General features: G+C 39.8%; 179 protein-coding genes and 7 tRNA genes (2 of these 186 running past the window's edge). 120 read left to right on the top strand and 66 right to left on the bottom strand.

From position 1 onward, the window contains the following. Positions 1 to 157, top strand: partial view of a hypothetical protein gene (locus HT99x_RS10420; RefSeq protein ID WP_075064976.1) — the end only. 1,241 nt of this gene lie to the left of the window's left edge; 157 of the gene's 1,398 nt are visible here — the last part of the coding sequence; its start codon lies off the left edge, out of view; its stop codon occupies positions 155 to 157. 58 nt (positions 158 to 215) lie between these two features. Here the strand turns inward: HT99x_RS10420 and HT99x_RS10415 are convergent, their stop codons facing one another. Both HT99x_RS10415 and HT99x_RS10410 read right to left on the bottom strand, forming a co-directional pair. Then, positions 216 to 1,097 (bottom strand): ankyrin repeat domain-containing protein, encoded by an 882-nt coding sequence (locus HT99x_RS10415; protein WP_075064977.1) that lies wholly within the window; start codon positions 1,095 to 1,097, stop codon positions 216 to 218. A gap of 119 nt (positions 1,098 to 1,216) precedes the next feature. Then, positions 1,217 to 2,050, bottom strand: coding sequence for an AAA family ATPase (locus HT99x_RS10410; RefSeq protein ID WP_075064978.1), 834 nt, complete (start codon positions 2,048 to 2,050; stop codon positions 1,217 to 1,219). Between the two features lie 292 nt (positions 2,051 to 2,342). Here HT99x_RS10410 and HT99x_RS10405 point away from each other — a divergent pair, with 292 nt between their 5' ends. The 3 genes from HT99x_RS10405 to HT99x_RS10395 all read left to right on the top strand — a co-directional run bounded on the left by HT99x_RS10405 (position 2,343) and on the right by HT99x_RS10395 (position 6,319). Then, positions 2,343 to 4,211: a 2-oxoacid:acceptor oxidoreductase subunit alpha gene (locus tag HT99x_RS10405; protein ID WP_075064979.1), complete on the top strand. Its 1,869-nt coding sequence runs from the start codon at positions 2,343 to 2,345 to the stop codon at positions 4,209 to 4,211. Then, positions 4,212 to 5,234 (top strand): thiamine pyrophosphate-dependent enzyme, encoded by a 1,023-nt coding sequence (locus HT99x_RS10400; protein WP_075064980.1) that lies wholly within the window; start codon positions 4,212 to 4,214, stop codon positions 5,232 to 5,234. It abuts the gene before it with no gap. Positions 5,235 to 5,311: 77 nt separating this feature from the next. Further along, positions 5,312 to 6,319 (top strand): hypothetical protein, encoded by a 1,008-nt coding sequence (locus tag HT99x_RS10395; RefSeq protein WP_075064981.1) that lies wholly within the window; start codon positions 5,312 to 5,314, stop codon positions 6,317 to 6,319. Positions 6,320 to 6,387: 68 nt separating this feature from the next. On the opposite strand, the gene HT99x_RS10390 is transcribed toward HT99x_RS10395, so the two are convergent. Next, complete coding sequence (locus tag HT99x_RS10390) at positions 6,388 to 6,912, bottom strand: ATP-binding protein (protein WP_075064982.1); 525 nt, start codon at positions 6,910 to 6,912, stop codon at positions 6,388 to 6,390. Positions 6,913 to 6,961: 49 nt separating this feature from the next. Next, positions 6,962 to 8,935: a transglycosylase SLT domain-containing protein gene (locus tag HT99x_RS10385; RefSeq protein WP_075064983.1), complete on the bottom strand. Its 1,974-nt coding sequence runs from the start codon at positions 8,933 to 8,935 to the stop codon at positions 6,962 to 6,964. 151 nt (positions 8,936 to 9,086) lie between these two features. Here HT99x_RS10385 and HT99x_RS10380 point away from each other — a divergent pair, with 151 nt between their 5' ends. Next, positions 9,087 to 9,668: a glutamine amidotransferase-related protein gene (locus tag HT99x_RS10380; RefSeq protein ID WP_075064984.1), complete on the top strand. Its 582-nt coding sequence runs from the start codon at positions 9,087 to 9,089 to the stop codon at positions 9,666 to 9,668. Here HT99x_RS10380 and HT99x_RS10375 read toward each other — a convergent pair. Then, positions 9,652 to 11,055: a hypothetical protein gene (locus HT99x_RS10375; RefSeq protein ID WP_075064985.1), complete on the bottom strand. Its 1,404-nt coding sequence runs from the start codon at positions 11,053 to 11,055 to the stop codon at positions 9,652 to 9,654. The genes HT99x_RS10380 and HT99x_RS10375 overlap by 17 nt on opposite strands. Positions 11,056 to 11,256: 201 nt before the next feature. Between HT99x_RS10375 and HT99x_RS10370 the strand changes: the two genes are divergently transcribed. Beyond that, positions 11,257 to 11,454 carry a hypothetical protein gene (locus HT99x_RS10370; protein ID WP_075064986.1) on the top strand — a complete coding sequence of 66 codons (198 nt, stop codon included), beginning with the start codon at positions 11,257 to 11,259 and terminating at the stop codon, positions 11,452 to 11,454. A gap of 321 nt (positions 11,455 to 11,775) precedes the next feature. Here HT99x_RS10370 and lexA read toward each other — a convergent pair whose 3' ends face one another. Together lexA and HT99x_RS10360 are read right to left on the bottom strand one after the other, a co-directional pair. Then, positions 11,776 to 12,405 (bottom strand): transcriptional repressor LexA, encoded by a 630-nt coding sequence (lexA, locus tag HT99x_RS10365; protein ID WP_200957079.1) that lies wholly within the window; start codon positions 12,403 to 12,405, stop codon positions 11,776 to 11,778. Between the two features lie 188 nt (positions 12,406 to 12,593). After that, positions 12,594 to 12,896, bottom strand: coding sequence for a DUF6763 family protein (locus HT99x_RS10360; protein WP_075064987.1), 303 nt, complete (start codon positions 12,894 to 12,896; stop codon positions 12,594 to 12,596). 256 nt (positions 12,897 to 13,152) lie between these two features. Here HT99x_RS10360 and HT99x_RS10355 point away from each other — a divergent pair, with 256 nt between their 5' ends. The 8 genes from HT99x_RS10355 to HT99x_RS10320 all read left to right on the top strand — a co-directional run bounded on the left by HT99x_RS10355 (position 13,153) and on the right by HT99x_RS10320 (position 25,660). Continuing rightward, entirely contained in the window at positions 13,153 to 15,633 is a 2,481-nt protein-coding gene (locus tag HT99x_RS10355) for an acyl-CoA dehydrogenase (RefSeq protein ID WP_075064988.1), read from the top strand. Continuing rightward, the gene (locus HT99x_RS10350) at positions 15,597 to 16,904 is read left to right on the top strand and encodes an acetyl-CoA C-acetyltransferase (RefSeq protein WP_075064989.1); all 1,308 of its coding nucleotides are present in this window, start codon (positions 15,597 to 15,599) and stop codon (positions 16,902 to 16,904) included. Before HT99x_RS10355 ends, HT99x_RS10350 begins: the two co-directional genes overlap by 37 nt. A 1-nt stretch (position 16,905) precedes the next feature. Beyond that, the gene (locus tag HT99x_RS10345) at positions 16,906 to 18,978 is read left to right on the top strand and encodes a 3-hydroxyacyl-CoA dehydrogenase NAD-binding domain-containing protein (protein WP_075064990.1); all 2,073 of its coding nucleotides are present in this window, start codon (positions 16,906 to 16,908) and stop codon (positions 18,976 to 18,978) included. Next, the gene (locus HT99x_RS10340) at positions 18,968 to 21,346 is read left to right on the top strand and encodes a 3-hydroxyacyl-CoA dehydrogenase NAD-binding domain-containing protein (RefSeq protein ID WP_075064991.1); all 2,379 of its coding nucleotides are present in this window, start codon (positions 18,968 to 18,970) and stop codon (positions 21,344 to 21,346) included. The genes HT99x_RS10345 and HT99x_RS10340 overlap by 11 nt, the downstream gene beginning before the upstream one ends. 11 nt (positions 21,347 to 21,357) lie before the next feature. After that, complete coding sequence (locus HT99x_RS10335) at positions 21,358 to 22,554, top strand: acetyl-CoA C-acyltransferase (protein ID WP_075064992.1); 1,197 nt, start codon at positions 21,358 to 21,360, stop codon at positions 22,552 to 22,554. Between the two features lie 248 nt (positions 22,555 to 22,802). Further along, positions 22,803 to 23,381, top strand: coding sequence for a chalcone isomerase family protein (locus HT99x_RS10330; RefSeq protein WP_075064993.1), 579 nt, complete (start codon positions 22,803 to 22,805; stop codon positions 23,379 to 23,381). Positions 23,382 to 23,545: 164 nt separating this feature from the next. Continuing rightward, positions 23,546 to 24,865: an OmpP1/FadL family transporter gene (locus HT99x_RS10325; protein ID WP_139016550.1), complete on the top strand. Its 1,320-nt coding sequence runs from the start codon at positions 23,546 to 23,548 to the stop codon at positions 24,863 to 24,865. 168 nt (positions 24,866 to 25,033) lie between these two features. Next, a complete protein-coding gene (locus HT99x_RS10320) occupies positions 25,034 to 25,660 on the top strand; it encodes a TetR family transcriptional regulator (RefSeq protein ID WP_158003341.1) in 627 nt (208 codons plus the stop codon). Positions 25,661 to 25,714: 54 nt separating this feature from the next. On the opposite strand, the gene HT99x_RS10315 is transcribed toward HT99x_RS10320, so the two are convergent. After that, positions 25,715 to 26,140 (bottom strand): hypothetical protein, encoded by a 426-nt coding sequence (locus tag HT99x_RS10315; RefSeq protein WP_075064996.1) that lies wholly within the window; start codon positions 26,138 to 26,140, stop codon positions 25,715 to 25,717. 113 nt (positions 26,141 to 26,253) lie between these two features. On the opposite strand from HT99x_RS10315, the gene HT99x_RS10310 reads away from it, so the two are divergent. From HT99x_RS10310 to HT99x_RS10295, 4 genes are all read left to right on the top strand, one after another. Beyond that, positions 26,254 to 26,721 (top strand): L,D-transpeptidase family protein, encoded by a 468-nt coding sequence (locus HT99x_RS10310; protein ID WP_445971446.1) that lies wholly within the window; start codon positions 26,254 to 26,256, stop codon positions 26,719 to 26,721. Positions 26,722 to 26,724: 3 nt separating this feature from the next. Next, positions 26,725 to 27,777 (top strand): beta-N-acetylhexosaminidase, encoded by a 1,053-nt coding sequence (gene nagZ, locus HT99x_RS10305; RefSeq protein WP_075064997.1) that lies wholly within the window; start codon positions 26,725 to 26,727, stop codon positions 27,775 to 27,777. 77 nt (positions 27,778 to 27,854) lie between these two features. Continuing rightward, positions 27,855 to 28,415 carry a hypoxanthine-guanine phosphoribosyltransferase gene (locus tag HT99x_RS10300; protein WP_075065080.1) on the top strand — a complete coding sequence of 187 codons (561 nt, stop codon included), beginning with the start codon at positions 27,855 to 27,857 and terminating at the stop codon, positions 28,413 to 28,415. 5 nt (positions 28,416 to 28,420) lie between these two features. Beyond that, positions 28,421 to 29,158, top strand: coding sequence for an S-methyl-5'-thioinosine phosphorylase (locus HT99x_RS10295; protein WP_075064998.1), 738 nt, complete (start codon positions 28,421 to 28,423; stop codon positions 29,156 to 29,158). 63 nt (positions 29,159 to 29,221) lie between these two features. On the opposite strand, the gene HT99x_RS10290 is transcribed toward HT99x_RS10295, so the two are convergent. The 3 genes from HT99x_RS10290 to HT99x_RS10280 are packed head-to-tail and all read right to left on the bottom strand — an operon-like array spanning position 29,222 to position 32,747. Then, complete coding sequence (locus HT99x_RS10290) at positions 29,222 to 29,911, bottom strand: YfiR/HmsC family protein (protein WP_075064999.1); 690 nt, start codon at positions 29,909 to 29,911, stop codon at positions 29,222 to 29,224. 14 nt (positions 29,912 to 29,925) lie between these two features. Next, positions 29,926 to 31,758 (bottom strand): DAHL domain-containing protein, encoded by a 1,833-nt coding sequence (locus HT99x_RS10285; RefSeq protein WP_075065000.1) that lies wholly within the window; start codon positions 31,756 to 31,758, stop codon positions 29,926 to 29,928. A gap of 8 nt (positions 31,759 to 31,766) precedes the next feature. Further along, entirely contained in the window at positions 31,767 to 32,747 is a 981-nt protein-coding gene (locus HT99x_RS10280; RefSeq protein ID WP_083482756.1) for a cytochrome-c peroxidase, read from the bottom strand. Between the two features lie 260 nt (positions 32,748 to 33,007). Here HT99x_RS10280 and HT99x_RS10275 point away from each other — a divergent pair, with 260 nt between their 5' ends. The 5 genes from HT99x_RS10275 (at position 33,008) to HT99x_RS10255 (ending at position 53,518) form a co-directional block, all read left to right on the top strand. Further along, positions 33,008 to 40,162, top strand: a complete 7,155-nt coding sequence (locus HT99x_RS10275) for a cadherin-like domain-containing protein (RefSeq protein WP_075065001.1) — start codon at positions 33,008 to 33,010, stop codon at positions 40,160 to 40,162. A 165-nt stretch (positions 40,163 to 40,327) separates the two neighbouring features. Beyond that, on the top strand, positions 40,328 to 44,464 hold the full coding sequence (locus tag HT99x_RS10270) for a cadherin-like domain-containing protein (protein WP_259566317.1): 4,137 nt from the start codon (positions 40,328 to 40,330) through the stop codon (positions 44,462 to 44,464). A 16-nt stretch (positions 44,465 to 44,480) separates the two neighbouring features. Further along, complete coding sequence (locus tag HT99x_RS10265; RefSeq protein ID WP_075065003.1) at positions 44,481 to 45,311, top strand: leucine-rich repeat domain-containing protein; 831 nt, start codon at positions 44,481 to 44,483, stop codon at positions 45,309 to 45,311. Between the two features lie 77 nt (positions 45,312 to 45,388). Continuing rightward, positions 45,389 to 49,123, top strand: coding sequence for a cadherin-like domain-containing protein (locus tag HT99x_RS10260; protein WP_075065004.1), 3,735 nt, complete (start codon positions 45,389 to 45,391; stop codon positions 49,121 to 49,123). A gap of 114 nt (positions 49,124 to 49,237) precedes the next feature. Further along, complete coding sequence (locus tag HT99x_RS10255; protein ID WP_075065005.1) at positions 49,238 to 53,518, top strand: protein kinase domain-containing protein; 4,281 nt, start codon at positions 49,238 to 49,240, stop codon at positions 53,516 to 53,518. Here HT99x_RS10255 and HT99x_RS10250 read toward each other — a convergent pair whose 3' ends face one another. From HT99x_RS10250 to HT99x_RS10225, 6 genes are all read right to left on the bottom strand, one after another. Next, the gene (locus HT99x_RS10250; RefSeq protein WP_259566315.1) at positions 53,519 to 54,049 is read right to left on the bottom strand and encodes a hypothetical protein; all 531 of its coding nucleotides are present in this window, start codon (positions 54,047 to 54,049) and stop codon (positions 53,519 to 53,521) included. It abuts the gene before it with no gap. A 233-nt stretch (positions 54,050 to 54,282) separates the two neighbouring features. Further along, the gene (locus HT99x_RS10245) at positions 54,283 to 54,996 is read right to left on the bottom strand and encodes a CsiV family protein (RefSeq protein WP_075065007.1); all 714 of its coding nucleotides are present in this window, start codon (positions 54,994 to 54,996) and stop codon (positions 54,283 to 54,285) included. Positions 54,997 to 55,012: 16 nt separating this feature from the next. Next, entirely contained in the window at positions 55,013 to 58,444 is a 3,432-nt protein-coding gene (gene mfd, locus HT99x_RS10240; protein WP_075065008.1) for a transcription-repair coupling factor, read from the bottom strand. Between the two features lie 8 nt (positions 58,445 to 58,452). Further along, positions 58,453 to 59,562: a 3-deoxy-7-phosphoheptulonate synthase gene (locus HT99x_RS10235; protein ID WP_075065009.1), complete on the bottom strand. Its 1,110-nt coding sequence runs from the start codon at positions 59,560 to 59,562 to the stop codon at positions 58,453 to 58,455. A 35-nt stretch (positions 59,563 to 59,597) separates the two neighbouring features. After that, positions 59,598 to 60,470, bottom strand: a complete 873-nt coding sequence (locus HT99x_RS10230; RefSeq protein WP_075065010.1) for a nitrilase-related carbon-nitrogen hydrolase — start codon at positions 60,468 to 60,470, stop codon at positions 59,598 to 59,600. Positions 60,471 to 60,477: 7 nt separating this feature from the next. Continuing rightward, on the bottom strand, positions 60,478 to 61,518 hold the full coding sequence (locus tag HT99x_RS10225) for an agmatine deiminase family protein (protein ID WP_075065011.1): 1,041 nt from the start codon (positions 61,516 to 61,518) through the stop codon (positions 60,478 to 60,480). A 139-nt stretch (positions 61,519 to 61,657) separates the two neighbouring features. Here HT99x_RS10225 and HT99x_RS10220 point away from each other — a divergent pair, with 139 nt between their 5' ends. The 3 genes from HT99x_RS10220 (at position 61,658) to HT99x_RS10210 (ending at position 64,772) form a co-directional block, all read left to right on the top strand. After that, positions 61,658 to 62,908, top strand: a complete 1,251-nt coding sequence (locus HT99x_RS10220; protein ID WP_075065012.1) for a lipoprotein-releasing ABC transporter permease subunit — start codon at positions 61,658 to 61,660, stop codon at positions 62,906 to 62,908. Next, the gene (lolD, locus tag HT99x_RS10215) at positions 62,898 to 63,590 is read left to right on the top strand and encodes a lipoprotein-releasing ABC transporter ATP-binding protein LolD (RefSeq protein ID WP_075065013.1); all 693 of its coding nucleotides are present in this window, start codon (positions 62,898 to 62,900) and stop codon (positions 63,588 to 63,590) included. The genes HT99x_RS10220 and lolD overlap by 11 nt, the downstream gene beginning before the upstream one ends. Before the next feature lie 189 nt (positions 63,591 to 63,779). Next, the gene (locus tag HT99x_RS10210) at positions 63,780 to 64,772 is read left to right on the top strand and encodes a transposase (protein WP_259566310.1); all 993 of its coding nucleotides are present in this window, start codon (positions 63,780 to 63,782) and stop codon (positions 64,770 to 64,772) included. Here the strand turns inward: HT99x_RS10210 and HT99x_RS10205 are convergent. The 4 genes from HT99x_RS10205 to HT99x_RS10190 form a co-directional block, all read right to left on the bottom strand. Beyond that, positions 64,769 to 65,026 carry a hypothetical protein gene (locus HT99x_RS10205; RefSeq protein WP_259566308.1) on the bottom strand — a complete coding sequence of 86 codons (258 nt, stop codon included), beginning with the start codon at positions 65,024 to 65,026 and terminating at the stop codon, positions 64,769 to 64,771. The genes HT99x_RS10210 and HT99x_RS10205 overlap by 4 nt on opposite strands. Positions 65,027 to 65,217: 191 nt before the next feature. Continuing rightward, positions 65,218 to 65,748 (bottom strand): DUF2062 domain-containing protein, encoded by a 531-nt coding sequence (locus HT99x_RS10200; RefSeq protein ID WP_075065016.1) that lies wholly within the window; start codon positions 65,746 to 65,748, stop codon positions 65,218 to 65,220. 330 nt (positions 65,749 to 66,078) lie between these two features. Then, on the bottom strand, positions 66,079 to 66,501 hold the full coding sequence (locus HT99x_RS10195) for a hypothetical protein (RefSeq protein ID WP_075065018.1): 423 nt from the start codon (positions 66,499 to 66,501) through the stop codon (positions 66,079 to 66,081). A 286-nt stretch (positions 66,502 to 66,787) separates the two neighbouring features. Further along, a complete protein-coding gene (locus HT99x_RS10190; protein ID WP_075065019.1) occupies positions 66,788 to 67,324 on the bottom strand; it encodes a DUF2062 domain-containing protein in 537 nt (178 codons plus the stop codon). 64 nt (positions 67,325 to 67,388) lie between these two features. Between HT99x_RS10190 and HT99x_RS10185 the strand changes: the two genes are divergently transcribed. Next, positions 67,389 to 67,895, top strand: coding sequence for a GNAT family N-acetyltransferase (locus tag HT99x_RS10185; RefSeq protein WP_075065020.1), 507 nt, complete (start codon positions 67,389 to 67,391; stop codon positions 67,893 to 67,895). Here HT99x_RS10185 and HT99x_RS10180 read toward each other — a convergent pair. Together HT99x_RS10180 and HT99x_RS10175 are read right to left on the bottom strand one after the other, a co-directional pair. Further along, positions 67,887 to 69,257 carry a hypothetical protein gene (locus tag HT99x_RS10180; RefSeq protein WP_075065021.1) on the bottom strand — a complete coding sequence of 457 codons (1,371 nt, stop codon included), beginning with the start codon at positions 69,255 to 69,257 and terminating at the stop codon, positions 67,887 to 67,889. The two genes, HT99x_RS10185 and HT99x_RS10180, sit on opposite strands and share 9 nt — an antisense overlap. 90 nt (positions 69,258 to 69,347) lie before the next feature. Continuing rightward, positions 69,348 to 69,923: a DUF2062 domain-containing protein gene (locus HT99x_RS10175; RefSeq protein WP_075065022.1), complete on the bottom strand. Its 576-nt coding sequence runs from the start codon at positions 69,921 to 69,923 to the stop codon at positions 69,348 to 69,350. 32 nt (positions 69,924 to 69,955) lie between these two features. Between HT99x_RS10175 and HT99x_RS10170 the strand changes: the two genes are divergently transcribed. The 7 genes from HT99x_RS10170 to HT99x_RS10140 all read left to right on the top strand — a co-directional run bounded on the left by HT99x_RS10170 (position 69,956) and on the right by HT99x_RS10140 (position 77,085). Further along, positions 69,956 to 72,268, top strand: coding sequence for a DNA internalization-related competence protein ComEC/Rec2 (locus tag HT99x_RS10170; RefSeq protein WP_075065023.1), 2,313 nt, complete (start codon positions 69,956 to 69,958; stop codon positions 72,266 to 72,268). A gap of 1 nt (position 72,269) precedes the next feature. Next, the gene (locus tag HT99x_RS10165; protein ID WP_075065024.1) at positions 72,270 to 72,908 is read left to right on the top strand and encodes a MotA/TolQ/ExbB proton channel family protein; all 639 of its coding nucleotides are present in this window, start codon (positions 72,270 to 72,272) and stop codon (positions 72,906 to 72,908) included. A gap of 70 nt (positions 72,909 to 72,978) precedes the next feature. Beyond that, positions 72,979 to 73,413, top strand: a complete 435-nt coding sequence (locus HT99x_RS10160; protein ID WP_075065025.1) for a biopolymer transporter ExbD — start codon at positions 72,979 to 72,981, stop codon at positions 73,411 to 73,413. 144 nt (positions 73,414 to 73,557) lie between these two features. Beyond that, the gene (gene msbA / locus HT99x_RS10155; RefSeq protein ID WP_075065026.1) at positions 73,558 to 75,357 is read left to right on the top strand and encodes a lipid A export permease/ATP-binding protein MsbA; all 1,800 of its coding nucleotides are present in this window, start codon (positions 73,558 to 73,560) and stop codon (positions 75,355 to 75,357) included. Then, positions 75,354 to 76,418: a tetraacyldisaccharide 4'-kinase gene (gene lpxK, locus HT99x_RS10150; protein WP_075065027.1), complete on the top strand. Its 1,065-nt coding sequence runs from the start codon at positions 75,354 to 75,356 to the stop codon at positions 76,416 to 76,418. The genes msbA and lpxK overlap by 4 nt, the downstream gene beginning before the upstream one ends. Further along, the gene (locus tag HT99x_RS10145; protein WP_075065028.1) at positions 76,375 to 76,551 is read left to right on the top strand and encodes a Trm112 family protein; all 177 of its coding nucleotides are present in this window, start codon (positions 76,375 to 76,377) and stop codon (positions 76,549 to 76,551) included. The genes lpxK and HT99x_RS10145 overlap by 44 nt, the downstream gene beginning before the upstream one ends. A 51-nt stretch (positions 76,552 to 76,602) precedes the next feature. Next, positions 76,603 to 77,085, top strand: coding sequence for an arsenate reductase/protein-tyrosine-phosphatase family protein (locus HT99x_RS10140; protein WP_083482760.1), 483 nt, complete (start codon positions 76,603 to 76,605; stop codon positions 77,083 to 77,085). Here the strand turns inward: HT99x_RS10140 and HT99x_RS10135 are convergent. Continuing rightward, positions 77,080 to 78,129, bottom strand: a complete 1,050-nt coding sequence (locus HT99x_RS10135; RefSeq protein WP_075065029.1) for a hypothetical protein — start codon at positions 78,127 to 78,129, stop codon at positions 77,080 to 77,082. The two genes, HT99x_RS10140 and HT99x_RS10135, sit on opposite strands and share 6 nt — an antisense overlap. A gap of 151 nt (positions 78,130 to 78,280) precedes the next feature. Further along, complete coding sequence (locus tag HT99x_RS10130; RefSeq protein ID WP_075065030.1) at positions 78,281 to 80,887, bottom strand: Rne/Rng family ribonuclease; 2,607 nt, start codon at positions 80,885 to 80,887, stop codon at positions 78,281 to 78,283. A gap of 351 nt (positions 80,888 to 81,238) precedes the next feature. Between HT99x_RS10130 and rluC the strand changes: the two genes are divergently transcribed. Both rluC and HT99x_RS10120 read left to right on the top strand, forming a co-directional pair. Further along, a complete protein-coding gene (gene rluC, locus HT99x_RS10125; RefSeq protein ID WP_075065031.1) occupies positions 81,239 to 82,201 on the top strand; it encodes a 23S rRNA pseudouridine(955/2504/2580) synthase RluC in 963 nt (320 codons plus the stop codon). A 9-nt stretch (positions 82,202 to 82,210) separates the two neighbouring features. Next, the gene (locus HT99x_RS10120) at positions 82,211 to 83,158 is read left to right on the top strand and encodes a S49 family peptidase (RefSeq protein ID WP_075065032.1); all 948 of its coding nucleotides are present in this window, start codon (positions 82,211 to 82,213) and stop codon (positions 83,156 to 83,158) included. Between the two features lie 84 nt (positions 83,159 to 83,242). On the opposite strand, the gene HT99x_RS10115 is transcribed toward HT99x_RS10120, so the two are convergent. Then, positions 83,243 to 83,821, bottom strand: coding sequence for a Maf family nucleotide pyrophosphatase (locus HT99x_RS10115; protein WP_075065033.1), 579 nt, complete (start codon positions 83,819 to 83,821; stop codon positions 83,243 to 83,245). Between the two features lie 103 nt (positions 83,822 to 83,924). Between HT99x_RS10115 and HT99x_RS10110 the strand changes: the two genes are divergently transcribed. The 19 genes from HT99x_RS10110 (at position 83,925) to HT99x_RS10020 (ending at position 100,387) form a co-directional block, all read left to right on the top strand. Next, positions 83,925 to 84,431, top strand: a complete 507-nt coding sequence (locus tag HT99x_RS10110) for a YceD family protein (RefSeq protein ID WP_075065034.1) — start codon at positions 83,925 to 83,927, stop codon at positions 84,429 to 84,431. Between the two features lie 35 nt (positions 84,432 to 84,466). Then, entirely contained in the window at positions 84,467 to 84,661 is a 195-nt protein-coding gene (gene rpmF / locus HT99x_RS10105; protein WP_075065035.1) for a 50S ribosomal protein L32, read from the top strand. Between the two features lie 6 nt (positions 84,662 to 84,667). After that, positions 84,668 to 85,705, top strand: a complete 1,038-nt coding sequence (gene plsX / locus HT99x_RS10100) for a phosphate acyltransferase PlsX (protein WP_200957081.1) — start codon at positions 84,668 to 84,670, stop codon at positions 85,703 to 85,705. Further along, complete coding sequence (locus HT99x_RS10095; protein WP_075065037.1) at positions 85,702 to 86,712, top strand: beta-ketoacyl-ACP synthase 3; 1,011 nt, start codon at positions 85,702 to 85,704, stop codon at positions 86,710 to 86,712. Before plsX ends, HT99x_RS10095 begins: the two co-directional genes overlap by 4 nt. Before the next feature lie 26 nt (positions 86,713 to 86,738). After that, a complete protein-coding gene (gene fabD / locus HT99x_RS10090; protein WP_075065038.1) occupies positions 86,739 to 87,692 on the top strand; it encodes an ACP S-malonyltransferase in 954 nt (317 codons plus the stop codon). Between the two features lie 21 nt (positions 87,693 to 87,713). Then, complete coding sequence (fabG, locus tag HT99x_RS10085) at positions 87,714 to 88,469, top strand: 3-oxoacyl-ACP reductase FabG (RefSeq protein ID WP_075065039.1); 756 nt, start codon at positions 87,714 to 87,716, stop codon at positions 88,467 to 88,469. 160 nt (positions 88,470 to 88,629) lie between these two features. Beyond that, positions 88,630 to 88,869, top strand: coding sequence for an acyl carrier protein (acpP, locus tag HT99x_RS10080; protein WP_075065083.1), 240 nt, complete (start codon positions 88,630 to 88,632; stop codon positions 88,867 to 88,869). 53 nt (positions 88,870 to 88,922) lie between these two features. Continuing rightward, on the top strand, positions 88,923 to 90,173 hold the full coding sequence (fabF, locus tag HT99x_RS10075; protein WP_075065040.1) for a beta-ketoacyl-ACP synthase II: 1,251 nt from the start codon (positions 88,923 to 88,925) through the stop codon (positions 90,171 to 90,173). Between the two features lie 76 nt (positions 90,174 to 90,249). Next, on the top strand, positions 90,250 to 91,278 hold the full coding sequence (gene mltG / locus HT99x_RS10070; RefSeq protein WP_075065041.1) for an endolytic transglycosylase MltG: 1,029 nt from the start codon (positions 90,250 to 90,252) through the stop codon (positions 91,276 to 91,278). Next, positions 91,259 to 91,882, top strand: coding sequence for a dTMP kinase (tmk, locus tag HT99x_RS10065; protein WP_075065042.1), 624 nt, complete (start codon positions 91,259 to 91,261; stop codon positions 91,880 to 91,882). The genes mltG and tmk overlap by 20 nt, the downstream gene beginning before the upstream one ends. Continuing rightward, complete coding sequence (holB, locus tag HT99x_RS10060; protein WP_075065043.1) at positions 91,870 to 92,835, top strand: DNA polymerase III subunit delta'; 966 nt, start codon at positions 91,870 to 91,872, stop codon at positions 92,833 to 92,835. The genes tmk and holB overlap by 13 nt, the downstream gene beginning before the upstream one ends. A 20-nt stretch (positions 92,836 to 92,855) precedes the next feature. Next, positions 92,856 to 93,215: a PilZ domain-containing protein gene (locus tag HT99x_RS10055; RefSeq protein ID WP_075065084.1), complete on the top strand. Its 360-nt coding sequence runs from the start codon at positions 92,856 to 92,858 to the stop codon at positions 93,213 to 93,215. Between the two features lie 18 nt (positions 93,216 to 93,233). Continuing rightward, positions 93,234 to 94,001: a TatD family hydrolase gene (locus tag HT99x_RS10050; RefSeq protein ID WP_259566282.1), complete on the top strand. Its 768-nt coding sequence runs from the start codon at positions 93,234 to 93,236 to the stop codon at positions 93,999 to 94,001. A gap of 63 nt (positions 94,002 to 94,064) precedes the next feature. Then, a complete protein-coding gene (locus tag HT99x_RS10045; RefSeq protein ID WP_083482762.1) occupies positions 94,065 to 94,754 on the top strand; it encodes an SEL1-like repeat protein in 690 nt (229 codons plus the stop codon). After that, positions 94,732 to 95,739 carry a formimidoylglutamase gene (gene hutG, locus HT99x_RS10040; protein WP_075065085.1) on the top strand — a complete coding sequence of 336 codons (1,008 nt, stop codon included), beginning with the start codon at positions 94,732 to 94,734 and terminating at the stop codon, positions 95,737 to 95,739. The genes HT99x_RS10045 and hutG overlap by 23 nt, the downstream gene beginning before the upstream one ends. Before the next feature lie 9 nt (positions 95,740 to 95,748). Next, positions 95,749 to 96,945: an imidazolonepropionase gene (gene hutI / locus HT99x_RS10035; RefSeq protein WP_445971445.1), complete on the top strand. Its 1,197-nt coding sequence runs from the start codon at positions 95,749 to 95,751 to the stop codon at positions 96,943 to 96,945. Then, positions 96,929 to 98,602: a urocanate hydratase gene (hutU, locus tag HT99x_RS10030; protein ID WP_445971444.1), complete on the top strand. Its 1,674-nt coding sequence runs from the start codon at positions 96,929 to 96,931 to the stop codon at positions 98,600 to 98,602. Before hutI ends, hutU begins: the two co-directional genes overlap by 17 nt. 1 nt (position 98,603) lies before the next feature. Then, on the top strand, positions 98,604 to 100,136 hold the full coding sequence (hutH, locus tag HT99x_RS10025; protein WP_075065047.1) for a histidine ammonia-lyase: 1,533 nt from the start codon (positions 98,604 to 98,606) through the stop codon (positions 100,134 to 100,136). 14 nt (positions 100,137 to 100,150) lie between these two features. After that, complete coding sequence (locus HT99x_RS10020; protein WP_075065048.1) at positions 100,151 to 100,387, top strand: hypothetical protein; 237 nt, start codon at positions 100,151 to 100,153, stop codon at positions 100,385 to 100,387. Between the two features lie 56 nt (positions 100,388 to 100,443). Here HT99x_RS10020 and HT99x_RS10015 read toward each other — a convergent pair whose 3' ends face one another. From HT99x_RS10015 to HT99x_RS10000, 4 genes are all read right to left on the bottom strand, one after another. Beyond that, entirely contained in the window at positions 100,444 to 100,620 is a 177-nt protein-coding gene (locus tag HT99x_RS10015) for a hypothetical protein (protein WP_158003343.1), read from the bottom strand. 96 nt (positions 100,621 to 100,716) lie between these two features. After that, a complete protein-coding gene (locus HT99x_RS10010; protein ID WP_075065049.1) occupies positions 100,717 to 100,956 on the bottom strand; it encodes a hypothetical protein in 240 nt (79 codons plus the stop codon). Between the two features lie 82 nt (positions 100,957 to 101,038). Further along, positions 101,039 to 101,320, bottom strand: a complete 282-nt coding sequence (locus HT99x_RS10005; protein ID WP_075065050.1) for a hypothetical protein — start codon at positions 101,318 to 101,320, stop codon at positions 101,039 to 101,041. Between the two features lie 83 nt (positions 101,321 to 101,403). Then, positions 101,404 to 101,613: a hypothetical protein gene (locus tag HT99x_RS10000; RefSeq protein WP_075065051.1), complete on the bottom strand. Its 210-nt coding sequence runs from the start codon at positions 101,611 to 101,613 to the stop codon at positions 101,404 to 101,406. Positions 101,614 to 101,760: 147 nt separating this feature from the next. On the opposite strand from HT99x_RS10000, the gene HT99x_RS09995 reads away from it, so the two are divergent. The 4 genes from HT99x_RS09995 (at position 101,761) to HT99x_RS09980 (ending at position 105,374) form a co-directional block, all read left to right on the top strand. Further along, entirely contained in the window at positions 101,761 to 102,360 is a 600-nt protein-coding gene (locus HT99x_RS09995) for a NifU family protein (protein WP_075065052.1), read from the top strand. A gap of 14 nt (positions 102,361 to 102,374) precedes the next feature. Beyond that, entirely contained in the window at positions 102,375 to 102,572 is a 198-nt protein-coding gene (locus HT99x_RS09990; RefSeq protein ID WP_075065053.1) for a CBU_0585 family protein, read from the top strand. Positions 102,573 to 102,714: 142 nt separating this feature from the next. Continuing rightward, positions 102,715 to 103,023 carry a hypothetical protein gene (locus HT99x_RS09985; protein ID WP_075065054.1) on the top strand — a complete coding sequence of 103 codons (309 nt, stop codon included), beginning with the start codon at positions 102,715 to 102,717 and terminating at the stop codon, positions 103,021 to 103,023. A gap of 104 nt (positions 103,024 to 103,127) precedes the next feature. Beyond that, positions 103,128 to 105,374: a DNA2/NAM7 family helicase gene (locus HT99x_RS09980; protein ID WP_075065055.1), complete on the top strand. Its 2,247-nt coding sequence runs from the start codon at positions 103,128 to 103,130 to the stop codon at positions 105,372 to 105,374. A gap of 20 nt (positions 105,375 to 105,394) precedes the next feature. Here HT99x_RS09980 and HT99x_RS09975 read toward each other — a convergent pair whose 3' ends face one another. Continuing rightward, positions 105,395 to 105,802, bottom strand: a complete 408-nt coding sequence (locus HT99x_RS09975) for a response regulator (RefSeq protein WP_075065056.1) — start codon at positions 105,800 to 105,802, stop codon at positions 105,395 to 105,397. 103 nt (positions 105,803 to 105,905) lie between these two features. Here HT99x_RS09975 and smc point away from each other — a divergent pair, with 103 nt between their 5' ends. From smc to HT99x_RS09955, 4 genes are all read left to right on the top strand, one after another. After that, complete coding sequence (gene smc, locus HT99x_RS09970; RefSeq protein WP_259566265.1) at positions 105,906 to 109,436, top strand: chromosome segregation protein SMC; 3,531 nt, start codon at positions 105,906 to 105,908, stop codon at positions 109,434 to 109,436. 12 nt (positions 109,437 to 109,448) lie between these two features. Beyond that, positions 109,449 to 110,276 (top strand): cell division protein ZipA, encoded by an 828-nt coding sequence (zipA, locus tag HT99x_RS09965; protein ID WP_075067151.1) that lies wholly within the window; start codon positions 109,449 to 109,451, stop codon positions 110,274 to 110,276. An 8-nt stretch (positions 110,277 to 110,284) separates the two neighbouring features. Beyond that, positions 110,285 to 112,309 (top strand): NAD-dependent DNA ligase LigA, encoded by a 2,025-nt coding sequence (gene ligA, locus HT99x_RS09960; protein ID WP_075067150.1) that lies wholly within the window; start codon positions 110,285 to 110,287, stop codon positions 112,307 to 112,309. Between the two features lie 255 nt (positions 112,310 to 112,564). Then, positions 112,565 to 115,996, top strand: a complete 3,432-nt coding sequence (locus HT99x_RS09955; protein ID WP_259566260.1) for a hypothetical protein — start codon at positions 112,565 to 112,567, stop codon at positions 115,994 to 115,996. 106 nt (positions 115,997 to 116,102) lie between these two features. Here HT99x_RS09955 and HT99x_RS09950 read toward each other — a convergent pair whose 3' ends face one another. Beyond that, entirely contained in the window at positions 116,103 to 117,275 is a 1,173-nt protein-coding gene (locus HT99x_RS09950; RefSeq protein WP_075067149.1) for a hypothetical protein, read from the bottom strand. 356 nt (positions 117,276 to 117,631) lie between these two features. Here HT99x_RS09950 and prmB point away from each other — a divergent pair, with 356 nt between their 5' ends. From prmB to HT99x_RS09875, 15 genes are all read left to right on the top strand, one after another. Beyond that, on the top strand, positions 117,632 to 118,567 hold the full coding sequence (prmB, locus tag HT99x_RS09945; RefSeq protein ID WP_075067148.1) for a 50S ribosomal protein L3 N(5)-glutamine methyltransferase: 936 nt from the start codon (positions 117,632 to 117,634) through the stop codon (positions 118,565 to 118,567). Continuing rightward, positions 118,567 to 119,646 (top strand): chorismate synthase, encoded by a 1,080-nt coding sequence (aroC, locus tag HT99x_RS09940; protein ID WP_075067147.1) that lies wholly within the window; start codon positions 118,567 to 118,569, stop codon positions 119,644 to 119,646. Before prmB ends, aroC begins: the two co-directional genes overlap by 1 nt. Positions 119,647 to 119,681: 35 nt before the next feature. After that, on the top strand, positions 119,682 to 119,882 hold the full coding sequence (locus tag HT99x_RS09935; protein WP_235528456.1) for a hypothetical protein: 201 nt from the start codon (positions 119,682 to 119,684) through the stop codon (positions 119,880 to 119,882). Positions 119,883 to 119,897: 15 nt separating this feature from the next. Further along, positions 119,898 to 120,920, top strand: coding sequence for an aspartate-semialdehyde dehydrogenase (locus tag HT99x_RS09930; protein ID WP_075067145.1), 1,023 nt, complete (start codon positions 119,898 to 119,900; stop codon positions 120,918 to 120,920). Between the two features lie 96 nt (positions 120,921 to 121,016). Further along, on the top strand, positions 121,017 to 123,377 hold the full coding sequence (locus HT99x_RS09925) for a FimV/HubP family polar landmark protein (protein WP_139016631.1): 2,361 nt from the start codon (positions 121,017 to 121,019) through the stop codon (positions 123,375 to 123,377). Positions 123,378 to 123,810: 433 nt separating this feature from the next. After that, positions 123,811 to 124,374, top strand: coding sequence for a hypothetical protein (locus HT99x_RS09920; protein ID WP_075067143.1), 564 nt, complete (start codon positions 123,811 to 123,813; stop codon positions 124,372 to 124,374). Between the two features lie 130 nt (positions 124,375 to 124,504). Then, positions 124,505 to 126,148: a hypothetical protein gene (locus HT99x_RS09915; RefSeq protein ID WP_075067142.1), complete on the top strand. Its 1,644-nt coding sequence runs from the start codon at positions 124,505 to 124,507 to the stop codon at positions 126,146 to 126,148. 13 nt (positions 126,149 to 126,161) lie between these two features. Next, positions 126,162 to 126,965 carry a tRNA pseudouridine(38-40) synthase TruA gene (truA, locus tag HT99x_RS09910; RefSeq protein WP_075067141.1) on the top strand — a complete coding sequence of 268 codons (804 nt, stop codon included), beginning with the start codon at positions 126,162 to 126,164 and terminating at the stop codon, positions 126,963 to 126,965. Positions 126,966 to 127,046: 81 nt separating this feature from the next. Continuing rightward, a complete protein-coding gene (gene accD, locus HT99x_RS09905; protein ID WP_075067140.1) occupies positions 127,047 to 127,919 on the top strand; it encodes an acetyl-CoA carboxylase, carboxyltransferase subunit beta in 873 nt (290 codons plus the stop codon). Next, positions 127,916 to 129,241 (top strand): glutamate ligase domain-containing protein, encoded by a 1,326-nt coding sequence (locus tag HT99x_RS09900; protein WP_075067139.1) that lies wholly within the window; start codon positions 127,916 to 127,918, stop codon positions 129,239 to 129,241. Before accD ends, HT99x_RS09900 begins: the two co-directional genes overlap by 4 nt. Positions 129,242 to 129,271: 30 nt before the next feature. Beyond that, positions 129,272 to 130,327 (top strand): SPOR domain-containing protein, encoded by a 1,056-nt coding sequence (locus HT99x_RS09895; RefSeq protein WP_075067138.1) that lies wholly within the window; start codon positions 129,272 to 129,274, stop codon positions 130,325 to 130,327. 207 nt (positions 130,328 to 130,534) lie between these two features. Next, positions 130,535 to 131,161, top strand: a complete 627-nt coding sequence (locus tag HT99x_RS09890; RefSeq protein ID WP_075067137.1) for a CvpA family protein — start codon at positions 130,535 to 130,537, stop codon at positions 131,159 to 131,161. A gap of 30 nt (positions 131,162 to 131,191) precedes the next feature. After that, the gene (purF, locus tag HT99x_RS09885; protein ID WP_075067136.1) at positions 131,192 to 132,700 is read left to right on the top strand and encodes an amidophosphoribosyltransferase; all 1,509 of its coding nucleotides are present in this window, start codon (positions 131,192 to 131,194) and stop codon (positions 132,698 to 132,700) included. 35 nt (positions 132,701 to 132,735) lie between these two features. Continuing rightward, positions 132,736 to 135,615, top strand: a complete 2,880-nt coding sequence (locus tag HT99x_RS09880) for a heavy metal translocating P-type ATPase (protein WP_075067135.1) — start codon at positions 132,736 to 132,738, stop codon at positions 135,613 to 135,615. Between the two features lie 93 nt (positions 135,616 to 135,708). Then, positions 135,709 to 135,951, top strand: coding sequence for a hypothetical protein (locus HT99x_RS09875; RefSeq protein ID WP_075067134.1), 243 nt, complete (start codon positions 135,709 to 135,711; stop codon positions 135,949 to 135,951). Between the two features lie 152 nt (positions 135,952 to 136,103). Here HT99x_RS09875 and HT99x_RS09870 read toward each other — a convergent pair whose 3' ends face one another. Further along, entirely contained in the window at positions 136,104 to 137,417 is a 1,314-nt protein-coding gene (locus HT99x_RS09870; protein WP_075067133.1) for a flavohemoglobin expression-modulating QEGLA motif protein, read from the bottom strand. Between the two features lie 218 nt (positions 137,418 to 137,635). Here HT99x_RS09870 and HT99x_RS09865 point away from each other — a divergent pair, with 218 nt between their 5' ends. Both HT99x_RS09865 and HT99x_RS09860 read left to right on the top strand, forming a co-directional pair. After that, complete coding sequence (locus HT99x_RS09865; protein ID WP_075067132.1) at positions 137,636 to 138,466, top strand: mechanosensitive ion channel family protein; 831 nt, start codon at positions 137,636 to 137,638, stop codon at positions 138,464 to 138,466. A gap of 464 nt (positions 138,467 to 138,930) precedes the next feature. After that, the gene (locus tag HT99x_RS09860; RefSeq protein WP_075067131.1) at positions 138,931 to 139,284 is read left to right on the top strand and encodes a hypothetical protein; all 354 of its coding nucleotides are present in this window, start codon (positions 138,931 to 138,933) and stop codon (positions 139,282 to 139,284) included. A gap of 34 nt (positions 139,285 to 139,318) precedes the next feature. Here the strand turns inward: HT99x_RS09860 and folD are convergent, their stop codons facing one another. Then, positions 139,319 to 140,173, bottom strand: coding sequence for a bifunctional methylenetetrahydrofolate dehydrogenase/methenyltetrahydrofolate cyclohydrolase FolD (gene folD / locus HT99x_RS09855; protein ID WP_075067130.1), 855 nt, complete (start codon positions 140,171 to 140,173; stop codon positions 139,319 to 139,321). Between the two features lie 135 nt (positions 140,174 to 140,308). Between folD and HT99x_RS09850 the strand changes: the two genes are divergently transcribed. From HT99x_RS09850 to HT99x_RS09790, 13 genes are all read left to right on the top strand, one after another. Continuing rightward, positions 140,309 to 140,385: transfer RNA gene (locus HT99x_RS09850), tRNA-Pro, on the top strand. A 16-nt stretch (positions 140,386 to 140,401) separates the two neighbouring features. Continuing rightward, positions 140,402 to 140,478, top strand: a tRNA-Arg gene (locus HT99x_RS09845). A 41-nt stretch (positions 140,479 to 140,519) separates the two neighbouring features. After that, positions 140,520 to 140,595, top strand: a tRNA-His gene (locus HT99x_RS09840). Between the two features lie 53 nt (positions 140,596 to 140,648). Next, positions 140,649 to 140,724 (top strand) — tRNA-Lys (locus HT99x_RS09835). Between the two features lie 34 nt (positions 140,725 to 140,758). Then, a tRNA-Leu gene (locus HT99x_RS09830) sits at positions 140,759 to 140,843 on the top strand. 69 nt (positions 140,844 to 140,912) lie between these two features. Then, positions 140,913 to 142,196, top strand: a complete 1,284-nt coding sequence (gene tig / locus HT99x_RS09825; RefSeq protein WP_075067129.1) for a trigger factor — start codon at positions 140,913 to 140,915, stop codon at positions 142,194 to 142,196. Between the two features lie 192 nt (positions 142,197 to 142,388). After that, complete coding sequence (gene clpP / locus HT99x_RS09820) at positions 142,389 to 142,991, top strand: ATP-dependent Clp endopeptidase proteolytic subunit ClpP (protein WP_075067128.1); 603 nt, start codon at positions 142,389 to 142,391, stop codon at positions 142,989 to 142,991. Positions 142,992 to 143,148: 157 nt separating this feature from the next. Beyond that, positions 143,149 to 144,435, top strand: a complete 1,287-nt coding sequence (gene clpX / locus HT99x_RS09815) for an ATP-dependent Clp protease ATP-binding subunit ClpX (RefSeq protein WP_075067154.1) — start codon at positions 143,149 to 143,151, stop codon at positions 144,433 to 144,435. Positions 144,436 to 144,459: 24 nt separating this feature from the next. After that, entirely contained in the window at positions 144,460 to 146,862 is a 2,403-nt protein-coding gene (lon, locus tag HT99x_RS09810) for an endopeptidase La (RefSeq protein WP_075067127.1), read from the top strand. 315 nt (positions 146,863 to 147,177) lie between these two features. Continuing rightward, positions 147,178 to 147,498 (top strand): HU family DNA-binding protein, encoded by a 321-nt coding sequence (locus HT99x_RS09805; RefSeq protein ID WP_075067126.1) that lies wholly within the window; start codon positions 147,178 to 147,180, stop codon positions 147,496 to 147,498. A 24-nt stretch (positions 147,499 to 147,522) separates the two neighbouring features. Next, positions 147,523 to 147,598 (top strand) — tRNA-Val (locus tag HT99x_RS09800). A gap of 9 nt (positions 147,599 to 147,607) precedes the next feature. Continuing rightward, positions 147,608 to 147,684 (top strand) — tRNA-Asp (locus tag HT99x_RS09795). A 39-nt stretch (positions 147,685 to 147,723) separates the two neighbouring features. Then, entirely contained in the window at positions 147,724 to 149,622 is a 1,899-nt protein-coding gene (locus HT99x_RS09790; RefSeq protein WP_075067125.1) for a SurA N-terminal domain-containing protein, read from the top strand. A 141-nt stretch (positions 149,623 to 149,763) separates the two neighbouring features. Here the strand turns inward: HT99x_RS09790 and HT99x_RS09785 are convergent, their stop codons facing one another. Further along, positions 149,764 to 150,549 (bottom strand): SDR family oxidoreductase, encoded by a 786-nt coding sequence (locus tag HT99x_RS09785; protein WP_075067124.1) that lies wholly within the window; start codon positions 150,547 to 150,549, stop codon positions 149,764 to 149,766. A gap of 96 nt (positions 150,550 to 150,645) precedes the next feature. Between HT99x_RS09785 and HT99x_RS09780 the strand changes: the two genes are divergently transcribed. From HT99x_RS09780 to HT99x_RS09755, 6 genes are read left to right on the top strand one after another with little or no spacing between them, the layout of a single operon-like run. Further along, positions 150,646 to 152,853 carry an ABC transporter substrate-binding protein gene (locus HT99x_RS09780; protein WP_102134662.1) on the top strand — a complete coding sequence of 736 codons (2,208 nt, stop codon included), beginning with the start codon at positions 150,646 to 150,648 and terminating at the stop codon, positions 152,851 to 152,853. A 3-nt stretch (positions 152,854 to 152,856) separates the two neighbouring features. After that, a complete protein-coding gene (locus tag HT99x_RS09775; protein WP_075067122.1) occupies positions 152,857 to 153,834 on the top strand; it encodes an ABC transporter permease subunit in 978 nt (325 codons plus the stop codon). A gap of 50 nt (positions 153,835 to 153,884) precedes the next feature. Continuing rightward, complete coding sequence (locus HT99x_RS09770; protein WP_235528455.1) at positions 153,885 to 155,282, top strand: ABC transporter permease; 1,398 nt, start codon at positions 153,885 to 153,887, stop codon at positions 155,280 to 155,282. Further along, positions 155,279 to 157,357 (top strand): dipeptide ABC transporter ATP-binding protein, encoded by a 2,079-nt coding sequence (locus HT99x_RS09765; RefSeq protein WP_075067120.1) that lies wholly within the window; start codon positions 155,279 to 155,281, stop codon positions 157,355 to 157,357. Before HT99x_RS09770 ends, HT99x_RS09765 begins: the two co-directional genes overlap by 4 nt. Continuing rightward, positions 157,347 to 158,849, top strand: coding sequence for an HDOD domain-containing protein (locus HT99x_RS09760; protein ID WP_075067119.1), 1,503 nt, complete (start codon positions 157,347 to 157,349; stop codon positions 158,847 to 158,849). The genes HT99x_RS09765 and HT99x_RS09760 overlap by 11 nt, the downstream gene beginning before the upstream one ends. 5 nt (positions 158,850 to 158,854) lie before the next feature. Then, complete coding sequence (locus HT99x_RS09755; RefSeq protein ID WP_075067118.1) at positions 158,855 to 160,150, top strand: CNNM domain-containing protein; 1,296 nt, start codon at positions 158,855 to 158,857, stop codon at positions 160,148 to 160,150. A gap of 7 nt (positions 160,151 to 160,157) precedes the next feature. On the opposite strand, the gene HT99x_RS09750 is transcribed toward HT99x_RS09755, so the two are convergent. The 3 genes from HT99x_RS09750 to HT99x_RS09740 all read right to left on the bottom strand — a co-directional run bounded on the left by HT99x_RS09750 (position 160,158) and on the right by HT99x_RS09740 (position 165,277). Then, the gene (locus HT99x_RS09750) at positions 160,158 to 163,316 is read right to left on the bottom strand and encodes a multidrug efflux RND transporter permease subunit (protein WP_075067117.1); all 3,159 of its coding nucleotides are present in this window, start codon (positions 163,314 to 163,316) and stop codon (positions 160,158 to 160,160) included. A gap of 36 nt (positions 163,317 to 163,352) precedes the next feature. After that, positions 163,353 to 164,564: an efflux RND transporter periplasmic adaptor subunit gene (locus HT99x_RS09745; RefSeq protein ID WP_075067116.1), complete on the bottom strand. Its 1,212-nt coding sequence runs from the start codon at positions 164,562 to 164,564 to the stop codon at positions 163,353 to 163,355. Between the two features lie 89 nt (positions 164,565 to 164,653). Continuing rightward, positions 164,654 to 165,277: a TetR family transcriptional regulator gene (locus HT99x_RS09740; RefSeq protein ID WP_075067115.1), complete on the bottom strand. Its 624-nt coding sequence runs from the start codon at positions 165,275 to 165,277 to the stop codon at positions 164,654 to 164,656. A 185-nt stretch (positions 165,278 to 165,462) separates the two neighbouring features. Between HT99x_RS09740 and HT99x_RS09735 the strand changes: the two genes are divergently transcribed. Next, the gene (locus HT99x_RS09735; RefSeq protein WP_075067114.1) at positions 165,463 to 167,007 is read left to right on the top strand and encodes a hypothetical protein; all 1,545 of its coding nucleotides are present in this window, start codon (positions 165,463 to 165,465) and stop codon (positions 167,005 to 167,007) included. 5 nt (positions 167,008 to 167,012) lie between these two features. Here HT99x_RS09735 and HT99x_RS09730 read toward each other — a convergent pair whose 3' ends face one another. The 4 genes from HT99x_RS09730 to gloB form a co-directional block, all read right to left on the bottom strand. Beyond that, entirely contained in the window at positions 167,013 to 167,747 is a 735-nt protein-coding gene (locus tag HT99x_RS09730; RefSeq protein WP_075067113.1) for a hypothetical protein, read from the bottom strand. A 108-nt stretch (positions 167,748 to 167,855) separates the two neighbouring features. After that, entirely contained in the window at positions 167,856 to 168,587 is a 732-nt protein-coding gene (locus tag HT99x_RS09725) for a pentapeptide repeat-containing protein (protein ID WP_075067112.1), read from the bottom strand. Between the two features lie 119 nt (positions 168,588 to 168,706). Beyond that, the gene (locus HT99x_RS09720; protein ID WP_075067111.1) at positions 168,707 to 170,137 is read right to left on the bottom strand and encodes a transglycosylase SLT domain-containing protein; all 1,431 of its coding nucleotides are present in this window, start codon (positions 170,135 to 170,137) and stop codon (positions 168,707 to 168,709) included. Positions 170,138 to 170,266: 129 nt separating this feature from the next. Next, positions 170,267 to 171,040 carry a hydroxyacylglutathione hydrolase gene (gene gloB, locus HT99x_RS09715; RefSeq protein WP_075067110.1) on the bottom strand — a complete coding sequence of 258 codons (774 nt, stop codon included), beginning with the start codon at positions 171,038 to 171,040 and terminating at the stop codon, positions 170,267 to 170,269. Positions 171,041 to 171,072: 32 nt separating this feature from the next. Here gloB and HT99x_RS09710 point away from each other — a divergent pair, with 32 nt between their 5' ends. From HT99x_RS09710 to dnaQ, 3 genes are read left to right on the top strand one after another with little or no spacing between them, the layout of a single operon-like run. Next, the gene (locus HT99x_RS09710) at positions 171,073 to 171,816 is read left to right on the top strand and encodes a methyltransferase domain-containing protein (RefSeq protein ID WP_075067109.1); all 744 of its coding nucleotides are present in this window, start codon (positions 171,073 to 171,075) and stop codon (positions 171,814 to 171,816) included. An 11-nt stretch (positions 171,817 to 171,827) separates the two neighbouring features. After that, positions 171,828 to 172,292 carry a ribonuclease HI gene (rnhA, locus tag HT99x_RS09705; RefSeq protein ID WP_075067108.1) on the top strand — a complete coding sequence of 155 codons (465 nt, stop codon included), beginning with the start codon at positions 171,828 to 171,830 and terminating at the stop codon, positions 172,290 to 172,292. Next, positions 172,289 to 172,978, top strand: a complete 690-nt coding sequence (gene dnaQ, locus HT99x_RS09700) for a DNA polymerase III subunit epsilon (protein WP_075067107.1) — start codon at positions 172,289 to 172,291, stop codon at positions 172,976 to 172,978. Before rnhA ends, dnaQ begins: the two co-directional genes overlap by 4 nt. 3 nt (positions 172,979 to 172,981) lie before the next feature. On the opposite strand, the gene HT99x_RS09695 is transcribed toward dnaQ, so the two are convergent. The 9 genes from HT99x_RS09695 to HT99x_RS09655 form a co-directional block, all read right to left on the bottom strand. Beyond that, positions 172,982 to 173,275, bottom strand: coding sequence for a hypothetical protein (locus tag HT99x_RS09695; protein ID WP_075067106.1), 294 nt, complete (start codon positions 173,273 to 173,275; stop codon positions 172,982 to 172,984). A gap of 55 nt (positions 173,276 to 173,330) precedes the next feature. After that, complete coding sequence (locus HT99x_RS09690) at positions 173,331 to 173,519, bottom strand: hypothetical protein (protein WP_075067105.1); 189 nt, start codon at positions 173,517 to 173,519, stop codon at positions 173,331 to 173,333. After that, a complete protein-coding gene (locus HT99x_RS09685; RefSeq protein WP_075067104.1) occupies positions 173,512 to 174,345 on the bottom strand; it encodes a 23S rRNA (adenine(2030)-N(6))-methyltransferase RlmJ in 834 nt (277 codons plus the stop codon). The genes HT99x_RS09690 and HT99x_RS09685 overlap by 8 nt, the downstream gene beginning before the upstream one ends. Before the next feature lie 342 nt (positions 174,346 to 174,687). Further along, positions 174,688 to 175,173, bottom strand: coding sequence for a cupin domain-containing protein (locus tag HT99x_RS09680; RefSeq protein WP_075067103.1), 486 nt, complete (start codon positions 175,171 to 175,173; stop codon positions 174,688 to 174,690). 60 nt (positions 175,174 to 175,233) lie between these two features. After that, positions 175,234 to 176,469, bottom strand: a complete 1,236-nt coding sequence (locus HT99x_RS09675; protein WP_075067102.1) for an MFS transporter — start codon at positions 176,467 to 176,469, stop codon at positions 175,234 to 175,236. A gap of 117 nt (positions 176,470 to 176,586) precedes the next feature. After that, complete coding sequence (locus tag HT99x_RS09670; protein ID WP_075067101.1) at positions 176,587 to 177,384, bottom strand: MetQ/NlpA family ABC transporter substrate-binding protein; 798 nt, start codon at positions 177,382 to 177,384, stop codon at positions 176,587 to 176,589. Further along, entirely contained in the window at positions 177,356 to 177,997 is a 642-nt protein-coding gene (locus tag HT99x_RS09665; RefSeq protein ID WP_075067100.1) for a methionine ABC transporter permease MetI, read from the bottom strand. Before HT99x_RS09665 ends, HT99x_RS09670 begins: the two co-directional genes overlap by 29 nt. Continuing rightward, complete coding sequence (locus HT99x_RS09660) at positions 177,978 to 179,021, bottom strand: methionine ABC transporter ATP-binding protein (protein ID WP_075067099.1); 1,044 nt, start codon at positions 179,019 to 179,021, stop codon at positions 177,978 to 177,980. The genes HT99x_RS09665 and HT99x_RS09660 overlap by 20 nt, the downstream gene beginning before the upstream one ends. 57 nt (positions 179,022 to 179,078) lie before the next feature. Next, positions 179,079 to 179,843 carry a glycerophosphodiester phosphodiesterase family protein gene (locus HT99x_RS09655; RefSeq protein ID WP_075067098.1) on the bottom strand — a complete coding sequence of 255 codons (765 nt, stop codon included), beginning with the start codon at positions 179,841 to 179,843 and terminating at the stop codon, positions 179,079 to 179,081. 71 nt (positions 179,844 to 179,914) lie between these two features. Between HT99x_RS09655 and HT99x_RS09650 the strand changes: the two genes are divergently transcribed. Genes HT99x_RS09650 through HT99x_RS09640 form a run of 3 tightly spaced genes read left to right on the top strand, consistent with a single transcriptional unit; the run spans position 179,915 to position 186,809 of the window. Beyond that, a complete protein-coding gene (locus HT99x_RS09650; RefSeq protein WP_075067097.1) occupies positions 179,915 to 182,551 on the top strand; it encodes a PD-(D/E)XK nuclease family protein in 2,637 nt (878 codons plus the stop codon). Then, positions 182,538 to 185,888 (top strand): UvrD-helicase domain-containing protein, encoded by a 3,351-nt coding sequence (locus tag HT99x_RS09645; RefSeq protein ID WP_075067096.1) that lies wholly within the window; start codon positions 182,538 to 182,540, stop codon positions 185,886 to 185,888. Before HT99x_RS09650 ends, HT99x_RS09645 begins: the two co-directional genes overlap by 14 nt. 12 nt (positions 185,889 to 185,900) lie before the next feature. Further along, positions 185,901 to 186,809, top strand: a complete 909-nt coding sequence (locus HT99x_RS09640) for a 5'-nucleotidase (protein WP_075067095.1) — start codon at positions 185,901 to 185,903, stop codon at positions 186,807 to 186,809. On the opposite strand, the gene HT99x_RS09635 is transcribed toward HT99x_RS09640, so the two are convergent. Continuing rightward, positions 186,779 to 187,387, bottom strand: coding sequence for a CoA pyrophosphatase (locus HT99x_RS09635; RefSeq protein WP_075067094.1), 609 nt, complete (start codon positions 187,385 to 187,387; stop codon positions 186,779 to 186,781). The two genes, HT99x_RS09640 and HT99x_RS09635, sit on opposite strands and share 31 nt — an antisense overlap. Next, positions 187,384 to 188,763 carry an amino acid permease gene (locus tag HT99x_RS09630; RefSeq protein WP_075067093.1) on the bottom strand — a complete coding sequence of 460 codons (1,380 nt, stop codon included), beginning with the start codon at positions 188,761 to 188,763 and terminating at the stop codon, positions 187,384 to 187,386. Before HT99x_RS09630 ends, HT99x_RS09635 begins: the two co-directional genes overlap by 4 nt. A 169-nt stretch (positions 188,764 to 188,932) precedes the next feature. Between HT99x_RS09630 and prpB the strand changes: the two genes are divergently transcribed. From prpB to HT99x_RS09615, 3 genes are read left to right on the top strand one after another with little or no spacing between them, the layout of a single operon-like run. Further along, positions 188,933 to 189,850, top strand: a complete 918-nt coding sequence (gene prpB / locus HT99x_RS09625; protein WP_075067153.1) for a methylisocitrate lyase — start codon at positions 188,933 to 188,935, stop codon at positions 189,848 to 189,850. After that, positions 189,837 to 190,976: a bifunctional 2-methylcitrate synthase/citrate synthase gene (prpC, locus tag HT99x_RS09620; protein ID WP_075067092.1), complete on the top strand. Its 1,140-nt coding sequence runs from the start codon at positions 189,837 to 189,839 to the stop codon at positions 190,974 to 190,976. The genes prpB and prpC overlap by 14 nt, the downstream gene beginning before the upstream one ends. Further along, on the top strand, positions 190,976 to 192,412 hold the full coding sequence (locus tag HT99x_RS09615) for a bifunctional 2-methylcitrate dehydratase/aconitate hydratase (RefSeq protein WP_075067091.1): 1,437 nt from the start codon (positions 190,976 to 190,978) through the stop codon (positions 192,410 to 192,412). Before prpC ends, HT99x_RS09615 begins: the two co-directional genes overlap by 1 nt. Here the strand turns inward: HT99x_RS09615 and HT99x_RS09610 are convergent. The 3 genes from HT99x_RS09610 to HT99x_RS09600 all read right to left on the bottom strand — a co-directional run bounded on the left by HT99x_RS09610 (position 192,404) and on the right by HT99x_RS09600 (position 199,627). Beyond that, positions 192,404 to 195,271, bottom strand: a complete 2,868-nt coding sequence (locus tag HT99x_RS09610; protein ID WP_075067090.1) for a macro domain-containing protein — start codon at positions 195,269 to 195,271, stop codon at positions 192,404 to 192,406. The two genes, HT99x_RS09615 and HT99x_RS09610, sit on opposite strands and share 9 nt — an antisense overlap. A 30-nt stretch (positions 195,272 to 195,301) precedes the next feature. After that, positions 195,302 to 196,678 carry a hypothetical protein gene (locus HT99x_RS09605; protein WP_075067089.1) on the bottom strand — a complete coding sequence of 459 codons (1,377 nt, stop codon included), beginning with the start codon at positions 196,676 to 196,678 and terminating at the stop codon, positions 195,302 to 195,304. Positions 196,679 to 196,756: 78 nt separating this feature from the next. Then, positions 196,757 to 199,627 (bottom strand): hypothetical protein, encoded by a 2,871-nt coding sequence (locus HT99x_RS09600; RefSeq protein WP_102134661.1) that lies wholly within the window; start codon positions 199,625 to 199,627, stop codon positions 196,757 to 196,759. 310 nt (positions 199,628 to 199,937) lie between these two features. Between HT99x_RS09600 and HT99x_RS09595 the strand changes: the two genes are divergently transcribed. Continuing rightward, on the top strand, positions 199,938 to 200,363 hold the full coding sequence (locus HT99x_RS09595; RefSeq protein ID WP_075067086.1) for a hypothetical protein: 426 nt from the start codon (positions 199,938 to 199,940) through the stop codon (positions 200,361 to 200,363). Between the two features lie 42 nt (positions 200,364 to 200,405). Here the strand turns inward: HT99x_RS09595 and ppsR are convergent, their stop codons facing one another. Then, positions 200,406 to 201,227: a posphoenolpyruvate synthetase regulatory kinase/phosphorylase PpsR gene (gene ppsR / locus HT99x_RS09590; protein WP_075067085.1), complete on the bottom strand. Its 822-nt coding sequence runs from the start codon at positions 201,225 to 201,227 to the stop codon at positions 200,406 to 200,408. Between the two features lie 125 nt (positions 201,228 to 201,352). Here ppsR and ppsA point away from each other — a divergent pair, with 125 nt between their 5' ends. Continuing rightward, positions 201,353 to 203,764: a phosphoenolpyruvate synthase gene (gene ppsA, locus HT99x_RS09585; RefSeq protein ID WP_075067084.1), complete on the top strand. Its 2,412-nt coding sequence runs from the start codon at positions 201,353 to 201,355 to the stop codon at positions 203,762 to 203,764. Positions 203,765 to 203,780: 16 nt separating this feature from the next. On the opposite strand, the gene HT99x_RS09580 is transcribed toward ppsA, so the two are convergent. Together HT99x_RS09580 and HT99x_RS09575 are read right to left on the bottom strand one after the other, a co-directional pair. Beyond that, positions 203,781 to 205,916, bottom strand: a complete 2,136-nt coding sequence (locus HT99x_RS09580) for an ankyrin repeat domain-containing protein (protein ID WP_075067083.1) — start codon at positions 205,914 to 205,916, stop codon at positions 203,781 to 203,783. 251 nt (positions 205,917 to 206,167) lie between these two features. Then, positions 206,168 to 207,031 (bottom strand): secretin N-terminal domain-containing protein, encoded by an 864-nt coding sequence (locus HT99x_RS09575; RefSeq protein ID WP_075067082.1) that lies wholly within the window; start codon positions 207,029 to 207,031, stop codon positions 206,168 to 206,170. Between the two features lie 212 nt (positions 207,032 to 207,243). Between HT99x_RS09575 and HT99x_RS09570 the strand changes: the two genes are divergently transcribed. The 5 genes from HT99x_RS09570 (at position 207,244) to HT99x_RS09550 (ending at position 215,351) form a co-directional block, all read left to right on the top strand. Continuing rightward, the gene (locus HT99x_RS09570; RefSeq protein ID WP_259566214.1) at positions 207,244 to 208,251 is read left to right on the top strand and encodes a hypothetical protein; all 1,008 of its coding nucleotides are present in this window, start codon (positions 207,244 to 207,246) and stop codon (positions 208,249 to 208,251) included. Positions 208,252 to 208,393: 142 nt separating this feature from the next. After that, on the top strand, positions 208,394 to 208,603 hold the full coding sequence (locus HT99x_RS09565) for a hypothetical protein (protein ID WP_075067743.1): 210 nt from the start codon (positions 208,394 to 208,396) through the stop codon (positions 208,601 to 208,603). Positions 208,604 to 208,913: 310 nt separating this feature from the next. Next, entirely contained in the window at positions 208,914 to 211,169 is a 2,256-nt protein-coding gene (locus HT99x_RS09560; protein ID WP_075067744.1) for a hypothetical protein, read from the top strand. Positions 211,170 to 211,181: 12 nt separating this feature from the next. Beyond that, positions 211,182 to 212,039, top strand: a complete 858-nt coding sequence (locus HT99x_RS09555; RefSeq protein ID WP_075067745.1) for a hypothetical protein — start codon at positions 211,182 to 211,184, stop codon at positions 212,037 to 212,039. Positions 212,040 to 212,138: 99 nt separating this feature from the next. Further along, a complete protein-coding gene (locus tag HT99x_RS09550; protein WP_075067746.1) occupies positions 212,139 to 215,351 on the top strand; it encodes a SidE phosphodiesterase domain-containing protein in 3,213 nt (1,070 codons plus the stop codon). A gap of 19 nt (positions 215,352 to 215,370) precedes the next feature. On the opposite strand, the gene HT99x_RS09545 is transcribed toward HT99x_RS09550, so the two are convergent. The 3 genes from HT99x_RS09545 to mnmA all read right to left on the bottom strand — a co-directional run bounded on the left by HT99x_RS09545 (position 215,371) and on the right by mnmA (position 223,793). Next, positions 215,371 to 221,097: a DEAD/DEAH box helicase family protein gene (locus tag HT99x_RS09545; RefSeq protein WP_259566211.1), complete on the bottom strand. Its 5,727-nt coding sequence runs from the start codon at positions 221,095 to 221,097 to the stop codon at positions 215,371 to 215,373. A 207-nt stretch (positions 221,098 to 221,304) separates the two neighbouring features. Beyond that, the gene (purB, locus tag HT99x_RS09540) at positions 221,305 to 222,666 is read right to left on the bottom strand and encodes an adenylosuccinate lyase (RefSeq protein WP_075067461.1); all 1,362 of its coding nucleotides are present in this window, start codon (positions 222,664 to 222,666) and stop codon (positions 221,305 to 221,307) included. After that, positions 222,663 to 223,793, bottom strand: coding sequence for a tRNA 2-thiouridine(34) synthase MnmA (gene mnmA / locus HT99x_RS09535; protein ID WP_075067462.1), 1,131 nt, complete (start codon positions 223,791 to 223,793; stop codon positions 222,663 to 222,665). Before mnmA ends, purB begins: the two co-directional genes overlap by 4 nt. 132 nt (positions 223,794 to 223,925) lie before the next feature. On the opposite strand from mnmA, the gene icd reads away from it, so the two are divergent. Beyond that, positions 223,926 to 225,185: an NADP-dependent isocitrate dehydrogenase gene (icd, locus tag HT99x_RS09530; protein ID WP_075067506.1), complete on the top strand. Its 1,260-nt coding sequence runs from the start codon at positions 223,926 to 223,928 to the stop codon at positions 225,183 to 225,185. 133 nt (positions 225,186 to 225,318) lie between these two features. Here the strand turns inward: icd and HT99x_RS09525 are convergent, their stop codons facing one another. Then, the gene (locus tag HT99x_RS09525) at positions 225,319 to 225,573 is read right to left on the bottom strand and encodes a cold shock domain-containing protein (RefSeq protein WP_075067463.1); all 255 of its coding nucleotides are present in this window, start codon (positions 225,571 to 225,573) and stop codon (positions 225,319 to 225,321) included. 265 nt (positions 225,574 to 225,838) lie between these two features. Between HT99x_RS09525 and clpS the strand changes: the two genes are divergently transcribed. Both clpS and clpA read left to right on the top strand, forming a co-directional pair. Next, positions 225,839 to 226,159 carry an ATP-dependent Clp protease adapter ClpS gene (clpS, locus tag HT99x_RS09520; RefSeq protein WP_083482990.1) on the top strand — a complete coding sequence of 107 codons (321 nt, stop codon included), beginning with the start codon at positions 225,839 to 225,841 and terminating at the stop codon, positions 226,157 to 226,159. Between the two features lie 29 nt (positions 226,160 to 226,188). After that, positions 226,189 to 228,462 carry an ATP-dependent Clp protease ATP-binding subunit ClpA gene (clpA, locus tag HT99x_RS09515; protein ID WP_075067464.1) on the top strand — a complete coding sequence of 758 codons (2,274 nt, stop codon included), beginning with the start codon at positions 226,189 to 226,191 and terminating at the stop codon, positions 228,460 to 228,462. Here clpA and infA read toward each other — a convergent pair. The 3 genes from infA to trxB form a co-directional block, all read right to left on the bottom strand. Next, positions 228,459 to 228,737 (bottom strand): translation initiation factor IF-1, encoded by a 279-nt coding sequence (gene infA, locus HT99x_RS09510; protein ID WP_075067465.1) that lies wholly within the window; start codon positions 228,735 to 228,737, stop codon positions 228,459 to 228,461. The genes clpA and infA overlap by 4 nt on opposite strands. Positions 228,738 to 228,814: 77 nt before the next feature. After that, entirely contained in the window at positions 228,815 to 229,459 is a 645-nt protein-coding gene (gene aat, locus HT99x_RS09505; RefSeq protein WP_235528493.1) for a leucyl/phenylalanyl-tRNA--protein transferase, read from the bottom strand. A 56-nt stretch (positions 229,460 to 229,515) separates the two neighbouring features. After that, entirely contained in the window at positions 229,516 to 230,475 is a 960-nt protein-coding gene (trxB, locus tag HT99x_RS09500) for a thioredoxin-disulfide reductase (RefSeq protein WP_075067467.1), read from the bottom strand. A gap of 121 nt (positions 230,476 to 230,596) precedes the next feature. On the opposite strand from trxB, the gene HT99x_RS09490 reads away from it, so the two are divergent. Beyond that, positions 230,597 to 230,686: the 5' end (the start) of a DNA translocase FtsK gene (locus tag HT99x_RS09490; RefSeq protein WP_083482991.1), read on the top strand. 2,403 nt of this gene lie beyond the right edge of the window; the window shows 90 of its 2,493 coding nt (coding positions 1–90); it begins with the start codon at positions 230,597 to 230,599; its stop codon lies off the right edge, out of view.

Below are 230,686 nucleotides of genomic sequence, written 5' to 3'. Positions count from 1 at the left end.
TTTGGAATTTTTTGAAGTTCATCCTAACCGATTTCAGAAAAATCTTAAATGTTGTTCTTTTATTTTTGCTAAAGCAAAAACTTGGGCTGGTCCAAAAACTTCCACGCTTCATCAACTCAATGGTGTAATCAGTGATTTTCGTGTTAAATGGTGGTAGAAAGGGGTTCTAAATCTCAATCTTATCTGTCAATTTTTAAGCCTTCCTGGATCTAAAATTAGCATAGGCAGCATGACTTCTTTTTTCTGTGCTCGGTCACTGGTTCGTCATTACTGACATCACGCTTAGTCGGTGAAAATGAAAGCCATGTATCATCATCATCGCTTGAGCATGCCGCATGGTTTGATGTTTCCTCTAAATTAACGGCAATTAGATTTTCACTAATAATGTCAACGTTATTTTGGGTATAACTGACACTAGCGAGTAATTGCCCAAGTAATAAAGGTGCGCAAGATAAGCGTCTGAAAGCAATCGCATTATCATATTGTGTTTCAATCAGCTCAATGATGTGGAATAGTTTCTTATTACCCTCAGATTTTATGACTTTGAGCATCTCTAGCTGATTATCAATTAAATGATCTAAATTTTCTTTGAAAGCAATTTGAAAATGTTCACTCAAATATTCCTTGCGATTATCAAGTCTTTTTATTTCATTGAGGATTTTGAAAAAAAAAGGCAATCGAGCTTGAGTGGCATTGGCTTTAAATATATTCATTAGCAGCGTATTACCATTCTTATCAGGCACACCAATTTTGGCATTATTGTTTAATAAAAGTTCTATTATTTTATAGGTGTAACTATCAATGCTCTGAAGCTGGGGTGCCATCTGATTTAATGGCGTCTGCCCGTGATTATTTTGGGCGTTAATATCCGCCCCTTGGTTTAATAATAACTGAATTATTACCATAGAATGAGATTTTATCGTTGCTAGATGTAATGGGGTTTGGCCTGCTAGATTTTGAGCAAAAGGATTGATCCCTTCATTAATTAAATGGATTAATTCTATTTCTTCTTGTGAGGATATGATGTCGTGCTGGGTAGTGCCAAATATTTTATAAAATGCTCGCGTATTTTTTTTTGTTGCTATACCAGAAATCATCGTTACTCCCAAGCTGTTTTGATTCAAACGTATTGTTGGGGCAACATATTATCTGAGTTTTGAAGATGAGATAATAAGAAAAATACTTAATTCAAGGCGCTTAAAAGGGCGGGGGGGCACTAAGCCCCAATTTCTTCCGTTAATTTTTCAACATTCACTGTTTGAAAAGCATCAGGATGCGTAATTTCATTGGTTTGCAAGCTTTGGAAAATACGCAAAAATTCTTGGGTGACTTTATGATCTTTGGCGAAATGAATCATCGGTAAGGCAACATCATGCGATTCTTTAATTTTAATGGATGACGATAAAAAGGTCGAAATGATGGGCAATCCTTCATTCGATAATTCATCAACCAATTTTTTAGGAAGCGCAGCGCCTGCTTGGAATTGATTGACAATAACCCCTTCAACGCGCAGATTTCGATTATATTTTTCACGAATTTGCGTTACACCGCGAAATAGGTGATAAATTGCATTACGGGAAAATAAATCGCAGTCAAAGGGAATAAGGCAGGTATCCGAAGCAATCAATGCCGATTGGGTAAAATAATTCATTGCAGGTGGGGTATCGATAAAAATATTGTCGAATCCCTCAAGCTTATCGAATAAGCTTCGAAGCTTGTATAATTTTTGGCGATTCTCTAATCGATTCAGTAGTAGTTCTAATTTAGGTGCTGCGGGCAAAATATAAAGATTTTTAAAGGTGGTGGCATGCACGTATTGGTTTGCATGGCTTGCACTGAAGCGGAACTGCAGCACTTGATTAAAATAATCTGCCACAGTGGGTACAAAGTTCGGAGATTTACTCCCCAACAGATACTGCGTTGAATTAGATTGAGGATCCAAATCGACTACTAAAGTACGAAATCCTTTTGCTGCGCTAATGGCGGCGAGATTGCAGGTAATCGTTGATTTGCCCACACCACCTTTTTGATTAAAAATAACCCTGCGCATGCTTTGCTCCCAGAATTTAAGTTAAACAAATAACATAATAGGTTGATATGCAATAATATAGTGTAACGCAGACGATGAAAAATGAATATGCAATCGGTACGAATGGCATACGAATACTTCTAAGTCAGTGTTATACTTCCCGCCTACGCATAAAGCTTCGGAGTGGCAAGTGGCAAGCCCGCATATGCATAAAGCTTCGGCGGACAAGCCCATTTATGCAAATCCACCGCCTTTAGGTGTAGTGATCGGGCTCTTAATTTCGGCGTAATGGCTTATAACTTAGGCATTTAGCATGACAGATATGAAAACATTCACAACCACGATCCCATTAACGGTTAAACGAATTCCGCTTGAAAAGGTGGTTATCCATTTTGCGGGAGATTCGGGCGATGGGATGCAAGTGGCGGGAATGCAATTTACAGAGGCTTGTGCGACTTTTGGTAATGATGTACGCACCTTCCCTGATTTTCCAGCAGAAATCCGTGCACCTGCGGGTACGTTGCCAGGGGTTTCAGGATTTCAATTAAGTTTCTCAGAACACCCTATTCATACTCCTGGGGATCAATATGATGTCTTGGTTGCAATGAACCCAGCCGCCTTGAAAGTATCTCTTAAGAATTTAAAAAAGGGCGGTATTCTTATCTTGGATGAAGATAAGTTTACGAGCAAAGACTTAAAGAAAGCACAAATTGATGATAATTCATTAGATGGCACTTTATCCGCATTTCGTGTTGTGCGTTTACCCATGACGACACTCACATTAACGGCTTTAGAAAAAAGCCCGTTATCTCGTGCAGCCGCGCGAAAATGTAAAAATATGTTTGCCTTAGGCGTGGTCTTTTGGCTATACCATCGCGAGCTTGAAGATACCAAAGATTGGATCAAAGAACGTTTTAAAGATAAAACCGATGTCATCGAAGCCAATATCGAAGCATTGCGCGCAGGTTATCATTTTGCGATTACCACGGAATTATTTGCAGAGCATTTTTCTGTTAAGGCCGCCAAACAGGCACCGGGTATTTATCGACAAATCACGGGCAACCAAGCATTAGCTTGGGGATGCGTTGCGGCAGCCACTAAAGCCAATCAATCGTTGTTAGTGTGTGGTTATCCCATTACTCCCGCATCCGATATTTTACATTTTCTAGCAAAACATGCCCATTTTGGGGTCAAAACTTTCCAAGCCGAAGATGAAATTGCAGCGATAGGTGCTGCGATTGGTGCAGCCTTTGGTGGGGAATTGACCTTAACCACCACCAGTGGTCCTGGTATGGATTTAAAAAGCGAAGCACTAGGCTTGGCAGTCATGACAGAGCTACCGCTGGTTGTTGTTGATGTTCAGCGCGCAGGGCCATCAACCGGCATGCCAACGAAAGTAGAGCAATCCGATTTGTTGGCAGCAATGTATGGTCGCCATGGGGAATGTCCGGTTCCTATTTTAGCGCCCGCAACACCCGGTGATTGTTTTCATATAATGCTCGAGGCATTTCGCATAGCCCTGCGTTATATGACGCCCGTAATTGTGTTAAGCGATGCATTTTTAGCCAATGGTGCTGAACCTTGGCAAATTCCTGATGTTAAAACGCTACCGGATTTAAAACCTCATTATTGTCAACCAACCGACAATTTCATGCCTTATGCGCGCGATCCAAACACATTAGCGCGTCCCTGGGCTATTCCAGGAACCAAAGGTCTTGAACACCGAATTGGTGGGTTAGAGAAAGAAAATGGCAGTGGTAATATCAGTTATGATGGTGATAATCATCAACGCATGGTCGATATACGAGCAGCGAAAGTGCAAGGTATTGCGCAAGATTTACCGCTATTAGAATTGATGGGACCCAAGCAAGGTGAAGTATTAATCCTCAGTTGGGGTAGCACTTATGGTGCTGTACGTACCGTGGTTGAATCATTACAAACCCAAGGGCATGCCATCAGTTTTGCTCATTTGCGTTATTTGAATCCTTTCCAGAATGAATTAGGTTCGCTTTTACAGCAGTTCAAAACAATCCTGGTTGTTGAGCTCAATAAAGGTCAACTTTGCCAGTTAATTCGAGCACGATACCTGGTGGATGCTAAAGGCATTAACAAGGTTCAAGGCAAACCTTTTGGTGTGCAAGAATTGACAGAAAAGGTACTGCCTTATTTGGAGAAAAATTAAATGTCGTTACAAGAAAACAAAGTACTACCTTTGAAAAGAGAAGATTTTGTTAGCGATCAGGAAGTACGATGGTGTCCTGGTTGTGGCGACTATGCAATTTTAGCTTCGGTGCAGAAAATATTGCCAGAATTAGGCATTGCGCGTGAGAATACCGTTTTTATTTCGGGTATTGGTTGTTCTAGCCGTTTTCCTTATTACTTGAATACCTATGGTTTTCATACGATTCATGGTCGTGCACCTACTATCGCAACTGGTCTTAAAATTGCGAGACCTGAATTATCGGTTTGGATTGTGACAGGTGATGGTGATGGCTTGAGTATTGGTGCCAACCATTTAATGCATATTATGCGTCGTAATCTGGATGTCACGATTTTACTTTTTAACAATCAGATCTATGGTTTAACCAAAGGGCAATATTCGCCTACCTCGGAAAAAGGTAAAAAGACCAAAACATCACCCCAAGGGACAATTGACGAACCGTTTAATCCGGTACAACTGGCTTTAGCCGCAGGCTGTAGTTTTGTTGCCAGAGCCATTGATGTTGATGCGATAGGATTACAATGGGTTTTAAAAGAAGCCGCAGCTCATCGTGGTACATCTTTTGTTGAAATTTATCAAAACTGTAATGTGTTTAATGATGGCGCGTTTGCCCATATTAGTGACCGTGGATTTCGCGCAGAGCGAACGATTAGCTTACGCCCGAATCAACCCTTAGTTTTTGGCCAAGCGGAAGATAAAGGGCTTATTTATAATGGCAACGATTTTGTTGTCACGCCTTTACAATCCCCTGAAGATAAATCGCAGCTTTACGTCCATCAAGTTGAAAATGATTTATCAATGGCGATTAAACTTAATTCACTATCCTATCCTGAGTTTCCAGTGCCAATTGGTATTTTTAGAAAAGTTGAACGACCTATCTACGAAGAAGAAATGAAAGCACAATTGGATTCAAGTGCTGCCAAACAAGGTAAACCGTCGCTAGAAGATTTATTACATTCTGGTAAAACCTGGACAGTAAAGTAAGTAATTACTTACTTTACAAGAACTACCTACTTTTAATAGAATTTTAGTTCATTTTTGCAAGTTAGGTAGTTCGAACAATGTCTCATACCCTGACCATTTATACAAAATCTCCAACCTCTTTTTTATTAGGTATTAGCCGCTTCATTTCACCTACATTAATCCCAGAAGGGTTATATGAGCGTTCGATTTCGATTTTTATTTATAAAAATGAGAAGGATTTAAAGGAAAAACTCAATGGGGCATTTGCTTCACAAAATGAGAAAAAAATTCATTTTTCATCAGAACTCGAAGTGTCCATTGAGACCGAGGATAAGAAAATTCCACCATATATGGGCAAATGTTTAGTAGAAATTTTGCCTCAACAATTAGGTATCACCAAACTGACGGTAGCTGATAAATTAGTATCGGCATCTCAACGCAATCAGCTTGCCCCCATTACTGAAATAGCTGAACAAAAACAGCGTCAGGTATCCTTAAGAATGCGAAATGGTATTTTGACAGGGATAGGGTTATTTGTTTTTGCTGCGACAGTGATGGCAACAATCGGAATGCCATTGGCATTTAGCTTAATGCTAAAAAACACTTTAACGGTAGGGATGATATCCGGCGTTATTTCGCATATTCGTAATATTTATCTTGATAGTACGCAATACTATTATCAAAAAAATGGCAAACTTAAATCTATTAGTAATGTTGCAGAAAAACACGCTTTTCATATCGGTGAACAAGCTAAAAATTGGAAAGGATATTTTACAAGTTATGGACGCTTATCTACCTATACTCATCCTATTGCCTTTGCAGCGGGTATGATGCATGGCATTAATAAATTGCCAGCTCAAGATACTTCTAACGATAAATATAAAATAATAAGGGTTTATGGTACAGATTCAATTGATCTTGTTAAAATTGATAATCGCATCAAACGAGGGGGATATATTATGCAATCTTGCCCCACGCAGGAAGATATTTCTATTCCGATGCAACACTTTGATGAGATTTTTGCAAAATTAATAAAAGAACCACGATTTAGTCAATATAATCAACATTTATTTCCCAAGAATACGAAAACAACAGCACGTCCTTAACTTTTACCCTCTCATACTCACCTCTCCTAAATGCAAGGGGTGAGTATGAAAGTATCAGTCATTGTCGACTACTTATAAATCCAACAATAAACCTGATTACCTTTCTTCGAAAATTCTAGATTATCAAAACACATCGATTTGGCCACCAGTAAGCCTCTTCCATGATAGGCAAGTGGCGAAGGAAGCGCATTTTCTTCTAATGCTTTCCAATCAAAGCCGTTGCCTTGATCGGTCACCTTAATGCAAATCAGATCGGGCGTAATATCGACTTGCACATCAACATATTTTAAACGATGTTCTGGTTCATTTAATCTTTTCTGAATTTCTTCTTGCCAATGATTTTGAACTCTAAGTTCTGTTTTTTCTTTGTTGCTAATATTAAGATTGCCATGTTCAATGGCATTAAAAAAAACCTCATTGAGACCCAACTCAATTTTTTTCTCATTAAAATTACAAATTTCTGCGATGGTATGGGCTAATCGATAGGCTTCTTCGATGGTTTTAAAAGTAAAGGCATATGACTTCATCACGTGAGGATAATTCATATTAAAGCCCGTAAATGAATCAACGGGTGCTTGGTAAATAGTGTTCATTTTTTCAGCACACAAACAAGAGTCTTCTTGCTTTGACTATAGATGAAAGCTAGCTATTCTTCACAGACTCTTTGGCAGGAATGGGTTTCATCATCATGCCAAGCCCTGCTGGATGTCCTAGCTGTTGTCTATAAATACTGGTAAACGCTAACACATTTTTTACATATTCTCGAGTTTCTTTGTAGGGGATAGTTTCAATCCAAATATCGGCTTCTTCTGGTTTTTGCGTGGGTAACCACCGCGTAATGCTGCCAGGGCCTGCATTATAAGAAGCGGTTGCAAGAATAATGTTGTCATACATTCGATGTTTTAAATTTTTCAGATACACCGTTCCCAGTTTTACATTAACAAAGGGGGTGTGAAGGAGGGTGTCACAATCAAATTTCACATCATACTGTTTTGCCATGATTTTAGCGGTGGATGGTAGTAATTGCATCAAACCCCGTGCTCCTGCTGGAGAGATAGCATCTGTAAAAAAAGCACTTTCTTGACGAGCAATAGCAAAAACCCATGCTGGATCGAGGTTATGTTGATTGGCATTGCTGACAATGTCTTGTTGATGCGCTAAAGGAAAACGCAATGGGACGTCATCGCGAAATTCACATTTAGCCATAGTAAAAATAGCGATGTCATATAATTCTTGCCCCTGGGCAAACTTAGCTGCAGCGATTTTTTCTTGTTCATTCATTTTATCCACAGCCGCAAACCACTCGATACGAGCAGGTGAGATTTTACCGAGGAGCATTAACTCTTTGAAACGCACAATACCCGGATATTGTTGCACCTGTTCGGCAACTTGTGGAGGTATTTGTGGCGTTTGATGTTGCAAAGAGAGGGGTTGTTTAAGGTAAAGACTTGCAAGAAAGCCATAATAGTTTCGAGTGGTGGCAATGGTTTTATAGATAGCTTGAGCTTGTTGGTGTTCATTCAAGCCATCCAGTGCTCTTGCTCGCCAATATTGCCAACTGACATCAGCTTGTTGTTCTGAGCTCAGTTTGTCGATCCATTTCAATGCACAAGACCAGTCATGATTTGCTAATGCATTTCGTACCCGCCATTCTTGCGATACTTTATCATGTTCTGCCTCAGGTAGTTCAGTTAACCAATCCAGCGCATAAGGGCTTTTTTGATGTGAGAGATAAATGCCGATATCCCTTTTAATTTGTGCTGCTTGTTGTTCAGTGAAAGCATAATCATGGTGATGTGCATTCCACCAACTCATCGCTTTTTCAGCATTGCTTTTTGCTAATAACTTCAAGGTTTGGGCTAACATCACCTGTTTAGTCTTTGCTGGAATGGGCTTGAGGCTATCCAAAAAAGTCTTTTGCGTAATCAGCGTTGGGGTCTTAACCATTTTTAGCCAAGTGTTGGCTGTTTCCGCTTCAGCTTTAGTGAGATGTTTGATTAAATGTTTGGCGAGATCAAAATTCTTGGCTTCTAGTGCAAGATGGTATCGTTCAAATGCGATGCTTGAAGTTAATTTACCGGCTTTTTTCCAAGCATTAAATAATCCATCACACGCAGCAGGTTGTGAATATCCTACTAACCACAATGGTTTTGCCTTATCAAGGTAACTGTCATTTTTAGTTAGTTGGTATTCAGCAAAATAATATTGGCAAGCAAGCTCTGCATTATCACTGGGAAGATAACCTTTAGCATAGGCTGCCCAATTTTTACTTTGTGCCATTTGTACAAGCCATTGTGTCCGCAAGGCATTGTGGAAAGGGAAGTCTGGATAGCGGGATTTGAAATCGTCAATCTCACTGAGCTTTAGTGATGTAGGTTTGGTATTTTTGATTTTTCCTTTGAGTTCTTCATAAACAAGATACGGATAGAGGGGGTAGTTTTGAATTTTTTCTGCTAACCGTTGATAGTTTTTAAAATCTTGATTTTTTAGCGCATGCTCAGCCCGACTAAATAGGTTTCGCTCGGCGGCAAGATCATCTTGCGCATAAGTAGAGGTTAAGGTGAATAAACTTAAACACAGAAGGAAGAGTATATTTTTAAAATAATGACTATGCATAGTTTGGATTGTGTACCGTCTGTTAATGTCATGAAGGACATAATGAGATTTATCATAATTTAAGCGTAGTTTCACTAGAGCAAAGTAGTATTTTTGATTACTTTTTGTTAGCATAGGCAAATGTTTTTAAGTAAAAAAACTAACATTAAATATGATTTTGCTGATCGATAACTATGATTCGTTTGTTTTTAATTTAGCTCGTTATGTGGCTGAGCTAGGTTATGAATATCAAGTTGTGCGAAATGATGAGATCACGCTAGATGAAATTGCTGCGCTATCTCCTAGTCATATCATACTATCACCCGGCCCTTGTTCTCCCAATGAAGCTGGGATCTCACTTGCCTTAGTGAGTGCTTTTTTAGATAAATTCCCAATACTAGGTGTCTGTTTGGGGCATCAAGCCATTGGTCAAGCTTGCGGTGGTAAAGTCGTTAGAGCAACGACGCCTAAACATGGCAAATCTTCCCAGATATTTCATGATGGCCAAGGATTATTTCAAAAGCTTCCCAATCCGTTCAAGGTTGCTCGCTATCATTCACTCATTGTGGAAAATGATTCGTTGCCTTCCTGCTTAAAGATTTCTGCGCGAACGAAAGAAAATGAAATTATGGCGATAGAGCATCGAGAATATCCCGTTTTTGGTGTGCAGTTTCATCCTGAATCGGTTTTAACCGAACATGGTCATCAAATGCTTTCTCAATTTTTAGCCATTGGATTTAAAGGCCAGATTTAGGACCTCGACTAGTTGGTTTGGGAGGTTGGGGTTGATGCATTTCTTGAGCTTCCCGCAGTGCTGTTTTTTGATGCAAAGGTCCGGGACCTAAAAGTAAAGGTTGTTCACGCGTAACGGCTTGCTTTTGAGCTTGTATGCCTTTTTCATAAGTGGGTTTTTGCTCTGGGAAATGAACTAAACCGACTTTCGTTAAATGACGAAAATTTCGTTGATGGTAATCATTAAAGAAGGCTGAAAAATGTTGAGTTGCTTCATCAGAGCCTAATTCTTTATTTGGAAAATAAATACAATATCGATTAGCATCATGTAGCCATATGCCGCGTTCATCTTTGGCAATCGCGACTGAATGTGCATTTCCCTTATTATCAGAAAATTGCATAATGGCCGATGATGGGTAAGATTTATCAAGCAATTTTAATAAATCATTAATAAACGTTTGATCATACGTTTTGAGTTGCTTATAAGCTTCTGGCGCTGCATGCTTATCTTGTTGAGATTGCATTGAATTGACTGGGACTTGATACGTTTCAAATCGATGTTGTTCATGTGCCGTATATTTATCCATTTCATTGATAAATTGATAGGTCTGTAAAGGCTGTTTCATGGATTGGTTAATATGTGCTAACCATTCACGTGAAGCTTCATAGCTATTTTTACCAATGGATAAATTGCCTATCACAATACCATTATAACGACTGACAAGTTCTTTCATAAAGAATTGGTATGAACGAGAAGTTGGGGGCAACATTCCAACATCGAAAGTCGGCTCATTTATTAAGGTACGGTGAATCAAGCGTTGTAAAATTTCTAATTGCATTAATTCAGAAAGATGTGCACTTTTAAAAGAAGTTTCAGCAACTTGAGTCTGCCTGTAGTATTTAATGGTTTGTGCATGTAATGCATTTAAAAATTCAGCTCTTTTGAGCGGCCCTCTAAAATCCAGAAATTGTAAGACATTATCGAGCAAGCCTGATGGTTTGGCGGTTGATTCTTGGCGTTGATGAAAGTTTTCAGCGAGTAGATTTTTGCTTTGCAGAAAATCAGAACGATATTGTTCGTGGAGTTTGTTTGTGCCGCCGGTGAGTGAATCAATTTGCTGCTGATTTTTAACAAACAGTTCGATGAGTAATTGAACACATTCTTGTTTTATTTGGGACAAAATGTCTTTAGAGGTTTGATCCTTGGTAAGATCGATTATTTTATTGAGATAATCTAATACATGTTCTAAAGGCAGTGGGACTTTTTCACTAGAAGTCTGAAGGGCATCGATAGCACTTTTTAATAAGGGAATGGCAGGATCAGCAGGATTTAATTGCTTTTTAATGAGCGATAAATGACTCTCAATTACTTTTAATCGAGTCAGTGTATCTTCACTCGATGTCACCATAAAATTCCCATTTTCTAATGGTCCTATATAACATTATATTATTTATCTAACTTGTATTTCAACTTGAACTATTTTTATTGCCTGCTTGTAAGCCTTTGGAGGGGGTCTTTGTGCGCATTTGGATAAATAGGCTTTACGATAAAGACGTATTTCATTATGATGCTAAGGGTGTAATGCAATGCTAATCTCGAATAGGAGTAGATGGTGCTTAAAGATAAGATCCAAGCGGATGCGCACGATAATTATATACAGCTAAAGCTATATCGTGATTACGCTAAAGCGGCAGATAACTACAATAAAAAGCAAACCATCGAAAATTGGGAATTAAAAGAAAAAGCATTTGAAACTTATAATGCCCTTATTCACGCTATTCTTAGTCAACACTTAACCGTCGCCTAGATTCTTTCCATTTTGAACGCAAGCTGTGTTGGCTGCTTACTCATCTCAGTCATGCACAAGTGTGCACTCCTGGGCTTCGCTCACTTGCCGCCTTGCCTGCATTCAAACTGATTCGAGTCAATTTTCTTCCCATTTTCCTTACCCCCACGTTGCAATTGTTGAGCAAATGCTCACCAATTTCACGCGCTTTGCGAAGCCGGAGGCTATTATCCTGCGCCCCTATGGGGCTAATGAGCAGGGATTAAATAAAAATTGCTGGAATGCAAAAAAATTCGCCCTCCAGAGGAGGGCAAACTTGCGAATGCGGTTTCTCATATTTTTTTATAAGCTGCTTGTTCTGATGACACCAACGCCAACGCCTTCAATGACCAAAGGTTGCATATTGGCATTGAGATAGATTGGAGCATAATCAGGATTTTCAGCTTTTAATTCGATTTGGTCACCATGACGGAAGTAACGTCGAATGACGACTTTATTATTGACTCTAGCAATGATGATTTTACCATTCTCAGCATGATCGCAGCAGTGAATTGCCAATAAATCACCATCTTTAATTCCAGCGCCAGTTAAACTTAGGCCTTGGATTTGTAATAAATAATCTGGCTTCGGACTAAAAAATTCATTTTGAATGCGCATTCTGCCGTCAAAATTTTTCTCAGAAAAAACCAAGGAATCTGCGCCTGGGCTTTTAATGATAGGTAATCCTATACCATGTTCTTTGGCTAATTGAATACCGCGAGAGGTACCAGGGGCTAATACAATTGCACCTTTTCGAGCTAACGCTTTCAAGTGATCTTCTGCCGCATTGACTGAACGAAAACCTAATGTTTTCGCAATTTCAGCACGGGTAGGAGGAGCACCAGTTTTCTCAATGTGATTGCGTATGACTTGTAGTACTTCTGACTGGCGGCGCGTAAGGGTCAGTGTTTGTGCGGAGGAACTTGTAGGCATAGCTTTGCTTCCTGTTCAAAGGTACAGAACCAGTATAGTTCCGATTCTAGAGTTCGCCAACTTCGCTCATGACTAATTGTACTAAAGAATATAACGAATTTTTAGTACAATGGATATTTCTTTCGTACATTTAATATTAATTTGTGTTCGAGATTTACGCAAAGTTTACTGCAATGCAAGAAAGGAATTTACATTTCGGAGGGTTCTATTTCTGTTAAAGGGCCTGACCAATCTTCTGGATGCATTGTATCATCGGAATATCCAAGGTCTTCACGCGACACTTCATAAGGGCCGGACCAATCTTCCGGAGCAGGAACTCTTTTTAAATCCAGTTCATACCAAGTCTCGAGATCAACCTCTTCAATTTCACCCGCAAAATATTGTATCTCAACGTACTGATCTCTATCATCTGAAGCGACGACTTCAAATAAATGATTCGCTTCTTGATCTTTATACCAGGTGCCAACGTCAGGATGCTCATGGTGACGCATGATGACCTCCTTTTTTATTAACATATCATTGTTATAGCTAAAAAGTAATACTAATAACAAAATGTGTAATGCCTTCAAATTTAAATTTACTTTATAATCAATCTGTTAAAATTGAGCCGCGAAGAAAGACGGGTTGACAAGAATTCTATTGGCGCAGTAGTTTAGCTTTGCATTACAATTCAATCGATTGAATCAATTGTGTTGTCCTTCTAACATTAATATTTTAGGGGACATAATAAAAAAGGGAGTGAGAATAATGGGTGGATGGTCCCTACTGGTAGTGATTGTTGGACTAGTATGGGGGGCCGCTTATTATCGACTACCCATCTGGGCATGGACGTCTCTGTTTGCTGGTTCCTTATTGTTACTCCAACTTATTGGAGCGATTGGCTGGTCAGCACTTATTTTGTGGCCATTACTATTAATAGTGGCTATCCCACTGAATTTTACCCAGTTGCGTCGTACCTACTTGACCGACAAGCTGTTTAGCTGGTTTCGCCAAGTATTACCTGGCATGAGTGATACAGAAAAAGAAGCCATTGAAGCTGGTGATGTTTGGTGGGAGAAGGAACTTTTCCAAGGCCGTCCTGATTGGCAGCAATTGATTTCAATGCCAAAACCCACCCTTTCTGCAGAAGAACAAGCCTTTCTTGATAATCAAGTTGAAACATTCTGTGGCATGTTAAATGATTGGAAGATTGTTCATAAATATAGTGATTTACCTGATGAAGCATGGGAATATCTGCGCCAAGAAAAATTCTTTGGCATGATTATCCCCAAACAATATGGTGGTTTAGAGTTTTCACCGCAAGCTCATTCCGCTGTGATTATGAAAATTGGTACCCGAAGCATTAGTGCTGCGGTGACGACAATGGTACCCAATTCACTCGGGCCAGCAGAATTATTGTTGCACTACGGTACAGAAGAACAAAAAAATTATTACTTACCCCGTTTGGCAACTGGGCAAGATATTCCTTGCTTTGCTTTAACAGGCCCTGAGGCAGGCTCCGATGCGGGGGCTATACCGGATAATGGCATTGTGTGTAAAGGCATACATGAAGGTAAGGAAGTATTGGGTATTTCCTTAACCTTTGATAAACGCTATATCACCTTGGCCCCGGTTGCGACGGTTATGGGATTAGCATTCAAGCTTTATGATCCAGAAGGTTTACTGGGAGAAAAAACGGATTTAGGGATTACCGTTTGTTTAATGCCAACGAATCATCCCGGTATTCAGATTGGAAATCGACATTTTCCATTAAATATGGCATTCATGAATGGCCCGATTCGTGGAAAAAATGTTTTTATCCCTATCGATTGGATCATTGGCGGTGCTAGCATGGCCGGCAAAGGGTGGCGCATGTTGATGGAGTGCTTATCTGCAGGACGTGGTATTTCTTTGCCTGCACTAAGTACCGCAACGGGTGCTTTTGCTTATCGCATGACCGGCGCTTATGCGGCGATTCGCCAACAATTCAATGTTGCCATTGGCCATTTTGAAGGTGTTGAAGAATCATTAGCTCGGATTGCAGGATTAACCTATCTCTTGGAATCGACACGACTCTTTACCCTTATTCCTATCAAACAAAATATCCGAGCAGCGGTTGCAACTGCGATGGCTAAATATCATATGACAGAAATGTCACGAATCGTCATTAATGATGCGATGGATATTCATGGTGGGCGCGGTATCATGTTGGGGCCGCATAACTACTTAGGTAGAGGATATCAATCTATGCCGGTTAGCATTACGGTAGAAGGTGCTAACATTTTAACTCGCAGTTTGATGATCTTTGGACAAGGGGCTATTCGTTGCCATCCTTATGTCTATGAAGAAATGAAAATAGCGATGTCTTATAACAGTGATCCTCAAGGTGCTACCGCACGTTTTGATGAGATCTGCCTTAAGCATGCAGGGTATATTGCTTCCAACTTTGCGAGAAGCTTATGGCTTTCTTTAACACGCGGAATGTTTCACCGTACAAAGCTTGCGCCAGAATGTAAATATTTTGAGAAAAAGCTGAGTTGGCTGTCTGCTGGTCTTGCCATCACTTCCGATGTTGCGATGTTTACTTTGGGAGGCGATCTTAAGCGAAAAGAAAAATTATCCGCTCGTTTGGGAGATATTTTAAGTAACCTGCAAATGGCTTCCGCTGTTATAAAATATTATTACGATGAAGGCCGCTCTGCAGAAGATTGGTTAGTGGCTAAATGGTCATTACAGTTGTGCTGCTACAAAATACAAGAAGCATTTTATGGCTTCTTTGATAACTTCTCTTATCCCATGATTGGCAAAGCTTTGAAACTCATTGTTTTCCCATGGGGAAGAGCCTTTTCTTTGCCAAGCGATAAACTAGGTTCCAAGATAGCGAAAATGATGTTAGAGCCAACCGAAATTCGTCAAAAGTTAACTCATACTTGTTATGTGGGCAAGCATGATAAAGATCCTACCGGTATGATCGAAATAGGTTTTATGCGTTACATCAGCAATAAACCTGCGATGGACAAAATCAATCACGCAGTTAAACGCAAAGAAATTGCTAAACGCTTATCTTTTGAAGAAAAATGCCAAAAAGCATTAGAGCTGAACATCATTAGCCAAGAAGAAAACCAGAATTTGCTTGAATTTGAAACGCTTCGTAAAAGAGTCATTGCTGTCGATGACTTTGCGCCAGATTATCCGTTAGGGACACAAACACAATGCAAAACAGACAAAATACAAATCACGAAAAAGTAGTCTATGTTGTTGACGGTACACGCACGCCATTTCTAAAAATGAAAGGCGTGCCAGGCCCGTTCTCAGCTGCTGATTTAGGGGTGAGCGCAGCAAAGACACTATTAGCTAGGCAGTCTTTTGCTCCCGATGCCTTTGATGAAGTCATCGTTGGCTGTGCAGGCCCTAGTGAAGAAGAAGCCAATATTGCTCGGATTATTGCCCTGCGTAGCGGTTGCGGGAAAAAAATGAGTGCCTTTACGGTTCAACGTAATTGCGCTTCTGGATTGCAATCGATTGATAGCGCTATTAAAAGCATCGCTTTAGGCAGATCGCAATTGGTATTAGCTGGGGGTGCAGAAGCCATGAGTCGTGCCCCGCTTTTATATAATAAATCGATGGTATTGTGGCTTGCTCATTTAAGTAAAGCCAAAAGCGTAGGGCAGAAGTTGCAAAGTTTTTTAAAATTTCGCCCACAAAATTTAGTGCCTGTGATTGCTTTGCTCAAGGGCTTAACCGATCCCGTTGTTAACATGAATATGGGACAAACCGCAGAAGAGGTCGCTTATCTATTTGACATCACAAGAACGCAAATGGATGAATATGCGATGACAAGCCACAAGCGAGCAATCGCTGCGCAAGCCGAAGGATTATTGGGAGAAATCTCGGCACTTTATGCAACGGATGGCACTGTATATGAGCAAGATGATGGGGTTCGCACGGATTCTACCATTGAAAGATTAGCCAAGCTGAAATCAGTGTTTGATAAATATGGCAGTATTACCGCAGGTAATAGTTCGCAGATATCAGATGGTGCTGCATTCGTGATATTAGCAAGCGAAGAGGCCGTTAATCGTTATCACTTGCCAGTATTAGCAAAAATCGTTGATACCCAATTTGCAGGACTTGATCCCACCATTATGGGGCTTGGGCCAATTCATGCAATGACACCGATATTGCAAAGAAATGGTTTGGGATTAAATGACATTGATCATATGGAAATTAATGAAGCTTTTGCAGCCCAAGTAATCGGTTGCCAAAGAGCATGGCAAGATGAAAAATATTGTAAAGAATCGCTCGGTCTTTCAGGTGCAATGGGGGCGATTGACATGGCAAAACTCAATCCAGAAGGGGGAGCCATTGCGATAGGCCATCCTGTCGGTGCGAGCGGAGCAAGATTGGTGCTACATTCAGCGAATATGTTGAATACACATAAAACCAAGCGAGCTTTAGCAAGCTTATGTATTGGTGGTGGGCAAGGTGGGGCAATTTTACTCGAGCGTGTTGGGGCATAACATGACAAATGATCAAGGGTTAAAAAAATACGAGCATTGGTCTTTAACACAAGATGAAGACAATATTCTTTGGTTATTATTTGATAGAAAAGATAGCAGCACGAATAGCTTGAATGAAGCAACCATTCGTGAATTAGATGATATTTTGAATAATCTTGCTAATACCTCTGCAAAAGCCGTGATTATTCGTTCCGCAAAGAAAACGGGTTTTATTGTTGGGGCAGATATTTCGCAATTTAAAACCTTAAAAACAGCAGAAGAAGCAACTGCCTTGATTCGCCAAGGCCAAGCAGTATTTGATAAATTGGCTGCTTTACCTATCACCACAATAGCAGTCATTGAAGGATTTTGCTTGGGGGGTGGCTTAGAATTAGCTTTAGCCTGTCGCTATCGTTTAGCAGAAGATTCCACCAAAACGAAGCTTGGCTTACCTGAAGTTAAATTAGGAATACATCCAGGATGGGGTGGAACAGTTCGTTTGCCAGCGCTGGTGGGTCCTTTAAAAGCGATGGATATCATTTTAACGGGACGTAATTTATCAGCGAAAACGGCCAAGAAATTGGGTGTGGTTGATGAAGCATTACCTAAACGTGTTATAGAAAAAGCAGCAAGAGAGTACGCAAATCGCAAAGAACGTCGTAAAAGTTCTTTTTCTACCAATCAATTGCTTGAAACACTGCCTGCACGTTTAGCCTTAGGAAAAGTATTTAAGAGACAATTAGATCAGAAAATTAGCGAAAAACATTATCCTTCGCCTTATCGTGTGGTTGATAATTGGGTTAAGTATGATACTAAGCATAAAGTGGCAATGGAACAAGAAGCCATTTCCATTGGAAAACTATTAGTCTCTGATACCGCTCGTAATTTGGTGAGAGTATTCTTCTTACAAGATCAATTAAAGAATCTTGCTAAAGCATCTGATTTCAAGCCTAAACATGTCCATGTGATAGGTGCTGGGGTTATGGGAGGCGATATTGCTGCTTGGTGTGCTTTGCGGGGGATGACGGTCACTTTACAAGATCAAGCGCCCAAATTGATTGGCAATGCAATAAAACGAGCCAATGAATTAGCCACGAAACAATTAAAAGAGAAATATTTAATTGAAGCGATGATGGACAGATTACAACCTGATCCCAAAGGTTATGGGATCCCCCATGCTGATGTTATCATCGAAGCAATTACTGAAAAACTCACTGCAAAACAAGGCTTGTTTAGTGAATTAGAGAAGCAAGCGAAACCCGATGCGATTTTAGCAACCAATACTTCAACGATTCCTTTAGAAGAAATTGGGAGTGTTTTAAAAGATCCTAATCGTTTAGTTGGCATTCATTTCTTTAATCCCGTTGCTAAAATGCCGCTAGTTGAAGTAGTGCATGCTCCTAATACTCACAAACAATTCATTGATAAAGCAATGGCATTTGTCAAAAAGATTGATAAATTACCGTTACCTGTAAAAAGCTCACCTGGCTTTTTAGTTAATCGTATTTTAATGCCTTATATGCTAGAAGCAGTGACTTTATTAGAAGAAGGTATTTCAGGCCCTGCGATTGATAAGGCAGCAGTTGATTATGGTATGCCAATGGGGCCAATTGAACTAGCTGATACGGTTGGTTTAGATATTTGCTTAGCTGCAATCCAAGAACTTTCGGGTGTATTAGGCGCTAAAGTACCAGCTAAGCTTCAAGAATATGTAGCGCGGGGTGAATTAGGACGTAAAACCGGTAAAGGTTTTTATACCTATAAAAATGGTAAAGTGGTTAAGCCTAAAACAACGGCAACCGTTTCTGAAGACATTAGCAATCGATTAATATTACGGTTACTCAACGAATCCGTTGCTTGCTTACGTGAAGGCATTGTTGAAAATGCTGATCTATTAGATGCAGGTTGCATTTTTGGAATCGGTTTTCCTCCTTTTAGAGGCGGCCCCATTCATTATATTCATTCCCAAGCACAAGGAAATGAGAATGTGATTGATTTATTACAAACATTCAAAACACGATATGGTGACCGTTTTACACCTGATCAAGGATGGGCTTCAGGTAAATTGCAAGAAGGAGCTTCCAGTGGTCAATGAATCTAGATTGATTATTCGAAAAGCTGCGGTATTGGGTGCAGGTGTCATGGGAGCGCAAATAGCTGCCCATTTAACAAGTGCAGGAATACCAACAATTCTTTATGATTTACCTGCTCAAAGTGGTAATAAAAATGCGATTATCAATTCTGCATTGCAGTCATTAACGAAGCTGAAACCCGATCCCTTGGCAACGAGTGGGATGCAAGCACTGATTACACCCGCCAATTACGATAGTGATCTAGCGTTATTGGGTAGTTGCGATTTGGTGATAGAAGCAATTGCTGAAAGATTAGACTATAAACAAAGGCTATATCAGACAATCAGTCCTCATCTTGCCAAAAATGCTATCTTTGCCAGTAATACTTCAGGCTTGAGTATTCAAGAATTAGCAGAACAATTACCCCACGAGCTCAAACCTCGTTTTTGTGGTATTCATTTTTTCAATCCACCTCGTTATATGAAGTTGGTTGAACTCATTCCGCACGAAAAGACTGATGAAACGTTGTTAAGTGAACTAGAAACTTTCTTGGTCACTTATTTAGGAAAGGGGGTCGTTTACGCAAAAGATACCCCTAATTTTATTGCCAATCGTATTGGTGTGTTTGGCATGTTGGCAGCACTTCACCACAGCCGCGAATTAAAATTGTCCCCTGATAAAGTGGATGGTTTAACAGGACCACTAATTGGTCGTCCCAAAAGTGCAACATTTCGTACCATGGATGTTGTTGGTCTAGATACCATGAATCATGTGGTACAAACCTTAAAACAACATTTAACGGATGATCCTTGGAATCATCTATTTCAATTGCCTGATTGGATTTTGCAATTAATTGAACGAGGTGCTTTAGGGCAAAAGGCGCAAGCTGGGATCTATAAAAAAGAAAAAACCGGTATTGTTGTTTATGATTTTCATGAAGGAAATTACCGAGCAGCTGATAGCACCATTGATCCACAAATCTTAGCTATTTTGACTTTAAAAAATCCTGTAGAACGCTTTGCTGCATTACATAAGTCTGAACACCCGCAAGCGCAATTTATTTGGCGGATCTTTCGTGATCACTTTCATTATAGTGCCTATCATCTTGAAGCTATTGCACAAACCACGCGCGATCTTGATTTGTGTATGCGCTGGGGATATGGCTGGCAGCAAGGTTTGTTTGAAACTTGGCAATCAGGTGATTGGCATAAAATCGCAAAATTAATTTCGCAAGACATTACAGCAGGTAAAGCGTTAAGTAAACAGCCATTACCAGCCTGGGCAACTGAATTAGATTTTAATGGGGCTTATCTACAAGGTAAAGCTTATGCTCCCGCTAAAGATGTCTATTTGCCCAGAGAAGGATTACCTGTTTATCAAAGACAACTCTTCCCTGAGTTGGTTTTAACGGAAACCGCTGATGAAGGCAAAACAGTTTTTGAAACCGATGCCATTCGCATGTGGACACAGAACGACAATATTGCCATTGTGAGTTTTAAAACCAAAAAACATACTATCTGTGTTGATGTTTTGGCAGGCATTCAAGAAGCGATTGCTAGGGCAGAAAAAGATTTTGATGCTTTAGTGTTGTGGCAGCGTGATGGGGCCGATTTTAGTTTTGGTGCAAATCTGAAAATCGTCAATGAAGCCTTGCAAACCAAAAGTAGTGATAAAGTCGAAAAGACAGTGACCGCATTTCACGAAACTGCTCTTAAATTGCGTTATGCAGCTATTCCAACCGTCGCTGCAATCCGTGGAATGACGTTAGGAGGGGCTTGTGAACTCTCCATGCATACCTCCAAAATTGTTGCTGCATTTGAAACTTACATTGGTTTAGTTGAAGTTGGTGTGGGGATCCTACCAGCAGGTGGTGGGACCAAAGAGTTAGCCATGCGGGCTGCAAAGTGCACATTACCAGGTGGCCACTTTAATCAATTAAAAGTCTATTTTGAACAAATAGCGATGGCGAAAGTCTCAACCAGTGGTTTAGATGCAAAGAAGCTTAACTATTTACAAACCACTGATAATGTTGTGATGAATAATGAAGAATTATTGTTTGTCGCGAAAAAACAAGCACAAGCATTAGCTGATAGTGGTTATCATGCACCGCTGCCTTATTTATTCCCTGTGCTAGGAAAGCCCGGCATTGCTAATTTGATGACATGGCTCATCAATATGCGAGAAGGTGAATTTATTAGTGAACATGATTTCTTAATTGGTTCCAAGATAGCAGAAGTGATCTGTGGTGGGAAGGTCGATGCCTTTTCAATGGTAGATGAAAAATGGCTGTTAAGACTTGAATTGAATGCCATTATGGAATTAGCACAAACGGCTAAGACCATCGATCGGATCAAATATATGCTCGAAAATGGGAAACCTCTGCGAAACTAGAAGGAATAGCAATGAGCCGTCAAATTCAAGATGCTTATATCGTCGCTGCCACACGTACTGCGGTTGGCAAAGCAAAAGGACAATTTGCCAAGACACGTCCCGATGATTTGTTAAGTGAGGTGCTCAAGGCAACCTATGCAAGAGTGCCTGAACTTCACAAAGAACTCATTGATGATGTGGTGATTGGTTGTGCAATGCCTGAAGCTGAGCAGGGGATGAATGTTGCAAGAATTGCAACTTTATTGGCAGGTTTGCCTATTAATACGCCTGCACAAACCGTCAATCGATTTTGCTCCTCTGGATTGCAAACGATTAGTACTGCTGCCAATACGATTATGCTGGGTATGGCTGATGTGGTTATTGCTGGCGGTGTAGAATCGATGAGTGCCGTGCCTTTAGGCGGCTATTCTTTTTCTGCTAATCCGCGTTATGTTGAAGAAAAAGAACACCAAGGTATTGCTTATGGAATGGGAATTACCGCAGAAAAAGTCGCTAAAAAATGGCAAATATCAAGAGAAGCGCAAGATGAATTTGCCTTCAACAGCCATCAAAAAGCATTAAAAGCGCAACAAGAAAATGCTTTTGCTGAGCAAATTGTTCCCACTACCGTTACTCAAGCACTACCCAACCTAAATCATTTTGAAATTGTGACTGAACGAAAAGTCATCACACAAGATCAAGGTCCTCGAGCAGACACAACATTAGAAGCGCTGGCAAAATTGCGTCCAGCATTTGCAATGAATGGCTCTGTGACGGCGGGTAATAGCTCACAAATGAGTGATGGTGCTGCTGCCTTGATGGTTGTCAGTGAGCGCATGGTTTCACAATATCATTTAAAACCTTTGGCTCGTTTTTGTGGGTTTTCAACGGCAGGGGTCGAACCTGAATATATGGGTATTGGTCCTATCGAAGCGATACCTAAAGTATTAAAGCAAACCAATCTCAATTTATCCGATATCAGTTGGTTTGAACTCAACGAAGCCTTTGCCGCACAAAGCTTAGCCGTTATCAAAACACTGAATTTGCCTATCGACAAAGTAAACCCGCAAGGGGGAGCTATTGCCTTAGGTCATCCCTTAGGCGCCACCGGTGCTATTTTAAGCACTAAATTAATTTATGGCGCCAAAGCAAAAGGCATACGCTATGGCATGGTCACCATGTGTATAGGGACTGGGATGGGTGCCGCTGGCATATTCGAGATCCTTTAATACTCTTTCCAGTTTGCTTTGATGCGTTGTTGCCGTCACTCTCGAACAAAAGTCATGTATTTTGCATACACTCCTTTTATTCTAGAGCTCGGCGCCTAGCCTGAAAGCAAACTGGTTCGAGTATGCACTTACTTCCCCCTTTGCTTTCAACTAACTTTATACACTCTAATCTTCCCTGTCGTGTAATGGCTTTGCTCCCCCTCTTCGCGTAGCATTAGCAGCACGCTAAGTTAATCTTCCGGTGTTACATGCATTATTTATTAAAACGATTTATTGTATTTGTTTTGTTATGTTGCCTACCTGCAATCAGCTTTGCTGAAAACAAGGAATTCTATGGGCGTTCTATTCCATTGACTGTCGTCATGGAAGAGTCGAATGAAACATTAACGTTGCGAGGCGTGGCGCTTAGTAAACATTTTTTTGAAGATGACTACATCGGTGCCTTTTATTCACAAAATACCGTTTTAGATGCTAAAGCCGCTTTAGCCGATATGGGGCCTAAGCGGATGGTGTTTTATTTTTTGCGAAGCAACGATCATTTTCGTGAGCAGTTAGAATCTGCCATTGAGGAAAACAACTCACCACAAATGGTGCAGCGCGAGCAAATTAACATTAGTCAGCTTCTTAAAATTTTTGATCGCCCTTTACGTGAAGGAGATATCGTGATACTGGATTACATTCCTAAAGTTGGAATGCGGATTATCCTTCGTGGTACCGTTAATGTTGTGATTAAAGATACTGAGATTTATAACTTGGTTTTGAAATCCTGGATGGGGCGTCAACCACCTAGTAAAAAATTTCGAAAAGATTTATTTAATTTAACGTAGGGCATTCACATGTGGCAGGTATCTCGGTAAAGTATGAACCAGAGCCATGGTGCATGAGTTGATTATCAAAACCATTGTACACTAATGTATTGGGCTAATAGCTTAGCGCTTTTCTTTTAGTTAAGGGAGTAAATAAAGTGGCCAGGAACTGGGATCCTTCAACCATGAAATCAACAATTAAAAATATCACTTCAAGCTTGGTACTGTGCTGTTTATCAAGCCAAGTGTTTGCGTCAGGCTTCGCGCTTTTAGAAAACAACGTTACCAACTTAGGCCTTGCCTATAGTGGTACCGCTGCTTTAGGCGAAGATGTGAGCACAAACTTTTATAACGCGGCAGCATTATCTCGCATTGAAAAAAATCAAGTCGTTTTGGGTGTGAATGTCATTCAAGGTGACTTTGATTTCGATGCTAGAAGCTCCAACGTTTCTTTATTACCAGCAACACCCGTACCTGGCAGTCAATCTGACGATCCAGGCACTGTTGTACCAGTTCCTAACTTCCATCTAGGAGCGCGTATCGACGATAATTGGGTGTTTGGCTTCAGCGTGACATCACCTTTTGGCTTAAAATCTGACTATGATCGTGATGGCATTGCTCGTTACATGGCAACCAAGTCAGAAGTAATAACCTTAAACTTCAGCCCAAGTATTTCTTATCAGCCATGGCGCTGTATTTCGATCGGTGCAGGCCCTGATGCTACCTGGGTTAAAGCAAAATTAGAAGCTCGTGTTGGTACCGGTAATCCCGTTGCTGACGGCTTCCAAAAGAACAATGCTCAAGGTTGGGGTTATGGTTGGCACGCAGGTATTTTATACGAATGGCGTGATACAACGCGCGTTGGTTTAAACTACCGCTCTAAAATTAACGTACATGCTGACGGCCCTAGCGAAATCCTTCCCCCATTCGTTCCGGGAACACCTTTTGCTGGTGCAACAATGACTTTACAAGAAGTCTCAGCACGAGTCGTTTTACCAGAATCAATCACCGTAAGTGGCTATCATGAGTTGAACGAGAAAATCGCGTTAACTGCTGATGTTGCTTGGACAAACTGGAGTCGGTTTGATGCGTTAAGCTTACGCTTTACACCGGGTTCAGCAACGGGTCTTGACACCACAACGATTGAACAGTTCAAAGATACTTGGCGTTTTGCGTTAGGTGGTATTTATACTTTGAACAACTGTTGGTCGTTCAAAGCAGGCTTGGCATTTGATGAAACACCAACACAAGATCAAACCCGAACTGCGCGTATTCCTGATGAAGACCGTACTTGGGTTGCAATCGGTGCTGCTTATACATTGAATAAATGCTGGCGCTTTGATGTAGGCTATGCTCACTTATTCTTCAAAGATGCGACAATTGATGAAAGCGCTCCTAATCGATCTGGTGCTCCTTTCACACTTGCTTCACAAGCAAGATTAGCAGGTGATTATGATAGTTCTGCTAATATTGTGGGTATCCAAATGCGATATGATTTCGTATAATCTGTTGAGTTAGCAAAGCGCTTAGCAAAAAGGGGTTATGGTTATTGTTTTGAAACCAACTTGGTTTCAAACAGTAACCATAGTTGTGTAGGTAAGTGGATGGATGTAAATCAGCGACAATAAAGTGGATTGAAGTTTATCCCTAAAAAAAAATGGACTATGGACGTTATGCCACGGAAAACTGATAAACGTATACGACTCATCGAAGCAGCCAAGGTTTTAATTCACCAACAAGGCTTCAACTTAACAACTCTAGCTGACATTGCTCAAGAAGCTGATGTACCGCTAGGGAATGTTTATTACTATTTCAAAACCAAAGAAGCCATTGGTATTGCTGTTATCGAGAAAAGAGCAGCTGAATGGTCAGAACGTTTAGCTTCTTGGTCTGAAATTTCAGATCCACTGGCTCGTTTAATGACATTAGTTAAATACAGCCTAGAACATTTAGAAGTCACAGCTCGTTTTGGTTGCCCAATTGGTGGCTTGTGCCAAGAATTAGGTAAGCAAGGTGGTGCATTATCCGATCTAGCTGCAAAACTACTGCATGATATTTTGCAATGGTCTGAAGAACAGTTCAGAGCATTAGGTTTAGAAGATAAAGCACCTGGCTTATCTTTAAATCTGATCTCAAGCGTTCAAGGTATGTTCTTGTTAACGCATACTTTTAAAGATCCAAAACTGGCTCAACGTCAATGTGAAGAGTTAAAAGCTTGGTTAGAAATGTTAGCAAATCGTAAGGTACAAATGCCTGCGACAGTTCACACTTCCGTCAGAGAAGAAGAATTGGTTGACTAATCGAACTGAATACGAAAAAAAGCCCCTTTAAAGGGGCTTTTTTTTTAGCGATTGTTATGCGGCTTCTGCGTTACCTGCTTTTTTCACAATATAGATATGGTCAATCGGTTTTGATTCCCACCCTTTCGCTTCATAGTCAGCATAGGAGCTACTAAACTCAGGAGCCTGATTAAGCTCACCTGTTTCTGGATTGATATAAACCGTAGCAACAAGAACGTTCTCATTGTTTCTATCGGTGAATTGGATAGGACAATTTTTTGGGTCGCTGCTACCATAGAAGCAGCCCATGCTCACAATAACATAAGAAGCTGATTTAGTTGTGTAAGGTAAAATACCCTGACCAGGCAATCCTGCAATAGAGGTGCCTAATGAAAGTGACGTTTCGTTGGTAAAAGTAATTTGGGAAGGTAATGCCATCGCAAGGCTACTGCACATTAGACCCACACTCATAAAACCTAATTTTCTCATACTAACTTTCATAAAATACTCCTGTTGAAAAACAAGATGACTATAGAACTGTGAGAGCAGTTGCACAACCGGCTGATTTTGAGACAATAAGCTTTTACGAAGAGGGCGGTGGTTTGCAAACATTAATCATTGATGTGGCCAGTCAGCAATTACACCATTTGCAGGATAAAAAAGTTTTAAAAAGCTATCTGATTTCTACCGCAGCCAAAGGGGTAGGCGAGAAAAAAGGTAGTGAACAAACACCTCGTGGCCAGCATATTATCCGTGCCAAAATTGGTGCAAATTATCCCAAAAAAGCGGTTTTTGTGGGTAGGCGTTTTACCGGAGAAATTTATTCCCCTGAACTTGCTTTAATGCATCCCAATCGAGATTGGATCTTATCCCGCATTTTATGGTTAAGTGGTTTAGAACTGGGTAAAAACCGTTTGCAAGATTGCGATACCATGCAGCGATATATTTACATTCATGGATGTCCTGATGAAAAAATAACAGGAACACCTGCTTCGCATGGCTGCATCCGAATGCATAACGACGATATTATCGAACTCTTTGATCTGATACCTCCTAAAACCCCTGTGTTAATACAAGGATGAAGTATGAATAAAGCAACGCTTGGTCCCATCTTGTTGGATATTGAAGGATTCAATTTAAAACCAGAAGATAAAGAGATCCTGCAACATCCCTTAGTTGGTGGGGTCATATTCTTTAGCCGCAATTATGAGAGTCCTGCGCAACTAGCACAATTAGCACGTGAAATAAAAGCATTGCGCTCTAATTTATTGCTATGTGTTGATCAAGAGGGAGGGCGAGTCCAGCGTTTTATTAAAGGGATGACCCGCTTACCAAAACTACGTGTTTTAGGAGAAAAGCTAGATAGCAAAGCAGCATCATTGCCTCAAGTGCTAATAATGGCTGAAAAATTAGGCTACTTAATGGCTTTAGAGGTACGCTCGCTGGGTGTTGATTTAAGTTTTGCACCTGTATTGGATTTAGACAAAGGGGTTAGTGAGATCATCGGTGATAGAGCATTTCATTCCCAGCCCGAAATCGTGTCAAAACTTGCGATGGCTTATATTAAAGGCATGGCTCAAGCGGGGATGAGGGCAACGGGTAAGCATTTTCCAGGGCATGGCTCAGTGGCATTAGATTCTCATTTAGGATTGCCGGTAGATATGAGCACTCAAGCTGAAATTGAAAGAGACATGCTGCCGTTTAGTCAGGTTATTCAGCAGGGATTAAGCGCTATTATGCCTGCCCATATTGTTTATCAAGAAATTGATCCCCTTCCTGTTGGGTTTTCACCGTATTGGCTACAAACTGTTTTGCGCCAGCAATTAGGCTTTAAGGGTGCTATTGTTAGCGATGACTTATCTATGGGTGGGGCTGTTGGAATGGGGACGTATGCGCAGCGGGCAGAACGTGCACTTGATGCAGGTTGTGATTATTTATTAATTTGCAATTATCGCCAAGGTGCGGTTGAAGCTTTAGATTCACTCAAAGAAGTCCCCAATGAAATGACGCAATACCGACGTCAAAGTTTATTAGCGCAGGGGCAGGTCCCTCATTGGCCGCTGTTAGCAGAATCCGTAGAATGGCAGCAAGCATCAGGGGTATTAAACGAGTTATCTAGTTATGAAACTCATTCCTGATAAACTTGCAGTTCTATTTAAAAACTCATAACCTATAACGTTTTTGCAGTAAGGGTAAACCATTGGTTATGGCAGAATTGACTGCACCGTTGAAAATTAAAGGTGTCACTTCACGGGCTAAATGTCTCTATAATTCAGAGCAAATTGAGCGCGCTTTAAAAAACATGGCAACAGCCATCCACACTGATCTACAAGATGAAAATCCGATTGTACTTTGTGTGCTGATTGGGGGCGTCGTTTTAACAGGTAAATTGCTAACCTTACTCGATTTCCCGCTGCAAATGGATTATATCCATGCTTCGCGTTATGGGGATGAAACTGTTGGCTCTCAGTTAAAATGGGTTGTTAAGCCTCGGTTATCATTGAAGGGCAGAACGGTTTTAGTGGTCGATGATATTTTAGATCACGGTATCACGTTGGCCGGGATTATTGATTATTGCCAAGAACAAGGTGCACGCGCAGTCAAAACAGCGGTGTTAGTGGAAAAAGAAGTAACACGTCCACCCCTTGCTGTGCAAAAAGCAGATTACACCGGGATTATTGTTGAAAACCGGTATGTATATGGTTATGGAATGGATTACCAGGGTTATCTTCGAAACGCGCCGGGCATTTTTGCTGTCGCTGAAGAAGATGAATAAAATCAATATCGATGAATAAAATTGCTGTCATCGGAGGCTCTCATTTTGCCTCCCTTAAAAACTTAGTGATTACTCATAGCACTAGCGTTAAAACACCTTATGGGGAGCCATCGGCTCCTCTTAGCTATGGGATCTTAGGCGATCAAGAAGTGGTTTATTTGCCACGTCGCGGTAGCCAAGAGCCGATGCAACCACATCAAATTAATTATCGCGCGAATATCTGGGCATTGAGAGATGCTGGTGTACAAACGGTCATTGCGACGGCAGCGGTGGCAGGTATTGCTGATTTCTTTAGCGCAGGAGATGTCGTTGTACCCGATCAGTTAATTGATTATACCTATGGGCGCGAAAATACTTTCTTAGGTGAATCTGAAGTAACCCATATCAATTTTACTGAGCCTTACAGTGAACAATTACGGCAACAAATCTTCCAGAATGCTGAGAAATTTAGTTTTCCCGTCATTGCTAAAGCAACCTATGCTATCACTCAAGGTCCACGCTTGGAAACAGCGGCGGAAATTGAGCGTATTGCGCGCGATGGTTGTCATTTGGTGGGTATGACTGGAATGCCAGAAGCGGCTTTAGCTCGTGAATTAGGCTTGGATTATGCTTGTATTGCGTTGGTTGTACGCAAGGCGGCAGTTCATGAATCGATTGATGAGTTTAAGCTGTCTCGCGGTGAGAAATGGGTTGAAGACTTGGTTGAAGCCATTATTTTGGATGAGACGCAGAAATCAACTTAACTGTCATGTTGTTCTAGCTACTTCAGACAGTTCTGGCTCCGGCTGATTACGCCGGAGGACAGCTTAATTCATCTTTTCAACCTTATCATCAGGCGGTGGGCCTTTATCAAAGCTTGACTGATCGATAGGTGGGACAATCGTAACGAGTCGTAACATGCGAGGATTGATTTTTAAGCCTGCTTTTTCGACTGCGGGCAAGTTTGTCATAATTGCTAAGCGATTATTCACAATATAGAAGTTCATTGAACCGCCAGCTTCTGCAAACCCATCCATATCACCAAAACCTAAAATCGGTTTATTTTCGATGGAAGTGAGAATGCTTTTAACATTGTCTTGTTCTGTTTTGGTAACAAAAAGGATTTGGCAATGATTAGCGGCTTCAGACACTTTGTTAATTTTCAAAATATTTAAAGCGCGATCACTGACAATTTTGCCATTAATAGAGTTAAGCCCTTGAAAAGAAGGTACTTGGCCCAGCACGCAGATATTAATAGTGCTCTCTGGTAAGCTGCTTTCTGGCCATTCAACAAATTTAGCAACGTAACGTAAGAAAGCGGCTTTTAAATGGTATTCGCGTGATTCAGGCGAATACTCGCTGCTGCCGCCACCAGCGGGCATAGCTGACATTGCTTCACCATCTTGCGCAGTAGGTAAAGCACTGGCAAAGAGTGAACTTGAAAAAATTGCAAGCTGGCTAACCACTAAGGAGCTAGTTAACAGTCGCAGTAGGCGCGTTGTAACAAAATTCTTCATGCATTAAACCAACGTTAGCTTTTTGTTTGTCTCGCATTGATAGGTAGCACAACCGTAAACTCAGTAAAGGCACCTTCTTCCGAGGCAACCCGTAGTTCACCTTTATGTTGCTTTACTACTGTATCATAGCAGATAGATAAACCAAGACCTGTATTTCCTTTTCCGGTTGGTTTTGTGGTGAAGAAGGGTTCAAAGACTTTATCTATATTCTTTTTAGGGATCCCACCACCATTATCTCTAAGCTTTATAGTTACTTGCTCTGCTTGTTCTTCAATCGTTAAAGAGAGAGTGGGTTGGTAATCAGCAGGAGCAATTAATTTCTTTTCTCGCAGTGCATATAAAGCGTTGTCAATTAAATAGATAAATACGCGTCCTATCGCTTGAGGAACAGCTAGTAAACTAATTTTGTTTTCTGGAAATGATTTATCTAATAGCAGATCGAATTTACCTTGTGTGTTACGGAAGCTTTCAAGTGCAATCTGATAATTTTCATCAAGTAATGCTTTTATGTCGACCATCTCTTTTTGCACACCCGATTCTTGAGAGTGCATCAGCATATTTTTAACGATATTATCTGCGCGCGTACCATGTTCTTTGATTTTAGCGCAATTGGTTTTTAAATCATTTAAAATGCCTTCAACATATTCTAAAGCATCTTGACTGAGTTTATCTTTATTGGCCGCAAGTTCTTCTGATAATTCACCCACTAATTCAATCGATAAATCTGAGAAATTATTGACAAAATTTAATGGGTTTTTAATTTCGTGAGCAATACCGGTTGTTAGCATCCCCACAGATGCCATTTTTTCTTGCATGATGAGTTGATCTTGCGCTTCTTTTAAGTCTGCTAAAGCATCATTCAAATCAGCATTCTTCACAGTCAATTCTCGAGTTCTATCAGCAACACGTTGCTCTAATTGTCGATTGATTTCTGCTAAACGTATAAACGCCCAGCGGATGACTAATAACAAGACGAAGACTAAAATATACAAAACAATTCGAAAAGCAGAAGATATTTTCCGATAATCATCAAAAGCAAGTTTATAAGCAGAAGCTAAAGTGCTGATCGTGGGTACAATAGGCACTTCAAAGAACGATTCATCAATTTTCGATATTTCGGGTTGTATTTCTAAAATCTTAGTTGCATAAGCAAGACCTTGTGAAAGTCTATCCATATCGACATCTAAAGAAGAGAACTTCTGAGGATTCGCTTTGATTTCTTGCATTGTTTTGGTAATGTCTTGGACCAAAGTCATTAAATATTTCTGACGATCTAGATTGCGTTGATTAATGTAAACTAAAATACCACGAAACAAATTGTTCAATTTTTCCATAAACTGCGCATTAAATAACTGCGCATATTGTTCTTGTAAACTAGAGCTTTCAACCGCTTGGGTACTGGCTTGATTTTCAATAATTTCAGCCATCACTATCGAGAATTGATAAATTGCATTTATGAGGACAGGATTTATGCGCTTGAAATGTAAGCTGATTTCTTCTTTGTCATTAATGGCTTTTTCTAAAATAGCAACATCTTTGGCAATTAATCGTTTGATAGGGAAATTAGGACTTTGTACTAATTCTTCTTTTAAAATTTGCAAAGTATCATGCATGCCATCTAGGGCTTTATCGATAGGGTTATAATATTTTTTAATACCGAATCGAATTTGCACCAATGCTTCATTTAATTCAGCATCGTAACGTTGGAGTTGATTTAAATTAGTTTCATAATTGCGATAAGCAAAAGGACGAATTTCACTGACATAATAAATAGCGACAATCACAACAACAATACCCGCGATAAGTCCGCGGGTCATGTTGTATTTTGTTCGCTCAGTTAAATTCATTATTTCTCTTACTTCTCTTGATTAGTGATTAAATCATTATCAGGTTGTCCGTTTAAACTTTGCAAAAATGCTGCGATTGAATTCACTTCATCATTTCTCAAAGGTTGCCCAACTTGATAAATTGCCATTAATTGAATCATTTCAGGTAGCGTTTTAATGGAACCATCATGTAAATAAGGTCCCGTTCTACTTATGTTGCGTAGCGTTGGCACTTTAAAGACATATTTATCTTCAGGCTTGCCTGTCACATTATAAAGACCTAAATCCGATTTTTTGGGAGGCCCTTTGTCGGCATAATAGTCTTTATAAATACCGAGACGTTGATAAAGATTGCCGCCTAAATTAGGACCTTGATGGCAGAAGATGCAACCATATTTTTTAAATAAGCGGAATCCCTTTTGTGCATCATTGGTTAATGCATTACGATCACCAGCCATGAATTTATCAAAATTGGAATTATTGGTTAATAAGTTTTCTATGTAAACCGTCAAAGCATCTTCGATGGTTGCTTTGGTGATACCTTGTGGATAAATCTTTTTAAAATCTTCAGTATAAATACTGTTTTCAGAAAGATGTTGAATAATCGTTGGCCAACTGCTGTCAAAAATGCTTTTATCTTTGACATGATCACTGATAACTTCAGCAATGGTTTTTGCACGCCCATCCCAAAATTGTCGAAAATTCAGACTCGCATTTAAAATAGTGGGTGTATTGACTGCTCCCACTTGTTTATTCATACCAATATACTGTGGAAGGTTATCAACGCCTGCATTTTTTAATTGATGACAGCTCGCACACGAAGCAGAGAGATCTTTAGCAAACATCGGTTCTTGATAGAGTTTTTTGCCTAATTCAATTTTTGCAGGATCAGCAGGTTGTTGAGGCGCAGAAATAGGAAAAGCCCCGGCCGTTTGCGGTGTTTGCGCAAATCCGTCTTGGCTTATGAAGGCTGTAAATAGAAACGGTATCAAAGCTTTTAAACGCAGCACATTAATTCCTTGCTAGTTCCTAATCCATCGAGTACCTCTACTCCTTACTAATTATAATACGCACCTGCTAGAGTGTACTTCCCTAAAAGTCATTTTGTTGAAGAAAAAATCAGTGAAATAGCCCTTTATTCGCATTTCTAGTACCAAAGACCACTATCTGCTGCCAAGTACAACAGTATAATTTTGTTATCTAGTAAACAAATTTGATGTTTTCTAATGCAATTACACGATTTAACGCTACCACTATAGCGAGTAATCTAATGGTAATAAAAACAGCTGAAGAGGGATCAAAACAAGGTAAAGGGACGAACCAAGAAAAAACAGAACAAGATGGTACGTCGGGCACGCATGCTCATAACGTAGCGATGATTGATGATATTTCAACATTAAGCTCAGGCTTAATGGATATCTTTATTGATCCGAATCAAAATTTTTTTCCAGCAGAAGAAATCTCAAACGCATTTGAACAAGCTTTTCAAACGTATGTTCAAATGGATCAAAAGGATTTTTTAGCAGAAGTTGAAGAAGCGATTGCAAAATTAGCACTCAACGATAAAGGTCCTGATTTTTTAAATTTAGAGTTTGAACAATTATTTGATGTTCTAGTGGAAGAAGGGGGTAGTACCTCAGGAAGAGCTATCTCAAGCGGCAGTGAAGGAAGTGTGACGTCTCTTGATAGAGCACTTAATATATTTCAGTTGAGCCTTAATGAAGAAGACTTATTAAAAGTACAATCACAACCACAAAATTTAGCTTTTAACACGTTTAATTCTTATGCTTTTGTTTCCCCTCCGACGCCAACGCAAAATCCCGATGGAAAAGGGCCGACTACGCCACCCATTAATATTCCACCACCAGAGCAACATGTTATATTTACAGAAACCCTTTTAAATACGCAACAATCATTTACAGTGAGTGGTAATATTTTTGTTCCTAGTGAATTCAATAATTTCACAGGAGCAACTGTCGGTGCTGGATTATTAACAATGGATGTTTTCTTTAATGTGCCTGCACGAGCCGGTTCAAGTGAAACGCATACGGCTGCTTTAACCACATTAACAACACCGGAAGGTAATGTATTTGTTTTTGATAGAGTGACAGGTGACTATTCTTATACGTTAAATGAACCCATATTACATTTACTCAGTGTGTGGGGGCCCAACTATGTCGATATAACCCAAGAATTTTTTACCGATCGCTTTGTTTATTCTATTACCGATGTGGCTTTGCAAACAGCCGTTGGCAATATTAGCATTGTGATTCAAGATGATCATCCGGTTGCAACAGATCAAGTCACAATGGCAATTTCTGAGGCTGATATCCAAACAGTTGGATCCAATCAGTCGAACACGCCAGAGCAATTGACCGGAAGTTTAATATCACCACCCAGTAATTCTTTTGGTGCAGATGGGGGTTCCGTTACCAACGTAACCTTAGCAAATGGATCGACAGTCATTGCCGCAGGAATAATTACCGTTACTGATGTTGCTGGAAATACCTTTGTAATTGATCAAGCAACCGGTAGCTACGATTATAATTTAAATAACCCTTTTACCAACATTAATAATCAGCCAACGGTTTTAGTTTATACGTTTACCTTTACGGATGCTGATCTTGATACCGTTAGTAAAAGTATTACCATTACCATTAATGATGATATACCTATAGCATTGGCTCAAAATGGGGGAGCTCTCAACGAAGCGGACATTCCGATAGTAGGAACAGATGCTAATCCCAATGCGCCAACGATCACAGGCGATATCACCTCAAATGGCACTGTGTTAGGTGCAGATGGTGGCATTGTCTCGAATGTGGTGTTAACAAGTGCATTAAGCAATGGCGCATCGAATGCAACAGCCAACACTGTTATTGCAGCAGGTGTTATTACTGTAACCGATAGTGAAGGAAATATTTTATCGGTTAATCAAGCGACAGGCGCTTATACCTATACTTTAAATAACGCTTATAACAATAATAATAATCTTCCCACCATTTTAACATTTACTTATACCTTAACTGATGGCGATGGTTCGCAAGCAAGTTCAACTTTAGCGATTTCAGTTAATGATGATGGCCCTATTGCTTTAACCCAAAATGGGGGTAGCGTAAATGAAGCCGATATTCCTGTTGTTGGCTCAAGTGCCGATCCTAATGCACCCACTATCTCAGGCGATATTACCTCAGGTAGCACCGTACTAGGTGCAGATGGTGGAATTATTTCGAATGTGGTGTTAACGAGTTCATTAAGTAATGGTGCATCCAATGCAACAGGAAACACCGTTATTGCCGCAGGTGTGATCACAGTAACCGATACTGAAGGTAATATTTTATCGATAAATCAAGCGACAGGTGCTTATACTTATACTTTAAATAATGCTTACAGCAACAATAATAACCTACCCACGATATTAACCTATACCTATACCTTAACGGATAGTGATGGAACAACCGCAAGTAATACCTTAACCATCTCAATTAATGATGATGGTCCTGTCGCGTTAGCACAAAATGCGGGTAGCGTAAATGAAGCAGATATTCCGGTTGTCGGTTCTAGTGCCGATCCGAATGCACCAATGATCACAGGGGATATTACCTCAGGAAGCACCTTACTAGGCGCAGATGGTGGCATCGTTTCGAATGTGGTATTAACGAGTTCATTAAGTAACGGCATATCGAATGCAACCGGAAATACGGTTATTGCAGCAGGTGTTATTACGGTAACCGATACCGAAGGAAATGTCTTATCTATTGATCAAGCAACGGGCGCTTATACTTATACCTTAAATAATGCTTATAGCAATAATAATAATCTACCCACGATATTAACCTATACCTATACCTTAACCGATGGTGATGGGACAACTGCAAGTAATACCTTAACTATTTCAATTAATGATGATGTTCCTGTTGCTTTAGCACAAAATGCGGGTAGCGTAAATGAAGCAGATATTCCGGTTGTCGGTTCTAGTGCCGATCCGAATGCACCAATGATCACAGGGGATATTACCTCAGGAAGCACCTTACTAGGCGCAGATGGTGGCATCGTTTCGAATGTGGTATTAACGAGTTCATTAAGTAACGGCATATCGAATGCAACCGGAAATACGGTTATTGCAGCAGGTGTTATTACGGTAACCGATACCGAAGGGAATGTCTTATCTATTGATCAAGCCACCGGTGCTTATACTTATACCTTAAATAATGCTTATAGCAATAATAATAACCTACCCACGATATTAACCTATACCTATACTGTAACCGATGGTGATGGTTCGCAAGCAAGTGCTACTTTAACCATTTCGATTAATGATGATGGTCCTATCGCTTTAACCCAAAATGCGGGTAGCGTAAATGAAGCGGATATTCCGGTTGTAGGCTCAGATGCCGATCCTAATGCACCCACTATCTCAGGCGATATTACCTCAGGTAGCACCGTACTAGGCGCAGATGGTGGCATCGTTTCGAATGTGGTATTAACGAGTTCATTAAGTAACGGCATATCGAATGCAACCGGAAATACGGTTATTGCAGCAGGTGTTATTACGGTAACCGATACCGAAGGGAATGTCTTATCGATTGATCAAGCCACCGGCGCTTATACTTATACCTTAAATAATGCTTATAGCAATAATAATAATCTACCCACGATATTAACCTATACCTATACCTTAACGGATAGTGATGGGACAATTGCAAGTAATACTTTAACTATTTCAATTAATGATGATGGTCCTGTTGCTTTAGCACAAGATGCGGGTAGCGTAAATGAGAATGATATTGATCCCAATTTTCCTGGGGTGCCTAGTGTCATTGATAATATCATCTCAAATGGTACGTTGTTAGGTGCAGATAGTGGCACGGTTTCAAATGTGGTATTGACGAGTTCATTAAGTAACGGAATATCAAATGCAACCGGAAGCACGGTTATTGCGGCAGGCATTATTACAGTAACCGATAGCGAAGGTAATGTCTTAGCGGTTGATCAAGCCACCGGCGCTTATACTTATACTTTAAATAATCCTTATAGCAATAATAATAACCTGCCTACGATATTAACATTTACCTATACCTTAACCGATGGTGACGGCACCGTGGCAAGTTCGACATTAACCATTTCGGTTAATGATGATGGTCCTGTTGCTTTAGCACAAGAGGCGGGTAGTGTGAATGAGGCCGATATTCCGATTGTGGGCTCCGATGCCGATCCGAATGCACCTACTATCACAGGGGATATTACCTCAGGTAGCACAGTACTAGGCGTAGATGGTGGGATTGTTTCAAATGTGGTGTTGACAAGTTCACTAAGTAATGGAGCCTCAAATGCAACGGGAAACACGGTTATTGCGGCAGGCATTATCACGGTAACTGATAGTGAAGGGAATACTTTAGCAGTCGATCAAGCTACCGGCGCTTATACTTATACCTTAAACAATGCTTATAGCAATGATAACAACCAACCAACGATATTAACATTTACTTATACCTTAACTGATGGTGATGGGACAACAGCAAGTAATACCTTAACTATTTCAATTAATGATGATGGTCCTATCGCTTTGCCAGAAAGTGCAGGTAGCCTTGATGAAGCAAGTTTAGCAGGGGGGTCAAATCCTAATCCTTCTGGGTTGCAACTAACGGGTGATATTATTTCAAGTGGTACGTTATTAGGTGCGGATAGCGGCATTATATCGAATGTTGTCTTGACGAGTGCATCGAGCGATGGTTCATCTAATGCAACGGGAAATACCGTTATTGCAGCAGGAATTATTACGGTAACTGATAGTGAAGGGAATACCTTAGCTGTCGATCAAGCGACAGGTGCTTATACTTATACATTGAATAATCCTTACGATAACACGAATAATCAACCTGAGATTCTAACCTATACGTATACTTTAACGGATAATGATGGAACACAAGCAAGTAAAACATTGACCATTAATATTACGGATGATCTGCCCGTTGCCGTTGATGACAATGCGGTTACAACTGAAGATACGCTTTTATCCGTAACAGCAGCTAATGGTTTATTAAGTAATGATACGAATGTCGATGTATCCGATGTCATGAGTGTTTCACAAGTTAACGGTGCTGCAGGAGATGTTGGTAAACAAATTACTCTCTCATCAGGTGCTTTATTAACGGCTAATGCCGACAGCAGTTATGATTACGATCCCAATGGCAAATTTGAAAGTTTAGCGGTTGGTGAATCGACAACAGATAGTTTCAGCTATCAAGTCAGCGATGGTACAGGTGGATTTGATACCGCTAATGTCACGATTACCATTAATGGCGTGAATGATGCGCCAGTCGCCAATGATCAAGCGATTAGTGCAATCGAAGATGGTGGTCCAGTAGGTCCTACTTTATTCTTAGCGGATGATGTAGACAGTGATGATAATCAAGCAAGCTTAACCTACACAATAGTAGGTAATTTAGCGGCTGGAAAAGGTTCAGTGACGAATAATAATAATGGAAGTTTTACATATAATCCAGGAAGTGATTTTCAAGAATTGGCAGATGATGAAAAGCAAGATGTTACTTTCACGTATAAAGCAACTGATGCACACGGTGTAGATAGCGGTGTACAAACGGTAACGGTGACAGTTACTGGCGTGAATGATGCGCCAGTCGCCAATGATCAAGCGATTAGTGCAACCGAAGATGGTGGTCCAGTAGGCCCTACATTATTTGTTGGTGACGATGTTGATAGTGATGATAATCAAGTAAGCTTAACCTACACAATAGTGGGTAATTTAGCGGCTGGTCAAGGTTCTGTAACGAATAATAACGATGGTACATTTACCTATAGTCCAGGTGCCGATTTTCAAGGATTAGCGGCAGGGGAAAAACAAGATGTTACTTTCACGTATAAAGCAACCGATGCACACGGTGTAGATAGCGGTGTACAAACGGTAACGGTGACAGTTATTGGCGTGAATGATGCGCCAGTCGCCAATGATCAAGCGATTAGTGCAACCGAAGATGGTGGTCCAGTTGGCCCTACATTATTTGTTGGTGACGATGTTGATAGTGATGATAATCAAGTAAGCTTAACCTATACAATAGTGGGTAATTTAGCGGCTGGAAAAGGTTCAGTGACGAATAATAATAATGGAAGTTTTACATATAATCCAGGAAGTGATTTTCAAGAATTGGCAGATGGTGAAAAGCAAGATGTTACTTTCACCTATAAAGCGACAGATGTACATGGGGTTGATAGCGGAACGCAAACAGTAACGGTTACAGTAACAGGAGTTAATGATGCGCCAACTGCTGTCAATGATGCCTTTTCAACCGCAGGTACCGGTACCGTTGTAGTTACTGGAGATATCTTAGCAAATGATTCGGATGTTGATATTGGCGATACTTTTGTCGTTTCAAGTTTAAGTTATAATAGTCAGGCATTGTCGTTAGGTACTTTAGAAACATTGAGTGATGGATCAACCATCATTGTTAACTCTGATGGTTCATTTACCTATACAGGCGAAGCAGAATCTATTAATCAGTTATCTTACACCATTCAAGATAATCATAATGCAGTCAGTTTAGCAGCAACTCTTATATTTGGGGGGATACCTCCTATGATTCTCGATCTCAATAATAATAATAGTATTGATTTGGTCAGCGATGATAAATCCAATGTTACTTTAAATTCATTTCGAGACACTCATGGTTCTAATCCAATGGGATGGGTTCAGCCAGGTGATGGTATCTTAGTGTATGATTATCAAGGTGATGGTAAAGTGACGAATATAGATGAAATTGCATTAACATTTCATGCTGATGAAGCTAAAACTGATTTAGAGGCTTTACGTTTTAAATTTGATAATAATCACGATGGTATATTTGATGCTAAAGATGAGTTATTTGGTAATTTTGGTGTTTGGCAAGATAAAAATGGTAATGGGCTCTCAGATGAGGGTGAATATAAAACGCTAACACAAATGGGTATTATTTCAATTAATACTAATTCGGATCATCAAGTCCAAATCATAGAAGGAAATACCGTATTTGGCTATACCAGTTTCCAAACAGCTGATGGGGTATCTCACCTTGCTGCAGACGTTGCACTCAGTGTTGCGCCTGCAACTAAAAGTGTTGCATTAAATATGCCGGATGTGGTTGATGAACATTCTGTTATTGATTTTTCAGCCATTAAAAGTGTAGCTCCACTGGCAACAGATAATCACGAAACAGGGAGCCAAAATGCTTCTGTCACCTCACAAGCTTCTAGTGCGGCTGTTGCATCAGAAGCACCGAATCCTGCTGAAAACACTCAAAGTGAAAATGCTAATGTAGGTACTCATGTAAGCACAAACACTGAAAACTTTACAGCAACGTCAATGTCAGCAAGTAATTCAACCGTAACACAACAATTGGAGCAACAGCATCACGAAGTACCATTATCGTAACTATTGATAAAATGAGCAGTCAAAATACTACTATTTATAGCTCTTTCTAGTACCTTTGATCTATGTATGAAGGCCTCATCATTGTATAATTTAGTTATCGAAGCAATTAAAATTGCATATCTGTAATTGCATCTTTCCATCATTTTCTTCATGTTGGTAGTGATAATGGTAATAAAGACAGTCGAAGAAGGGATTAAGCAAGATACAAGGACTCAACAAAATCAAGCTTCGCACGAAGCTACTCCAGCGATGGATGCCGTATTACTGTTGAATTCTGGTTTAATGGATATTTTCGTTGATGCAAATCAAAATTTTCTGCCAACTGAAGAATTATCAGTCCCCTTTCAGGAAGCTTTTCAAGTTTATGCACAGATGGATCAAAAGCAGTTTTTGGCTGAAATAGAAGAAGCGATTGCTAAACTTGCTGTTAATAATGAACAAGGTCCTGATTTTTTAAACTTAGAGTTTGAACAGTTATTTGAAATTTCTGTTGAAGAAGGTGGGAGTACGCTAGGCAAAACAATCAGCAGTGGTAGTGAAGGGAGTGTAAACTCTCTTGAACGATTCTTAAATATGAATAACCCTTTGACGCAAAATGATGAAGAGATTTTGCTCAAAGTTGAATCACAGCCACAAGCTTTATCGATTAACATTGTACAGTCATACTCTTTTAGCACGCCACCGACCGCAACGCCTAATCCAACTGAAAATGCTCCTAAAGCACCACCTATCGATATTCCACAACCTGATCAACAAGTTATTTTTACAGAAACCCTTTTAAACACACAGCAATCTTTTACCATTAGCGGTAATATTACTGAGCCAGGCCCATTTAATAACGGGACAGGAGCAACTTTTGGTGCTGGATTACTCACGATGGATGTATTTTTTAATGTACCCGCACGTGCCGGTTCAAGCGAAACCCATACGGCTGGCGTAACCACTTTAACGACCCCAGAAGGCAATGTGTTTGTCTTTGATAGAACAACTGGCGATTACTCCTATACACTCAATAATCCCATATTGCATTTGCAAAGCGTTTGGGGTTCAAATTATGTCGATGCTTTGCAAGAAATATTTACCGATCGATTTGTTTACTCGATTACCGATATCACTCTGCAAACGGCCGTTGGCAATATCACTATTTATATTCAAGATGATCATCCTGAGGCCAATGTTAAGAATAATAGTGTCGATGAGACAGCTATGTATGTAAATGGCAACGAGGCCAAAACCGGAAACTTACTATCAGATGGGATTGCATCAACCTTTGGTGCCGATGGTGGCAAAGTAACCTTAATTAATGGTGTAAGCGATGCAAGCGACGGAACGATTGATGGCTTTATTAATGTGACAACGTCTTATGGACACCTCATCGTGGATACGGCAACAGGTGGTTATACCTATTCGCTTGATCCGGCATTGATGAAACTTATCCCACAAGCCTTTGCCGATACCAATAAAAATGTAAATGATGTGTTAACTTATGAGCTAACGGATGCGGATGGCGATAAAAGCACCTCGACGTTAACAGTCAATATTGATTTGAATGAGTCACCGGTGGCTATCGACGACACCAATACCACTGGGGAAAATACGGCTTTAGTCGTTATTGCAGCAAATGGCGTGTTAAGTAATGATACCGATCCGGATGTGGGTGATACCAAGATTGTTAGCGCTGTCGATGGTGTTTCTGCGAATGTAGGCAAACAAATTACCTTATCGTCAGGGGCTTTATTTACGTTAAATGCGGATGGTTCGTATTCATTCGAGCCAACAAGTGTCTATGATAGTTTAGCGGTAGGTAAAACTGCTCAGGAAGTCATTACTTATACAATGAAGGATGCTGAAGGCTTAACAAGCTCAGCTACTTTGACGATTACAATAACCGGTGTCAATGATGCACCCCTTGCCAATGATCAAGCTATTAGCGCCACAGAAGATGGTGCTTCGGTTGGTCCTATTCTCTTTGCCGCTGATGATGTGGATAGCGATGATAATCAAGCAAGTTTAACTTATACAGTTGTGAGCAACCTAGCGGCAGGGCAAGGGACAGTTACCAATAATAATGATGGTACTTTCACTTATAATCCTGGCAGCGATTTTCAAGGTCTAGCAGCCGGTGAAAAGCGAGACGTTACCTTTACCTATATGGCCACAGATGCCCATGGTGCTGATAGCGCTGTGAAAGCAGTGACGATTACGGTAACCGGTGTCAATGATGCACCAACCGCCAATGATCAAACCATCAGTGCCACAGAAGATGGTGCTCCAGTTGGTCCTATTCTATTTTCAGCAGATGATGTCGATAGCGATAATAACCAAGCAAATTTAACTTATACGATTGTAAGCAATTTAGCGGCAGGACAAGGGACTGTTGCTAATAATAATGATGGCACTTTCACTTATAACCCAGGCAGCGATTTTCAAGGTTTAGCAGTCGGTGAAAAGCAAGATGTTACCTTTACCTATATGGCCACCGATGCGCATGGTGCTGATAGTGCGGTAAAAACAGTGACGATTACAGTAACCGGTGTCAATGATGCACCAACCGCCAATGATCAAGCCATCAGTGCCACAGAAGATGGTGCTCCAGTTGGTCCTATTTTATTTTCAGCAGATGATGTCGATAGCGATAATAATCAAACAAATTTAACTTATACCATCGTGAATAATTTATTGGCAGGACAAGGTACTGTTACTAATAATAACGATGGAACTTTTACTTATGATCCAGGCAATGATTTTCAAGCGCTAGGGGCTGGCCAAAAACAGGACGTTACCTTTACTTATATGGCCACCGATGCGCATGGTGCTGATAGTGCCGTGAAGACGGTTACCATTACCGTAATCGGTGAAAATGATGCACCCGTTGCTGCTCTTGATGTGGCATCGACATCAGAGAACACCCCAGTGACCGTTGATGTACTTGCAAACGATACCGATATTGATAATGGTGATGTCCCTGGCACCTTTAATTTAAATTCAGTGCTAATTAGTAGTGCATTATTTGGCATTGATGATGTGACGATTTCAACCGCAACAGCCAATGTGGTTAGTAATCAACTGGTATTTGATCCTGGCACGGATTTTGATTTTTTAGCAGATGGTGAAACAGCGACGGTTGTTGTGTCATATCAAATGCAAGATCTTGGAGGATTAACTAGCACTTCAACAGCAACCATTACCGTAACGGGAGTGAATGATGCGCCAGTTGCTAATGCCGTTTCAACCTCCGGTCTAGAAAATACAACCATTCCTATTACTTTAGCCGGCAATGATGTTGATGGGACTATCTTAAATTTTAGAGTAGATGTTTTACCCACCGATGGTATTTTATATAAAGATAACCTTTTAACGCAGGTACTATCAGCTAGTGAGTTGATTACGGCTACCGGTAATAATGCTCAACTTTATTTTGTGCCAGATGCTGATTTCAATGGAACGGCTAATTTTGATTATGTTGCGATTGATAATAATGGGCTTGCCTCCAATACCGCTGCACATGTTGATATTGATGTCACGGGAGGCGCCCCTGTTATTCTCGATCTAAATAATAATAACAATATAGAATTGATTTCTGCTGAGCAATCTTCAGTCACTTTAAATACCTTTCATGATATGAATGGGACAAATCAAATAGGGTGGGTACAACCCGGTGATGGGTTGTTAATCTACGATTATCAAGGGGATGGAAAAGTAACGAATATGGATGAATTTGCCTTAACTGCCCATTCACCCGACGCTAAAACAGATTTGGATGCGTTACGTTTAACCTTTGATACGAATCATGATGGTATTTTTAATGTAGAAGATACTTCCTTTGGTAAATTTGGTGTTTGGCAAGATAAAAATAGCAATGGCATTTCAGATTCAGGTGAATATAAAACCTTAATGGAAATGGGCATTATTTCAATCAATGTTAATTCAGACCATCAATCACAAATCATCGAAGGGAACACCCTATTTGGATATACCAGTTATCAAACGGTGGATGGAGTATCGCATGTCGCGGCAGATGTTTCATTAAATATAGCGCCTACTCAGACGCAAACCTTAAGTATGCCAGATATCATTGGCGATCATGCTGTCATTGATTTCTCGTCCATGACAAGCACATCGCCACAATCAACAGATAATCAAAGCATATTAAATACATCAGAAATGCACAATATAGGAACAGAAAGTACAACCAATACCGATATGAGTACCGCTGAAGTTGCAGCCGTTTCTGCTGCAACTGATATACAGTCAATAACACAGCAATTAGAACAACAACATCAAGAGACACCGTTGTCATAAACTTGAGAATGATTACATGAATGAATCAATTAAAAATGAAGAAAGTCGTTTAAACCAAGAACGTTTATTACACGAAGTCGCTTTTTTTCGTGTTAATAAAAATAATATCATGCGCTTGATACGCTCAAATCGCATTATTATCAAGCAATTATTTCAACAAATTGCTATTTTAGTTGAAAATGGTTTGCAAGACGTTATTGATTTAGTGGCGCTTGATACTGTATTAACTAAAATGAATACTTATATTATTATCTCTTATCTAAATGCGGTAGAAGATCATGACTTGGAGTTAAAATATATCACACGCCTTCCCAGCTTTGCATTTCATTTAAACTTAAATAAATTGAAAATTATAAAAAGATTAAAGATCATTGGTAAAGATTCCTACATTTTAGAATTACCTCCTGAAATTGGTCTAATGTCTGAACTAAGAGAATTAGATATAGCAGATTGTTTGATCAAATCACTCCCAAGTGAAATATCTCATTTATTAAAACTAGAAATTTTAAATGTTGAAGGAGATCCCCTTGCTTTAATACCCAAAGAAATAGGTCATTTAAAGCATCTTAAAGAACTTTATATTGGAAATAATCCTGAATTGACAGAATTACCAACGGAAGTAGGCGAGTTAATTGCTTTAGAAGTATTGCAAGCTGCACATGATAGTTTAAAGGTATTACCGCAAGCGCTTGAACGGTTAGCAAAATTACGAGAATTAAATGTAGCCCATAATCAATTAAAGAGTATTCCAGAAAGTTTAGGTAAATTACCGAATTTAACTATTCTAAAAATTGACCATAATGATATTAAAACCTTCCCTATTGAACTCAGTAAATTAATTCATTAAATTAACACAATATATCTTTTTATAGTTAAACAACTAAACTATTTGCTTGGTATCAAGAAATCGTTTATGTTCTTTATATGGAAAGGAATCCAGAACGTATTGAACATGATCATGACATCTTCGTTCCCACTGTCGAAGCGGTATTCCCTTACGAAAAACTGGCTGTCCCATTTGAGAAGTCAATTGACAGCTATAAAGTTTTAGACGAAGAGGCTTTATTAAAAGTAGCTAACCAAACTTCGAAGCAATCAGATGAAGAAGACGTCTTTGCGCCCAGTCTTGAGGGCGTGTTCCCTTATGAAGTGCTTGCTAGTTCATTTGCTAATGCAATGGATAAATATGTCGTATTGGACGAAGCAGCCTTATTAAAGACCATAGAAGATGCGGTAGCCAAATCTAAATTAAATGCAAATGAAAATGAATTTCTTGATGTAAAATTCGAAGACTTATTTCAAATTCCCGTGACAGAGGGAAATGCTTACAATATAAAAATGGCTCAATACATGAAAGAAGGCCGCGTTGAGTCTTCAGGGAGTCAATTAGAGGTTGTTAGTGTTAATTTTGATTATCAACCGATTGAAATGCTCGATCTGGTCATTTCAGTTCCAGCACCGCAGCCATCAATCACAACAACGACCACAACCAATGTGCAGTCTCCACCCACGGTGACGACCAATCCACAACATGGTTTGCCAACCGCGCCCGCCATTACGATGCCTGATATCTTCGAAGTTACCCTTGATACGGTTGCTTTTACGACTAGCATCGGGAATATCTTTACAAAAGGGGCATCATTTGGGCCATCAGGTGGTAATTTAGTCAATGTTTATTTTGGTTTACCTATTCGACCTGGATCATCAGAAATTCGTAATTCCGATGTCGTTACCTTAACGACTGCAGAAGGTAATGAATTAAATTTTTACCTATCGACGTTTAATGGCCACCAAATAGGTGATTATGAGTATATATTACATCACGCCGTCCCCCATCTGTTAGGTAACCCCTTATATGATGTGATACAAATGGGCGGGACTAAAATATTTTTTGATAACTTTGTTTATAGTCTTTCAAACACTTATCTTGAAACCAATATTGGTACATTAACCTTTCCGATTATTGATGATGTTCCGCTGGCAACAAGTCAAAATGGTGGCACCATTTCAGAAGCCGCTATAGAAAATAGTGGAACTGATCAATCTCATGTTCCTGCATTACTTTCGGGCACATTAATTAATCCACCGGTAGATCGATTTGGGGCAGATGGTGGAACTGTCACTAGTGTGACGATTAATGGTGGAAGTTACGGTTTTTTATTTGGGCATATTGTTGTCATAACCACCGAAGGAAATATACTGACCGTTAATGTAAATACGGGTGCCTATACATTTTTATTAAGCAATCCATTGCATAACACAAATAACCAACCAATTAATCAAGTTTTTACCTATGTCTTTACTGATAGTGATGGTTCGACCGCTAGCAATACCCTAACTATTACCATTGATGATGATATTCCCATTGCCACCGAAAAAACCAATACTGCGAGTGAGACACTCTGTTTTGTTAATGGCTCCGATACAGCCACCGGAAATTTAATAAGCGATGATAATGGTTTTGGTATTTCATTATTTGGCGCTGATGGCGGTGATATTACCGCTGTCAATGGTGTAACGGATGCGAGTGATGGTCTTGTTGACGGCATTATTCATGCACCCACAACTTTTGGTGATATTGAAGTTTATGTTGCGGTTCAAAGTGGTCATCAAATTGGTGATTATATTTATACGCTAGATACCAGCAAAACAGCGCCACAAAATGATAATTTAATAACTGTACTCGATACCATTAGTTATACCATCACTGATAATGATGGTAGCCAAGATAGTGCAAATTTGGTGGTTACCGTGACGCTTAACCAAGCACCCACGGCAGTTGATGATGTGGGAACAACAGATGAAAATACTATTCTCGATGTACTCACTGTCAATGGCGTTCTGAGTAACGATACCGATCCCAATCCGGGTGATACTAAAATTGTGAGTGCAGTGAATGGTCTTGGAACAAATGTTGGGAATCAATTTACATTACTTTCCAATGCCTTATTACTGCTGAATGCAGATGGTTCATATACCTATAACCCTAATGGCGTATTTAATTATTTAGCCGCGGGTAGTCAAGGAATCGATAGTTTTACTTATACAATGCATGATGCAGAAGGATTATCCAGTTCTGCGACAGTGACTATTACCATTAATGGCGTTAATAGTGCCCCTGTTGCAGTAGATGATAGTAATACAACGGATGCCAATGCGATTATTAATGTGAATACCATAGTTGATCCGCATAATTTACTGATCAATGATACTGATGATGTGGGTGATACGCATTCAATTAGTGAAGTTAATGGGGTTGCTGCAAATGTCGGAAATCAAATCACATTAGCATCCGGTGCGCTCTTAACGGTAAATGCTGATGGCACTTATAATTATAATCCCAATCATATGTTTGATTCTTTAGCGCAAGGGAGTTCAACGACCGACTCATTTACTTATACCTTGCAAGATAGTGGTGGGCTTACCAGTACGGCTACCGTGATTATTACGATTAATGGCGTCAATGATGCACCAACGGCGGTTGATGATAGCAATACCACGGATGCGAATACCATGATTGATGTCAATTTGGTATCCGATCCGCATAATTTACTAATCAATGATACCGATCCAGATGTTGGTGATACCTTAGTTATTAGTGAAGTACAAGGTTTGGCTGCCAATGTGGGGGTTCAAATCACATTAGCATCGGGTGCTTTATTAACCGTTAATGCCAATGGCACTTATCAATACAATCCGAATGGGGCATTTGTCAGTTTATCCGTAGGTGCATCAACAATCGATTCCTTTACGTATACTGTCCAAGATAGTGGCGGACTCACAAGTACGGCTACCGTCTCGATTACCATTAATGGTGTTAATGAAGCGCCTATTGCTGTTGATGATAGTAATACAACGCATGGCACCACCGTGATTGATGTGAATTCAACACTTGATCCACAATGCTTACTATTTAATGATTCCGATCCCGATACTGGCGATACTTTTGTTATTAGTGAAGTAGAAGGACAGGCAGCAAATGTTGGGGTACAGATTACGCTAACATCCGGTGCTTTGTTAACCGTGAATGCTGATGGTACGTATCAATACGATTCTAACGGTGTTTTTGCAGCAACAGATATCGATAGCTTTACTTATAAGATCACGGATAATCATGGATTAACAAGTAATGCGGCTACAGTAACTATCAATGTTATCGTTCCTCCTATCATTTTAGATTTAAACGATGATGGTATTAACTTAATTCCGCCTGATGAAAGTCAAATTGCCTTTTCCTTGTTTGGACGGGAAAATACAACTACTATCGGCTGGGTCAATGGACAAGATGGACTACTCGCAATCGATTTAAACGGCGATAAAATTATCAATGGCCTAGAAGAATTTACCTTCACCCATCCGAATGCGAAAACCGATCTGGAAGCATTGCGTTTACTTTACGATAGCAATGTTGATGGTATTCTGGATATGCAGGATGAAGATTGGGCTCGCTTTGGGGTATGGCAGGATGCTAATGAAAATGGTATTTGTGAACCTGGTGAATTCTTGTCATTAGCTGAGAGAGGCATAGCATCGATTGATTTAATCAGCGATCAACAATCGGATGTTATTGCTGGAAATATTATTTTTGGCTATGCCACCTACCAAACTACTGATGGTCAACTTCATCAGCTTGCTGATGTAGGATTAGGGTTATTCTGACCAAGCGTTAAACAACACAATCGTCAGCGGTCAATTTAAATCTTATAAATTTTAATAATCTAAGAACCATTTTCATTGTTAACACTCTAAATAAATGATATTGAGAGGGTTTGTATGCAAAATGGTCCTACAATCCAATCAGGTTATGCAGAAGTCATAACCTGGGGTACTGAGTTTGGTGGAGGTAATGGGCTCCTTTTTCAATTACGCGCCAAATTTATGGGTGGTAACATTGGGCATGCTGCTGTTCGATTAACCTTTCCAGCCGATGAACAAGCACAAAATTTAATTGATAAATATTGTTATCATGAAAATAATCAAGTATTACCCTTTGAAAAGAGAACTTTGCCAAATGGCCAACAAGTTTATGAAGTGTATATCAGTGCTTGGTCAAATGATGAAGTTACACTCGATCGAGACTTTATCATAGATTCAATTGAAGAGCGCGCTGGTGTCAATTTTGCAATGGATCCGAAATGGGCAGCTGAACTTCAACCAGAAAAAAGAAGTTATAAGGGGTTAATCGGACGTACAACGATGACTTTAGGCCCTGACGAAATTATCCATCAACGTGGTAATTTATCAGATGCTGAATTTAAAGCGTTTGAAAATATAGCCAATTTCAAAAAATATATACAAGAGCTAGATAATTATAGATTTGCTGCGGGTAGGTTAGACCGTGTTGTCGCAAAAACAAATAAACTTGGAGAAACAGATGTCATTTTACTTGATAGATTGTACCCTCAATGGAAAGATAACGTAAAAAAACCTCCCAAAATAACTTCAGCAGAAATCAATTTTTTAACAAATGAAATTAACCAGCGCAAAAGTGATTTTGAAAATTCACCCAGAAATCTTGAGTTGATGCAAACCATCCAAGAAATGGCTAAACAACAAAAAAGTGAAATTCTGAAGATGATTAAAACAGACTTCACTCGTTGGCAACAAATTACCCCTAAAACAGCGGAAAAAATTCTTGAAAATAAAAATTTGCTGGGTTTGGAAATGATCTCAGCTACCAATCTTATGAATTATTCTAAAGATGAAATTGCTGAATTATGTCAAAAGTTGCAAGATAAATCTGATATTGAATTTGATAATTTGAAAGCTAATTACGAAAACCATATTCCAAAAAATCAAGAATTGTTAAGAAATAATTTTTCATATGGCTTGCCACCTGATCATATTGTACAAATTCCCTTGGCTTCTAAGAATGGTGAAAATAAAAATGGTGCCTTAGATTTGGAACCAATGTTAAACAGAGCGAAGCAAGTCGCTATTTCACATGATAAATTTTCATTAACGGGAACGAACTGTTCTAAAGTGGCAGGATGGGTTTTGCAAGCAGGTGCAAAAGAGAATAAGTCAAGTAAATTGTTTAATCGTAGAGCGCTTCGTTCATTTGCAACGCCACAAATGGTTCTTAATAATGCTTTGAAATATCTTAGAAAGAACTCAAAGAAAGCGGACTCGAATTATAATAAAGAAATTGAAGCACTATCAAAAACAAATGATGATGCAAAGACAACTAAACCATTGCCTGTCTCAGGTTTTGTAGAAATTTCATTCGCTGGAATTGATTCGAAATTATCCTCTAAAGAGCAATGTGAAGCTTTTTTATCTAAATTTGAAAATGCTTTAGCGAATGGAAAAGAGATCCCGTATATTGAAACGTCAGTTAAATTGCAACTAGAAAAAATGATTAAAGGGGATAATGTCCTTGAAGATCGTTTTTTTAAAAACTGTGATCAAGCAATAGCAAAGGCCAACAAGCAAAGTCATGCGCAGCAACAACTAAAGGAAAATGAATGGGATATTGTTAATCAATTGATTGTTGATAATAAAACTCAAAAATTAAGCAAGAAAGATCATCCAGGATTAGGTCATTCTTATATCATTCTTAATGAGAATGGTCAAAATAAAGCTTATAGAGTATCAAGAGATATTTTAGGAAAAGGGATGGAGGGAAAAGTTAAGGTTCTGGAGAATGAACAAGGTGAACGATTAGCTATCAAAGTAATGGCTGATAAATCTTCATTAAACACCGAAATTAATCTGATGAAAGAAATGGGAGCTGCAAAAGCTGATTTTGTCAGAGAACGGGAAGCAAAACAATCTAAAGCAATGGGACAAATGATTGGCAATAAGCGCTATGTTGTTCAACCCTTGTATCAAGGCAGTGAATTGCAATCCGTATTAAAAAAGCAAGCACTAACTGAAGAACAAAAATTAAAATTAGCACAACAATGCTGCGCTTCGGTTGCCAAGATGCATGAAAAAGGGATCTTGCATCGAGATATCAAAGGTGCCAATTTTATGGCATCGCTGGATGAAAAGGGTAATGTTAAAAATGTGAATGTTATTGATTTCGGAGGCGCTATTAAATTACAAGGGGATGCCATTGTAGCCAAACCATTTGGTAGCCCAGGGTATATGTCACCCGAACTGGGTAGAGAAGAAATTCTTAAAGCCGGTAGAGCTTGGCAAGCACAAGAAGGAATTGCTAAAAAGCAAGGTGAATTTATCCAAGAAGCTAAAGCCATTGTTGAAGATCTGCAAGTAGAAAAACGAAAAGTCTTAGGCGAAAGTTCGCAAACGATAGATATGATGTTTGCTATTGATCCAGGAGGATTAAGTATTTTTAATCGGGATAATAAACAGCAAGTTTTAGCGCTTTTAGAAGAATATGATGGCACCAATCAAGAAGAATTGATTGAAAAAACAAAGCATTTCGCTCCGAATGAAGGCTATCATGGAATGGCCGCTAATGCAGTAAAAGATTTCTGTTCAAATAGAGATAAAGCAAAAATTCTTGATGGTAAAATTGATGACTTTCAAGCGAGAATTATCAATTTTCAAAGTAAATATGAGACAGCCCTTCAAGTAGCAAAACAGCATAAACAACAACTTGATGCTGAATTTTCAAAGGAAGTTACTAATTCAGTACAATCTGATGTCTATGCTATGGGAATAATGCTGCAAAATGAATTTAAGTTAGATTTGGCAAAGTTAGGATTAGCAAACATGTTAGCTGTTGATCCCAATGAACGGCCAACGATGAATGAAGTTATGAATGTTATCAATCATAAAATAAATCCTGATGCTAAAATATCGCAGGAAAATGGTAATAAAAATCAAAGTAAAGAAAGATTACCCTCCGCAGTAAATGCTAATACAATGCATCCATTAGATAATGGTAAGTTATCTATTCTAACTAAAGATGAAATTACTCAATTAGATACTATGAAAGAAGGGAAAGAAAATAATTACATCAAAGTTAACAATAAAACCATATTTCTCACCAAAGAAGGTGGGGCATTTGTTATGCATTCTCCTATTGGTAGTGGTGCAACCGCTGCAGCCTTTTTGGTACAAAATGTTGCCGATCAATCGTGGTCAGTACTAAAAATGGTTAAAGGTCAAGATAATAAAATCCACGGACAAGTTTCTCAACAAAATACCGAAAATGCGACTTTGTCAGAATTAAAGCAGTTGCATGGCACGCTGAAGATTCAGAATGGAAATCAATCTATGCACATTAGTATTCAGCCTTATGCTCAAGGTAAAGAATATACGGATGTTATGAAATTGGCTACCAGTGATAGCGAAGGGTTGCCACTAGAGCAGACGGTGTTAATGGCATTAAAAGCGGTCGAAGCATTAACCGACTTGCATGAAAATCATCATTTTTTACATCGTGACATTAAACCACAAAATATGATTTGGGATCCGATTGATAAAAAATGTACATTGATTGATTTTGGCTGTGCAGGAAAATGTCAAGGGACTGATTTGAAAATACAGGATATGACTAAACGAGGTTCAGAAGCATACCAAGCACCAGAAATTGAATTCGATAAAATAATTAAAAGAGATAGAAGTTATTCTAATAAAACCGATCTTTATTCGCTCGGCGTTGTAATCAATGAACTGATAGAAAAAACAAAACCGGATGATAAAATAGTATTGGAAAGATTAAAGCAAATACAAGCAAAAATGACAGATAATGATCCATCGAAGCGTCCGTCAGGTAAAGAAGTCTTGCAAGAGTTATTGAATGTTTCGCAGTTGTTAGTAGCTAAAGGTCATTTATCAAAAGAAGATGTGGCTTCCAGTGAACAATTTTTGGCAAAAGGGAAAGAGGCAAGTAAAACATCAGAAGCTAAGAATGATAGAACTAAGAGTTTAATGTTTAGCACTTATAGCCACTCCGAAACGAAAAGTGAACAATCTTTGGCAAAAGGAAAAGAGGCAAGTAAAACATCAGAAGCTAAGAATGATAGAACTAAAAGTTTAATATTTAGCACTTATAGCCACCCCGAAACGAATCGAGCATCAACCAAAGTTGAGGTTGATGCCACTCCCACACAATCTGCAAGAACATTCAAAAAGTGATTAAAATAATTTTTTAAAGAAACCTTTAATGCCTTTAGGTTTATGCGCTTCCTCTTTTGGTGTTGCCTTTATCTCAGTATCAATTTGTTGGGGAATTTTAGCAGCTTGCGCTTTGTATTGAATTGTCAGCGGTTTAGCCTCTTTAAGGCTTGGAATGGAGGGAGTGGATTGGTCTTTTGTAATGAGTTCAATCATAAAGAAATTCATATGAAGTTGGTCCAATTCTTCTTTTTGAATAGGATTTCCACTGATATTGAGTGAAGAAAGTTTAGGTAGGGTAAATTTCCTGAGCCAATCAAAAGAAGTAAAACTATTAGCGGAAAAATTAAGGTTTTGTAAGGTGGCACTATTTTGGCGTAAAAAATCAAGTAACTTTGAAGAGGGTCTAGTAGCCCCAATGTTGCTAATGTCTAAATCTTGAGGGGTTGAAAGTGACAAGGAAAATTCAATCAGCTCATTATTTATTTCATTAAGTAGTTGTTCACGCTCCATCAAATCGAAAGAAGTTATTGCTGTGGAAATTTTTTCCATTGATTCTGGGGAGATAGCAGAGCTTTTAGATAAGTTATCAAACTCTTTATTTTGTGATTCTAAGGTAATACCGGAGATTGCCATCGTGTTTATATCCTTGAATATGAATTTGATATTATTTTAGCATTGATTAATGAACACAGGCATGAAAATTCGCTAAAATGGGCAGGAAAAAGATAAAGGGAATAAGATTATGTGTATATCAAAAGCTGTTAGTACACGAAAAGAGTGCTTTATACAGCACTCTTTTCTGGAGAAACGACAATAATGATCCCATATAAAGGATGATCAATATAATGCATTTCATCTGCTTTTAATCGACTGGATTCTTTTAAGCGAAAAGCTTGTAAGCGCGCACCAAATTCATTTTTCCAATTTTTCAATGAGACTTCAGCAAATCGTGCCGTGCCTTCGGTATTTTCAGAAGGGGGCAATTCAGGATTCGTTGGGGAAACTAATTTAATCGGTTTATGAAAGAGTAAATCTGCATCGACATTAATGAATTTTCCTCCAGAAAGCTTGATCATGCCATCCACTTCATACCCTTTATTCTCTGCAAGGCTATCTGAAAACTGTTGACCACCTAATAAATGGATGCTGGTGGCGTTTTCTTTATCAGAAAGCATTTGTCGCCAGCCTTTGTGCATGACGAGACGATAATGTTGCTGAAGACGTTTTTTGGCTCGACCTAGGGTGAGTTCATTCTCTTTTAATAAGCTGAAATCTGTAGCCGAATCAGTGCCAAGTTCAATGGCATTAGCCATGGAGGGTTTACCGGGGTTGAGGGGCCATTCTTCTGCTAAAGCACTTTTATCTTTTGCCTCAATGACGATTACTTCAACATGATACCATTTCTCGTTGGCAAGACTTGAAAGTGTGGTTAATAACAGTGCACCAAATAAAGGGAGCCGAAGGGTCTTAACTAGTTTGACGACATCCTTACTCATAATGATATCCTTATCGTTATGTGACTAATAATCGTAAGATATTCTCTACAATTGTAAAACGTCTTTGGGGTGTTGACATGTCAAAGATGAATTTAATTTGGCTTTGGCCCATAAATTTATAATTTTTAGGATAATCGCGGATCAACTGTATCACTTTATCGGGATCAATATTGGGAATGGCTTCAAATTCAATTTTACCACCATTGGTAGAAGCTTCTATTTTTTTGATCCCTAAAGGTTGTGCTTTGATCTTGAGGCTAGAGATTTTAAAGAGATCTTTGGTTGCCTCTGGCAAAAGGCCAAATCGGTCGATCATTTCAACCTGTATTTCATTAAGCTCATTATCGTGTTTTGCATTGGCTATGCGTTTATAGAGCACTAAACGGGTATGCACATCGGGTAAATAATCCTCAGGGATCAAAGCAGAGACTTGTAGATCAATCGTGGTACCTTGCCGTAAGGGGGCATCAAGATCCGCTTTTTTACCTGATTTTAAGACATGAATTGCTCTATCGAGTAGCTCCATGTAAAGGCTAAAGCCAATCGCATTCATATCGCCACTTTGTTCTTCACCTAATAACTCACCGGCGCCTCGAATTTCTAAGTCATGAGATGCTAATGTAAAACCTGAACCAAGCTCTTCTAATGATTCTAGCGCTTGTAAACGTTTATTCGCATCAGCCGTTAAGCGATTTTGTGGTGGAGTGAGGCAATAGCAATAAGCTTGGTGATGTGAACGCCCAACACGGCCACGTAGCTGATGTAATTGAGCTAAACCCAACTTATCTGCTCTATCGATAATGATTGTGTTAGCACTAGGAACGTCGATACCGGTTTCAATAATCGTGGTGCAAACTAAGACATTAAAGCGTTGATGATAAAAATCAGACATAACATGTTCTAATTGTCTTTCACGCATTTGACCATGCGCATAAGCAACACGTGCTTGAGGGAGTTCTTCACTCAGTTCTCGTGTGACTTTTTCTATTGTTTCAACATCATTGTGTAAATAATAGACCTGCCCGCCACGCATCAATTCTCGCATAATCGCTTCAAGGACTAAGGGCTTATGGTATTCGCGAACAAACGTTTTAATGCTGAGTCGTTTTGCAGGTGGTGTCGCGATAATTGATAAATCTCGCAAAGAAGATAATGCCATATTCAGTGTGCGAGGAATCGGTGTTGCCGTTAAAGTCAATATATCGACTTCCTGACGTAGCGCTTTAAGGCGTTCTTTTTGTCTGACACCAAAGCGATGCTCTTCATCGATAATGACTAAACCTAGGTTCTTAAGCTTAACATCTTCTTGGATTAATTTATGAGTGCCAACAATAATATCAACACTGCCTGCTGCAAGCTTTGCTAATACTTTCTCTTGTTCTTTCTTAGAACGAAAGCGGGATAAAACTTCAATGCGCACAGGCCAGTCAGCAAAGCGATCGACAAACGTTTCATAATGTTGTTGCGCAAGCAAGGTGGTGGGCACAAGTAAAACGACCTGTTTGCTATCTTGAACGGCAACAAAGGCTGCTCGTAAGGCGACTTCGGTTTTACCAAAACCAACATCACCACAGACCAGTCTGTCCATGGATTTTTCACTGCGCATATCTTCTAAGACAGCGGTGATAGCTTTGGCTTGATCTTCGGTTTCCTCAAATGGAAAACTGCTAGCAAATTGGAAGTATTGCGCATCGGCCATTTCAAATTGATGGCCTTTTTTGGCACCACGTTTAGCATAAATATCTAACAGCTCAGCGGCCACATCATAGGCTTTTTGCGAGGCTTTCTTTTTGGCTTTATCCCATTGTTCAGTGCCAAGTTTATGAAGAGGAGCATTGGAGACCTGTGCTCCGCTATATTGGCTGATTAGCTCCAAGGAGGCGACAGGAACATATAATTTGTCATTATCAGCATATTCTATGAGTAAATATTCAGCAGCGATGCTATCGACACTTAAGTGCACCAGACCTCGGTAGCGCCCAACACCATGATCAATATGGACAATTGGTCCGCCAATAATCAGCTCGCTTAAATCTCTAATTTGTTCTGAGAAATCTTTGGTTTCTTTTTTGCGACGACGTCGTTGCATAACTTGCTGGCCATAAAGTTGGCTTTCAGCAATCCAGACCATTTTAGGAGAATCAATAATAACGCCTTCGTCAATAGGTGAAACGATTAACCCTAAAGGTTCATCGCTTGCAAAGAATTCTTGCCAGTCTTTACATAATTTAGGATGAACATCATGACGTTTTAATAAATCCAACATGATTTCCCGACGCCCAGGCGATTCTGCACATAAGAGTACTTGACCACTTTGGGTTGCAAGAAAAGCCTGCAATGCACTTAATGGCTTTTCTTGTCTTGGTTCGATTGGCATGGGCGAAATAGAATGTGTCTGAAAATCAGTTGTACCGTTTTCACTGATTTCTATTTGTGCAAATTCTTTTAATTTGGCAAACAACTCGTTGGTTGCGATAAATAAATCTTGCGGTGGTAAAATAGGTCGCTGAATATCATGTTGATATTGATCATAACGCGCGTTGATCTCTTGCCAAAATTGTTGGCTAGCAGGCTCTAATTTATCAAAACGAATAATGGTTGCATTAAGGGGCATGTAGTCAAATAATGTGCTGGTGTTCTCAAAGAAGAGCGGTAAATAATATTCAATACCTGAAGAGGGTTTTCCTTGGCTAATATCTTGATAGATACTGCAAGCAGTTGGATCCCCTGTGAATTTTGCTCGCCATTGTTGACGAAATAATGCAATGGCTTCTGGCGTTAGCGGAAATTCTCGGGCAGGCAAGCAGTTAAGTAATTCAATCTTTTCATCTGAGCGCTGCGTTTCGGGATCGAATATTCGTAATGAGTCAATCTCATTATCGAATAAGTCGATTCGCACCGGGTTAGTTGAACCCATAGGAAAGATATCAATAATGCTACCGCGGGTGGCAAATTCACCATGTGTCATCACTTGAGAAACGCATTGATAACCTGATTCAACTAATTGTCTTCTTGTGGTTTCCCAATCAAAGGTTTGCCCAACCTTTAAGCTGAAATTTTGTGAGCCAACATAAGTTTTTGGTGTGAGGCGATAAAGGAGTGTTGTCATGGGGACAACCAGCAATCCTTTTTTCATGCTGGGTAATTTGCTCAGCACTAATAATCTGTCAGAAATAATATCTTCATGCGGTGAAAAATTATCATAGGGAAGGGTTTCCCAATCCGGAAAATGCCATACCTCTAAATCATCAGGCAGAAAAATCTTAAGCTCACGTTCAAGACGGTTTGCTGTTTGGGTATCGGGTGTAATAACGACTAACGGATTATTGGCCTTTGCTGCGGCATGCGCAATCGTCATGGCAGTTGCCGCGCCATGCAGCCCACCCCACAACATTTTCTCATGACTTTTTTTTGGTAGGGGTGGATTTAATACCGTAATTTCTTGCATGGGCGTTCTCAGGATTTTTGTAAAGCAAGCGCTTTACGAGCTTCATAGGCGCGACGTGAAATTGCTATATCCTCTAAAAACCAACCTAAATCATGCATTGGAACGGCTTGCTTACTATCGACAATCGCTCGCGGTGGATTAGGGTGAAAATCGATTAACACCATATTTGCGCCACTAATGATGCCTTGTGCCGTTGCATGATAAATATCAGAGATCCCATCCGGTGCTTTGCCTGAAATTCCAACAGAATGAGAGGGATCAACGCAAACTGGCATTCGTGTTAATCGTTTAATAACTGGGACTTGAGCAAAATCGACTAAATTACGGTGGGGATTGCCAAATAAGGATTTTACCCCACGTAAACAGAAGATAATATTTTCATTGCCGGCATGTGCAAGATATTCTGCGGCATGTAATGATTCGCTTAAGGTAATACCATAACCGCGTTTAAATAAAACAGGTAGTTCGCGTTGTTGGCCAACCGCGCGTAGTAATTCAAAATTTTGTGCATTACGAGTACCTATTTGTAACATGACGCCAGTGGCATTGCCGGCATTATTGAGAGCCATATTAATTTCTTCAATATGCTTCTCATGGGTGACTTCCATGGCAATCACTTTAATGCCATATTTTCCGGCGAGTTCAAATACATAAGGTAAACAATCCTTTCCTAGGCCTTGAAAGGAATAGGGACTGGTGCGAGGTTTATAAACCCCCATTCTGGCACAAACAAGTTGATGCTCTTGCAATGATTTAAAGGTTAGCTCAACACTCTCTTTGGTATCAACGGCACATAGGCCTGCAAAAATATGTAAATTGTCTTGTGAGAAAGTCACCGTGTTGTATGTAAATTCAAAGCTCTTCTTATTATGATGACGACCCAGAATTTTATATTCGCTAGAAATGCGAATGACTTTTTCTACACCGGGCAATGCTTCAATATTTTCTTTAGAAATGCTATTAGTATCACCGATTAAATAAATTTCAGTAACGGTTTCTTGCAGCCCGCGGGTTGTGCGAATTTCTAATTCGATATTCGGAATTTCTTGGAGTGCTTGTAAGGTATATTGGTAATCCAAAGATCCTTCGCTAATAGATGATTTTAATATAACTATCATTGTATATGGCTACTATTGTACTTATTTGTATTTGTTTATTTCAAAAAGCGCTTGGTTAAATCGCTATAGGCATCAATGCGTCTATCGCGTAAAAAGGGCCAAATGCGTCGTACGTGTTCGGTTCGTGTGAGAGAAAGATCGGCAACCAAGACAGTTTTATCATTTTGATTCGCTTGGCTTAGTATTTCACCTTGTTGAGCTGCAATAAAGCTGCTACCCCAAAAGAGGGTATTCTCTTCTGTGCCCACACGGTTTGCGACTAAGACAGGCAACCCGTTAGCGACTGCATGACCTCTTTGCACGGTGATCCAAGCATCTCGCTGACGTTGTTGCTCAGCTTGATTATCTTCATCACTCCAACCAATAGCGGTAGGATACAGTAATACGTCTGCCCCTTGTAGCGCCATCAGCCTTGCTGCTTCTGGGAACCATTGATCCCAGCAAACCAAAACGCCTAGTGAGCCAACTGAGGTATCTATGGGGGTAAATCCTAAATCACCGGGTGTGAAGTAAAATTTTTCAAAAAAACCAGGATCATCGGGGATATGCATTTTTCGATATAAGCCTGCTATCTCACCATTTTTTTCGATGACAACGGCAGTGTTATGGTAAAGCCCGGGTGCTCGCTTTTCAAAAATAGAGCTGACAATCACCAGTTGTAATTCTTTTGCTAAGCGACACAAAAAATCGGTTGTTGGGCCTGGGATAGTTTCAGCCAAATCAAAGTGATCAACGGTTTCTGTTTGTGGGAAGTACAAATGACTGTGTAATTCCTGTAGTAAAACACATTGTACGCCTTGCTGTTTGCAATCACGCAGGTGTTTTTCAATGCTGTCATAGCTTTGTTGAGGGGTTTGGTAACCCAGATCTTGTACAATACCGACACGAAGGGTTTTGTTCTCTACCATGTGATAGTTACCTCTGAGAAAATGCAGGGATCTGCATGGTTAGGCAATGTAAGCTGCCATATTGTTCAATGGCATGACAACAATCGATACCAACAATTTTCCTATCTGGAAAATGTGCTTTAAAAGTTGCCAAGATTTGCTCATCTTTTGGATCTTGATAGATGGGCACTAAAACTTGTTGGTCACAGAATAGAAAGTTGGCATAAGTTGCTGGCAAGCGTTTGCCGGAGGCATCATAAATAGCTGATGGTAAAGGCAACTTAACCAATTGATAGGGTTCGCCAACATTATTTTTGAAGCTTTGTAATGTTCTTTCCATTGCTTTTAAAGAGGCAAAGTGAGGATCATTTTCATCATCAGTTGAGGCATAAGCAATGGTATTTGCATCGAAAAAGCGTGCAAGGGTATCAACGTGGCCATCGGTATCATCGCCAGCTAATTGTCCATCACTTAACCAAAGTACCCTTTTAATACCAAGGTAGGTGGCCAGTGATGCTTCGATATCTTCTCGGGTTAAATCGGCATGCCTTGCTTGAGTTCGAAGGCATTGTTCTGTGGTTAATAATGTCCCTTGGCCATCGCAGTCAATTGCGCCACCTTCTAAAATAAAGGGGATTGCCTGATAGCCGTAGTTTGAAAGTAACCCAGAAGCCACTAATTTGCTGGGAATTTGATCATCGAGTTGATAAGCATATTTTTCTCCCCAACCGGTGAATTGAAAATCACATAGTACAGATTTGTCGCCCTGATATACCGTGATGGGGCCATGATCGCGTGCCCAAACATCATCTGAAGGAACAATATAGGTTTTGACCTCTGCTAGCTGGATACCTGATGCTGTTAATACGGTATGGATATGGTTTTGATGAGTCGCATCAAATGCGCCAATGATAATTGTTTGGGTTGCCACAACTGCGCGAGTAATCTCAATAAAGACCGGTTCAATGCTATCATGGTAATCTTTGCCCCAAGCGCCATGCTCGTGAGGCCAGGTGAGCAGGATAGCATGTTGTTTTTCCCATTCTGCGGGTAGACGAGTATTATTCATAATAAGATATTTAGTTAACTACTATTGATTTTATGTTACACGCATTGTTCCAGAGAGCTATCTTACTGTCAATCAATGGGCGTTTTCGTTCTATATTTAAGGTATACTAGAGCCTTCATCATATTGGTATAAATACACTATGTTTAGACCCTTTTTCCTTTTCATTGGTACACGCTACACCAATTTCAAGCGCCGCGATCATTTTATCACTTTCATTTCAATTGTTTCGATGCTGGGTATTGCTTTGGGCATTACCGTCCTCATTACTGTTTTATCGGTAATGAATGGTTTTACCAAAGAAATTAGAGCGCGCATTTTAAGTGTGACACCTCACGTGATGATTAATGAAGGTTGGGGAGAGCCACTAAAAGATTGGCAAGGATTAGCTAAACAGGTCTCAGGACATCCAGATGTAGAAGCAGTAGGTCCTTACGTTGATGGCCAAGGCATGCTTACCCGAGGACGCGAAGTGCGGGGAGTGGTTATAAAAGGGGTCGATCCCGATGCGATTGATGCTGTATTCCCACTACATAGCACGTTAAAGGCTGGCAAAGTGGAAGATCTGCAGCCTGGTAAATTTGGTGTGGTGTTAGGATCTTATTTAGCGAAAACGCTTGGTGTGAATATTGGCGACATGGTGACATTAGTCATCCCAGAAATAAATGTCTCAATGATGGGAGCAGCACCGCGTTTAAAACGTTTGCCAGTCGTAGGTATTTTTGAAGTGGGCTATGTCTATGATAGTGGATTTGCGTTTATGCATATCCAAGATGCAGCAAAAATATTTAAGACACAAGATGGGGTAACCGGGATACAGTTGCGTTTGAAAGATCCTTTTGCTGCGCCCCGAATTGCTAAAGAATTGCATGAGAAGCTGCATGGCTTTTATAACGTGATTGATTGGACCGTTCTTAATAGTGCGTATTTTAGTGCGGTGAAAATGGAAAAAACGATGATGTTTTTCACCTTGATCATGATATTAGCGATAGCCGTTTTTAACCTTATTTCCACCTTAGTGATGGTCGTAACTGATAAAAGGGCTGATATTGGTGTGTTACGCGCATTGGGTGCTTCTGCTCGAAAAATTATGGCCATCTTTATTTGCCAAGGAGCGATTATTGGCTTGATTGGTACTATTTTGGGTGTGGTCATGGGGGTTGCGCTTTCGTTAAATGTGACAGATTTAGTCGCAACGATCGAGCGTGCATTCAGAGTGAAATTTTTATCTGCCGATGTTTATTTTATTAGCTTTTTACCATCGGATTTACAATATGCAGATGTGTTATTAATTGCAGCTTCTGCAATGGTATTGAGTTTATTAGCAACCATTCATCCTGCTTGGCGGGCTGCTAATGTTCAACCTGCGGAGGCTTTACGTCATGACGCTTAAAACAGATCCAATCTTATATTGTGAAAATCTGAAAAAGCATTACCAGGATGGCGATAAAATTGTTCCCGTATTGAATGATGTTAGCTTTGCGATAAAACGAGGAGAAAGTGTCGCGATTGTTGGGCGCTCTGGTTCAGGTAAAACGACTTTGCTTAATATGCTAGGTGGATTGGAGTCGCCATCTGAAGGTAAGGTGGTATTGGATAATACACACTTACATGCATTGTCGGATCGTAAGCGGGGTTATTTACGTAATCGAGTTTTAGGGCTTATTTTTCAATTCCATCATTTACTACCAGAATTTACGGCTTTGGAAAATGTTTGTATGCCATTGTTGATCCAAGGACTTTCTGCGTCGACGGCAAAGAAACGTAGCCAAATATTATTAGAAAAAGTCGGACTGGGTCATCGCGAAACCCATAAACCTGCAGCATTATCTGGAGGGGAGCGTCAACGGGTGGCTATAGCTCGTGCATTAGTGACACAACCAAAATGTATTTTAGCAGATGAACCAACAGGTAATTTAGACAATCAAAGTGCCGATCAAGTTTATGATCTGATGATGCAACTCACGCAAGAGTTCAATACTAGCTTTGTCGTCGTAACACATGATTTATCTTTAGCAAAGCGCATGGATCGTATCGTTACCATCGAACGCGGTAACCTCCGTGAAGGTCAGTAAGTCGTTATAAGTTATTTCGCAGGACATCCAGAGAGAGAACAAGAACGCAGAAGAACGCAGGACATCCATAATCTTCCACGATTTGGATGTCCTATTTTTTTATTTTTTTGAGGGACATCCAAAAAGAGTATTTGAAATTGCAACATGATTACTGTACATTATACAAATTGCAGTACAGGATGTTGTTGTATGACCATTGCACGTTCTTTTCAAATTGATCTAACTATTTCTCATTATTACCATTGTATGATGCGCTGTGTGCGCCGTTCATACCTTTGCGGACACGATAATGAAACAGGGCATGATTACTCTCACCGTAAACCTTGGATTGTTTCACGTATTAAACATTTAGCTTCTATTTTTGCTATCAAAGTATGTGCTTATGCTGTCATGAGTAACCATTATCATTTGGTTTTATTTGTGAATGATTCCGAATCTCAAGCTTGGAAACCTGAAGAGGTAATTGCAAGATGGGCTCAATTATTTCCAAAAGATGCAAAATCGATCAAAATGCTCTCAAAAAATGAAATAGAGCATAAAATTGCATTATGGCGTTTACGACTAATGGACATTAGTTGGTTTATGCGATGTTTAAATGAATCAATTGCTAGACATTCCAATAAAGAAGATGACAAAAAAGGAAGATTCTGGGAAGGGCGTTTCAAATCACAAGCCTTATTGGATGAAGGTGCGATATTAAGTGCTATGGTTTATGTTGATTTAAACCCTATACGAGCGGGTATGGCTTTTACACCCGAAACGTCTGATTTTACATCCATTCAAGATAGATTAAGCTGTTTAGCAAAACAGCTTAAAGACGAAGCAAGTCCAAAAAAGCTTAATAGCTTAAAACAACCTAAGCATTTAATGCCTTTTCTAACAATGGGTAATCAGTGCATTGATTTTGCATTATCTGATTATTTGCAATTAGTTGATTCAACAGGACGAATTTTTCGAGAAGGTAAGCGAGGAGCTATTCCGCAAGATATTGCTCCAATTTTATCAAGATTACATTTGAATCCTGGTACTTGGCTGAGTATGGTAAAAAATTTACAAACAAATTTTTCTTATGCGGTTGGTCATACTGCAGTCTTAATAGATTTTGGTCGGAATTATCATTGCAAAACCCCCAAAGGGCTTATAGTAACAAAAAAATATTATTCGGATGTTGCTTCATTTTAAAAATGTGTGATGGCTTCAATTCTTTCCCAGATTGGAGTTGTAGGAACAAATTTTTCATAATCAACGATTGCGACTTCCCAATAATGTCGGCTTCGATAAGGATCTAAAGCGTTTACCAAATCGTCATGTTCGGGATGAGCAGCCCAATCTTGTAATGTAGTTTCATTTTGAAATACAACTATAATGTTGATGCAATCATTACTATCTTGTTGAGCATCATGCTCAACGCAAATATACCCGTTTTGTTGGCTCATGATTGATTGAACTCGAGGAAACCAATTTTGATGGAAGTAGGCGATCCCTGCTGAAGTTAGATAATGCCTTACGTAAACCTTAAACATGATATTCAGGACATCCAAAATATTTGATTATAACGTTTTAAAAGGTTTTAACCAATTGGATGTCCTGCGGATTGCTCGGTAAATGGATTATGATATCCTGCAGATTAATCAGCTAATTCGATGGCATTTGTGGTTATGCTACGACGAACTTGGCGTTCTTCCCAACTTTTAGCAACAGTGTAGCGCCAGTAGGTGCGTACCAGTAGATTGCCGATGATTGCTAAGAAGGTGCCGCAGATCAAACAACCTAAAGTAAGAGGCTGCCATACATCTAACAAAACTTGCCATGAATGGAAGTCTAAATCTTGGAAAGAATAGCCAAGCAGACTTGCTCCAATAGCATAAGCAAAGCCAAACATAGGGATCATCGTGAGAGGGTTTACTACCCAACACGATACAATGGCTATGGCAAGATTAGCGCGAAACAGAATGGCAAGAATAGCTGCCACAATCATATGGCCAGGTAATGGAATATATCCAACAAACAGTCCAATGCTAACTGCTGTTGCAACACAGGAGCGGTTTAAAAACCAAAGATTGGGATCAGTGGCCCACTTCCCGAGCATTTTGAGACTTCGATTATTTTGAAGCTTGTGAGGTGAAGGCATTATGCGCTTAAATACTTTTTTTGCCATATTGCCCCCTATTGAATCATTCAACTTAGAATAGTAGTCATAACTCAGGTGTATGTCCAGTCCAATCAGAAGTGTAATAAGGAAACTCGTCAGAAAAGTAATATTTGGCATTTGAATTGATGTATATACTCAGAAAAATTCTTAAATGGTGATGTTTGCAAGCGCTTTGTGGCTGTCCCGTAACAAGCCCTGTTGTGGCTGTCTCGTAACAAGCCTTCTGTGGATGTCCTGCAGCACTATCCTGCAGCACTACCAGCAGAGAAATTTGGCTTTGCAGCATAATGGTCGTGAGTCGTAGAAAGAAAAAGCGTCCTTGCTTCATTTCTATTCTTACATTTTCTTTTTCGATTTGTGGTGTCTTTTTTGTTTTGGGGTAACAAATGGATTGGGTTGATCTAGATTAAATCTTTTTTTGTGCTGTTCAAAAGAAATAGCAAGTTTCATGAGATCCTTCTTTGTTAATTTACCACCGCCACCTACTTCAGTTTTAAAGAAGGCAGAAGGCATTTCTGCTTCATTTTCTTTGTCGGAATTTTCGTTTGAATCAGAATTTCTTTTTTCTGCTTTATAAGCACTCTTAAGTTCCTGTTCTTTTTTTAGTAAGTATTCATTAAAATCTTGGTGAGTATAAAAATATTGTTGATTGCCTATTCTATCTTTATAACTGTTAGTGGGTAATTTAGGTGAATGAAGAAAAGTCGGCAAAATAGGTTTTTCGAGTGAAATAAGTGAAGATGGTCCAGATGCTTTCATGGTAAATGCCTCATTGTTAAAATCCATTGTTAAAACAAGAGGGGGAAAACTTGATTGGCACCACCACTCTTTCAAGTAGTGATGAGCCCGTTTAATGATTAAACTAGGTAGTACCAGTTCTCTTACCAATCCATTCAGAGAAGACCCATCAGAGGTATAACATTATAGATTTAATTATATTTCAGTGATAATCCATTCATACAACGATGAGTTACCGTATATCGCACTATATTCGAACATTTTAGATTATATAATAATACTAAGAATATAAGAAAATGGAATGTGATTAAATGATGACATGAGAAGAAGCGGTGCGCTGCTTTTTGCGATGATTCCAAGCTCTGACAACATGAAAGCGCCACCAAAGTCGTACCCAAAGATTACCAATCAATGCAAAAAGCATCCCCAACATAAATGAGCCAACCAGAAGCGGTGCAGCAATATGTTGTAATTCATGATAAAGCCAACCAAAAGTCATCTCAATATGAAAAGGGGTGGGTTTTAAGTGTAATAAAAGCGTACCGACTTTATAAGACATATAAATCATGGGTGGAATAGTCAGCGGGTTAGAAATCCAAACTAGTAGGATGGAAATCGGTAAATTTGCGCGTAATAAGATGGCAATAAAGGTTGCCATCAGCATATGCCCTGGAAATGGCATAAACGAGATGAAAATCCCAATACTCACGGCAGTCGAAACACTATAGCGATTCAGATGCCAAAAATTGGGATTATGAATAAAATTCCCAAAATAGCGTAATTGTGGAATACGTTTAATTTTATCAGTAGTTGGCAATATTTGCTGGAGCCACTTTTTTGGCATGCTATTATGAATGTTCTTTGGGACCGTGTTATGGTTCAGTATAGTCAATTACAGAGATAGATAAATGCTGGAAGTTAAACCATTAGAAGAAAATCAAATCTCCACTATTGTGGCGGCATTTACCCAAATTGGTTGGCATAAGCCTAGTACATTGTTTTTACAATATTTGCAGGAGCAAGCTAATCAACAACGCTTTATTTGGATAGTAACGGAGCAAAACACTTTTGTGGGGTATGTTACGTTGAAAAGAGATTCGCTCTATCAACCGTTTCGTGAAAAGCATATTCCCGAAATTAGCGATCTTAATGTGTTGCCCTATCATCGTAAAAAGGGGGCGGGAACGTTACTACTAGAGACTGCCGAACGCCAAGCCGCTAGGTGGGGCAATAAAATGGTGGGTATAGCTGTAGGTATGAACGCTGATTATGGTCAGGCACAGCGCCTTTATATCAAACGACATTATGTGCCAGATGGTCGGGGACTTACCTATCAATATCAGCAGGTTATTGCAGGACATCCATATCCTGTTGATGATGATTTGACTTTGTGGTTTACAAAACAATTAAAATAAAATGATTCGTGGCGTTATTTTCTTGCGTTGTTCTTCCATCGTTATTTCTTCTTGAGCGGTTGCTTTTGCAAGCTCGAATGCAGGTACTAGTGCGGGCTTTAACTTCGATGGAGAAGATAAATCCGTTGGAGTGGGCAGCTTTGTTAGAAATGCCTTGCTAGGTGTGGAATACGGAGAATTGATCGCGGCTCGCAATTTTACGGTAGGTGGTGTCATAGGCTTCACGGGCGCCACAGGTTTTTGCCGTACTTTTCCAGAAAATTTAGCAATAATACTATCACGCACAGGCCGTACATCAGAGAGGCAAACGGGAGAAAGTGTTAACATATTGAATGTCACTTTAGCGGAGTGTTTAAAGTTCTTACCAGCACCATCTTTGATCGTGAGAGTTAATTTCTTTAACCAGCGCACCTTCTCGAACCCAGGAACCCATTCAGGGGTTGCTGAAACATAAATTACTGCAGGGCCATTTTTCATGTAGAGCAGTCGTTTAATAGCGCGGTTTACCAATTCCATTGCCGCATTAGCTTGACGGGTTCCAATGCCCATATTCTGCACTGTTTGTGATTTGTCACCAAAAAATTCATGGGAAAGAAAATGGCAATGTTGGGCTTCACCATCATTAATTTCAACCCCAGCTTTGCGTAATGCTTGGGTTGCAGCGATACCCATAACCTCATTTTGTGAAATCTTACGAGGATTTTCACCCGCTTTTTTGCGTTTACGTTTTAAAGCTTCTACCGCTTTAATAGCTTTTTTTGTCACTGCTATATCAACCATCCCAGTCATCTTAGCAGCAGGAATAGGAGATTTTTTGATCCAGGCTGCTGGTTTATCAGGGATAGTTAATTCTTTTTGAGCCTTTTTGTCTTCGGAGATAAAGACACTCACAACCCCGTCATCACATTGAATAATTCGAGAAGGATATAATTTACTGCCAAGCGGGGTAACCAGATGAGACGTTTTAGGGCCTGCATCTGGTGTTGATAATTTATATTGGGGTGATTTCAGTAATATCGATGAATGCTTTTTCTTTGGCGTAAACAATACCGTTTCATCTTCACAAACGGATGCATTCGTTGTGTTGATAATCGCGACCTTCTTCGCAGGAGACGTTGCGCTTTTCATTAAACGAATTAAATTTTCAGTGGTGAATTCAGTGGTGTTTACGGCTCTGCTTTTACCACGAGGGTTATAGGCGCCATCTCTATTTTTTTTCCGTCGGCGTTTGGGTTTTACGACCGGTTCGCTTTCGTCTTCTGAATAGGAAGTATCATCGCTAAGTTGATCCCCTTCCCCTTGATTAGCATTTTTTTGCTGGGGAGGCGTGTTTTCTTTGTCTTGCGTTTTATTTTTGGGCATATACACGGATTACTACATAGGAGGTTTGTCAGCATTATAAAGAAGTGCCTGAATTATTCAAGTTATCTGAAATAATATGAATAACTTATATTAAGAAATAGGGGGTTTTGTTCGCTTTTTTTTACGTGTGCTCTTCTTTTTACGACGAGCTAGACTGCGGGCGGTGTGTCGTTCGCGCCATGCTTTAATAATGGCCCAACGCCAAATTAAACGAATAATAATATTACTCAAAATAGCAGCAACAATGGCAACAATGACGGAGCCCACAACAAAAGGTAAACCAATCCCACCAATTTCTTTCATTAACCACTCAAATGAAAGTTCAAATTTAAAATGCTGTGGTGGGGTTTGTAGGACGAAAGTGCCTACTAAATAACAAAAATATGCTATTGGGGGTGTTGTTACAGGGTTGGTTACCCAAGTCAAGGCGATAGCGATAGGTAGATTGCCACGTAAAAGAATTGAAAGAGTGGCAGCTAATAGCATTTGAAAGGGGAGGGGCATTAATGCTGCAAATAAACCCGCACTAAATCCCATTGAAACGGAATAGCGATTCAAGTGCCATAAATTGGGATCATGGATTAATTTACCAAAAATTTGTAGGTGTTTATCGCTTTTAATTTTTTTTGTATCTGGTAGAAACCGTTTAAAGAGTTTTTTAGACATGGCGCAATCAATATACAAAAAGGATGTAGTTGATGTTGATCCTATTTGCTCTAGGTACGTTATTGGGTGCGACGTTGCTCAATTTCTTTTCTACCCTTCCTCAAATTGATTATGTGGTATATGGGGGAATTAGCAGTTCGCTTTTATTTGTTTGTATATCAACTAACAAATTATTACTTAAGCGCTTAAGTTTCTTCCTATTATCAAGCATAGTCGGTTTTTGCTTTACCTATCAACATGCGAGTACTCGGCTTGCCTGGTCATTGCAACCCGCTTACTGGGGAGAAACGTTAATGGTCACAGGAACGGTGATGGGGATCAGTCAATGGTATGAACAAACATTGAGATTTGATTTGGCAGTAGAAGAGATTAATCATGAGCGGATACCTGCGACACCCAAAATTCGCTTATATTGGTCCAAGGCAAATGAATGGTTAAAAGAAGGAGATAAGATAACCGCAACGGTTAAATTACAACCTCCTTGGCATTTAGCAAATCCAGGAGGGTTTGATCAGCAAAAACAATTTTTTATCGAAGAAATTCGAGCCGTTGGTAAACTGGTCGCCATCCACTCTATTCAATTTTGCACTCAAAAATCCATCACGCGTTTGAGGCTGTATTTGAATGAACAGATAGCGCAAATATTAGCAACAAAGCCATTACTGGGTGTCATTCAAGCAACAACATTAGGACTTTATAAGAACATTCCTCCCAGACAGTGGCAAGTATTTTCAATGACAGGAACAACGCATGCTATTGCTATATCGGGTTTGCATATCAGTTTAGTCGCGTTATTGTTTGGAGGGTTTGTGACCTGGATTGCCAGGCGAGTGACGGTTTTGACCCTATTATGTCCGGCTAAATTTTATGGTGCAGTCGCTGCTATGTTAAGCGCGACGTTGTATTGTGCATTAGCAGGCTTTTCGATCCCAAGTCAGCGTAGTTTAGCGATGATTTTAGTTGCTTTATTTGCATTGGTAACCAGACAAAAAACGCTTTCTTGGCATTTATTAGCATTAGCATGGCTAGGAATGGGTATAGTGGATCCTTTGGCAACCTTACAAATGGGTTTTTGGCTGTCCTTTGGGTGTGTTGCTGCATTAATTTATGGTAGCACACAACACCATAGCATGGGGCGTTGGCAGAAGTGGGTTATGCCACAGTTGGTCGTTTTCATTGGATTATTCCCTTTGGGGGTTTTTTTCTTTCGTCAAGCAGCTTTGCTATCCCCTTTGGCAAATTTTATTACTTTGCCTATTATTAATTTTTTGGTGATTCCGCCTAGCTTATTAGCCCTAATTTTATTGCCACTTTCGTCTTCATTAGCTTCATTGGCGCTCAATATTGCTCATGAAGCTTTATTTTACACTTGGTTGATATTAGAAAAAATTGCAGACTGTTCGTGGGCACTGTGGCAACCTGGAACCATGCCGATATTTCGTTGCTTACTTGCCTTTTTTGGGGCAGTTGTTTTATTGGGTCCCAAAGGATTGCCAGGAAAAATGTTGGGCTGGTTTGGTTTCTTGCCAATGATTTTTTATCAGCCCAATCTTATTCCAGAAGGAGAATTTCGCTTAAGTGTACTAGATGTAGGGCAGGGGTTAGCTGTTGTCATACAAACACGACATCATGTTTTACTCTATGATGTGGGGCCTCAATATGGCAGTGAAAATGATGCCGGCAATAGGGTGATTAAACCTTATTTACAAGCACAGCAAATTAAAAAAATTGATAGTATTATCATCAGCCATGGTGATTTAGATCATCGGGGTGGATTAAATAGTTTGCATCCTCTTTTACAAGGACACATTCTTTCCAGTGAACCAGAGCGTTTGACTCAACTAGCACAATACTGTGTTGCACCTTCTGCATGGGAATGGGATGGGGTGCAATTTAAAATACTCAGTCCAACGGCAGCAGGTTATAAGAAAAGAAATGATCGTTCCTGTGTCTTAAAAGTGATGACGCAAAAGCAAAGTGTTTTATTGACAGGCGACATTGAAAAAGCGGCAGAACAAACGTTATTAGCAACGGTGCCTGAGTTAATATCCAGTTCTATTATCGTTGTGCCGCACCATGGTAGTTTGACGTCATCCTCATTTGAATTTGTTAAACAAGTCGCTGCAAAATATGCTTTGTTTCCAGTGGGATTTAATAATCGCTATGGCTTTCCTAAAACAGAAATTCTAGAACGATATCGGAAGGTGGGCAGTGAAAATATTGTTATTGCCCAAAGCGGTGCGGTGATTTTTCAATTAAATAATAAAGATGAATTGACACCCCCTATTCGTTGGCGCGACACTTCTTTAAAGTACTGGCATACCCTAGTCACATCAGGAGAGTGAAATGGTTGACTTATTACTGGCAGGAGGCTGGTTAATGTTTGTGCTGTTGGGGTGTTCTATTATCGCTCTAACCATCATTGTTGAAAGAATGTGGGTGCTAAAAGAACGTAAAATTGCACCAGCCGACTTAGTTCAGCATGTGCTTAAAAGCCTTGTATTGCGAGAAGCAAAACCACTGAAATTATCTGAGCTTGCCAACAGCAGTCCGCTAGGGCTGATTTTATCGCGAGGCTTACAGCATTCTGAGCAGGGCGTGAGTGTGATGCGGGCACGGATGGAAGATCAAGGGCGTCAAGTCATTATTGAGCTAGAAAGATATCTTAATACATTGGGTAGCATCGCCTCTGCAGCGCCTTTACTGGGGCTCTTAGGTACTGTGTTAGGTATGATTCAAATTTTTGCCGTATTGGGAGGAACGCCTGATCCACAAGCTTTAGCAGGCGGGATTGCACAAGCACTGTTAACAACGGCTTTTGGTCTTTTTATTGCGATTCCTTGCCTTTTATTTCATCGTTATTTTCGGCGCCGAATAGATGAGTTTGCTATAAAACTTGAAAAAGAATCACAAAAACTCGTTGATGGTTTAAAAGCAATCGCACCAGCGATTGTCGCAAGGCGAATGGATCAGGTAGAAAATTGAGATCCATCACGATGGCAAGCGGTATCGTGTGATTTGAGTATATTAGTTGGTGAACTTATGGTAAACTGCGATGAAATTTAGTGAAAGACGTCAGGAAGAATCGGGGATCGATCTCACTCCTTTTATCGATGTCGTATTTATGCTATTGCTGTTTTTTGTCGTTTCCACCACTCTCTTTAAGGAGGTTACTCAACTTAAAGTAGAGTTGCCAGAAGCTCATGCAAAAGCAGTGGATAAAAATAGTCATTGTTTAGAGGTTGGGATTGATGAAAATGGGCAATATTTCTTGGATGGAAAGCCCGTAGGCCCCCAATATAAACGTCTTAAAAAGATTTTAGCTGAAAAACTGAGGGAAGATAAGTTACTACCATTGGTGATTGTTGGCGATAAAGCTGCACCCCACCAAGCGGTTGTGTCGGCATTGGAAGTCGCAGCAGAGTTAGGCGTGACACAAGTGCAAATTGTTGCAAAACAGGAAGCACGCCAGCAGGACAATGGTTTATAGTCACAGTAGATTATTTTTCGGCTAGGCGGCAAGCCTCGAACAACCGGAGTGTATAAAAAATACATGAGGATTGTGAGATGGCGAAGCCAACAACGCCGAAAATTCAGCTACAAAGACTATAGTAATATAGGTTTAAGTATACGTATGACATCTCCTCACACTTCCCCTATATCCGGCAAAGTGGTTTATCGTCGTTTGTTATCTTATGTATGGCCTTATCGCTATGCATTTATGTTAGCCATCCTTGGTAACATTCTTTATGGCGTCATTGATGCAGGAATCACCAAATTACTTCAGCCTTTGTTAAATCAAGGCTTTGTTGATCATGATGTAACCTTTATTCATTGGATCCCTTTTGTGGTGATTGGCATTTTTATTTTAAGAGGGGTAGCCACGTTTCTTTCGACATTCTTCATGGGATGGGTTGGTCGTAATGTGGTGATGAACTTTCGGCAAGAAATGTTTGCACACATGATGCGCTTGCCAACAAGCTATTATGATCATACAAGCTCTGGCGAAATTTTATCGAAAATTATCTATAACGTAGAACAAGTCGCAGATGCGAGTAGCGATGCGTTAACGGTATTGGTGCGAGAATCTTGTACTGCCATTGGTTTAATTGTCGTTATGCTGTCAATTAGCTGGCGCTTAACATTACTTTTCATTATCACCGTACCACTGATGGCAATTATAATGAGTGGTGTCAGTAAAAGAATGAGGGCAGTGAGTGCTCGTATTCAAGCTTCCATGGGTAATGTCACGCATGTCGCCGAAGAAGCGATTGAAGGTCAAAAAGTGATTAAAGCGTTTGGAGGCCAGGCTTATGAAACCGAACAATTTAAACAAGCGACACAGAATAATCGTCGCCAAGAAATGAAATTAATTGCCACTTCAGCTACCAGTATCCCCATGATTCAGGTTATTGGTTCGGTTGCTTTAGCGATTACTGTTTATTTAGCAACCTTAAATCCTGAACATGTGCTTAGAACAGCGATTACACCAGGCGCATTTGCAGCGATGATGGCTGCGATGATCATGCTGTTAAAACCCATTAAACAGTTGACTAAAGTGAATAGCAATATTCAAAAGGGGATTGCAGGGGCTGCGAGCATTTTTGCCTTTTTAGATGAGAAGCCTGAAGTCGATACCGGAACTCAAATCATTCCATCCGTACAAGGCAATATGGCGTTTCGCCAGGTTTCTTTTAGCTATGCCGCAAGCGAAGGGCAAAAGACACTGAGCAATATCTCCTTTGAAGTGAAAGCCGGTGAGACCATTGCTATTGTTGGGCGCTCTGGTGCAGGTAAATCAACCATCGCTAGTTTATTGCCTCGTTTTTATGAAGCGCAAGGTGAAATCTTAATTGATGGCGTCAATGTCAAAACGATGCCGCTATCTCATTTGCGCAAACAAATTGCGGTTGTTTCTCAACAAGTGACGTTATTTAACGATACCGTGGCTCGCAATATTGCTTATGGGCAAGATGATGCAACCAGAGAACAAATTATAGCAGCGGCCGAATCGGCATATGCCATGGATTTTATTGAAGGTTTGCCAGAAGGATTGGATACATTAATTGGTGATAACGGCGTGCGTTTATCCGGTGGACAACGGCAACGGATTGCAATTGCGAGAGCGATTCTGAAAAAGGCGCCTATCTTGGTATTAGATGAAGCCACCAGCGCTTTAGATACGGAATCAGAAAGACACATTCAAGCCGCTTTGGATAAACTCATGGCTTCGTGTACAACCTTAGTGATTGCCCATCGATTATCAACGATAGAAAATGCTAATCGGATCATGGTGATTGATCAAGGTCGTATTGCTGAAATGGGCACCCACGAAGCATTAATGGCGAAAAAAGGGCTCTATGCTAATTTGAGATTAATGCAATATAACCAAGTGACTGCAACAATTCCTGAGTTGGAGTTAGAGACAAATTGAGGCAAGCATTACTCAACTTTTGGTATCGAAAAAGTAGCATCGCCAATTTATTAGCACCGTTTTCTTGGTTGTTCCAAGTAGTCGCAAAGTGTCGCTATTTTTTTTATCGTTATGGTGTTGGCCAACAAGAATTTACGGTACCCGTTATTGTCGTTGGCAATATTACCTTAGGTGGTACAGGGAAAACCCCATTAGTTTCATGGCTTGCCAATGAACTGAAACAACAAGGGTTAATGCCAGGTATTGTGATGCGTGGTTACGGCGTCGACCTTGGGGGTGAAACCCGCATTGTGACTGATGAATGCTTGGCGAAAAACGTAGGTGATGAGCCTTTACTCTTAAAACAAAAAACCGATTGTCCTTTGGTCATTGGCAAAAATCGTCCTCTTGCGGTTTCGCATTTATTAAAATCTTTTCCACAGATTAATATTATTATCAGTGATGACGGGTTACAGCATTATGCTTTGGCGCGAGACATCGAGATTGCGGTATTAGATGGGCAACGCCGTTTAGGCAATGGCCATTGCTTACCCGTTGGGCCACTGCGTGAAAATAAGCGGCGCTTGAAATCCGTAGACTTTGTGGTTGCGAATGGCACAGCATTACCAGGTGAATGGGTGATGGGAACGCAATTAGGGAATACCTGTTATGCGATTCATAACCCAGAATTAAAACAATCACTCGAGGATTGGCAAGGCAAAAAAGTACACGCGGTTGCAGGCATTGGCAATCCCGATCGTTTTTTTGCTGCATTAAAAGCCAAAGGTCTAGAAGTGATTGCGCATCCTTTTCCCGATCATTATGATTTTAAGCCCGAAGATATTTGTTTTAATGATGATATCCCGGTCGTGATGACAGAAAAAGATGCAGTGAAATGCCGTGCTTTTTTATACCCACAACAGATGAATCACGAAGCCAACAACACCGAGGATTCCTTTGTGAAGGGTATATGGTGCATTCCATTAGAAGTTAAATTACAAGAAGAGTTTCGAGAACAGTTACTAAGGAAAATCTACAGTGGACAAAAAATTGCTCGACATATTAGCCTGCCCGCTTTGTAAACAGCCACTGATTTATAAAAAAGACAAAAAAGAATTAATTTGTAAGTTCGATAAACTTGCTTATCCTATTCGTGATGAAATTCCCGTTATGTTAGAAGAACAAGCGCGACGCATCGAATCCGATGAAGTATGAGCGTCCCTTTTTGGCTCATTTGAACGTTCCTATTTCATGGAGAAATAGGGGGTGATCGAACCTATTAAAGTGCTTTTTGTCTGCACCGCAAATTATTGTCGCTCACCCTTGGCTGAAGTGATTTTTAGTGAGCTGCTGGAGAAAGCACATTTAGCGGAATATTTTTTTATTGATTCGGCTGGTACGCATGGGGTATTTGCAGGTGCATCGCCTGATCCGCGATCTCAAGCCATCGCGCAAAAGCATGGTCTTAAGATGCAGCATATTGTATCTCGCCAAATCACTTTACATGATTTCCATTACTTTGATTATATCGTCGCGATGGATCATTCCAATGTAGAACATTTGATGGCGCTGTGTCCTAGCGCATTTCAAAGCAAAATATCGTTGTTATTATCTCATGATGCTGAATTAAGCAGCGATGTTTTTGACCCTTATTCTGGTGGTGAACAAGGGTTTGAGCAGGTATTTGATCTGATTGTTAAAGGTGCGCAAGGGCTACTTGCAACCATTAAACAAAAACATAACTTATAACCCAGCTAATTCCAAAGTGGATGTCTTTTTCTCTTCCTCAATCACGCTGGTGGGTGTTGGTTGAGCCGGTGCTTCGATAACAACAGTCGGTGTTGGTTGAGGAGCCGAAGTTTGAAGATACTGCGTTAAAATGGGCTCACTTACAACCGGTCTGGCTGATGAGGGCGATGCCTCTGAAGAGGAGCTAGAGGTTAAGCTAGACAGTTTAAATGCATCAACTTCAGCCCATCGCTTCTCATCATCATCATCGCTGCTGTTGGGTGTACCCCCGGAGACTCGCAGTTTTTCTAATCTCGCAGAGAGATCGAGATCGACTGGGAATCCCTCTGTAGGGAAAACGCTATCCCAGTCCTCATTGGCAACAGGTTTGATCGCAATAGGAGTTAAGGTAGCGAGTATATCGGTTAATACAACAAGTGAAGACTGGTATTCTGTTAATAATTTAAAAGTAGTCTGACTATCGAATATTGTTCCAAAATATTCAATGGCAAAACGTTCGCAGGGGGTAAGCATTGCAATATTCGCTGTTAATTTCGCCAGGGGGTCATTGAAGGTATTTTTCAATAAATCTTCAGTAGATCCTTTTATAATTTGAGGATGTTTTCTTAAATAGTCCTCAAGTGAATGCTCTAAGTTTAACTTAATTTCTGCTAGCGCTTTTAATGCAGTTAAATCTAATGTTATGAAACTTTGATTGTGAAGTTTTTCTGAATTCTTGATTAGTGCTGCTGATAGAAGCCTACAGCCCTCTTTGAGGATGGTTAAATTGCCTTGGACAGTCAGCATATAAAGATGTGCTTTTTGTGCCAAAGTCGTTACGACTTCGTTTTCAGGATATCTATCGGTTAAATGCCTAATATCGAGTAACTTAATTTTATTGCCCGATCCTGGTTCAAAGAAAGTTTGTTGCTTGAAAAATTGATTAATTTTTTCCTGGTGGTAAACACTTTCTTCTTCGCACTGTAGCAGGAGCTTAGAAAGTGTTTCTAGACAGGATTCTACAGTGAGTTTTTCGAAATGAGTTGGGCCTTGATGAAGTGACATAAAACCATCCCGCTATGATACAACGAATTTATCTGAAAAATTCACAGAAACTGGGGTAACGATATATCACAAAGTTATATTGTTTGCAAAGAAGCGAACTTAATAATGAGTCTGCCAAGATACTTTAGAATATCTTGGCAGATTAAAAAGATTACTCGGTAGAGCTATCTTCAGAGGTTTTTTCTTTTTCTTTTACTATATGCATACGCACAGGTTCTGCAGGCTTGGCGCTAGTTATTACCGCTTCGCGTTTGGTACTAATTTGCGTCATGTGCTGAGTTTCGCTGACAATAACCGGTTCATTACTTAAAGTCACTTTGGCAGCAGCTTCTTGCTGTGGTGTGAGTTTTAAGAAACTGGTGTTGTCTTGCGCTTTGCGATGTAACCCCGTATGTACAGGTGCTTTGGGCGCAGGTGCAGCAATCGGTGCTACTGGTGCTGTTGCGACAGGAGCAACAACCGGCGCAATAGGTGCAGCAGCAGCAGCGGGTGCTAAAGCAACGGGTGCTGGAGCTGCAACAGGTGGTGCAGAAATCACTGGAGCAGATGTTGCCACCGGTGTTTGCGCAACAGAGATCGCAGGTGTTTCCGCCATTGCAGGAGCTGGTGCTGCACTTTGATAATCATAAGATGACATTGCGACGGATTCATGTTCAACCGTGGCGTTTGATTTATGTTGGTGATCATCGCGCTGACGACCTTGGTTGTGTCGACGATTGCGTTGATTTTGATTACGACGATTACCACCACGTTCGCGATTATCTCTGACTTCTTTATTATCTCGATTATCGCGGTTTTCATGTCTATCGCGGTTTTCATGTCTATCGCGGTTTTCATGTCTATCGCGGTTTTCATGTCTATCGCGGTTTTCATGTCTGTCGCGGTTTTCATGTCTGTCGCGGTTTTCATGCCTGTCGCGGTTTTCATGTCTGTCGCGGTTTTCATTCCTGTCACGATTACTACCACGTTGATGGCGGCCACGGCGGTTGTTTTGTCTTTGGCCGTGGTGACGGTGTCCTTCTCTAGTGCCTTCAGAGCGAGACGATGAAGAGGATTGCGAAGAAGTTGTGGTTTGCTCAGATTTTTCACCTGCACCAAACATCGCAGACCAAATGCGTTTAATAATACCCTCACGATTCATAGGACCGGTTGTTGGAGCAATCGGGGGGGTAAACTGCTTAATTGCAGGCTCATCGATCTTTTCAGCAGGTTTGCTTTGTAAAATCGTTTGGTCTTTGGTTTCTTGACGACTGATAAATTTATAACTGGGCACATCTTCTTGAGCAGAGGCCTCATCAGCGCGAAGACGATTGATCTCATAATGCGGTGTTTCAAAACGTGGATTGGGTAAAACCAAGATACGTATACCATATCGTTGTTCGAGCTGGGTAATCGCATCTCGTTTGTCATTGAGCAAATAAGCCCCTAATTCAACAGGCACTTGAATATTGACTTGGCGTGTATGCTCTTTCATTGCTTCATCTTCAATAACGCGTATCAGCGCTAATCCTAAAGATTGAATGCCACGAATGACCCCCTGTCCATCACAACGTGGACAAGAGACATGGCTTGAATCACCTAATGAAGGGCGCAAACGTTGTCTAGACATTTCCATTAAACCAAATCGAGAGATTCTGCCTAATTGGATACGTGCACGATCTGCTTTGAGTTCTTCTCTTAATTGGTTTTCGACCATCCGTTGATTTCGGGTTGAATTCATGTCAATGAAATCAATGACAATCAAGCCACCAATATCTCGTAAGCGTAATTGTCTTGCAATTTCTTTCGCTGCAGCCAGATTGGTTTGAAGAGCCGTTTCTTCAATATCACTACCTTCGGTTGCTTTTGCCGAGTTAATATCAATGGCAATTAAAGCTTCTGTTGGGTCAATGACAATAGATGCCCCATTTTCAAGTAATACCTCACGTTTGAAAGCAGACTCAATTTGGCTTTCGATTTGGAAGCGATTAAACAAGGGGATAGGATCTTGGTAACGCTTTATTCGCTCTGCAAAATCGGGTCTGACAACTTGAATATGCTTTTTCGCATGTTGATAAGCTTCTTCAGAGTCAACCAAAATTTCTGAAATATCGGGTCTTAAGTAATCCCGTAAAGCGCGAATAATGACATCACTTTCACGGTGAATGAGAAAAGGAGCAGGGCGTTCATTCGCGGCTTGCAAAATGGCTTGCCATTGACTGAGAAGAACATCTAAATCCCAACGTAATTCTTCGATATTACGTCCAACACCAGCTGTTCTCACGATTAAACCCATTCCATCAGGAAGCGGTAATTGATTCAGGGCATCTTTGAGATCGTTACGTTCATCGCCTTCAATGCGTCTTGAAATACCACCGGCACGAGGGTTATTGGGCATTAAGACTAAGTAGCAACCCGCTAAACCAATAAAGGTTGTCAGTGCTGCCCCTTTATTGCCGCGTTCTTCTTTGTCAACTTGAACCATGATTTCTTGGCCAGGTTTGAGTGCATCGCGGATGTTAGGGCGTCCGCCTTCGTTTAAAGAACCTGGGCTGAAATACTCTTTAGCAACTTCTTTTAACGGCAAAAATCCATGTCTATCTGGACCATAATCAACAAATGCAGCTTCTAAGCTAGGCTCAACGCGTGTAACGCGCCCTAAGTAAATGCTAGCTTTTTTCTGAGTGCGACCGATTCTTTCAATATCAAGATCAGTGAGGGTCTGTCCATCGACGAGTGCGACACGCAATTCTTCTTTTTGCGTGGCATTTATAAGCATTCTCTTTATCATATTTTTCCAACGTATCAGTTATTTTGTTTAAGTGCTGTTACATCCCCGATGCTTCATGGGGGTGGAGCCGAATAGGGGTATCTTAAGCTTGAAATCAACCAGCGCGTTTCGCTTGGGATACCATTGTGTAGCGTCTACTATCTAAGGGGGGTTATTTTTGGCCTTGGCCTAAACCCTGTACTGCCCCTATTGGCAACCTTGTTACAAAGTAAGCTGGTTAAATTTTTTACCAAGCACTTGCAACTATTGTATTTTATCAGTTTTTCCGATGTCGAACTAGCTGAAGCAAAATGCTAAAATAAGCGGACAAACGGTAATCCACAGTATATAATCCATTCTATGTTAGCCAGTCAGCAGCCACTAAATCAGGTACAACAAATTGTTGTCACCGAAAACCATGCCGGGCAAAGAGTTGATAATTTTCTCTTTACTTTGTTGCGTGGTGTTCCAAAGAGCAAACTTTATCGAATTATTCGAAAGGGTGAGTTACGCGTGAATAAAAAACGCGTCGACGTCAGTTATCGCCTCGTAGAAGGGGATACGGTTCGTATACCTCCACTTCGCTATGAGGAAAAAGAAGTACCTGTTAAAAGTTCTCCAGGTAGCAGAACATTAAAAAATATAGAAGATTCAATTGTTTACGAAGATGATCACTTATTGATCATTAACAAGCCTTCGGGCATAGCCGTTCATGGTGGCAGCGGTATCTCTTGGGGACTTATTGAGGCTCTTCGCCAACTACGTCCTTATTCGCCGTTTTTAGAATTAGTACACCGACTTGATCGAGACACCTCCGGTTGTGTCATGATTGCAAAAAAACGTTCTATGCTGCTGCACCTGCACGAATGTTTGAAAACTGGCAATATTCAAAAAAATTACTTTGCTTTGGTTGCCGGCGCATGGCGTGGCGGGAAAATGGTGGAAGCGCCATTACATAAATATGTGTTACCTTCAGGTGAACGCATGGTGAAAGTGGTCGATGATGGAAAATTTGCACAAACTGCTGTGAAAATTTTAGAATCGTATCCTCAGGCCACTTTATTGCAAGTATCGCCTTTGACAGGACGTACACATCAGATCCGAGTGCATTGCGCTTTTATGGGACACCCTATTTTAGGGGATCAGAAATACGGAGATTCTGAAAAAAATCATCAAGCAAAGGCAATGGGATTTACGCGTCTGTTTTTGCATGCGCATCAATTGACAATCGAGTTACCCAACAAGTCGGAACGTTTAACGGTGACTTGTCCTATGCCTTCAGAGTGTCAGCAATTTTTAGCGAAATTAAAATCACAAACATGAGGAAATCCTATGCAGGATCAGGTTGAGAAGTCTCCCCAGTGGGAACGAGATGTATTAGAAAAGGCATTAACCGCTAGCGTAACAGAGCATCGACGTTCACGCCGCTGGAGCATTTTCTTTAAACTGATTATTTTGGCTTATGTTATCTTCTTAACCACGGCCTGGTATCAAGGGAAAGCAAAACCTGTGTTAAAGGATCATGTCGCATTGATTGATGTAATAGGCACAATTGGCCAAGGCCAAGAAGTTGATGCTGATCAAGTTGCGACTAGCTTACATCGTGCTTTTAATGAGCCCAAAGTAAAAGGGATCATTTTAAGAATTAACTCGCCAGGTGGTACGCCTGTACAAAGTGCCTACATCTATGACGAATTAAAACGTCAAAGAGCCTTACATCCCGACAAAAAGGTCTATGCTGTTGCTGTTGATATCTGTGCATCAGGTGCTTATTACGTTGCAGCGGGGGCCGATCAAATTTACGCTAACAAATCGAGTATTATCGGTTCCATTGGCGTATTGATGCCTGGTTTTGGCTTTGTGGATATTATGAAAAAAGTGGGTGTGGAGCAGCGCTCAATGTCTGCTGGGAAAAATAAACTTTTTATGGATCCCTTCTCACCTGTAAAACCAGAACAAGTGGAGTTTACTCAAGCATTACTAGACGATGTGCATTCACATTTTATCAATGCCGTCAAAGAAGGTCGCGGTAGTCGCTTAAAGCCTAATAATGAAGTCTTTACCGGATTATTTTGGACTGGTGATAAAGCGCTAGAAATGGGATTAATCGATGGTATCGGTAGCTCAGGCTTTGTTGCGCGAGAAGTGATTGGGGTGAACGAAGTCATTGATTATACCACTTCACATAGCTTACTCGATCGCTTGGCTTCCCGTATCGGTTCCAGCTTTTCAAAACAACTGAGTTCTGAACTCGGTATTTCAAGCTATTCATTAAGATAATTGAGAATCGCCCACTTTGAATAAAAGGGGGCAGCTCGCACTGCGTAGCAAAAGCTGCGCAGGAAGCGAGCGGGCGATTTCTCTTTAAATCACCGCCATTCCCACTTTTTCTAACATGTCGCATAACGTAATCAGAGGCAGACCAATCATGGCAGTGGGATCATCGCCGTGAAATTTTTCAATTAATGCACTCCCTAAGGTTTCTGATTTGAAGCTACCTGCACTTTGATATGGTTTCTCTTTTTGTAGATAGTTTTCTATCATGCTGGGAGATAGTTTACGGAATGTCACTGAAGTCATAACAAGGCGACAATCTTCAAAGGCAGGATGGGTCGATAGAACACAGATCCCCGTATAAAAATCGACTTTCTGGCCGCTCATTGCAGACAGTTGTTGAGTTGCATTCTCATGCGTTAGCGGCTTGCCAAGCACCTCATTATTTAAAACGGCAAGCTCGTCTGAGCCAATGCAGGTAGCATCAGGATATTGGTTTAAGGCTGCTTTGGCTTTTTCCTTTGAGAGTCGCAGTACCAATGCTTCTATGGATTCGCCATTTTTTGGCTTCTCATCTATGTCGGGTGAAAAACAGCCAAAGGGTATTTTTAAACGAGATAATAATTCTTGACGGTAAATAGAGCTGGAAGCCAATAATAATTTTTGCATGTTAGATAACTATTTTGCTATTAAGCTAGGTTAAGATGAAGCGGGAAATTATATATCTAAGAGGCTTCATGATGCGAAGCATCTTAAAAATGAACTTTTTATCATGACTTTTGACTCTGCGAGTTCGAAAAGATATGATTGGCACCCTATGTTAATCAATGAACTCCCCACAACTATCAATCCACAAAAACTTTGCCAATCAGCACCGATAGGTGGCTCGCACATGGTTGGAAAGATCTCTTTGGGGAAACTTCCAAATCTAGACGAAACCTTAGAAAATCAACCGACGGCGCAAATTAGCGTATCAGTGGTTTTTTCAATGGATTCAGAGGGTTATTGCTGTATTGCCGGCGAATTATCAGTTGATTTATCACTGATTTGCCAGCGCTGCATGCTGCCAATGATTGAGCCAATACGGGCAACATTTTTAGTAAGTCCTGTTGTCAGCGATGTTCAAGCAGAGCAGCTTCCAGCACGCTATGAGCCTTTGATGGTGGTAAATGGGGAAATAGTTGTTACACAATGGATTGCAGAGGAACTATACCTTGCGTTACCCTTTGTCCCTCGTCATGATTATGAATGTGTTAGTCATGATGCATATAAAGAATAATATTTAAACTACTAACTATATAATGGTGAATAGAAATGGCAGTAGGACAGGCTAGGACCACGCGTTCAAAGCGCAACATGAGACGTTCACATGACAAAATCGCTAAGCCGACATTGTCAGTGGATCAAGAAACGGGTGAAACACATCGTCGTCATCACATGACAGCTGACGGATATTATCGTGGTCGTCAGATTATTGCGGCTGCTGCACCTGATGCTGACGAAGAGTAAACGCATTTGAGAAGTATTTGCATCGCATTGGATGCGATGGGGGGCGATTTTGGTCCTAGTGTTGTTGTCCCTGCAGCATTGGACGCACTCGCGCAATACCCTCATCTCAATCTGATTCTTGTAGGAGATGAGCAGAAGCTTTTGCCTTTTTTAAGCGCTGCTTCCTATGATGAATCACGTTTGCGTATACAGCATGCTTCGGAGCAAGTCCTGATGGACGATTCTCCGTCGTTAGCGTTGCGCAATAAAAAAGATTCCTCGATGCGAGTCGCTATTAACCTGGTACAAACCGGCGAAGCTGCAGCATGTGTCAGTGCCGGTAACACAGGCGCGTTGATGGCGATTGCACGATTTGTTTTGAAGACACTACCTGGTATCGATAGACCCGCGATTGTTTATCCTATTCCTGTACGGGTTGACCAAGCTGAAATGGGGCGGTTACGAATGCTTGATCTTGGCGCAAATGTAGATTGTCAAGGCGAACATCTTTTTCAATTCGCTGTGATGGGTTCTGTTTTAGCAGCAGCAATTGATAATATCGATAGACCTCGTGTGGCACTTTTAAACATTGGTTCAGAAGAAATTAAAGGCACTGAAGCCGTTAAACAAGCAGCACAATTATTATCGCAAACCGATTTAAACTATATTGGTTTTGTTGAAGGGACTGATGTCTATCAAGGTAAAGCCGACGTTGTTGTCTGCGATGGTTTTGTAGGTAATGTTGCCTTAAAGACCAGCGAAGGTGTTGCTAAGATGTTAACTAGCTACATTCGTCGTGAATTTACTCGTAGTCTCTATACCAAATTTATCGCATTTTTAGCGATTCCTATTTTACGTTCGATACGTAAACGCTTTGATCCTGGCGAGTATAATGGTGCGACTTTTTTGGGGCTTAATGGCGTTGTTATCAAAAGCCATGGTAATGCACCTCAGCATAGCTTTAAAAAAGCGATCATTGAAGCAATGCTCGAAGCTGAAAAAAACATACCTGAAAAGATTCGATCCGAAGTTGAACAATATTTGGTCAAGCGAACCCCTGTATGAAGTATTCAAAAATTGCCGGTACGGGTAGTTATTTACCCCCAACGATATTTACAAACGCAGATTGGGAACAGCGCGTTGAAACCTCTGATGCCTGGATTTTTGAAAGAACAGGTATTCGTTCGCGACATATTGCAGGTAAAGAAGAATCCGCTTCTAGCATGGCAGCGATCGCTGCTAAAAGAGCGATTGAACAAAGTGGACTCTCGATAGAAGAAATACAAATGATTATTGTGGCGACCGGTACGCCAGATAAAATATTTCCTTCGACCGCCTGTTTGCTACAGCAACGATTGGGAGTGCCAACCTGTATTGCGTTTGATGTGCAAGCAGCTTGTACCGGCTTTATTTATGCCTTGAGTGTTGCTGATCAATTCATTAAAACAGGCGCGGTAAGCAACGCCGTTGTCGTTGGTTCAGAATTAATGAGTCGTGTGATTGATTGGTCTGATCGTTCAACATGCGTATTATTTGGCGATGGTGCGGGTGCTGTTGTTTTAAAAGCAAGCGAAACACCTGGTATTTTATCAACGAATCTTTATGCGCAAGGCAGCTATGGCGATTTCTTAACGGTTGAAAACATGCAGCTTGCTGATTATACCGGCATATTGCCTGGAACCACGAAGACAGAAAACAATAATGCTGATTTGATGGCGCTTAGCCCCTACGTTAAGATGCAAGGGCAAAAAGTATTTAAAATCGCCGTTAGTAAATTAGGCGAAATGGTTAAAGATATACTTGAAAAGCATCAACTGAATTCCGAGCAAATTGATTGGCTCATCCCTCATCAAGCAAACATCCGAATTATTCAAGCAACGGCTGAAAAACTGGGACTTTCTATGGAGAAAGTTATTTGTACCGTTGATACCCATAGCAATACCTCAAGTGCATCCATTCCTCTTGCACTCGATGTGGCCGTAAGAGATGGCCGTGTTAAACCAGGTCAAACGCTTTTATTTGAAGCCTTTGGCGGCGGTTTAACTTGGGGTTCAGCACTCGTTCAATATTAACATCTAAAGAAGACGAATTATTTATTATGGTTAAGCAACTTCAATCACTCGCCTTTGTTTTTCCAGGTCAAGGATCGCAACAGCCTGGTATGTTAAAAGCTGCTTATGAAGCATTTCCAATTGTCCAAGAGACTTTTGCAGTCGCTTCTAAAGCGTTAGATAAAGATTTATGGGCATTTACCCAAGCAGAAAATGAAAGCGAATTGAATCAAACGATGAATACGCAACCTGTGTTACTGACAGCAGGGGTTGCATTGTGGCGTGTATGGCAAGCTCAAAAAGGTCCCATACCGACTTTTCTCGCGGGTCATAGCTTAGGTGAATACACGGCGTTGGTTTGTGCCAATGCGATGAGTTTAGAAGATGCGGTTAAATTAGTGACCTATCGTGGTGAACTCATGCAAGAAGCCGTTCCTGCGGGGCAGGGTGCTATGGCTGCTATTATTGGCATGGATGATGCTTCTGAGTTAGAAGCCGTTTGCCAAGAAGCAGAGCAAGGCGAAGTGGTATCTTGTGCTAATTTTAATGCGATTGGACAAACTGTATTAGCAGGCACCGTGAAAGCGGTTGAAAGAGCCTGTGCCTTAGCTAAAGAGCGTGGTGCTAAAAAAGCGATTGCTTTACCCGTTAGCGTACCTTCACACTGTGCTCTGATGAAGGGAGCTGCAGATAAATTAAAAGAAGCGCTAGGGAATATTCGCATTTCTTCACCCACGATTCCTGTCATTCAAAATGTCGATGTTGAGATTCATCAACATCCTGACGATATTCGAGAACGCCTTGTTAATCAGCTATATCGTCCCGTACGATGGGTAGAAACCGTTCAGCGGTTGGTTAACGAGGGAACACAACAAGTTGTTGAGTGTGGTCCTGGAAAAGTGCTTGTTGGGCTTATTAAACGTATTGATCCATTAATCAAACCTTTAAATATTGAACTTCCTAATGATATGGAAGCAACGTTACTATTACTTAATAGCTAGCATGTAGAGGAAAGAAATACGATGTGGCAACTCTCTTCATTAGAAGGCAAAGTCGCTTTAGTGACTGGCGCTAGTCGCGGTATTGGGCAGGCCATTGCCTTAACTTTGGGGCAAATGGGTGCAACCGTTATCGGTAGTGCTACTTCAGAACGCGGACAAGAGGCTATTTCACACTATTTTGAACAGCAAGGCTTAAAGGGGTTTGGGGTTGTCTTAAATGTGACCGATGCTGCCTCAGTGAATGATACGATTGAGCGGATTACCAAAGACGTTGGGATTCCAACCATATTAGTCAATAATGCAGGTGTTACAAACGATAATTTATTATTGCGTATGAAAGACGAAGAGTGGGAAAACACGATTGATACCAATTTAACCGGTGTTTATCGAGTGACCAAAGCTTGTTTGCGAGGGATGCTGAAAGCAAAATGGGGTAGGATTATTTCCATTAGCTCTGTTGTTGGCGCAACCGGCAATCCGGGACAAGCAAATTATGCTGCGACTAAAGCGGGCGTAATGGCTTTTTCGAAATCATTAGCAAAAGAAATCGCATCTCGAGGGATTACGGTCAATGTTGTCGCGCCAGGTTTTATTGATACCGATATGACCCGACAATTGTCAGATGAACAGCGTCGTGCTTTATTAGAAACGATTCCAGTGGGTAGCATGGGGCAATCGCAAGATATTGCATCTTGTGTTGCGTTCTTAGCTTCCGCGCAAGCGGGCTATATCACCGGTGAAACCATCCACGTAAACGGTGGAATGTATATGAGCTAAATAACAAAATTCTGATTTACCTGAGGAAGAAGGGTGGCGTGAGGCGTGGATTTTTGCTAGCATTTCCGCACATTAAGCCCAGGTGTTTTTTGGGTAGTTAGTTTTTTTACTTATTAAACTATGGAGCGTAAGTCAAATAATGGCTGAGGAACAAGTTGTGATGAACAGCATTGAAGAGCGTGTAACTGATATCGTAGTTGAGCAATTAGGTCTTGAACGCGATAAAGTCCAAGCAGAATCCAAATTCGTAGATGATTTAGGTGCTGATTCACTCGATACCGTCGAGTTAGTAATGGCTCTAGAAGAAGAATTTGAAATTGAAATTCCTGACGAAGAAGCCGAAAAAATTACGACTCTTCGTGAAGCGATTGCTTACGTCGAAGAGCACGCCAAGAAGTAATGCTTTAAGGTGAAGCACTCACCGTGCTTCACCTTACAAGTCAAGGAGCTATTATGAGCAGTCAACGACAACGTCGAGTAGTAGTGACTGGCTTAGGGATCATTTCACCACTTGGAAACGAAGTAGACTCCACCTGGCGAAATATCCTTGCTGGAAAAAGCGGTATCACGCTAATCGACACTTTTGATGTTTCAAACTTTAGTGCAAAAATTGGCGGCTTAGTGCGTAACTTTGACCCCCAGCATTATGGTATTTCTTCAAAAGATACCCGCAAGATGGATACGTTTGTGCAGTACGGTATTGCTGCTGCAGTGCAAGCGATTCAAGATGCAGGCCTATCATCTCATCCAGAGAATGCTTCGCGTATTGGTATCTCTGTGGGTTCCGGGATTGGTGGCTTAGCTTTTATTGAAAAGAATTATGAAGAATTATTAGCATCAGGTCCAAGACGCGTTTCGCCGTTCTTTATTCCGGGCGCCATCATTAATATGATTTCAGGCCATGTTTCTATCATGCATGGTTTTACCGGCCCTAATCTGGCTTTTGCAACGGCTTGCACAACCGGTGCGCATAGCATTGGTATGGCAGCACGTAGCATTGTTTATGGTGATGCGGATGTCATGGTGGCAGGTGGTGCAGAGAAAGCAAGTACCCCGCTTGGATTAGGTGGTTTTGCAGCTTCTCGTGCTTTATCAACCCGTAATGATTCACCCGAACAAGCAAGTCGCCCTTGGGACAAAGACCGTGATGGCTTTGTACTAGGAGATGGTGCTGGTGTGGTTGTCTTAGAAGAATATGAACATGCTAAAAAGCGTGGTGCAAAAATCTATGCTGAATTAGTTGGTTTTGGAATGAGCGCCTCTGCTTTTCATATTACCTCATACTCTGAAGGCGGACTCGGTGAAGCAGCTGCGATGACCAATGCTTTGAAGGATGCTCATTTACCCGTTGAAGAAGTTGATTATGTCAATGCACATGCAACATCGACACCAGTAGGTGACTCTGGCGAGTGTCTAGCCATTAAAGTGGCTTTAGGTGAACGTGCGAAGCAGATCCCTGTCAGTTCAACTAAATCCATGACGGGGCATTTGTTGGGAGCAGCTGGTGCGATAGAAGCCATTTTTAGTATTTTGGCTTTGCGCGATCAAATTGTTCCACCAACAATTAACCTTGAAAATCCTAGCCCAGATTGTGATTTAGATTTCGTGCCTAATCATCCACGTGAAATGAAGTTAGATGTTTGTATTTCTAATTCATTTGGTTTTGGTGGGACTAACGGAGCACTCGTTTTTAAACGAATGTAGTTTTTTAAGGGCGGATAGGTACTCACCGTCGTTGATGGAGAGTACATTGTCTGCCCCTGGCTAAAAGAATTAGTCCATGGTGCGTCTTAAATATCTTGTGATTTCGTTTTTAGTGCTTTCTCTATTAGCAAGCACTTATATGCTAATGGTTTATCCTAAGAAATCACTCAGTAACAACCCATCCTCTATTTATTTTCAGATCCCAGAAGGCGCCACTGTAAAGTTTATCGTTAAACAGTTACAAGCAAATGGTATTATTCATTCATATGAAATCCCTTTATTTTACGGCTATATTCGTTCAAAAGGGTTACAACGGAAAATCCAAGCCGGGGAATATGTTTTTCCTTTAAATATTACGCCTGCACAATTATTGCAAAAATGGGTAAAAGGCGATGTCATTATCCATTCCTTCACTATCACCGAAGGTATGACATTTGCACAAATGCTACGAGCAATGCAATTTCACCCCGCAATTAAGAAAACGCTCTGGGGGCAATCAGAAGAACAAATCATGAAATCGTTAGGGGAAAATATCTTCATTGCAGAAGGATTGTTTTTTCCAGATACCTATCATTTTAAAGCAAATACCACTGATAAAACGTTATTGTTACGCGCTAGAAAAATAATGAGCATTAAATTAATGGATGCTTGGCAAAACCGTGATTTAAATATTGCCATTAAAACACCTTATGAAGCATTGATTTTAGCGTCTATTGTTGAGAAAGAAACCGGCAGGGACGAGGAGCGTGAAAAAATTTCGGGTGTTTTTCAGCGAAGATTACAGAAAAATATGCGCCTTCAAGCTGATCCAACAATCGTTTATGGTTTAAAAGAGGCTTATAACGGAAAAATAACTAAAGCACATTTGCAGTCAAGTGATAATCCTTATAATACCTACCGCCATGCAGGATTACCTCCTAGCCCAATTGCATTGCCAGGACTGCGTTCCATTGAAGCGGTGCTTCATCCTGATAAAAGTGAAGCCTTATATTTTGTTGCAAAAGGTGATGGAACGCATATATTTTCTAATACACTATCAGAGCATAATCAGGCAGTTGCGCTATATTTACAAAGGATGTCTAACCATGAGTCACTCCAACGCTAAATTCATTACTGTCGAAGGCATTGAAGGTGTTGGCAAATCAACCAATATTCAATGGATGGCAGAACAACTTGAACAAAAAGGATTAAGTGTCGTATTAACGCGAGAACCTGGGGGAACACCTCTAGGGGAACGGGTTCGAGACATATTATTAGCAGAGTTTACCGAAAAAACATTACCTCAAACTGAATTGTTACTATTATATGCAGCACGATTTGCTCATGTTGAACAAGTGATTAAACCGGCCTTAGCGCAGGGAAAATGGGTGATTTGTGATCGTTTTGTTGATGCAACGTATGCTTATCAAGGCGCGGGGCGAGGAATGGATTTTAAAGTAATTGATAGTCTAAATGAATGGACATTAGGCAGCTTTCGTCCGGATCATACCGTGATTTTGGATGCACCTGTTGAAATTGCTTTAGCGCGTATTCAGCGCAATCGCGTGCTCGATCGTTTTGAAAAAGAAAAAGCGTCTTTCTTTGAAAAAATCCGTCAATTTTATTTGCAGTGTGCTGCGCAAAATCCTGAGCGTTATATTGTGATTGATGCCTCTAAAGAATTAGGCCAAGTTAAGCAACAGATAGCTGAAGTAATATGCAAGATTTGAATTATCCCTGGTTAATTAACATAAAAAAACAGCTAGGGAAAATGGTTCAATCAAAAAAAATCCCACATGCTTTATTATTAGTTGGACAAGAAGGACTAGGCAAACAAGCATTGGCGAATACGTTGGCGCAAAGACTTTTATGTTTGTCGCCAAATGACAATGGTGCCTGCGGTATCTGTACCGCTTGCCATCTTTATCAACAACAACATCATCCAGATTATCGCTCTTTAGGAGATAATGCGAATATCAGTATTGATGATATTCGAGAAATCATTGATTTTTTAGCAAAAGCTTCTCATCAATCAGCTAATCGTGTTGTGGTAATTACAGCTGACCACTTAACCGTTAATTGTGCTAATGCACTGCTTAAAATTCTCGAAGAGCCACCTAATCAGACTTATTTCATATTAATTGCTAAGCAATTATCTGCGATTTTGCCAACAATACGTAGTCGTTGTTTTATCGTCAATGTATCGGTGCCAAGTGTTCAAGATGCTATTACCTGGTTAAAACAGCAACGTCCCGAAGAATCATTAGATAAGCTGATATGGCAGTTAAAAGTGGCAGGTGGCGCACCGTTAAAAGCGCAAAATATTGCACCACAAGCGCTAGAACAATCATTAAACATGCTAGAGCGATTGCTATATGCCGAAAATCTTTTAATTTGCTACCAAGAAGAAGCACAAAATTGGTTGTTATCGGATACGACAGACGCACTATACTTACTTTATTATTGGTTAACAGAATTAATCCGGTATGTGACAACAGGAGTAACTGTGTTTAGTGACAGAACAGAGCGTTTTACACAGTTAGCCCATTTGTCAGCAAAATCGTTGTTCGCATTTATGAATCATGTTCTTGATGCCATTCAAGTATTGAATGCATCGGGAGTAAATAAGCAATTATTGTTAGAAGCATTATTTTATGAATGGCATGCTTTGAGGAGTTCATAATGAGTTCTATCAATTTATCGATGGATCAAGAAGGAAACGCTAAACCCAAAGCGAATGTTCTTTCTTTGACAATTCGCGATAAAGCAGTACTTTATGCGACATATATGCCTTTTATTAAACGAGGTGGCTTATTTATCCCAACCAACAAGCGCTATGAATTAGGGGATGAAATTAATATGTACCTTAATTTAATGGAAGAAACAGAGAAAATTCTATTATCAGCTAAAGTGGTTTGGATTACGCCAAGTGGGGCACAAGGAAATCGAGCTGCTGGCGTTGGGGTACAATTTCAAGGCGAAGAAGGTATAAAAGCACGCAATAAAATTGAAACCTACCTGGCCGGTGCTTTAAAATCAGAACGTCCGACACATACATTGTAATAAGATCAAAACATTCAAATGCAAAGAGTATATGTAGATTCACATTGTCATTTAAACATGCTCGATAACGTTGATGATGCAATATTGCACGCAAAAGAACGAGGCGTTGAACATTTTTTATGTGTCGCTGTGACGTTAGATGATCATCCTGAACTCATGAAAATTTCTGCGTTGCATCACAATGTATTTATTTCCGTTGGCCTTCATCCCAATGAAATGCCAAATAAAGCTATTAGTGCAAAAGAGCTGATTGAGCTTGCTTCTAACTCACGTGTTATTGCAATTGGTGAAACAGGGCTTGATTATTATCGTTTAGAAGGCGATAAAAAATGGCAGCAAGATCGTTTCGTGCAACATATTGAATGTGCACGTCAATTATCAAAGCCACTTATTATTCATACACGTCAGGCAAAAGAAGATACCATTGCAATGTTAGCATCGCATGATGCGAAGAAAGTAGGTGGTGTGATGCATTGTTTTACCGAAGATTGGGAGACAGCGCAACAAGCGCTCGATCTGGGATTCTATATTTCCTTTTCAGGTATTGTGACATTTAAAAACGCCACTGAATTGCAAGCGGTTGCAAAGAAAGTCCCTTTAGATCGTATGCTTATTGAAACGGATTCACCTTATTTAGCGCCGGTACCCCATCGTGGTAAGCCTAATTTACCAGGTTATGTATGTCATGTTGCTGAGTATATTGCAGGACTTCGTGGGGAAACAATTGAGACAATTGCCCAAAAAACGACTGAAAACTTCTTTACTTTGTTTTCCCCTCCATCGTAGCATGGAGAGTACTCTTCACGATGGAGTAACCATTTTTCTGACGATTGCAAAGAGGAATTTGCCATGATGTCTAGGATGCCACTTATTATCATCGCTCTTTTATGCAGCTACCCCACAATAAGCTTGTCTACTGAGTCATATCCGAGAGTCGCAGCTTTATCTAAGGCAGAAATCGATACTGTAAAAATGCAAGCTAAACAGGGTAATTCTGCTTCCCTTGTACAATTAGGTGATCTTTATTATTTTGGGCGTGGCGTAAATCATGATATTGCGCAATCAATTAAATACTACCAAAAAGCCAGCGAATTGGGAGAACCATTAGCTGATTATCGATTAGGTGGTTTATATAGCAAAGGCCGAGGGGTCGAAAAAAATCATAAAACCGCCTTTGAGTATTATGAGAAAGCCGCTAAAAATGGTTTATTGGCAGCACAAATGCGGATGGCTTTTTTTTATGAAAAAGGCACAGGCGTTGAAAGAGATCCACAAAAATCGTTAGAGTGGTATAAAAAAGCAGCAGCGAAAGGTCATTCACAGGCGCAATATAAATTAGGTTTAGCACTTGCTAATGGAACTGGAATCAAAGCGAATATACCGCAAGCCGTTGCATGGCTTGAGCGTGCTGCTAAACAAGGATCGCAATTGAGCAACGTCTATAAAAATAAATTACAAGATAAAGTAACGCCTCAGGCTTTAGCAGAAGCACGTTCACAAGTTGAGCATGAAATTCATGCACAAATATCCCAAATTTAGTGATAAAAACTATTCTTTTCCTAATCAAGAAGATTGGGAAGGACGAGTAGATTCTGCAGAACCTTTTGCACGTTTTTATCAAGCAGTTAAATGTAAAAGTCTTGATGCTTTTTTCATGAGTCTGTTACCAACAGAACAACCAACCATTGTTTTTTTGGGATTTGCTTGTGATGAAGGCGTTCGCCGTAATCAAGGTCGTGTTGGTGCAGCGTCATCACCAAAAGCATTAAGAAAAGCGCTTGCCAATTACCCCCTACATGATAATGCTTTTGCCCTGCATCTTATTGATGTGGGTGATATCAATTGCTTGGATGGAAATTTAGAAAATGCTCAGCAGCATTTAGCGCAGGCAGTAGAAGCGATTATAGCGAAGGGTGCTTTTCCTTTGATATTAGGAGGCGGGCATGAGACAGCATGGGGTAGTTATTTAGGATTACGTCAATCGGTTGCTCGTCAAAATATAGCAATATTAAATTTTGATGCGCATTTTGATATGCGTCCAATGCTTGAAAATTCCCAAGGAACTTCTGGGACTTCATTTTTACAAATTGCGCAAAATCGCTTGAATAATAATTTAGCTTTTCATTACTATTGCTTAGGTATTAATAAGGCAAGTAATACCCATTTCTTATTTGAAACGGCCAAAAAATGGCAGGTACAATATTTAAGTTATGAAGAAATCTATGCCACAAGCAATAAAGCAATTCAATTTGTTGAAAATATCATTCAATCGCATGATGCTTTATATGTCAGTTTATGTATGGATGTTTTTTCGGCAGCATTTGCACCGGGTGTAAGTGCCGTATCTCCAGCAGGCTTAATGCCTTATCAAGTGATGCCACTGTTACAGATCTTAGCGGCATCTAAAAAAACGGTTTTATTTGATATTGTTGAATTAGCCCCAGCGTATGATCAGCAAGGATTGACAGCAAAGTTGGGAGCACAATGTATTGCCGAGTTTTTATACCGTTATCAGCAAAGGTAAAATGTAATGGTGCAATACGCAATTTGGCAAGATGCTACCCTCATAACGATGAACTCCTATTCAGATTATGGATTGATTGAAAAGGGTGCCATTGTTGTTGAACAGGGAAAAATAATTTGGGTTGGTCCTGAGCAAGCATTGCCAAATGCTTTCACTAAGCAGGCTGAAATTCATTCAGCAAATGGTCATTTTATTACGCCAGGACTTATTGATTGCCATACCCATTTAGTCTATAGCGGCAATCGGGTAAGTGAATTTGAAGCGCGATTACAGGGTGTTAAAAAAGGGGGAATTTTAACAACGGTGGCGGCTACCCGCGAGGCAAATTTTACCGTTCTTTATGAAGCTGCTGCTAAACGTCTGCAGCAAATGCTAGAAGCGGGGGTGACAACAGTTGAAATCAAATCAGGATATGGATTGCAGTTAGAAGCAGAACGCAAGATATTACAAGTCGCTAGAGCCCTATCTGAGAATTTTCCTGTCACGATTCAAAACACTTTTCTTGGCGCTCATGTTTTACCTTCTGAATTTGAGAATAAACAGCAATATATTAGGGAATTAGTTGACAATGTGTTGCCTTTATTGCTGCAAGAAGGGTTAGTCGATGCTGTTGATGGATTTTGTGAAACTGGAGCATTTTCTGCGATAGAGTTGGAATCTTTATACACATTTGCAAAGCAAAATAACATGCCTATTAAAGTGCATGCTGAACAATTATCGCGGGGAGAAGGCGCGCATTTAGCTGCAAGATTCAAAGCCGTGAGTGCTGATCATTTAGAGTATTTAGATGAAGCGGGTGTTATCGCACTTAAATCAGCAGGTTGTACGGCGGTACTTTTGCCAGGGGCTTATTATTTTTTACAACAAGATCAAAAGCCGCCTATTGAGCTACTACGAAAATATCAAGTACCTATGGCACTAGCGACAGATTGTAACCCAGGTACTTCACCCACAACCTCTTTGTTACTGATGATGAATATGGGGTGCTTATTATTTAAGTTAACACCATTAGAAGCCTTACAAGCGGTGACATTACATGCAGCTAGTGCCTTAAATTTAGCGCATTGCAAAGGTAAATTAGCGATTGGGTATGATGCGGATTTTGTCTTATGGAATATCCAATCACCTACGGAACTTGCTTATCATTTTGGTGATAATTGCTGTGAAAAAGTCGTTAAACAGGGAAAAGTTGCTTATGCCAGATAATCGTTATCGTGAGAATCCTATTAAAGCACCTCGTGGTAAACTGTTAAATACGAAATCATGGCAAACAGAAGCAGCTTTACGTCTGTTAATGAATAATTTAGATGATGAAGTAGCTGAAGATGCAAAGCGACTGATAGTCTATGGTGGTATTGGCCGTGCTGCACGTAATTGGGATTGTTACGACAAAATCATTGAAGTGCTAAAACGTTTGGAAGATGATGAAACGTTACTTATTCAATCAGGAAAGCCAGTAGGTGTATTTAAAACACACTCTCAAGCGCCACGTGTGTTAATTGCCAACTCCAATCTTGTGCCCGCTTTTGCAACTTGGGATGATTTTCATGAGCTTGATAAAAAAGGCCTCATGATGTATGGGCAGATGACAGCAGGTTCATGGATCTATATTGGCAGCCAAGGAATTATCCAGGGTACTTATGAAACGTTTATGCAAGCGCTTAAAAAACATTACAAGGGTGATGGTCAAAATAAATGGATACTAACAGCAGGACTTGGGGGAATGGGGGGGGCTCAGCCACTTGCTGCTAAAATGGCCGGTGTGTCACTGCTTGCTGTTGAATATGATCCCAAGCGAATTCAACGTCGATTAGAGAATGGCTATTTAGACATTGCCTGCCAAACAATCGATGAAGCATTACAACATGTTAATATGGCGCATCAACGTGGTGAAACCATTTCAATCGGATTATTAGGTAATGCGGCTTTGGTTTATCCAGCATTGGTAGCAAAAGGCATCAAGCCAGATTTAGTAACCGATCAGACCAGCGCTCATGATCCCCTAAATGGTTATTATCCGCCTGAATGGTCTATCGAAGAGTGTCAACGCAAACGTATTAGTGAACCGCAAACAGTCATTCATGCTGCAAAACAAGCTATGGCAAAGCAAGTAGAAGCGATGCTTGCCTTCACTAAGCTTGGAATACCGACTTTTGATTATGGCAACAATATACGGCAAATGGCATTTGATATGGGAGTTAAAGAAGCTTTTACTTTCCCTGGCTTTGTCCCTGCTTATATTCGACCTTTATTTTGCCAAGGGAGAGGACCTTTTCGTTGGGTTGCATTATCGGGCGATCCTGCTGATATTGCTAAAACGGATGAAAAAGTAAAAGCGCTTTTAAAAGATGATCTAGACTTGTGTCATTGGTTAACCATGGCGAAACAGATCCCTTTTCAAGGGCTACCCGCTAGGATCTGTTGGGTAGGGTTAGGACAACGTGCCAAATTAGGTTTAGCATTCAATGAGATGGTAGCAAATGGTGAGTTAAGTGCGCCTATTGCTATCGGGCGTGATCATCTCGATGGGGGATCGGTAGCAAGTCCCAGACGTGAAACAGAATCGATGTTAGATGGTTCTGATGCCATTTCTGATTGGCCTATTTTAAATGCATTATTAAATTGCGCAAGTGGAGCATCATGGGTCAGTTTTCATCACGGGGGTGGTGTTGGGATGGGCTATTCTCAACATGCAGGGATGGTGATAGTGGCAGATGGGACGCCCCAAGCGAAAGAAAAAATTAGTCGTGTCTTACATAACGATCCTGCAACGGGTGTTATGCGTCATGCTGATGCAGGTTTTCCTGAAGCAGTTGAATGTGCAAAACGTTTTCACTTAGATCTTCCCATGCTAAGGAAATGAGATGGCAGCTTCATTGAGAGTACAAGCCGGTAAATTGTCACTTGCCGATCTGAAAAAAGCTTATGATAGTCATCAACCATTATTATTGGATGCTAGTTGCAAAGAGAATGTGTTAGCGGCAAAGGCGGTTGTTGATGAATATGTTTCTCATCAGAAAATTGCATATGGCATAAACACAGGATTTGGAAAATTAGCCAATGTGGTTATTCCAGAAGATCATTTACCACAATTGCAAAAGAATTTGGTGCTTTCACATGCCTGTGGTGTGGGTCAATATTTAGAACCTGCAAGTATACGTCTGGTGATGCTGTTAAAGATCAATTCATTAATTCAAGGTTATTCAGGCGTTAGTTGGCAACTCATTGAAGCGTTGATTGCGTTATATAATGCTGCTATTTATCCTTGCATTCCAGAAAAGGGTTCAGTCGGTGCATCAGGTGATTTAGCACCATTAGCGCATATGTCTTTAGCATTGCTAGGTGAAGGTGAAGTGATGTATCAAAATCAGCTTCGCCAGTCTGCTGATGTTTTGCAAGAAGTGGGTTTACATCCATTAACTTTAGCACCTAAAGAAGGACTTGCATTATTGAATGGGACGCAAGTTTCAACCGCATTATTAGCAAGAGCTGTCATTCGTTGTCAGCGCTTAATCGATGCAGCAATTGTTGCTGGCGCACTTTCTCTGACTGCAACGCAAGCAAACTTACATCCATTCGATCAGCGACTTCATCAACTACGTATGAATGAAGGACAAATCGATATAGCAAGAATGCTTACCTTCTTATTAACAGACACAGCAATTGGGACAACATCGACTAAACATCAAGTGCAAGATCCCTACTCGTTAAGATGTCAACCACAAGTATTAGGTGCTTGTTTAACTCAAATGCGTTATGCGGCAGGGATCTTACAAGCAGAAGTTAATGCGGTTACTGATAATCCATTGGTGTTTGCAACGACTAAAGAAATTATTTCAGGTGGTAATTTTCATGCACAATCCGTTGGATTTGCTGCTGATGCATTAGCTGTTGCGATTGCAACGACAGCAACGATTTCAGAAAGAAGAACTGCTTTACTACTTGATCCTGCATTTTCAGGATTGCCTGCGTTTCTTGTGAATGCCAGTGGTGAAAATTCAGGATTTATGCTGGCACAAGTAACAGCAGCGGCATTAGTAAGTGAAAATAAAGTATTAGCACATCCGGCGAGTGTTGATTCGATACCAACATCAATGAATCAAGAAGATCATGTTAGTATGGCAACTTTTGCAGCACGACGTTTAGATGAAATGCTAGATAACAGCATGACGGTGGTAGCGATTGAATTGCTAGCAGCTTGTCAGGGGATCGATCTGCTAAAACAAAAACCACAGACTACGCATTTAAAAAAGTTTTATGATAAGATTCGTCAGATCATTTCTTTTTACGATGTTGATCGGTATTTTGCATCTGATATAACAAAAGTTAAAGAGATGATTGAAATGCATGAATTTGCATTGCCCTCACAAGGAAGCAATAGTTGTTTAGTGTTTTAAAGAGGTAGTGTTGTATGCGCGAACTTATCGTTCAAGAAACTCATCAAATCGCTGGTGGAAATTTTATTCAAGATATTAAGGATATTTATGAAGACGGGCTAAGTGGCTATGCGCTCACGGCCGGTATTCTCTCACTCAGCACGGGTATGTTAGTTGGTAGTGTGATACCCAAGTTTGCACCTGTCTGTGCAATCGGCGCACTCATTGCCTATGCAATTTATGATACGCAGCATGTTCAAAATGTTGCTTAACTAATGTTTCAAGCACCGTGGCAATAGCGACGGTGCTTAGCATTCAGCTCTGAATTTTAAGGACGACGTTTGATTTTTAGTGCAAGTGCATCATCTTGTTCAACTCGATTTAACACTTCACCTACTGCCAATGAAAAACGATGGACAGCTCTTGGATCAATCAGAATGCAATCGGGGATCTTGCTTGAGGTTTGAATTTGGCGATCAGCACCTGGTGTAAAGGTTGTGGACATAAATTTTCCAACTAACTAACTTAAATATGTTTGCTATCTTACCACATAACTAAGTCTTGTAAAGAGGGAATACTCAAATTTATCGAGTGTAACTACTTAAATTTTAGGCTTTGAGCCAGCGCTATTAAGAGAAGTAATGAGGTGGTTTGCTTGACGATCGAATTCAATGCTAGATGCTGTAGAAGGTGCTAATACACGATCTGGAATAGTTGCGACAAGTTGCTGTCCATTCTTAATGAGTAAAGCATCTGGGTGTGTGCCAGCTTCAGCTTGCTTAAGTACTTGATCCACGTTGGGTGACTCTTTTCTTATTTGGCCTGAAAATAACATTGCCATAACAACTAACTACCTGTGGCATCGACTACATTGTGCGCGATTATAGCACGCCCCAACAAAAAGAGTAGTTAGCTAGAATAAATTAAGGTTGTTTCTTTGGGGTAGTGCTCTTGTCTTTGGGCTGGTTTTTTAAGGGGGGTAAAAGCTTTGCAACCGCGTTAATCATGGTATCAATCACATCTGTGAAAGCGGGTTTAGGATGTTTGAGCTTGATTGAATCAGGTATCGGTTTGCTAAAACCTATCATGTCATTCATTTTTTCTAAGGATTCTTTTTCTTGCAAACGTATCTGTTTTTCTTCGTTATTGATTTTGTTATTACGAAAGCTTAATGGGTTTTGATTTGCTTTGTCTTCATCTGTCATTTCAACTGCCTTTTAGGTGATGACCTAATAAGATAAGTATGACACATAAAGATAGTTAGCAAAATTATAAAAATGCGGGGATATTAACGGTTTTCAGTAAACGGGGTATATGGGAAAATGCCTTCTTTTTCATACAGTCTGCCACTTGCTACACCTTGCTCATAAAGTGCTTTGAATTTAAGGATGAGAAATTCAATTGCCGCTGCTTGTTGGCCAACCTCCAGGCGCGCTTCAATGATTCGCATCATTTGTTCTGCTTGAGATCGAAAATCCAAGACATTCATGTCAGCCATTTAACTCTCCGTGGCGATTATTCTGAGACATTGCCCAATCGTGGGCTGCATTCGATTATAACAAAGCCCTCCTAGTTGTGCAGCCTGTTTTGCATGGGCTAGGTCACTTCAAGTAGAATACTCTCTATTTGCAGTCAGGAAATTTTGATGAATATACCCCAAATCCTTGTTACCGAAAGTGCTAAAGAGCACTTTAATCACCTGATTGCTAAAGAGGAAATGCCTGGCATGGGGTTGCGCATCTTTTTAGATCAGCCAGGACATCCAAAAGCGGATGTCAGTATTGCTTTTTGCCCACCTGGCGAACATCGCGCTACAGATATTCCTTTACCACTTTCAGGTTTTACCTTGTATGTTGATAAAGCAAGTGCGCCCTTTTTAGAAGCAGCCGAAATTGATTTCAAGAAAGATTCATTAGGTGGTCAATTAGCGATTAGTGCGCCCAATTTAAGAGGGGCCAAACCAGAAGAAGATTCCACTTTATCAGAAAGGGTTAACTATATTTTAAATAATGAAATCAATCCTAATTTAGCAAGTCATGGTGGTAGAGTCAGCTTGGTTGAAATTACCCCTAACAATGAAGTTGTTTTACGATTTGGTGGTGGCTGTCATGGCTGTGGTATGGCAGATGTAACACTCAAACAAGGTATCGAAAAAACATTAATGTCACAGTTGCCTGAAATAACCGCAGTTATTGATGTTACTGATCATAGCATGGGTGAGAATCCCTATTACGCGACAACTTAAGGATAAAAACACTCATGACTGATAAAGCAATTAAAAGTATACAACGCACAGGCTACGTCAGCGAAATCGATCAATTTTTACGTGATCATGATAAAAATCGACAATCTTTTGGTGAATCTCGCAAGAAAGAAGTCGAAAAGCATCAACGTATTTTTGCCAAACGTGATAACGTCGTTGAAGAAGAAGCATCGCCTATTTGGGAAAAATTCTAGAAACCACCCTCAAAAATATTTTTCGCATTGTCCTGAATGAATGCAAACACAATTTTTGAGAGAACTTCTCGACTAGACGACTGTTGCAAAATTCGATTATAATTTGTGTAATTAAGTTAATTACCCTAAAGAGGTTTTATTAATGAGTGTAAAAGGTCCCCTGCGTAGTGCTGGCATTTGCCAAAGATATGATGATTTTAGCAAGTTAGATGACATGTCTTACGCTGCACTGACCACAGGCATAAAAAATAATGAGCTGGGTTATACGTTATTAAAGCAAGGTGAGTTGGTTAATGGCCCAGCATTCCAGCACGAACCACATCAATCAGGTATGGCCTATGGTGTTGATCCTAGAACAGGAAAATTGGTACCTGTTCCAGTGCCACATCCTGAAGAAAAATTACGTGATGATCTTCAGCATACCCGAAGAAATGCACCAAGACCCTACTAAATTAATAAAGTGAAAAAACCACCTCTATAGGTGGTTTTTTTTTATAGCCTTCACAGCTTCCTTTCGATAAGCTTACCCATCATAAAAATATTGAAGGCAATACCATGCTGGTTAATCAATCCGCTTTATCCTTAATTCGTTATTGGCAAGAAGGTGTGTGGCACACGACTTACAATCAGCAACCCCTTTTGCCAGAACAATTAACCCAAGCATGGCGGTGTCAACGAGAAGAAATGCTAGCGGGTCATTTACAGGTTGCGACGAGTTTAGACTCACAAGCCGTATGGGTGGCTCCCTTTGTTTTAATAGGGCAGGATTCTACTTATTGGATCCCACTTTGGATCCCTGCCATTTTGCAAGAAAAGCAACTTGCGGTAAGAGCAGATAATGTGCTGCCTTGGATACCAGGAAACCAATTCGATTCACAAAATGGTCCCTTTATTGCTGAACGCTCGGTAGTTGATGATTGGTTACGCTTTGAGTATTTAACAGAAGATAATCAGGTTGCTTTTCAAAATTGGTCAGATTGTATAGGCGCTTGTATTGATGCATTAAATTCTTTTAGTGAAAGTTCTTGGCAGCAAGCATTGGCTGAACGCGGTTTCTTGCTGAGTCAAGAATCATTGATTTTACCAGAATCAGCAATCACTCAATTAAGACTCTCTCCTTTGTTGCAACAATTTTGCGATTTAGAAGAGGTACAAAAGACTGAAGCAGATGAAGAGGATGATGCAGCGTTACATTTATTATGTGGCGCAGTGAGTGATACGCCATTAGCACAAAATACTTATACTACGCTTTTGCACATGCTGTCGCTACCAAATGAACAGCTTCTTGCGCTTCAGGCACCGATAGGTAGCGATAAAATAACTTGTTTATTGACCTTGTTAGCATCAAAGTTAGTACAGCAAACAGCAATGCATCAACGTGCGCCAAAGATTGCACTGATAACGCCACAATCTGAGCCATTTGCAGCCTTATTTCAAATCAAGCCTGATGAAGCATTAGTATCATGGGAATTATTACATCAAGCTTATGAAGATTATGTAAAAAATATTACCCTCGCTCACACTTTCATCAACGAAGATGAAAATGAGAATTTATTAGCAAAGCTGCAACAAGAAGATGAATCTTTAGAAAAAATCATGCAAGATCTTTTTTCACAGCAAGATACTCATCAATCTAAAACATTATTGTCAAAATGTTTGCAAGTGATTTACAAAGACAAAAACAAAAAAGCGGCGTTGTTAGCCTTGAGCGATAAAATTCGTCAATGCAAAACTAAACGAACAAGAATTCATCAAGCCATTGTCAGAGTCGTAGAGTTAATCAGTCAGAAGCGAAATAACGAAAAAAATTGGCATAATTGGAAAAATCGTTTCTTACTAAGTGACATCAATGATTTTCAAGCAGTACAGCTAGCTGCCGGAAAAAAATTATTTGCGATGACTTTAACGTATTGGCAGCAGCAAAAAAATCAGCCAGATTGGCTGAGCATTAATCCAAAACCTGAGGGGGATTATGATCTTGTCGTGATTGATTCGGCGCATCGTTTTATGCCACAACAAATCATGCCTTACTTGGCTTGTGCTAAACAAGCATTATTTGTTGGTGATAGTAAAGAAATTGAATCATTACCTGCCATCAGTTCTGTTGCTGAAGAAAAAGCTTTAGTAAAACATCATTTGCATGATGAAGAAATCATCGAACAGATGCATTACAAAGGGATGTTACAAAGTATTGGTAATGCTTTTACGGTGGCATTAGCCAATACGAATATCCTGTTAGAAAATCTTGCATTGAGTAACGACTATCATACTCAGCTGAGTCAATTTCTCGGTGAAAAGCGCGCAATCTCATCCCCTAAGGAACCCGTATTTTCTGAAAAAAATGGCTTTCATTTTTTAGATGTGAGAGGATTTTGCAGTAAGAATACGCAACATCAATGGAGCAATGAGCTTGAAGCTACTGCCATTGTTGAGTGTTTACTAACGGGGGCACTATATCAATCAGAAGTACAAATATTTGCTGCTACCGTGGCACAACAACAACTGATTTTACGTAAGCTTCACCACGCAGGGCTTGATAGGGCTGTTTATAGTTTACGTGATAGCGCTCCTTCACAAACAGATTATGTTATTTTTTCACCCGTTTACACGATAGGTACTCCAAGACCGTTTCTCTTTGATAGGGGGGAGCAACATTTTTATCGCATGATAGTGCGAGCGAAAAAGGGGTTTTGGCTTATTGGGGATAAACGAATTTTCGATCCTAAAACACATAGCCCATCAGGGCAGCTAGCAAAGTATCTTGAGAAAGTGTGTTTGAACACTTCACTGGAGGTAAGTTGAGGTTTTTGTTAATAAACTTGCTATTTTTCTTCTAAACGCTTTTTGTATTTTTCTAGAACAGAGAAAAGTTCCTTGTTGTCATCTGACTTAATTATATATTCGTCCATGCCTGCGTCGAGACATATTTTCTTGTCTCGTTCGCTTGTGCTGGAAGTGAAAGCAATCAGTGGTATGTTAGACTTATTACTTTCTATGGAGCGAATATTTTGGGCAGCCTCATAACCATTCATTTGAGGTAAGAAAACATCCATGATAACAAGGTGATAATCAGATTCTAGAATGGCTGCAATTGCTTCTGTACCGCTGGCAACGGTGTCAACCTGATACCCTTGGCTTTCAAGCGCCCGTACAAGGACCGCTCTGGCAGTACGACTGTTTTCAACCAGTAAAATTTTCAGCAATGATTCGGAAGAAGAAGCCTGACTCATATCCTAACCGTGGTATAATCATTCCATTTAGGGTAAGAATAAGTTTAACCTGGTTTAGGTATGAGAGCCAATCGCTATCGCTTGGTTTGGAGCGTAACAGACAATGCGTTTAAGTAAGATTAAAATTGCGGGTTTCAAATCCTTTGTAGATCCCACCACCATCACGTTTACGGGTAACTTATCCGCAGTTGTAGGGCCTAATGGTTGCGGTAAATCCAATACCATCGATGCCGTACGATGGGTAATGGGTGAATCCAATGCCAAGTATTTACGCGGCGGCTCTATCACCGATGTTATTTTCAGCGGTTCTTCAGGAAGAAAGCCTGTTGGGCAAGCAACGGTTGAACTGATTTTTGACAACAGAGAAGGTAAGTTAGGTGGTGAGTATGCTTCTTATGCTGAAATCGCTATCAAACGACAAGTTACACGCGATGGGCAGTCCAATTATTTTTTAAATGGCCAACGTTGTCGTCGTAAAGATATTACCGATATCTTTTTAGGTACCGGTTTGGGGCCTCGTAGTTATGCCATTATCGAACAAGGCATGATTTCACGCGTAATTGAAGCAAAACCAGACGATCTTCGTATTTTTGTGGAAGAAGCAGCGGGCATCTCAAAATATAAAGAACGACGTAGAGAAACCGAAAATCGTATTTCACATACTCAAGATAATTTAGCTCGCTTAAATGACTTACGTGAAGAGCTCAATAAGCAATTACGTCACTTAGAACGCCAGTCCCAAGCAGCAGAAAAATATCAGTCCTTTAAGGCGCAAGAAAAGCAATTCAGCTCACAATTGGCTGCAATGACTTGGCAACGCATGGACGAAGAAATCAAATCTTATGAAACAGTAATCAGAGAAACACTGACTGCTTTAGAAGCAGAGCAGGCTGGCTTACAACATCTGAAAACAGAATATGAAAAACATCGCTTAGATCATGCAGAAATCACCGATGCATTAAATGAAGTGCAAAAACGTTTTTATAGTATTGGTGCAGATATTGCTAAAATTGAGCAATTGCTACAACACCACCATGAACGTAGACAACAATTAAATGCAGATAAAATTGAAGCCGAGCAGCAGCTAGCGACGACGCAGATGCAATTGGCACATGATCAAGAAACACTGGCTGATCTGCAAGAACGTTTAGAAGATGCTTTGCCTGAATATGAAGAAGTCAATGAACAAGCGGCAATGCGCCAAGAGATGCAAGAGCAAGCAGAACTTGCATTAGAAGCGTGGCGTGATGAAGTTGCAGAGTTGCAACAAATAAGCCAAGGTCCAAGCAAGCAAGCAGATTCAGAAAAAATGAAAATTGCTCAATATGAGCGACAAATTCAACAAACACAAGAAAGACAAACCCGCTTGGATGCACAATTGCAACCGCTTTCTTGTGAACAAGATATGCAAGATATTATTATTTTGGATGAAAAGCTTGATGTTGGACAACAACAGCTAGAAGAAATGCTGGAAACACTTGAAGAACAAGTGCACGAAAAAGAACGTCATCAAACGAATCTGAGCGGATTACGTCAACAAGTCAAAACATTATCCCAAACATTAAATGGTGCTGAAGGGCAATTATCGGCATTGCAAACCTTGCAAGCAGCAAGTTTGGGTAAAAATCAAGAATCACGTAAAGCATGGCTAGGAGAGCAGGGGATTAATGAACCTAAATACTTAGCACAAATGCTTAATGTGAAAGCTGGTTGGGAAATTGCCGTTGAAACCGTGTTAGAAGGATTCTTAGAAGCCGTTGGCATTGAACAAACGAATTGGATTGCACTTGATAATGTGCAAACTTTAGAGGGTAATGGCATTACCTTGGTTGAATGGCAAGAAAATCGCTCGAGAAAAAATCTTCCCGATATAGAAAAGCGCTTAGTTCATTTTGTTGAAAATAGCGAACATTTGCCAGCATGCTTATATTCTGCATTGTATCAAGTACATGTTTGCCATGCGAAAGCGGATGCAAAAAATCAACTTGCTTCGCTTCAAGAGAATGAAACACTGATTACAGCTGATGGTTGGTGGTTTGGTCAGGGTTGGGTAAAGGTACGTAGCCAACAAGAAGCTAATCAAGCAGGTGTTTTACAGCGAGCTGAAAAAATTAAAACACTTATGCAAGATGTGGAAGTGATGCAGCAGCAAATGGAAACGCTGCAAATTGAGATTGATACCACAGAAGAAGCCATTAAAACATTTGAAGATTCTCGAGAATCCTTGCAGCAACAAAAAAACACATTGCAGCAAGAATTGACAACCTATCAAAGTGATAAACGAATCAAGCAAAGTCGTATCGAGCAAAATCAAAAGCGATACAACCAAATTCAACATGAATTAACAGAATGCCAAGAATTTGTGCAGCTTTCTCAGCAAGATATCAATACTGCGCGTAGTCATTTGCAAGAAGCACTTGAAAAGATGTCTGAGTTTACACAAAGACAAGAAAATTTGGCTAAACAAAAAGATTCATTGCAAGAAGCGGTGCACCATACTAAGACTGTTGCCAAAGAAGCAACCGAACGTGGCCATCAATTAGCAATGAAAGTGCAAACTTATAAAACACAAATCGAAGCACTAACATTGAATATTGAACGTTTCGAGCAGCAGATTGAAAATGCCAAAAATAAAGTAGAGCATATTGCTGAAATGCTCGAAAGGAACGAAGAACCGATTGGGCAGTATAAAGAAGATCTTGAAGCATTCCTTGAAAAACGCTTAGTTGTTGAAGATGAATTAAGTCAAACTCGAGATGCTGCTGCTGAATTTGATCAACGTATGCGAGAAATTGAGCAAGGGCAAGCTGCTCATGAGCAAAAAATCAACAAAATGCGAGAGCATTTAGAAAGCACCAAGATGGCATGGCAAGCTTTGTCAGTTCGTCGTGAAAACACCTTGGAAAAATTAAAAAATATTGAACAGTCTATCGAAGAAATTTTGGCAACCATTCCAGAAAATGCGACCGAAGAAGAATGGACGACACAACTTGGTGATATCGAACAAAGAATTGCTCGCTTAGGTGCCATTAACTTAGCCGCAATTGAAGAATTTCAAGCCGCGCAAGCTCGTAAAGAATATTTGGATTCCCAATTTAATGATTTAACGGAAGCATTAACCACACTGGATAATGCGATTAAAAAAATCGATAAAGAAACACGTGCTAAGTTCCAAGAAACCTTTGATCAAATTAATAATACGTTCATGCAAAGATTCCCTAAACTATTTGGTGGTGGGCAAGCAAAGCTTGTGATGACAGGCGAAGATTTGCTCGATACGGGGATTACGGTTACCGCACAACCACCTGGCAAAAAGAATGTTAATATCACGCAATTATCCGGCGGTGAAAAAGCACTCACTGCAGTTGCGTTGGTGTTTTCTATATTTGAATTGAACCCTGCACCATTTTGTATGCTCGATGAGGTTGATGCTCCGTTAGATGATAGTAACGTTGGCAGATTCTGTAATTTGGTAAGGGAAATGTCTAGTACAATTCAATTTGTTTACATTAGTCACAATAAACTTGCGATAGAAATGGCTGAACAGTTACATGGTGTCACCATGCGAGAGCCTGGTGTTTCACGCTTAGTAACGGTTGACATTGAAGAAGCAAAATCGATGGCACAAGTATAAAGGAGAATATTAATGCAAACTGATTTGCAGTTGTTGTTGCTCATTATCGGCTTAGTGTTTGGTGGTTTTATCCTTTATAATACGTTTAGAAAAAAGGCGAACACCAAAGCTGCGTTACAAGAAGAATTTGAATCGATCACCACAAAACAAGCAACGCAATACAAAGAGCGACATGATCCTTTGCTGGATGATTATGATGAAGAACCTGCAGGTAAAAAAGTATTGCAGGAAGCAAGGCATGAGGAATGGGTTGATTCTGAAGCTGCTGAATCAGAGCTTCCTGATCTATTCGCTACGGAGCCTGAAACGGTATTGCCTGAACTTATCGAAGCGCTACCCGTGTTAGAGTCTGAGGATTTGCCTGCAAAAGAAAAATCACCAGAGCCACCCGCTATCAAGCCTGAAATTATTATATTGAGTATTATGCCTCATCAAGGCAATCGCTTTACCGGTGCAATGTTGTTGTCAGCATTAAAGGCCAACCAATTTTATTATGGTGAACACAAAATATTTCACCGCCACGTTAATGATAATCCTAAGGAAGCCATTTTATTTAGTGTTGCTTCATTAATTGAGCCGGGTAATTTTGAATATCATCAAATGCTGAATAAAAATTTCCCAGGGATTTTAATGTGGATGATGCTGCCTGGCCCCATGGATGCTATGCAAAGCTTTGATAAAATGTTAAGAAGTGCAAGACAATTGGCCTCCTTTTTAGGAGGAGATCTTTGCGATGCAAAACGTTTAGCATTGACTACAGAAGTGATTGCGACTATGCGTGAGAGAGTTCATCAATTTCAAGTCATGCATGAAAATCATCTTGAGTATGAATTAGAATAAGTAAGGTAATACAGGTGGTCACACAAGCCCTTTTGAAGCAGTATCATCAATTAAAAGAGCTAATTCGTGAACATGATCACCGTTATTATGTCCTAGATGATCCTACTATCCCTGATGCTGATTATGATGAGCTTTTTCAAGAATTAAAGGCCATTGAACAAAATCATCCAGAACTTATCACCCGCGACTCACCGACGCAGCGCGTCGGTGGCGAAGCGCTTAAAAACTTTTCATCCGTTACGCACTTAAGCCCTATGTTGTCGCTTGATAATGCTTTTTCAATCGAAGAACTAGAACGTTTTGAACAACGTATCAAGCAGATTCTTGGAAATGAAATAACAGAGCTTGACTATAGCTGTGAACCCAAATTTGATGGTATTGCGGTAAGCTTGTTATACGAGAATGCTATTTTAGTACGAGGTGCTACACGTGGTGATGGAACAGTTGGCGAAGATATTACAGAAAATATCAGAACAATTCCAAGTATTCCATTAAAACTAACTGGCAAACATATTCCCCGTTTGATTGAAGTGCGCGGGGAAGTTTATATGCCTAAAGTAAGCTTTTTTAAATTGAATCAAATGGCTGCATCAAGCGGCATAAAAGAATTTGCTAATCCTCGTAATGCAGCCGCAGGTAGTTTACGTCAACTTGATCCGAAGATAACTGCAAAAAGGCAATTAGCTTTTTATAGCTATGGCGCTCAAGTGGAAAAAGATCAATCTTGGCCTAAAAATCATTATGATAGTTTAATGCAGTTAAAAGAATGGGGAATTCGCATTTGTCCTGAAAGTAAAATCGTCAAAGGCATAGCAAAAGTGCAAGCTGCCTGGGAATTACTTTTAAAAAAACGTGATAATCTTCCTTATGAAATTGATGGCATGGTCGTCAAAGTCAATGATTTTGCCTTACAAAACGAACTTGGTTTTGTTGCACGTGCGCCGCGTTTTGCGGTTGCTTATAAATTCCCTGCTCAAGAAAAGAAAACCAAACTATTAGACGTTGATTTTCAAGTAGGGCGAACTGGAACTTTAACTCCGGTTGCCAGACTTGAACCAGTTTCCGTTGGTGGGGTGACCGTCAGTAATGCAACCTTGCACAATATGGACGAAATTGCTCGCAAAGATGTGCGTATTAATGACTGGGTGGTGGTCAGACGTGCAGGCGATGTTATTCCTGAAGTGGTTAGACCGATACTTGAAGAACGAGGTCAAGATACCAAAGCCATTAAAGCACCTACCAAATGTCCTGTTTGTGGCTCGCAGGTGGTTCGTGTTGAAGGTGAAGCCGCATTGCGTTGTGAGGGTGGATTAGTTTGTTCTGCACAGTTAATTGAACATATTAAACACTTTGTTGCAAGACGGGCGATGGATATAGAAGGGCTCGGAAGTAAGCTAGTAGAGCAGTTAGTTAATCAAAAAGTGATTGAATCGGTTGCTGATCTTTATCACTTAACCAAACCTCAACTCATGGCTTTAGAGCGCATGGGTGAAAAATCGGCAACGAATCTATTAACTGCCATTGAAAATAGTAAAAAAACCACTTTTGCAAAATTTCTTTATGCCTTAGGTATTCGGGAAGTGGGTGAAGCAACCGCCAACTTGCTTGCGGAGAATTTTACCAATCTCGATGAGCTTATGCAGGCAGATGAAGAGGCCTTATTAGCCTTACCTGATGTTGGCCCTGTAGTGGCGCAGCAAATCAGGGCTTTTTTTGCAGAGAAAGCAAATCAAAAGATTATTAGTGCGTTATTAAAAGCTGGGATTGAATGGACAATTGTGAAACCCATTCTTCATGAAGGTTCTCTCTCATTAAAAGGCAAGTCCTATGTTATTACAGGCACTTTGAAGTACCCTCGTGATGAGATTAAACTGCAGCTTCAGCAAAAAGGCGCTAAAGTCGTTGAAAGCGTTTCTGCTAAAACCGATGGTGTCATTGTTGGTGAAAAACCCGGCTCAAAGTATAAAAAAGCACAGACCCTGGGGATCCCTATCTTGGGTGAAGCGGAATTAGAAAAATTATTAAAGGAATAAAGTCATTCGCCGAGTTCCCGCATGGATGCCGCGGATAAACCGCGGCAAGTAGCGTATGACTTGACCGCGGGAGCCAGAGCTCGCCCTCCCATTTATCAGACGATAAACGTTTTCCCCCATAAACTCCTCGATACCTTTGTCGGTCATTTAAAACAGTCTATCTTTTATAGCCCCAATGTCTATTTTAAGTAAATTAAGTAACTGATAAATTCGTTGCAGGTTAATTTTACTCATATAAAAATAGGTGCATACGCTATGAGCTTGCCATCCATAAAAGAACTAATCGTTGATTTAAAGGATCTGGGAAATTATGTGCAAAATGTAAAGGGTGTATTTCCATTTATTTTAAATGAGAAAGCAATAACGACTCCCTTTGAATTTAAGCAAAAATGGATGGACACGTTAAATTTTGACGAAGCTTATCTTAGCGATTTAGAAAAGAAAGGCATGCTTGAATATAACGAATTTGATGAAAAACCTAGCATTGATAAAATTAATGAATTAACGGAAGAATCACCTAGCGAATTGGGTGAAGAGGCAGCAAATACCTTTAGAAAAGGTATAGAAGGCGTTTTCCGTGTGATGAACAAAAACGATATTATTTTAAATAGCATGGTTGAAAGTCATGCTTTAGGTTATCAAGATTTATATTCGTTTGGCAGTGATTTATTTTACACTAAACAAAAGCCCAATTTTGCTAATGCAAAAGAGTTATTAGAAATTTTCTCTAAACCTTTATTTACTGAAAACGTTGTTCCACAAGTCATTCCACAAGTTCTTCCTTTGATCGAACTTGTTGAACAAGTCGAGTTTGAGCCCTTTGGCCATCGCCTTCATAATCCACAGCAGGTGATATTTAACGATGATGATATTGATTTAGGGAGTTTCTTTGCATTATTTGATAATGATGGGCTTGATGCATTATTAAATGATAAAACAATTGAACAAGAGCATTTGCAACCTGCCGTAGATGAACCTGCTATAGTAGGTGAACTTGTTATAGAGAATAAAGTAGATACGGATGCAGTAGATGCATTACTAGAAGGTTTTGAACTGCTTGTTGATGAAGAAGCAGTAGATGCATTATTAGAAGATTTTGAAAAAGATGAAGAAATTGTTGATGAAGTCGTGGCAGAGAAAGCGATTATTGCTCAAGAAGATATCGTAACACCAACATCAACTGATACTGACGATAATGAAGTCGTCGATGCTTTGCTTGAAGACTTTAGTTTTGATGGACTTGAATTGCCACCATTCCCACAAACTGGTACCCTCGTTGCTCAAGATGATGTCGTCGTTGAATTACCGCCGTTCCAACCAACGGTCGCCGACAAAGCTACTGTGACGCAAGAAGATATTACATTTCCACCAACGGACACAGTAGAGACGGTTAACATGGAAGAAGTTGATGCGTTGCTTGCTGGCTTTAATGATCTTGAATTACCACCATTTCCGCACACCGAAACTCCCGTTGAACAAGATGTCGTGGTAGAATTGCCACCGTTTCAGCCAACTGATGTTGTGGTTGAATCTGTCACGGATAAAGCTACTGTGGTGCCAGAAGATAACCTATTTCCACCTGTGCCAACGAATACGGTAGACGTTGACGCCGTTGACGCCGTTGACGCCGTTGACGCCGTTGACGCCGTTGACGCCGTTGACGCCGTTGACGCCGTTGACGCCGTTGCTGCACTGCTTGCTGATTTTGATGCTCTTGAATTGCCACCATTCCCACATACCGAAACCATCGTTGCTCAAGATAATGTTGTGGTAGAATTACCGCCGTTCCAACCAACGGAAACGGCTGCCGACAAAGCCACTGTGACGCAAGAAGATATTGTATTTCCACCCGTACCAACGGACACAGTAAACACAATAGACGCGAAAGACCTTGATGCGCTGCTTGCTGACTTTGATGCTCTTGATTTGCCACCACCACAAGAGATACCTGTCATTGCACAAGACAAACTTGACTTATCGTCACCATCATTAACAAGTTCAATCGATAATGATGTAGTTGACACTTTGCTTGACGGTTTTCTCAATGACGATACATTACCTAAAAACACCACAGAACAAATTGATACGGTTGCCGTTGATGAATTATTGAGTATGGGTAGTCAAGAAGCACCTGTTGCACCTTTGATGCCGCCACCACCAATACCTACGAAATCGATGGCCCAGTGGCAAGCTGAAAAAGCGCAGCAAGCCAAACAAACCCCTGTCAAGGTAACAACGATTGAAACCTCAGAGGAAACGACTGCAACAAAACCTAAAAACTTGCATGGTGATAAACCTGCATTCCAAATTCAAGCTAATGATTTTGCTGCGCAGTGGCAAAAAATCAAAGAAAATAAAGTTAAAAAATTAGCCGAACCAACCACTGAACAAAAAGCTGTATCTGTTACAGAAGAGGTTTCTGAAAAAACGATGCTTGATGTTTTTAAGGATGCTATGAAGAATGCCAAACAAACTGGTACTTTGCAACAGAGTATGGACAGCATTGATTCAGATGAAGAATCACAAGATGATTGGGCTTTAGATGAAATTCGTGAAGATAATGCATTATTGGTTAGACAAAAGGCAAACGAAGCTGCTCGTGCCTCAGATATACATGCTAAAGTAAATCAATTACTAGAAGGAAAATCTGAAGCTTTAATGCATTTGGTTGACAGCTATGAACAGAAAGCAAAAGGTTTAGCTATTCTTAGTAAACTAAGCACTACTGCTCAAGAGAACACGGCATTGGTTGATGCTGTTACAGATGGTGTTAACGATATGCAACGTGTTTTGATTTCTGATCTTAAAGCTTATGCAACCTCATCGATAATGAATGCGATGGAGAGCAATATTGTAGAGCAAATGAATAAGCAATTTAATGTTGATAATGCAAGCAAAGCGCTGGATGCAGAAATTTTAAAAAGTGCAATATCAACTTTATTAGCATCACCTCCGCCTGAAATGAAAAATGCACTTGATAGCGCAGCATATCAAGCAATAGATGAATTGCTAACCGCAGATAGCCGTTATTTTGAGAATGGTATGGTACCCAATACAGGATTTTGTAAAACAGCCGTTGAGCATATTTCACAAGGGTTAGAAGCTTTAAAACCAAAATTATCTAATATTATTGAAGCACAAGGACTGGCAGAGGCGACGGCGGCTCCTGTTAAATCAGAGGGCTGGGGAGAGTTTTTTGCTAATGCGATGTTTGGCCGTAGAAAAGCCTATGCTGACGACGACACACAGGATGATGCTGATGAATTCTCTGATAGTGATACGGAAAGTAGTAAAGAAGATGCTAAACTTGATGCGAGCGAAAAAGTTGAGCAAACAGATCCTTCTAAATCAGCGAATCCGTTTAGTATGGCAAACATTAAAAACATGTTAGGAGGCCTATTTGGTGGCGGTCATGCTAAGGATAAGGCACCGGTTCAAAGCCAAACTGAAGATGACGTTGATATTATCGCCGTTAATGAATTGCTTGCTGATATGAGTCCAATAACTTCTGAATATGTCACACCGAATGGATCTGGCGTGAATAAACCGATTGAGATGTCAGAAGTATTTGCAGCAGATCCTATTCCAGGTATCGAAGGAAATAGTCATACTGCTGTTGTTTCACCGTTTACTCAACAACTATCGGTTGAAACACATGATAGTGCGAATGGTTCAATTTTTGGTTAAACTCTTCCCACTTTGACTTTATACTGCGTTGGCTACATTCGCTCACCCCAGTCATGCACTATGTGTGCACTCCTGGGGTTTCCCTCATTTGCCGCCTTGTCTAAATTCAAATTGGTTCGAGTATCGTTAATGGTGTGCTTCCTTCGTCGATAGCAATATGTCGAGAAAAAACTTCCATTCCACCATTTCCACCAGGAAATGAGAGCTGAACATCAGCGATGGTAATAGGTTCCATTGGCTGAGCTTTGTCTGAAATTTTAATTTCATATACATTGGTTGCTAAACCATCTTCAACTCTTTGCACCACCTCAATTAAACGATTTTCTTGTTCGATGGCGAGTTGTTTAAATAAAGTATCGAGATTAATCGTTGCCAGAGGATTGTCATTACTATTGGTATCATTAACAATAATCGTTTGATAAACAGATTGCTCATAGAAGATATCAAAATGTTTTTGATTATCAAGTTCAATAGCGGGTGTGGTGGTAACGTTCACGGTAAAAGCAGCATGTTCATTTGATTCAGTGACAACGGCAAAATCAATCGGTAATTTAAATTGTGCCATGCTGGTAACAGAGACATCTTGAATAAATTCACTGACATGATGACTACCCGTGCCTACAATTTCGAGTAAAGTATGAGAACCGGGATTGCCTTCAACAGAGAAGGTATATCCTCTGGCTTCATTTTGCGATGTATTGATAGTTTGTAATAGTTGATGATCCCAATAAATCTGTAATTGGTTCAATAAGCCCATGCTAGGAATATAATGTAAAGTAAATTGATAGGGCTTATTCGGCTCGGTTTCTAATAGTTGACTAATTTTATAGACATTTTCTGCAATCGTTTCATTATGCCATTCTTGGGTTATTGCTAAATTGGGAGCATCAGTACGCACAATCGGATGGTTAAGTGTAAAGGTATAAAATCCATCAGGTTTGAGTTCAGCATTAAAAATGACATCGCCATCAGGACCATAAGTTGCAGTGAGTTGCTGTTGATTTTGTGTCAAATGATAAGTTAATGGGCTGCCATTGGCTTTTAGATCCAGATCCTGTAACGCTGTTTGTTCAGATAGTGGCGCAAAATGAGCTGATTCTGATAGTGAAAGTATGCCTGAGATGGTTTTTGCTTCAGATGCGCCTGGTAATAATCCTATTTCATCAATAGAAGTGATTGAATTCATAATCGATTTGATATGCATCGTATCAGGTGACTTGGTTAATAATTCATCTAATTCGCTCACAGGCAGAATCAAAAAGTCATCGATTGCTGGCATATTTCACCCAATGTATACGTGCTGATACACATTTATTTATTACCATTCTCGTCTGATCAAAACATGAGAGGCTGTAATTGTATACTGGACTTTGGTCCTACGTGGGGAGCTAAGAAATACAATGTCAGCTAAATAAGATTTTTAAAGTGCACTATTACACCTGTAAAGTATCTTCTTCAATGCCTGGCAAAATAGCCTTTCTATCTTAAACGGAAGTTTTCTAGTTAACTATTTTTCTGAGATAAAAGAAAATTGATTTTGCATCATATTCTAAGGAGAATAATAAGATTGTGTCGGCAATTCACATTGCGAATTGCTTTCTGGATTGGTTTACATTTTGACGATAGGTTACTGTCATGGCAAGCATTATAAATACCCGAGAAGTTGTAGAGGAGATGGTAACAGTTCGAGATTTTATCCGCTATGCCGTTACTCATTTTAATCAAGCCAATCTTGTTTATGGTCATGGTACTGATAATGGCTGGGATGAAGCTGTTAACTTGGTATTAACCGCTTTGCATTTGCCGCCTGATGCAGACAATAACGTGCTTGATGCTCGTTTAACAAGCAATGAAAAGAATTTCCTAGCAGATAAAATTAGAAGACGAGTAGAAGATCGTGTTCCGGTTCCTTATCTTGTCAATGAAGCTTGGTTTGCGGGACTAAATTTTTATGTCGATGAGCGTGTCATTATTCCTCGTTCACCGATTGCTGAATTATTAGAAGATGAGTTAAGTCCATGGGTTGAAGTGGAAAATGTCAGTAGCATATTAGATATGTGTACGGGTTCTGGTTGTATTGCCATTAGCGCAGCGCTAACTTTTCCTGATGCCTTAGTCGATGCAGTTGATTTAAGCCAAGATGCCTTAGAAGTCGCTAAAATTAATGTCAAACGTTTTGGATTAGAAGAGAATGTACAATTGATCCATTCCGATGTCTTTAATGGTTTAGTCGGGGAAAAACGCTACGACATTATCATTAGTAATCCTCCTTATGTTGGAAAAGTAGAATACGATGCTTTACCCACAGAATATACACATGAGCCACAGCAATCGTTGCTGTGTGGCGAAGATGGATTAGCCGTTGTTAGACGCATTCTGGCCGAAGCAGAATCATTCTTAACGCCAACGGGTATTTTGATTGTTGAGGTTGGCTATAGCCAAGAACTTTTAGAAGCTGAATACCCCGGTGTTCCCTTTACTTGGTTGCAGTTTGAACGAGGTGGAGAAGGTGTTTTTCTATTGACTGCTGAAGAATTACGAGAATTTCGTCATTTGTTAGTCCAACAATAATGTCTGGCAATACCTTCGGCAAGTTATTCAAAGTGACTTCATTTGGGGAGGCACATGGCCCTGCGATTGGCTGCGTGGTTGATGGCTGTCCAGCAGGGCTTCTACTTTCTGAGCAGGATATTCAAAAAGAACTTGATAGACGAAAACCCGGGCAATCTCATTATACTACTCAGCGTCGGGAACCCGATAAAGTTGTTATTCTGTCGGGTTTATTTGAAGGTAAAACGACGGGTACACCGATTGCTTTACTTATCCACAATGTCGATAACCGCACAAAAGATTATGATGCACTCAAATCGGTTTTTAGACCTGGGCATGGTGATTATACTTACTATAAAAAATATGGGGTACGCGATCATCGAGGCGGTGGGCGTGCTTCTGCTCGAGAAACAGCGGTGCGAGTTGCTGCCGGTGCAATAGCGAAGAAGTTTTTATTTGAGGCTAATGCGATTACTATTCGTGGGTATTTGGCACAAATGGACGATATCGTTATTGAACACTCGCAGTTTTCATGGGATGCCATCCAGGAAAATCCATTTTTTTGCCCCGATTCTACGAAAATTTCAGCAATGGAACAAAAGATCGACCATTTACGTCGATTAGGAGATTCTTGTGGCGCGCGAGTTAACATTCAAGCAGAAAATGTACCTTGCGGATTGGGTGAGCCTGTTTACGACAAATTAGATGCCGATTTGGCTAAAGCCTTAATGAGTATTAACGCAGTGAAAGGTGTAGAAATTGGCGATGGTTTTCAGGCTGTTCAACAAAAAGGGAGTGAACATCGTGATGAGATTACGCCGCAAGGCTTCTTAAGTAACCACGCAGGAGGCATATTGGCAGGCATTTCAACTGGCCAATCTATACTAGCAAGTATTGCATTAAAACCTGCTGCGAGCATTCGGATCCCAGGACAAAGTATTAATGAAAATAATGAAGCAGTTGAAGTGGTAACAACAGGGCGGCATGATCCTTGCGTTGGCATTCGTGCAGTGCCTATAGCCGAGGCAATGGTTGCATTAGTATTAATCGATCATTGGCTATTGATGTATGGTAAAGGAACGCCTCTTTTTGGTCAGTAGACGTTCCTTCTCGACTACTCAAATAAGTGGAGAAAATGATGAATACGATTATCCAACTTTCTTTAGCTGTTATCTGCCTATTTATTATTTGGCGGATCTATAAAACCATGAAAGCCAATCCGCAGTTATTTAGTAAAGAAAATTTATCCAAGAGTTTTGCAAGCGCAGGTGTTTTGGCTTTAATTTTAATTGGATTTGTTTTTGTTTTAGTGATGCTATTAAAAACCGGAAAGTAGTGTGAGAGTGTAATAATGACAAAGTTGTATGACATTGCAATTTTAGGTGCAACGGGTGTTGTTGGTGAATCCTTGCTATCGATTCTAGCGGAGCAATCCTTTCCGGTAGGCAAGCTTTATCCTCTTGCCAGCTCACGTTCAAAAGGAGAAACCGTTACCTTTAAAGGACAACAACTGCTTGTGGAAGATGCGGCTGATTTTGATTTTCGCAAAGCGCAAATCGCTTTCTTTTCAGCAGGTGCAAGCGTTTCAGCAGATTACGCTCCCATTGCTGCAAAAGCAGGCTGTATTGTTATCGACAATACCTCACAGTTTCGTAATGACGCTGATATTCCTTTAGTTGTGCCAGAAGTTAATCCTGCCGCTTTAGCACATTATAAAAATCGTAACATAATTGCTAATCCAAACTGTTCAACGATTCAATTGGTTGTCGCACTTAAACCTATTTATGATGCAGTCGGTATTTCGCGCATTAATATTGCAACGTATCAATCCGTATCAGGTACGGGTAAGGCTGCACTTGAAGCGTTAACTGCGCAATCAACAGCTATATTGGCGAATAAAGAACCTCAATTGGCAGTTTATCCGATCCCCATTGGATTTAATTTAATCCCCCATATTGATATTTTCGAAGAAAATGGTTACACCCGAGAAGAGATGAAAATTGTGCGTGAGACTCGGAAGATTCTGGAAGATGAGCTGATTTGTGTTAATCCAACGGCAGTGCGAGTACCGGTTTATGTAGGTCATTCGGAAGCTGTGCATATTGAAACCAAAACAAAATTAACTAAACAACAAGCGATAGCACTGTTAGAAAAAGCACCCGGTATTGTTGTAAAAGATAATTTAAATGAGGGCGGTTATCCAAGTCCTCTTTTAGAAGGCAATAATACAGATAAAGTTTATGTAGGGCGTATTCGTGAAGATATCTCTCATCCATTAGGTCTTAATTTGTGGATAGTTGCTGATAATATTCGCAAGGGCGCGGCGCTCAATAGTATACAAATTGCACAATTACTGGTAAGAAATTATTTGTAAAACTATAGTAAGAAAAGCTTTATTGTTAGTTAGAATACATATTATTTTGTAATTTAATTAACTAATATTGAGGTTGTCTGGGACGGGGAGAATGGTGTGAGAAAAGTGTCAAATCTAGCTACGACAATTTTGTCGTCTTTAGTTTTTACACTCGTACCTATGGTTTCTCATGCAATTGGTCTTGGTAATGTTATTCTCCATTCCCATCTTAACGAACCATTAGAAGCGGATATCCCGATAATTGACTTGAAAGGGGTGGATCCAAGTGATGTAATTGTCACCGTTGCTGATCAACAAGAATATGAAGCAGCAGGGTTACAACCTATTGGTTGGTTAACGTCTATTCGATTTCAAGTGATTAAAAGTGAAATTGCTGGCCGCCCCGTTTTAAAATTAAAAACGAAGGAGGTTGTTAAAGATCCCTTCGTCGATTTGCTCATTGAGGTGAAATGGCCAAATGGTAAATTATTGCGAGAATATACCTTATTACTTGATCCGCCTAAATCAGTAATTCCAACAACACGCGCAGCGCAAAGTAGACAAAACATTTTACCAGCGGTTACCGTAGAAGAAGTCCAAAGCAGGACAAGACAACTTGAAACGATACCGGGTGCAACTTATGGACCCATCGCTGAAGAAAGTCTTTGGAGTATTGCTAAAAGCTTAGCAATGAAGACAAACAGTAATATTCATCAAACATTGATGGCGATAGCAGAAAAAAATCCACACGCGTTTCGCAATGGTAATATCAATTGTATGCGAAGTGGTGTTGTACTCAACTTGCCAGATAAAGCGGAACTTGAACAATATTCGAAAGAACAGTCGCAATCTTATGTAACCCAGGGGAAAATATCGTCACATCCGCCAATAAAAGCTCCGGTTGCAAAAGCGCCACAAAAACCTCTCAAATTAGTCACACCGATTCAATCATTAGAGCCAGCAGTAAAATTAGCAGGTAAGGCTGAAAATCAAGGTGAAGCTGAACGTTTAAATCTGATAGAAGAAGCCATTGATACATTAAAGCGCTCCAATGAGGACATAACTAAAAAAAATCAATCCTTGCAAGATCAAAACCAATCACTTGAAAAATTGCTTTCAATGAAAGAAGAAGAAATCAAAAAATTGGTAGAGATGGTTAAACAGCCAATGCAAGCTAATGAGAATATATCACAGGGACAATTTGCTATTGCCGTTTCTGATATACCTCAGAAACCGAAAGAAGAAGGGTTAGAACCTGCTCCTTTTGCCAATATGGCACCAGCAAAGCCCTTTGAATTAAAAGCAAAACAGACAGAAACGCCTCATAAAGAAGAGCAACCAACAACGATTAAAGTTGATAATCCCGCTATGCCGCCTGTATCACCGAAAGCTATTTCTGCCGATGAATTAGCTAAGCCAAAGCAAGCAGCAGCTCCTAAGATAGAAGAGCAAAGTGAACCAAAAGGACTATTTGGGTTATTACTTTTATTAGGTGGATTGAGTGCGCTAGGGATAATTCTATGGAAGCGTCGATATCCCATAACGACCTATTTACAGAATGCCTCTAACCAATTGTCAACGAAGTTTATTAAACAACCAAAACTGGCTGTGTCACCATCATCAAAAATAGTAGAAAATTATGGTTTGCAATTCGATTTAGATAAAGCATTAGAAGCCATAGCCGATCAAGAGAAAAAATTTAAGAAAAGTGAACAGCATAATAAACTTTCAGATGTTGATAATCTTGCTGAAAAACAAATCAAGAAATTGTATGAAGATGCGCAAGAATGCATTACTTACGAACGATTTGTACAAGCAGAAAAATGTTTAAAAGAGATTTTGCAGCAAAAAAATAATGAATGGTTAGCTGCTTACAAACTGCTAGAAATCTATGTAAAAACAGAAAAATATGTTGAATTTGAACATTTGTATGAAGCATTGCCAGATAATTTACAAGAAGCCGCTCCTGAGATTTGGTCAAAAATTGAAACATTACACCAAAAAGTTAAAAATGAGAAAGCAGTTCAATTTCAATCGCAATCTTCTGAGTCGATTGAAAAAATGCATATTGAATCAATTCCTACCGAACAAGAATATATTGATCTTGGAAAAAACTATACCTTATCTTTAGAAGAACAAGATGCTTCAGATACAATCAACCTTGCTGGCAAGGACAACGTTATTAATATTGATACGTTGCCCCCTGAAGAACCTGAAATGGCTAGTAAAGTTGAGGCTGAATCTGAAGCAGCTAGTAGCGAAGATATTATCAATATCGAAACCTTGCCAGCAGATGAATCTGCATCCACCAGTGATGACGTTAAATTAGATATTCAAAGAGCGCAAATTGCTTTGGCCAAAGCCTATATTGATATGGGCGAATATACAGAAGCAAAAACGATTCTTATTCAACTCAGCAAAGAAGTATCTGGCGAACAAGCTAAACAGGTAGCTCTCCTTTTAGAAAGTATTTCTTAGCATCCCTTTTTGACCTGGCACCAAACTTGAACACAAGACCCATGTCCTTAAGGACAATATTTTGTGTTTTCCTCCTGTGATTCAATAGGCTTAAGTCGACGCAGATCGATGGGCGTAACGATAAAAAACTGGGGTTTATAATAATAAGAAAAGGCAGGAAGACATAAACATAACAGGGAAAAAATAATAATAAAAAGAAGAAAAATTACATAACAAATATCGGGGGAGGGCTTAGTGTATTTACACGAAGCCCTTTTGCTTTTTGGGGTTTTAAATACGTCTTCAGCTTGTTGGTATCATCTTCTTGCCCCGCATTTACCTTGTGTAATCTTGTCTTTAACATCATCACGCTTGTCAGGAATACCCTTACTTTATTTCAAAATTTAAGATAATTTGTTCGAACTTAAATGGTTGTTAAAAATTGGGTTAGATCATGACAAAACGTAAGCGTAACGAAATAGAGCGTGAAATAGAGCAAGAATTCTTAGATCAAGGTTTAGATATCAATCATGCAACCATTGAGGAAATAGAAGAATTTTTTGCAGAAATGCCGCATCTAGATTGTCCATCATTAGACGATTTGATGGATCAAGGTTATACGATAACAGATGCAAAGACGTTTATTATGATGCATCATAAACTAATTTGTCCTTCTATGGAGGAATTAATGCTGGAAGGGTACTCCAAAGAAGATGCGGCAAAACAGCTGTTATATACCCACGTAGAAGAAGCTGAAGAGTGTTTGGCTGATTATTATGAAAATGAGGCTAATGATGTGCAAGAACCCTTTTGGGAAGATCAGCCATTGGCTTATGAGGAAGAAATCCCCTTAGCATCACTAGAAGTGCCATTGGAGTCGATTGAAGAGTCAGCATCCGAAGGGATGTATTTTAATTTCACTAATCTGTTCGTTGAAAGTGAATTTATTGAGCATGAACAGGAACATGCTGATCTAACACAAAGTCAAATAGTTGAAGTAACAACGCCCACACCATAATACTGTAAGGAAAACAGGCTAAAATGCTAAAAAAGCCTTAGTTTGTTTTCCTTTTGCCAGTATACACGCTGTATCCTTTCGAACTATAATTAGTAAGTCGAATACTTAAAATTCGTACAAGGAGAGCAGTGTGGCTATAAATTCTCTGAATAAAAAATCAGATAATGAAATAACGATCCCAAGAATATTAAATTCTCACCAAGTACGGATGTTGCCTTATTGGTGCCAGCATTCATTATCTTATGATTTATTTGAAAACACATTAGCACGCCTTGCAACAAAAGATATTCTGCCTCATTTAAAACCGCATTGGATTGAAATACCACTTGATGAAGAACTGGCATTATTAGATGAAGATCATGTCTTAGAAGTCAGTGTACCCGTTTTAAATTTATGCGATCTGTTACCAAATGCTTTCTTTTCAGGTCCTGCATTAGTTGCTAAAGTCATTGGTTTCAATGGCTATGTAGCCAAAGGTCATCATCGACTGATTGAAAATTATCCATTAGCAGAGTTTGTGCTAGTCACTGATATTGTCGGAAATCAATATGAAATTCTGCTCAATAAAGATGGTAAAATTGAATTACCCAAAGAAGGCGCGGGGCTGTTCTCTATTCCTGCACAGATAACCACTATTTTTAGCGCTAATCAAGTAAAACAAGGTTTAGGCCTAGAAGATTGTCAAGCACAAGGCATTGAAAAGAATAAGCTCTATCTATTAGCCCCGGCACATACCAATCAAAATTTCGAGATGCACATTTGCATTAGTCATTTATCGCAAAATAAGCGAATAGTCGACACCATACGAAAAGTGGAAGTAGATTATCAAGAGTTAAAATTATTACCACAACAAGCCACAACGAAAATTGATCAATTTAATGAGAAATTATCAAATATATTAACGGTTGAGATTGATTTGTCTTTTGATAAATTAATTGATTATCCAATCCCTTATGCTTTGAATGTGGTATTACAGACCGAAAAAGAAGAATCGTCTTATGGTTTAAAGCATCCTACCTCACCTGAGTTAACCTCAAGCAATCGTGGATGGATGCAACACCCGCTTGTTTCTTCTGTTTTTACCAAGTATTTTGGACTCAGTGTTGCCACATTGAATGCGTTAGCAAGAAAAACCTATTCTCGTTATGATTTAATGAATGATTATTTGAAGGGAGATAGATTCGGTTTTAGTGAGCAAAGAGGATATAATAATTTCTTGCTTCGAACAGATGCTTTTGAACGTTTTTATACCATGCTAATCGAAGAGCTGGTTTATCAACGATTACCACAAGAATTTCTCTCCGATAGAGTGACGACCGATAAGTTAAACGAAATTGCTTTTAATCAAATCGCGGTCGATTTTCATGATAGTGTTGTATTAGGGCAATTACAGACAGAAATTGCCTATGGCCAATACTTCCATTTTTATCAAATGTTCTCCCGCTCAGCGCAGTTGAAAGAGCAATTGAATTTATTTGCTGAAGGTGAGCAACCGTTACCTTCCGTGACGGTTGATGTAGTCCCCCAAGTACGGATAGCGACTTTGATGACTCCGGATGAGGGAAGGGTACAGCAATCCATCCTCAAAGACACCAAGACCTCGATGGCGCTTAATTCTGCTTATTTGGCGGCACGTATTCGCCAACAACCCCTGAATGAACTGGCGCAAAAAGACAAGGATGCCGCATTGGGTGAAGATCACCCATTACCCCCTTCTAAGACTGATGCGAAGTCAATCCATATTTGGTATAATCTGCCCCCTCGTTCTAGATAATGTTTGAACCGTTATGCAACGAATTGCCTTGGGCATCGAATATGATGGTAGTCGTTATTTTGGTTGGCAACGCCAAAAAAAGCGTTCTTCAGTGCAAGAATCTTTAGAGACGGCCATTAGCAAAGTTGCTAACCACTCCATTTTGACCTACTGCGCAGGTCGTACCGATGCAGGTGTACATGCGAGTAATCAGGTTATTCATTTTGATTCAGAGGCTGATAGAGCTCCGATAGCTTGGGTCCGTGGGGTTAATAGCTATTTACCCCCTGATATCCGGGTTTGTTGGATGCAGCCAGTCTCAACCGATTTCGATGCCAGAAAATCCGCGTTATCACGTCGATACTGCTATATCATTGTTAACCGGGCTGTCAGTCCTGGTATTTTACGCCATGGGGTTACTTGGATATTGCCAACACTCGATGTGGATGCGATGCAATCTGGTGCGCAATACCTCCTCGGTAAGCATGATTTTAGCTCTTTTCGAGGGGCGCATTGCCAAGCAAAAACACCGATTAGGACGATCTCTGCGGTTCAGTTTCATAGACTAGGCGATAACATTATTTTAGATATTACTGCGAATGCTTTCCTATATCACATGGTGCGCAATATTGTTGGCTCACTGTTGATGGTTGGGCAGGGTAAATGCCCTGACACCTGGATAAAAGAGGTGTTAGCAGCAAAAGATCGGCGTGCAGCAGGATTGACCGCACCTCCTCAAGGCTTATACCTTGTGGATGTTAGGTATCCAGATAATTTTGGGTTGCCTGAGCCCATTCGGATGCCTTGGTTCTTGCCCTCTCCGGTTTTAACAGCGTAATGCAGCTTAATTTTCTTACTGGCGTTTATTGCATTATTTTAGGTAAACTCCGAGCCAGTTAGGTTAAGGGTAACGAATTTTATGAGTTGGTTTCAAAAATTACTTCCTGCCAAGATTCGGTCCAGTGCCGTTAAAAAGAAATCTATTCCAGAAGGGCTTTGGACAAAGTGCCAAGCCTGTAATGCGGTTTTGTTTAAGGCAGAGCTTGAGCGAAATTTTGATGTTTGTCCTAAGTGTAGCTATCACAATCGAATCGGGGCTCGCAAAAGAATTGACCAGTTTCTGGATAAAGGGATCCGTGATGAGCTTGGCTCAGAAATGGAGCCAGTTGATAGACTTAGATTTAAAGATACAAAACGCTATCGCGATAGAATTAGTGCGGCGCAGAAAGAAACGGGTGAAAAAGATGCCCTCGTTGTCATGCGTGGTACCTTACATAACATGCCAGTAGTGGTGGCTGCATTTGAGTTTAGCTTTATTGGTGGCTCAATGGGTACGATTGTTGGTAAACGTTTCGTGTTAGCGGTTGAGACTGCGGTGAAAGCGGGAGTCCCATTGATTTGCTTTGCAACCAGTGGCGGAGCTCGAATGCAAGAATCGTTGCTTTCGTTAATGCAAATGGCTAAAACCAGTGCTGCATTAACTAAATTGGCTGCAGCAAAATTGCCTTATATTTCCGTGATGATCGATCCTTGTATGGGGGGCGTATCAGCAAGTTTAGCCATGTTGGGCGATATTAATATTGCAGAACCCAAAGCATTAATTGGCTTTGCAGGTCCTCGGGTGATTGAACAAACCGTGCGACAAACACTGCCAGAAGGTTTCCAACGAAGTGAATTTTTGCTGGAAAAAGGCGCCATTGACATGATCATTGACAGACGGGAGCTACGGGATCGGATAGCTGCCATTTTAGAGAAACTGATGCAGCATAAGAAGAGCGAGAAAGCGACGTGATAGCAGAAGGCTCTGATTTGGCTAATTGGTTGGCCTACATTGAGCATTCAAGACCACAACATGTCATTGATTTAGGCTTAGATCGCGTCTTGGCCATTGGTACCCAAGCGAAAATACTTCATTTTACTTGTCCTGTCATCACGGTTGCTGGAACGAATGGAAAAGGTTCTACGGTTGCCGTGCTGGCTACCTTGCTGCAAGCAGCGGGTTTAAAGGTGGGGACTTATTCTTCTCCCCATCTATTACATTTTAACGAGAGAATTCAATTAAACGGCCAATGTGTATCCGATAGCACGTTGTGTGATGCTTTTCAGAAAATTGAAGAATACGCCAAGGGACAAGGCTTAACTTTTTTTGAATACACGACTTTAGCTGCTTTTGCTGTTTTTCAGGCTGCTTCTCCAAAGCTTGATGTCATTATTTTAGAAGTGGGTTTAGGTGGGCGTTTGGATGCGGTGAATGTGATAGCACCCAGTATGGCAATCATCACTTCGATTAGCCTGGATCATGAACAGCTTTTAGGAACGACGCGTTCGGCCATTGCGCGTGAAAAAGCGGGCATTCTTCGAAAAGAGATCCCTGTTATTTTAAGTAAGGAAGCTAAAATTGATACTTTGCTGGCTGCAATAGAGCAGCATCAAAATCCAGCTTGGATTGAAGGTGAGGATTTTGATTTTATAGATGATAATAATGAAACGTGGCAGTTTGATAACAAAACCATCAATATTCCCTCATTCAATTTACCCGAAAATAGTGTTTCATTAGCATTCGCTGCCTATACTGTGTTCAGTAAAAACATGATTAGGCTGCCTGAACTGAAAGAACAGCTAAATAGTATTAAAGATATGACGATGTTAGGACGCTTTCAAACATTAAAACACAAAGGCGTTTCTATTATTTTTGATGTGGCACATAATGCGGCATCTTCAGCTCGTTTAGCACAGAAATTGCACCAACAGTTAGGTCATAAAAAAGCATTGGCAGTCTGGGCAAGTTTAGAAGACAAAGATTTAATGCAAATTATTTCACCCATGTTAGAGAGAGTGAGTGATTGGTTTGTGGGGGGATTAGACAATAATCGAGCTGCTAAACCATCAATATTAGCAGGGCTATTAAAAGCAAACAGCGTTACGAACGCAACAGTTTGCAATACCTTACTGGATGCATTTCAAGCGGCAATGAGTCGGGCAATACCAGGAGATCATATTATTGTATTTGGATCATTTTATACAGTGAGTAGTGTGCTTGGGATTTTGTTAAAAGATGATATGACTTTGCAAAATGGTTTGCTTACGTCAGATTTAACAGAATCTGTTTGCTGATGTTCACATTCTTTGTTTAGGGATATTAACATGAGTAAGTTAAAAGAAAGGCTTTTTGGACTTATCGTGGTCATTGCATTAGGAGTGATTTTTGTTCCTATGCTGCTTGAAAATACACAAAATCCAAAGTCAAATGTTACGCAAGAGACTCCTTCTGCTTCTGTTGCAAAGAACGAGAATGATAAAAATCAAAAGCCTGATATTTTAGCAAAGCTAAAGGAATCCTCTAGTGAAAAGCCAGTCGTATATGATGATAAGCAACCTATCAGCGATAGACCCGAGATCAAAACGCAAGATGAAAATGCGCAAAAACAAGCTGAAAGCTTAAAAGCAGAACAAGAAAAAGCAGCTTTGCAACAACGTGAACAAGCAAAAATTGAACAATTAAAACTTGAAGAAGATAAGCGTCATCAAGCGGAAGCTCTGAAGGCAAAGCAGGAACAAGAAAAGCTTGAACAAGCACAACGCCGTCAGGCTGAAATTGAACAAGCAAAGCAAGAACAAGCAAAGCTTGAGGAAGAAAAGCGACAACAAGCACAAAAAGAACAAATGACGAAATTGGCGCAAGACAAAAAACGTCAAGAGGAAATTACACAAGCCAAGCTAGAACAACAAAAGCTCGAAGAAGCAAAAGCACAACAAGCGAAAGAACAAGCAAAACTTGAGCAAGCCAAGCTAGAACAAAGAAAGCTCGAAGAAGCAAAAGTACAACAAGCTCAAGAGCAAGCAAAACATGAGCAAGAAAAATTAGCACAACCAGTGAAGCGCGCAGAAGCACCTAAAGTTGAAAAACATAAAGAAGTGGTGAAATCAAAGCCAGCAAAGATACCGGCGCATGTTGCTAAAGGCGGTTGGGTTGTACAAATGGGCTCATTTGCAGAGCACAGTAATGCAAGTAATCTATTAAAGAAATTGAAAGCAGCGGGGTATCCGGCTTTTACGCGCCATGTTAATCGTTATGGGATGGATTTAACAGTTGTGATGGTAGGACCTCATGCCAGAAGAGATGATGCGGATAGACTATGTGCGACGTTGGGAATGAAATTTCAAATTGATGGGATAGTGGTACGTTATGAACCCCATTAATATATACCCTTCACAGATGAATCATCGGTGTTGTTGGCTTCGTGATTCTCACAATAGTCATGTACTTTATGTACACTCCTATTGCTCGAACACTCGCCGCCTAACCGAGAAATCATCTGTTGTGGGTATATGCTTCCAGGCGCTTGAAGCAAAATGGTTTGAGTCAATATTATTCATAAAGCGTTTATTGAGTCAAGGAGCGAAACGATGACGATTGGAACACCGGATATTATCATTTCAGGTCTTATTCTGGTTTCAATTTTGATTGGGATAGTACGTGGGTTTATTAAAGAATTAATTTCTTTAATAACATGGATTGTGGCGATTGTCCTAGCATCCATGTTTACCAATCAACTTGCTGAACATATGACGTTTACTAAAACGCCGTCTATTCGATTGCTTTGTGCATTTTTATTGATATTTGTTGGGGTAGTCTTTGTTGGGGCTATTTTTAATTATTTTATAGGCACGCTTGTTCGTAAAACACCTTTTAGTGTTGCCGATCGGGTGCTAGGATCCATTTTTGGATTATTTCGGGGTGTGGTGCTACTCGTCATTTTAGTATTACTCGGAGGGTTGACCTTTTTACCCAAAGAATCTTGGTGGCAAACATCTTATTTTATTCCACGAGTCCAGGTATTATCACTATGGCTGAAAGAACAGTTACCTGAAGAATACGCAAAAGCCTTTAAATTTACAGATGAAGATAACGTGACTAAATCAGATAAAACAGACAAATCAGGTAAAGCTGGGAACTCTGAGAAAGCGGGTAAATCTGAATCAAATAAAACAAATAAAAAACCAGAAACAAAAATAGAGAAAAAGAACGATTAGTTGTTAAATTTTAATTAGTTGGGGTGTTTTATGTGCGGTATCGTTGGAATTGTAGCAACAACAGACGTCAACCAGATGATCTTTGATGCTTTAACCGTGCTACAACATCGTGGTCAAGATGCGGCCGGAATGGTCACTTGTGAAAATAAAAAATTTACTTTGCGCAAGGCAAATGGCTTAGTACAAGATGTCTTTCGCGCAAAGCACATGTATGGCTTGAGAGGCAAAATGGGTATCGGGCATGTGCGTTACCCAACAGCAGGTTCAGCAAGCGAAGCCGAAGCTCAGCCTTTTTATGTAAATTCACCGTTTGGTATTGTTTTAGCGCATAATGGTAACTTAACCAACGCACAAAAGCTTCAAGAAGAGTTGTTTAATGAAGATTTTAGACATATCAATACAGGCTCTGATTCTGAAGTTATTTTAAATGTTTTAGCTCATGAGCTGCAAAGTATCTGCAAAGATAAATTAACACCCGCTGATATTTTTGCGGCAATCAGTAATTTGCATAAGCGTTGCCGAGGTGGTTATGCCGTCATTGCCATGATTGCAGGTTTTGGTGTGGTTGCCTTTCGTGATCCGCACGGGATCAGACCTTTAATTTATGGTAAACGCGAGACAACGCAAGGCACTGAAATCATGGTAGCTTCAGAAAGTGTTGCGCTGACCTCGCAAGGATTTTCAATTGTGGATGATGTTGGGCCAGGCGAAGCCATTATTGTTGAAAAAAATGGTACAGTACATCGTCAAGCTTGTAGTGCTAATGCTAAATTAACGCCATGTTTGTTTGAATTTGTTTATTTTGCAAGACCTGATTCTATTATCGATAAAATTTCAGTTTACAAAGTTAGGATGAATATCGGTAAAAAATTGGCTGATAAAATTCGTAAAGAATGGAATATCGATGATATTGATGTCGTTATTCCTATCCCAGAAACGAGTAGAAATGCAGCCATTCCCTTGGCTCATCAATTGAATGTCGAATATCGAGAAGGATTTGTTAAGAATCGTTATGTTGGCCGCACCTTTATTATGCCAGGTCAAAAAATTCGTAAAAAATCTGTTCGACAAAAATTAAGTGTGATTGAATTAGAATTTAAAAATAAAAATGTATTATTAATTGACGATTCCATTGTTAGAGGGACGACCTCAAGAGAAATTATTCAATTGGCAAGAGAAGCGGGCGCACGTAAAGTATATTTTGCCTCAGCTGCCCCTCAAATACGCTACCCTAATATTTATGGTATTGATATGCCAAATGCACAAGAATTAATCGCTCATGATCGTTCTCTTGAAGAAATTAGACAAAGCATCGGTGCTGATAAACTTATCTATATTGATTTAGAAGCACTCGTTTCTACTGCCAGAGAAGGCAACAAATCCATCGAAAAATTTGAAAGCGCTGTTTTTGACGGTATTTATGTTACTGGAGATGAATCTGAATATCTCAAAAAAGCGGCAAGCACACGATCTGATCATGCTAAAAAAGATGAAAATCAAATATTCGATGAGTGTCAAATAGATCTGCACAATCAATAATCAAAAATAAAAATATCCTTGGAGCAATCAACATTATGAGTAATGTGACCTATTACTTTGAAATTGCAGGGATGACTTGTACAGGATGTAGCGATTCTATAAAAAATGTCTTGGAATTAGAGAAATTCGTTAGAACAGTTGATATTAATCTAGCGATGCATCGGGCCAGAGTAACGGTTGAAGAAGGTACAGATCCAAAAACGGTTGTTAAAGCCATTAATGATGCAGGATTCGAAGCAAAATGGTTAACTTTTCGTAATGAAAAAACATTTTATTTTGCTATTAAAGGGTTAAAAGAAGCAAAAGACGCAGCCCAGATTTCGGATGCGCTTAATGCTAAGGGCACTTATGTAAAATCATGCGAAGTGAATTACTCAACAAATACGGCCATTATTACAACATTTGTTTCTAATGAACCGGCAAAAGAAGAGGCACTGAGCAGACAAATCAAAACAGATATTCAAGCAGCCATTCCTAATCATAATCTTAGTGTGCTTGCTATTGACCCCCCAAAAAGCGAATTTGATCGCAGTGATAGTCCTAAGTCGTTTTATCAAAAGGCATTAATCAATGCAGCGGTTGGGTTGCCTTGGATTTTACTTGCTTCATTTATTCCACCACCTGTAACACTTTTAGGTCAGTTTATTGGATTGTTAATCGGTGGTGTGACCTTAGGTGTCATGTGGAAAACGGGTAAAGAATTCTATGCTGATGCATGGCATGAATTTGTTAAAAAACGTTCTTCAAATATGAACACGTTAATTGCGCTGGGCACCGGAAGTGCTTGGATTTATTCCATGATACTTATTTTACTGCCGGGGTTTTTCCCTATTGCAGCGTTACAATATCAATTTTTAGCGGTAAATATGATTTTATTTATTGTTAATTTTGGTAAGGGCTTAAGAGCTCAAGCACAAGCACGCTCAAAAGACCAATCGCAAAATTTAGCGCAAGTGAGTACAAAGCTTCAGCCCCAATATGTTAAGCGTTGCCGTTTTGAACCTGGGCAGGAACTCAATTTTGATAATCCGATGCCAATTGAAGAAATTCACTTTCACGATATTAATGAAGGTGACATCATTCAAGTTGAACGTAATCAACGATTCCCAGTAGAAGGGATCATTTTAAATAACATTGAGACCTTCGTTAACCAAGAAACGCTGACCGGAGAATCAAAAGGTTGTAATAAAAAACAAGGGGATGAGGTTTTTAGTGGTAGTTTAAATAGGAAGAATACGGTTTATATTAGAGCAACCTGTAAAGGTCGAGAAGGACATTTATCACGTGTGCTTGAAGATGTTGCCAAATCAGCAACGACTAAACCCTCTATTTCTAAATTAGTTGATCGTTTAGCCGTTATCTTTGTGCCAACTATTGTTAGCATATCAGCATTAACTGCATTAGGGTGGTACATACTAGGTCCCGTCCCTCAGATAGCGTTTATGGTTAAAAGCGCAATGTCAGTCCTATTGTGTGCTTGTCCTTGTGCACTGGGATTGGCCACCCCGTTTTCAATATCATCGTGCATTTATAAATTATTAAACAAAGGGATATTAGTACATAACGCATCAGCAATTGAAGAGGCTGCCAAAACCGATACCGTTGTGTTTGATAAAACCGGTACCTTAACAACACCTGTCATTGCTAGTTATTACATTGAAGAAAATAAATCCACCTTAAATCGACGAAGTATTTTGCAATACGTTGCTAGTTTAGAGCGAAATTTCGATCATCCGATTGCAAAAGCGTTTGAAAGAGCTAATGTCAATTTAAAATCTATTCAACCTGTTTATGATTCAAGAAATATTAGGAAAGATGAACAAGGTGTTTCAGGTACTGTCAACAATAAAGAAGTCTTGGTTGGTAATTTAACGCATCTTGAATCTCGAAATATAAAAGTATCAACAAAATTTAAAAATCAAGAATCACAATTTGCCAAAGAAGGTATGACCTCCATTTATGTCAGTATCGATAAGAAATGTGTTGCAGTTTACGGTTTGAAACATGATATTCGAGACGATGCTAAAAAGGCGATTGAAGACTTGCAAAAGATGAATATTGACGTATTCATGTTAACAGGGGATGAGAAGAAACCTGCATTAGCGGTTGCCAATAAGCTTGGGATCCGCAAAGTTTACGCTAATCATAATTCTGATATGAAAAAGAAATTCATCATCGATTTAAAGCGCAAAGGTCGAGTCGTCGCAATGGTGGGAGATGGTTTTAATGATTTAAAACCGATTGATGAAGCCGATATCGGTATTGCATTAGGGCCATGGACGAATGCATCAGCAACTGCAGATATTGCGCTGCAAAATCTGAATGTGGCAACGTTGATTATTATTGCTAAAGAGACCATGCGTAATATTCGTCAAAATTTATTATGGACTGGGTTTTATAATTTATTTGGTATTATTGCGGCAAGTGGACTGTTATATCCATTTTTTGGTTTTATTTTAAATCCTGTCTTAGCCAGTATGTTAATGGCCGTTTCTTCCATTTGGGTAGTATTAAATTCTAGTAGACTAGCTTTTAATATTGATGAAGCAACCGCAATACATGAAGGCAAAATTGCAGGACCAAAAACACGTTTTCAGAAACTAATCCATTTACTTTCATTGAAGAGTCTTTTTCAAACGATTCATATGCTTTTCTTCTTTGATAAAAATGCGAATAGCAATGGGAATAATAAATCGAATCCTTCAACGCAGTCAGAGAACACTCCTGCGCCTGTTTGCCCACCTTCACCTATTCGCGGTCAGCCCGTTATTTTTTCAAAACGCATAAGAAGCCCTGCGACGGTGGTGACAATTGATGATTCAGATTCTGATATCGAAATAAAACTAGAACCGGGATTAAAATCGCCCAAGGCGGTTCCTGTTCGTAGGCCATTGTCTAGGCGTCTAAACTTTTAAATAAGATTTTTGTTTAGAAGGTAGTTGTTTAACTGCATATCTTTCAGGATATTCTTGCTTGTTTTTACCTGTTTTAATGCAGAGGAGACTGTTATGCAAAAGTGCCTAAGAATCGCAGTAATCACGATGGCGTTGGGATTTGTTTCAGCAAGTTATGCCGAAACTCAACAACCAGCGAAAGCAACAACCAATGAACAAGCAGCCCAAGCAACGCAAAGCCATGCAACGAGTACTGCTGATCAAGTATTATTAGGCGGTAATGCGCAAGCACCTACGACGAATAATCAGAGCGCGATGATGCATGAGCATAATCTGAACGACGAAGAAATGGACTAATCAAAACTGCTACCGTCATTGCGAGGAGCGTAGCGACGAAGCAATCTATATTGATTGATGATGTGCTATTTCCTAGATTGCTTCAGGTACTATCGTACCTTCGCAATGACGCTACCTAGTGTTGTTACGCAAGTAGTGTTTGGGTGCAAGTCTTAACTCAGTAAATAAGCATAATCACTTTCAATTTTATCCATGCTCAATTGGTTCAAGAAGCTTGAAAAACACATCCAAGCTGCAATGGAATTCAGATCTTTGATTTGTGGCGGAAGAAACTTAGGCATGACAATAATATCTTCTTCCACTAATTGAGAGATATCACGAATATCTTCTAAATTGGTTTTACCACAGAATAACATCGGGATCCTATCGAGCATGCCTTTGCGTACGGCAAGCAAGATAAAATTGTAAACAGAGACAAAGCCTTTGCAATAAGATAAATCTTTGGTAAAGGGGCCAAGCGTTGGCAAGCTACCCCGAAAAACACGCCCTGCTAATACATAACAGCTATCTTCATCGTAACCTTCGGTTCGGAAGAATTCGAATATATCGAGAAAGGTTGCGCCATCTTCAGCAAGTTCAACCGCTCGAATTCGATTCGCTAATTTTTTCAAACGCGCAGGATAAGAAACAAGGCTTAATATTTCCATTAGAATGGCTAAACCTTCTTGCGTGACGGTCGAAGAAGGAGGCCCTTTACTTAAGAAGGTACAGATAGGCTGGCGTTTACCATTGAGTGTGGTACCGATGTGGACAAGCCCTTCATGGATCTCAAGAATTTTCAGATCACGCTCGTTGAATTTAGCATCACTGCGAATTTTAATATAATCAGCCCCAGCAGCGGCATCAGCGATGATTCCATCACTGACCATGACACGAACTTGTTTTTCAGAGAAATATTTATCTAATTCTGTTTGTAGAATATTAATGGCATCATTTGCATTAATATCTCGTTTTTCTTCTTCTAATAAATTACTTTGATTTATCTGGCTTAGAGCATCTGCCATCATGACGCCAAGTTGTGCAAGGGTAGGATCGCCGACATGGAAAACATCTTTTGCAGAACCATAGAGTTCTTGAGAAATTAAAGAAAATTCCATGGTTCCTCTGGCTTCGAGCATATGCAAAACGCGTAGGTATTCAGAACAAATGCGTCGCATCATCTGGCCAACAGGGTTAAATTGACCGAGTTTTTTGGTAATTTCTCGCTCAATGATATGAAAGAGTTGACGTTGCTTTGACCAATCTAAAGAAACATTTTTTTGATAGTATTCTTGGGTAACTTCAGGTTGTTCTTTAAACTTTTTGGCAAAGAACTTTTCTTTAACGGAAATATCCCATTTGATAGCATCGAGAATTCGAATAGGAGCTTGTGCCTTCACGATTTCGTCAGAAAGATGCTTTATATTCTGTTGATAGTCGTTTAGCTTAAATTCATCGGGGCCTGTTATGGGAGCATCATGACTCATTTGATGAGTTTTTCCTTTAAAATCGGGCTAATGATCCCTTATAGAAATTATAGCAAAAATTACTTAAGGGATATTTTGCAAATTATCTTGAGAATCGTTGAGAACTCATATAAAGTTCTTTTTCAAACTATATAGCTGCTTTCCTAGTGTTTAGGTGTATTTGAGGTTATGTAGTTACACTTTAATAAATTAGTAAAATAACTAAGGTTAGTGTATCTATGACAGAAGTGATAAGCGCCTATTCGATTAACCTTATCAATTCCTTACTATTTGCCATCATTATGGTTGGCGGTTATCTATCTTCAAAGTACCTTTTAACGCGCAAAGTTAAATCACTGAAAACGCGTAACCAATATTTTATTCGACTGAAGTATTTCTTTTTTATTCTATACTTGGTTTTTTTCATTAAAATCTGGATTGAAGGCTTTGTTCAGATTTTAGCGTTTATTGGCTTTTTATCCGCGGCAATCACTTTAACCCAAAAAGATAATTTATTGAATTTAATTGGTTGGTTAATTATTAACTGGCGTGGGTTATTTTGTGAAGACGATTATATTAAAATTTCTCAATATAGCGGCTATGTGAAATCTATTGGATTTTTATATTTTACATTAGTCGAGGCAAGCCCTGATTTTCCTAATCGTGCTACAGGGAGAGTGATTAAGATCCCCAATGGTCTTGTTGGGCGAAATCCAGTGACTAATTATTCTCATGAGAAATTTACCGAGTGCACTCTGAATGTGGTTTTTAAACCTAAAAGCAATCTTGAGATGATTGAGAAATTATTTGAGGTTTTAAAGGAGGAAATGCATTCCTATTTAACTAAGCATTTGGGGATAACCACAACTTCTTCCACCACGGAACAAACGTTGCAAAAATTTGAGCCAAAATACTTTGTTAAAATTCGCCAGGAGAAGCCTGCCGGCTTTGAAATGGTTATGATGTTTTATTGCAATCATATTGATAAAGCAGATATGCAGTATCAAATCAATAAGCGCATTATTGATTTTTCTAAAGAGAATGAAGAATTAACATTGGCGTTTGATTAATTTGATGATAGGTAGACACTGCCAATACCTGAGAGACAGAAAATTTAGATGTCATTGCGAGCGTAGCCATCTGTAAGAGATTGAAAAAACACTAAAATATCATGGCGTAAGCGACTCGCCTGGCAAACCCTTGGCGTAGCGGGAAGCAATTCATCTTAAAGAGATTGCTAACGGAGTGCAGTAAGAAAGATTTCAAGATGGATTGCCGCGCAAAAGACGTTTTTGTTTAGTGCTTCTTTCATCTTTTGTTTGCGTCTTTTGCTCGCAAAGACGAGACATCATTTCGTGAAGATCTCTCAGCGCCAATACGAGCGGTATATCAGTTTCCAAATTTCCCTGCATTCTTTTTTAATCTAGCCGACATAGCATCTAATTGAGGTAAACACATGATGCTTTACTGAAAATAAATGTGGTTCATAGAGTAATAAAAAAATCCCAAGTTTTTAAGCGAGCAGCAAATTAAGATGAAAAAAATTCTATTAATAACAGGCATTATTGAAATACTAACGGGCCTAATATTATTAATAGCGCCTCAACTTCTGGGTACATTATTATTTGGTGTTGCCATTAGCGGTGTGGTGATACTCATTGCACGTATTGCTGGGATTGCGCTTTTTTCTTTTGGAATAACCTACCTGTGCGACAAAAAATTCCTTGGTATGCTGATTTATAATGTACTTATCACAGGCTATCTTGCCTATGTTGGATACAGTGGTGGTTTCACAGGGGTACTTCTTTGGCCTATTGTCTTTCTACACTTGATTTTAAGTATGATTTTAATTTATCAAGCCAAAGCGAGTCTCTACGGCAGGCAATAGCCAGAGAGGGCTCTGGCTACGATGTTTTCAAAAGTTACCTTTGCGCTAATTGTGCTGCCAATAACGTATTGCTCAATAAGGTTGCTACCGTCATTGGGCCCACACCACCGGGAACCGGGGTGATCCAGCTTGCTATTTTGCTGGCACTGTCATAATCAACATCACCAACGAGCTTACCATTAGGCAGACGATTAGTGCCGACATCGATAATAACCGCTCCTTTTTTCATCCATTCTCCCTGAATAAATTGCGGTTGACCAATGCCAACAACCACAAGATCAGCCGTTGCTAAATGGCTTTGTAAGTCTTTGGTAAAACGATGACAAATGGTAACGGTTGCCCCAGCATTTAATAGTTCAATGGCCATGGGGCGACCGACAATGCGAGATGCGCCAACAATACAGGCTTCGCAGCCATTCAATTCTATACCTGTATGAGCGATTAAGGTCATCACACCATGCGGGGTGCAAGGACGTAATCCAGGTTGACCTTGAACTAATTTACCCATGTTATAAGCATGAAAACCATCAACATCTTTGTGCGGCGCAATTCTTTCAAGAACTTGCTCACTGGGAATATGCGAAGGTAAGGGCAGTTGGACTAAAATACCATCGATTTTTTCAGAAGCATTTAGCTCATCAATTTTTTGTAATAAAACGTCTGCACTGATGTCGCTTGGAAAATCAAAGGCCTCAGAATAAAACCCAACGGCTTGGCAAGCATGGCGTTTGCGTTCAACATAGAGTTGTGAAGCAGGATCTTGTCCTACCAAGATAACTGCAAGCCCAGGTGGACGTTGTCCATTGGTTTGCATTTTCGCAACTGTCGCTGCAATTTTTTCTTGTTCAAGTTGGGCAATCGCCTTTCCATCGATTATTTTAGCAGTCATTAGTTCAACTCACATTGGTGCATCACTTAGAGGGCGAAGTATAACAGTTTGTTGCACATTGTTTGACGATGAGCAGGGGAATGAGTATCATGCGCCTTCTAAAAAAATTATCGTATCTGTTATCATACAGTCGAACGGGGTATAGCGCAGTCTGGTAGCGCGCCTGCTTTGGGAGCAGGATGTCGGGGGTTCAAATCCCTCTACCCCGACCACTATTGCAGGATAAAAGCGCTTGTAGCTCATTCGGATAGAGCATCGGCCTTCTAAGCCGAGGGTAGCAGGTTCGAATCCTGCCAAGCGCGCCATAAGTTATGGTAGCCTGGTAGATGTGATAAAAAGAATTATGGTGGATGTAGCTCAGTTGGTAGAGCCCCGGTTTGTGGTACCGGTTGTCGTGGGTTCGAACCCCATCATTCACCCCAGTTTAAGCCATTGCCACTTTGCGGTACGGTTACCTAAGCGTAAAGTGTCTATGGGGCCGTTAGCTCAGTTGGTAGAGCAGCTGACTCTTAATCAGCGGGTCGTAGGTTCGATCCCTACACGGCCCACCAAAAAAGGTAATGCAATTCTTTCAAAGGCTATAAGGCGAATGTGGCGGAATTGGTAGACGCGCTGGATTTAGGTTCCAGTGGGGAAACCCGTGAGAGTTCGAGTCTCTCCCTTCGCACCATGTCTTGCGATCCACGCGGCATGGTTTATAGCAATTTTTAATACGTCATTTTAGAGTGAGGGGATTTCCATGGATGTGTCATTAGAGAACACCAGCACATTAGGGCGCCGTGTAAAGGTAAGTGTTCCTGACGCAGAGATCAGCGAACAAATCAAAACGAAGATGGCTAAGCTTGCCAAAGAAGTCCGTTTAAAAGGATTTCGTCCCGGTAAAGTACCAGCCCATGTTTTGAATGAAAAATTTGGTAAATCGGTTCGCATGGAAGTTATCAATGACGTCATTCGTCAATCATTAGGCGATGTGGTTAAAGAGAAACAATTGCAACCAGCAGGTACGCCTCGTATTGATGAGATCACCGATACCGTGGGTAAAAATCTTGAATTCACTGCTAGCTTTGAAGTTTATCCAGAAATCAATTTGGCTGATTTTGCCCAAATCTCTGTTGAAAAACGTGCTGCAGAAATCACAGACAATGATGTGAAAAATATGATTGAAAAATTACGTGATCAGTTTGCTAATTGGCATGCTGTGGAACGTAATGTAAAAACTGGCGACAAGTTGACCGTTGATTTTGCTCGTATCTTGAAAGAAGACGGTGCAACACGTGAAGAACAATCCCATGTTCAAATGATTGTAGACGATAAAGGCGTATTACCTGGATTAAGCGAAGCCCTGGTTGGCAAAGCGAAAGGTGAGCAGATTGAAGCACAATTACGCTATCCTACTGAATGGGCTGATACTGCTGCGGCAGGCAAAGAGGTCACTCTTTGGGTAACGATTCATGAGATTGAAGAAAAAGAAACATTAAGCATCGAAGATCTTGCTGAAAAATTATCGATAGCCAAAGACGATAAAGACGCACTTAATGCAACAGTTAAAGAGCGTATGCAAGAAGAATTAACGGCTGCATTGCAGGATGAGATTAAAGAAACCGTTTTAGAGAAATTATTGGAAGCCAATCCAATTGAATTGCCTCAAGCATTGATTGAGCAAGAAAAAGAAGCGGTGAATCGTGAAGCAGCTCGTTCTAAACGAGAAGTTCCTGCAGCTGAATTAGAAGATACCGCTAAAAAACGCGTTGAACTTGGATTACTCTTAAATGAAGTTATTAAGAAATTCAACTTATCAGCTGACGGTAAACGTGTTCGCGCGCAGATCGAAAAAATTGCTTCAAGATTTTCTAAGCCATCTGAGATAGTAGAAGCTTACTACAAGAGCAATGAGCTACTCTACGGCATTGAAAGAATGGTCTTGTTGGAACAAGCAGTTGATGCCATTCTAGCTGAGGTGAAGGTTGAAGATAAAAATGTCACCTTCGATGAAGTAATGAATGCAAATGACTCTGAGTCATAAGCAAGCGATACTCAAACTAATTTTATTTAGGTTAGATGGCAAGTATTCAAGCAGTAGTCGTGTATAAACTCGAAGAGTATACACGACCACTGTAAGAGACTGTGGCCATTAACCCCTATTGTGCGTAGTTCCCTATGTAGGGAGCGCGGGAAGATTATACACGGATGAGTTATCAATCAAGGGGAGATAGCGATGACCGATAACAGATTATATAACTTAAGCGTGCCAATTGTGATCGAACAATCAGCGCGTGGTGAAAGAGCCTATGATATTTATTCTCGCTTATTAAAAGAGCGAGTTATCTTTCTAGTAGGACCGATTGAAGATTACATGGCTAACCTGGTTGTAGCGCAGCTATTGTTTCTTGAATCTGAAAATCCTGATAAGGATATCTACATTTACGTTAATTCCCCAGGCGGATCCGTTTATGCTGGGAATGCGATATATGACACAATGCAGTTTATTAAGCCAGACGTCAGCACCATTTGTGTTGGTATGGCTGCAAGCTTTGGCGCTATCGTGTTGGCTGGGGGCGCTAAGGGTAAAAGGCATGCATTGCCTAACTCCCGGATTATGATTCACCAACCACATGGTGGTGCTCAAGGGCAAGCCAGTGATATCGAAATCCAGGCAAAGGAAATCATTAAGAGCAAACAACGTCTTAATGAAATTCTGGCTAAACATACCGGACAGCCATATGAGGCAGTTGCACGAGATACCGATAGAGATAATTTTATGGATGCTCATGAAGCTGTAACCTATGGTTTAATTGATTCTGTAATCGAAAAGAGATAGACATAAAGGATGGGGTCACTTTTCTAAGGGCTGAAGGCCAAATTGGGGGTATTACGCCTTTTTGTGTCAATTGTTATTTGGCATGGGTTGAAATACTGGTAGGGTATCCCCATATAGAATATTCAGAGTACGGTATTAAATATGAGGTATGGGCCAAATGAGTCAAAGTGGTCGTGGCGAAGATAACGGGAAATTGTTGTACTGCTCCTTTTGTGGCAAGAGCCAGCATGAAGTACGCAAATTAATTGCGGGCCCGTCCGTATTCATTTGCGATGAGTGTGTTGAGCTTTGCAATGATATTATCCGTGAAGAGATTGAAGAAAGTAGCTCACCAACACAATCGTCTCAATTACCAACACCGCGTGAAATTCATGCCATTCTAGATGATTATGTGGTTGGCCAGGCGAAAGCAAAACGCATTCTTTCTGTTGCCGTTTACAATCACTACAAACGCTTACAAAGTAATGTTAAAAGCGAAGAAGTTGAATTAGGCAAAAGCAATATCTTATTGGTTGGACCAACCGGTTCAGGTAAAACATTACTTGCTGAAACCTTAGCGCGTTTATTGGATGTTCCTTTCACGATTGCGGATGCAACCACATTGACCGAAGCGGGTTATGTTGGCGAAGACGTCGAAAATATTATTCAAAAATTGCTGCAAAAATGTGATTACGACGTAGAGAAAGCGCAAACGGGTATTGTCTACATCGATGAAATTGACAAAATTTCTAAAAAATCAGAAAACTTGTCTATCACACGAGATGTATCAGGTGAGGGCGTTCAACAAGCCTTATTGAAATTAATAGAAGGTACCGTTGCCTCTGTTCCTCCACAAGGCGGACGTAAACACCCACAACAAGAATTCTTACAAGTGGATACAACCAATATTCTCTTTATTTGCGGTGGTGCTTTTGCAGGACTTGAAAAAATTATTGCAGAGCGTTCCGATAAAGGAAGCATTGGCTTTGTTGCGCAAGTGAGAAGCAAGAAAGATACCAAAGCATTATCAGAGTCATTAGCGAAAGTTGAACCAGAAGATTTGATCAAATATGGTCTCATTCCTGAGTTTGTGGGCCGATTGCCAGTTGTTGCAACGCTTGAAGAACTTGATGAAGATGCATTGGTAAGCATTTTAACTGAACCTAAGAATGCATTAACGAAGCAATATGGTCGCTTATTCGAAATGGAAAGTGTTGCTTTAGAATTCCGTAAAGAAGCATTAAGAGCCGTGGCTCGAAAAGCGCTTGAAAGAAAAACCGGTGCGAGAGGCTTGCGTTCAATCCTTGAACAAGCGTTATTAGACACCATGTATGATTTACCTTCCATGGAAGGCGTGAGCAAAGTTGTTATCGATGAAGGCTTTATCAATGGTGAATCAGGTCCACTATTGATGTATGAGAACGTTGAGAAGCCACTGCTTGCTCAAGATAAAAGAGAGTCGTAGCTTATAGACAAAGAGGAAATCGCCATGGAGCAAGTTCACACAACCGAAATTCCGGTGTTACCACTTCGAGATGTGGTGGTTTATCCACACATGGTGATTCCGCTCTTTGTAGGGCGAGACAAATCCATTAAAGCACTCGATGCTGCAATGTCGACGAACGACAAACAAATTCTATTGGTCGCTCAAAGAGAAGCCACCGAAGATAACCCTTCAGAAAAAGATATTTATTCTTTAGGTGCCGTTTCTACCATCTTACAATTACTCAAATTACCTGATGGTACAGTAAAGGTACTGGTTGAAGGTATTCGTCGTGGTCGAGTTACCGAATACGTACAAACGGAGCCATTCTTTTTAGGCAAAGTTGAGTATGTTGAAGATGGTCAGTTACGAGAAGAAGAAGCTGACATCTTAGTTCGAACATTAATGAGTCAATTTGAAAAATACGTCAAATTGAATAAAAAAATTCCACCTGAAATTGTCACTTCCGTTGCTAGTATTGATGAGCCTGGCCGATTAGCTGACACGATTGCCGCACACATGTCACTTAAGATCCAAGAAAAACAAAATGTCTTGGAAATTGTTTCATTGCGTGAGCGATTAGAACGTCTGATGGCGTTGATGGAATCAGAAATCGACTTATTACAAGTTGAACAACGTATCCGTTCTAATGTTAAACGCCAAATGGAAAAAAGCCAAAGAGAGTATTATTTGAATGAGCAAATGAAAGCCATTCAAGAAGAGCTTGGCCATGAAGCAAGTGAACACGAAGAATTAAAAGAGAAAATTGAAAAAGCAGGCATGTCTAAAGAAGCCTATGGTAAAGCCATGGCTGAGCTGAAAAAATTAAAAATGATGGCTCCGATGTCAGCTGAGGCAACGGTATGTCGAAACTATATTGATTGGATGATACAAGTACCCTGGAAAAATCGGTCGAAGTTAAAAATCGACTTACAGGTCGCAGAAGATGTATTAGAAGAAGATCATTACGGTTTAGAAAAAGTTAAAGAACGTATCGTTGAATATTTAGCGGTACAAAAACGCGTTAAAAAGCTCAAAGGGCCTATTTTGTGTCTGGTTGGTCCTCCTGGTGTGGGTAAAACATCGTTAGGTAAGTCCATCGCCAGAGCAACGGGTCGAACCTTCGTTAGAATGTCATTAGGTGGCGTGCGAGATGAAGCTGAAATTCGTGGTCACAGACGTACTTACATTGGAGCAATGCCAGGCAAAATTTTACAAAAACTCGCGAAAACCTCTGTTCGTAATCCACTCTTCTTATTAGATGAAATTGATAAGATGGCCATGGATTTCCGAGGAGATCCAGCAGCTGCATTGCTAGAAGTATTAGATCCTGAACAAAACAATACTTTTAACGATCACTATCTTGAAGTTGATTATGATTTGTCCGATGTCATGTTTGTTGCAACAGCGAATTCATTAAATATTCCGCCTCCTTTGCTAGATAGAATGGAAGTCATTCGTCTTCCGGGGTATACCGAAGATGAGAAAATGCATATTGCGGAAAAATATCTCATTCCTAAGCAAATGCATGACAATGGATTATCAAGCGATGAATTAGTGATCGATCGCAAAGGGATATTAAATGTCATTCGTTATTACACCCGAGAAGCGGGCGTCAGAAATCTGGAACGTGAATTTTCTAAAATTGCTAGAAAAGTCGTGAAAGAAATTTTGATGAACAAAGAATTAAAAACGGTAGTCATTGATGAAGAGAACATCGAAAATTATTTAGGTGTTAAACGCTATCGTTTTGGTTTAGCTGAAGAGCACGATCAGGTAGGGCAGGTAACAGGTCTTGCTTGGACGGAAGTCGGTGGTGATATTCTGACGATTGAAGCGATTGCGGTTCCTGGTAAAGGGAAAACCACCTCGACTGGGAAACTGGGCGAAGTGATGCAAGAATCGATTCAAGCAGCAATGTCCGTTGTACGTAGTCGTGCAAAAGCATTGGGAATTTCTCCTGATTTCTATGAAAAATTGGATATTCATATCCACGTGCCAGAAGGTGCAACTCCCAAAGATGGCCCAAGTGCCGGGATTGGGATGTGTACCGCATTGGTGTCGGTGCTAACCGGCATTTCAGTGAGAGCAGACGTGGCAATGACGGGCGAGATCACCTTGCGTGGTGAAGTATTGCCGATTGGTGGCTTGAAAGAAAAGCTATTGGCGGCACGCCGTGCAGGTATTGCAGAAGTGATTATTCCTGAAGAAAACCGTCGCGATCTAAAAGAAATTCCTTCTAACATTTTGGAAGATCTGAAAATTCATTGTGTAAAATGGATCGATGAAGTATTCCAACTCGCTTTAGCACGTGTTCCGCAACCGTTAATCGAAGAACCGAAAGCGGAGGCAAAAAAGGAAGACGCGGGAAAGGAAGATAATTCATCATCGGATCTGTTTCATCATTAGCAGATACGCATGATTACCTGGGCGAGTGCCAGAGCCTCGCCCATACCCAATCTACCAATCAAGCTTTTTAAACGCTCCTTGCCTCTTGTGCTCGCGCAGAGGGTACTCAATCCATCAACCTGAACCCTAACTGTTTCAAAATCTAAAGCTGGATTCCAAAATCAATTTTTATATTTTTAGCAAAACCTTGTGCATCTACCGGTAGCGTGATAATTTGCCGTTACTGAATTTTTGACTATTGGCGGCGCTAAGTATGACGCTGTCAGTATTTTTGTTTGGTAACTATATTTAACGATTCATCAAGGAGGTAATCCTGTGAGTAAAGTACCAGTTAACAAAACGGATATTATCGAGCTTGTTGCTGAACAAGCTGAAATTTCTAAAACCGCTGCAACTAAAGCGTTCAATACCGTTTTAGAATCCATTACTGCCGCATTACGTGGTGGTAAAGGTGTTTCTTTATTGGGTTTTGGTACGTTTTCTGTTAAGTCACGTGCAGCGCGCGTAGGCCGTAATCCTAAGACCGGAGAGCCCATTAATATTGAAGCAGCAAATGTTCCTGTATTTAAGGCTGGTAAAGCGCTTAAAGATGCTGTAAACTCCGGCACCGTTGTTCTTGAAGAAGAGCAACTCTAAAAAGCGATAGCGCGAATAGTTTTTGGGTGCTTAGCTCAGTTGGTAGAGCGTCGCCCTTACAAGGCGAGGGTCGGGGGTTCGAGCCCCTCAGCACCCACCAAAAAAATGCGGAGCGGTAGTTCAGTTGGTTAGAATGCTGGCCTGTCACGCCGGAGGTCGCGGGTTCGAGTCCCGTCCGCTCCGCCACTTCTTTAAAAGCGCGCCTTAATTTGAGGGATACAAATCATGATGCAGGTTCTGCGGGACAAGGCGCAAGGCTGGATTGCCTGGGTTATCGTTGGTCTTGTTGGTTTAACTTTTGTCCTCTATGGTGCTGGAAGTGTCTTTGATCGAGGCACCGGTGCAAGTCAAGTCGTTGCTACCGTAAATGGCCAAAAGATCCTTGGTGGCGAATTAGAAGGCGTTTACCAGCGTTTTATGCAGCAAACAGGATCCCAGCTTCGTAACGTTGATTCCAATGAAGTTAAAAAAGAACTGCTTGATTCTCTCATTCAACAAAAAGCGCTTTTAGAAGCGACTGAAAAAATGGGAATGTCTGTAAGCCCACAGCGCGTATTTGCGACTTTAGGTGGCTTACCCTTTTTGCAAGTCGACGATCAATTTTCACAAGAAGCGTATGTTCAGTTTTTGAATAAAAATCATTTTACAGATACCGAGTTCAGAAAATTGCTGCAAGATGCATTAGTTCGTGAACAATTACAGCAATCCATTATTCCTTCTTCTTTCGTGTTAGCAAACGATATTCAAGATTTAGCTAAATTCATGTACCAAACGAGAGATTTTCGTTTTGTGACGATTGCGAGAGAGCCTTTTGTCAACGCAGCTCAAGTGAGCGATGAAGCGATTAAACAATATTACGACAATCACTTAAGCGAGTTTATGACAGACGAAACACTTGCTTTGGAATACATACATCTCTCATTAGCAAACTTGGTCGATAAAATCCAACCGACCGATGAAGAGTTGCAGCAGTATTATCAAGATAATGCAGCTCATTTTAGTGAACCTGCTTCTGTTCATATCGCACATATTCTCATTTCCTTACCAAAAGATGCCGATGAGAAAGCAACCAAAGAAGCAAACACTAAAGTTGAAGAGATTCAAAAGCGCTTAAAGGCGGGAGAATCTTTCGAAACCTTAGCCAAAGAATTTTCAGATGATAAAGAAAGCGCTAAAGTGGGTGGTGATTTAGCATGGCTAACACCTGGTGAAATGTTCCCCGACTTTGAAAAAGCGGCTTTTGCTTTGGATAAAACGGGTCAAGTGAGTGAACCATTAAAGACACAATATGGTATTCATATCATCAAACTTCTAGAGAGAAAGGATGAAAAGCTAAAGCCTTTTGCCGATGTTAAAAAAGAAGTGATTGCTCAATACAAACGACAAGCAGCAGAAGAGCAATTTATTAATCTAGCAGATGAATTAAATGGCTTGGCATATGACTATCCTGATTCACTTGCACAAGCCAATGATAAGTTGAAGTTGCCTATTCAAAAGACAGAAGAATTTACTAAAGCACAGGGCCCTAAAGAAACGTTACTGCAAAACCCACAAGTGTTTACAGCAGCTTGGAGTGCTAATGTTAAAGAAAACAAAAATAATAGTGATCTGATCAAGGTGGATGATCAAAACTATATTGTTGTTCGTGCTGCTTCGTATACACCGGCTAAGCAAAAATCGCTGGAAGATAGCAAAGCATCAATCAAAGCACTTTTAATTGCCAAAGAGAGTGATGAGAAAGTAAAAGAGAAAGCAGAAAAGCTATTAGCCGATCTGAAAAAAGCCGATGAAGGACAAATGTCTTCCATCATGGGTGATCTCGTATGGCAAGAGAAGCAGGATGTAAAACGTAATGTTAAAGACACGCAACATCAGCCTATTGTTCAAGCTGCCTTTACTTTGCCACGTAACAGTGAAAAAGAACGTTCAATAAAAGCCGTTCCATTACCTAACGGGGATTATGCGCTCGTGTGGGTAACCGCCGTTAAAGATGGTGAGCCATCGTCACTGTCTGAAGAAGAAAAAGAAACCTATCAAGCGCAACTTTCTAAACATATGGGTGAACTCGAGTTTGCCTTGTATGCAAGCTATGTTTATAAAGAAGCAAAGGTGAAGATAAAGTAGGCTTTAAAATCCCCCAGCTTGTTTTGCAACAAGCTGCCCCCTTTTACAAAGTGGGCGATTGATTCGCTTCGCTCATCGTCGCAAAGCGACAAACTATCTCCCTTTGTAAAAGGGAGAAACCCGTAGGGCAGAGGGATTTTCCTATTCCCCAAACTCCGGCATTGCAGCAATATGAAAACCTGCATCAACATGTAAAATTTCACCCGTGATCCCTGAAGCAAGATCAGAGCAAAGAAATGCGGCTGCATTTCCTACTTCAAGCGCATCCACATTTTTTCTAAGTGGACTTACTTCTTTGTTGTGAGTCAGCATCTTTTTGAAATCTTTGATCCCAGCTGCAGCAAGGGTTTTGATAGGCCCTGCAGAAATACCGTTCACGCGTATACCAATAGGGCCCATACTCGCTGCTAAATAGCGAACGTTAGCTTCTAAACTTGCTTTAGCAAGACCCATCACGTTATAGCTAGGGATAGCTCGCTCCGCACCTAAATAGCTGAGCGTCAGCAATGATCCTTTGCCTTTCATAAAAGGGAGCGCTGCTTTTGCAATCGCACCAAAGCTATAAGAACTAATGTCGTGGGCAATTCTAAAGCCTTCACGCGTTAAGACGTCATGATATTGACCACTGAGTTGGTCGGCTGGTGCATAAGCAACGGAATGCACAATCGCATCAATATGATCCCAATGCTCACCCAGCGTGGAAAAAGCATGAGCAATTTCTTCATCACTTGCGACATCGCATGGAATACAGAGCTTTGAGTGCCATTCTGCAGCCAGCTCTTTAATTCGATCTTGGAAACGTTCTGATTGGTAGGTAAAGGCTAACTCAGCGCCTTCACGTTGCATGGCGGTTGCAATACCGGCTGCAATCGATTTATTACTAATTAGACCTATAATAAGTATGCGCTTACCTGCTAAAAATCCCATGTTGTTTCCTTAGTAATGAAACCAGAGGTCATGTGAGCATTTTACCTGGTATGCTGAGATATGTAGAGACGCCAATCAAGGACGATGATAGGCATTATGGTACGAATATATAAGTTGTACAAATTATTTTTGTTAACAAGCTTATTTGTGGCACATGGCTGTAACGATACCGCTTGGAACGATCCTTATACCCACGAAAAGCAAAATGAAAATACGCTTTATACCGCTTTTACGGAAAGGCCTAAGCATCTTGATCCTGCTATCTCTTATACCTCAGAAGAAGCTATTTTCACCTTTCAAATCTATGAGCCTCCTTTACAATATCATTATTTAAAGCGCCCCTATCAGCTCACCACGCTGAGTGCGCAAGAAATGCCTGAAGTAACCTATCAAGATAAAAATGGTAATCCCGTTACTGAAAATGATTCCAATGTTGCTTATAGCGTTTATCGCATAACCCTTAAGAAGGGAATGCAATATCAACCACATCCTGCTTTTGCTAAAAATGCGAGTGGAGAATTTCTTTATCATCATCTAACACCCCATCAAGTGGCTAATAAGCATACCTTGCAAGACTTTGCACAGGTGGGTACTCGGGAGGTGACGGCTGATGATTATGTTTATCAAATTAAACGATTAGCCGATCCCAGTTTGAATAGTCCGATTTTAGGATTGATGGAAACGCATATTGCTGGTTTAAAAGAGTTATCCACACAATTACAAACCTATTTTAAAGATCACCAAATAAAAGACGGTGAAGTCAAATATGTTGATTTGCGGCAATTTGATATTTCAGGCGTCAAAGCCCTCGATCGCTATCAATATGAAATTAAAATTATTGGTAAATACCCACAATTTCAGTATTGGCTTGCCATGCCATTCTTTGTGCCCATGCCATGGGAAGCAATTCAATTTTATGCACAAGATTCATTACTAAAAAGAAATATATCGCTAGATTGGTATCCTGTTGGTTCAGGCCCGTTTCTTCTCACTGAAAATAACCCTAATCTAAAAATGGTTTTAGAAAAGAATCCAAATTTTCATGGTGAAGTTTACCCATCAGAAGGGGAAAGTGATGATGAACAAAATGGTCTATTGAAAAAGGCAGGTAAATCTTTACCTTTCCTCGATAAAATTGTTTTCATCTTAGAAAAAGAAAATATTCCGTTTTGGAGTAAGTACCTACAAGGCTATTATGATCAATCTGCTGTCACCTCGGATAATTATGATCAAGCATTGCAATCAACCTCTTTTAGTAATGTATCGTTGTCAGATGAATTAACACAAAAAGGGGTTCGTTTATCATCATCGGTATTGCCTATTCTTTATTATTGGGGCTTTAACATGCTTGATGAGACGGTAGGTGGTTATACCGTTAAGAAAAAGAAATTAAGACAAGCCATTGCGATTGCAATGGATATGGAAGAATATGTCAATATCTTCTTAAACGGCAGTGGTGTCATCGCACAAAGTGTCGTTCCTCCCGGTATTTTTGGTCATCAAGAGAATTTAAAAAGTGTGAATCAACGAGTGTATGATATTGACACAGCTAATAATTCTTTTGAGAGAAAATCGATTAAAGTTGCCAAAAAATTGTTAGCTGAAGCAGGATATCCAAATGGCATCGACCCCAAGACAAAAAATCCACTCATTTTATACTTAGATGTCGCGTCATCAGGTAGTCCAACAGCACAGGCGCAATTGTCATGGCTGCGCAAACAATTCAAGAAAATAGGGATAGAACTGATTGTTCGTGCAACACAATATAATCGTTTTCAGAGTAAAGTCGGCAATGGAGATTTTCAATTATTTTCTTGGGGGTGGGCAGCAGACTATCCTGATCCAGAGAACTTCTTATTTATCTTCGATAGTCAAAATAGTCGAGTAAAATATGAAGGCGAAAACACCACCAATTATGCTAATCCTGAATTCGATAAATTATTCAATAAAATGAAGACAATGCCAAACACCATAGAGCGTCAAGAAATTATTTCGAAACTCGAGACTATATTACAAGAAGATGCGCCATGGTTTGGGGGCTATCACCCGAAATTATACTCATTACGCCATCAATGGGTAGGTTTAACCAAACCCAATGGTATAGCTAGGTATAGTTTAAAATACATTTCGATTGATTCAACGATGCGCGATCAATATCGCCAAGCCTGGAATCATCCTATTGTTTGGCCATTATCCATTTCATTGATTATCTTATTGTTACTTTGTATGCCAGCTGCTTTTATTTATTGGAAAAAGACACATCGTCCTTTAGTGTTGGAAGAAAGCAAGAGGGATCAGCCATAACTTATGTTTGGATATATTTTACGACGTATTCTCTATATGATTCCAATCTTAATTGGGGTTAATTTATTAACGTTTGGTTTATTTTTCGTTGTGAATACGCCTGATGATATGGCAAGAGTACATCTTGGGCAAAAGCATGTGACTAAGGCTAGCGTTGATGCTTGGAAGGAACAACATGGTTATGATAAGCCTTTATTTTTTAATGAAGCAAAAGAAGGTACTGAAAAATTAACCGACACTATTTTCTTTCAAAAATCGATTAAATTATTTGTACTGCAATTTGATTATTCTGATGCGGGTCGTGACATCGGTTATGACGTCTTTCAAAGAATGTGGCCGAGCTTAGCTATTGCGGTGCCTACTCTTATTCTTGGATTAATGGTTAACATCATTATTTCACTGTTGATGGTTTTTTATAAAAATAGTTATCTTGATACGGCAGGAATTGTGATATGTGTCATGATGATGTCAATTTCAGGGTTATTTTACATTATTGGTGGACAGTATCTTTTTGCAACCATTTTAAAGTTAGTGCCCATTTCAGGCTACGAGCCTGGATGGCAGTTATGGAAATTTATTATTTTGCCCATATTCATCGGAGTCATAGGTGGTATTGGTGCAGGTGCGAGATGGTATCGGACCTTATTTATTGAAGAAGTGAATAAGGATTATGTCAGAACGGCACGTGCCAAAGGGGTCAGTGAATCTGTCGTTTTATTCAAGCACGTTCTGAAGAATGCGATGATTCCAATTTTAACTGGGGTTGTAGCGATATTACCTTTGCTGTTTATGGGGAGTTTGCTGATGGAATCCTTTTTTGGGATCCCCGGTTTAGGAAGCTATACCATCGATGCGATACAACAACAGGACTTTGCCATTGTGCGCTCAATGGTGTTTTTAGGCTCTCTATTATATGTTATCGGACTGATATTAACGGATATTTCATATACTTTTGTTGATCCAAGGATAAGGCTTCAATAGTTCATACTTTCAAATCGGTTTGAGTATGAGAGTGAAAGAAAAAGGACAGAATGATGAATCTAGTGATGCTCGCTAGTGACTACCTAATTTTTCTTTTGGTAATCATGGGTAGTATTTTGCTAATAAGAGCGCATCAACAAAACCAACTAGTTGGTTTTGTGCGAAAAATTTTCTATCGCCCGCTTAACTTAGTAGCAGGAATTATTTTAATTACCTATATTTTAATCGGATTGCTAGACAGCATTCATTATCGACCCAATAAAAGTGAAGACACACAAAATGGCAGCATTATCAGTGTTCTTGATAAGATGCTTAAGCCCATTTCAATGCAATCAGAGCGATCTTTCTCTGCGCCTTTTGCCATTTTTGCCTTTACCAAAGAAACAATGAAACTCCCTTCAGGAGAAGTGAGCAGAGATTATCCGCGATTAACCTATGCTGGTACACATTTAAAAGATAAGACGCATCATCTAAGTGATATTCGTCAACGCTTAATTAATATTGCAGTACAAAACTTAATTATTTGGCTGGTATTGTCGATAATGCTGTTATTATACGCCAGCGTAAAACATGGTATTTCATTTGAACAAATGCTTTGTGCAGTTATCAGAGGGAAAACCATTTTTCCTTGGCGCACTTTACTCCTGACAATGGGAGTATTAAGTTTTTTGTTGATTGCCATTTATTCCTTCATTCCTTTCTACCATATTCTCGGAACAAACCAAGTTGGCGAAGATGTATTATATCAATCGCTTAAAAGTATTCGCACAGGATTAATTATCGGTACAATCACCACCTTGGTAATGCTACCTTTTGCCATATTATTTGGCATTATGGCAGGATATTTTAGAGGTTGGGTAGATGATGTTATTCAATATGTTTATACCACATTAAGTTCTATACCTGGTGTGTTATTGATTGCTGCAGCAGTTTTGACATTACAGTTGGTCATGGACAGACATAGTGATTGGTTTGCAACAGCAATGCAGCGATCTGATATTCGGCTTTTAGCGCTGTGTGCCATACTAGGCATCACCAGTTGGACAGGACTTTGTCGATTATTACGTGGCGAGACATTAAAAATCAGCGAAATGGATTATGTAAAGGCAGCACATTCTTTAGGCGTAAAAGATTTTAAGATTATTTTTAAACATTTTTTACCCAATGTCGTTCATATCATATTGATTACATTAACCCTTGACTTTAGTGGTTTAGTGCTTGCCGAAGCTGTCCTTTCTTATGTTGGAGTAGGCGTTGATCCTTCTTCTTATAGCTGGGGGACCATGATTAATAGTGCGCGTTTAGAAATGGCCCGCGTGCCTGTTGTTTGGTGGAGTTTAACAGCAGCCTTTGTTTTCATGTTTACATTAGTATTAGCCGCTAATATATTTTCAGATGCGGTACGAGATGCATTTGATCCGCATAGTGAATTAAGGGGGGCTAGATGAGTAGTGATACCCTATTAGAGGTGAATCGCTTGAAGGTTGAAATTCATGCTGCAGTAGGTAATATCCATGCAGTCAATGAAGTTAGTTTCAACATAGCGCGCGGTGAAATATTTTCACTTTTGGGTGAATCAGGCTGTGGTAAAACGATGACAGCATTAGCTATTAATCGATTATTACCTCATCAGGCAAAAATATGTCAAGGTAGTGAAATTTTATTAGAAGGGACACCGATACATCAATTATCTGAATATAAAATGCAAAAAATACGTGCTAAAAAAATAGGCATGATTTTTCAAGATCCCGCATTAGCGTTAAATCCCGTAATGACAATTGGCGAGCAACTGAGTGAAGCTATTCGTCTTGCCAATTCACAGTCATTAAGTAAATCAGACATTTTCAAACAAATGCTGACATTATTAGAAAATGTACGTATCCCTGATCGTGAAGCATTTTTAAATTATTACCCTCACCAATTATCAGGTGGCATGAAACAACGTATCGTAATTGCAATCGCACTTGCCAAATCCCCCGATCTTTTAATTGCAGATGAACCAACGACAGCACTTGATGTAACAACCCAAGCACAAGTCTTAAGCTTGCTCAAAGAGTTAAATCAAAAAATGGGTATGGCAATTTTGTTGATTTCCCATGATTTAGGGGTTGTTCAACAAATGGCAAATCATGTTGCAGTGATGTATGCTGGCCATATCGTAGAAAAGGGGAGTAAAGCGAATTTTTTTGCCGAGCCCAAACATCCCTATTCAACTCAGTTATTTGCCTCTTTACCAGAGCATACTGTCAAAAATCATAAACTAGCCACTATTCCTGGACATGTGCCTTCTTTAGACCAGCATTTTACATTATGTCGATTTAAGGGCCGATGTGAAAAAGTATTTGCTGCCTGTGAAGAAATTAATCCTAAGCTGATAGGGGTTAATCAAGAGCAAGCCGTACGGTGTCTTTGGTATGATGATGGCATCACCAAAAAATTACCCAAATTGCTTAATCTAAAGGTGATTAATGAGTCATATTCTGCTAGTTCCACTATAGAAGATTTAGCAGAAGATGAAGCAGATGATAAAATTATTCTTAATGTTGAAAATTTAAAAGTCTATTTTCCGATTCAAAAAGGGATTTTTAAAAGAACAGTAGGCTATGTCAAAGCAGTAGATGATGTATCGTTCCATTTGCCAGAAGGGAAGACGTTAGCTTTAGTCGGAGAATCAGGTTGTGGTAAAACAACCGTAGGCAGGGCGATTACCCGACTTTTAAAGCCCTATGCAGGCTCTGTTCAATATCATGATCATAATTTGCTAAAACTGTCAGATAAAAAATTACGTGCCTATAGAAGTCATTTGCAAATGATTTTTCAAGATCCTTATTCTGCAATGGATCCGCGCTTTACTGTAGAAGAAATCATATTAGAAGGGATGTTAGCACTAAAAATTGGTACTGATGCACCAGAGCGTCAAGATAGGGTGAACCATTTATTAGAACAAGTAGGTTTATCTCAAAAAATGAAGAATCGCTATCCTCATGAATTATCGGGAGGGCAACGACAGCGAGTCGCAATTGCACGTGCACTTGCCGTTGGTGCTGAATTAATCATTTGTGATGAACCAACCAGCGCATTAGATGTTTCTGTGCAAGCACAAATTCTAAATTTATTACGTTCTTTGCAAAACGATTTGGCTATTAGTTATCTTTTTATTACTCATAATATTGCGGTCGTTAATTATTTGGCGGACTATGTTGCTGTTATGTATTTAGGAAAGATTGTTGAGTATGGCCCCGTTAAAGAGGTGATTAATTCTCCTAAGCATCCGTACACTCAAGCATTGTTGGCTTCTGTACCATCCATTGTTGACTCTGGAAAAACTTTTGTACCCGTGAAAGGTGAGATCCCTTCCCCCAGCAATCCACCGGCTGGTTGTCATTTTTCTCCCAGATGTCCTAAAGCAATGGCAAAATGTTTTCATCACTACCCAGATAAATATGAAGTAGGCAAAGAACATACCACTCAATGTTATTTATATGCTCCTGTAGATCGAAAGGAAAAAATGAATGGCAACTGATTCAGTTCAAACACAAACTGCAGAGTCACATAAAACTCGATTGAATTTTGAAGAAGCAAAAACATTAGCAGATTGGGTGACCTTAATTAATGATCAGAATAATCCACCATTAGGTGAAAATGTCGCAGCTATCTTAAAATTTTTGCCTTCTGAACCAGTAGATTTGCCAAGTGTTTTGGCTATATTTGAGAGTGAAGAATTAAGTAACAAAATATTACGAATGGCCAATGAGGCTTATTTTAATCCTGCCGAATCGGATCTGAGTAATATCAAAAGAGTCATGGTAGTGCTTGGCTTAAGAAGTGTACGTTGTATTGGCTTATGTATGGCTTTGTATACTTATTTATTAAAGAATTCACAAGATGATGCTTTTATGAAAGAAATTGCAATTGCGTTACAATCGACAATTCTTGCTGGCGTTATCGCAAAGAGAAAAATTCGTTCATTAAATTGTGAACCACTTATCACCGCTTCGTTATTATTTCCGCTAGGAAAATTACTCTTTCTTAGCTTCGGAGGAGCCAACGCGAAAAAATATACAGAACAATTAGCTCAAGGTTCTGTTTCTGATGAAGAAGAACAAGCAATTGCAGGATTTTTATTAAAAAACTTAACCATTGAAATCAGCGAAAAATGGTTTATTGGTCCCACTTTATCCAAAGCACAAGAAGCAAACAAAGATGATGATATTGTCCGTATTATTCATCTTGCAAGAGGCGTCATTCAGGCTATGCAAGTAGGATGGGAATCATCTACAACGGAAGAGGCTTTGCGAGAAGTGTCATCATGGTTAGCTATCTCTTTCCAACAAGCAAGGCAGCTTGCCTTAGAAGCTAATTTAAGAGCACTTGAGACATCTGCTTTGCTGTCTGAAAAACTCTTGGAATATATTCCTTTAGCTGAAGAACCTGATTCAAATGATAACGCTCAATCATCAGACACAGATTCTAGTGTGAATGCAAGTCGTATCGCTGCAAGTATTCAAGAAATGGCTATATTACTTGGCAATCAGAAATCTCCATCAATGAGTGAAATACTGGCGATAGGGCTTAGAAACCTCCGTAGTAGTCTTGACGTTGATAGAGCCGTATTTGCCTTATTAAGTCACGATAAATTATCTCTTAAAGCTAAATCGATTGATGAGATTAAACATACAGACTTTTTTAATAGCTTTAAATTTGATTTAAATGCTTCTGAAGGGTGGTTATTTAATTATTTGTTACATGAACAAAGAAGTTGTTGGGTTGGTCATGAAACAGAAATTGCCATTAATAAATTACGTAATCATTCTTTCAATGTTAAAGTAGGTAAAGGCTCATTTCTAATCACCCCTTTTATATTAAAAGGCAATATTATGGGATTTTACTATGTCGATAGGCAAATTTCTTCTAGAAAATTAGACAGTAGCACTTTTCAAGCATTTAAAGAATTATGTATTACCATCAATGGTTTTGTTGAGCTAATCATGGCAAGAGAAAGGTTGAAAAAGTAATTCCTATGACAACAATCATTTTTATTCTGCTATCGCTTTTTTTTGTGCTTCTAAACGGCTTCTTTGTTGCTGCTGAGTTTTCTATTGTCAAAATGCGACATACCCGAGTTGAAGCTTTACAGCACACAAGAGGATTACGAGGTAAAATTTTAGCTAAGGTCCATAGTAGATTAGATACTTATTTATCAGCTTGTCAATTGGGCATTACGCTTGCTTCACTTGGATTGGGGTGGATTGGTGAGCCTGCATTTGCTTCATTGTTACATCCTGTCTTTGAATTGTTAAATATTCAATCAGAACAAACTATTCAATTTATCTCATTTTTGTTTGCTTTTAGCGTTATTTCGTATCTTCATATCGTGGTTGGAGAATTAATGCCAAAATCGATGGCTATTCGACAAACAGAGTTTATTTCTCTATGGACGGCAATTCCACTTTATAGCTTCTATTGGGTTATGTATCCTGCGATATCGGTATTGAATGTCAGCTCTAATGTACTATTAAGATTGTTTAGGCTAGATGAAGTACATCATGAGAACCAAGCATATTCACCCGATGAAATTAAGTTAATTTTACGCGCAAGCCATCGTTATGGGCAATTCACTAAAACTGAGCTGGATTTGTTAACAAAAAGCTTAGTTTTTACCGATCTTGAAATATCTGATGTGATGCGTCCATTGCATGAAATCGTTGTTTTAGATGTCTCGATGACGATTTCGGAAGCGATTAAAAAAATCAATCAACAACGTTATAGCCGTTATCCTGTTTACAAAGGCGAACCAAGTAATATTATTGGTATGATTCACATTAAAGATCTATTTTCCATTTCCCATACACAATATCACAATACGACTTTAGCCAGATTTATTAGACCTCATCTCAAAGTGTTAGAAAGTGATCCGGTGCTTGAAGTTTTCCATCTTTTTCGTAAAGGGAAGCCTCGATTTGCAATTGTTTTTGCAGGGAAAAGAGCTATTGGCTTTTTAACATTGGATGACTTGCTACAATCTATCATTGGTGAAATTAAAGATGAATTCCACATTACCCAGGAAGATTGGATTAAACTGGATGATGGTACCTACATTATAAAAGGTAGTGCTTCTGTTTTTACTTTAGAAACGTTGCTAGGTATTGAATTGACGCAGGTTCAATCGAATACCGTCACAGGACTGATTCTTGATAAATACCAAAGCTTTCCCAATGAAGGTGATAAAATCGAGTTTGAGCGATTTAGTTTAGAGATCATTAAAATAAAAGGTTCCCGGATATTACAAGTGAGAGTTTACCCTCGCATTGATTAGTGTGAAGTTAAACATGATGATGTACTTTTTCAGTCTTAGTAATACGTTTTTCTAATGCACGCATTAAAACATAAAATACAGGTGTTAAGAATAGACCAAAGAAAGTAACACCCAGCATACCCCAGAACACAGCCACGCCGATGGCATGACGCATTTCTGCTCCTGCTCCTGATGAAAAAGCTAATGGTATGACGCCCATGATGAAAGCCATAGAAGTCATCAGAATGGGGCGTAAGCGAAGACCGGCTGCTTCTATTGCTGCATGATAAGTGTCTCGGCCTTGTATCTCGAGCTCTCGGGCAAATTCTACAATCAAAATAGCGTTTTTACAGGCAAGACCAATCAACACGAAAAATCCAATTTGCGTAAATAAATTATTATCACCACCTGTCATCCAGACGCCTGTAATAGCAGATAATAAGCACATTGGCACTATTAAGATGATAGATAAAGGCAAAAAGAGGCTTTCATATTGTGCAGCTAAAACCAGAAAAACAAGTAATACACAAATAGGGAAGACAAGCAGTGTGGTATTTCCTGATAATATTTGTTGGTAGGTTAGTTCTGTCCACTCAAAAAAAGTTCCTTTGGGCAAGGTTTCATTCAATATTTTTGTAATCGCGGCTTGAGCTTGTCCTGAAGAATAGCCAGGGGCTGGGCCGCCATTTAAGTCAGCGGAACGAAAAGCATTATAACGCATTGCGTTGTCTGGACCGGTCGTTTCTTGCACTTGGATGATACTGCCTAAGGGCACCATTTTACCTTCAAAATTCTTGGTTTGTAGTTTAAGAATGTCATCAGGTTTAGAACGAAATTGTTTATCTGCTTGGGCAATGACTTCGTAAGTTCGGCCAAATTTATTAAAATCATTAATATAGAGTGAGCCAAGATAAATTTGCATGGTATCAAACACATCTTGCACATCAACACCTAATTGCATTGCTTTGGTACGATCAAGATTAGCGTAAAGTTGTGGAGTGTTAATATTGTAGCTAGAAAAAATGCCTGCAAGCTCTGGTGTGCTTCTTGCTTTTCCTAGAACAGCTTTCATTGTTTGATCAAGCGTAGCATAACCTTGATCGGTTCTATCTTCGATTTGCAGTTTAAATCCACCAATCGTTCCTAAACCTTGCACAGGTGGTGGAGGGAAAATTGCAATAAAGGCATCTTTGACGTTGACATATTTTTGTTGCAGCTTTTGTGAAATAGCAAAACCAGATAATTCTTTACTGCGACGTTCTTCAAAAGGCTTTAAGGTAACAAAAACAATACCTGCAGAAGGGCTATTAATAAAACCATTAATAGATAAACCTGGAAAAGCGACAGCACTTTCAACACCAGGTTCTTGCAGAGCAATATTTGACATTTCTCGAATAACATTTTCTGACCGTTCTAACGTAGCTCCATCGGGTAGTTGTGCAAAACTCACCAGATATTGTTTATCTTGTACCGGCACAAATCCAGAAGGGACATGATTAAAACCAAGGTAAGTAAAAGCGAGTAAGCCTATATAAACGAAAATAGCTAAGGATTTATGACCAAGAATGCTGTTAACGCCTGTGCTATATCGTTGTGAATTTTTACGAAAAAATCGATTAAAGAGCGAAAAGAATTTACCAAATAATTTATCCATGAGACGTGTTAATCTATCTTTAGGCGCGTCATGTGCTTTGAGTAAAGTTGCAGAAAGTGCGGGTGAAAGTGTTAACGAATTAAAAGCTGAAATAATGGTTGAAAAAGCAATGGTTAAAGCAAATTGGCGGTAAAATTGCCCAGTCAATCCGCTGATAAAAGCAATGGGTATAAATACCGCACATAAAACCAACGCAATAGCAATAATTGGTCCGGTTACTTCTTTCATTGCTTTTAAGGTTGCTTCTCTTGGTGCAAGTCCTGATTCAATATTACGTTCAACATTTTCGACAACCACAATAGCATCATCGACAACAATACCAATTGCAAGAACTAAGCCAAATAATGATAATGCATTAATTGAAAAACCAAAAAATAGCATAACAGCAAATGTACCAATAATTGAAATCGGTACAGCGAGTAATGGAATAATAGAAGCTCTCCAGGTTTGTAAGAAAAGGATAACCACTAAAACGACTAACGCAACCGCTTCAAGTAAAGTATGAACTACTGCTTCAATTGAACCTCTTACAAAAATAGTAGGGTCATAGACAATGCTGTAGTCAACGCCTTCAGGAAAATTCTGTTTTAATTGTTCCATCGTTTGTCGAACATTATTCGAAATTTCAATCGCATTAGAACCGGGTGATTGGAAAATAGGAATAGCAACGGCTGACTTATTATCGAGTAGCGAACGTAGTCCATATTCTGCAGCATCGACCTCGATACGGGCGACATCTCTAAGATGAGTGACGACACCATTATTTCGTTTGATGATGATATCACCAAATTGCTCAACGTCCGTTAAGCGACCTTGTGTGTTCACAGGTAACTGTAGCTCAACACCTTGATTGTAAGGAGGTCCACCAATAACACCAGCGGCAACTTGCACATTTTGGCGCCTGATAGCACTGATGACTTCATTAGCGGTCATATCACGTTCAGCAATTTTTTCAGGATTAAGCCAGATCCGCATTGCATAATCGCCTGAACCATAAAGTTGTACACTGCCAATACCAGGGATTTTTGCTAATTGATCTTTGACATTTAATAATGCGTAATTGCGTAAATACAGCATATTATATCGTTCATTGGGTGATTTAAGATGAACGACCATTGTTAAATCAGGAGAGCTTTTAACCGTTGTTACACCGAGTTGACGGGTTACTTCGGGAAGTCTTGGGAGTGCTTGGTTAACTCGATTTTGTACAAGCTGAGTCGCTAGATCAGGATCGGTCCCTAATTTGAAAGTGACGGTCAGTGTTAATGTCCCATCGCTTGCTGCTTGTGAAAACATATAAAGCATGTTTTCAACGCCATTAATTTGTTCCTCAAGAGGAGTGGCGACTGTTTCTGCAATGGAAATTGGATTAGCGCCTGGATATTGTGCCTTGACAACAACAGAAGGGGGGACAACCTCAGGATACTCAGAAATAGGTAACCTAAACATTGAAATAAGCCCCGCTAGAAAGATGATGACTGAAATGACACCTGCAAAAATGGGTCGGTCGATGAAGAATTTTGATAATTGCATAGCATTATTCCTCAGGGGTGTTACTTGGCCTGTTCATTAATTAGTTGCCATTTCTTTGGCATCATTGCGCTGTAGAGTTAAATCCGTTTCCTTGGTTTGGACAACGACATCGGGTCTGACATGCTGTAAGCCATCGACAATGACTCGATCTCCAGGTTGCAACCCTGAGAGAACAATACGCGTACCATTTTCAGCTTGTTTTCCTAAATTGACTTCTCGATAAACGACTTTATTGTCTTGATTAACCACGTAAACAAATCTTTTATTTTGATCGTTACCAATCGCTCGTTCCGGGATCAGTAGAACATTTTCTTGTTTACTGCTCCCGAGTTTTACCGAAACAAACATCCCTGGCATTAGACGACCATCTTCATTAGCGAATTTAGCACGAGCTCGAATGGTACCGGAGCCTGTGTCAATGTGATTATCAAAGGTATAGATGCTGCCTTTGTAAGGATGATCTTCATCTCCTGGTATGGTTAATTCGACAGGAATGGCTTGTTCTTCATGTTGGGTTGCAGCTTGTGAGCGAATACTTTTCATGTAAGTTTGCTCATCCACTTCAAAATCAGCGTAAATCCCATCTTTAGAAACAATTGAAGTTAAAACGGGTGCATTTTGTCCAGTTTGAACGAGATTACCAAGGGTGATTTCAGCACGACTAACACGACCTGAAATAGGCGCTTTAACATAAGCGCGATCAAGATTAATTTTAGCTTGCTTTAATTCAGCTTCTGCTGATTTAACCTCAGCTTCGGCAACTCGATTTTGATTCGCACTTTCGTCATAAAGACGTTCGGCAATTGCGTGCGTTTTTACAAGATTCAATGCACGCTCAAGTTCTTTTTTGGCAAATTCTGCTTTGGTTTTTGCAGAGGCAAGAGAGGCTTGTGCTTTAGCAACCGCAGCTTCATAAGGTAAAGGATCGATGATCATCAAAACATCACCGGTATTCACAATTTGCCCATCATTAAAGAGTATTTGAACAATGCGCCCACTGACTTCAGGGCGGATTTCTGCGTAATCAATGGCACGCATCCGACCAGAAAAAGATGACCAAATACGTACATTTTGCTGATTAACAGTATGAACACTGACAGGGATAATGGGTGTGCTTAGGGCGGCTGGGGATGGAATGTGATTCGTTAATTTATTGTAAGTTATTGCTCCTGTGCCTGAAATAGCAACAGAAGCAACGGTACCAAACATAACAATTCTCTCTTTAATGTATTGAGAAAATGATTTCATAACATCTCCTAACATGGGACTTGTCATACTTTAAGGAGTTGACCAGTCGGTTTAAATTCCCTCCTAAAAAAACCTATATCCCTAAGATCCTATTGTTCCTGCAATTTATCTTTTAACCCTAAGGTTTTTAGTAATCCTGGCTTAAGATCTCGTTTTAATAATTCGAGATCATTTTGGATCCTTGCCAGGGTGAATACACCAATAAAATAAGTAAAAATTTCTTGTGATTTTGTTTTGACATTCGTTTTTTCTGGCAATAAGCCTTCAATAATGAGATCGCGTATGGCATTTTCATAATAACGTTCAAAACACTTTGTAAGTTCATTAAGCTTGTGACGAATCACATCTTCTTGTCCGGCCATTTCACTACCAAGCGTTGTATAAGGGCATCCGCACACTTTGCCATGTTTAGCGACTGCTTCTGCCTGCATTTCATATAAGAAATCAGCAAGTTGTTCAAAACGTTGTAGCGGGGGAGTTTGGGGGGAAAAAATGCTATCATAAACTGCTTTTTTACTTTGAAAGTGTGCGTCCATGCTGGCGAGGACTAAATCAATTTTTGAAGGAAAAAAATGATAGAAGCTGCCTTTTTTAACGCCAGCCGTTTTGCAAATATCATCGACACTGACAGAACCATAACTGTTTTTCCATATAAGATCAGAAGCAGTATCAATTAATTTTTGCTTGGTATGATGAGCACTAATCTTATTCATTCCAGAATCTCCTCTCATCCTTAAAGTAATATATAGGACATTTGACTAACTAGTCAAGTGCATTGGATGAAATAACAGTGTAGATGCAAGTTTTGATGGGGTTCAATAACTGGCTGTGAATTATGCTTCGCATTTTGTAGGGGAGTGGGTATATTGAATTTTTCGCTTATAAAAATAAGTTATCCATGTTTCATTGGTTTGATACTTTAAGACCGTTAATTAGGGTGGGCTCGATTGTTGGGAAGATAGGAGCAATTGCGGCAACTGCTTTTGGTATTCGGCAAATATGGGTTAAAGCAAGGCCTGAACAGAGCTGGCAAGAAAAAGCGAAACTATCAACCTTATATGCATTGCATATTGGTGCGATTGGTCTAACAGCAGCGGTCATGTTGGGTAGCACGCAAGTGAGTGCGCCAGTTGTTACCGTGGTGGTTTGTTCTTCTGCTTTGTTGAAAAGTATTGCAGAATTAAGAGCAGAGAAAATTGCATTTTTAGCGTTACAAGAAAAGCACGCCGCCTTAAAGCAAATACATATCCAAAATGATATTGATTTTCATGCTAAGTTGATTGTACTGCATGATTTAAAAGAAACGGATGATCTCATTGGGCATTTACAAGTAAAAATTAGCACCAATCAAGCTTTATTAAAAGAAATTACGGGTATACGTATTTTGAAGAATGAAGCCGCAATGAATCAATTACAAGAGATCCATACCCAAGTTAACCAGCAAAATGCCGACTTTTTAGCTAGAAAAAAAACCACAACCGAGTTTTTTAAAGAGATCGATCCTGTCACTTTTGATGTTGATTCAATGTTATTAAAATTGGCTGAACAAGCGAGTTCTCAATCAGGCATTTTACAAATTCAATGTCTCAAATATAAAAAAATTCAAACCTTACTAAAAGAGGTTGAGAAACAATTAGATACCGTAACTCATGCTGAGCAAAAAAAAGATCAACCATTTTTATTAAAGCGCCAAGCTGAGCTCAAGCAACGTTTAGAAAATTTACGTCTGGGAACGTTAGACTTACCGCCGAGAAATACCGCGCCTTTGCTGGATAAAAAAAAACCAAATCTGTTAAAAAAATATCTTCAACAATATGTAACGGATGATATTCGATATCTACAATATCATATTGCTGAGCAAAAACTCTTGTTATCCGATAAAAATGATCATCTCAATGAACCGGTTGATTTAGGTCGTTTAGCGGAACTAATTAAAGAAATTTCAGCTTCTCATCAAGCATTATTATTAACTAAATTAAATGAAGAAGGTAAGTCAAAAAGTGTTGATTTTGGCTCGATTTCAGCTGTTTGTGCATTAATACTGGCTATTATGCCAACGCCAGAATTTTCAACGGTATTGAATCCACTGATGCTAGCAATTGGTACAACCGCGGGCGTTGTGAGTTTGTTTGATCTTTATAAGAAATATTGTACGACACAGCAATTGAGTCAAAATGAGGCAAAACAATTAAAATTATTTGTTTCACACAAGCGTTTTCAAATTGCAAGATTTAGTGATACGGATGTTAGAGATAGATTAAATAATCAACTTGATAAACTTTTGCAAAAAGGAAAAGTGCCCAATCCTATTGATTCAAACGTATTAGTGTCCAATCGTAATCGACGAGCTAAATTAGTTGCTCAACTGGAAATTTGTGAGCAATTACAAGAAGAAAAGAGGCCACCGACTTTTTCCTTAAGGAAGAAGAGGCGTCCTCTTTAATTATGTTAAGAATATTCAAATTCTGCGCAAGATTTTGTTCTTCTGGGAGGAAGAATATTCCAGATGATGCCGAAATTAAAAGTGGTTGCATGTTTATAGGGATGAAGATCATAGTATTGATTATCTTCGTCAAACCCTAAGTAATTGATGCGCTGTGTTTGATCCCAAGCCACTAAAGCGCGAATGCTAATATAAGGAATTGGGGTATAAACGGCGCCAAGTCCAAAACTCCCTGTCCATTTCTCATCGCTTTTATTACGAAATTCTAGCCATGTGCCATCGGTAAGATGCATGATGTGAGTATCAGGGTGTAAGTAAAGCAGTCCCATCATAAAGTTAAGTTCAAAGTGTCTAGCGACTTCCCAATAGAAATTTAAATCGAGATGTAGGGCATGCAGTCGCATGTCAATATTGGCGGCATCTCCAATGGTTTCTTGAGAAACAAAGAAGATTTCTGTGCCATCAAAAACACGTCCACTCTTTTTATGGGCAGATTGTTCATAACCAATATCGATACCAAAATAACCGTTGATGCGGGTACCGACATAAAGGTTTACGGCTTTGGTTACTTCAGGAAACAGCAGATCGTAATCGTAGTTCACGCCAAACTTAGGTTCGATATTCCAGTATTTTATATCAGCACCTAAGTGCGGACTCCAATAAGCCGCTTCAGCAATAGAAGGTAGAACAAGTACACTGGTGCAGAGTGCAATTTGGGTTAACATCCGTTTAATTGACATGAGTGATCCCTTGAGACAAGCGTCGTAGATAATCTTTACATTCTGCTGCTCAGTTTGGAGTTAGTCAACTTGAGATCACGTAGTTGAAAAGATAGCTAATTGAGAGGGTTATTTAAAATGACATTCGCCAATTGATCCAGGCTCGCAACGTTTGCCATTAACCCAGATTGCGCCTTCAAGATTAGCATTGGTGAAAATAGCTTCTTTTATTGAAGCTTTATAGAAATTAGCGCCATGCAGATCAGCATTGGTGAAATTAACGCGATCGAGATTGGCTTTTTCAAAGTTAACTCTTTTGGCATTGGTGTCTTTTAGGTTAGTACCGCCTAAATCTGCTTTACGTAAATTGCTATTGGCTAAGCGTGATTTTTCTAAATTAATATTGCGAAGATAAGCGCCTTCTAAGTTAATGTCGCTTAAAAAGATATATTTATCTCTTTTGCTTTCACCATCATCTTCTCGGTAAAACAATTTTGGTTTTAAGTGGGAGACAAAGGTAATAATGCTCGCCAGTTTATCGGGTTTTTTGATTTGGTTTAGATCTTCAATAATGGCTTCCGTACGGGCAATAATAATGAGATTAATGCGTTGGTTTTCATCCATGCCGCGCGCAAATAGCTCTGCCACGCCATTAAAGTAGCTATCAGTCATTCTGCTTGCCTGGAGAATTTCTTGATGAACACCAATTTTGTTACTCACCAGTACCGTTGCAATACCGATAAAAAGACCGACAATAGCAATCGTAAGCTCGATGCCGCGTTCTTTAGCAAATTGCTTTAGTCTGAGCTTAAAGCCCAGCTTTTGGGTAAAGATTTGGTAGAGATCAGTTTCTGGCGTCATATCAATATTGTCTTCGTAGCTGAAACTAGAACGAAGGTCCCCATTTCAAGTTTAGAACGGCTTCTAGATATAAGCAATTTAACTTACTACTGTATATAGAAGCCGTATAAAGCGGCGTATTAAGAATTTTCTTTGCTGAGCTTAATCTTTTGCCCAGGACGAATAACGGTGCTTTGTGATTTGAAATGGTTATAAGCCAATAAATCACTTAATTTAACGTGGTGTTTTTCACTAATTAAAGGTAACGATTCACCTTTTTTCACAATATGAAACTTAGGCGAACTGGAAGCTTGTTTAGCGGCAATAGCGGTTTGACTGCCTGGGATCATGAGTGTTTTACCAATCACAACCACATCATTTGGCATGCCATTTAGTTTTTGAATTGCCGCAGGGGTGGTATGAAACCGCTTGGCAATTTTCTCGATGTTATCGCCTTTCTTAATTTGATAACGTGAGGTAGAAACCATTTTCGCAGCAATTGCAGGTTTGGGAGCTTCTTTTTCTTTAACCACACTCGTCACAATAGGTTTAGCAGTGATTGCAGGTTTTGCAGCTGCAGCAGCTGTTGTTGATGTCGTGGTGGTAGCAATAACCGGTTTAGCTGTTGTTGGTTGTTGTCCTGTAAATTGTTTTGCCCCTTTAACAGGAACCACTAAATTAAAAGGACCCTGTGGATTCATGGAACGTTTGTGTAAACCAGGATTCAATTTTCGTAACTGGTTTTCAGAGACATCAACCAATTTTGCCGCATGTGAAATATCCATTGCACGGCCCGTATTGATACGAGTGAAAACTTGTTTATTAGGAATAGAAGGTAATGAAACCCCATATTGTTTCGGCGCTTTAATTAAAGCAGCCAAAGCTAATAATTTGGGCACAAACTCAGAAGTTTCTTTAGGCAGTTTAAGTGACCAAAAATCAGTGCCTTTGCTTTGCATGCGGTTAATGCGAATAGCAGTCATCACTTTGGTTTCACCGGAATTGTAAGCAGCAAGTGCTAATAACCAATTGCCATTAAAACGTTTATGTAAATATTCGAGGTGATCGAGTGCAACTTTGGTGGACTCATAAATATCTTTTCGTCCATCATACCAAGCATTTTGCTTTAACCCGTAAAGACGGCCTAAAGAAGGCATTAACTGCCATAAACCTGCAGCCCCTTTGTTACTAGCTGCATGTGGGTTAAAGGTGCTTTCAATCATGGGTAGCAAAGCAATTTCGCTTGGCATACCGCGTTTTTCAACTTCTTCTAAAATGTAATATAAATAAGGAGAAGCGTTATTGGCTAATTCATTTATATAGTCTTGTGAGCGCGTTAATTTGCGGATCTGCTTTTGCATAGAAGGCATGGAAGTTGGCGCATTTAAATGAAATTGATCACGTACACGACTCCAAATTTCTACTGAAGAAGCTTCAGCAAAATGTGAAGATTTATAATTGCGAGCGGTGCTCAATTGACCAAAAGCCTCTGCGACACTGAAATGCATGGTCAATATCATGCAAAGAAGTGTGCTAAAAAAGGGCATTTTATGATGACCATTTTTCTGCATGGAATATCCTTACGTTGAAATACTGCAATGACTCTTCAACGATTTAAGCTACTAAATTAATTCGATGCTTATGGTAATGAAAAAAGTGCAGAAAAGCAAGCTATTGACATAGTTGAATAACTGATTGTTTTAAAATTGATTTTTCCATTCACGTAAATGGGAAAATAGGGTTACGGGATCAATTGCTTCAAAATTCCAATGTTTTTGAACGGCGAGAATAATTTCTTGAGTATTTACGCGCAAAAAAGGATTGCATGCAAATTCATTTTTTAATTTAGTGGGCAATGTAGGGCGTCCTTGTGCTTCACATTTAAGAACCTCAGCTAATCGCTGCGCGAGAGCAGCATTGGTTGGATCAACCGTTTGCGCAAATGCAATATTGGCTTTGGTGTATTCGTGTCCGCAATACATCATGGTTTCTGCAGACAATTGTTTTAATTTTTCTAATGACTGCAACATTTGACTGGGGGTTCCCTCAAATATTTTGCCGCAACCGCATGAAAAGAGCGTATCACCGCAAAACAATATTTCCTCGTTATAATAAGCAATATGGCCTTTGGTGTGGCCTGGAATATCTAAAACATTCAGTGTTAAATTAAATTCGGGAAAATAAAGCTGAGATCCTTCTTCAATGGTTGATGTAACGCCTTCAGTAAATTCATTTTTAGATCCATAAACAGCGATATTAGGGAATTGAGCTTGTAGTGCTTTAATGCCGCCGCTGTGATCGAAATGATGGTGCGTGATTAGAATGGCATGAAGGGATAGTTTATTAGCTTGCAAATAGTCTAATACGGGAGAGGCATCACCTGGATCGACAACGATAATCTTGTTGCCTTCTAGACTGTGAATGGCCCAAATGTAATTATCTTTAAATGCAGGGATAGCGATTATATTATTCATTTAACTCACTTTTATGGATTAGTTATTAGAACATGGTAGCAGAGAATGAATATACACAAAGATGGTATACCGAATCCGTCGCGTCATGGGTCATCGATGCGGAAAAAGAAGAATTAGAAACAATACTAGCTAAATTATATGGCTACCATCTCGCTTTTCTGGGCGATTCAAATTTAACGCCCCTGGTCGAAACCAGTTTAATTTCACACCGCGTTTTAATTAATCCTCAAGTGACTACCAATAGCGCCTTAAGTGGCCTCCCAGGCGAGCTAGAAGCGCTTCCGTTGCGCACAGATAGTGTTGATGTCGTTGTATTAGCCCACACCTTAGAGCACGCCGAGAACCCGCACGAAATTTTACGAGAAGCACATCGCGTGTTAATTCCTGAAGGACACATTGTGATTACAGGCTTTAATCCCATGAGCCTTTGGGGGTTATGGCATGGCTGGAAGCAAATGACGGGAAAAATTCCTCGCCAGGGTAAAATGTTAACTTCAAATAGATTAAAAGACTGGTTGAAGTTGCTTAACTTTCAAATTGTTAGTGGTAAAGCCTTTTATTTTCGTCCGCCTTTATCCAGCCTCACATGGCAACGACGCTTGAACTTTTTAGAAGGGTGGGGTGAAAACTGCTGGCCATTTTTTGGCGGGGCCTATACACTCGTCGCGGTAAAAAGAGTGGTGCCTCTGCTACCCATGCGTGCTCGATTTAAGCCTGAGAAAAGTATCTGGCAACCTGCAGAAGGATTGCCTAAACCCACAACCACGGTTCGATAGTTAGTATAAAAATGACTCAAATAGATAAAGTAGAATTATTTACGGATGGAGCTTGCTCAGGAAATCCAGGTCCTGGTGGTTGGGGCGTTTTATTACGCCAAGGTCAGCATGAAAAAACCTTAAGTGGTGCAGAAAAAGAAACAACCAATAATCGCATGGAATTAATGGCAGCGATTATGGGATTGAGAGCTTTAAAGCGTCCTTGTCATGTGGTTTTAACGACCGATTCTGAATATGTCAAAAAAGGCATCACCGAGTGGATGATTTCTTGGAAAAAGCGTCAATGGCGCACGGCAAATAATAAACCGGTGAAAAATCAAGATCTTTGGGTTGAGCTCGATAATGAAGTAAAACGCCATCAAGTCGAATGGCATTGGGTAAAAGGGCATAGTGGCCATGATGAAAATGAACGTGTGGATGAATTAGCGCGAGAAGCTATCATTGCACTTTCTTTAAAGAAGGAAATAGGCTCATGAGGCAAGTTGTTTTAGATACCGAAACAACGGGTCTTTCGCCAGCACAAGGTCATCGCATTATTGAAATTGGTTGTGTGGAAGTGATCAATCGTCGTTTGACGGGTAAAGTGTTCCATACCTATATTCAGCCTGATAGAGCAGTCGATCCAGGTGCCATGAAAGTGCATGGCATTACCGATAGCTTTTTGGAAGGTAAGCCGCGTTTTCATGAAATTGCAAATGAGTTTAAAACCTTTATTCAAGGTGCAGAATTAATCATTCATAATGCGCCCTTTGACGTGGGTTTTATTGAGCATGAATTTACCTTATTAAAAGAGAAAGCTTGGCAGACCCTCACTAATCAATGTAGCGTCTTTGATACCTTGGCTTTTGCAAGGCAAAAACATCCAGGACAACGTAATAATCTAGATGCGTTATGTAAACGTTACAATGTTGATAATCAACATCGTGATAAACATGGCGCGTTACTTGACGCGGATATTCTAGCCAACCTGTATTTAGTGATGACAGGTGGCCAAAATGCATTGGTTTTAGAAGATGCAGTGAGTGAGCAAGCAGCCAGCGTGCAGCAAGTCGAAGCGCGTGTCATCAAGCAATGGAATATTCCGGTTATTGAACCCACCGAAGATGAATTGAATGCGCATCTTTCTTTTATGTCAAAGGTTTTAAAGCAAGACGCTTTTTGAAGGTTATTTCTTTGGCGTTTTCTTTTCTTGTTTTTTTAAGCGTTGTTCTCTGCGTCGCTTCATTTCTTCATAGCGAGAAGGTTGCTCGGGAGGGAGCGTTAGCAGAGCAAAAGCAACCTGTAGTGTTTGTTTTTTTAAAAGGACATTTTGCTGCTCTGCTTTTACGAGTTCTTGTTTTTCTTTTTGATTTTGCTGTTGCAATTCTTCTAACTGTTTTTGAGCTAATAAAATTCTTGCATCTAAATCGTCATCATTTTTTTCTTCAATATCAGAAGGCAATACACCTTTTGTACTCATGTTAGTTCCCCACTAAAAAACTGATTTTTAATATAAAAGTCAGTAGCTTGTCAAGCTATCTTTGGATGGAGCCATCATATTGGTTGTCATTAGCAGGGTGTAATTTTTGTGGATTACATTGATGATAAAAAGCCGATTGTTTTATCAATGGCATAAAACGTTGGTTAGAAGTCGACAGTAAACGTATTAACCACATGAAAAAAGCTTGTTTAATACGTTGAATGAAATTGAAAGGTCTAAACATATAACCACCCTTGTTTATATTGACCATGGGTAAATAACGTTTTATTTAATGATTTAAAAGTATTTTCTAATGATACATCTAATTGCCAAGGGGAATTAATAATCACCATACCACTGCCTATCATTCCTTGCGGTTCTTCAGGATGAGGAGACCATTCGCATTGAAAAATCTCTTTGATGCCCGTTTTTTTCAACTGTCTCAGTAAATTTTCATGATAACCTTCTGTCAAAATAGGATACCAAACAGCAAAAATACCTTGAGTAAAGCGTTGGTAAGCACTTTGAACCGTCTCAATAATCGAGACATATTCTGTTTTGACTTCATAGCTAGGGTCAATAAAAATGAGCCCTCTTTTTTCAGTAAAGGGGACTAATGCTTTAATTGCTTCTAGCGAATCTCTTTCATGAACTCGGATTTTTTTATTTTGCCTTCGACTAAAAGCACGTAACGCCGTGATGGCCTGAGGGTGCTTTTCAACAAAAATACCCACATCATGACTTCTTAGCATTTGACTCATAATAGCAGGGGAGCCAGGATAATAACGATGTTCTCCGACTTTATTATAACTGCCAACAATCTCTAAAAAGTCTTTCACTAAATCAATAGGCTCTTTAATATTCCACAATTTGTGAATACCTTGCAGATGCTCCGCCGTTTTCCGACTTTCTACACTATTTAAATCATAAACGCCTTCACCCGCATGACTATCCAATACACAAAAAGGCGTTGCTTTCTTTTGCAATGATTGCAAAATCCCCAGCAGGACAAGATGCTTGTGAATATCGGCGAAGCAGCCGGCGTGGTAACGATGAAGATAACTAAACACCCTTTATTCTTCCTAATTTGTCTTTATACGTTGTTGGCTGCGCTTTCTCACAACAGTCGTGTACTAATGTACACTCCTATTGTTCGCAAGCTTGCCGCCTAGTCTAAAGACAAATTAGTTTGAATAAAGTGTATCTTCCTAATTTGTCTTTATACGTTGCTTGTCCGCCGTAGCTTCAGCGAAGCATGAAGCGAAGGCGGTTTTAAAAAACATCAGTGCGCTACTTGCCGCGGCTTGTCCGCGGCATCCATCATAAGTTTGGATCCCGCGGACAAGCCGCGGCAAGTAGGCATCAAGCTACGAAGTGGACAGAGGATAACGAAATCAGTCTCTAACTACTAATTATTTCTTCTGTTTTCTGGGATCATCACTTGGATTAACGTAGGTAATACCCCAAGGACCCACACCATGCAACTGGATGGTTGCGGCTTCATTTCCTGTCCAAGCATAATGGTGTGATTTGATGGGCATGACCGCAAAGCTCCCAACCGGTAAAATTTTACCTAGGCTTTCATCAAATTTATCACCCATTCCCATATGAAAGATCCCATCTAGCACCGTCACATGTTCAATCGCAGGATGCCAATGCGGTTGAATTTTATAATTGGCAGGTACTTTGAGTCGCAGAGTAAAGGGTCCTGCTTTGCTAGGATCTCCTTCTAAAATGGCTACCTTTGTACCACTGGGTAAACCTGCTGGCCCATCAACCCAAACGAATTCATCAGGTGTGATGACAATATGTTCTGGTTTATCTGTTTCTGCTGCCATCAATGGTGAACTCATACCGAAGCAAAAAGCAGCTGCAGCAATTAAGTAAGGAACTTTCATGTGTTTCTCCCTATATTGTTAGAGCTAAAAAATTAAAGTCGGTCAAAAATGACTTAGAGATCAATTTTCAATTCTTTTTTGCCTAATGAGCAATGTTAAACCAATCGCAGCAAGCAAACAGATGGGCAAAATACTGAGCGCAATATGATAATCTTCAAGTAGATAAACACCTTCATGGTTTGAACGGAGTTTATCGAGCAGCCAACCTATTCGGTCTTGTGCTAAACCGCCGCCCGCCATAATCACCATATTCGTAAAACCAATGGCAGCTCCTTGAGCCCAAGGGGGATGGCATTCTGTCACCAGTGAGAAACACAGCAGCATATTCGCCGTGAGTAAACCATAACTGAATAACACAATATATAAATTGGTAATGGGCATATTGACCCAATATAAAAAGAAACAAAGCAGAATCAAGGCACCTAATGTGGCTATCATCATAAAATCGACTTCTTCAATTTTATGGGTCATTAGCCAACCAATTAAAGGGCCACCTATGGCGGTACCAACAAAAATGGTATGGGTAATACCTGCTGCTTGGGTTGCTGGAATATTGTAAGCGACCTTAAGATATTCAACGCCCCACATTTCAGGGATGGCGGCAATGGGCGCAACCAATAACATCCCATAAAATGCGATGATCCAAGATTGTGGATTTTTCATCACCGCAATAAGGCCTGTGAGCAAACCAGGTTGTGTATGTTCCGTTTCTTCTTGTTGAATGGGTTTATCTTGGATAAAAATCCATAGTAATAAGGTAATCACTAAGCCCACAAAACTGAGTTGTAACAACATGTCACGCCAGCCAAATTGATGAGCTAAATAGGACATTGGCTTGCCGCCTATCAAAGCACCAAGCGTACCGCATAAATTAGTAAGTCCCACAACCAGAGGAAAAGAACTCATTGCTAACCATTGAGCACCAATTTTGAGACAACCAATAAAAGCAAAGGCAGAGCCCATGCCTATCATAAAGCGACTCATTTGAGCGGTATGAATAGAAGAGGTTGTTGCGAAGAGAAAACTACCGAGGGTTAAAATGGCAGAGGCAGCAACCAGTAACTTTTTAACGCCGTAACGATCAATTAAAACACCAGCCGGTAATTGAAATGCTGCATAAGCATAAAAATACATTGCACCGATAGTGCCCAGCTGATGATCATTAATAGAGAGTCCGACTCTTAACTCATCCGTAATAATGCTTGGCACAACACGATGAACAAACTCATAGGCATAGAAAAGAGCGGCTATGGACCACAAGGCCCAACCACTCAAATGCCAGCGGGAGGATGTCATGTATTCCTTCATATATGGCATATTACCTAGATTATCATATTCTTTCTACCGCCTATATGCTAAAGCACATCTGCGGGGCTTCGCCTGTTCTTCAAATCAGAGCAATGAGGCACAGGGCTACCAGGCAGGTATTGCCTGGTCTGAAAATAGCTTTTTCGCTTCAAGCTCAACTTCGGGTGAATGTAATGCTTCCATCAGTTTGCGATATTTTTCTTTATCTTTTTCGCTGGTTCTAACAACGACGATGTTGGCATAGGGCGAATTTTTATCTTCTAAGAATATGGCTTCTTTGCTGGGAGATAACCCAGCAGGGATAGCAAAGTTGGTATTAATGACCGCTGCATCAAGGTCATTTAAAACGCGTGGTAATTGGGCTGCAACAATTTCTTTAATGACCAGCGCTTTTGGATTAGAAGTAATTTTTTTAGGTGTTAATTCAAGATCATTCACATTAGGGATTGTAATGATTCCTGCTTTTGCGAGTAAACGTAATGCTCTTGCGCCATTACTTGGGTCATTGGGGATGCCAATAACGGCTCCTTGGTGTAAATCACTTAGCTGTTTATATTTTTTGGAATAAACCCCCATAGGGTAGATAAACATTTTACCAATGGAAGTAATGGCATATTTTTTCTTATCTATCACGACATCTAAGTAGGGCTGATGTTGAAACATGTTGGCATCAATATCATTCTCCGCTAAAGCGGTATTGGGCACCACATAGTCTTCAAAACTGACAATAGTGAGTTTTAATCCATAGCGGTCTTTGGCTACCTTTTTTGCTGTTTCAACCAATTGTGTTTCTGGACCTGTTATGGTGCCAATGATGATTTCATCGTCGCCACGTTGCTGTGGTGAACAAGCAATCAGCGAGAAACCAAGAAGGCTAATGAGTAAAGATTTTACGTTGAACATAGTCACCCACACTTTGTAAGAATTGGACCAGCACGATCATGATTACAACGGTAATTAAAACAATTTCAGTATCGTAACGATAAAAACCATAGTCGATGGCTAATTTTCCTAAACCACCACTGCCATTGAATCCTGCCATGGCAGAAAAACCAACTAAGTTAACTAAGGTAAGTGTTAGGCCGCCGATGATACCGGACATAGCTTCTGGCAGTAATACTTTATAAATAATTTGTAAAGGCGTTGCTCCCATTGCTTTAGCCGCTTCAACAAGTCCTTTAGGTACTTCGTTTAGTGCAATTTCAACGGTACGTGCAAAAAAGGGAATAGCCGCTAAGGTTAACGGCACTATCAACGCTTTTACTTGAATGGAGCTGCCTGCTAAAAATCGCGTTAAAGGAATAACCGCAATCATTAAAATAATAAAAGGGATGGAGCGTGCGGCATTGATAATGGCACCCAAGCCCCAATTAAGCCATTTATTTTCGAGTAATTGTCCTTTGCGACTGAGTGAGAGCAAAATCCCAAGCGGTAAACCACCTAGCGCGGCAAAAAGCCCGGAAAAGAAAACCATGGTGCAGGTTTCAATAAATGCTTTAAGGATCTCGTTGAACATAGCCTAATATCTCGACATGTAATCCGTTGCGTTCTAAAAATGCAATACTTTTATCGACGTTTTCGCGATCGCCTTTGATTTCAACGATCATCACGCCAACGATTTGATCTTGAATGGTCTCAATGCTGCCTTGAAGCATGTTAACGATAATATGATATTGCTGAATGAGGTAGCTGATGATAGGTTGCGATGCACTCGCACCATGATAAGCAATGCGTAAAATGGTACCGCTATCTCGTGAGGCATTCGCTTGTAATAAATCTTTAATAACGCGCGGCACTTCCATTCGAGAAGATGCTTTGAGCAGTTCTTTGGTTTCTTGTGCTTGTGGATTGGTGAAAATTTCGATAACACCATTTTGCTCCACAATTTCTCCTGCATCGATGACAGCAACGTGATGACAGATAGATTTCACGACATCCATTTCATGAGTGATAAGCAACATTGTAATGCCAAGCTCATGATTAATATTGCGTAATAATTCTAAGATCGATAGCGTTGAGCGTGGATCAAGAGAGGATGTGGCTTCATCACATAACATGATTTTTGGTGAACAAGCCAATGCTCTTGCAATAGCAACACGTTGTTTTTGACCACCACTTAATTGGCTAGGATATTGTTTACCATGATTTTCAAGTTCGGTTAATTCTAGGAGTTGGTTAACGCGGCTTTGAATTTCATGTTTGGGTGCTTTAGCCATTTCTAAGGGTAAAGCAATATTGTCAATGACATTTCTTGATTGCAGGAGATTAAAATGTTGAAAAATCATGCCCATATGACGACGTGCTTCGCGAAGCGTTGCTGCATCCATCGTTGTGATACAAGTCCCTTCAATAAGGACGCTACCGGTGCTAGGTTGTTCTAAGCCATTCACACAACGGATTAAAGTGCTTTTACCAGCACCACTTCTGCCTATAATGCCGTATATTTCGCCAGGCTTGACGTCCAAATTGATATTCTTGAGCGCATAAAAGGGCTGCGAGCCAGTTTTATAAAATTTAGATAGATTTCTTATTGAGATCATGAGCTCAAACTAAATGATTAGGTCGACATAATAACATACGCTCTTATGCTCAACATGTCACGCTCTACGTAGTTGCTGTGGATTATCAGAAAAAACCCCAAAAACATTTTCGCTAAATAAGTTATGAGCTACGCTTGCTTCATTGACGGTATAGGCTAAAACCGGCACTTTGGCGATTCGTGCTTGTGCCAATAACTCAGGAGTCAAAGCTAAATAATCGCAGTGAAGTGCAGCATTGGGTATTTGGGCAATCTGTTGGATGAGTAGAGGAGTGCAATCCTCAGATAAAAATCCAATCGGGAAGTTGGGCAGCTTGTTTCTTACCCATTCAATAGCTTTCCATTCAAAGCTTGAAATGAGAGGTAGAGGGTATAAAGGATTCCACAGGCTTTGCAAAATGTCACATAAACGGCTTGCCAGTACCTCAATATGCCTATCATCAGGTTGAGGTGGGAACTTCATTTCAATATTACAATGTAGCCCCCACTGGAGGAATTGCGGAAAGGCTTCATTAAATAGTGGAATGCTTTCACCTGCGAAATGGGGGGCAAACCAACTACCTGCATCAAGGTTCAATAACTGCTCTAAATTGTGTTCGTAAACAAACCCATTTCCATTGGTTGTTCGTTCCAGGGTATCGTCATGAAAGATGATGAGTTCATGATCTTTCGTAAGTCTAACGTCAAACTCAATCCAATTGATGGCCTGTGAAGCGGCTAAGCGAAAACTCGCCATGGTATTTTCAGGTGCTAAAGCAGCAACACCGCGGTGACCGATTAACTGATCTTGTGGGGGCGTCAGGGGAAAATGCTTGTAATGCATCAAAGGCTATCCTTTTGAATTTGGGGTTCGAGTATAATCCCTATCCAGTCTACTTCTGAGTATAGTTGTATATGGACCACAAACTCATCGCCTTTTTAAAAGAAAGTGGTACGCTGATAACCCCTTCGCGTCGTTTAGCTAGCAGTCTACTAAAGCAAGCAAATTCTCACTATGGGCAAGATAGCTCAGTTTGGCTAACCCCTCGTATTTACGCGCTGCAAGACTGGCTACTAGCGATATGGGAACAATTAGAAATCCAGGGTAGCATCGATAAACAATTATTAACCCCAGTACAATCATTATTGCTCTGGATAACGGTGATTCGTTCGTTACCTGTTGGTAAAAACTTATTAAATATTTCAGCTACTGCCAAAATGGCAAATCAAGCTTGGGGATTATTGCATCAATGGCGGATTGAGGATTCATGGTTTCAAGAATCCATTAATTTAGATCAGCAAACATTTCAGCAATTTGCTATGCACTATCAGCAATGGTTAACCTGTCACCACGCAATTGATGGTGCTCAATTAATTGGCACCCTGCAAACTTATTTAACGTCATCTCATCAAGTGGCATGGCAACGTGTTTCACCTGTAAAAAAATTAATCTTCTATGGCTTTGAAGAAAGTTATCCTTTATTAGAAAAATTTCAAGAAGTTTTAATCCAACAAGGATGGCAAGTTAATCATCGTTCGCCCACTAACAAAAATCCGCAATTCTTAGGGCGAGCTGCATTTCATGATCAACAACAAGAATTGTTAGCGGCGGCTCTGTTTGTTAAGCAAAAATTAGCTGAAGGTAAAAAAAATATTGGTATTGTCGTGCCTGATTTAGCGAATATGCGCAAGCAAGTTGATAAAACGATGAAGGAAGTATTTGAACCCCTAACACTCTGTGAACCACAAGCAAAAGTAAGCGAATTTTATAATATTTCTGCAGCAACGCCGCTTGATCACTATCCGATTATCTATAGTGCATTTTGTTGGCTTAAAATACTGAAAGGAACGTTTTCCTTAAGTGATTATTTTCAGATTATTCATTCTCCTTTTTTTGCTTGGAATGCCAATGAATTAACCTTGTTATTACAACATTATGAATCCCTTCTCAAGAATAACCAACAGCGTTTAACCTTGGATAAATTAGGTAAAACCATGGTGGATTCAACTTGGCTAGAAATAATTCATAAAATAGAACCCTATTTTAACGCATTGCCTAATAAAATGCCTTACGCACAATGGGCAAAGCATTTTCAACAGCTTTTAATGTTATCAGGTTGGCCTGGTTTAAGATCGTTAAACAGTGTTGAACATCAGGTGGTGAATCGTTGGCAAGAAGCATTAGCGGAATGTCGAATGATTGATAGTATCCAAGAACCGGTGAGTTATCATGAAGCATTATCAACGTTGCGAGGGATTGTAGCCCAGATCCCTTTTCAAGCACAGAGCAAGGGCGCCAATGTACAAGTTTTGGGTATTTTAGAAGCGCTTGGTTTGCAATTTGATTGTATATGGGTATTAGGTTTACACAGTGAAGCCTGGCCGCCACTTGCTAAGCCCAATCCATTGCTGCCTTTACCTTTGCAACGTCAGTTAAAAATGCCACATGCGAGTAGTGAACGTGAGATGGCCTATGCAAAAACCATGACGGAGCGTTTATGTGCCAGCGCCGATGAGGTTATTCTGAGTTACCCTAAAGCAGATAAGGCAAAAATATTAGAAGGCAGTGAGCTTCTTCGGCATGTCCCTTTACTACCTGATCATCATTTTAAAACGCTAGGGGAGTTTAATCGACTTGAGGAGCAGTTTAAGCTGAATCAAGCATTAGAAACGATTATTGATAATCAGGCGCCACCCTTATTACCTTCGGAAAAAATTGCAGCCACAAGTCAATTACTAAGTTTGCAAGCAGCCTGCCCCTTCAAAGCGTTTGCTGAAATACGATTACAAGCAAGGCGTTTAGAAAAAACGGAAGATTGGCTTGCTACCTTTGAACAAGGGATTATCTTACATGAAGTGTTGCAGCATTTTTGGCAGGAGGTGAGGACTCAACAAGCCTTACTGGCCATGACAGAAGAAACTCTTTCTCATAAACTGGTGCAATTGATAGATAATGCCATTTATCGCTATATTAAACCGAATACGCCAGCACCTTATTTGAAGGTTGAAAAAAATCGACTATTCATCATTTTACAGGATTATTTAAAGCTTGAGAAAGAGCGAAAACCTTTTAAAGTCGTTGCGGTTGAATGGCAAAAAAATTATGAACTATTAGATATGACTTTTCGTTTAAGGATAGATAGGGTTGATAAAACGGAACTGAATGAAACGATATTAATCGATTATAAATCAGGTCAATTTCAAATGACTCAAATTTGGGGAGATAGACCCAAAGCACCCCAACTTCCTTTGTATTATTTGGCAACGATTGAAGAACAACCACAAGCCTTATGTGTTGCAAAATTAAATCGGCAAACGGATGGTTATGAAGGCATTAGCAGGCATTCACTCGCCATAAAAGGTATTAAAGAACTGACCTTTATGCCATGGGAAGAATTAGAAAGTTATTGGTCAGGAACATTGAGTACGCTGGTTGCTGCATTTAAAAGGGGGGATGCAATGGCTGCTCCTCTTGAAGGGGCTGTAACCTGTCGCTATTGTGCCTTGACTGCCTTTTGTCGAATTAATGAGCAAGAAAATGATGATAATTGATAATGCTGCTCGCATGAGTGCGCTAGATCCAAACGGTTCATTTATTGTGCAAGCGCCTGCCGGAGCCGGAAAAACCGAGTTATTAACCCAGCGTTTTTTGGCGTTATTAGGGAATGTACAAGAGCACCCTGAAGAAATTTTAGCAGTCACTTTTACGAAAAAAGCGGCTGGAGAAATGCGAAACCGTATTGTTAATGCTTTAGTGCAAGCGCGCGCACAAGATATTGCGCCTGAAAAACCACATGAGAGAGCGACTTGGACTTTAGCCAAGGCTGCCTTAGCAAAGAATGACAAAAATGAATGGCAGTTGGTTGAAAATCCCAATCGATTACGTATTGTTACCATCGATGCCTTTTGTGCTTCATTAGTGAATAAAATGCCCATATTGTCACAATTTGGTGGGGATTTTATGGTGATTGAATATGCAACCGCCCTTTATGAGCAAGCCGCAAAAGCATTGATCTCACAAACAACAGAAAATGAACCCTGGATTCAAGGATTAGAGACACTGTTGCTGCATCTTGATAATCGGATGGAGAAGATTGTTGGTTTATTAGTGACTTTATTAATGCAGCGCGATCAATGGCTACCTTATTTACGCTATTTAAGTGCTAATGAAGTTGAATTGCAAGCCTATTTTGAACAGAGTATCCAACGGTTAATAGAAAACCATTTGCAGAAAGTGAATGCACTTTTTAGCGCCTCGATTGCAACAACGTTAATGAGGCTGGCGAATCAATCTGCTAAGAATTGTGAAGCATTAGAAAAGCAGAATAAAATTGTAAACCTTATCAATCAAACCCAACTTCCTGGAACCTCTGTAAATGATTTGCTGTTATGGCAGGGGATAGCAGAGGTGCTACTGACCAAAGAGGGTGAGTTTCGCAAAAGATTTGATCAGAATATTGGGTTTCTCAGTCAAAGTGCAGCAAAAGATAAAGTTGAAAAAGCAGCTCGCAAAGAGCAACAAGAAACGATAAAGGCTCTGATTGCAGAGCTTGCTGAGATTGAGGGGGCACAAGCCTTACTCGCTGAATTAGAATTATTACCCGAACCCCATTTATCAAATCAACATTTGAAAATTTTAAAAGCATTAGGCGAAATTTTGCCGGTGTTAGTGGCTCATTTGCAGGTTGTTTTTCAGAGCAATGGTAAAGTCGATTTTACCGAAATCAGTTTAAGGGCTTCGAATGCATTAGGCGATGCCCTAGAGCCGTCGGATATTTTGTTAAAACTTGATTATCAATTACGCCATATTTTAATTGATGAATATCAAGATACCTCTGTTTCTCAATATCGCCTATTTGAGAAATTGGTAGCAGGGTGGCAACCGGGTGATGGTCGCACTTTGTTTCTGGTTGGTGATCCGATGCAATCGATTTATCGATTTCGTGGCGCTGAGGTTAGCTTATTTTTGCATACGCAAGAAAAAGGGCTTGGTAGTGTTCGATTGACGCCATTAACCTTACAAGTTAATTTTCGTTCTAATGAGAATGTGATTAATTGGATTAATCATACCTTTAAAGATATCTTTCCGGCTGTGACCAATAAAACATTTGGGGGCGTAACCTATTCACATGCCATAGCCGCTAAAAAAGTAGAAAATCGCCAAGATGTGATGCTTGTTCCTATTCAAAAAGGAAGAAATGATATTGCAGAAGTCGCTGTTCAGAAAATTATTGATTCATTGGCGCAAAATCCTGCGCATAGCATTGCTGTGCTAGGGCGAACCCGAAAAGATCTGTCGCTAGTTGTTGAGGCGCTTAAAAAATTAAAGATTCCTTTTGTCGCACATGAAATTGAACATTTAGCACTGCGCAGTCATGTAGTTGATTTGGTGTCACTATTGCGAGCAACATTAGACTGGACAGATAAAATTGCCTGGTATGCTCTTTTAAGAGCACCTTGGATAGGGTTAACCTTAAATGATATCTTTGCCATCTCGACAACAAATACAACGGGCATATTATGGGATGCTATACAACAATTTGAACAATGCCAAGGCTTATCCACGCAAGCAAAGGAACGCCTAAGCATTTTCGTTGCAAAGATGCAATATTGGCTTAATAATCGTTGGCGCAAACCATTGCATGAGTGGTTACGAGGGTTATGGTTAACCTTAGGTGGAGAAAATGGTTACGCACATCCTGTATTAACCGATATTGATGCGGTGTTTGAACTGATTTGTAATATGCAAGAAAGTGGCATTATGTTGGATATCGATGCTTTTGAGGAACGATTATCACAATTATATGCTGATGTGTCTGTTACGCCAGAAAATGCTCAGCAATTACCCGTTGAATTATTAACGCTGCACAAAGCCAAAGGTTTAGAATTTGATACCGTCATCATTGCGTATTTGCAAAAGCTGCCTAAACGCAATGATCCTGCTTTGCTACGTTGGTTTGAATATACCTTGGGAAATAGAGTTGATTTATTATTAGCCCCTTATCGCTTTGTTGCGCAAGAATATGATGCGCTTTATCGCTATGTCGATCATTGTCTTACGCAAAAAGATCGTTTTGAAATGGCTAGGTTACTTTATGTGGGAGCAACCCGCGCTAAGAATCGCTTATATTTGCTTGGTGAATATGAGGTGACTGATAAAGGAGAAATTAAATCACCGCCGAAAGGAAGTTTTTGGGAAATGCTTTGGCCGTATGTTGAACAGGACTTTTTGCATGAACACGAAGACGATACGCCAAAGTTGGGCTTGAATTATGAACCCAATGAAAAGCCATTACATCGCTTAAAAACGCCATTTAGCATGCCTTCGCTACAAGAGCAGGGTTTAGCCCTGCCAGATGACGATTTGAATAGACCGCAAATGAGTGATTATGTTGCCAGATGTGCAGGTACCGTGTTTCATCGATTACTGCAACGTCTTACAGAGGAAGAGAGTCGTAACCAGCCTGATAGTGTAAAAATCTGTGAGCTTGCCTTAAAACGAATGGGCTTAATTGGACAAGAGCTTGCACAAGCAAGTACTTTAATTCGTGATGCCTTGAATAATATGCTAGCCGATGAAAAAGGGCGTTGGATTATGGATCCGCGCCATCATGAACGTCAACGAGAATGGGCACTCTCGGTTAAAACGCCTTATGGGGTTGATAATTATGTCATCGATTTTAGCTTTGTTGATGAAAACGGTATACGTTGGATTATTGATTATAAGTTAACGCATCATCAATCCTTTACCGAAGCGGCTTTAGCGGAAGAAACAACGCGCTATCGTCCACAATTGTTAAAATACCGACAATTACTCAGCCGATTAGAGCAAAGACCCATCCGTTGTGGTTTATACTTTCCTTTAGCCAAGGTGTTCACCGAAATTTAAATGGTGTGTTAAATGACTAAATTATCGTCGCGAAAATTGATTGTCGCTATTTCTTCAAGAGCCTTATTCAATCTTGATGAAAGTCATCAAGTGTATGAAAAAGAAGGGATTGAAGCTTACCGAAGCCATCAACGATCAAAGGAACATGAAATATTACCTCCAGGGGGCGCATTTGATTTAGTTAAAAAATTTTTAAAGCTCAATGAAGGTAGAAAGCCCGAAGATGCTTTAGTTGAAGTGTTGTTGCTGTCAAGAAATACAGCCGATACAGGATTGCGCATTTTTAATTCTATTCGTCATTATGGTTTAAATATCATTCGCGCTGCGTTTGCTGGCGGTAATAGCCCTTATGTTTATGCTAACGCTTTTGGCGCCGATCTTTATTTATCCTTAAACCCAGAAGATGTGAGACAAGCATTAAATACCAGTTGTGCTGCGGCAACCATTTGGCCTGGCAGTAAAACGTGTCAGGTAGAAGATGCTTTGCATATCGCTTTTGATGGTGATGCGGTCATCTTTTCAGATGAGGCAGAACGGGTGTTTAAAACCAAAGGATTAGAAGAATTTAATAAATCAGAGATTTTATCGGCCAATGAACCCCTCGCCGATGGACCGTTTAAAGGGTTTTTGATGGCATTGCAGCGTTTACAGAAAGAGCAAGATTTACCTATTCCCATTCGCACAGCTTTAGTGACAGCACGTTCAGCACCTGCACATGAAAGGGTCGTGAACACTTTACGACAATGGGATATTCGAATTGATGAATCGCTCTTTTTAGGTGGGCTCTCAAAAGCGGAATTCTTGAAAGCCTTTAAGGCGGATATTTTCTTTGATGATCAGAAAATGCATTGCGAAACCGCAAGCTGTGAAGTCACCTCAGCACATGTGCCTTATGGCGTTGCGAATGAAGGTGCTAAATAAGCAGCAAGCAGTCGTAATAACCCAGCAGTAAGCCCCCAAATCACTTTATCCTGATAAACCAGTTGATAGTAGTGATGGGTGATAGGTTCTGCTTTATGAACAAGTTCATATCGGCTTAGATCCCTGATAACAGAAAGCGGTACTTCAAAAATCTCAGCGACTTCATAAGAGCACGGGGTATACTCCACTGGGGGTTTGATAATGCCAATAAACGGTTTGACAACATAACCGGTATAAGATGGCCAAAGACCCAGATCAGTCGCTACCACAATTTTATCTGCGCTAATGCCTACTTCTTCCTGGGTTTCACGAAGCGCACAAGCAGTTAAATCGATATCCGTGGGATCCATTCTTCCCCCCGGAAAACTAATTTGACCAGGGTGGCTACTTAAGTGAATGGTTCTTTGCGTTAATAGAATGGTTGGCTCAGAATGCTCAATGAGGGGGATCATGACAGCCGCAGGGGTCGGTGTCGCTGTTAAAGGATCCTGCGGTATCTGTAAGTCTTTAGCAATTAATCGTAATTGCGCATAAATTTCTTCAGGCGTATGGCGATTAAACAATTCGATGAGTGTCATGATTCTTTTTTCTTACAAAGCAAAGCAGGTAAAGAGAGTAAAACCAGGCCCGCAACCAGGTAGCCTTCGAATAAGTAAAGATGATGAATTTCAAGAGATTCTTTAAATTGATCGGGGGGCAAGAAACCTAAACAGAAACTGAGTATACACATCACAATACCCACCCCTGCTACGATAACAAGTCCAAATAAGCCGCCTGGGATTTTATAAGGTCTTTCTGTTTCAGGGTGCTTTATTCTTAACCAAATGGCAGCTGCAAAGACTAAGACATACATCGCCATCGCAAATTGTGTGGTGATGGTTGTGACTAACCAAAAAGCCACATCCACAGACGGCATTAAGAAAAAGGCGGTTGCTAACAGCGTTCCTAAGATGGCTTGTGAGAATAAAATAGCAATAGGTTGTTCTTGTTTATTTTTCTTCGATAACCAATGTGGCATATAGCCTGTCATTAATGAATGGTGCAAGCCTTTTGCAGGACCAATGATCCAGGTATTGTTTCCTGCGAAAGAACCAATAATGGCCATAACGGCAATGATTTTAACCGCATAGCCCATATTAAAATCAGTGAAAAACACATTGAAAACTTGCATGACGCCAGAAACAATACTGATTTTAGGGACAACAATGGCCATTGAGAGTGAACCCAGAATGGAGATCCCTAAAATTAAGATAGTCGACAATAAAATTGCTTTAGGATAAACCCGTTTGGGATTTTCTGTTTCATTGGCATAAAAAGCGGACATTTCCATGCCTGCGAGGCCTAATACAACCGCGCTTAAAAAGACGATATTGCCTAACGATAATTCAGGGATCAGGGCTTCTTTCGTAAAAGCGATTTCAATGGGTTTGCCCAAGCACACCCAAACAGCAGCAAGCACAATAATCAGTAGCCCCGGTATGACCGTTCCTAATAAAGCACCGATAGTTGATAATCTGGCAGAGGTTTTCATGCTCAGAAAATTAATGAGGGTGAGTGTCCAGAAAATGCCAATAATGGTCCAAAACATAAAGCTTTTGTTATGCGCTAAAGCCGGATCAATAATATACGCAATCACTGCGGCTAAAAAAGTAAGCACGGTGGGGAAGGAGGCAATAGAGAACATCCAATTCATCCACTGCGCAAAAAATCCAATCCGTTGCCCAAAGGCTCTGGCAACCCAACCAAAAATCCCAATTGCTTCAGGCCAAGCGGTTGCAAGTTCTGCACAGACTAAGGCTGAAGGGATAAAAAAGAATAAAGCGGCCGCTATATAAAATAGAATTGCGCCGATGCCATATTCAACCATGAAAGATAAGTTTCTCAAGCTGACGATGGCTGCCACATTGATAAGTGCTAAGGAGAAAACACCTAAAAACTTTTTCGAGGATTGCATGACAGATAAACCCTTGGCTATAAAAAATAGCTAGCATTTGAACATACCTCTTCTTTACATGCAATATGTGAGAATAGAATGGATGCATATTCAGTTTGTTGGTTATATTACATTAGCAGATAATAGCGTAGTTCTTCGCTTACCATCAGGCTACAATAGCCTATCAGCTATGGTGAAAAAGGAGATTCTCGTGCTGACAGAGCCAGGACAATTACTTCGACAGGCCATTCAAACCGAAAAACCTTTACAAATCGTTGGTACGATACACGCTTATGCTGCACGATTGGCAGAGGCATCAGGCCATAAAGCACTCTATTTATCGGGGGCGGGTGTTGCGAATTCGCGCTTGGCTTTACCCGATCTTGCCATGACATCCTTAGATGATGTGGTTACCGAAGTGACCAAAATAACCCAAGCATCGACATTGCCCCTTCTGGTTGATGCGGATACCGGGTGGGGAAGCCCTTTAAATATTCGTCGCACTTTTTCTATGCTATCAAAAGCAGGAGCAGCTGGGGCACATATTGAAGATCAAACTGAAGCAAAACGTTGTGGGCACCGAAGCGGTAAAAAACTGGTGAGCACAGAATCCATGGTCGGAAAAATTAAAGCCGCGCTTGATGGACGCAATAGCGATAGTTTTATGGTGATGGCAAGAACGGATGCTTTTGCGGTTGAAGGGCTACAAGGCGCATTAGAAAGAGCCAGAACCTATGAAGCCGCTGGAGCTGATGCTATTTTTGTTGAAGCATTAGATAGCTTAGATCATTATCTACAATTTACACGAGCATTAACCATCCCCGTATTAGCTAATATCACCGAGTTTGGTAAAACGCCGCTTTTTAGCCGAGAATCATTAGCTAAAGTAGGTGTTAGCATGATTTTATATCCCCTTAGTGCCTTTCGTGCGATGAATCAAGCTGCTTTAAAAGTTTATGAAGCGATATTGCAACAAGGCACTCAGCAAAGCGTTATTCCGCTGATGCAAACTCGCGATGAACTGTACCAATATTTGCAATATGAAAATTACGAAAAAGAATTAGATGAATATAATCAACTCATGGAGCGAGAAGATGCCAACAACTAAAACCGGAGGTTTAGCAGGCGTTGTTGCAGGCCAAACTGCGATATGTACTGTTGGACATGCAGGTAATAATTTACATTATCGCGGCTATTCTATTTTTGATTTAGCCGAAAAAGCAAGCTTTGAAGAAGTTGCTTATTTATTGATTGACGGAAAGTTACCCACTGTCCAACAGTTATCGCAATATAATGAAAAATTACAGAGTTTAAGAGGGTTACCCAAAGAAGTCGCTGATTTGCTTAAACGAATTCCTGCGCAAGCCAATCCGATGGATGTATTACGAACGGTTTGTTCTTTTGTGGGCACACTGGAACCTGAAGGTGCTAATCGCAGCGGACAAGAAGTCGCCGATAGATTGCTATCATTATTTCCTGGCGCTTTATTGTATTGGTACCATTATCATTTAAATGGCAATTCCATTGCATTAGATATTGAAGCAAAGAGTACCGCTGAATATTTTTTAAAATTATTGCATGGCCCTACGTGGGATATGAATAGTGAGCTTGGCAAGCTCATGGTGAAAACACTCGATCTGTCGTTGATTTTATACGCAGAGCATGAATTTAATGCTTCTACCTTTGCAGCAAGAGTTTGTGCTGCGACCTTATCAGATTTTTATTCTGCTATTACCGCCGCAATTGGCACGTTACGTGGCCCATTACATGGGGGTGCTAATGAAGCCGCGATGATGTTAATCCAACAATATGCAACGCCAGAGGCAGCTGAAAAAGGCCTTTTAACAAAACTACAAGAGAAAGCCTTAATCATGGGATTTGGTCATCGGGTGTATACGACCTCCGATCCTCGTTCTGAAGTGATCAAAAAACAAGCAAAAGCCTTAAGTGAGGCATTAGGTGATAAAACCTTATTTGCCGTTTCTGAGAAGATTGAAAAAATAATGTGGGATGAGAAAAAGTTATTCCCTAATTTAGATTTTTATAGCGCCAGCGCTTATCATTTTTGTGGTATTCCTACCTCTTTATTTACTCCAATTTTTGTGATTGCAAGATTAACCGGATGGGCAGCACACGTGTTGGAACAACGTGCTAATAATAAACTGATTCGTCCTTCTGCAGAATATATTGGACCTGAACCTGTTGCCTTTGTTTCACTTAAGGATCGATCATAATGCATGCTGGTGATATTCGGGATAATACAAGACCTTCATTTGATGAACTGCTTGTTACATTAGCGGATTATATTTGTGATGTTGAAATTCAAAGCGAATTAGCATTCGAAACCGCTAAAAACTGCCTCATCGATAGTATGGGGTGCGCAATGTTGGCGTTGACTTTCCCCGCATGCACCAAATTATTAGGGCCTTGGATAAAAGACACTCAAATTAAAAATGGGGTTAAAATTCCTGGAACGCATGATGAACTCGATCCCATTAAAGCCGCTTTTGATATAGGGACGATGATTCGTTGGTTAGATTACAATGATACTTGGCTTGCCCAAGAATGGGGGCATCCTTCTGATAATTTAGGTGGGATATTAAGTGTCATGGATTTTGTTAGTCGAAGGACGGCAGACTTTCAAAATAAAAAATACTCTGTTCGAGATATCTTGGAAGCCATGATCAAAACCTATGAGATCCAAGGTGTGCTTGCCCTTGAAAACAGCTTTAATGCTGTCGGGCTCGATCATGTCATTTTAGTTAAAGTTGCGACTTGCGGTGTGGTAACCAAACTTTTAGGAGGCTCTAAAAATGATGTACTCAATGCATTATCACAAGCATGGGTAGATGGTCAGAGCTTACGTACTTATCGACATGCGCCTAATACAGGGAGTCGAAAATCTTGGGCGGCAGGCGATGCAACCAGTCGCGGGGTGCGGTTAGCCATGTTAACGTTACAAGGTGAAACAGGTTATCCAAGTGCGGTGAGTGCACCACGTTGGGGATTTGGTGATGTTTTATTTAAAGGAAAACCGGTTCAATTAGCACGTCCATTAGGCAGTTACGTGATGGAAAATATTTTATTTAAAATTGCTTATCCTGCAGAATTTCATGCGCAAACAGCCGTAGAATGTGCAATAAAATTACATGATAAATTAAAAGACAGGTTGCAAGAAATTAGCAAAATTTCCATCAAAACCCATAATGCGGCAATGCGCATTATTAATAAAACAGGAAAATTATACAATCCAGCTGATCGTGACCATTGTTTGCAATATATGGTTGCTGTTGCTTTACTCAAAGGTGATTTGCAAGCTTTTCATTATGAAGATGAAACTGCTCATGACCCCGCCATCGATATCTTGCGTGATAAAATGGTGGTGGAAGAGAATTCACAATATAGCCAAGATTATTTAGATCCGAAAAAGCGCTCTATCGCCAATGAATTGACCATTACTTTAACCGATGGTAGTCAATTTATACAAACTTGTGAATATCCTTTAGGTCATCGTCGAAGACGTGAAGAAGGGATCCCATTAATGTGGCAAAAATTTGAGAGAAATTGCCAAGCATTTTTAGGTGAAGCAAAATCAACAGATATCAAACAATTGCTTCAACAAGAAGCTTGGTTAGATTGGACTGTCCCTGAGTTTATGGCTTTATTTTAAATTACGCTGTAAAGGTTTATCGGGTAGATCTGGAACCTTTAACTGGTCTTTAAGGTAAGTTTCTGGATATTTTGCTTGTAAAGCTTTATCTAAAGCAGCTTCTGTCATTGCTTGTTGTTGGGGATCTTTAGTTGGTATTTTAAATACTGTGCCTGGTTTCGCACTGTCAACGGCTAATTTGCAAATTCTTTCTATCGCTTGTTCTTTTTCTGATATTGGCATGGTTTTTTTGATTGCATAAGTAATGCCTTCCGTCCCTGGTTTATGTTCGACTGTGACATCGGTTGTTTTACCTGTTGCAGATACATCTTTTGTACAGAATATATCTAGTTTGAGATAACTTGAACCTTTGGGTGTTGCAGGCTCAATCACTTTGAAATTTTTAATTCCAGCGGCAACTAATTCTTCCTTAGTTTTTGATTTTAAACTACTATGGAGTTCTGCGATTGAAAGTTGTTTATCATTAATAACTTGAGTTTTTTGTTTTCCATCACGCTGAGGAGTAATCGCTTTATTTTTATTAAATAAATCATCATTAAGAGCTGTTGAACTAGTCTTTTTAGATTGTTTTTTGGTGACGGCCGTCGTTTTTTGAACTTCTACAGTAGCGGCTTTCTCAGGCGTAACAAACGCTTTTTCTACTTCAATAGGAGTAGGCTGTTTTTCAGGAGTTACTATTGGCTTTTTATCTTCAGAGGTATTCGGTTTTTTGGAAACGGTAGTAGTCTTTTTTGCTGCGTCAGTTGCAACTTTTAATTGTTCTGCTTCAAATGCAGATTGGAATTCATTGTTCTTGGGCCCGCCAAAATTACCAAACTTTAAATTCACTTCTGCATTTGGGTTAGCTTGCCGAAATTCTTGAATTGCATCAAATGCTGCTTTAGCTGAAACTTTTGGATCATTGCCATAAATTCCGATACCTAAAGGAGCACAAGCAACTGTTAAAGACTTAGCAGTGTTTTGTTGTTGTAGTTGATGAGCTTCATCTAATATTCCTCGGTAGGCGCTTTTCAATGTATTTATCAGTAAGGGATCATGTTTATTCGTGCCTGCTATTGGAGCACTTGCATGTATCAAAAAAGCACTTTTTCCATTCTTCAAATCTAATTTTGCTGGAACACCTTTTTGATCGGTGACAATGGTTGCTTTTCCTGCATCAATTTTTTTGCCATGTTTCTGCCAGTCTTCACTCACAATTTTTTGGGAGGGTGTCGAAAGATTATCTCTAATTTGGCCAGCGATACCAGCCCAAGCATTCATTTCTAAAGTAGTTGCACTTGAAGCATTAACATATATGTCTGCTGGAATATCCAGAGCACTTCCTTGAACGAAGGTAGCTATTGCATTGGTATTTTTGGGAGATAAATCTGGGGTTGGTAAAGGAGGAGTTGCTGTATTTTCAGGAAGCGGTGAGGTTAAACCTTGTTGTATTCTTTGCATATTGTTAGCAGTTATTGCTACTTTATAAGGGCCGTTAATGTTATTTTTAGTTGCAGGAAAGGGAACTTTAGGTCCGCCCTGGGCATTCAATATTTTTTCTCCAAACATACCATTTGCCATAGCTTGGCAAAATGCATTGGCTGCTGCTGAATCCTTAAATTGAAAAGTAAGATCTCCTTGAGAATTGGGTGTTGAAATAAGGATTCTTCCTTGAAGGTTTGGGCCAAATCTATTTTTAATCGCCATTGCCGTTTGTCTAGCCTGATTGATTTGAGTAGCTTGTTCGATATCGTCAGCAGTTTTCATTTGTGAAGGTGCGTTTAGTTTTAAAGTTTTAACTTTACTAGCATCTAGCATTTGTGGGTTTAATTCATGGGCTTGAGCAACTAAATAGCACCCTAAATGTTTAGTGCCAGTTTCTTCTTGAGCACCAGCTCCCGTGCCATCTTTATTAACAGCCCAGCCATTTCCTGGACGTCGGATAGGATGGTCGGCTATCACATAGCCAGGTATTTCACCATTTTCTCCCAATGCAAGTGCGATAGCGGTCATTTCTTTATTGGTAACTGCAACAGGTGGGATACCATCATAGCCATCAAAAACGCTTTGGTATGCTTGATAATTGACGCCATTTGGTCCGTCAATCATGGATAATGCAACCCCTTTAAAGTGGGGATATTTACCGGAAGCTAATTCTTCTTTAATAGCTTGCGCGATAATAGTGCTTACTTCTTTAGCAAATCCTCCAGCGAAATCGCCCGCGCCTAAACCGGGAATGACAGGGTAAGTTACACCTTCTTCATGCATTGCTCTTAACATAAGTTCTACTCGGCTTTGCATTTCTTTTTTATATTTTTCACTATTTAATGTTCCATCAATGTTGATAAAATAGTCTCTTTGAGTGTCTTTTCCCTGACGCAAATTGGGTGCGCTAACTGCAATGGTTTTAACCGCGACGGGTGCTACAGGCATGAAGTTATGATCATTGACGATATAATCAGAAGAGATGATTACTCGTCTACCTGCGTCAAATGAGCATTGCTTTTTATCTAAATTAGCAGTTGTGCCATCCGTATTTTTAATGGCTAAGGAATTTTGTAGTCTTTTGGAATCAAGGGTGTTATCTGCATAGATCTTCACAGAGTTTTGTGTGGCAATCACTTCATCTCTTGTGAGAGTTGCTTTAGAATTAATTTGCACGCTTGGAATTTTATTCGTTAATAATTGTTCTAACGGAGAATCGACTAAAAATTTCCCAGCACCACTATCGCCTTCATATCCTATAAATTTTTTTAGATCGTCTACGGCACTTTTAGCGGCTGGTGTTAATATCTTATTTTTATCTCTAGGGTTCTGATAGCGTCCATCTAGCTTATCAATTTTGTTTGAAAAAGTAGTTGAGATAGGACCTTTATTCATAGCTTCTCCCTATTCATTTAATTTTTTGAATTAGTGCCCTAAATTTGCGCTTGGCCTTTTATTGTCCGGAACTTTAAATTTGCCTTCGACATAATCTGGGTATTTTGCTTTTAACGCCTTATTTAAAGCGGCTTCCGTAGCCGCTTTACGCTCTGGATCTTGGGACGGCACTTTAAATTCAGTGCCTGGTTTTGCCGTTTCTACTGCTAATTTACAGATTTGTTCTATGGTTTGAAGTTTCTCTTCTGCAGACATGTCTTTTTTCATAGAATAAGTGATCCCTTCTGTTCCCGGTTTATGCTCAACGGTGACATCGGTAGTTTTTCCTGTGGGAGAAGTATCAGATGTAGAATACATGCTCAATTTGATGGTAGAAGAGGCATCAGGACTTATCGCTTCAAATTTCTTAATCCCTAATTCAGCTAATTGCTCACTCTTAAGGGATTTTAGCTTCTCATGAAATTCCTTGATGGAAAGTTGAGTATCATTAACAATAGGTGATCGTTCTGTGCTTCGATGTTGCGGCACTATTGGTGGTGAACGGGTATCTAATAAATCATCCAGTGGACCAAGCGGATCTGGCTCAGTTTTTATTTGAGGGCCAGTACTGGTTGTTGAAAAAAGAATTTGATTGGTACCTTCAGGTTTGTGGACAGTGTTGCCTTGCTGAAGGCTAGGCGTGGTAGTGGTAGAAAACAGTATTTCGTCTTCTGGTTTTGGTTCATCAGGAGCGCTATCTAAAGTTACCGTTTGCTCATTAGGATTTTCTAGTTTTTTGAGTTCGGTAATTCTAGCATCAGTTTTTTCTTTGGCTTCAACCAGCATCTTTAATTTCTCATTTTCAAATGCTAATTGACGCTCTAATCTTGCTGCTTTTCCAGTGCCACCTTCTTGTTGTATTCTTGCTTTTAAATCAGCTATTTTATTAGACGATTGTTCAATTAATTCAACTAGCTTGTTGAGTCTCGATTCCTGGTGTTCAATATCACTGTATTTTTCACCTTGAAGATCAGCTTGTCTTTGATGATAGGATTCTTTCATTTGGGCCCAAGCTTTTTCCCCCGCCGCATTTAATGCTTGTGTCGCAGGACTGGAGGCAAATGCAAATAATTGCAAAAGATACTGTAGTAATTGGGCAAAGGCCTCATATTCATCTTTGGCAACTTCTGCATTACTAAAAGTTTGTTTCGTTTGCTCCCACATACTTTTCATGTCATCTTTATAGTGTTCAACGTAACTTTTAGTATTAGCGGTATCTGCTTTTTCTTGAGCGGCCTTTTGTTTGTCGAGATTATTTTGTAAAGTTTTTTGAAATGCTTTTAATTTTTCTTGTTCTTTTTCAGACAAAGTAGGATCAATAGGCTCTATAGGGGGTAAGCTTGAGTCGTCAGTACCAGTAAGACTCATTATTTCACCATTATGTATTCAATATTACTTTGTGTGACTTAATAATGTCCTATTTGGTTCAAATTAAGTGTAAATACATTAGGTTCTTAATGCCTTTTCTTGCTTTGGTGCTTCTGGCACTTTAAGTTGTCCTTTCACGTAAGATTCTGGATATTGAGTTTGTAAGGCTTTTTCAAGAGCGGCTTCGGTTGCCGCTTTTCGTACTGGATCTTGATTGGGTATTTTAAATTCAGTGCCTGGCTTGGCTGTTGCAACGGCTAATTTGCAGATTTTTTCAATGCTTTGTTGTCTTTCACTCTCATTCATCTCTTTCTTTATCATATAGGTAACACCTTCCGTTCCCGGTTTGTGTTCAGCTTTCACTTCTGTTGTTTTACCATTTACGGAGGTATCTTCAGTGCAGTAAACATTCATTTTAATTTGAGCGGGTGAAGAAGGTGTCATTGGTTCAAGCATTTCAAAATTTTTAATTCCTAAAGCATTTAATTCACTGTCATTTGCAGAGGATAATTTATCAGCTAGATCGTTAATCGACGACGGTGAAGCAGTTGCTACCGGTGTTTGAATAGTGGATTGAAGTTGATGGGTAATAGATTGAACTCGAGTTTGACCCTCTGCTTTTGTTTGAGTAAACAAATTAACATTACTTTCTGCATTGGGTTTTATTGCAGGTTGCCATTGCCGCGTTCTTTCAAGCGTAGTTGAGGGTAAGGATGTGACGGCTTCAGAACTTTGTGGTGGCATAACATCAGCAGACTGTGGGATAGGTTGCTGGGAGCTGACTTGTTTAGCTTCTGTTCTTATAAGGGATGTAAAGAAATTTTTTATGGAAGCAAAGAAATTTCCTATTCTTGAAAAAATGCTTTTTGAAGTTTTGGGTTTTTTTGATTCAGCAATACTTTGTGGTGTCTCATTAACTTCTTTTTCTGAAACAAGAGGAAGCGGAGGCGCCTTGCTTGCTGATGAAGATAATTCGCTTGCTTGGGTTACCGATGGAGATGTGCCTAAATATGAAGGCGTTGTTAGTGTCGGTTTAAGAATATCAATTTTACTGATAGTGTCTTTAGCTTTTTTTTCAGCACTGTCAAGATCAATTATAAAAGAGGGATGTACTAAACCAAGTTCATGAATATTTTGCGGATGGATATCATGAGCACGGTCTGCGCCTAATTCTTGTACTTCAGGCTGCCTATTAGTAAACCATTTTTTAACGGTTACCTTTACTTCTTTTTTTTCGTCGGCTGATTTGTTCTTGTTTTTTTGAATATGTAAATGCCTATTTAACAAGGCTAATGCACCTAATTCTTGTACCATCATTTTGGTCAGAGAAGAAGTGCCTACTATTGAAGCTTTTTTTACCTCATCATTCTCTTTATGTTTTTTTAAGGTTAATTCTCTTTCTTGTTTAATTTGTTCGATAGCCTCATTTTTGGTTATTGTTCCATTAGCAACATTTGTAGAAATTTCATTACATCTTTTATTATATTCATCGAGATGGATTTGAGCTATTGGTTTATAAATAGCATCTGCTCTTTTAACATAGATATCATTTATTTCTTCAACCAGTTTGCTTATGGTCTTTTTACGTTCTTCATCGTTGTCATTGCGAAGCATTGCTTTTAATTCAGTTGAGTTATAATTAAGCCCTGTTCTTTTGATAAATTCTCCCAGCATTTTGTCGATTTTTATTTCAGTAATGCTAGTTATTTTGGCTTCAAATATTTTGTTTAGATATTTTATATACTCAAGATTACCAGCATAGCTTTCAAGTTTATGTGCTTGTTCTGATATTGTTTGGAGTGCTTGTTTATTAGAATCCACAGTCGGTGTTGAAGAAGTTACCGTAATGGATGAATCCTGTGTTAATGGGCTTGTTTCTGGCGTGTTAAGTACTTGTGCCTCAACTGTTTCAGGCACAGGTGTTTCAGGCACGGGTGTTTCAGGCACGGGTGTTTCAGGCACAGGTGTTTCAGGCACAGGTGTTTCAAGTACGGGTGTTTCAAGTACGGGTGTTTCAAGTACGGGTGTTTCAAGTACGGGTGTTTCAAGTACGGGTGTTTCAAGTACGGGTGTTTCAAGTACGGGTGTTTCAAGTACAGGTGTTTTTGTAGTTGGTGTTTGAGGTAAGGGTGGCATTGTGGGTATTTCAGGTATACCGGTTGCCGTTTTTTCAGGCGGTACTCTTTTTTTGAATAACTCAGCAACAGGGCTTGCCTCAAATTTTTTCATATCAATTTTATTGCTTGTAGAGGAGGGTGGTAGCGTTTGAGTTGTTTTTTGTGTATTCGATGTTAATTCTTCTTCTTGCCATTCTCTTTCTCTTGCTTCTTCGTTATCATCATCTCTCTCAATAGCGCCTCTTCGATCCAAAATCGCTTTTAAAACAGAATCATCAGGTTGTATGACGGGCTGCACTGGAGGTGGTAAAGGTGGTGGATTTTTGAGAGTGATAGCACTGTCTTGCTCGCTTTTTTTGATAACAGGGGAAGGTGTATGCACATCAAAATCATTCGTGATGCCTTTTCTTGCATTATTAATTTGGTTTATCAATGCAGCTTGCATCTCTTTATTTTGCATTAGTGCATTGATTTTTTCTTGGTCAAGCACTTGTTTGTTTTTTATGCCATATTCACTTAAAACGCGACTCATTCTCAGTGCAACAAAATTCGTAGCTTCATAACCGAGGTTTAGTTTCTGATCCTGATTGAAACTGGCATTAATATTTACCTTTTTTAATAAATCAATAATAAACTCAATGGTTTCATTCGGCAAAGTATTCAGTGGATTTTGCAAGGGCGGTGATTCTGCTTTTACTTTTGCTGCTGGTTCATTTGTGTATTGATGAACGAATCCTTTTGCTAATTTATCCATCTCCTCTCGAGATAGCGTATCCTCTTCCTCGTTTTCATCTTCATCCTCACTCCAATCTTCATCATCGTCTATGGCCATTTCAATACCTGATAAATTGTATATACATCGTAAATTTTATCGCATAACAATCTACTTGCAAATGCAAGGTGTATGTATGGTAGACCTTTTGGAAAAGACAATAGTTCTTAAGTAGCGATAATTCGTGTAACACAAAGAAACTGGATATTAAATAAATGAAACTAATCCTTGTGTAAAAGTGTCTTTTTTACATTACCGTTATAATATTTGAGGCTATGTCAATGAGTAGTTGTAGCATCAACCGTCGATAGTTCAATTAAAACTTTTAAACGTGATGAATTAGTGGATGATTCTGGTATAAAAGCCATTCTTGCCAGAAGAGAAGCTATTAAGAGAAGCTATTAAAGGAAATGACGATGTAGATGCAGATGAAGAGTGGGACGACGATGAAGAGTTAACAGCCGATAAGAAACAAACAGCCACACCTCAACAAAACCCTCCTTCTAAAAAAATTGACATGCAAATACATGAGAAAGGTGCAGTTGCAAATCTTTTGGCTAAAAAACTAGCATCTAAAGTTGTACCCACTGCACCAACAGATACCAATGCACAAGAACAGGCGGCTACAGAACGAGCTGCGCAAGAAAAAATATCAGCAGAAAAAGTGACTGAAGAAAAAGTGGAGCAAGAAAAACCGGCCTCAACCCAGACCTTACCCACCGTTGTGATACCTGTGTCAATGGATCTAGTCGTTACCCAAGAGGTTACTCCGCGATCTCCAAAGGTTGGACTTTAATTACGGTGTAATATGGTTTTTATTTGAGCAGTGGATGATGAATTATCTTAATCGACGCTCAATGCCAGAAATAACCATTAACTTAGTGGCTAATTCCTCAATCGATAAATTAGTTGAACTGAGGTAAGGGATATTTTCCTGATGAAACATGGCTTCAACGGTTTTAACTTCATTTTCACATTGTGCAAGCTGCGCATATTGGCTATTAGGGCGTCGGCTAGAGCGAATTGCATGCAAGCGTTTTGGATCGATAGTGAGTCCAAATAATTTATGCTGATAAGGGCGCAATGCTTTAGGTAATTGGGTAGAATGTAAATCTTCTTCTGTGATGGGGTAATTAGCAGCCCGAATACCAAATTGCATTGCAAGATAAAGGCTCGTAGGCGTTTTACCGCAGCGCGAAACGCCAACCAAAATGACATCGGCGGTATCATAGCCATTGGTTCTGGCGCCATCATCATAATTTAAAGCGTAATTAACAGCCTCGATACGGGTATTATAAACATTGCTATCCCCAACACCATGAATTCGTCCCATGACATTGGCAGATGCCATTTTAAGCTCATTTTCTAAACCAGGAATAAAGGTTTTGAAAAAATCGATGTAAAAGCCGTCACATTTTTCAAGCAGCGAACGAATTTCAGGATCGACGATGGTCGCAAAAACAAGTGGTTGGGCTCCATCTTGTTGGTAAGCTTGATTGATTCGTTGGGTGGTCTCACGAGCCTTTTCTGCGGAATCTACAAATGGCAGTGTTACGTGAATAAACGGAATGCCTTCGAATTGAGAAATTAAACTCAATCCTAATGTTTCAGCCGTAATACCGGTTCGGTCAGAAATAAAAAAGACGGTACGTTGAGCCACAGAGCTATCTTTCAAAAAGAAAATATAGCGTTAGTTTAGCATAGTTATTTCAACAAGGGTTACACTTCAAGTCATGCTTCGCTCTGGGTATAATAAGCTTCAACTTATGCCAGGTCGGGGGTCATATGTCATTACAATCGCACGTCATTCCTTTAAATAAGCTAGGTATCAAAGATGTAGATAAAGTGGGTGGTAAAAATGCCTCCTTGGGTGAAATGATTTGCCATTTAACGCAAGCCGGCGTTAAGGTACCCGATGGCTTTGCAACCACCGCAGATGCTTTTCGTGCCTTTTTACAACAAGATGGCTTAGCAGAAAAAATTTATGAGCAGCTTGATAAGCTCGATGTAGAAAATGTTAATGAATTACGAAAAGTCGGGCAAAAAATCCGTCATTGGATAGTCGAAACTCCCTTTCAAGCTGAATTTATCGATGCCATTCATCAATCTTATGAAAGCCTTTGTAATGGTGATCCACTTTGTGCGGTTGCAGTACGATCTTCTGCCACAGCTGAAGATTTACCAGAGGCTTCATTTGCAGGTCAACAAGAAACGTTTCTCAATATTCGTGGCTTAGACAACATATTAAGCGCGATGAAAGAAGTATTTGCTTCATTATTTAATGATAGAGCCATTGCCTATAGAGTTCATCATGGTTTCGTGCACCAAGATATTGCACTATCTGCCGGTGTACAAAAAATGGTTCGCAGTGACCTTGCTGCAAGCGGTGTTATGTTTAGTATGGATACCGAATCTGGCTTTACCGATGTGGTCTTTATTACTTCTTCTTATGGTTTGGGTGAAATGGTGGTGCAAGGTGCCGTTAATCCTGATGAGTTTTATGTCCACAAACCGACCTTAGCCGCAAAACGCCCCGCTATTGTGAGACGCAACTTAGGTAGTAAACAACTCAAAATGATCTACCAAGAAGACACGGTTATCGAAGGCAATCATGCTTGTGTCACCAAAGTCGAAGTTGAAGCAGAAGAACGTACTGCCTTTTCATTATCAGATGATGAAATTCAACAACTCGCAGAACAGGCCGTCATTATAGAAAAGCATTATAATCGCCCAATGGATATTGAATGGGCTAAAGATGGCATCGATGGACAACTTTATATTGTACAAGCACGACCTGAAACAGTAAAAAGTCGTATTCGTTCAAAAATTATTGAGCGTTATCATCTATTGCAACGTGGCTCTATTTTAGTGGAAGGCCGTAGTATTGGTCAGCGCATTGGTAGTGGTGTTGCAAGAATTTTGCGTGATCCTAGCGAGATGGATAAGCTAAAGCCGGGTGATGTGCTCGTTGCTGATATGACCGATCCCGATTGGGAACCTATCATGAAGCGTGCTAGTGCGATAGTCACTAATCGAGGAGGACGTACTTGCCATGCAGCTATTATTGCCAGAGAACTTGGGATCCCGGCGGTAGTGGGCAGCCATGATGCAACTAAACAAATCAAAGAAGGCCAGATGGTAACAATAAGTTGCGCTGAAGGTGATGTTGGTTATGTTTATGAAGGTCAACTCCCATTTGAAGTGAAAAAAATTGAATTAGACAAAATGCCGGCATTACCTTTCAAAGTCATGATGAATGTTGCTAATCCTGATCGTGCTTTTGATTTTCAATCATTGCCTAATGCCGGTATTGGTTTAGCGCGTTTAGAATTTATTATCAGTCAAATGATTGGAGTACATCCAAATGCATGTCTTGCATTTGAGACATTGCCTGCTGAGGTAAAAGCTAAAATAGCCCATAAAATGGCTGGATATTCTGATCCAAAATCATTTTATGTTAAAAAATTATCAGAGGGTATTGCAACGCTAGCAGCTGCTTTTTATCCACAGAAAGTGATTGTTCGATTCTCTGATTTTAAATCAAATGAATATGCCAATTTAGTGGGAGGTAAAACATTTGAACCACTTGAAGAAAATCCGATGATTGGTTTTCGAGGGGCATCTCGTTATATTGCTGCAAATTTTAAGCCTTGTTTTGCATTAGAATGTGAAGCCATTCGGTATGTGCGTGATACGATGGGATTAACCAATGTTGAAGTTATGATCCCCTTTGTTCGTACTATTGCTGAAGGAAAACAAGTCTTAGCAACAATGGCTGAAAATGGTTTACGTCGAGGCGAAAATGGTTTACGGGTGATAATGATGTGCGAATTGCCATCTAATGCGATTTTAGCAGAAGGCTTTTTAGAGCATTTTGATGGATTTTCTATTGGTTCAAATGATTTAACTCAGCTTACATTAGGCCTTGACCGCGACTCTGGCATTATCGCAGGACAATTTGATGAGCGTGATGAAGCGGTCAAATATTTGATGAGCAAAGCAATTCAAGCTTGTAAGAAGCAAGGGAAATACGTTGGGATCTGTGGTCAAGGGCCTTCTGATCATCCAGACTTAGCAAAGTGGTTAGTTGAAAAAGGGATCGATAGCGTTTCGCTTAATCCTGATACCGTATTAGAGACTTGGTTATTTCTCGCTGGCAAGCAATTAGAAACTGCAGCAATGGAGCAGCCTCACTAATCCCATTGCAGCGAACCTAGAACCCTTCTACCGCTACTTCAAAATGAGGTAGCGTTGTTGGGGTGGGTGTTGCGGTATAATTTGCTACATCGTCAGCATGATGCGTTTCTTGAGCATTGCTGGTTTCAAGATTTTTATGTAAAGCTTTGAACTGTGCAATCGCTTCATTTAGATGTGTATCTGCGACTTTACCTGATATGCCACCTTTTTCAGTGAGATCTAATCCATAGCCTGAAAAGAGTGCCTTAAGCTGAAGGCCTTTAGTTGAAGAGCCATCATTTTGCAGCCAATGTTTAAATTCAGCTGTGTATTGTGGTGAAGTTAATGCATTGAGAATGGTTTTTGCATAACTCTTTTCATGTTCAGTAAATTGGCCTTGTTGAGTTTTTTGATGAACTTCACTAAAAATATCAATCAATGCTTTGGCTGGTAAAACCAGATCGCCATTTAAGTATTCGTTTAATTGATATTGGCCATGGAAGTGATCCCATCCTTGAAAATATCGATGTGCAATGTCTTTTGCTGCGCTTGGTGACGTATTGAGATTGAGTAACTCAATCAAAAGCATTCCTTCAATGGCATCTCGATGGCTTTCCCAGGTGCAATTACCATATTTCTGTTCGGTGACAGAGATAGAACCAATTTTTTCAAGCAGGCCATAGTCATACATTTTATCAAACTCAAAATGCTTCTTATTTTGATTAAAGGCTAATTCTTTTATAAAGGCAGGATCTAATTGGTCAGTCGTTTTATAAAATGAGATCCCGGGTTGAATATTCATGTAACGTTCACCACTATTACCCACACCGACTACTTTTTGGGCTTGAGATGCAAAAATAGTTACAAAGTGTCCTTCCCATCCTGAGGGGATAAGAATTGTTTTACCTTGTTCATACAAAGATAAATAGTGTTCGATGGTTGAAGATTGTCCTGTTTTAGAAACAAATTCATGAGCATTGGTATATATTTCTTTCAAACGTGTAAAAGCGGCAATTTCTACAGGATCAGCATGTTCGGTGGTTAATTTTTGCAGATACGCAGTTAAAGAGTTTTTTGCTAATTCTGTTGTAAAGAGCTTGAAGTGCCCATCTGATTTCATGATGATTTTGTTACCATCACCGATTTTAATGTAATATAACTGGCCGGTAGGGAAAACATTTAATAGATTTTTAGCGCTTAAAAAGGCATCTTCTGATTTGTCAGTGGCGTAAATTTTTTCTGCAAGTTTTAGAATTTTTTCTCTTAATGCTTCAGTGGGCGCAAAGCCTGAATAAATTTTTAACTGCATACTAATTGGGAATTTGTAAAATTGATTTGAAGTCCCGCCCGATTTAGTATTTTCCGCAACAAAAGGAACCACATAATGGCAATATTTTCCACCGTGGGCAGCAAAAGTCTCAAGTGCCTCTAACATTTCATGAACTTCTTTAATTGCTTTTGGTGTTTGAGCTTCAATTTCATGGCTCTTCATTTTGGCAATAAACGCATCAAATAGCATATTAAGAGGTGTTTCGCCTTTAGCAGAAATTTGGCTTGGATTAACTTTGCCTTGTGCAACTAAAACTTGTGCAGCACTGTAATGCCCTTTATGAATTGCCAATTGTATGGCACTAAACCCTTCATAGCTGAGATCATGAACATTTGCACCATATTGTAATAAGAGCTTAACAGCTTCCGTTCGACCATAATTGGCAGCGATATGCAGTGGCGTGCTAGAAAGGAAGTCTTCTGCATTGACTTTAAATCCCTGGCCAATCAATTTTTTAATTTCAGCCAAATCCCCATTTCGTGCAGCAAGATGTAGTGCTATTGGAGAGGATGAATGGATAACATGTTTGCCAGTTTGAAATCCTTGTTTAAATACTTCTTCGCCCATTGCTGGGGCATTGTCGTAAAATTCTGCGATAGCTTTTGCTAAAATAACGAGACGATCGTCATCAGTTTCAGTTGATTCTTCGTCATTATCGAATAGGTCTTCATTTTTTTGTGTATGCTCGAAAAGCGCTGTCAGATCAAGAGGGCTTGAGGCTTCTTTTTTAAATGGATTAGGTGGCACTAATTCTGATAAGGGAATAACAAGGCTAACCGTAGGCAAAAGGGGCATTTGCCATTCATTTAGCAGGTCCATTTTAATTTCAGATTGATCGGTCATACGAAGCTCAAAATTATTCCTATAAACAAGAATCGGTATTGTCTAACATTGAGATATCTGAGCAACTAAATATCGACAAAAGGTCATCTTCTACGAGTAAATGGTATGCAGGACAGCCATTTTTGAAGCTCTAAGGAAGAGGGTATGTAGGACAGCCATTTTTGCGGTTCTAGAGAAGAGAGAGGGCATGTAGAAGAGGGTATGTAGGACATCCACTTTGCATGGGCAATGAGGACATCCTTTTCCATGAATTATTCATTCAGAACATCTACTTTAAGCCATAAAGAGCGTTGATTTTGGTCTTTAGGTTGGGTGCGAATAGTTTGCAAAGTAGGATCATCTTCAGTTCGATTGCCACCAAAATAGACCCATTGGTTTAGAGGAACGGTTAATGAAGTTTCTGTTTTTAAGCCAGAATACGTTGGTTGTTGGGTATCTTGATAATTATTGTAAGCTTGTTGAACTTGCGATAATAAATCAAGTTTCACTTGATTACCTAGCACTTGAGGTCTAACGAGTAGTCCGCTATTTAAATTTTGATAATCAACAGTCTGGCCATAGGCATGAGCTATTTCATTTGCTGTTCCTTGCCCTGAAATGATTCCGGCTGGGCCTGCTCCTGCAAAAGATCCTTCTGCATGATAATTATCACTGCCCGCAAACTGGCTGGTAATTAATGGTATGGTAACACTGGTATTAATAAATGCGACTTGTCCGTTACTGACACGAATATGATCAATATTGGTATCTGCTTCTCGAGTAGTAGTGATAGTCTGCATGCTGGCAGTGACATCGCTTGGTCTATCATAACCATTTGAAACACTAATCATCAATTGTTTAGTAGGTATATCTAATTTCTGAATGATGCTTTTAATAGCAGCAAGGTTGCTTGGGCTTGTTTGTAAAATAATTTGATTCTCAAAAGCTTTGGCGTTTGCACCTTTATCTAAAAATGGCGTTATTGCAGGTAAAATTTCATCTGGCGTGCGGTAGTTAAGTTGAATTACCGTAGTTTGCTCATTAGTTGTATTAACTGGCTCATCAGCGAATAAGATTTGTTGTTCGCTAAAAAAGAAAAAAACTATAAAAATGAGACGTCTTAAAGTATTACTCACTAAATTAGCCACCTATATACTTAGAGATTATTTGAAATATAGCGCAAGGTGTAAAATATTTACGCTTCATCCTACATAAAATACCACTCATTATTATCACAGTTAAAACTTCAAAGGTGTTCTCTAAGGTTTCTAAAGGACATCCAAAAATTGATTTGAAAAGTGTACATGTAATCTGTATATTATGCATATTGCAGTAATTGAGGTTATAAATGACCATCGCACGTTCATCTCAAATCGATTTGAGCTCAACATCTTACTATCATTGTATGGCTCGTTGTGTCCGGCGTTCTTTTCTATGCGGATTAGATTTTGAAACAGGTCGTGATTATTCACATCGCAAATCATGGATAGTGTCTAGAATAAAATATTTAGCTAGCGTTTTTGCGATTAAGATTTGTGCTTATGCAGTGATGAGTAATCATTATCATCTCGTGTTATATGTCGATAGCTCAGCTATAAATCACTGGGGTGACGATGAAGTTCATGCTCGCTGGTCACAAATTTATCGTCAAGATGCACAATTACTAAGTATGTATTCCGCAAAAGAAGCAGAACATAAATTAGCGTTGTGGCGACAAAGATTAGGAGATATCAGCTGGTTTATGAGATGCTTGAATGAGCCCATCGCACGCCATGCTAATAAAGAAGATGCTAAAAAAGGGCGTTTTTGGGAAGGGCGCTTTAAATCACAAGCTTTATTAGATGAAGGTGCTGTTTTAAGTGCTATGGTATATGTTGATTTAAATCCTGTCAGAGCAAAAGTAGCACAAACCCCAGAAATGTCAGATTTCACTTCGATTCAAGAGCGAATAAAAAAGCTGTCAATGGAGTTGGAAAATAAGGAATTTGATAAATCTCTTGAAAAACAGTGTGATGAAACAAAACAGCCTGCTGATTTAATGGCCTTTGCCAATGGAGGGAAAAGTAGTAAAGCAAAAATTGACTTTCATTTAAGTGATTATCTTGAATTGATTGATACAACATCTCGTGTAATAAGAGAAGGCAAACGTGGTGCCGTTCCAGAAAAAATTGCCCCCATTCTCACTCGATTATATCTCAATCCTCAAACTTGGTTTAATATGATAAAGTGCTTACAAAGCGGGTTCTCATCTGCAGTAGGTAAAGCCAGTGCCTTATTAGCGTTTAGCATGAAATCTGGTGCTAAAATTCCAAAAAGGATTTTTTTTTCAAAGCAGTCCTATCTTGCAACAGCTTAGAATTTGGATTTTAATTAAAAGCACAACGATATTCTTATTATCGACCTTCCGCGCTGTATAATTTATATCACTGAGTTTTTTTGAATTAAAATTCACTAAAATTTGAACTATTTTAATTGAATAGAATAGAAGGAGCATAATCATGTCACAATTAGCAGAGCAATTAAAAAATTATCAAAACAATCTATATAAACTGGAAATATTTACTACAGACGATAAAACATATAATTTTGACAAAGGATGGTCGATTACTGAAACAGATGATGTTTCATGGGCAATTCATAATGATAAAAATGAAACAATTACTTATGTCAATTTAGCAAATGCAGTTTCGTTTGTTCTTAAAAAGTAATTTACGTAATCAAGTGCTTATAACCTTAAGCACTTGATTCTCTAAGCTCTTTCAAAACGCACATATTTAATCACGATTATTATATATGACTGTCCTCTAGCGATCGCTGAGTTTTGTGATGGGTCATTCATTCGAGTTATTATTCAAAAATGAGTGTCCTTTATCTCTAACATGAGTGTCTTTTGTCTCAAATTTGAATGTCCTTTGTTCCTAGCAAATGTATTCAGTGAACTCTTCATCAATATAATGGTCATATAAAAATAAGGTTTATTTCATTCAATATGCTTACATACAAGATTTAGGGGTGAGTATGCAAGGTCAAAGAGAACTTCAATTGCAAGTTGCAGAACCAGCCGAAAAAGCAGATTTGGATAAATTAAACGCGCAAGCCTTTGAACAATGGATGCGCCAATGCGTGACTGCATTTATCAAAAACAATGCGGATTACATTGCTGATTTAGCTAAAAATGATCCTGGTGCTATGGGCGCTGGCGGTTATCCTAGCGGTGTTACAGCAGAACAAATATTTGGGATTGAGGAACAATATTTGAAAGATAAAATTGCGGAGTTTTTAAAAAATAATGAGATAAAGCTACAGCATGCGACTACTGAGGAATTGAAACGTAAATTTACTAAAGTTAATAAAGCTAATAAAAACGCAGATAAACCAGTCCTTAAAATAATTACTGGCGTTAGGGCAAATGAAATCCAAAACGGAAAATTGGAAAATGATATCGTTGTTGTGGCAAGTCAGCTTAATCATGAAGAATCCCAAAGCGCACTGCGAACGGAATCAATATTAGGATGGGTTAAAGATAGAACACAAGGACCAGATGCTTGTCTTGCAGCATTAGTTGACTCCTACATACGAGCAATGGCTAACCGTACCCAAAAGGTACCGGATTCTTTAGAAAACATATTAATACAAGGTGGTTTTGCGGTAGAGAAAAATGGAAAACCAGAAATACCCTTTTATAAAAATGGTTATTTGATGGCTGATAGGATCCCCAAAGATAAGAAATCAAGAGAGAAGCTATTAAAAGTTTTAGATAAAATGGATATGCCATTTTTAGCACAAAATTGTCAATGTGAGCGCACAGGACATAATCAAATTCAAATGTTTGTAGGTGCTGTGTCCTACCAATCTGTCACAACTAATCAACTAGCAAAAAATCCGGTGGGTGGTCCAGAACGAAAGTTAGATTGGGATTTACTAAAACAGAAATACCCAGATGACTATAAATTTCATTTGGAACTTCAACGTAGGGTCCTTTTCCCACAATTTAAAGCGATAGCACACCAGGCTGCACTATTAGCTGAACAAAAGCCTAATGAGATGATCAATCTTAATTTGAACGCTGTTGGTAGAGGTTCTTTTAATAATCAACCAGAAATTATTATAGAAGCCTATCAAGAAGCTTTAAATATTTTGAAAGGCTATCCTAATGTAAACGTGATTGTTCATGCCTTTGATGAAAATGCAAAAAAACATTTTGAAAAGGATTTTAATGACAAGGGAATTCAATATACTACAGTTAAAGACTTTGATGCATTAAAAGCACTACCTAAACCAGACCAATCAACTACAAAAGCAGTGCCAGAAAAAGAGAAAAAGACGAAGCAATCAAGAAGGAAGCAAGCTGTTGAAACATTTTCAAGTGGACTTGAGGAAGCAAGAAAGAGAATTTCAAGAATTTCTGTTCCAAATTTATCAATCAATAGCGTTTTGGCAGGTCTGAACCTACAGAAAAAGAAAACGCCAGATGTAGATATAGAAGCTGAACGTAAAAGAAAGGTGGAAAATACAATACAAAACATTCAAAAGGCCATTGATAATAATCAAATTACTGCAGCTGAAAGTGGTAATGACGAACTTAAACGTTTGCGACAACAATTGTATGGTAAAGAACTTACTGAAGTTAATGTAAAGATAATCGATTTTGATAAGAGAATAGAGAAGCTAAATAATGAAATAAATAAACCGCCTTCGAATCAACTACCGCCTTTGCCACCTGAAGCAACGCTGTCAAGCAAACCTCTCACAATGCCTGCTGCATTAAAACCAATACCACCGAAACAAAGTCCAACGATTACATTACATAATGAACAATCCAATCAACCAAGCAATTTTCTAATCCATTTAAATCAATTTGTAAAAGCGAATAATTTTGAACACATTTCTGCTTTACTAAATTTGGCTGCATTTCATAAAGAGGCTGGTGCCCACCAAAATAAACATTGGATGCCAAAGAATAGCGAATTGCCCATGATCAATAGTCTGCTTGCTAAAGCGGCTATCAATGCTGCTATGTATGATCTTGCTAATCTTACTGCAGCTAAGCCAATTTTAGAAGATTTAAAAGCAAAATGCGCTCATTACGAGAAAGCGTATCCTGAAAAACAAGAAAAAGAAGATGCTGAAATAAATAAAATTTTGAATGAGCATAAAATGCAAGATTTGAATAGCTTTGAGAGTGCTGTTAGGTTGCAAAAATCTACTGAAAAAACTAAATCCGAAACTCCTCAAGAAGTAAGCCCTACTGTAAAAACAAAACCAACAACATAGAGGCAAAATGCGATGTCAACAAATAATAATTATGCTGAAAGCGAATTGATATTAAAATCATTATGCCCGTATGTGAGAAAAATTTGCCAACCCATGTTCGATTATTTATCCATTAGTTTTTTTAGATATGTTCGTTCTTATCCTAATAATGAAAAATATATCATGTGCACCGATGAAAATTGGATCGCTGCTTATTTTGAAAATGAAGTTTATGATCTTGAATACGCAAATTACTATAAAATACCAAAAATAGGTAGTGGAATTAGTATCCATGCCGTTTGTACTAGTGATGATCCTATTTGTGTATTTTGGAATAAAATGAGTGATGAAACCAATTATAATTTTATCCTTGCTTTATATGAAAAATATGATGCTTATCTAGAATTTTATAATTTTGGCCTGAGCAAAGAAATTCATGCTGGCAATAATATTTTTCTCAATAATCATAATTTGTTCCATCATTTTATCACTTATTTTAGAGAGAATGCCCAAGAGCTTTTTTTGCAAGCAGAAAAAGTAAAATTTAAATGTAAAGAAACCAATTATGAAGAAGACGTCAGTAACAATTGGATGCTAGGTTTATCTGAAGACTATGAAAAGATGGTGATAGAGCAAATGCCGGTAACAAAGGTTTATCTTGATGGTTATTTAGATAATGTACACTTGACAAAAGATGAAGCTATTTTTGCTAAACATCTATTAAGTGGTCATCATGCTGAACAAATAAAAGAAAAAATGCATTTGTCATTAGAAAAGCTTAAAGCACTTGAAGATAATCTTTTATTGAAATTGAAAGTGGGTACCGAAAAAGATTTGCGGTCAATTTTAACTAATAATCGGATACAAAAGAAATTAGCCTTTATTAGATAATATACTCGTTTCAAGGCAAGCTAGGGTACAAAGTTCGTGGAACCTTCTATTTTTTTGCCAGTCTATATTTATGTGTAAGTTTACAGTAAGGTCTGTTTTATGGCAGCATTTTTAAATGAAGAGGCATTTTTAAGTGCCGCCGAGTATGCGCACAAAAACTTTCTCGCTACGCCATACCAAGGTGGATCTGAGGGGCATAAATATTCAGAAAAAGCCATTTGTCTTTTAACGGATGGTAGTATGGTCTATTTGCCTGAACAACTTATGGGTGCCTTAAATATCGATACAGGTGAAATAGATAAGCAGAAAATAGCACAAGCTTTTGGTAGTCCTGTAGCCAAAATAATCCATAGACCAAACCATGAGCTATTACACTCATTAAGACAAGCAGCTCTTATCCCCGCTATCAAAAGTTTTTTAGACCATAATGCCTCCAGTCCCGCTTATCAAGCATTAGATGCTAAACATCTTGAAAGGCTACAGCTGATGATGCTTTTTTGTGTAACGGGGAGAGAAGATGAAACCGGATTTGGGATTAAAAGTGGTGAAGATAGAGATCGTTATTTAAGATATAGAGGAAATTCTGCTCAGAATTTTTTTGAGTATATAAAAAATGAAAGGCCTGACTTGTATGCAGGGGATAAGGAAGCACTATACCATGATGCTTGGGTAGTAGAGCTAATGGGGGCACCCACTATACCGCTTAAAGAGCTAGATAACACCTCTTACGTTATGATACAGAAAATGCAAAAAGATGGGATCCATTTTCCTGATAAAGATACCAATACCTTTCCACAAACTTATTTGGAAATGATGAATATGGCACATGGCCTTGATTTATTAAGGGTATATAGCCCTTTAAGTAGCGGTCATGATAACTCAGCAAAAAATATTGCCGCTCTTATGGGGAAAAATTTAGACTTTTTAAAAGAAAATGGTTCACTGACACAAGACCATATTTTGTCTGCGGTAAGAGATAGTATTGCTATGATGCAATATTCTAGAAGAATGCTGAATGGATCGGGTGAAAAATCTACCACGTTGGTGGAAATGGACCCGCATAAAATTGAAGCACTTTTACAATCAGCCACTTTGCGTGGTGTGGTGGGAAAAGTAGAAGAATTAGGGAAAGAACTAAAAAGATTAGAAGCATTGAAAAGCAGCCTGCAAAATGGCGCAGAAGCGCCTGAAGGAGTAACCATTCCTAAGCTTGCAAAGGAGATAAAGGAGAAAGAAAGCGAATTAGTGAAACTCAGAGATGAAATAACAAATGTGGTGGGAAGAGGGATTTTGCAACAAGGGCATTACGCGTACGATCCTAAGAGATTTGACTATTGTCATTATAAAGATGGCAAAGTAGAAGAAAATAATAGAGACTTTGAAAGAGAAGTGGGTAGTGGTGTAACGATGTTAGCGAAAGTCGTACAGCCCACATTTAGGGGAAAAGCACAAGCGATGAAAGCGAGTGCAACAGTTGCCGCAGTGTCCCCATCACAGCCCCTGCCCCAACCCAAAATGCAGGCACAGATCTTTCCCTCAACCCAGCCTATTGCGGGGAAAGTACCGCCACCCCCACTACAGCCGATGGGAAAGATACCGCCACCACCTATGGGGAAGGCATCTGCTGTGGGATCGTCACCACAGGTAATGAAAGCGCCGACAATGCCAGCGCAACCACCAATGAAACCGCCGACAATGCCAGTACAACCGCTAGTAATGCAATCTTCCCAATCAATTAGCCCTCCAATGCCTATGAGTGAATTACAACTACTCTTTAATGTGCTTTCAAGATATAACATGATAGAAAAAGGATTTGGATGGAAAACGATTGAGGGTGATTGGGAAATTGGACGCTCTGCGCACTCTAAAAATGTTGCTCTAACGAATAATCAATATCACTTTGAGTTGAATAATGGGATTATTATTTGTTTAGACAAAGCCAATGGATATGCACCTCTTAAACCATTGCCTTCTGTTGAATTCCCAAGAGAGCAGATACATAAATTTTTAAATGAAGCAACAAAACCTCCAATACAACCTCAGGTAATGAAACCGGTAATGCCTGTGCATTCTCAACCTATGAAACCGGTAATGCCAGTGCAGCATCAACCCATGAAACCGGTAATGCCAGTGCAGCATCAACCCATGAAACCGGTAATGCCAGTGCAGCATCAACCCATGAAACCGGTAATGCCAGTGCAATCCCCAGTTATGAAACCGGTAATGCCAGTACAACCTCAGCCAGTGCAACTCCAACCAATCCAACCTGTGATTCAGCTTACTTCTGCTCACTATGATCGTCAATTTATTAATACTTTGTATGAACAAAGCGGTAAAACTTATCCATCATCCAATGACGGACAAACAAACTTAAAACAATTAATGATAGATACGTTGCAAACACAAGGTGTTGTGGATCAGAAAATCTTGCAACAAGTTAATGTTGTGGGTGCTGGCGGAAAAAATGGCTATGACGGTTATATCGTAAGTCTTCCTGCTGTCTCTGATCAAGTATTACAAAAAATTGTGCGTGAAGCGGTAGAACGTAAAGAACAGGCAGCTGTACAAGCTGAGAAAAGTCAAGCTGTCACTAATTCAGGATTAGTCGCACAATATCTCAAGAATATAAAACCTTCTGCGGATATTCAAGATAAAGGAGGTAGCGTTTTGATTTCGCATAATGACTTTGCTGCAATAAGAGACGCTGTGGCGCGTAAAAACCCTCAAATGTCTATCCATTTGGAAAGTGTAAAAGCGGGCGCAAACGGCATTGAACTTGATGCAACCAAATGTCAGAATATCTTAAATGCTCAGTTACAACAAATTGAACTCATTCATAAATTCTATGATAAAAATATTGCTAAAAACTATCACGATCTTGAACATAAAAGCGACAATCAAACGTTAAACTTTATGATTAATGAAGTAAGGGATCTTGGAAAATCACTCACAGGAAAAGGTAAAGAGCGAGCACAGCAGCATCAAAATATTCAAGCTCTCATGGATTACTATAAAAAAAATCCACCACAAAATGCGGCAGAAGGATTAAAAGCTGTTAAAAATACGATTGCTTATTTAGATTCTATTCGTCAGGAAATTAGTAAAGAGAGCAATGTTTTTTCATCAAATACCAAAAAGCTGTGCGATAGTTATATTAATCAACTGATTAAGATGAATCCTGAGGCCGATGTGGTGCTAAATAAAAATAATAAAAAAGAAATAGAGGATGCTAGAAAGGCAAGTGAAGATATTATTAATGATGCTAAGCCTACTGTTAAAGACAATAATGAAAAGAAGTCGAAAAAATATTAGTGATGAGACTGTTAGCCCATCACTTTCTTACTGATGCTTTGTGTTCATTAGTACTGTCAGATAAAGTCCAAGGAACAATTTCATCGCCAATAATTTCTTCAATTATTGCCGCAAGCCTTCCTTTGCTTGCTTTAGAACTTTCAAATGCATGCACTAAAGGTATCGATTTGACACCAAAATAAATCATTGTTAGGAAATCAGAATCATCCGCCTCATCTGCTTCGTTATGAGTTGTTAATGCAGACTCCATTTGAAACTTTGGAACAACTTCACTGGTAATCGAAAACTTTCTTTTGAACAACGATGTTCGTTTCATTAATTCATTAAATTTTTTCTCATTTGCAACATCACAGATCTTCCAAGTATTCCCTTTGGCAAAATAGACATTGTTTTGTGCTAAATAATCTGGATTTACTTTTTGTGTAATAGGCTGCGAGGCAAGTAAGGGTTTAACGACTTCAGCTAAGACATCTTTGAAACATAAAACATAACCAACTTTATCCCCATTCAAGCGCATGACTCGGCCAATCATTTGTTCAATATTAGAACGGCTTGCATGCTCTTTCGCTTTTGCATTTTGTGCAATGATGGTCCAACCTAAATCTTTTGCGTTAAAACCGATTCTTAGCATTTTTACTGCCAACAAAACGCCTGGATCATCGTTTTCCAGAAAGGCTTCTAATTCTGCTTTGTGTTTGGTATTTTTACTATGGATGCAAAATGCGGTTATACCCGCTTCTTTGAGAACAGCTAAGGCTTGCTCACAATCGGCAATCGATGGAAGGTAAATAATCCCCTTTGAGTCTTTAAGTTTTTGTTTTTCTCTAAAATTAGGATGATTTTGTGTTTGCAAAATCGTTGGCAATGCAGGAATAAGTATTGCAACATTTTCCTTGGAAAATGACATGCTCAAGCTATCAGCAATGACGGGAGCCAAATATTTTTCTTTAACGCCTTGGGCTCTAGTATAACGGTATGCTGTGATTAAGCGATCCGATTCAGGTGGTGTTGCAGTCGCTCCAATAATTAAAGATCCAGCGCTTAAGTTATTAATCAAATCTTCTACGGTTGAAGGATAATAATGGTATTCATCCAAGAGAATTAAAGGTACGTGAGGTAATTGATAATTCATTTCTTCGACAAATTTTTCTAAACTATCTGAGCAAAAAATAAGAACACTTTTCTGATTATCGATATTATCGTTCATTAAAATGGTTTTAACATGACAACTTTGCTTATGGCTGCATACTTTAATGATCGCTTCTTGTGGGATCTGTAATTCTCTATTTGTGGATGAATTATTTTTATTGAATTCAATGAAATCATTGTAAAATTGATTAACCAATTCAATATGTGGAGTGACAACGATAATATGTTCACCAGCCTTAGCCGTATGATAAGCCATGCGCATTAGTTCACATTGCAAATAAGTTTTTCCAGCACCGGTGGCTAGAATCAAGCGGTTATGATTGTTAGTTACTTTGCTAATGGCTCCCATGGCGGATAATTGGTAATGCCTAAAAACCCCACGCTTAAAGCGAGTTGTTTTAATGAATGATTGATAACGTTGAATAAACTCACCTTCCACATCTTGAGGTTCATTTGATTGTATTGGTAATTGTGTGATCTGATTGGCAAGTGCATGCTTTATCTGTAAATCGGCTTTTTCAATTTCTTTTTTACGTTTCTGATAACGATTTATATTTTCGGAAATAATATCGTTAAGAAGGGAATGCGTCACTTCTACCCATCGGCCTTCATCTAATCCCATTTTCTGCAAGGCTTGGATATCAATGCTGTCAAAAAGACGTGCTCTTGCTCCCGTGTTTGCAAAAGCGTTTTGATTCGATTTTGAGCGTTGTAAAGTGATTAATGCTTTATCAAGTATTTCATAACCTTGGGATTCAAAATTAGCAATAACATAAAATGCTAGTTGCATCCAATAGTCTTCTCCCCAATGGCATTCATTGGCAGCAATGGGAAAAAGGGCAAAAATATTCTTCAAGTTAGGAATTCGTTCTTTTAATGCTTGCATATCGATCATGAACATTTTAGATCCTAATTCACCGGGTTTGGGTGTTTTATTAAAATCGGTTCTGACGGATACACAATAGAGTTTATCTAATTGATTTTTCATTAATTCATAGAAATTGTCCCAACCTGGGTTACGGCAATTGGCTTTAATTTTCTTGATATTGTCGTCGATCATCATAAATGTTAGAAGATTCATATGATGTGCAAATAGAAATAATCCTAATCTTCGTGCGGTTGGTTTGTGCAAATGTTGGTATCGACCATGGGAATCGCTTTGAATAGCTTTAATGACTAATGCGTCGTACCCTTGAGGCAGCTTATTTTCAAAATGTTGATGCTCTTCTTGTGTCAATACTAAGATACAACGGCCCCGAATAGGACGAGGCAGTAATGCTTCTTCTTTGCGGCCTGCTAAGACAAATGTTACCTGTTCATTATCACCTAGTAAACGTTCAGAATAGAATTCTGCATGAAATTCAGGCAAGTTTAAGGAAATCTGGAGCGAATTGGCATCTTCTTTAGATTTGGTTAATAGCTTAAATGGGGTTAATTCATACTCATGCAGGTAAGTGATCGCCGATGCATCATTTTCTATTGTTTGATCGTTTGTCTCAGGTTGGGGTAATGCTGGAAGTACGCCTCCAAGGTATTTGGGATCAATACCAGCACAGGGTGAGACGATGGCTTCGTTCTGGTTGAGTTGAACATCCTCGCTGTCATCTATTTCATCATCCACATCTATTTCTGGCATTTCTTCAATCTGATGATGTTTATTTTTAAGATTTGACAGATCTTCTGAATCATTTTCATGGTCTATAACCATTTCTTTTTCATCATCGCTTGAAAGTTTGGCTTGATCAAATTCAGGAAGACGATTCTCGGAATTGACTATCACATTTTCGACCTCTACTGTTGGGCTTAAAGAAGTTTCGACTTGTTCTAGTCGCCAAGGAAGTGAGGGCGCAATAGGAGTCTGAGCTAAGTCTTCGTTATGCTTTCTTATACTTGAGTCAGCTCCTTTCTCATGTGCTTTTTTATTAGAATCAAGCCTTTGTTTAATATAACCATGCAGTGCTTTATAATCATGTTCTTTGCGAAATTTGTTACGAGAATTCATGAGAGAATCTAGTGTTTTAGAAGCTTCATTACCAAAAGCATCTATAATTGAATCTACTAATCTTTGCGCAACTTGTATATTGCAAAAATTGGTAGCATGATGAAGACAATTATGTCCGCTATGTGTGGTATCTTTTAATCTTCGCTTCCAAGCCTCTCGATCCATATATTTTTCAGAATGTTCGATTATAAGATTAACGTTTTCAACATTTCCTGATTTTAATACATCGGTCAGTAACGTAAACCCATGGCCTGTCTGATTTCTTAAATTAACATCTAGTAATGCGTGAAATGGTGGCCTGGTTAAAACACTCAAAAGGTTTTTTAGAATAGGGGTGAAACCGCCACGTACAGCTTCATGAACCGGCATATACCCTTCAGTTGAAACATTCCCTAGATTTTTGCTTAGTGCTTCTGGAAATTTTTCTAAGAGTTTCAGTATTGCTTCTACATTAGCATTTGATTGAGAGATAATAGTAGATTGCAGTATCCTCAATCCTAACAAAGATTTTGACACCAAGGTCTCTTTTAGCAAAGTTTCTCGACCCTGTTGAGAGTAGACTTCTATTAAGAATTTTACAATATCTTCAAAGGGTAGACCTACTGCGTGACACAACAGATTTCTTCCATCTTCTTTCTTGGCACTTAAAATGATCTCTATTTTTTCAGGGAAACGTTGATTTGTTTCTTCCCATAAGAGGTTAAATAATTCGTTAACTATTTTGGCCGCAAATAATTTATCGTGTTGACCTTTACTAACGTGCATCAAGACCATATTAAAATGAGACCAATTTTTATCTTGACTAAAACTTACCAATTCTTGAGGATTTTTGGCGATTTCCTTCTTTATATTAGATAAGATTTGTTTATATTCTTTTTCGGACTCCGCTTTGCAAGCATCGTTGAAAAGTCTAGGTAATCTGAGTGTTGGGCGAACATAGACTGGCGTTCTTTCTATATTTTGAACTCTGCTGTTATTGAAATAAGGTTTTATTATGTCCATCGCTTTAATCGTTCTTGGGGTAAAGGCCACAGTCATCTCATTCGTCATCTTTCGAAGAATGTTAACAGATTCTTCACCAAAAGCTCGATGAATAGCTTGGACATAAAGTTCAACGAGGAGGGGATTCCCAACAAAGACTGCTAATTGAAGATAATTGGCATCTTTTTCTGTTTGTACTAACAATAATTCCTGCCATTTTTTTTGTGATAAATGTTTTTCACTTAATTTGATATATGCCTCAAGAACTTCAGGGGCATCTGACTTAATGGCATCGTTCATGCAGTAAAAACCGCTATTGATTTTATTAGTGAGATTTTCAGCAAGTATTTTTTCTAATTTCGGGCGTAATAATAAATTTGTGACAAGGGTCATGATAGACTGATTGCCAGTTCGGATAGCGTCTTGTAATATCATATAACCTTTATTCGTTCGATTACTTAAACATCTTGTAAGAAAGTCATCATCTTGTTCATTTAATACATCGATAGCTATTTGCACGATGGTAGGATTTTTAGTATAAATTGCTAATTGTAAAAAATTATCATTTTGTGTATTAGTACATTCAATATTAACTTTGATTAAATCTTCATTTCCTGATTGGTTAAAAAGTTCAATTACTTTTTTAATAATTTCTGGCGAATCGCTAGCAAATGAACATAGTAACGTTGTGAAAGAATCAGCGGTTTTATTCTTTAGTGTCGTTCTAAGAATGTCTTTGTTTTCTGGTCTTAATAAGAGTTTTATCACACTCTCAACTTTTATTAGTGATCCTGAACGTATGGCAACTTGCAATATGCTAAATTTATCATAGGTTAAATTCTGTAAATTACATTTCAATGCGTCTTGATACTCAGATGTCGATAAAATATGGATCATTTCATCAACGTCTTCAGTTGTGCCAGCTTTAATGATCGTGGCTAATATTGAAAAACCTGAAAATGTAATATTTTTTAAATTTTCATTTAAAAAATTTGGATATTGGTTGAGCAATTCATGAATCATTTTAATGATGACACGATTCCCCGTTAAATAAGCTTGCTGTAGTGGTAAAAATCCGTCAAAAGTAGGAGTTGATAGATTATCAAGCAAAATGCTTTCTCTATTTTTTTCAGTTAACAGTGCTATCACTTTACTAACAACATGTTGCGAACCGGATGAGATGGCGCGTTGTAAAATACCAAATTGATCGGGATTTTTTTGTGCCAGAATCGTATTGAATTGCCTTTCGCTGAATGTTGCCTTCATTCTTACAATGAGACAATCAAATAATATTTCACTAATCTGCACTGCTAACTGTTTATCCTCATTGCACAAAATGGGATAAGTCAAAGCGTTATCTAAGAATGTATGACCTGACGTTATTTCTGCAAGATTTTGAGGATAATGACGAATGGTATCTAATAATTCAGGGATTAATCTATTCGCTGAAGTTCTACTGGGTACTATACTGATTTTCTTAATCATATTAAAAATAGCATAGCCACCCTTAGAGCGATTAATTTGCTGCTTGGGTTTCTTGTCTCGCTGATTGCTAGGTTGTCTGTCAGTTTCAGGTAAATAGCGTTTGTGATTTGATGGGCCATTATTTGACATGGTAACCTCAGCATTGAAATGTTCGAATGTCAGGAATGTTACCATACCCGTTTAATGACTAAGGTACCGTTTAGCGTCTAAAAATAGCCGTCTATCTTTTTTTGATAAGATAATTACAAGGATTGATATACACGCTAGATCTGCGTATGAAATACAAAGTCTTCAGGCATGGAACATGAACAGCCCATGCCTGCGATTATTTTAATTTTAAAGATATTTGATTAAACTTTCCGCCAATCCCGTATAGCGACTCGGTGTTAACGTTTTAAGATCTTGTTTAACCTCATTAGGTAAATTGAGGCTATCAATAAACTCTGCTAAACCTTTTGCGTCCACTTTCTTGCCGCGAGTTAATGCTTTCAGTTTTTCATAGGGTTCTTCAATGTGATAACGACGCATCACGGTTTGTAATGCCTCGCCAAGCACTTCCCAGTTGTTGTCTAAATCGGCATCTAGCGCTTGGTTATTCACTTCAAGCTTTTTAAAGCCTTTTTGTAGGGACTTGAAAGCAATCATCATATGGCCAATCGCAACCCCAATGTTACGCAGTACGGTTGAGTCAGAGAGATCGCGCTGCCAACGAGAAATAGGAAGCTTTTCACTAAAATGGGCTAACAACGCATTGGCAATCCCTAAATTGCCTTCTGCATTTTCAAAATCAATCGGATTGACTTTGTGCGGCATGGTGGAGGAGCCAACTTCGTTAGCAATTAATTTTTGTTTAAAGTAACCAATCGAAATATAACCCCAAATATCACGGCTTAAATCAATCAGTAACGTATTTGCGCGCATCAAGCAGTGAAAATATTCGGCAATCGCATCATGGGGTTCAATTTGCGTGGAAAAGGGAAGCCAGGTTAACCCTAACGATTCAACGAAACGTTTACCAAAAACATCCCAGGCGACATCAGGATAAGCCACACTATGTGCATTGAAATTGCCTACGGCACCATTGATTTTACCTAAAACTTCTGTTTGTGCTAATTGAGCAATTTGTCGTTTGAGCCTATAAGCCACATTAGCCATTTCTTTACCCAAGGTGGTCGGTGTTGCACTTTGACCATGGGTACGGCTTAGCATGGGGGTTGCCGCATAGGTTGTGGCAAAGGTGGTGAGTTGGGTTAAAAGTTCATCTAATCGTGGCATTAGAATGCGTTGACGCATTTCCAGCAACATTAAGGCATAAGCTAAATTGTTGATGTCTTCTGAGGTGCAAGCAAAATGCACAAATTCTTGCACTTGCTTTAATTCAGGTAACAGTGAAAATTTTTCTTTAATAAAATATTCCAGTGCTTTGACATCGTGATTGGTCGTTGCTTCAATGGCTTTAATTTTTTGCGCATCTTCGACATTAAATTGGGAGATTAACTGCTCTAAAAATTGATTTGCATCGTATGAAAAAACAGGCACTTCTTTAATGGCAGGCTCATTGGCCAAGGCTTGCAACCAACGGATCTCAACGATAAGACGGTAATAGATTAAACCAAATTCGCTGGCAATGGGTTGTAAGCTTTCGCAAGCCTGATGATAGCGACCATCTAAGGGAGAAATGGCAAGAATAGGGTTCATAATGCTGCTTTTTCCTTTTCCATTAGTTGGGGAGGCTGTAAACCGCCCAAAGAATCAGTTTGGTGAATAATCCCGCCGCCTAGGCAAATATTGTCATGATATAAAACCACCGATTGGCCAGGGGTAACCGCGCGTTGCGGTTCATCGAAAATAACCTCAATCTCACCGGTATGGGTTTGTTTGACGATGCAAGGTTGATCCTGTTGACGATAGCGAATTTTAGCGGTGGCTTTAAATGAGTCGGCACAGGGATTAATTAAATGGACATCTTTAGCCATTAACGAACGGCTAAAATGCCAGGGATGTTCTGTTTCTTGGGTGACATATAAAATATTGCGAGCAACGTCTTTAGCCACCACATACCAGGGCATTTCTTTTGCCCCTTTACGTCCGCCAATAAATAATCCTTGGCGCTGGCCAAGGGTATAGTACATTAATCCATCATGTTGCCCGATGATGGTGCCTTCAGGTGTTTGCATTTCACCTTGGCGGTTTAATAGGTAATCTTGCAAAAAGGTTTTAAATTTGCGCTCGCCAATAAAACAGATCCCGGTGCTGTCTTTTTTACTGTGATTAATTAAATCTGCTGCTTTGGCTAATTCTCTTACCACTGGTTTTTCAAGGTGACCAATGGGGAAAAGGCTTTTGCTAAGCGCATGCTGAGTGATGGTATATAAAAAATAGCTTTGATCTTTATTATTATCCGCGCCCTTCAAGAGTTGTTGCTGCTCAGCTTGGAGGTTTTTTTGCACATAATGCCCTGTGGCAATATAATCGGCACCGAGTTTTAAAGCATGCTCTAAGAAGGCTTTAAATTTAATTTCTTTATTACATAAAATATCGGGATTGGGTGTTCTACCGGCTTTATATTCGCTTAAAAAATCACTAAAAACATTCTCCCAATATTCTTGAGAGAAATTAGCAGTGTGTAAGGGAATATCTATTTTTTTGCAAACCGCACGAACATCAGCAAGATCAGCCTTAGCAGAGCAATATTCGGACGTATCGTCCTCTTCCCAATTTTTCATAAAAAGGCCTTGCACATCATAGCCTTGTTCTTTGAGTAAAAGGGCGCTCACCGCGGAATCAACGCCGCCAGATAAGCCAACGATAATGGTTTTCTTCATAGAGTATTAGTGTGTTAGTCAACTATGTGCAATGAATATGCATTCTAACATATTTTGAAATATTTTGCGGCCAAAACACGCTTTGGGCTACACTAATCGTCTCTACGCAAAAACAATCAGAGGGCATTGATGATGGCTTATCAAAAATTAGTAATCCCCAAAGAAGGCAGCAAGATCCAAGTGAATAAAGACGCTTCATTAAGCGTTCCTGACAACCCTATTATTCCCTTTGTTGAAGGTGATGGTATTGGGGTTGATATTACCCCCGTGATGCGAAAAGTGGTCGATGCCGCTGTGATGAAAGCGTATCAACGTGAACGTAACATTGCTTGGATGGAAATTTATGCGGGTGAAAAAGCTACCCAAGTCTATGGCCAAGATCAATGGTTGCCCGATGAAACTTTAACCGCAATGAATGAATTCGCGGTTTCAATTAAAGGACCTTTAACAACCCCAGTGGGTGGTGGTATTCGCTCTTTGAATGTGGCGATACGGCAGAAATTGGATTTGTATGTATGCTTACGCCCGGTACGTTATTTTAAAGGCACACCAAGCCCTGTAAAGCATCCTGAACGAACCGATATGGTTATCTTTCGTGAAAACTCCGAAGACATTTATGCAGGCATTGAGTGGAAAGCCGATTCTGTGCAAGCAAAACAATTAATCGCCTATTTACGTGATACCATGGATGTGCAGCAAATTCGTTTCCCAGAGCATTGTGGTATTGGGATTAAGCCTGTTTCTGAAGAGGGTACTAAACGCTTAGTTCGTCGCGCTTTTCAATATGCCATCGATAATGACAAACCTTCTGTAACCTTGGTTCACAAAGGTAACATTATGAAATTTACGGAAGGGGCATTTAAAGATTGGGGCTATGAACTGGCTAAAACCGAGTTTGGTGGAAAACCTTATGAAGGTGGACCTTGGCAAACGATTAAAAACCCTAAAACAGGCAAAGACATCATTATCAAAGATGTGATTGCAGATGCTTTTTTACAACAAATTCTGCTCAGGCCCGAAGACTATAGCGTGATAGCGACATTGAATCTTAATGGTGATTATATTTCTGACGCTTTAGCGGCACAAGTGGGGGGTATTGGGATTGCGCCTGGAGCGAATATCAGTGATAAGGTTGCCGTTTTTGAAGCAACCCATGGCACTGCACCCAAATATGCAGGCCAAGATAAAGTGAATCCAGGTTCATTAATTTTGTCGGCTGAAATGATGCTGCGCCACATGGGGTGGTTTGAAGCTGCCGATTTGATTATTCATGGTATGGAAGGTGCGATTGCAGCTAAGCAAGTCACTTATGATTTTGGACGTCTAATGCAAGATGCAAAAACGATTAGCTGTTCAGCTTTTGGTGATGAAATCATTCGGCATATGAATTAGGGGTTTAGATGTGGCGGATTTGATCCGCCTCTATACTCACAGCAGTTGATTTTAGGTTGTTAGCCTTAGGCTACAACACCTAAAATTCAACTGCGAAGAGTATATTCCATTTAGGAGAAAATGGTTAATAGCGTTAAGCTTCAGCGATATCCATTTGATGTAACCTCGAGGGATCCACTTCAGCTCCGACTGCGCGGATATCTGATGCATGTAACCCTTTAGGCCCTTCATTCACTTCATAGGCTACTGCTTGCCCAGCTTTTAGGCATTTGTAACCTTCCATGACAATGGCAGAGAAATGTGCAAATACATCCTGTCCACCACCTTCAGGGCAAATAAATCCATAACCTTTTGCACTATTAAACCACTTTACTATCCCAGTTGGCATACTCAAAATCCTTTTTTAACCAAGTGAACTTCTTAAAATACAACCTTAGATACTAAACTAAAAATTAGCCTAGCAGCTCTCCTTCTCGCAATAGATAAGGAGAACCATAACTGTTGTACATAAACGGTTATTCAGTCAAGACTTATAAATACTTTAGGTATAGTTAGTTGGTTATATATAAATAAAAACATTTGTGCCACAATAAAAATGAAACATTTTTTTCATGATGAAGGCGAGGTAGCCAATAGTTGGCTAATATCAGAGTATGGGCACAGCATTTGAACGCAGGGCGGTTACGCCTGCTATCAAGACTGATAAAAAAAGTAAGCGAGAATGGCCCTCTCAGTATCAGGTGTTCTTGTTGAACGACGACTATACGCCAATGGATTTTGTGGTGGTCGTGTTACAACAGTTCTTTGGGATGGGTTATCCACAAGCTGTTAAGGTGATGCTTGAAGTTCATCGCCATAATAAGGGAGTCTGCGGTATCTATACAAGAGATATTGCTGAGACAAAAGTAGCACAAGTAAACGAATTTGCAAGGATCAATGAACATCCATTGCTTTGCAAAATGGAAAAAATCTAACCCAACAAAGACGCTAGGAGGTTGGTGCCATGTTGAGCAAAGAACTAGAGACCACGCTCAACCTTGCATTTAAGGAAGCTAGGGATAAGCGTCATGAATTCATGACGGTTGAGCACTTGCTACTTGCATTGCTTGATAATTCTGCTGCTTCTAATGTGCTACGTTCGTGCGGTGCAGACGTTGAAAGGTTGCGCCAAGATTTACAAACGTTTGTTGATGAAACCACGCCATTGATCCCATCGACAGAGTCGCATCGGGAAACACAGCCCACATTGGGTTTTCAGCGAGTTCTGCAACGAGCTGTGTTTCATGTGCAATCTGCTGGACGAGAAGAAGTCACGGGGGCGAATGTGCTTGCTGCGATATTTAGCGAGCAAGAAAGCCAAGCGGTTTATTTCTTAAAGCAAGAAAATATTACCCGCTTAGATGTGGTGAATTTCATTTCGCATGGCATTTCTAAGGTTGAAGAACCTCGAGAAATGGATGAACCTGAAATGGATCAGCCGCTTGAACAAGAAAGCGGACATGAAACCGTTGCAAAGAGTCCTTTAGAGAGCTATGCCATCAATCTTAATGTACAGGCAAAACAAGGGAAAATCGATCCTTTGATTGGGCGTTCGACCGAGTTGGAACGCACAGTGCAAATCCTTTGCCGTCGTCGTAAAAATAATCCGTTATATGTGGGTGAAGCTGGGGTTGGTAAAACAGCGATTGCAGAAGGTTTAGCAAAAGCCATTGTTGAAGGTAAAGTACCCAAAGCATTACATCATTGCACAGTGTATTCATTAGATTTAGGTTCCCTATTGGCAGGGACTAAATATCGCGGTGATTTTGAAAAGCGTTTTAAATCCTTACTTCTACATTTGAAACGTGATTCAGGTGCTGTACTATTTATTGATGAAATTCATACCATCATTGGTGCAGGTGCTGCATCCGGTGGGGTGATGGATGCATCGAACCTCATTAAACCGATGCTTGCTACCGGTGAGCTGCGCTGCATTGGCTCAACAACTTATCAAGAATATCGTGGTATCTTTGAAAAAGATCGTGCCTTAGCAAGACGCTTCCAAAAGATAGATATCAAAGAACCTTCTATTGAAGAAACGATTCGGATCTTAAAAGGTATTAAAACGCATTTTGAGCAACATCATCAAATTCGTTATACCGGTGCTGCATTGCGTGCTGCAGCAGAACTCGCAGGTCGCTATATTCAAGATCGTTTCTTGCCGGATAAAGCCATTGACGTTGTCGATGAAGCGGGTGCTTATCAGCGCCTAATGCCAGAGAGACGTCGTAAGAAAGTGATTGGTGTAAAAGAAGTTGAACAAATTGTTGCTCGTATGGCGAGGATCCCTTCTAAAACGGTTTCTACGAGCGATAGAGCGTTATTAGGGAACTTAGCAGAAGAATTACGTGGCAAAGTGTTTGGTCAAGATAAAGCCATTCAGGTGCTTGCTGCTGCTGTCAAAATGGGTCGCTCAGGTTTGAGTGACCCAGAAAAACCTGTCGGTTGCTTTTTATTTGCAGGACCAACCGGGGTTGGTAAAACGGAAGTGTCAAAGCAACTAGCTAACAGCTTAGGGGTTGAGCTCATTCGGTTTGATATGTCCGAATATATGGAAAGCCATACGGTTTCACGCTTGATTGGTGCGCCTCCAGGTTATGTTGGTTACGATCATGGTGGTTTGTTAACGGAAGCTGTTAATAAAAATCCGCACTCGGTTGTTTTGCTTGATGAAATTGAAAAAGCGCATCCCGATGTTTTCAACTTGTTGTTACAAGTGATGGATCATGGCTCTTTAACCGATACCAATGGGCGTAAGGCAGATTTTCGTCATGTCACCTTAATCATGACGACCAATGCCGGTGCGACCATGATGGAGCGCAATTCAATCGGGTTTAAAGAACAGTCACATCAAACGGATGGCATGGCTGCGATTCAAAAAACCTTTACACCGGAATTCCGCAATCGCTTGGATGCTATCATTCAGTTCGAAGCTTTAAGTGAAGAAACGATTACCAGGGTAGTTGATAAGTTCTTACATGATTTAGAAAAACGTTTAGCAGAGAAAGAAGTGACCTTCTTTGCAGATGCGGCAGCTCGCCAATGGTTATCGGAAAAAGGTTACGACAAGAAAATGGGCGCAAGGCCGATGGCAAGGTTAATTCAAGAGCATTTGAAGAAGCCCCTTGCAGATGAGCTCTTATTTGGCAAACTTTCCATGGGAGGTCATGTTGAAGTGACAGCCGATGCGCAAGGGATCCAATTGACAGTTACTGAAATGAGTAAAGAGGTAGATTAATCTTCCTCTTTACTCACGATTACAGGTTCTTTGCTACCTTTTTCGTCGGGTTTACCATCCCGATTACGGAAAATAATGCGACCTTTGGTTAAGTCATAAGGGGTAAGCTGCACGGTTACGCGATCCCCAGTTAAGATCCGGATATAATTTTTACGCATTCTACCGGAAATATGCGCAGTCACGACGTGTTTATTATCTAATTCTACTCTGAACATTGTGTTCGGTAATGTTTCAGTTACCGTTCCTTCCATTTCGATATGGTCTTCTTTTGCCATGGAGCTCCCCTAATTAAAATAAGCTTGGGCCCAGATCCTACCAAATTACGGCGTCTCACGGAACTCCTTGCCTTGAACTATGAAAATGACCATTTTAAAATTTTGCTGTCAAACTTATTATTCTCAGCAAGAATCTCCATAAATTGCTGTCTGGGGATTTGCTTTGCGCCCAGGCTAAACAGATGTGAGGAGGCTACTTGGCAATCAATCAGCAAAAAGTCCCACATTTTCAGCTGTTTAGTGAGAGCGACCAGTGCGACTTTAGAAGCGTTGGTCTTTAAGCTAAACATCGATTCACCAAAAAAGAGCCGTCCCATGCTGATACCATATAGTCCACCAACTAAAATATTGTTTTCATAAACCTCGATTGAATGGGCATAGCCCATCTCATGCAAAGCAAGGTATGCAGATTGCATTGGTGGATTAAGCCAGGTACCGGTTAATTTTGCTTCTCGAACACGTGGGGCAGCGCAATGCTGTAAAACACCAGCAAAATTTTCATCGGTTTTAATGGTAAAAGGGTTTTTGTTGAGAAATTTTTGTAAGCTGTGAGAAATATGTAAATCTTTTAAAAAGAGTACCGTGCGAGGATCGGGGCTCCACCATAAAATAGGCTCTTCGTCATACCAAGGGAAGATCCCTAAACGATAGGCATTTAATAATCTTGAAGTGCTAAGATCTCCCCCCAACGCTAAAAGGCCATTAGGCTCTTTTAAAGCCAATGACGGCGAAGGAAAATCAATCGAGTCATTGGCTAACCAGAAGGGGGGAAATATGTTTATGGCGTGAGTCCATCCAGATATTTTTCAGCATCTAATGCTGCCATACATCCTGTACCTGCAGAGGTTACCGCTTGACGATAAACGTGATCTGCAACATCGCCTGCAGCAAATACCCCAGGCACACTTGTTGCAGTGGCATTGCCTTTTAAGCCGGTATTAACCGAAATATAACCGTCTTTCATGGCAACTTGATGCTCAAATATTTGAGTATTAGGGGTGTGGCCAATTGCAATAAAGACACCATCAACAGGTAAAGTTTCAACGTTGTGGTTTTGGGTATGTTTGATACGTACACCTGTCACACCGTGATTGTCGCCCACAATTTCATCAACCGTATGATCCCAGACTAAAGTCACGTTCCCATGCTGCGCTTTTTCAAAGAGTTTTTGTTGCATGATTTTTTCTGCGCGTAAGCTATCACGACGATGAATAAGGGTGACATGAGAGGCAATATTGGCAAGGTAAAGCGCTTCTTCTACGGCGGTATTACCGCCACCAACCACGGCTACTTTTTTACCTCGATAGAAAAAGCCATCACAGGTTGCACACGCAGAGACGCCTTTGCCCATGAAAGCTTGTTCTGATGGGAGTCCGATATAACGCGCTGAGGCACCTGTAGCAATGATAAGCGCATCACAACTATATTCATCACCTGAATCGCCAATTAACTTAAAAGGCTTTGTTTTGACATCGGCAGAAATAATATGATCAAAGATAATTTGGGTATCAAAGCGAGCAGCATGTTGTTCCATCCGCTCCATTAAAGCCGGGCCTTGTAAGCCTTCAACATCACCAGGCCAATTATCAACGTCGGTGGTGGTGGTGAGTTGCCCCCCTTTTTGTAAACCCGTGATCATGACCGGCTTAAGATTTGCGCGCGCTGCATAGATAGCTGCGGTATAACCTGCAGGACCCGAGCCAAGGATAATAAGAGGAAAATGTTGCTTAGTCGCCATAACTTACCTTTAAATATTCTTTTACATAGATTAGGTACGAGTATACATTACGCAGAGACTCCCAAGAAGTCATGCTACACTAATAGGCAAATTTTGACTAAAAGCTTAAAGATGAAACAGAATGAAGCAAGCCACCACACGCAATGATACCGCCAATTTGTCGTTTTTATCGCTGCAAGTTAACCGACGCATGCGAGAAGGCGCGTTTATT

Source organism: Candidatus Berkiella aquae, assembly GCF_001431295.2.
Classification (GTDB): Bacteria; Pseudomonadota; Gammaproteobacteria; order Berkiellales; family Berkiellaceae; genus Berkiella; species Berkiella aquae.
Note: the sequence above shows the minus strand (reverse complement) of the source record. Positions and strands in the feature narration are given on the sequence as shown.

Bases quoted from the DNA above. Each gene is read 5' to 3' on its own strand.
- HT99x_RS09720 (WP_075067111.1), bottom strand. From the start codon at position 170,137: ATGCAGAAAAATGGTCATCATAAAATGCCCTTTTTTAGCACACTTCTT.
- HT99x_RS09740 (WP_075067115.1), bottom strand. From the start codon at position 165,277: ATGAATAAGATTAGTGCTCATCATACCAAGCAAAAATTAATTGATACT.
- HT99x_RS09870 (WP_075067133.1), bottom strand. From the start codon at position 137,417: ATGAGTCATGATGCTCCCATAACAGGCCCCGATGAATTTAAGCTAAAC.
- HT99x_RS09890 (WP_075067137.1), top strand. From the start codon at position 130,535: ATGACGATTGGAACACCGGATATTATCATTTCAGGTCTTATTCTGGTT.
- HT99x_RS10315 (WP_075064996.1), bottom strand. From the start codon at position 26,140: ATGAAAGTTAGTATGAGAAAATTAGGTTTTATGAGTGTGGGTCTAATG.
- HT99x_RS09655 (WP_075067098.1), bottom strand. From the start codon at position 179,843: ATGCATTACAAGCATTTTCCCCTGACGCCCCCACAAGATCAGTTAATC.
- HT99x_RS10400 (WP_075064980.1), top strand. From the start codon at position 4,212: ATGTCGTTACAAGAAAACAAAGTACTACCTTTGAAAAGAGAAGATTTT.
- fabF (WP_075065040.1), top strand. From the start codon at position 88,923: ATGAGCAGTCAACGACAACGTCGAGTAGTAGTGACTGGCTTAGGGATC.
- HT99x_RS09695 (WP_075067106.1), bottom strand. From the start codon at position 173,275: ATGAGTACAAAAGGTGTATTGCCTTCTGATATTGAAGAAAAAAATGAT.
- fabG (WP_075065039.1), top strand. From the start codon at position 87,714: ATGTGGCAACTCTCTTCATTAGAAGGCAAAGTCGCTTTAGTGACTGGC.
- HT99x_RS09930 (WP_075067145.1), top strand. From the start codon at position 119,898: ATGACAAAGTTGTATGACATTGCAATTTTAGGTGCAACGGGTGTTGTT.
- HT99x_RS09920 (WP_075067143.1), top strand. From the start codon at position 123,811: ATGACAAAACGTAAGCGTAACGAAATAGAGCGTGAAATAGAGCAAGAA.
- HT99x_RS09935 (WP_235528456.1), top strand. From the start codon at position 119,682: ATGATGAATACGATTATCCAACTTTCTTTAGCTGTTATCTGCCTATTT.
- HT99x_RS09615 (WP_075067091.1), top strand. From the start codon at position 190,976: ATGCATGCTGGTGATATTCGGGATAATACAAGACCTTCATTTGATGAA.
- HT99x_RS09630 (WP_075067093.1), bottom strand. From the start codon at position 188,763: ATGCAATCCTCGAAAAAGTTTTTAGGTGTTTTCTCCTTAGCACTTATC.
- HT99x_RS09610 (WP_075067090.1), bottom strand. From the start codon at position 195,271: ATGAATAAAGGTCCTATCTCAACTACTTTTTCAAACAAAATTGATAAG.
- HT99x_RS10370 (WP_075064986.1), top strand. From the start codon at position 11,257: ATGGTGCTTAAAGATAAGATCCAAGCGGATGCGCACGATAATTATATA.
- HT99x_RS10275 (WP_075065001.1), top strand. From the start codon at position 33,008: ATGGTAATAAAAACAGCTGAAGAGGGATCAAAACAAGGTAAAGGGACG.
- HT99x_RS09580 (WP_075067083.1), bottom strand. From the start codon at position 205,916: ATGACCGATCAATCTGAAATTAAAATGGACCTGCTAAATGAATGGCAA.
- HT99x_RS10020 (WP_075065048.1), top strand. From the start codon at position 100,151: ATGCGCGAACTTATCGTTCAAGAAACTCATCAAATCGCTGGTGGAAAT.
- trxB (WP_075067467.1), bottom strand. From the start codon at position 230,475: ATGGCGACTAAGCAACATTTTCCTCTTATTATCCTTGGCTCGGGTCCT.
- HT99x_RS10120 (WP_075065032.1), top strand. From the start codon at position 82,211: ATGCAGGATCAGGTTGAGAAGTCTCCCCAGTGGGAACGAGATGTATTA.
- HT99x_RS10185 (WP_075065020.1), top strand. From the start codon at position 67,389: ATGCTGGAAGTTAAACCATTAGAAGAAAATCAAATCTCCACTATTGTG.
- icd (WP_075067506.1), top strand. From the start codon at position 223,926: ATGGCTTATCAAAAATTAGTAATCCCCAAAGAAGGCAGCAAGATCCAA.
- fabD (WP_075065038.1), top strand. From the start codon at position 86,739: ATGGTTAAGCAACTTCAATCACTCGCCTTTGTTTTTCCAGGTCAAGGA.
- HT99x_RS10135 (WP_075065029.1), bottom strand. From the start codon at position 78,129: ATGTCACTTCATCAAGGCCCAACTCATTTCGAAAAACTCACTGTAGAA.
- HT99x_RS09565 (WP_075067743.1), top strand. From the start codon at position 208,394: ATGTCACAATTAGCAGAGCAATTAAAAAATTATCAAAACAATCTATAT.
- HT99x_RS09725 (WP_075067112.1), bottom strand. From the start codon at position 168,587: ATGACGCCAGAAACTGATCTCTACCAAATCTTTACCCAAAAGCTGGGC.
- HT99x_RS09985 (WP_075065054.1), top strand. From the start codon at position 102,715: ATGAGTGTAAAAGGTCCCCTGCGTAGTGCTGGCATTTGCCAAAGATAT.
- HT99x_RS09665 (WP_075067100.1), bottom strand. From the start codon at position 177,997: ATGTTCAACGAGATCCTTAAAGCATTTATTGAAACCTGCACCATGGTT.
- HT99x_RS10320 (WP_158003341.1), top strand. From the start codon at position 25,034: ATGCCACGGAAAACTGATAAACGTATACGACTCATCGAAGCAGCCAAG.
- HT99x_RS09955 (WP_259566260.1), top strand. From the start codon at position 112,565: ATGAGCTTGCCATCCATAAAAGAACTAATCGTTGATTTAAAGGATCTG.
- HT99x_RS09950 (WP_075067149.1), bottom strand. From the start codon at position 117,275: ATGCCAGCAATCGATGACTTTTTGATTCTGCCTGTGAGCGAATTAGAT.
- HT99x_RS09605 (WP_075067089.1), bottom strand. From the start codon at position 196,678: ATGAGTCTTACTGGTACTGACGACTCAAGCTTACCCCCTATAGAGCCT.
- HT99x_RS10015 (WP_158003343.1), bottom strand. From the start codon at position 100,620: ATGTCCACAACCTTTACACCAGGTGCTGATCGCCAAATTCAAACCTCA.
- HT99x_RS10260 (WP_075065004.1), top strand. From the start codon at position 45,389: ATGGAAAGGAATCCAGAACGTATTGAACATGATCATGACATCTTCGTT.
- prpB (WP_075067153.1), top strand. From the start codon at position 188,933: ATGGTGAAAAAGGAGATTCTCGTGCTGACAGAGCCAGGACAATTACTT.
- hutG (WP_075065085.1), top strand. From the start codon at position 94,732: ATGCACAAATATCCCAAATTTAGTGATAAAAACTATTCTTTTCCTAAT.
- HT99x_RS10045 (WP_083482762.1), top strand. From the start codon at position 94,065: ATGATGTCTAGGATGCCACTTATTATCATCGCTCTTTTATGCAGCTAC.
- HT99x_RS09710 (WP_075067109.1), top strand. From the start codon at position 171,073: ATGGTAGCAGAGAATGAATATACACAAAGATGGTATACCGAATCCGTC.
- HT99x_RS10350 (WP_075064989.1), top strand. From the start codon at position 15,597: ATGCAAAACAGACAAAATACAAATCACGAAAAAGTAGTCTATGTTGTT.
- HT99x_RS09980 (WP_075065055.1), top strand. From the start codon at position 103,128: ATGCTGGTTAATCAATCCGCTTTATCCTTAATTCGTTATTGGCAAGAA.
- HT99x_RS09860 (WP_075067131.1), top strand. From the start codon at position 138,931: ATGAAAAAAATTCTATTAATAACAGGCATTATTGAAATACTAACGGGC.
- HT99x_RS09990 (WP_075065053.1), top strand. From the start codon at position 102,375: ATGACTGATAAAGCAATTAAAAGTATACAACGCACAGGCTACGTCAGC.
- HT99x_RS09880 (WP_075067135.1), top strand. From the start codon at position 132,736: ATGAGTAATGTGACCTATTACTTTGAAATTGCAGGGATGACTTGTACA.
- HT99x_RS10250 (WP_259566315.1), bottom strand. From the start codon at position 54,049: ATGGAAAAAATTTCCACAGCAATAACTTCTTTCGATTTGATGGAGCGT.
- HT99x_RS09755 (WP_075067118.1), top strand. From the start codon at position 158,855: ATGACAACAATCATTTTTATTCTGCTATCGCTTTTTTTTGTGCTTCTA.
- HT99x_RS10335 (WP_075064992.1), top strand. From the start codon at position 21,358: ATGAGCCGTCAAATTCAAGATGCTTATATCGTCGCTGCCACACGTACT.
- HT99x_RS10000 (WP_075065051.1), bottom strand. From the start codon at position 101,613: ATGGCTGACATGAATGTCTTGGATTTTCGATCTCAAGCAGAACAAATG.
- HT99x_RS10230 (WP_075065010.1), bottom strand. From the start codon at position 60,470: ATGGTAGAGAACAAAACCCTTCGTGTCGGTATTGTACAAGATCTGGGT.
- HT99x_RS09865 (WP_075067132.1), top strand. From the start codon at position 137,636: ATGACAGAAGTGATAAGCGCCTATTCGATTAACCTTATCAATTCCTTA.
- HT99x_RS09545 (WP_259566211.1), bottom strand. From the start codon at position 221,097: ATGTCAAATAATGGCCCATCAAATCACAAACGCTATTTACCTGAAACT.
- HT99x_RS09690 (WP_075067105.1), bottom strand. From the start codon at position 173,519: ATGTTTAGACCTTTCAATTTCATTCAACGTATTAAACAAGCTTTTTTC.
- HT99x_RS10195 (WP_075065018.1), bottom strand. From the start codon at position 66,501: ATGAAAGCATCTGGACCATCTTCACTTATTTCACTCGAAAAACCTATT.
- HT99x_RS09675 (WP_075067102.1), bottom strand. From the start codon at position 176,469: ATGACATCCTCCCGCTGGCATTTGAGTGGTTGGGCCTTGTGGTCCATA.
- purB (WP_075067461.1), bottom strand. From the start codon at position 222,666: ATGAACCCTATTCTTGCCATTTCTCCCTTAGATGGTCGCTATCATCAG.
- HT99x_RS09975 (WP_075065056.1), bottom strand. From the start codon at position 105,802: ATGAGTCAGGCTTCTTCTTCCGAATCATTGCTGAAAATTTTACTGGTT.
- purF (WP_075067136.1), top strand. From the start codon at position 131,192: ATGTGCGGTATCGTTGGAATTGTAGCAACAACAGACGTCAACCAGATG.
- lolD (WP_075065013.1), top strand. From the start codon at position 62,898: ATGACGCTTAAAACAGATCCAATCTTATATTGTGAAAATCTGAAAAAG.
- HT99x_RS10255 (WP_075065005.1), top strand. From the start codon at position 49,238: ATGCAAAATGGTCCTACAATCCAATCAGGTTATGCAGAAGTCATAACC.
- HT99x_RS09745 (WP_075067116.1), bottom strand. From the start codon at position 164,564: ATGAAATCATTTTCTCAATACATTAAAGAGAGAATTGTTATGTTTGGT.
- mltG (WP_075065041.1), top strand. From the start codon at position 90,250: ATGGTGCGTCTTAAATATCTTGTGATTTCGTTTTTAGTGCTTTCTCTA.
- hutH (WP_075065047.1), top strand. From the start codon at position 98,604: ATGGCAGCTTCATTGAGAGTACAAGCCGGTAAATTGTCACTTGCCGAT.
- HT99x_RS09525 (WP_075067463.1), bottom strand. From the start codon at position 225,573: ATGCCAACTGGGATAGTAAAGTGGTTTAATAGTGCAAAAGGTTATGGA.
- tig (WP_075067129.1), top strand. From the start codon at position 140,913: ATGGATGTGTCATTAGAGAACACCAGCACATTAGGGCGCCGTGTAAAG.
- HT99x_RS09640 (WP_075067095.1), top strand. From the start codon at position 185,901: ATGACTAAATTATCGTCGCGAAAATTGATTGTCGCTATTTCTTCAAGA.
- HT99x_RS10130 (WP_075065030.1), bottom strand. From the start codon at position 80,887: ATGCTTATAAATGCCACGCAAAAAGAAGAATTGCGTGTCGCACTCGTC.
- lexA (WP_200957079.1), bottom strand. From the start codon at position 12,405: ATGCCTACAAGTTCCTCCGCACAAACACTGACCCTTACGCGCCGCCAG.
- aroC (WP_075067147.1), top strand. From the start codon at position 118,567: ATGTCTGGCAATACCTTCGGCAAGTTATTCAAAGTGACTTCATTTGGG.
- HT99x_RS09650 (WP_075067097.1), top strand. From the start codon at position 179,915: ATGGACCACAAACTCATCGCCTTTTTAAAAGAAAGTGGTACGCTGATA.
- HT99x_RS10405 (WP_075064979.1), top strand. From the start codon at position 2,343: ATGACAGATATGAAAACATTCACAACCACGATCCCATTAACGGTTAAA.
- HT99x_RS09790 (WP_075067125.1), top strand. From the start codon at position 147,724: ATGATGCAGGTTCTGCGGGACAAGGCGCAAGGCTGGATTGCCTGGGTT.
- HT99x_RS09660 (WP_075067099.1), bottom strand. From the start codon at position 179,021: ATGATCTCAATAAGAAATCTATCTAAATTTTATAAAACTGGCTCGCAG.
- rpmF (WP_075065035.1), top strand. From the start codon at position 84,467: ATGGCAGTAGGACAGGCTAGGACCACGCGTTCAAAGCGCAACATGAGA.
- HT99x_RS09775 (WP_075067122.1), top strand. From the start codon at position 152,857: ATGTTTGGATATATTTTACGACGTATTCTCTATATGATTCCAATCTTA.
- HT99x_RS10380 (WP_075064984.1), top strand. From the start codon at position 9,087: ATGATTTTGCTGATCGATAACTATGATTCGTTTGTTTTTAATTTAGCT.
- HT99x_RS10355 (WP_075064988.1), top strand. From the start codon at position 13,153: ATGGGTGGATGGTCCCTACTGGTAGTGATTGTTGGACTAGTATGGGGG.
- HT99x_RS10190 (WP_075065019.1), bottom strand. From the start codon at position 67,324: ATGCCAAAAAAGTGGCTCCAGCAAATATTGCCAACTACTGATAAAATT.
- HT99x_RS10395 (WP_075064981.1), top strand. From the start codon at position 5,312: ATGTCTCATACCCTGACCATTTATACAAAATCTCCAACCTCTTTTTTA.
- mfd (WP_075065008.1), bottom strand. From the start codon at position 58,444: ATGCAAGAAATTACGGTATTAAATCCACCCCTACCAAAAAAAAGTCAT.
- HT99x_RS09765 (WP_075067120.1), top strand. From the start codon at position 155,279: ATGAGTAGTGATACCCTATTAGAGGTGAATCGCTTGAAGGTTGAAATT.
- HT99x_RS09560 (WP_075067744.1), top strand. From the start codon at position 208,914: ATGCAAGGTCAAAGAGAACTTCAATTGCAAGTTGCAGAACCAGCCGAA.
- HT99x_RS10325 (WP_139016550.1), top strand. From the start codon at position 23,546: ATGAAATCAACAATTAAAAATATCACTTCAAGCTTGGTACTGTGCTGT.
- HT99x_RS10270 (WP_259566317.1), top strand. From the start codon at position 40,328: ATGGTAATAAAGACAGTCGAAGAAGGGATTAAGCAAGATACAAGGACT.
- prpC (WP_075067092.1), top strand. From the start codon at position 189,837: ATGCCAACAACTAAAACCGGAGGTTTAGCAGGCGTTGTTGCAGGCCAA.
- HT99x_RS09760 (WP_075067119.1), top strand. From the start codon at position 157,347: ATGGCAACTGATTCAGTTCAAACACAAACTGCAGAGTCACATAAAACT.
- HT99x_RS10165 (WP_075065024.1), top strand. From the start codon at position 72,270: ATGGTTGACTTATTACTGGCAGGAGGCTGGTTAATGTTTGTGCTGTTG.
- HT99x_RS09645 (WP_075067096.1), top strand. From the start codon at position 182,538: ATGATGATAATTGATAATGCTGCTCGCATGAGTGCGCTAGATCCAAAC.
- HT99x_RS09635 (WP_075067094.1), bottom strand. From the start codon at position 187,387: ATGACACTCATCGAATTGTTTAATCGCCATACGCCTGAAGAAATTTAT.
- HT99x_RS10290 (WP_075064999.1), bottom strand. From the start codon at position 29,911: ATGAAGAATTTTGTTACAACGCGCCTACTGCGACTGTTAACTAGCTCC.
- HT99x_RS10330 (WP_075064993.1), top strand. From the start codon at position 22,803: ATGCATTATTTATTAAAACGATTTATTGTATTTGTTTTGTTATGTTGC.
- smc (WP_259566265.1), top strand. From the start codon at position 105,906: ATGCGTTTAAGTAAGATTAAAATTGCGGGTTTCAAATCCTTTGTAGAT.
- HT99x_RS10095 (WP_075065037.1), top strand. From the start codon at position 85,702: ATGAAGTATTCAAAAATTGCCGGTACGGGTAGTTATTTACCCCCAACG.
- clpA (WP_075067464.1), top strand. From the start codon at position 226,189: ATGTTGAGCAAAGAACTAGAGACCACGCTCAACCTTGCATTTAAGGAA.
- HT99x_RS10245 (WP_075065007.1), bottom strand. From the start codon at position 54,996: ATGAGTAAGGATGTCGTCAAACTAGTTAAGACCCTTCGGCTCCCTTTA.
- rnhA (WP_075067108.1), top strand. From the start codon at position 171,828: ATGACTCAAATAGATAAAGTAGAATTATTTACGGATGGAGCTTGCTCA.
- HT99x_RS09670 (WP_075067101.1), bottom strand. From the start codon at position 177,384: ATGTTCAACGTAAAATCTTTACTCATTAGCCTTCTTGGTTTCTCGCTG.
- HT99x_RS10200 (WP_075065016.1), bottom strand. From the start codon at position 65,748: ATGGCAAAAAAAGTATTTAAGCGCATAATGCCTTCACCTCACAAGCTT.
- HT99x_RS10010 (WP_075065049.1), bottom strand. From the start codon at position 100,956: ATGGCAATGTTATTTTCAGGCCAAATAAGAAAAGAGTCACCCAACGTG.
- mnmA (WP_075067462.1), bottom strand. From the start codon at position 223,793: ATGAAGAAAACCATTATCGTTGGCTTATCTGGCGGCGTTGATTCCGCG.
- HT99x_RS10005 (WP_075065050.1), bottom strand. From the start codon at position 101,320: ATGACAGATGAAGACAAAGCAAATCAAAACCCATTAAGCTTTCGTAAT.
- truA (WP_075067141.1), top strand. From the start codon at position 126,162: ATGCAACGAATTGCCTTGGGCATCGAATATGATGGTAGTCGTTATTTT.
- HT99x_RS10410 (WP_075064978.1), bottom strand. From the start codon at position 2,050: ATGCGCAGGGTTATTTTTAATCAAAAAGGTGGTGTGGGCAAATCAACG.
- HT99x_RS09735 (WP_075067114.1), top strand. From the start codon at position 165,463: ATGTTTCATTGGTTTGATACTTTAAGACCGTTAATTAGGGTGGGCTCG.
- ppsA (WP_075067084.1), top strand. From the start codon at position 201,353: ATGTCATTACAATCGCACGTCATTCCTTTAAATAAGCTAGGTATCAAA.
- HT99x_RS10385 (WP_075064983.1), bottom strand. From the start codon at position 8,935: ATGCATAGTCATTATTTTAAAAATATACTCTTCCTTCTGTGTTTAAGT.
- HT99x_RS10265 (WP_075065003.1), top strand. From the start codon at position 44,481: ATGAATGAATCAATTAAAAATGAAGAAAGTCGTTTAAACCAAGAACGT.
- folD (WP_075067130.1), bottom strand. From the start codon at position 140,173: ATGACTGCTAAAATAATCGATGGAAAGGCGATTGCCCAACTTGAACAA.
- HT99x_RS09570 (WP_259566214.1), top strand. From the start codon at position 207,244: ATGACCATCGCACGTTCATCTCAAATCGATTTGAGCTCAACATCTTAC.
- HT99x_RS09995 (WP_075065052.1), top strand. From the start codon at position 101,761: ATGAATATACCCCAAATCCTTGTTACCGAAAGTGCTAAAGAGCACTTT.
- HT99x_RS10180 (WP_075065021.1), bottom strand. From the start codon at position 69,257: ATGCCCAAAAATAAAACGCAAGACAAAGAAAACACGCCTCCCCAGCAA.
- HT99x_RS09730 (WP_075067113.1), bottom strand. From the start codon at position 167,747: ATGTCAATTAAACGGATGTTAACCCAAATTGCACTCTGCACCAGTGTA.
- tmk (WP_075065042.1), top strand. From the start codon at position 91,259: ATGAGTCACTCCAACGCTAAATTCATTACTGTCGAAGGCATTGAAGGT.
- HT99x_RS09785 (WP_075067124.1), bottom strand. From the start codon at position 150,549: ATGGGATTTTTAGCAGGTAAGCGCATACTTATTATAGGTCTAATTAGT.
- HT99x_RS10160 (WP_075065025.1), top strand. From the start codon at position 72,979: ATGAAATTTAGTGAAAGACGTCAGGAAGAATCGGGGATCGATCTCACT.
- HT99x_RS09600 (WP_102134661.1), bottom strand. From the start codon at position 199,627: ATGGCCATAGACGATGATGAAGATTGGAGTGAGGATGAAGATGAAAAC.
- HT99x_RS09895 (WP_075067138.1), top strand. From the start codon at position 129,272: ATGAGTAAGTTAAAAGAAAGGCTTTTTGGACTTATCGTGGTCATTGCA.
- HT99x_RS10175 (WP_075065022.1), bottom strand. From the start codon at position 69,923: ATGTCTAAAAAACTCTTTAAACGGTTTCTACCAGATACAAAAAAAATT.
- HT99x_RS10415 (WP_075064977.1), bottom strand. From the start codon at position 1,097: ATGATTTCTGGTATAGCAACAAAAAAAAATACGCGAGCATTTTATAAA.
- HT99x_RS09780 (WP_102134662.1), top strand. From the start codon at position 150,646: ATGGTACGAATATATAAGTTGTACAAATTATTTTTGTTAACAAGCTTA.
- HT99x_RS09875 (WP_075067134.1), top strand. From the start codon at position 135,709: ATGCAAAAGTGCCTAAGAATCGCAGTAATCACGATGGCGTTGGGATTT.
- HT99x_RS09555 (WP_075067745.1), top strand. From the start codon at position 211,182: ATGTCAACAAATAATAATTATGCTGAAAGCGAATTGATATTAAAATCA.
- HT99x_RS10205 (WP_259566308.1), bottom strand. From the start codon at position 65,026: ATGAGCCAACAAAACGGGTATATTTGCGTTGAGCATGATGCTCAACAA.
- prmB (WP_075067148.1), top strand. From the start codon at position 117,632: ATGGCAAGCATTATAAATACCCGAGAAGTTGTAGAGGAGATGGTAACA.
- HT99x_RS09770 (WP_235528455.1), top strand. From the start codon at position 153,885: ATGATGAATCTAGTGATGCTCGCTAGTGACTACCTAATTTTTCTTTTG.
- HT99x_RS10285 (WP_075065000.1), bottom strand. From the start codon at position 31,758: ATGAATTTAACTGAGCGAACAAAATACAACATGACCCGCGGACTTATC.
- HT99x_RS10375 (WP_075064985.1), bottom strand. From the start codon at position 11,055: ATGGTGACATCGAGTGAAGATACACTGACTCGATTAAAAGTAATTGAG.
- lon (WP_075067127.1), top strand. From the start codon at position 144,460: ATGGAGCAAGTTCACACAACCGAAATTCCGGTGTTACCACTTCGAGAT.
- dnaQ (WP_075067107.1), top strand. From the start codon at position 172,289: ATGAGGCAAGTTGTTTTAGATACCGAAACAACGGGTCTTTCGCCAGCA.
- HT99x_RS10170 (WP_075065023.1), top strand. From the start codon at position 69,956: ATGTTGATCCTATTTGCTCTAGGTACGTTATTGGGTGCGACGTTGCTC.
- HT99x_RS10390 (WP_075064982.1), bottom strand. From the start codon at position 6,912: ATGAACACTATTTACCAAGCACCCGTTGATTCATTTACGGGCTTTAAT.
- accD (WP_075067140.1), top strand. From the start codon at position 127,047: ATGAGTTGGTTTCAAAAATTACTTCCTGCCAAGATTCGGTCCAGTGCC.
- HT99x_RS10050 (WP_259566282.1), top strand. From the start codon at position 93,234: ATGCAAAGAGTATATGTAGATTCACATTGTCATTTAAACATGCTCGAT.
- HT99x_RS10235 (WP_075065009.1), bottom strand. From the start codon at position 59,562: ATGATAGTTATATTAAAATCATCTATTAGCGAAGGATCTTTGGATTAC.
- HT99x_RS10115 (WP_075065033.1), bottom strand. From the start codon at position 83,821: ATGCAAAAATTATTATTGGCTTCCAGCTCTATTTACCGTCAAGAATTA.
- nagZ (WP_075064997.1), top strand. From the start codon at position 26,725: ATGAATAAAGCAACGCTTGGTCCCATCTTGTTGGATATTGAAGGATTC.
- clpS (WP_083482990.1), top strand. From the start codon at position 225,839: ATGGGCACAGCATTTGAACGCAGGGCGGTTACGCCTGCTATCAAGACT.
- clpP (WP_075067128.1), top strand. From the start codon at position 142,389: ATGACCGATAACAGATTATATAACTTAAGCGTGCCAATTGTGATCGAA.
- HT99x_RS10110 (WP_075065034.1), top strand. From the start codon at position 83,925: ATGACTTTTGACTCTGCGAGTTCGAAAAGATATGATTGGCACCCTATG.
- HT99x_RS09750 (WP_075067117.1), bottom strand. From the start codon at position 163,316: ATGCAATTATCAAAATTCTTCATCGACCGACCCATTTTTGCAGGTGTC.
- infA (WP_075067465.1), bottom strand. From the start codon at position 228,737: ATGGCAAAAGAAGACCATATCGAAATGGAAGGAACGGTAACTGAAACA.
- HT99x_RS10225 (WP_075065011.1), bottom strand. From the start codon at position 61,518: ATGAATAATACTCGTCTACCCGCAGAATGGGAAAAACAACATGCTATC.
- HT99x_RS10055 (WP_075065084.1), top strand. From the start codon at position 92,856: ATGGATCAAGAAGGAAACGCTAAACCCAAAGCGAATGTTCTTTCTTTG.
- gloB (WP_075067110.1), bottom strand. From the start codon at position 171,040: ATGAATAATATAATCGCTATCCCTGCATTTAAAGATAATTACATTTGG.
- acpP (WP_075065083.1), top strand. From the start codon at position 88,630: ATGAACAGCATTGAAGAGCGTGTAACTGATATCGTAGTTGAGCAATTA.
- zipA (WP_075067151.1), top strand. From the start codon at position 109,449: ATGCAAACTGATTTGCAGTTGTTGTTGCTCATTATCGGCTTAGTGTTT.
- holB (WP_075065043.1), top strand. From the start codon at position 91,870: ATGCAAGATTTGAATTATCCCTGGTTAATTAACATAAAAAAACAGCTA.
- clpX (WP_075067154.1), top strand. From the start codon at position 143,149: ATGAGTCAAAGTGGTCGTGGCGAAGATAACGGGAAATTGTTGTACTGC.
- HT99x_RS09550 (WP_075067746.1), top strand. From the start codon at position 212,139: ATGGCAGCATTTTTAAATGAAGAGGCATTTTTAAGTGCCGCCGAGTAT.
- rluC (WP_075065031.1), top strand. From the start codon at position 81,239: ATGTTAGCCAGTCAGCAGCCACTAAATCAGGTACAACAAATTGTTGTC.
- HT99x_RS10360 (WP_075064987.1), bottom strand. From the start codon at position 12,896: ATGCGTCACCATGAGCATCCTGACGTTGGCACCTGGTATAAAGATCAA.
- HT99x_RS09680 (WP_075067103.1), bottom strand. From the start codon at position 175,173: ATGAAAGTTCCTTACTTAATTGCTGCAGCTGCTTTTTGCTTCGGTATG.
- HT99x_RS10220 (WP_075065012.1), top strand. From the start codon at position 61,658: ATGTTTAGACCCTTTTTCCTTTTCATTGGTACACGCTACACCAATTTC.
- msbA (WP_075065026.1), top strand. From the start codon at position 73,558: ATGACATCTCCTCACACTTCCCCTATATCCGGCAAAGTGGTTTATCGT.
- HT99x_RS10210 (WP_259566310.1), top strand. From the start codon at position 63,780: ATGACCATTGCACGTTCTTTTCAAATTGATCTAACTATTTCTCATTAT.
- HT99x_RS10345 (WP_075064990.1), top strand. From the start codon at position 16,906: ATGACAAATGATCAAGGGTTAAAAAAATACGAGCATTGGTCTTTAACA.